The sequence below is a fragment of the Streptomyces sp. NBC_00490 genome, from assembly GCF_036013645.1.
Lineage (GTDB): Bacteria > Actinomycetota > Actinomycetes > Streptomycetales > Streptomycetaceae > Streptomyces > Streptomyces canus_F.
Map to the genome: position 1 here is coordinate 9,849,044 of NZ_CP107869.1, position 228,248 is coordinate 10,077,291.

Annotated in this window: 203 protein-coding genes, 1 tRNA gene and 21 pseudogenes (1 of these 225 cut by a window edge); 113 read left to right on the forward strand and 112 right to left on the reverse strand. The window is 69.0% G+C overall.

Going from position 1 to position 228,248, the window contains the following annotated elements; all coding sequences use genetic code 11:
- Positions 1-561 precede the first annotated feature (561 nt).
- Complete coding sequence (lexA, locus tag OG381_RS44960; protein WP_327721773.1) at positions 562-1,239, forward strand: transcriptional repressor LexA; 678 nt, start codon at positions 562-564, stop codon at positions 1,237-1,239.
- Between the two features lie 113 nt (positions 1,240-1,352).
- Here lexA and OG381_RS44965 read toward each other — a convergent pair whose 3' ends face one another.
- Positions 1,353-1,793 (reverse strand): hypothetical protein, encoded by a 441-nt coding sequence (locus OG381_RS44965; protein ID WP_327721774.1) that lies wholly within the window; start codon positions 1,791-1,793, stop codon positions 1,353-1,355.
- Positions 1,794-1,885: 92 nt separating this feature from the next.
- On the opposite strand from OG381_RS44965, the gene OG381_RS44970 reads away from it, so the two are divergent.
- From OG381_RS44970 to OG381_RS44985, 5 genes are all read left to right on the forward strand, one after another.
- Positions 1,886-2,422 carry a dihydrofolate reductase family protein gene (locus tag OG381_RS44970; RefSeq protein ID WP_327721775.1) on the forward strand — a complete coding sequence of 179 codons (537 nt, stop codon included), beginning with the start codon at positions 1,886-1,888 and terminating at the stop codon, positions 2,420-2,422.
- Positions 2,423-2,803: 381 nt separating this feature from the next.
- Positions 2,804-4,012: an RNA-guided endonuclease InsQ/TnpB family protein gene (locus OG381_RS44975; protein ID WP_327721776.1), complete on the forward strand. Its 1,209-nt coding sequence runs from the start codon at positions 2,804-2,806 to the stop codon at positions 4,010-4,012.
- A gap of 33 nt (positions 4,013-4,045) precedes the next feature.
- Positions 4,046-4,465, forward strand: coding sequence for an SMI1/KNR4 family protein (locus OG381_RS44980; protein WP_327722721.1), 420 nt, complete (start codon positions 4,046-4,048; stop codon positions 4,463-4,465).
- 244 nt (positions 4,466-4,709) lie between these two features.
- Entirely contained in the window at positions 4,710-4,793 is an 84-nt protein-coding gene (locus tag OG381_RS49750; RefSeq protein ID WP_443062069.1) for a DUF6233 domain-containing protein, read from the forward strand.
- 890 nt (positions 4,794-5,683) lie between these two features.
- The gene (locus tag OG381_RS44985) at positions 5,684-6,526 is read left to right on the forward strand and encodes a hypothetical protein (protein ID WP_327721777.1); all 843 of its coding nucleotides are present in this window, start codon (positions 5,684-5,686) and stop codon (positions 6,524-6,526) included.
- A gap of 451 nt (positions 6,527-6,977) precedes the next feature.
- On the opposite strand, the gene OG381_RS44990 is transcribed toward OG381_RS44985, so the two are convergent.
- Positions 6,978-8,561, reverse strand: a complete 1,584-nt coding sequence (locus OG381_RS44990) for a hypothetical protein (RefSeq protein ID WP_327721778.1) — start codon at positions 8,559-8,561, stop codon at positions 6,978-6,980.
- A gap of 668 nt (positions 8,562-9,229) precedes the next feature.
- Here OG381_RS44990 and OG381_RS44995 point away from each other — a divergent pair.
- On the forward strand, positions 9,230-9,529 hold the full coding sequence (locus OG381_RS44995) for a hypothetical protein (RefSeq protein ID WP_327721779.1): 300 nt from the start codon (positions 9,230-9,232) through the stop codon (positions 9,527-9,529).
- 147 nt (positions 9,530-9,676) lie between these two features.
- Here the strand turns inward: OG381_RS44995 and OG381_RS45000 are convergent, their stop codons facing one another.
- The 3 genes from OG381_RS45000 to OG381_RS45010 form a co-directional block, all read right to left on the reverse strand.
- Complete coding sequence (locus tag OG381_RS45000) at positions 9,677-10,111, reverse strand: hypothetical protein (RefSeq protein WP_327721780.1); 435 nt, start codon at positions 10,109-10,111, stop codon at positions 9,677-9,679.
- 517 nt (positions 10,112-10,628) lie between these two features.
- Positions 10,629-11,894 (reverse strand): IS701 family transposase, encoded by a 1,266-nt coding sequence (locus OG381_RS45005; protein WP_443061992.1) that lies wholly within the window; start codon positions 11,892-11,894, stop codon positions 10,629-10,631.
- Positions 11,895-12,145: 251 nt separating this feature from the next.
- Positions 12,146-13,252 (reverse strand): hypothetical protein, encoded by a 1,107-nt coding sequence (locus OG381_RS45010; RefSeq protein ID WP_327721782.1) that lies wholly within the window; start codon positions 13,250-13,252, stop codon positions 12,146-12,148.
- A gap of 377 nt (positions 13,253-13,629) precedes the next feature.
- Between OG381_RS45010 and OG381_RS45015 the strand changes: the two genes are divergently transcribed.
- On the forward strand, positions 13,630-13,971 hold the full coding sequence (locus tag OG381_RS45015; protein ID WP_327721783.1) for a DUF6233 domain-containing protein: 342 nt from the start codon (positions 13,630-13,632) through the stop codon (positions 13,969-13,971).
- Here the strand turns inward: OG381_RS45015 and ku are convergent, their stop codons facing one another.
- The 4 genes from ku to OG381_RS45035 form a co-directional block, all read right to left on the reverse strand.
- Entirely contained in the window at positions 13,972-14,880 is a 909-nt protein-coding gene (ku, locus tag OG381_RS45020; protein ID WP_327721784.1) for a non-homologous end joining protein Ku, read from the reverse strand.
- Between the two features lie 461 nt (positions 14,881-15,341).
- Positions 15,342-15,563 (reverse strand): hypothetical protein, encoded by a 222-nt coding sequence (locus OG381_RS45025; protein ID WP_327721785.1) that lies wholly within the window; start codon positions 15,561-15,563, stop codon positions 15,342-15,344.
- Between the two features lie 23 nt (positions 15,564-15,586).
- On the reverse strand, positions 15,587-16,858 hold the full coding sequence (locus OG381_RS45030) for an MFS transporter (RefSeq protein ID WP_327721786.1): 1,272 nt from the start codon (positions 16,856-16,858) through the stop codon (positions 15,587-15,589).
- A 282-nt stretch (positions 16,859-17,140) separates the two neighbouring features.
- A complete protein-coding gene (locus tag OG381_RS45035) occupies positions 17,141-17,923 on the reverse strand; it encodes an MBL fold metallo-hydrolase (RefSeq protein WP_327721787.1) in 783 nt (260 codons plus the stop codon).
- Positions 17,924-18,216: 293 nt separating this feature from the next.
- Here OG381_RS45035 and OG381_RS45040 point away from each other — a divergent pair, with 293 nt between their 5' ends.
- The gene (locus OG381_RS45040; protein WP_327721788.1) at positions 18,217-19,026 is read left to right on the forward strand and encodes a helix-turn-helix domain-containing protein; all 810 of its coding nucleotides are present in this window, start codon (positions 18,217-18,219) and stop codon (positions 19,024-19,026) included.
- Positions 19,027-19,173: 147 nt separating this feature from the next.
- Positions 19,174-19,611, forward strand: coding sequence for a DUF4259 domain-containing protein (locus tag OG381_RS45045; RefSeq protein ID WP_327721789.1), 438 nt, complete (start codon positions 19,174-19,176; stop codon positions 19,609-19,611).
- A gap of 144 nt (positions 19,612-19,755) precedes the next feature.
- On the opposite strand, the pseudogene OG381_RS45050 reads toward OG381_RS45045, so the two are convergent.
- Positions 19,756-20,022 (reverse strand): annotated as a pseudogene (locus OG381_RS45050) (SDR family oxidoreductase); the annotation flags it as partial.
- A 577-nt stretch (positions 20,023-20,599) separates the two neighbouring features.
- Between OG381_RS45050 and OG381_RS45055 the strand changes: the two are divergent.
- Positions 20,600-20,986 (forward strand): nuclear transport factor 2 family protein, encoded by a 387-nt coding sequence (locus tag OG381_RS45055; RefSeq protein ID WP_327721791.1) that lies wholly within the window; start codon positions 20,600-20,602, stop codon positions 20,984-20,986.
- A 120-nt stretch (positions 20,987-21,106) separates the two neighbouring features.
- Positions 21,107-21,193 (forward strand): annotated as a pseudogene (locus tag OG381_RS49755) (IS21-like element helper ATPase IstB); the annotation flags it as partial.
- Between the two features lie 154 nt (positions 21,194-21,347).
- Here OG381_RS49755 and OG381_RS45060 read toward each other — a convergent pair.
- Together OG381_RS45060 and OG381_RS45065 are read right to left on the reverse strand one after the other, a co-directional pair.
- Positions 21,348-21,926: a hypothetical protein gene (locus OG381_RS45060; RefSeq protein WP_327721792.1), complete on the reverse strand. Its 579-nt coding sequence runs from the start codon at positions 21,924-21,926 to the stop codon at positions 21,348-21,350.
- Positions 21,927-21,967: 41 nt separating this feature from the next.
- A protein-coding gene (locus OG381_RS45065; protein WP_327722723.1) for an IS5 family transposase occupies positions 21,968-22,767 on the reverse strand; the annotation gives its coding sequence in 2 pieces (ribosomal slippage) (positions 21,968-22,419 and positions 22,419-22,767; 801 coding nt in all).
- 159 nt (positions 22,768-22,926) lie between these two features.
- Between OG381_RS45065 and OG381_RS45070 the strand changes: the two genes are divergently transcribed.
- A complete protein-coding gene (locus OG381_RS45070) occupies positions 22,927-23,478 on the forward strand; it encodes a hypothetical protein (protein ID WP_327721793.1) in 552 nt (183 codons plus the stop codon).
- On the opposite strand, the gene OG381_RS45075 is transcribed toward OG381_RS45070, so the two are convergent.
- Positions 23,435-24,352, reverse strand: a complete 918-nt coding sequence (locus OG381_RS45075; protein ID WP_327721794.1) for an IS5 family transposase — start codon at positions 24,350-24,352, stop codon at positions 23,435-23,437. The genes OG381_RS45070 and OG381_RS45075 overlap by 44 nt on opposite strands.
- 379 nt (positions 24,353-24,731) lie before the next feature.
- Positions 24,732-26,057, reverse strand: a complete 1,326-nt coding sequence (locus tag OG381_RS45080; RefSeq protein WP_327721795.1) for an FAD-binding oxidoreductase — start codon at positions 26,055-26,057, stop codon at positions 24,732-24,734.
- 130 nt (positions 26,058-26,187) lie between these two features.
- Here OG381_RS45080 and OG381_RS45085 point away from each other — a divergent pair, with 130 nt between their 5' ends.
- Positions 26,188-27,153 carry a helix-turn-helix transcriptional regulator gene (locus OG381_RS45085; protein ID WP_327721796.1) on the forward strand — a complete coding sequence of 322 codons (966 nt, stop codon included), beginning with the start codon at positions 26,188-26,190 and terminating at the stop codon, positions 27,151-27,153.
- Between the two features lie 449 nt (positions 27,154-27,602).
- Here the strand turns inward: OG381_RS45085 and OG381_RS45090 are convergent, their stop codons facing one another.
- The 4 genes from OG381_RS45090 to OG381_RS45105 all read right to left on the reverse strand — a co-directional run bounded on the left by OG381_RS45090 (position 27,603) and on the right by OG381_RS45105 (position 31,386).
- The gene (locus OG381_RS45090; RefSeq protein ID WP_327721797.1) at positions 27,603-27,734 is read right to left on the reverse strand and encodes a hypothetical protein; all 132 of its coding nucleotides are present in this window, start codon (positions 27,732-27,734) and stop codon (positions 27,603-27,605) included.
- A gap of 357 nt (positions 27,735-28,091) precedes the next feature.
- Positions 28,092-28,436: a DUF6234 family protein gene (locus OG381_RS45095; RefSeq protein ID WP_327721798.1), complete on the reverse strand. Its 345-nt coding sequence runs from the start codon at positions 28,434-28,436 to the stop codon at positions 28,092-28,094.
- Positions 28,437-28,875: 439 nt separating this feature from the next.
- A complete protein-coding gene (locus OG381_RS45100) occupies positions 28,876-29,481 on the reverse strand; it encodes a dihydrofolate reductase family protein (protein WP_327721799.1) in 606 nt (201 codons plus the stop codon).
- Between the two features lie 432 nt (positions 29,482-29,913).
- Positions 29,914-31,386, reverse strand: a complete 1,473-nt coding sequence (locus tag OG381_RS45105; RefSeq protein ID WP_327721800.1) for an MFS transporter — start codon at positions 31,384-31,386, stop codon at positions 29,914-29,916.
- Between the two features lie 153 nt (positions 31,387-31,539).
- Between OG381_RS45105 and OG381_RS45110 the strand changes: the two genes are divergently transcribed.
- Positions 31,540-32,187 carry a TetR/AcrR family transcriptional regulator gene (locus OG381_RS45110; protein ID WP_327722724.1) on the forward strand — a complete coding sequence of 216 codons (648 nt, stop codon included), beginning with the start codon at positions 31,540-31,542 and terminating at the stop codon, positions 32,185-32,187.
- A 591-nt stretch (positions 32,188-32,778) separates the two neighbouring features.
- On the opposite strand, the gene OG381_RS45115 is transcribed toward OG381_RS45110, so the two are convergent.
- The gene (locus OG381_RS45115) at positions 32,779-33,156 is read right to left on the reverse strand and encodes a MerR family transcriptional regulator (protein WP_327721801.1); all 378 of its coding nucleotides are present in this window, start codon (positions 33,154-33,156) and stop codon (positions 32,779-32,781) included.
- A gap of 76 nt (positions 33,157-33,232) precedes the next feature.
- On the opposite strand from OG381_RS45115, the gene OG381_RS45120 reads away from it, so the two are divergent.
- Positions 33,233-33,961, forward strand: a complete 729-nt coding sequence (locus OG381_RS45120) for an SDR family oxidoreductase (protein WP_327721802.1) — start codon at positions 33,233-33,235, stop codon at positions 33,959-33,961.
- 61 nt (positions 33,962-34,022) lie between these two features.
- Here the strand turns inward: OG381_RS45120 and OG381_RS45125 are convergent, their stop codons facing one another.
- On the reverse strand, positions 34,023-34,481 hold the full coding sequence (locus OG381_RS45125) for a DUF4279 domain-containing protein (RefSeq protein WP_327722725.1): 459 nt from the start codon (positions 34,479-34,481) through the stop codon (positions 34,023-34,025).
- A gap of 36 nt (positions 34,482-34,517) precedes the next feature.
- Positions 34,518-34,718, reverse strand: a pseudogene (locus OG381_RS45130) (IS110 family transposase); the annotation flags it as partial.
- Between the two features lie 323 nt (positions 34,719-35,041).
- On the opposite strand from OG381_RS45130, the gene OG381_RS45135 reads away from it, so the two are divergent.
- Positions 35,042-35,365, forward strand: a complete 324-nt coding sequence (locus tag OG381_RS45135; RefSeq protein ID WP_327721803.1) for a hypothetical protein — start codon at positions 35,042-35,044, stop codon at positions 35,363-35,365.
- Positions 35,366-35,586: 221 nt separating this feature from the next.
- On the opposite strand, the gene OG381_RS45140 is transcribed toward OG381_RS45135, so the two are convergent.
- Complete coding sequence (locus OG381_RS45140; protein ID WP_327721804.1) at positions 35,587-36,552, reverse strand: helix-turn-helix transcriptional regulator; 966 nt, start codon at positions 36,550-36,552, stop codon at positions 35,587-35,589.
- Positions 36,553-36,613: 61 nt separating this feature from the next.
- Here OG381_RS45140 and OG381_RS45145 point away from each other — a divergent pair, with 61 nt between their 5' ends.
- Entirely contained in the window at positions 36,614-37,000 is a 387-nt protein-coding gene (locus tag OG381_RS45145) for a VOC family protein (RefSeq protein ID WP_327721805.1), read from the forward strand.
- A gap of 36 nt (positions 37,001-37,036) precedes the next feature.
- On the opposite strand, the gene OG381_RS45150 is transcribed toward OG381_RS45145, so the two are convergent.
- Positions 37,037-37,174: a helix-turn-helix domain-containing protein gene (locus OG381_RS45150; protein WP_327722777.1), complete on the reverse strand. Its 138-nt coding sequence runs from the start codon at positions 37,172-37,174 to the stop codon at positions 37,037-37,039.
- Between the two features lie 287 nt (positions 37,175-37,461).
- On the opposite strand from OG381_RS45150, the gene OG381_RS45155 reads away from it, so the two are divergent.
- Positions 37,462-38,196, forward strand: a complete 735-nt coding sequence (locus tag OG381_RS45155) for a dienelactone hydrolase family protein (protein ID WP_327721806.1) — start codon at positions 37,462-37,464, stop codon at positions 38,194-38,196.
- Positions 38,197-38,464: 268 nt separating this feature from the next.
- Here the strand turns inward: OG381_RS45155 and OG381_RS45160 are convergent, their stop codons facing one another.
- The 3 genes from OG381_RS45160 to OG381_RS45170 form a co-directional block, all read right to left on the reverse strand.
- Positions 38,465-39,016 (reverse strand): glyoxalase superfamily protein, encoded by a 552-nt coding sequence (locus tag OG381_RS45160; protein WP_327721807.1) that lies wholly within the window; start codon positions 39,014-39,016, stop codon positions 38,465-38,467.
- 456 nt (positions 39,017-39,472) lie between these two features.
- On the reverse strand, positions 39,473-40,123 hold the full coding sequence (locus tag OG381_RS45165; protein WP_327721808.1) for a response regulator transcription factor: 651 nt from the start codon (positions 40,121-40,123) through the stop codon (positions 39,473-39,475).
- Positions 40,120-41,265 (reverse strand): sensor histidine kinase, encoded by a 1,146-nt coding sequence (locus tag OG381_RS45170; protein WP_327721809.1) that lies wholly within the window; start codon positions 41,263-41,265, stop codon positions 40,120-40,122. The genes OG381_RS45165 and OG381_RS45170 overlap by 4 nt, the downstream gene beginning before the upstream one ends.
- A 132-nt stretch (positions 41,266-41,397) precedes the next feature.
- Here OG381_RS45170 and OG381_RS45175 point away from each other — a divergent pair, with 132 nt between their 5' ends.
- Complete coding sequence (locus OG381_RS45175) at positions 41,398-42,123, forward strand: class I SAM-dependent methyltransferase (protein ID WP_327721810.1); 726 nt, start codon at positions 41,398-41,400, stop codon at positions 42,121-42,123.
- Complete coding sequence (locus OG381_RS45180; RefSeq protein ID WP_327721811.1) at positions 42,120-42,800, forward strand: DedA family protein; 681 nt, start codon at positions 42,120-42,122, stop codon at positions 42,798-42,800. The genes OG381_RS45175 and OG381_RS45180 overlap by 4 nt, the downstream gene beginning before the upstream one ends.
- Here the strand turns inward: OG381_RS45180 and OG381_RS45185 are convergent.
- The 7 genes and pseudogenes from OG381_RS45185 to OG381_RS49760 form a co-directional block, all read right to left on the reverse strand.
- Complete coding sequence (locus tag OG381_RS45185; RefSeq protein WP_327721812.1) at positions 42,770-43,426, reverse strand: response regulator transcription factor; 657 nt, start codon at positions 43,424-43,426, stop codon at positions 42,770-42,772. The two genes, OG381_RS45180 and OG381_RS45185, sit on opposite strands and share 31 nt — an antisense overlap.
- Positions 43,427-43,490: 64 nt before the next feature.
- On the reverse strand, positions 43,491-44,624 hold the full coding sequence (locus tag OG381_RS45190; RefSeq protein ID WP_327721813.1) for a sensor histidine kinase: 1,134 nt from the start codon (positions 44,622-44,624) through the stop codon (positions 43,491-43,493).
- Between the two features lie 517 nt (positions 44,625-45,141).
- Positions 45,142-46,133: pseudogene (locus OG381_RS45195) on the reverse strand (IS5 family transposase).
- Between the two features lie 466 nt (positions 46,134-46,599).
- Positions 46,600-47,535 carry an SGNH/GDSL hydrolase family protein gene (locus tag OG381_RS45200; protein ID WP_327721814.1) on the reverse strand — a complete coding sequence of 312 codons (936 nt, stop codon included), beginning with the start codon at positions 47,533-47,535 and terminating at the stop codon, positions 46,600-46,602.
- Between the two features lie 641 nt (positions 47,536-48,176).
- Positions 48,177-49,496, reverse strand: a complete 1,320-nt coding sequence (locus tag OG381_RS45205; RefSeq protein ID WP_327721815.1) for a sensor histidine kinase — start codon at positions 49,494-49,496, stop codon at positions 48,177-48,179.
- A gap of 139 nt (positions 49,497-49,635) precedes the next feature.
- Positions 49,636-52,086 (reverse strand): MMPL family transporter, encoded by a 2,451-nt coding sequence (locus OG381_RS45210; RefSeq protein WP_327721816.1) that lies wholly within the window; start codon positions 52,084-52,086, stop codon positions 49,636-49,638.
- A gap of 58 nt (positions 52,087-52,144) precedes the next feature.
- Positions 52,145-52,354: pseudogene (locus tag OG381_RS49760) on the reverse strand (hypothetical protein); the annotation flags it as partial.
- A 107-nt stretch (positions 52,355-52,461) separates the two neighbouring features.
- On the opposite strand from OG381_RS49760, the gene OG381_RS45215 reads away from it, so the two are divergent.
- Entirely contained in the window at positions 52,462-52,890 is a 429-nt protein-coding gene (locus OG381_RS45215; protein WP_327721817.1) for a hypothetical protein, read from the forward strand.
- Between the two features lie 241 nt (positions 52,891-53,131).
- On the opposite strand, the gene OG381_RS45220 is transcribed toward OG381_RS45215, so the two are convergent.
- From OG381_RS45220 to OG381_RS45235, 4 genes are all read right to left on the reverse strand, one after another.
- A complete protein-coding gene (locus OG381_RS45220) occupies positions 53,132-53,848 on the reverse strand; it encodes a GAF and ANTAR domain-containing protein (RefSeq protein ID WP_327721818.1) in 717 nt (238 codons plus the stop codon).
- Between the two features lie 78 nt (positions 53,849-53,926).
- Complete coding sequence (locus tag OG381_RS45225) at positions 53,927-54,688, reverse strand: ANTAR domain-containing protein (RefSeq protein ID WP_327721819.1); 762 nt, start codon at positions 54,686-54,688, stop codon at positions 53,927-53,929.
- Positions 54,685-55,350 carry a hypothetical protein gene (locus OG381_RS45230; protein ID WP_327721820.1) on the reverse strand — a complete coding sequence of 222 codons (666 nt, stop codon included), beginning with the start codon at positions 55,348-55,350 and terminating at the stop codon, positions 54,685-54,687. The genes OG381_RS45225 and OG381_RS45230 overlap by 4 nt, the downstream gene beginning before the upstream one ends.
- Positions 55,347-55,772, reverse strand: coding sequence for an STAS domain-containing protein (locus tag OG381_RS45235; protein ID WP_327721821.1), 426 nt, complete (start codon positions 55,770-55,772; stop codon positions 55,347-55,349). The genes OG381_RS45230 and OG381_RS45235 overlap by 4 nt, the downstream gene beginning before the upstream one ends.
- A gap of 393 nt (positions 55,773-56,165) precedes the next feature.
- On the opposite strand from OG381_RS45235, the pseudogene OG381_RS45240 reads away from it, so the two are divergent.
- Positions 56,166-56,406, forward strand: a pseudogene (locus OG381_RS45240) (Asp23/Gls24 family envelope stress response protein); the annotation flags it as partial.
- Positions 56,407-56,492: 86 nt separating this feature from the next.
- Here the strand turns inward: OG381_RS45240 and OG381_RS45245 are convergent.
- The 7 genes from OG381_RS45245 to OG381_RS45275 form a co-directional block, all read right to left on the reverse strand.
- Positions 56,493-56,849 carry a PRC-barrel domain-containing protein gene (locus OG381_RS45245; protein ID WP_327721822.1) on the reverse strand — a complete coding sequence of 119 codons (357 nt, stop codon included), beginning with the start codon at positions 56,847-56,849 and terminating at the stop codon, positions 56,493-56,495.
- Entirely contained in the window at positions 56,846-57,250 is a 405-nt protein-coding gene (locus OG381_RS45250) for an ANTAR domain-containing protein (RefSeq protein ID WP_327721823.1), read from the reverse strand. Before OG381_RS45250 ends, OG381_RS45245 begins: the two co-directional genes overlap by 4 nt.
- 82 nt (positions 57,251-57,332) lie before the next feature.
- Positions 57,333-57,611 (reverse strand): hypothetical protein, encoded by a 279-nt coding sequence (locus OG381_RS45255; protein ID WP_327721824.1) that lies wholly within the window; start codon positions 57,609-57,611, stop codon positions 57,333-57,335.
- Positions 57,612-57,894: 283 nt separating this feature from the next.
- Positions 57,895-59,355 carry a GH1 family beta-glucosidase gene (locus tag OG381_RS45260; RefSeq protein WP_327721825.1) on the reverse strand — a complete coding sequence of 487 codons (1,461 nt, stop codon included), beginning with the start codon at positions 59,353-59,355 and terminating at the stop codon, positions 57,895-57,897.
- A gap of 89 nt (positions 59,356-59,444) precedes the next feature.
- Positions 59,445-60,386, reverse strand: a complete 942-nt coding sequence (locus OG381_RS45265) for a carbohydrate ABC transporter permease (RefSeq protein ID WP_327721826.1) — start codon at positions 60,384-60,386, stop codon at positions 59,445-59,447.
- Between the two features lie 13 nt (positions 60,387-60,399).
- Positions 60,400-61,425, reverse strand: coding sequence for a carbohydrate ABC transporter permease (locus OG381_RS45270; RefSeq protein WP_443061993.1), 1,026 nt, complete (start codon positions 61,423-61,425; stop codon positions 60,400-60,402).
- A 47-nt stretch (positions 61,426-61,472) separates the two neighbouring features.
- Positions 61,473-62,783 carry an extracellular solute-binding protein gene (locus tag OG381_RS45275; protein ID WP_327721827.1) on the reverse strand — a complete coding sequence of 437 codons (1,311 nt, stop codon included), beginning with the start codon at positions 62,781-62,783 and terminating at the stop codon, positions 61,473-61,475.
- Between the two features lie 283 nt (positions 62,784-63,066).
- Between OG381_RS45275 and OG381_RS45280 the strand changes: the two genes are divergently transcribed.
- Positions 63,067-64,083 (forward strand): LacI family DNA-binding transcriptional regulator, encoded by a 1,017-nt coding sequence (locus tag OG381_RS45280; protein WP_327721828.1) that lies wholly within the window; start codon positions 63,067-63,069, stop codon positions 64,081-64,083.
- Positions 64,084-64,110: 27 nt separating this feature from the next.
- Here the strand turns inward: OG381_RS45280 and OG381_RS45285 are convergent.
- From OG381_RS45285 to OG381_RS45300, 4 genes and pseudogenes are all read right to left on the reverse strand, one after another.
- A pseudogene (locus OG381_RS45285) lies at positions 64,111-64,473 on the reverse strand (transposase); the annotation flags it as partial.
- A gap of 253 nt (positions 64,474-64,726) precedes the next feature.
- Entirely contained in the window at positions 64,727-65,119 is a 393-nt protein-coding gene (locus OG381_RS45290; RefSeq protein WP_327721829.1) for a VOC family protein, read from the reverse strand.
- Between the two features lie 677 nt (positions 65,120-65,796).
- Positions 65,797-65,934 (reverse strand): hypothetical protein, encoded by a 138-nt coding sequence (locus OG381_RS45295; protein ID WP_327721830.1) that lies wholly within the window; start codon positions 65,932-65,934, stop codon positions 65,797-65,799.
- A gap of 577 nt (positions 65,935-66,511) precedes the next feature.
- Positions 66,512-67,318 carry a transposase family protein gene (locus tag OG381_RS45300; protein ID WP_327721831.1) on the reverse strand — a complete coding sequence of 269 codons (807 nt, stop codon included), beginning with the start codon at positions 67,316-67,318 and terminating at the stop codon, positions 66,512-66,514.
- 82 nt (positions 67,319-67,400) lie between these two features.
- Between OG381_RS45300 and OG381_RS45305 the strand changes: the two genes are divergently transcribed.
- Both OG381_RS45305 and OG381_RS45310 read left to right on the forward strand, forming a co-directional pair.
- Positions 67,401-67,904 carry a signal peptide protein gene (locus tag OG381_RS45305; protein WP_327721832.1) on the forward strand — a complete coding sequence of 168 codons (504 nt, stop codon included), beginning with the start codon at positions 67,401-67,403 and terminating at the stop codon, positions 67,902-67,904.
- A gap of 98 nt (positions 67,905-68,002) precedes the next feature.
- A pseudogene (locus OG381_RS45310) lies at positions 68,003-68,255 on the forward strand (TetR/AcrR family transcriptional regulator); the annotation flags it as partial.
- A gap of 96 nt (positions 68,256-68,351) precedes the next feature.
- On the opposite strand, the gene OG381_RS45315 reads toward OG381_RS45310, so the two are convergent.
- Positions 68,352-68,897, reverse strand: a complete 546-nt coding sequence (locus tag OG381_RS45315) for a GrpB family protein (RefSeq protein WP_327721833.1) — start codon at positions 68,895-68,897, stop codon at positions 68,352-68,354.
- Positions 68,898-68,974: 77 nt separating this feature from the next.
- On the opposite strand from OG381_RS45315, the pseudogene OG381_RS45320 reads away from it, so the two are divergent.
- The 5 genes and pseudogenes from OG381_RS45320 to OG381_RS45340 all read left to right on the forward strand — a co-directional run.
- Positions 68,975-69,473 (forward strand): annotated as a pseudogene (locus OG381_RS45320) (transposase family protein); the annotation flags it as partial.
- A 205-nt stretch (positions 69,474-69,678) separates the two neighbouring features.
- Positions 69,679-70,557 (forward strand): alpha/beta fold hydrolase, encoded by an 879-nt coding sequence (locus tag OG381_RS45325; protein WP_327721834.1) that lies wholly within the window; start codon positions 69,679-69,681, stop codon positions 70,555-70,557.
- Between the two features lie 478 nt (positions 70,558-71,035).
- The gene (locus OG381_RS45330; RefSeq protein ID WP_327721835.1) at positions 71,036-71,851 is read left to right on the forward strand and encodes an SGNH/GDSL hydrolase family protein; all 816 of its coding nucleotides are present in this window, start codon (positions 71,036-71,038) and stop codon (positions 71,849-71,851) included.
- 69 nt (positions 71,852-71,920) lie between these two features.
- Positions 71,921-73,216: a DUF3533 domain-containing protein gene (locus OG381_RS45335; protein ID WP_327721836.1), complete on the forward strand. Its 1,296-nt coding sequence runs from the start codon at positions 71,921-71,923 to the stop codon at positions 73,214-73,216.
- 80 nt (positions 73,217-73,296) lie between these two features.
- On the forward strand, positions 73,297-74,115 hold the full coding sequence (locus OG381_RS45340; RefSeq protein WP_327721837.1) for a phosphotransferase enzyme family protein: 819 nt from the start codon (positions 73,297-73,299) through the stop codon (positions 74,113-74,115).
- Positions 74,116-74,262: 147 nt separating this feature from the next.
- Here the strand turns inward: OG381_RS45340 and OG381_RS49765 are convergent.
- From OG381_RS49765 to OG381_RS45355, 4 genes and pseudogenes are all read right to left on the reverse strand, one after another.
- A pseudogene (locus OG381_RS49765) lies at positions 74,263-74,476 on the reverse strand (IS630 family transposase); the annotation flags it as partial.
- Between the two features lie 42 nt (positions 74,477-74,518).
- A complete protein-coding gene (locus OG381_RS45345) occupies positions 74,519-75,847 on the reverse strand; it encodes an enolase C-terminal domain-like protein (protein WP_327722727.1) in 1,329 nt (442 codons plus the stop codon).
- A gap of 73 nt (positions 75,848-75,920) precedes the next feature.
- Complete coding sequence (locus tag OG381_RS45350) at positions 75,921-77,258, reverse strand: gluconate:H+ symporter (protein WP_327721838.1); 1,338 nt, start codon at positions 77,256-77,258, stop codon at positions 75,921-75,923.
- Positions 77,259-77,378: 120 nt separating this feature from the next.
- On the reverse strand, positions 77,379-78,338 hold the full coding sequence (locus tag OG381_RS45355) for a 5-dehydro-4-deoxyglucarate dehydratase (RefSeq protein ID WP_327721839.1): 960 nt from the start codon (positions 78,336-78,338) through the stop codon (positions 77,379-77,381).
- Positions 78,339-78,457: 119 nt separating this feature from the next.
- Between OG381_RS45355 and OG381_RS45360 the strand changes: the two genes are divergently transcribed.
- The 4 genes from OG381_RS45360 (at position 78,458) to OG381_RS45375 (ending at position 83,081) form a co-directional block, all read left to right on the forward strand.
- Entirely contained in the window at positions 78,458-79,246 is a 789-nt protein-coding gene (locus OG381_RS45360) for an IclR family transcriptional regulator (RefSeq protein ID WP_327721840.1), read from the forward strand.
- Between the two features lie 217 nt (positions 79,247-79,463).
- Positions 79,464-80,807 carry an MFS transporter gene (locus tag OG381_RS45365; protein ID WP_327721841.1) on the forward strand — a complete coding sequence of 448 codons (1,344 nt, stop codon included), beginning with the start codon at positions 79,464-79,466 and terminating at the stop codon, positions 80,805-80,807.
- Positions 80,804-82,174, forward strand: a complete 1,371-nt coding sequence (locus tag OG381_RS45370) for an alpha/beta hydrolase family protein (RefSeq protein WP_327721842.1) — start codon at positions 80,804-80,806, stop codon at positions 82,172-82,174. The genes OG381_RS45365 and OG381_RS45370 overlap by 4 nt, the downstream gene beginning before the upstream one ends.
- A 52-nt stretch (positions 82,175-82,226) precedes the next feature.
- Positions 82,227-83,081: a PaaX family transcriptional regulator gene (locus OG381_RS45375; RefSeq protein WP_327722728.1), complete on the forward strand. Its 855-nt coding sequence runs from the start codon at positions 82,227-82,229 to the stop codon at positions 83,079-83,081.
- Positions 83,082-83,216: 135 nt separating this feature from the next.
- On the opposite strand, the gene OG381_RS45380 is transcribed toward OG381_RS45375, so the two are convergent.
- The 3 genes from OG381_RS45380 to OG381_RS45390 all read right to left on the reverse strand — a co-directional run bounded on the left by OG381_RS45380 (position 83,217) and on the right by OG381_RS45390 (position 86,964).
- Complete coding sequence (locus OG381_RS45380) at positions 83,217-84,533, reverse strand: hypothetical protein (protein ID WP_327722729.1); 1,317 nt, start codon at positions 84,531-84,533, stop codon at positions 83,217-83,219.
- A 266-nt stretch (positions 84,534-84,799) separates the two neighbouring features.
- Entirely contained in the window at positions 84,800-85,978 is a 1,179-nt protein-coding gene (locus OG381_RS45385; RefSeq protein ID WP_327721843.1) for a cytochrome P450 family protein, read from the reverse strand.
- A gap of 287 nt (positions 85,979-86,265) precedes the next feature.
- The gene (locus OG381_RS45390; protein WP_327721844.1) at positions 86,266-86,964 is read right to left on the reverse strand and encodes an SDR family NAD(P)-dependent oxidoreductase; all 699 of its coding nucleotides are present in this window, start codon (positions 86,962-86,964) and stop codon (positions 86,266-86,268) included.
- Between the two features lie 114 nt (positions 86,965-87,078).
- Here OG381_RS45390 and OG381_RS45395 point away from each other — a divergent pair, with 114 nt between their 5' ends.
- Positions 87,079-87,945 (forward strand): helix-turn-helix transcriptional regulator, encoded by an 867-nt coding sequence (locus OG381_RS45395; protein ID WP_327721845.1) that lies wholly within the window; start codon positions 87,079-87,081, stop codon positions 87,943-87,945.
- A gap of 77 nt (positions 87,946-88,022) precedes the next feature.
- Here OG381_RS45395 and OG381_RS45400 read toward each other — a convergent pair.
- Positions 88,023-88,736 (reverse strand): annotated as a pseudogene (locus tag OG381_RS45400) (NPP1 family protein); the annotation flags it as partial.
- Positions 88,737-88,993: 257 nt separating this feature from the next.
- Between OG381_RS45400 and OG381_RS45405 the strand changes: the two are divergent.
- Positions 88,994-89,290 carry a hypothetical protein gene (locus OG381_RS45405; RefSeq protein WP_327721846.1) on the forward strand — a complete coding sequence of 99 codons (297 nt, stop codon included), beginning with the start codon at positions 88,994-88,996 and terminating at the stop codon, positions 89,288-89,290.
- 216 nt (positions 89,291-89,506) lie between these two features.
- Here OG381_RS45405 and OG381_RS45410 read toward each other — a convergent pair whose 3' ends face one another.
- A complete protein-coding gene (locus tag OG381_RS45410) occupies positions 89,507-89,779 on the reverse strand; it encodes a hypothetical protein (protein ID WP_327721847.1) in 273 nt (90 codons plus the stop codon).
- A 461-nt stretch (positions 89,780-90,240) separates the two neighbouring features.
- Between OG381_RS45410 and OG381_RS45415 the strand changes: the two genes are divergently transcribed.
- The 4 genes from OG381_RS45415 (at position 90,241) to OG381_RS45430 (ending at position 92,829) form a co-directional block, all read left to right on the forward strand.
- Positions 90,241-90,402: a hypothetical protein gene (locus OG381_RS45415; protein WP_327721848.1), complete on the forward strand. Its 162-nt coding sequence runs from the start codon at positions 90,241-90,243 to the stop codon at positions 90,400-90,402.
- Complete coding sequence (locus OG381_RS45420) at positions 90,399-91,424, forward strand: GlxA family transcriptional regulator (protein WP_327721849.1); 1,026 nt, start codon at positions 90,399-90,401, stop codon at positions 91,422-91,424. Before OG381_RS45415 ends, OG381_RS45420 begins: the two co-directional genes overlap by 4 nt.
- Positions 91,421-92,191, forward strand: coding sequence for a DJ-1/PfpI family protein (locus OG381_RS45425; protein ID WP_327721850.1), 771 nt, complete (start codon positions 91,421-91,423; stop codon positions 92,189-92,191). The genes OG381_RS45420 and OG381_RS45425 overlap by 4 nt, the downstream gene beginning before the upstream one ends.
- Positions 92,192-92,448: 257 nt before the next feature.
- The gene (locus OG381_RS45430; protein ID WP_327721851.1) at positions 92,449-92,829 is read left to right on the forward strand and encodes a YrdB family protein; all 381 of its coding nucleotides are present in this window, start codon (positions 92,449-92,451) and stop codon (positions 92,827-92,829) included.
- A gap of 120 nt (positions 92,830-92,949) precedes the next feature.
- Here the strand turns inward: OG381_RS45430 and OG381_RS45435 are convergent, their stop codons facing one another.
- On the reverse strand, positions 92,950-93,120 hold the full coding sequence (locus tag OG381_RS45435; protein ID WP_327721852.1) for a hydrophobic protein: 171 nt from the start codon (positions 93,118-93,120) through the stop codon (positions 92,950-92,952).
- Positions 93,121-93,594: 474 nt separating this feature from the next.
- On the opposite strand from OG381_RS45435, the gene OG381_RS45440 reads away from it, so the two are divergent.
- Together OG381_RS45440 and ppk2 are read left to right on the forward strand one after the other, a co-directional pair.
- Positions 93,595-93,837, forward strand: coding sequence for a DUF6411 family protein (locus tag OG381_RS45440; protein ID WP_327721853.1), 243 nt, complete (start codon positions 93,595-93,597; stop codon positions 93,835-93,837).
- Positions 93,838-93,943: 106 nt separating this feature from the next.
- Positions 93,944-94,954: a polyphosphate kinase 2 gene (gene ppk2, locus OG381_RS45445; RefSeq protein WP_327721854.1), complete on the forward strand. Its 1,011-nt coding sequence runs from the start codon at positions 93,944-93,946 to the stop codon at positions 94,952-94,954.
- A gap of 546 nt (positions 94,955-95,500) precedes the next feature.
- Here ppk2 and OG381_RS45450 read toward each other — a convergent pair.
- Positions 95,501-96,199, reverse strand: coding sequence for a DUF6585 family protein (locus OG381_RS45450; protein ID WP_327721855.1), 699 nt, complete (start codon positions 96,197-96,199; stop codon positions 95,501-95,503).
- Positions 96,200-96,355: 156 nt separating this feature from the next.
- Positions 96,356-97,462, reverse strand: a pseudogene (locus tag OG381_RS45455) (M20/M25/M40 family metallo-hydrolase).
- Positions 97,463-97,868: 406 nt separating this feature from the next.
- Here OG381_RS45455 and OG381_RS45460 point away from each other — a divergent pair.
- The 3 genes from OG381_RS45460 (at position 97,869) to OG381_RS45470 (ending at position 101,092) form a co-directional block, all read left to right on the forward strand.
- On the forward strand, positions 97,869-99,269 hold the full coding sequence (locus tag OG381_RS45460; protein WP_327721856.1) for an erythromycin esterase family protein: 1,401 nt from the start codon (positions 97,869-97,871) through the stop codon (positions 99,267-99,269).
- A 73-nt stretch (positions 99,270-99,342) separates the two neighbouring features.
- A complete protein-coding gene (locus tag OG381_RS45465; RefSeq protein WP_327721857.1) occupies positions 99,343-100,041 on the forward strand; it encodes a Clp protease N-terminal domain-containing protein in 699 nt (232 codons plus the stop codon).
- 166 nt (positions 100,042-100,207) lie between these two features.
- Positions 100,208-101,092, forward strand: a complete 885-nt coding sequence (locus OG381_RS45470; RefSeq protein WP_327721858.1) for a LysR family transcriptional regulator — start codon at positions 100,208-100,210, stop codon at positions 101,090-101,092.
- Between the two features lie 85 nt (positions 101,093-101,177).
- Here the strand turns inward: OG381_RS45470 and OG381_RS45475 are convergent, their stop codons facing one another.
- From OG381_RS45475 to OG381_RS45490, 4 genes are all read right to left on the reverse strand, one after another.
- Complete coding sequence (locus OG381_RS45475; protein WP_327721859.1) at positions 101,178-101,852, reverse strand: hypothetical protein; 675 nt, start codon at positions 101,850-101,852, stop codon at positions 101,178-101,180.
- Positions 101,853-101,908: 56 nt separating this feature from the next.
- A complete protein-coding gene (locus tag OG381_RS45480; protein WP_327721860.1) occupies positions 101,909-103,345 on the reverse strand; it encodes a carboxylesterase family protein in 1,437 nt (478 codons plus the stop codon).
- Between the two features lie 448 nt (positions 103,346-103,793).
- Positions 103,794-104,753: a sigma-70 family RNA polymerase sigma factor gene (locus OG381_RS45485; RefSeq protein WP_327721861.1), complete on the reverse strand. Its 960-nt coding sequence runs from the start codon at positions 104,751-104,753 to the stop codon at positions 103,794-103,796.
- 10 nt (positions 104,754-104,763) lie between these two features.
- Positions 104,764-105,993 carry an NAD(P)/FAD-dependent oxidoreductase gene (locus OG381_RS45490; RefSeq protein WP_327721862.1) on the reverse strand — a complete coding sequence of 410 codons (1,230 nt, stop codon included), beginning with the start codon at positions 105,991-105,993 and terminating at the stop codon, positions 104,764-104,766.
- A gap of 240 nt (positions 105,994-106,233) precedes the next feature.
- On the opposite strand from OG381_RS45490, the gene OG381_RS45495 reads away from it, so the two are divergent.
- Positions 106,234-106,572 (forward strand): TfoX/Sxy family protein, encoded by a 339-nt coding sequence (locus OG381_RS45495; RefSeq protein ID WP_327721863.1) that lies wholly within the window; start codon positions 106,234-106,236, stop codon positions 106,570-106,572.
- A gap of 695 nt (positions 106,573-107,267) precedes the next feature.
- Here OG381_RS45495 and OG381_RS45500 read toward each other — a convergent pair.
- Positions 107,268-108,797, reverse strand: a complete 1,530-nt coding sequence (locus OG381_RS45500) for a glycosyltransferase family 39 protein (protein ID WP_327721864.1) — start codon at positions 108,795-108,797, stop codon at positions 107,268-107,270.
- A gap of 128 nt (positions 108,798-108,925) precedes the next feature.
- Between OG381_RS45500 and OG381_RS45505 the strand changes: the two genes are divergently transcribed.
- The 13 genes from OG381_RS45505 (at position 108,926) to OG381_RS45565 (ending at position 123,320) form a co-directional block, all read left to right on the forward strand.
- Entirely contained in the window at positions 108,926-109,606 is a 681-nt protein-coding gene (locus OG381_RS45505; protein ID WP_327721865.1) for a response regulator transcription factor, read from the forward strand.
- The gene (locus OG381_RS45510) at positions 109,593-111,089 is read left to right on the forward strand and encodes a sensor histidine kinase (RefSeq protein ID WP_327721866.1); all 1,497 of its coding nucleotides are present in this window, start codon (positions 109,593-109,595) and stop codon (positions 111,087-111,089) included. Before OG381_RS45505 ends, OG381_RS45510 begins: the two co-directional genes overlap by 14 nt.
- A gap of 246 nt (positions 111,090-111,335) precedes the next feature.
- Positions 111,336-111,776 carry a hypothetical protein gene (locus tag OG381_RS45515; protein ID WP_327721867.1) on the forward strand — a complete coding sequence of 147 codons (441 nt, stop codon included), beginning with the start codon at positions 111,336-111,338 and terminating at the stop codon, positions 111,774-111,776.
- Between the two features lie 62 nt (positions 111,777-111,838).
- Positions 111,839-112,402 carry a YcxB family protein gene (locus OG381_RS45520; protein ID WP_327721868.1) on the forward strand — a complete coding sequence of 188 codons (564 nt, stop codon included), beginning with the start codon at positions 111,839-111,841 and terminating at the stop codon, positions 112,400-112,402.
- Positions 112,403-112,741: 339 nt separating this feature from the next.
- Positions 112,742-113,650, forward strand: a complete 909-nt coding sequence (locus tag OG381_RS45525; RefSeq protein ID WP_327721869.1) for a LysR family transcriptional regulator — start codon at positions 112,742-112,744, stop codon at positions 113,648-113,650.
- A gap of 136 nt (positions 113,651-113,786) precedes the next feature.
- Positions 113,787-114,956: a CaiB/BaiF CoA transferase family protein gene (locus OG381_RS45530; RefSeq protein ID WP_327721870.1), complete on the forward strand. Its 1,170-nt coding sequence runs from the start codon at positions 113,787-113,789 to the stop codon at positions 114,954-114,956.
- A gap of 27 nt (positions 114,957-114,983) precedes the next feature.
- A complete protein-coding gene (locus OG381_RS45535) occupies positions 114,984-115,778 on the forward strand; it encodes a crotonase/enoyl-CoA hydratase family protein (protein WP_327721871.1) in 795 nt (264 codons plus the stop codon).
- Positions 115,779-115,783: 5 nt separating this feature from the next.
- Positions 115,784-116,530, forward strand: a complete 747-nt coding sequence (locus OG381_RS45540; protein ID WP_327721872.1) for an acetoacetate decarboxylase — start codon at positions 115,784-115,786, stop codon at positions 116,528-116,530.
- The gene (locus OG381_RS45545) at positions 116,527-117,483 is read left to right on the forward strand and encodes a 3-hydroxyacyl-CoA dehydrogenase NAD-binding domain-containing protein (protein ID WP_327721873.1); all 957 of its coding nucleotides are present in this window, start codon (positions 116,527-116,529) and stop codon (positions 117,481-117,483) included. The genes OG381_RS45540 and OG381_RS45545 overlap by 4 nt, the downstream gene beginning before the upstream one ends.
- Position 117,484: 1 nt before the next feature.
- On the forward strand, positions 117,485-118,690 hold the full coding sequence (locus OG381_RS45550; protein WP_327721874.1) for an acyl-CoA dehydrogenase family protein: 1,206 nt from the start codon (positions 117,485-117,487) through the stop codon (positions 118,688-118,690).
- Between the two features lie 238 nt (positions 118,691-118,928).
- A complete protein-coding gene (locus OG381_RS45555; protein WP_327721875.1) occupies positions 118,929-119,747 on the forward strand; it encodes an SAM-dependent methyltransferase in 819 nt (272 codons plus the stop codon).
- Positions 119,748-120,522: 775 nt separating this feature from the next.
- On the forward strand, positions 120,523-122,805 hold the full coding sequence (locus tag OG381_RS45560; protein ID WP_327721876.1) for an ATP-binding protein: 2,283 nt from the start codon (positions 120,523-120,525) through the stop codon (positions 122,803-122,805).
- 92 nt (positions 122,806-122,897) lie between these two features.
- Entirely contained in the window at positions 122,898-123,320 is a 423-nt protein-coding gene (locus OG381_RS45565) for a glycosyl hydrolase (RefSeq protein WP_327721877.1), read from the forward strand.
- 243 nt (positions 123,321-123,563) lie between these two features.
- Here OG381_RS45565 and OG381_RS45570 read toward each other — a convergent pair whose 3' ends face one another.
- The 3 genes from OG381_RS45570 to OG381_RS49770 form a co-directional block, all read right to left on the reverse strand.
- The gene (locus OG381_RS45570) at positions 123,564-124,256 is read right to left on the reverse strand and encodes a DUF899 domain-containing protein (RefSeq protein ID WP_327721878.1); all 693 of its coding nucleotides are present in this window, start codon (positions 124,254-124,256) and stop codon (positions 123,564-123,566) included.
- A gap of 255 nt (positions 124,257-124,511) precedes the next feature.
- Positions 124,512-125,801, reverse strand: a complete 1,290-nt coding sequence (locus OG381_RS45575) for an MFS transporter (protein ID WP_327721879.1) — start codon at positions 125,799-125,801, stop codon at positions 124,512-124,514.
- A gap of 71 nt (positions 125,802-125,872) precedes the next feature.
- Positions 125,873-126,214 carry a ribosomal protein L7/L12 gene (locus tag OG381_RS49770; protein ID WP_443061994.1) on the reverse strand — a complete coding sequence of 114 codons (342 nt, stop codon included), beginning with the start codon at positions 126,212-126,214 and terminating at the stop codon, positions 125,873-125,875.
- 395 nt (positions 126,215-126,609) lie between these two features.
- On the opposite strand from OG381_RS49770, the gene OG381_RS45580 reads away from it, so the two are divergent.
- Together OG381_RS45580 and OG381_RS45585 are read left to right on the forward strand one after the other, a co-directional pair.
- Positions 126,610-127,377, forward strand: coding sequence for an SDR family NAD(P)-dependent oxidoreductase (locus OG381_RS45580; protein ID WP_327721880.1), 768 nt, complete (start codon positions 126,610-126,612; stop codon positions 127,375-127,377).
- 26 nt (positions 127,378-127,403) lie between these two features.
- Positions 127,404-127,775 carry a MerR family transcriptional regulator gene (locus OG381_RS45585; RefSeq protein ID WP_327721881.1) on the forward strand — a complete coding sequence of 124 codons (372 nt, stop codon included), beginning with the start codon at positions 127,404-127,406 and terminating at the stop codon, positions 127,773-127,775.
- 463 nt (positions 127,776-128,238) lie between these two features.
- Here OG381_RS45585 and OG381_RS45590 read toward each other — a convergent pair whose 3' ends face one another.
- Positions 128,239-128,406: a hypothetical protein gene (locus OG381_RS45590; RefSeq protein WP_327721882.1), complete on the reverse strand. Its 168-nt coding sequence runs from the start codon at positions 128,404-128,406 to the stop codon at positions 128,239-128,241.
- A gap of 212 nt (positions 128,407-128,618) precedes the next feature.
- Here OG381_RS45590 and OG381_RS45595 point away from each other — a divergent pair, with 212 nt between their 5' ends.
- The 4 genes and pseudogenes from OG381_RS45595 to OG381_RS45605 all read left to right on the forward strand — a co-directional run bounded on the left by OG381_RS45595 (position 128,619) and on the right by OG381_RS45605 (position 129,805).
- The gene (locus OG381_RS45595) at positions 128,619-128,915 is read left to right on the forward strand and encodes a hypothetical protein (RefSeq protein WP_327722730.1); all 297 of its coding nucleotides are present in this window, start codon (positions 128,619-128,621) and stop codon (positions 128,913-128,915) included.
- A 146-nt stretch (positions 128,916-129,061) separates the two neighbouring features.
- Complete coding sequence (locus tag OG381_RS49775; protein WP_443061995.1) at positions 129,062-129,286, forward strand: 2Fe-2S iron-sulfur cluster-binding protein; 225 nt, start codon at positions 129,062-129,064, stop codon at positions 129,284-129,286.
- 112 nt (positions 129,287-129,398) lie between these two features.
- Positions 129,399-129,563 (forward strand): annotated as a pseudogene (locus OG381_RS45600) (NAD(P)-dependent alcohol dehydrogenase); the annotation flags it as partial.
- A 92-nt stretch (positions 129,564-129,655) separates the two neighbouring features.
- Complete coding sequence (locus OG381_RS45605; RefSeq protein ID WP_327721883.1) at positions 129,656-129,805, forward strand: hypothetical protein; 150 nt, start codon at positions 129,656-129,658, stop codon at positions 129,803-129,805.
- Positions 129,806-129,916: 111 nt separating this feature from the next.
- Here the strand turns inward: OG381_RS45605 and OG381_RS45610 are convergent, their stop codons facing one another.
- Positions 129,917-132,091 carry an ATP-binding protein gene (locus OG381_RS45610; RefSeq protein ID WP_327721884.1) on the reverse strand — a complete coding sequence of 725 codons (2,175 nt, stop codon included), beginning with the start codon at positions 132,089-132,091 and terminating at the stop codon, positions 129,917-129,919.
- A gap of 252 nt (positions 132,092-132,343) precedes the next feature.
- Positions 132,344-132,847, reverse strand: coding sequence for a MarR family winged helix-turn-helix transcriptional regulator (locus OG381_RS45615; protein WP_327721885.1), 504 nt, complete (start codon positions 132,845-132,847; stop codon positions 132,344-132,346).
- A 643-nt stretch (positions 132,848-133,490) separates the two neighbouring features.
- On the opposite strand from OG381_RS45615, the gene OG381_RS45620 reads away from it, so the two are divergent.
- From OG381_RS45620 to OG381_RS45640, 5 genes are all read left to right on the forward strand, one after another.
- Positions 133,491-133,805: a hypothetical protein gene (locus OG381_RS45620; protein WP_327721886.1), complete on the forward strand. Its 315-nt coding sequence runs from the start codon at positions 133,491-133,493 to the stop codon at positions 133,803-133,805.
- A gap of 95 nt (positions 133,806-133,900) precedes the next feature.
- Positions 133,901-134,845: an NADP-dependent oxidoreductase gene (locus tag OG381_RS45625; RefSeq protein WP_327721887.1), complete on the forward strand. Its 945-nt coding sequence runs from the start codon at positions 133,901-133,903 to the stop codon at positions 134,843-134,845.
- 29 nt (positions 134,846-134,874) lie between these two features.
- A complete protein-coding gene (locus OG381_RS45630; protein ID WP_327721888.1) occupies positions 134,875-135,825 on the forward strand; it encodes an alpha/beta hydrolase in 951 nt (316 codons plus the stop codon).
- Positions 135,826-136,076: 251 nt separating this feature from the next.
- Positions 136,077-136,577 carry a cupin domain-containing protein gene (locus OG381_RS45635; RefSeq protein ID WP_327721889.1) on the forward strand — a complete coding sequence of 167 codons (501 nt, stop codon included), beginning with the start codon at positions 136,077-136,079 and terminating at the stop codon, positions 136,575-136,577.
- A 534-nt stretch (positions 136,578-137,111) separates the two neighbouring features.
- Entirely contained in the window at positions 137,112-138,299 is a 1,188-nt protein-coding gene (locus OG381_RS45640; RefSeq protein ID WP_327721890.1) for a sulfotransferase family protein, read from the forward strand.
- A gap of 238 nt (positions 138,300-138,537) precedes the next feature.
- Here the strand turns inward: OG381_RS45640 and OG381_RS45645 are convergent, their stop codons facing one another.
- Together OG381_RS45645 and OG381_RS45650 are read right to left on the reverse strand one after the other, a co-directional pair.
- Positions 138,538-138,756 (reverse strand): hypothetical protein, encoded by a 219-nt coding sequence (locus OG381_RS45645; protein ID WP_327721891.1) that lies wholly within the window; start codon positions 138,754-138,756, stop codon positions 138,538-138,540.
- A 127-nt stretch (positions 138,757-138,883) separates the two neighbouring features.
- A tRNA-OTHER gene (locus OG381_RS45650) sits at positions 138,884-138,961 on the reverse strand.
- A 44-nt stretch (positions 138,962-139,005) separates the two neighbouring features.
- Here OG381_RS45650 and OG381_RS45655 point away from each other — a divergent pair.
- Complete coding sequence (locus OG381_RS45655) at positions 139,006-139,446, forward strand: hypothetical protein (protein ID WP_327721892.1); 441 nt, start codon at positions 139,006-139,008, stop codon at positions 139,444-139,446.
- Between the two features lie 543 nt (positions 139,447-139,989).
- On the opposite strand, the pseudogene OG381_RS45660 reads toward OG381_RS45655, so the two are convergent.
- From OG381_RS45660 to OG381_RS49785, 5 genes and pseudogenes are all read right to left on the reverse strand, one after another.
- Positions 139,990-140,331, reverse strand: a pseudogene (locus tag OG381_RS45660) (site-specific integrase); the annotation flags it as partial.
- A 958-nt stretch (positions 140,332-141,289) separates the two neighbouring features.
- On the reverse strand, positions 141,290-141,880 hold the full coding sequence (locus OG381_RS45665) for a hypothetical protein (protein ID WP_327721893.1): 591 nt from the start codon (positions 141,878-141,880) through the stop codon (positions 141,290-141,292).
- Positions 141,881-141,975: 95 nt separating this feature from the next.
- On the reverse strand, positions 141,976-142,350 hold the full coding sequence (locus tag OG381_RS49780; protein ID WP_443061996.1) for a helicase associated domain-containing protein: 375 nt from the start codon (positions 142,348-142,350) through the stop codon (positions 141,976-141,978).
- A 159-nt stretch (positions 142,351-142,509) separates the two neighbouring features.
- Entirely contained in the window at positions 142,510-143,073 is a 564-nt protein-coding gene (locus tag OG381_RS45675; RefSeq protein WP_327721895.1) for a dihydrofolate reductase family protein, read from the reverse strand.
- A gap of 78 nt (positions 143,074-143,151) precedes the next feature.
- Positions 143,152-143,392, reverse strand: a pseudogene (locus OG381_RS49785) (integrase core domain-containing protein); the annotation flags it as partial.
- 390 nt (positions 143,393-143,782) lie between these two features.
- Between OG381_RS49785 and OG381_RS45685 the strand changes: the two are divergent.
- The 3 genes and pseudogenes from OG381_RS45685 to OG381_RS49790 all read left to right on the forward strand — a co-directional run.
- The gene (locus tag OG381_RS45685) at positions 143,783-144,505 is read left to right on the forward strand and encodes a hypothetical protein (RefSeq protein ID WP_327721896.1); all 723 of its coding nucleotides are present in this window, start codon (positions 143,783-143,785) and stop codon (positions 144,503-144,505) included.
- A gap of 634 nt (positions 144,506-145,139) precedes the next feature.
- Entirely contained in the window at positions 145,140-145,310 is a 171-nt protein-coding gene (locus tag OG381_RS45690; RefSeq protein ID WP_327721897.1) for a hypothetical protein, read from the forward strand.
- Between the two features lie 111 nt (positions 145,311-145,421).
- Positions 145,422-145,751 (forward strand): annotated as a pseudogene (locus tag OG381_RS49790) (DUF3052 family protein); the annotation flags it as partial.
- Between the two features lie 19 nt (positions 145,752-145,770).
- On the opposite strand, the gene OG381_RS45695 reads toward OG381_RS49790, so the two are convergent.
- Positions 145,771-146,724 carry a LysR family transcriptional regulator gene (locus tag OG381_RS45695; protein ID WP_327721898.1) on the reverse strand — a complete coding sequence of 318 codons (954 nt, stop codon included), beginning with the start codon at positions 146,722-146,724 and terminating at the stop codon, positions 145,771-145,773.
- A gap of 72 nt (positions 146,725-146,796) precedes the next feature.
- Between OG381_RS45695 and OG381_RS45700 the strand changes: the two genes are divergently transcribed.
- On the forward strand, positions 146,797-147,186 hold the full coding sequence (locus OG381_RS45700) for a RidA family protein (RefSeq protein WP_327721899.1): 390 nt from the start codon (positions 146,797-146,799) through the stop codon (positions 147,184-147,186).
- 24 nt (positions 147,187-147,210) lie between these two features.
- Positions 147,211-147,665 (forward strand): annotated as a pseudogene (locus tag OG381_RS45705) (IS5/IS1182 family transposase); the annotation flags it as partial.
- 728 nt (positions 147,666-148,393) lie between these two features.
- Here OG381_RS45705 and OG381_RS45710 read toward each other — a convergent pair.
- Complete coding sequence (locus OG381_RS45710; protein ID WP_327721900.1) at positions 148,394-148,771, reverse strand: STAS domain-containing protein; 378 nt, start codon at positions 148,769-148,771, stop codon at positions 148,394-148,396.
- A gap of 147 nt (positions 148,772-148,918) precedes the next feature.
- Here OG381_RS45710 and OG381_RS45715 point away from each other — a divergent pair, with 147 nt between their 5' ends.
- From OG381_RS45715 to OG381_RS45730, 4 genes are all read left to right on the forward strand, one after another.
- Positions 148,919-149,398 (forward strand): ATP-binding protein, encoded by a 480-nt coding sequence (locus tag OG381_RS45715; protein WP_327721901.1) that lies wholly within the window; start codon positions 148,919-148,921, stop codon positions 149,396-149,398.
- Positions 149,399-149,765: 367 nt separating this feature from the next.
- Positions 149,766-150,110 (forward strand): STAS domain-containing protein, encoded by a 345-nt coding sequence (locus OG381_RS45720; RefSeq protein ID WP_327722731.1) that lies wholly within the window; start codon positions 149,766-149,768, stop codon positions 150,108-150,110.
- Positions 150,110-151,042, forward strand: coding sequence for an anti-sigma factor RsbA family regulatory protein (locus OG381_RS45725; protein ID WP_327721902.1), 933 nt, complete (start codon positions 150,110-150,112; stop codon positions 151,040-151,042). The genes OG381_RS45720 and OG381_RS45725 overlap by 1 nt, the downstream gene beginning before the upstream one ends.
- Positions 151,043-151,182: 140 nt before the next feature.
- The gene (locus OG381_RS45730) at positions 151,183-151,644 is read left to right on the forward strand and encodes an ATP-binding protein (RefSeq protein ID WP_327721903.1); all 462 of its coding nucleotides are present in this window, start codon (positions 151,183-151,185) and stop codon (positions 151,642-151,644) included.
- Between the two features lie 359 nt (positions 151,645-152,003).
- Here OG381_RS45730 and OG381_RS45735 read toward each other — a convergent pair whose 3' ends face one another.
- From OG381_RS45735 to OG381_RS45745, 3 genes are all read right to left on the reverse strand, one after another.
- The gene (locus tag OG381_RS45735) at positions 152,004-152,183 is read right to left on the reverse strand and encodes a hypothetical protein (RefSeq protein ID WP_327721904.1); all 180 of its coding nucleotides are present in this window, start codon (positions 152,181-152,183) and stop codon (positions 152,004-152,006) included.
- A gap of 93 nt (positions 152,184-152,276) precedes the next feature.
- On the reverse strand, positions 152,277-152,798 hold the full coding sequence (atpF, locus tag OG381_RS45740; RefSeq protein ID WP_327721905.1) for a F0F1 ATP synthase subunit B: 522 nt from the start codon (positions 152,796-152,798) through the stop codon (positions 152,277-152,279).
- A 349-nt stretch (positions 152,799-153,147) separates the two neighbouring features.
- Positions 153,148-154,875 (reverse strand): SpoIIE family protein phosphatase, encoded by a 1,728-nt coding sequence (locus tag OG381_RS45745; RefSeq protein ID WP_327721906.1) that lies wholly within the window; start codon positions 154,873-154,875, stop codon positions 153,148-153,150.
- Between the two features lie 602 nt (positions 154,876-155,477).
- Here OG381_RS45745 and OG381_RS45750 point away from each other — a divergent pair.
- The 3 genes from OG381_RS45750 to OG381_RS45760 all read left to right on the forward strand — a co-directional run bounded on the left by OG381_RS45750 (position 155,478) and on the right by OG381_RS45760 (position 157,026).
- Positions 155,478-155,675, forward strand: coding sequence for a toxin-antitoxin system HicB family antitoxin (locus tag OG381_RS45750; protein WP_266817883.1), 198 nt, complete (start codon positions 155,478-155,480; stop codon positions 155,673-155,675).
- Positions 155,672-155,968, forward strand: a complete 297-nt coding sequence (locus tag OG381_RS45755) for a hypothetical protein (protein ID WP_327721907.1) — start codon at positions 155,672-155,674, stop codon at positions 155,966-155,968. Before OG381_RS45750 ends, OG381_RS45755 begins: the two co-directional genes overlap by 4 nt.
- A gap of 710 nt (positions 155,969-156,678) precedes the next feature.
- Positions 156,679-157,026 (forward strand): STAS domain-containing protein, encoded by a 348-nt coding sequence (locus OG381_RS45760; protein WP_327721908.1) that lies wholly within the window; start codon positions 156,679-156,681, stop codon positions 157,024-157,026.
- 864 nt (positions 157,027-157,890) lie between these two features.
- Here OG381_RS45760 and OG381_RS45765 read toward each other — a convergent pair.
- From OG381_RS45765 to OG381_RS45775, 3 genes are all read right to left on the reverse strand, one after another.
- Positions 157,891-158,184, reverse strand: coding sequence for a hypothetical protein (locus tag OG381_RS45765; protein ID WP_327721909.1), 294 nt, complete (start codon positions 158,182-158,184; stop codon positions 157,891-157,893).
- 504 nt (positions 158,185-158,688) lie between these two features.
- The gene (locus OG381_RS45770) at positions 158,689-159,939 is read right to left on the reverse strand and encodes an MFS transporter (protein WP_327721910.1); all 1,251 of its coding nucleotides are present in this window, start codon (positions 159,937-159,939) and stop codon (positions 158,689-158,691) included.
- 274 nt (positions 159,940-160,213) lie between these two features.
- Positions 160,214-161,113, reverse strand: a complete 900-nt coding sequence (locus OG381_RS45775; protein ID WP_327721911.1) for an alpha/beta fold hydrolase — start codon at positions 161,111-161,113, stop codon at positions 160,214-160,216.
- Positions 161,114-161,170: 57 nt separating this feature from the next.
- Between OG381_RS45775 and OG381_RS45780 the strand changes: the two genes are divergently transcribed.
- Entirely contained in the window at positions 161,171-161,779 is a 609-nt protein-coding gene (locus OG381_RS45780; RefSeq protein ID WP_327721912.1) for a TetR/AcrR family transcriptional regulator, read from the forward strand.
- A 597-nt stretch (positions 161,780-162,376) separates the two neighbouring features.
- On the opposite strand, the gene OG381_RS45785 is transcribed toward OG381_RS45780, so the two are convergent.
- Positions 162,377-163,000: a LysE family translocator gene (locus tag OG381_RS45785; RefSeq protein WP_327721913.1), complete on the reverse strand. Its 624-nt coding sequence runs from the start codon at positions 162,998-163,000 to the stop codon at positions 162,377-162,379.
- A gap of 204 nt (positions 163,001-163,204) precedes the next feature.
- On the opposite strand from OG381_RS45785, the gene OG381_RS45790 reads away from it, so the two are divergent.
- Positions 163,205-163,765 carry a CGNR zinc finger domain-containing protein gene (locus tag OG381_RS45790; protein WP_327721914.1) on the forward strand — a complete coding sequence of 187 codons (561 nt, stop codon included), beginning with the start codon at positions 163,205-163,207 and terminating at the stop codon, positions 163,763-163,765.
- 411 nt (positions 163,766-164,176) lie between these two features.
- On the opposite strand, the gene OG381_RS45795 is transcribed toward OG381_RS45790, so the two are convergent.
- Positions 164,177-164,569, reverse strand: coding sequence for a DUF998 domain-containing protein (locus OG381_RS45795; RefSeq protein ID WP_443061997.1), 393 nt, complete (start codon positions 164,567-164,569; stop codon positions 164,177-164,179).
- Between OG381_RS45795 and OG381_RS45800 the strand changes: the two genes are divergently transcribed.
- Positions 164,482-165,147, forward strand: a complete 666-nt coding sequence (locus tag OG381_RS45800) for an MFS transporter (RefSeq protein ID WP_443061998.1) — start codon at positions 164,482-164,484, stop codon at positions 165,145-165,147. The two genes, OG381_RS45795 and OG381_RS45800, sit on opposite strands and share 88 nt — an antisense overlap.
- A 106-nt stretch (positions 165,148-165,253) precedes the next feature.
- Here the strand turns inward: OG381_RS45800 and OG381_RS45805 are convergent, their stop codons facing one another.
- The 3 genes from OG381_RS45805 to OG381_RS45815 form a co-directional block, all read right to left on the reverse strand.
- Positions 165,254-166,105, reverse strand: coding sequence for an ABC transporter permease (locus OG381_RS45805; protein ID WP_327721916.1), 852 nt, complete (start codon positions 166,103-166,105; stop codon positions 165,254-165,256).
- Positions 166,102-167,073, reverse strand: a complete 972-nt coding sequence (locus OG381_RS45810) for an ABC transporter ATP-binding protein (RefSeq protein ID WP_327721917.1) — start codon at positions 167,071-167,073, stop codon at positions 166,102-166,104. The genes OG381_RS45805 and OG381_RS45810 overlap by 4 nt, the downstream gene beginning before the upstream one ends.
- 204 nt (positions 167,074-167,277) lie before the next feature.
- A complete protein-coding gene (locus OG381_RS45815; protein ID WP_327721918.1) occupies positions 167,278-167,766 on the reverse strand; it encodes a hypothetical protein in 489 nt (162 codons plus the stop codon).
- A 593-nt stretch (positions 167,767-168,359) separates the two neighbouring features.
- Between OG381_RS45815 and OG381_RS45820 the strand changes: the two genes are divergently transcribed.
- From OG381_RS45820 to OG381_RS45855, 8 genes are all read left to right on the forward strand, one after another.
- Complete coding sequence (locus OG381_RS45820) at positions 168,360-171,206, forward strand: PQQ-dependent sugar dehydrogenase (protein WP_327721919.1); 2,847 nt, start codon at positions 168,360-168,362, stop codon at positions 171,204-171,206.
- Positions 171,207-171,223: 17 nt separating this feature from the next.
- Positions 171,224-173,008 carry a ThuA domain-containing protein gene (locus OG381_RS45825; RefSeq protein ID WP_327721920.1) on the forward strand — a complete coding sequence of 595 codons (1,785 nt, stop codon included), beginning with the start codon at positions 171,224-171,226 and terminating at the stop codon, positions 173,006-173,008.
- Between the two features lie 394 nt (positions 173,009-173,402).
- Positions 173,403-174,035, forward strand: a complete 633-nt coding sequence (locus OG381_RS45830) for an RNA polymerase sigma factor (protein WP_443062070.1) — start codon at positions 173,403-173,405, stop codon at positions 174,033-174,035.
- Positions 174,032-175,108 carry a CU044_5270 family protein gene (locus OG381_RS45835; protein ID WP_327721922.1) on the forward strand — a complete coding sequence of 359 codons (1,077 nt, stop codon included), beginning with the start codon at positions 174,032-174,034 and terminating at the stop codon, positions 175,106-175,108. Before OG381_RS45830 ends, OG381_RS45835 begins: the two co-directional genes overlap by 4 nt.
- Positions 175,108-178,494: a S8 family peptidase gene (locus tag OG381_RS45840; protein ID WP_327721923.1), complete on the forward strand. Its 3,387-nt coding sequence runs from the start codon at positions 175,108-175,110 to the stop codon at positions 178,492-178,494. Before OG381_RS45835 ends, OG381_RS45840 begins: the two co-directional genes overlap by 1 nt.
- A 703-nt stretch (positions 178,495-179,197) precedes the next feature.
- The gene (locus OG381_RS45845) at positions 179,198-180,142 is read left to right on the forward strand and encodes an NADP-dependent oxidoreductase (protein WP_327721924.1); all 945 of its coding nucleotides are present in this window, start codon (positions 179,198-179,200) and stop codon (positions 180,140-180,142) included.
- 317 nt (positions 180,143-180,459) lie between these two features.
- On the forward strand, positions 180,460-181,464 hold the full coding sequence (locus OG381_RS45850; RefSeq protein ID WP_327721925.1) for a hypothetical protein: 1,005 nt from the start codon (positions 180,460-180,462) through the stop codon (positions 181,462-181,464).
- 131 nt (positions 181,465-181,595) lie between these two features.
- Positions 181,596-182,087, forward strand: coding sequence for a hemerythrin domain-containing protein (locus tag OG381_RS45855; RefSeq protein ID WP_327721926.1), 492 nt, complete (start codon positions 181,596-181,598; stop codon positions 182,085-182,087).
- A gap of 365 nt (positions 182,088-182,452) precedes the next feature.
- Here OG381_RS45855 and OG381_RS45860 read toward each other — a convergent pair whose 3' ends face one another.
- Complete coding sequence (locus OG381_RS45860) at positions 182,453-182,623, reverse strand: DUF5670 family protein (protein WP_030933194.1); 171 nt, start codon at positions 182,621-182,623, stop codon at positions 182,453-182,455.
- 347 nt (positions 182,624-182,970) lie between these two features.
- Between OG381_RS45860 and OG381_RS49795 the strand changes: the two are divergent.
- A pseudogene (locus OG381_RS49795) lies at positions 182,971-183,018 on the forward strand (hypothetical protein); the annotation flags it as partial.
- Positions 183,019-183,084: 66 nt separating this feature from the next.
- Here OG381_RS49795 and OG381_RS45865 read toward each other — a convergent pair.
- Positions 183,085-183,175, reverse strand: a pseudogene (locus OG381_RS45865) (oxidoreductase); the annotation flags it as partial.
- Positions 183,176-183,455: 280 nt separating this feature from the next.
- Between OG381_RS45865 and OG381_RS45870 the strand changes: the two are divergent.
- Together OG381_RS45870 and OG381_RS45875 are read left to right on the forward strand one after the other, a co-directional pair.
- Positions 183,456-183,629: a CsbD family protein gene (locus OG381_RS45870; RefSeq protein WP_327721927.1), complete on the forward strand. Its 174-nt coding sequence runs from the start codon at positions 183,456-183,458 to the stop codon at positions 183,627-183,629.
- Positions 183,630-183,945: 316 nt separating this feature from the next.
- Complete coding sequence (locus OG381_RS45875; RefSeq protein WP_327721928.1) at positions 183,946-185,925, forward strand: amino acid transporter; 1,980 nt, start codon at positions 183,946-183,948, stop codon at positions 185,923-185,925.
- A gap of 1,363 nt (positions 185,926-187,288) precedes the next feature.
- Here OG381_RS45875 and OG381_RS45880 read toward each other — a convergent pair.
- Positions 187,289-187,774, reverse strand: a complete 486-nt coding sequence (locus OG381_RS45880) for a MarR family winged helix-turn-helix transcriptional regulator (protein ID WP_327721929.1) — start codon at positions 187,772-187,774, stop codon at positions 187,289-187,291.
- A gap of 146 nt (positions 187,775-187,920) precedes the next feature.
- Here OG381_RS45880 and OG381_RS45885 point away from each other — a divergent pair, with 146 nt between their 5' ends.
- The 7 genes from OG381_RS45885 (at position 187,921) to OG381_RS45915 (ending at position 195,080) form a co-directional block, all read left to right on the forward strand.
- The gene (locus OG381_RS45885; RefSeq protein ID WP_327721930.1) at positions 187,921-189,087 is read left to right on the forward strand and encodes a PP2C family protein-serine/threonine phosphatase; all 1,167 of its coding nucleotides are present in this window, start codon (positions 187,921-187,923) and stop codon (positions 189,085-189,087) included.
- A gap of 131 nt (positions 189,088-189,218) precedes the next feature.
- Positions 189,219-190,118, forward strand: coding sequence for an STAS domain-containing protein (locus OG381_RS45890; protein ID WP_327721931.1), 900 nt, complete (start codon positions 189,219-189,221; stop codon positions 190,116-190,118).
- Entirely contained in the window at positions 190,115-190,522 is a 408-nt protein-coding gene (locus tag OG381_RS45895) for an STAS domain-containing protein (RefSeq protein WP_327721932.1), read from the forward strand. Before OG381_RS45890 ends, OG381_RS45895 begins: the two co-directional genes overlap by 4 nt.
- Positions 190,522-190,965, forward strand: a complete 444-nt coding sequence (locus OG381_RS45900) for an anti-sigma regulatory factor (protein ID WP_327722732.1) — start codon at positions 190,522-190,524, stop codon at positions 190,963-190,965. Before OG381_RS45895 ends, OG381_RS45900 begins: the two co-directional genes overlap by 1 nt.
- Positions 190,962-192,032 (forward strand): SpoIIE family protein phosphatase, encoded by a 1,071-nt coding sequence (locus tag OG381_RS45905; protein WP_327721933.1) that lies wholly within the window; start codon positions 190,962-190,964, stop codon positions 192,030-192,032. The genes OG381_RS45900 and OG381_RS45905 overlap by 4 nt, the downstream gene beginning before the upstream one ends.
- Positions 192,029-193,783 carry a PP2C family protein-serine/threonine phosphatase gene (locus tag OG381_RS45910; RefSeq protein WP_327721934.1) on the forward strand — a complete coding sequence of 585 codons (1,755 nt, stop codon included), beginning with the start codon at positions 192,029-192,031 and terminating at the stop codon, positions 193,781-193,783. The genes OG381_RS45905 and OG381_RS45910 overlap by 4 nt, the downstream gene beginning before the upstream one ends.
- 91 nt (positions 193,784-193,874) lie before the next feature.
- On the forward strand, positions 193,875-195,080 hold the full coding sequence (locus OG381_RS45915) for a PP2C family protein-serine/threonine phosphatase (protein ID WP_327721935.1): 1,206 nt from the start codon (positions 193,875-193,877) through the stop codon (positions 195,078-195,080).
- A 6-nt stretch (positions 195,081-195,086) separates the two neighbouring features.
- Here OG381_RS45915 and OG381_RS45920 read toward each other — a convergent pair whose 3' ends face one another.
- The 5 genes from OG381_RS45920 to OG381_RS45940 form a co-directional block, all read right to left on the reverse strand.
- Positions 195,087-195,593 carry a MarR family winged helix-turn-helix transcriptional regulator gene (locus tag OG381_RS45920; protein WP_327721936.1) on the reverse strand — a complete coding sequence of 169 codons (507 nt, stop codon included), beginning with the start codon at positions 195,591-195,593 and terminating at the stop codon, positions 195,087-195,089.
- A gap of 543 nt (positions 195,594-196,136) precedes the next feature.
- Positions 196,137-197,225: a lytic polysaccharide monooxygenase gene (locus tag OG381_RS45925; protein ID WP_327721937.1), complete on the reverse strand. Its 1,089-nt coding sequence runs from the start codon at positions 197,223-197,225 to the stop codon at positions 196,137-196,139.
- Positions 197,226-197,325: 100 nt separating this feature from the next.
- Positions 197,326-199,536, reverse strand: coding sequence for a glycoside hydrolase family 6 protein (locus OG381_RS45930; protein ID WP_327721938.1), 2,211 nt, complete (start codon positions 199,534-199,536; stop codon positions 197,326-197,328).
- A gap of 41 nt (positions 199,537-199,577) precedes the next feature.
- Positions 199,578-201,824: a glycoside hydrolase family 3 N-terminal domain-containing protein gene (locus tag OG381_RS45935; RefSeq protein WP_327721939.1), complete on the reverse strand. Its 2,247-nt coding sequence runs from the start codon at positions 201,822-201,824 to the stop codon at positions 199,578-199,580.
- Between the two features lie 119 nt (positions 201,825-201,943).
- Positions 201,944-203,077, reverse strand: coding sequence for a GH12 family glycosyl hydrolase domain-containing protein (locus tag OG381_RS45940; protein WP_327721940.1), 1,134 nt, complete (start codon positions 203,075-203,077; stop codon positions 201,944-201,946).
- 651 nt (positions 203,078-203,728) lie between these two features.
- Between OG381_RS45940 and OG381_RS45945 the strand changes: the two genes are divergently transcribed.
- Positions 203,729-205,018, forward strand: a complete 1,290-nt coding sequence (locus OG381_RS45945) for a hypothetical protein (RefSeq protein WP_327721941.1) — start codon at positions 203,729-203,731, stop codon at positions 205,016-205,018.
- Between the two features lie 203 nt (positions 205,019-205,221).
- Here the strand turns inward: OG381_RS45945 and OG381_RS45950 are convergent.
- The 4 genes and pseudogenes from OG381_RS45950 to OG381_RS45965 all read right to left on the reverse strand — a co-directional run.
- Positions 205,222-205,768: pseudogene (locus tag OG381_RS45950) on the reverse strand (transposase); the annotation flags it as partial.
- A 375-nt stretch (positions 205,769-206,143) separates the two neighbouring features.
- Positions 206,144-207,331, reverse strand: a complete 1,188-nt coding sequence (locus tag OG381_RS45955; RefSeq protein WP_327721942.1) for a tachylectin-related carbohydrate-binding protein — start codon at positions 207,329-207,331, stop codon at positions 206,144-206,146.
- A 55-nt stretch (positions 207,332-207,386) separates the two neighbouring features.
- On the reverse strand, positions 207,387-207,587 hold the full coding sequence (locus OG381_RS45960) for a hypothetical protein (protein ID WP_266898820.1): 201 nt from the start codon (positions 207,585-207,587) through the stop codon (positions 207,387-207,389).
- Between the two features lie 168 nt (positions 207,588-207,755).
- Entirely contained in the window at positions 207,756-208,064 is a 309-nt protein-coding gene (locus tag OG381_RS45965; RefSeq protein WP_327721943.1) for a hypothetical protein, read from the reverse strand.
- Positions 208,065-208,224: 160 nt separating this feature from the next.
- On the opposite strand from OG381_RS45965, the gene OG381_RS45970 reads away from it, so the two are divergent.
- A complete protein-coding gene (locus OG381_RS45970; protein ID WP_327721944.1) occupies positions 208,225-209,220 on the forward strand; it encodes a helix-turn-helix transcriptional regulator in 996 nt (331 codons plus the stop codon).
- Between the two features lie 656 nt (positions 209,221-209,876).
- Here the strand turns inward: OG381_RS45970 and OG381_RS45975 are convergent.
- The 3 genes from OG381_RS45975 to OG381_RS45985 all read right to left on the reverse strand — a co-directional run bounded on the left by OG381_RS45975 (position 209,877) and on the right by OG381_RS45985 (position 214,070).
- Complete coding sequence (locus OG381_RS45975; RefSeq protein ID WP_443062071.1) at positions 209,877-211,352, reverse strand: cellulase family glycosylhydrolase; 1,476 nt, start codon at positions 211,350-211,352, stop codon at positions 209,877-209,879.
- A gap of 212 nt (positions 211,353-211,564) precedes the next feature.
- Positions 211,565-212,737 (reverse strand): cellulose binding domain-containing protein, encoded by a 1,173-nt coding sequence (locus OG381_RS45980; RefSeq protein ID WP_327721946.1) that lies wholly within the window; start codon positions 212,735-212,737, stop codon positions 211,565-211,567.
- Between the two features lie 22 nt (positions 212,738-212,759).
- Entirely contained in the window at positions 212,760-214,070 is a 1,311-nt protein-coding gene (locus OG381_RS45985) for a cellulose binding domain-containing protein (protein WP_327721947.1), read from the reverse strand.
- A 666-nt stretch (positions 214,071-214,736) separates the two neighbouring features.
- Here OG381_RS45985 and OG381_RS45990 point away from each other — a divergent pair.
- The 4 genes from OG381_RS45990 to OG381_RS46005 all read left to right on the forward strand — a co-directional run bounded on the left by OG381_RS45990 (position 214,737) and on the right by OG381_RS46005 (position 220,266).
- The gene (locus OG381_RS45990) at positions 214,737-215,180 is read left to right on the forward strand and encodes an RHS repeat-associated core domain-containing protein (protein WP_327721948.1); all 444 of its coding nucleotides are present in this window, start codon (positions 214,737-214,739) and stop codon (positions 215,178-215,180) included.
- A gap of 793 nt (positions 215,181-215,973) precedes the next feature.
- On the forward strand, positions 215,974-218,223 hold the full coding sequence (locus OG381_RS45995) for an MMPL family transporter (RefSeq protein WP_327721949.1): 2,250 nt from the start codon (positions 215,974-215,976) through the stop codon (positions 218,221-218,223).
- A 7-nt stretch (positions 218,224-218,230) separates the two neighbouring features.
- The gene (locus OG381_RS46000) at positions 218,231-219,577 is read left to right on the forward strand and encodes a sensor histidine kinase (RefSeq protein ID WP_327721950.1); all 1,347 of its coding nucleotides are present in this window, start codon (positions 218,231-218,233) and stop codon (positions 219,575-219,577) included.
- Positions 219,574-220,266, forward strand: coding sequence for a response regulator transcription factor (locus OG381_RS46005; RefSeq protein ID WP_327721951.1), 693 nt, complete (start codon positions 219,574-219,576; stop codon positions 220,264-220,266). The genes OG381_RS46000 and OG381_RS46005 overlap by 4 nt, the downstream gene beginning before the upstream one ends.
- Before the next feature lie 339 nt (positions 220,267-220,605).
- On the opposite strand, the pseudogene OG381_RS46010 reads toward OG381_RS46005, so the two are convergent.
- Positions 220,606-220,755: pseudogene (locus OG381_RS46010) on the reverse strand (FAD-dependent oxidoreductase); the annotation flags it as partial.
- A gap of 694 nt (positions 220,756-221,449) precedes the next feature.
- Here OG381_RS46010 and OG381_RS46015 point away from each other — a divergent pair.
- Together OG381_RS46015 and OG381_RS46020 are read left to right on the forward strand one after the other, a co-directional pair.
- Complete coding sequence (locus OG381_RS46015) at positions 221,450-221,614, forward strand: hypothetical protein (protein WP_327721952.1); 165 nt, start codon at positions 221,450-221,452, stop codon at positions 221,612-221,614.
- 86 nt (positions 221,615-221,700) lie between these two features.
- Complete coding sequence (locus OG381_RS46020) at positions 221,701-223,851, forward strand: MMPL family transporter (RefSeq protein WP_327721953.1); 2,151 nt, start codon at positions 221,701-221,703, stop codon at positions 223,849-223,851.
- A 204-nt stretch (positions 223,852-224,055) separates the two neighbouring features.
- Here OG381_RS46020 and OG381_RS46025 read toward each other — a convergent pair whose 3' ends face one another.
- The 4 genes from OG381_RS46025 to OG381_RS46040 form a co-directional block, all read right to left on the reverse strand.
- Positions 224,056-225,507, reverse strand: coding sequence for a HAMP domain-containing sensor histidine kinase (locus OG381_RS46025; RefSeq protein ID WP_327721954.1), 1,452 nt, complete (start codon positions 225,505-225,507; stop codon positions 224,056-224,058).
- On the reverse strand, positions 225,504-226,196 hold the full coding sequence (locus tag OG381_RS46030) for a response regulator transcription factor (protein ID WP_327721955.1): 693 nt from the start codon (positions 226,194-226,196) through the stop codon (positions 225,504-225,506). Before OG381_RS46030 ends, OG381_RS46025 begins: the two co-directional genes overlap by 4 nt.
- Before the next feature lie 462 nt (positions 226,197-226,658).
- Positions 226,659-227,321: a response regulator transcription factor gene (locus tag OG381_RS46035; protein ID WP_327721956.1), complete on the reverse strand. Its 663-nt coding sequence runs from the start codon at positions 227,319-227,321 to the stop codon at positions 226,659-226,661.
- A protein-coding gene (locus tag OG381_RS46040) for a sensor histidine kinase (protein WP_327721957.1) crosses the window boundary here: on the reverse strand, positions 227,296-228,248 show its 3' portion. It continues 220 nt past the right edge of the window; 953 of the gene's 1,173 nt are visible here — the last part of the coding sequence; its start codon lies off the right edge, out of view — the gene reads right to left on this strand; it ends in the stop codon at positions 227,296-227,298. The genes OG381_RS46035 and OG381_RS46040 overlap by 26 nt, the downstream gene beginning before the upstream one ends.

Genomic DNA, 228,248 nt, shown 5'->3' on the forward strand with positions numbered 1-228,248 from the left:
CGCCTTGGCGGTGCTGATCGCGGGTTCGCGCCGCACACATCTGCGCAGTGAGTGGCAGGCGATCCTGGCGAGCAGCGATGCCCCGGACGCAGGGCTGACCCCAAGGCAGCGTCACCGCCTGGCCCGCGGATTTCTCCTCGCCGCCCTGCTCATCCGTCGGCCTGACCTGTCGGGATGGCTGGGCCCCTAGCGACTGGGTCATCGCATCTCCGTCACGCTCCAACAGCCTTGTCGCCACCGGCGTTGGCGCGCATGTTCTCTACATTCAGCACGCCGATGGCCTTCACGCCCTGCTCACCGAGGGCCGGGGCTGGTGTGCGGGATCGCCATGCGCCTGTTCCTCAACTGGCTTCGTCGCGTGCGCGGCATCGAACTCGCGGCTGCGCGCAGTGACTCCGAGGGTCCTTAAAGCACTCATCCTCGCCCGCGCAGTGGGCCGCAGAGCGCGGCCGACGCGCGAGGCCTGCAGTCACTCCGCCCCAGAAGCCGAAAGAATGTTCCATTTGTAAGGGGTGGCGGGTTAAGGTCACGTTCTGCTGATCTTGTATGGAGGTGCCCCGGATGGATGCCACCAGCCACGCTCGTCGAGGCCGCCCTCCGGGCCCGCGGACCGCCGCGGGCGAGCTGACGGAGCGCCAGGCCGCGATCGTCCGCTACATCACGGAGTTCGTCGGCCGGCAGGGCTATCCGCCGTCGATGCGGGAAATCGGCGCAGCCGTGGATCTCGCCAGCACCTCCTCGGTCGCCCACCAACTGATGGCGCTCGAGAGCAAGGGCGTTCTCTACCGCGACCCGCACCGTCCTCGCGCCTACCGGGTCAGGCCCTCATGGGCACCCGACTTGAACAACCGCGGTGAGGCGCCCGTCGACGTACCGCTCGTCGGCCGGATCGCCGCCGGCGCGCCGCTTCTCGCCGAGGAGATGGTCGAGGACGTGTACTCCTTGCCCCGCCAAGTCGTGGGCGACGGGGACCTGTTCGCCCTGACGGTGTCCGGGGACTCCATGATCGACGCGGCGATCTGCGACGGCGACATCGTGACCGTCAGGCGCCAGGACAGCGCCGACCACGGCGACATCGTCGCCGCGCTGCTGGACGACGAAGCAACCGTCAAGGTGCTGCGGCGGAGAGAAGAGGACGGGAGGGTGTGGCTCATGCCCCGCAATCCCGCCTATGCGCCGATCCCGGGCGACCAGGCGCAGATCCTCGGCAAGGTCGTCGGCGTCCTGCGCCTGCTCTGATCACCCACACAAGACGGCGGCTGCCCAGCAGCGGACCGACAGCCTGGCCGAACGCAGCCCAGCCAACGGTGTCTGACGGGATACCTGTCAACGCCCGTGATGTCAGGAAGACGTCAGGCGGAAAAGGTGGCCAGCCGGTCCCAGAGTACCCGCCAGTCCATCGCCGGGCTGATGGTCCGGTCTGGCCGCGCCGAGTTCCAGGGCCGGCTCTTCCTTGCAACCAGGTCGCCGCGCGGAAATTCCGGTGGAACTGTTGTGGCACGTTCTGACCCGGCCACTGCGGCGCGGGGCGGGTGGCAGCCCAGTTCGTTCCAGCGATGTCCGCTCGCTGCGAGTGCTGTGCCACACACCATGGATCCGTTCGCGCGGGCGTTTTCCCGCTCCGTCGCACCCGAGCCGAACTCCGCCAGGCCGAACCCGACGGCACCGCGCCTCACGACGTTCTGGCCCTGAAGGGTCAGCAGCGCCGCGAAGCGGAAGTCCCGGGCTTCGAAGGCGAGATCGGACACGGCCAGCATCAACACGTCGATGATGAACACCGCAGTGGACGTCATGGCACAGGTCCAGGTCGCGGCTACCGCCGGAGAAGATGCCCCTCACCGACCTATGATGCGATCCCGGCCCTCCACCTCCCTGGAGAAGACGCATGACGAATGCGAGCACCGGCAAGGTGGTCGTGAACAGGGTGATGTCCCTCGACGGGTTCATCGCCGGTCCCGGCCACACGATGGACTGGATCTTCGAGCACATGACGTCGGCGACGTTCCCGGAAGTCATGGCGGCCACGGGCGCCATGCTCATCGGCCGGGGCACGTACGAGGTCGGCAAGCGCATGTCCGACGAGAACACCGGCTACGACGGCGGGGCGCAGTTCGTCCTCACCCACCGCCCGCCCGACGAGCCGGACCCCAACGTCACCTTCCTCACCTGCGACGTCCAGGAAGCCGTGGCCACGGCACGCCGCGCCGCCGGCGACAAGAACCTGGAGATCCTCGGCGCCGACGTGGCCGCCCAGTGCCTGCAACGCGGCCTCGTCGACGAGATCCTGGTGTACGTGCTGCCGGTGCTGTTGGGCGACGGCGTCCGCTTCGCGCCGCCAGGCCTCGACCGGATCGACCTGGAACCGTTCAGCAACGTCCAGTCGGGCGGGGTCACCATGCTGCGCTTCCACGTGCGCAAATAGGCGCGGTCGCAACTACTGGCCTGCTGTCATGGCCCTCATCCCGTGGGGCAAGTCGCCCCCAGCGCGGCGCCCGAGGCCGCTCGGATCGCGGCGCCGTGGTCGTGGCGGAAGTGGGCCAAACTCGAAGGACGAAGGCCGTGGCGTCGTTACCCGGACTGCGTTTCTGCTTGGCGGGGCTCAGCATGTAGTCAGCGGACCGGGTCACTACGATTCTGATCATCGGGTCTGTCCTTCGTGGATACCCCGGCCTTCAGGCCGGGGAGGAATCGAAGCTCTGGCGGAGCAGGGCAGGGGAAGCCGGTTCGCCGCCCAGGCGGACCGGCGTGCGCCGTCTGCCGGCCGACTCCCTTTGTCCACACGGAAATTGATACGCTGTGAGGTGTGGCGGAGCAGGTCAAGCGGGCGTTCAAGTACCGCTTTTACCCCACCGGCGTGCAGGCGGCTGAGTTGTCGCGCACGTTCGGCTGTGTCCGCCTCGTCTACAACAAGGCCTTGGAGGAGCGCACGCGGGCCTGGTACGGCGAGCAGCGCCGCATCTCCTACGTGCAGTCCTCCGCCGCGTTGACGCAGTGGAAGAAGACCGAGGAACTCGCTTTTCTGGCGGAGGTGTCCTCGGTTCCGTTGCAGCAGGCGCTGCGCCATTTGCAGACGGCGTTCGGGAACTTCTTCGCCAAGCGTGCGAAGTACCCGCGCTACAAGTCCCGTAAGAAGTCGCGGGCGTCGGCCGAGTACACGCGTAGTGCCTTCACCTGGCGCGACGGACAGCTGACCTTGGCGAAGATGGCCGGCCCTTTGGACATCCGCTGGTCGCGCCCCCTGCCCGAGGGGACGGAGCCGAGCACGGTGACGGTGTCCCGAGACGCGGCGGGTCGCTGGTTCGTGTCCCTGCTGTGCCAGGACACCATCGCCCCGGCCCCCGCCACCACGAACGCGGTGGGCCTGGACGCCGGGATCACCTCCCTGGTGACCCTGTCCACCGGCGAGAAGGTCGCCAATCCCCGGCACGAACGGCGTGACCGTGCCCGCCTGGCGAAGGCGCAGCGGGAGTTGTCGCGCAAGGCGAAGGGTTCGGCGAACCGGGAGAAGGCCCGCCGTAAGGTGGCCCGGGTGCATGCGCGGATCGCCGACCGGCGCCGCGATGTTCTGCACAAGCTGTCGACTCGACTCGTCCGCGAGAATCAAACGGTCGTGATCGAGGACCTGAGCGTGCGCAACCTGCTGAAGAACGGCACGCTCGCACGCGCCATCAGTGATGCGGCCTGGACGGACCTGCGCTCCCTGCTGGAGTACAAGTGCGCCTGGTACGGGCGTGAACTTCTGGTGATCGACCGATTCTTTCCCAGCAGCAAGCTGTGTGGGAACTGCGGGACGGTCGCGGCGAAGATGCCGCTGAACGTCCGCGTGTGGACGTGCGTGTGCGGCGCGGTGCATGACCGCGACGTGAATGCGGCACGCAACATTTTGGCCGCCGGGCTGGCGGCGTCTGCCTGTGGAGACGGTGTAAGACCTCAACGGGAGTCCTCCCGGACGGGGCGGTCGTCGGTGAAGCAGGAACCCCAGCGGGCGACCGCTGGAATCCCCCGCCTTTAGGCGGGGGAGGAAGTCAAGTGGAGAGAGACGGCCCTGCAGGCCTTTCCCGATGTCGGCTTCCGGGAGCCGGTTCATGACGCCGAACTCGCCGCGGCCGAGCGACGGTTGGGCCGTGAGCTCCCCGCAGAGCTGCGGCACATGCTCCTGGAGAGCAACGGGGTGATCGGACCAACTTCGGTCGACACCGTCTGGGCACTCGACCAGATCGTCGAGCGGAACCGTCTCTTCTGGTCCGACCCGTCCTTTGCCCAGTTGTATATGCCGTTTGATGCCCTGTTGTTCTTCGGAGACAACGGGGGTGGTGATCATTTCGCCTTCGTGCAGAGACCGCAGCGTCCCGACATCTTCGTGTGGGAGCACGCGAGCGACAGCAGACGGTGGGTGGCCGGCGACCTGCGGGACTACCTCATGCGCTCGCTTCGCGAAGGTGGCGACGACTGGTATCAGCTGTAGTCGCCGGGATCGACTCGTGCTCTTCGCGGTGTCGCGCAGGTGCTGTATCTGGTCCGGCGCGAGACGGCGGACGTCCCAGATGAGGCCGGTCACGTCGACGACGGCCTGCGACGGGGACGCCGTGCGGTCCTGCAGCTTGAGGCCGCTCAGTGTGGCCAGGTCGTCGGCGCGTATGCCTAGCACGATGGCGTAGTCGACCAGGAGATCGCGTGTCAGCTCTATCCGGCCGTGGCCGACCGGCGTGGTGCGGGAGGCCGCGCTGCGGGCCCTCGCGGATGGCGTGGATCCGTGCCCGCACTGCCGACCCGACTCGCACATCGACCGATGATGAGGCGCTCTTTCGAGGCTTGTGGGCTGCCTTCTTCGCTGCTGGAGCCATTTTGCCTGTATCCGCTGCTTCCTCCTTCGCCCCGATCCCGCCCGAGGTGGCCGTCTGGTCGAGTTCTGCGGCCATCTCGTTGACCGCATTGCTCAGGCAGGGGGGGCGGGAGGGCTGGCAGGGCGACATAGAAGGACTTTGCTTCAGTCGGAGATGGGCCGGTACTCCTCGGCACGCCTGCACGCCGATAGCCTCTCGGCACCCCTGCGAGGTGGTCGCAGTTCCCTTTCTGGCTCATGCGCCTCGTATCCCATGGTGGTCGCGTCGACTATCGGAACTGATGCAGATAAACACGCATGAAATGACCGTTTTACGTGACTCTTTCTGGCAAAGTCGCTGCGTGTTCAGGGGTGCGTCAGGTGAGGCGCCCCAAGCGTCAATTGACCAGGGAAATGCCATGAGTGACGCAGGAGGCTTCTCCGGCCGGAACGCAGACCGGAGTACGGATCCCGGTGAGCCTGATGGGCCCGGTCGGCACCCTGCTCACCGTCGTCGTCACCGTCGTCGTCTTCTTCTTCGGCAAGCCCTCCACCGCAGGAGGCAACGCAGCCGCCTGCTTGCCGGTCTTGAGGCAGTGCCCTGTCCCGGCCCTGCCCCCGTGGAGCGGGTCAACCCTGGTCGGCAACACGTGGCGCGGCACCACACGACACCCGCCCATCGGCCCCGGGGAAGGGGGCGGTATCGCGGCCATCCCGCCCGCATGGACCGGCCACGTTGCGCATCCCACCGCCGAGACCAGGCGGGGGAGCCACCATGCCCCACCCCCGCAGGCCGCGGCGACGGCCCGGCAGGACGTCTCACCCCTCCTGCGATCGTGCCTGACGTTCTCGGCTGGGCCTGTGGCACAGCCTGAGCAGCGCGCCGATGGCGCGGGACCGTTCACCACCCGGCTCACCTGGCGCCCGCCCGGCGGCGGCACCGCCGTGTGGGAGTCGCGGCTGGCCCGCCGGCGCGGAGTACTGGCTCTGCGTCCCCACGGTGCGGCGGCCGCTCGGCACATCCGTGCGGACGCCGTTGCCATCGCCCGTCTGAACAGACTCAACGTCATCGCGGCGATCGCTTTCGTCATCGGCGGGGCCCTTTTCGCCGCCGGTGCGGCCGTCGCCCAGTTCGGCTCTGGCGATGCCACCGAGTGCGCCTCGATCTACTTCGCGGGCGGCCTCTTCTTCAGTACCGGCGGGTACGTGTCACTGCTCCAGGTGATCAATGCGCCCCGCCACGAGGGCGGCGGCGAAGGCCGGCTGGTCACCGGCGGCTGGCGGTGGTGGAGTTACGAGCCGATGCGGGTGGACTGGCTGAGCACGTTCGTCCTGTTCGCGGGCACACTCGTCTTCGCCGTCGACTTGCTGGATTCCTTCCTGCAGGGTCTGAACGCCCATCAGGTCAACCGGCTGATCTGGGTGCCCGATGTGATCGGTTGCGCCCTGTTCCTGGTCTCCGGCCACTTGGGCTTCGTTGAGGTCTGCCATGGTCGGCCCTGTTTGCGCCCGCGCAGCCTCGGCTGGTGGATCGTCGCCGTGAATCAGTTCGGCTCCGGCCTCTTCATGATTTCCGCGCTCGCTGCCTACACTCGCCCCGCCACCGACAGCCTCGTCAACGCCGACATCGCCAACTGGGGCACCCTGACCGGCGCCCTGTGTTTCTCCCTCGCAGGGCTCCTCCAACTCGGCGAACACCCGTAGCTGGTGCTGTTGCGCGTCGGCGAGACGCCGGTGTGAGCAGTCCGTACGCCGACAGCTGTGCCGGTTGCTGTGGCGACATGACGAGGCCGCCCGCCGGTTTCCCCCGTGGCGGGCGGCTCGTGGTCTTGAGCGTCCAGAGATCGAAGTCGGCGGCGGTACGGATTCTTTACAGGAGAAGTAACCGCAGCCTGCGCACCTGAACAGGGGCCACCGTAGCGGGGTGGCCCGCGGGCGGGCATCTGAATTACACCGGAGTGCGAGCTTGAGTTGACCTTCTTCGCTGCGTGTCTGCCCCTGGATGATCGAGACCGTCACGTAGGCGACGCCTGTGATCGCCCTCTCTCTGAGCTGAGCGGCAAATGGTTTCGGAACACCGGTGAGGCGAATCCTCGTTCTGCCGTGTTTCCCAACTCGTTCTTCACAGAGCGCAGCGATCAACCAGGAGTTTCCACTACGCCGGCGGCCGTGCCTGTCGGCCGTCCGTCGCCACCAGTCGGCGGATCGTGTCCATGTCCAGAGCCGGGTTCGCAGCTGCAGGGTGGGCCAACTCCTCGTCGTTGAGGAGTACTGCCAGCCGGGACTGCGGAAGGTTCGGGTGGCGCGTCGCCGCAAACCTCACGTCAGGGTCCGGGTCCTGGGTGAGCCGCTCTATGGCTTCCGGCTCAGTTTCGGGGTCGCGTGTAGCCAAGGCCCGGACCTCGGGGTCCTCGTGGTCGGCGAAGGCGGCCAGTCCGTCGGTCGGAAAGTTCGGCCGGGTGGTGAGGTGGCTGCGCTCGGGTCCGGTGTACTCGAGGAAGCTGCGCAGCAGAAGCGGCGCGGGAGCGTCTGGATGGTTCTGGGCCAGCAGGACGCGCACGCCGAGGTCGTCGTCGGCGGCCAGGCGCACTACAAGGTCCGGTGGCAGCAGATGGTCCCTGGCTGCTTGCCGGCGCAGCAGTGGGTGGTTGGAGAGCGCGTTCCGGCGGGTGGTCCCGGGATCCCGCGGCACCTCGGGCGCAGGGTGGAAGAGGAAGAGATGGTCCATGGGGACCTGGTAGTCGATCCGGTCCCGTTCCTCCTCGCTCAATGCTGGGTGGACGGATACGGCCAGCCGCACGTTGGGGTCGGGATCCGTCGCGAGTACGCGGCGCTCTGCCGGTCCCAAGTCCGCGCGGTACGCGACCTTCGTGCGCACGTCCGGGTCTGGATCGCCGACGAGTGCGCGGCGCTCGGCGGGTCTGAGGTCTGCGTGCTGCGCGATCAGGCTCCGTATCTCCGGAATCGGATCGGCGGCCAGGAGGACCACTGCGTCGGGAGGGAGGGTGGGGTTGACGGCGATCATCGCCTTGTCCTCTTCGCCGGCCGGACTGGCGAGGACGCTGTGCACTACGCCTGTGCTGAGGGCGTGGTGGAGCAGCATGTCCGAGCGGGCGTGGCACGGTCGGTCAGGGAGCGCGCTCTCCACCCACGCCGGATCCTGGTGGCGCGCATGCCGCTGCGCTGTCTCCCGGACCGTGTCGTCGGGGTCGCTCAGCAGGGCGGCACGTGTCTCCGCGGACAGGACCGTCCACCTGCCGACCCCCCAGCGGCGGACCTTCGCGACCGGATGCGTGGGCATGGATCGGCGTAGCCCGGTGGAGATCTGCCGGTAGAAGAAACCGCCCAGGAATTCGTCGTCATACGTGCTGATCATGTGGACGACGGCCTCGTCGGGCAAAGGTCTGGGCGAGGCGGGGGCAGCCGCTCGGGGTCCGTCGGCGAGGTGGGCGCGGACGAACCAGTCGGGATCGTCCAGCAGTCGAACTCGCTGGGCCGGATCAACATAGGGGTTACGCGCGAAGAAGCTGCGGGTGTAGGCGTCAGGATGCTCGATCACCGCGTCGACGACGGCGTCGGGCAGGATGCGGTCCCGGCACAGCACCATCCGTACTGCGAGCGGACCGACGGCGAGCAGCTGCAGCAGGATGCTCTCCGGCGCGGACGGGTTGAGAGCCAGCCCGGCGAGCCGACGTGTGGGGAGATCAGCGTCCGCCCAAATCCGCTCAGGCGTCCGCATGTTTGTGCCCCCGAGGTGTCAACCGGCCTATTGGCTCTCCCTGTCCGCGATCTTAGCCGCCTTACTCGGATACGACCTGTCAGGAGGGTCCGATGAGTGCGCAGCCCCGAGGAAGCCCCCGCCGCGTCGGCCCCCGCCCAGCTGCTTCAGGAGTTGCGCGCCGACCGGTGCGCCGACGCATGGGTGCCCGCTTTCGAGCAGGACTGGGCACGCAGTCGTACGCACCTGGCGGTCTCGCCTCATCTCCGCCCCGGCTGTCGACGCATTCCTCGCGGGCCGGAGCGACGACTCCGACGGCATCGATCTGGACCAGGTCCTCGGAGCCTGTACGTGAGCGACGCCGGGCTGCCCTGGCTCGCCCGCCTGTCGCCCCAAGCGGCAGGCACAGCCAAGGAGTTGACCGACCACGCACGCGAGATACTGAGGGATGTTTCCCGCCCTTCAATTCCCGCGACCCTGAAGGCGAGGCTGTCCGCTCCGCCTCGGTCGGACAGCTCACTGTTGTCTACTGGATCAACCGATCGGCCGGACACCTGTATCGGCTGAGTCAGACGATGGCCACGGCATCGGCCCCTACGTCCATGAGTTTTCGGCCGACCGGCAGGGCCGCTGCCTGACCATGTGCCCTCGGCCAGGAGGCAGCTGATCGGCTGCCCTATCCTCCTGCTGTGGCGAACTGGCGGTCTCTCGGCAAGGCGTTCTGGGCTGTGGACGGGGCCTTGGGCGGGCAGCGGCGTCCGACTCGGACGCAGAAATGGGCCGCCCGGCACCCGATCGGCCTCGGTTTCTGCGTGGCCATTCCCTTGACGCTCCTCCTGCTGATGCTGTCGCGTGAGGAGGAGCCCGACGATCCAGTATTCGCGGTGTTCGCCGGGCTGGCTATGGGACTCGTCTTCGCGCTCTCTGCCGTTTTGGAGCGACTTCGGCAGCGCCGGCTCAGGCGTTTGGGAATGTGGGACGGATCGTGAGGCGCCCGGTGGGTGGAAGGGGTTTTGGCTCTGGCTCAATTTCCATGATCGCGTGGCTGTGAGTGACACCGGCTGGGTAGGCAGCGAAGGCCTTTCCAAATGCGTGTGCTGCCCGGGTGTCGACCGAGAGCTGCTGACGAGCGAGTCTCAGTCAGCAAGGTCTCTCGCTTTGTAGCTGGCCAGCCCCAGGGCAAGCAGGGGCGGCACGAGTGCGTTGAGATACCAGGCCATGTCCGTGAGGCCCGCGGCTCCGGAGAGGCCCCGCCGGTCGATCGTCGGGATGAAGGAACAGTGCGATCGGCCAGCATAAAGAAGTAGTTGGCCACCGGTTTCCGCAGTTGAGTGATAGATGCAGACCCCGACGTGGTGGTCGACGTTGGTCGGTGAATCAACCAAGGCCAGGACCTCAGCTGCCCGGTCGGTTGAAGTCGACTGCCAGTTGAACAGGTCGTCGTTGTTGACCACGTAGGAGATGCCGAGCGGTTCCTGCAGCGACCATCCCTCACCGGTCAGAGTTCGCACCACGGCGCCTGCGGTGACGGGGCATGCGAACACGAGATCGATGTCGGCGGTCCTGGACATTCGCGGCTCCTGCGGTGGGGTTGATCGTTGTCGGAAGCGTTGCACGTGTTGGCATCCGTCATGGAGCGAGGAGCCCTCGTAACCTCAGGAGTGCGAAGCCTGCTGGGGTCGCGATCGATGCCGGCGGCGAGGGTGTGTGGAGACCGGGCAGGTGGTCCTGGCGGACTGCGACGAGCCACTCGGTCAGCCGTTGGCCCTGCCGCTCGGTGAGGATCTGGGCGAAGGAGCGGACATGTCCGGCGAGGGCTTCCAGTTCGGGACGGCCGTTTCTCCGGATCAATCCCGGCACCTGCTCAACGAACGTCCGTCGCCTGGACGAAGCGACGGGGCAGGCAAAGCGACGGCCCCGAAGGCGAAGCACCACCAGCGCCCTGCGCTGGGGACATCCGCAGGAAACCGCAGCTAGTAGGGCTTGGTCAGGTTCGTAGTGGTGTGGGTATGTCGCGGTGGCAGGTGGGGCAGGCGCCGGTCCAGGTGGCGAGGAGGGTCTGCAGGTCGCGGACCACTTGGTAGAGGCTCAGGCCTGCGCGGTGTCTTTTGGGTCTGGTGCCAGTCGTTGCAGGGTGCAGAAGGCGTGGGCGGCGGAGACGAGAGTGACGTGGTGGTGCCATCCGTTGAAGGTGCGGCCTTCGAAGTGGGCCAGTCCCAGGGCCTGTTTCATCTCGCGGTAGTCGTGTTCGATGCGCCAGCGGAGCTTGGCCAGCCGCACCAGTGTGGCCAGTGGCATGCCGGAGGGCAGGTTCGAGAGCCAGAACTGGACCGGCTCGGGCTCGGTCGCGGGCCATTCCGCCAGCAGCCACCGCACGGGTAGTTCAGGATCGTCGGTGGCCTGGCGGATGCCGCGGCCGGCCGGGCGGATCCGCAGGGCGACGAACCGCGAGTACATGCGCTTGAAGCCACTGATCCCCTTGCCCGGCCGGGAGCCTTCGCGCCACGACACCGGCCTCGCGGCCGCCTTCCCGGCGGCGATGACCAGGTCTTTCATGGTCTGCGCAGGCTCGGGGTACTGCATTTTGGGTGGCCGGCCGGTGCCCGCATAGTCGGGCTGGACGGGTTGGGCGTGGGCGGGCTGGGCGGTATGGCGCGAGGAAATGCCCACTGCGTAGGGTTGCTTGCGTTCCTCCAGGCCCAGCCGGAAGGCGGCGGCATCGCCGTATCCGGCGTCCGCGACGACCAGGGGAACGTCGATGCCCCACGACCGGGTCTCGTCGATCATGTCCAGGGCCAGCTGCCACTTCTCCACATGCCCCACCTGGGCGGGAATTCCGCACCGGCCGCGGCGGGCGATCTTGTCCGGGTCGGCATCCGGCGCGTCGGGGTCCCAGGATGCGGGCAGGAACAGCCGCCAGTTGACGGCTGCAGAGGCGCGGTCGTTGGCCAGGTGCAGCGAGACGCCCACCTGGCAGTTGGTGATCTTGCCTGCGGTGCCGGTGTACTGCCGCGACACACCCGCCGAGGCATCCCCGTCTTTGAGGAAGCCGGTGTCGTCGACGACCAGCGCCTCGGGGCTGATCGCCTCGTGCATTCTCCAGGCCAGCCGGGCCCGCACGTGCGCGGGATCCCACGGGCTGGAGGTGATGAAGTGCGCCAGCGCCTGCCGGTTGCCGTCCTCGCCCAGACGGGCCGCCATCGGTTCCACCGACTTGCGCTGCCCGTCCAGCAGCAACCCGCGCACATACGCCTGCCCCCACCGCCGCTGATCCGCACGGAAGAACCCGTCGAACAACTCCGCCGCGAACGCCTCCAAGTCCCCCCGGACCGAGGCCATCTCCTCAGGTGTCACACCCCGCCAACGACACTCACCCAGCATGAGACACGCATGCACGAGTGAAGATGACCAAGCCCTACTAGGAGCTATGAACCCGGATCAACCAGTTTTCATGAACCGTGGCTCAGCGTGCGCAGGTCGCGGAAATTGAGCCAGAGGCCGAGAACGGACGGCAGATGTTGACCATTTCGGGAGGCACCAACTCATCGCCTCTGTTCCATTGCGGCAGTTCACGAGAGTTAGCCCCGGCGCTCTCTGCCAGTCGGCTAGAAGAGACCGGCGCGCATGTGGTCCGTGAGGTTCTCCAGGATCTCGCGCAGCCACGGTCTGCGGACGGCCGGCAACCTGACCAACGTGTGTTGGAAGGTTCCCGGGTCGGTCCGAAACAGGTGGTGGGGACGTGGCGCGGGCGGGTCGTCGCGGAGAACGCCGTCGGGCATGGTTCCTGACGCGGGGGAGTGGAGGTGTGGCTGGGGGAAGGCCATCCACATCCACACCCCGAACGGCAGCGGCACCGGGTATGCCGATGCGGCCGGGCCGACCGAGCTCCAGACTTCCCCCGTCTGTGGGTGGGTCGGCACGATGACGATGTCGGCGTCGGTATCGGGGGCGGGCAGTCCGGGTCCGGTCAGGACGGCACGCCGGGCCTGCTGGACTGCGGGCAGCAGGGCGTCGAGGGCGCGTTGAAACACTTCCGCGACCAGGCCGTGCGGAACAGTCACCGGCCTGCCGTCCGAGGCGGCCAGCAGGTGGGCCAGCGCCCGGCCGGCTGCCGCCTCCCATTGCGGGTTCCATGACCACCAGTGGCTCAGCCCGAGCAGCGAGCCCCATCTCGTGAGCGGCACGCTCGGGGGCGTGACCTTCCCCTCCACCAATAGTTGCGCCCAGGAGAGGATCGCGGTGTCGGTCTCATCGACTTGAAGGCGGTGCACGGCGTCCGGCGCCAGCCAGACCGCCTGCCACAGCGAGCAGTCGTCGATGCGGCTCGCCACGGGGAGGCCGCACGCCTCGCAAGCCATATTGGGGCCGTCCCCCCAGTCGAGGCCGCAGCAGTAGCCGCCGGCCTGCTCCGGAACGAGCACGGTGCCGTGAGTATCCCCGGGGGCGATGACGATCGTGCCCGGTGGGCCACCGGACACGGCGTAGACCGGAGCGTAGATGCCGCGGGCCGCCGCCTCGTCCGGATCGATCTCCTCCCACCTCCGCCACGGGTGCCCCCAGGACTCCGGTTCCACGGCAAAAGTGCCCGACTCCATGAGAACCGGGAGCTGAACCCCGTTCCCGTACTTCTGATAGGCGTGGGCCGGCAGCTCTACCTGCGACAGCGGGTTGGTCAGCCGGGCGCCACACCCAGCACACACAAAAACGAACAAATGCCCTCCGCTTGCTGAACGGGGGCATCATCGCAGTCCCGTGGCGGACCGGCCAACGTGTTTTTTATCCGCCGAGCGGGACGCGGACCGCCGCGATGGGAAGCGTCACCGTTCGCATCATCGATGTGCCGCGTGCCTTCCGACGTCGCGCAGATCTGCTGCCCGTTCCCGTGGGCAAAGCCGCACCGGGTGAGGACGAAGCGAGCAGGTCATCCGGAGCGGTGGCCCGGGTGTGTATCTGCTGCCGGGTGGGGAGGCGGGTGTCGGCGGCAGCGCGCCAACGCCGACACGAGCGTGCCTTGTCGAGGCTCACGCGGCCACGGTGCAGCCTGGGCTGCTGGGTGCGCGGGAACGGGCTACTGCCTATAATCGAACGCGTGCACGATTCAAGCCCGTCGAAGCTGGTCCTGCTCCGTTTCCTGGAGCGGGTGCAGGAGCGGGATCTCGCCCGTACCCGGCGGTGGATCGTCGATGAGGAGCGTCGCGAGGCCGAACGCCGGCGCAGTATCGAGGCTCGGCCGCCGGTGCCGGACTGGCCGATCGAACAGAGCATCGGCCATCACGCGCCGCCGGTCTATGTACATGTCGGCGGGTGTCACATGGCGGGCAAGCGGTCCAAGGGCGTCCCACCGGAGCAGGCTGTACGGGCGCTCGCGGACGGCGTGGATCCATGCCCGCACTGCCGCCCGGACACCGACCTCGGCTACATCGACGGGTGATCAGGCGCTCTTGCGGGGCTTGCGGGCTGCCTTCTTCGCCGGTGCCCTTTTGCCGGCGGTCTTCTTGGCCGCGGTGTTCTTCGCGGCGGGCTTCTTCTTCGGCAGCTGGTGCACGTCGGCGTCCTCGCCCCGGGATGCCTGCGCCTTCTGCACGGACTCCTGCAAGGCGGCCATCAGGTCCAGTACCTGCCCGGGCTGCTCCGGCTCTGCCGCCCTGGGCAGGGGCTTGTCTGCGCGCTTGGCCTCGATGACTTCGGCGAGGGCCTCGGTGTAGTGGTCGCGGAAGTCGGGGCCGGTGAGGTCGTCGACGGCCATGGTGTCCAGCAGGGCGAGCGCGCCCTCGATCTCGTCGTCCGTCAGCTCGACCGTGGGCGGGTCGACGACGGACGGGTCGCGGACCTCGTCCGGCCAGCGCATCGCATGCAGCACGATCACGTCGTCCTTCACGCGCAGCAGGCCCAGCCTCTCCCTGCCGGACCAGGCGTACTTGGCGATCGCCACCTGTGACGACCTGCCCAGGGCCTGTACGAGCAGCTTGTACGGCTTGGCCGCCACTGCCCCGTCCGGGGCGAGGTAGTAGCCCTCGCCGATCCGGATCGGATCAATGCCGGCCAGCGGTACGAACGCGGCGATCTCGATGGCCTTGGCCGTCGGCAGCGGCAGATTGCTCAGGTCCGCGTCCGTGACCGGCACGACCTGGTCGCGGGCGTACTCGTAGCCTTTGCCGATCTCCGACTGCGTGACCTCGCGGTCCTCCAGCTCGCATACCTTGCGCACCCGGACCCGGCCCATGTCCTGCAGGTGGTACTGGTGGAACTGGATGCTGTGGTTCTCGGTGGCCGACTGCACATGAATGGGCACCGTGACCAGGCCGAAGGAGATGGCGCCGCTCCAGATGGTTCGGGGCATGGGGGACCTCCGCGACAGCCCCGAGTGGCACCAGGCTATGGGCAGAGGGAGCGTTGTGCAGATGTGCCGGTGCTGTAGCGCGCCGGCCAGGCTGGTGCGAGCAGTCCGTGGGGGTTGTGCCGGTTGCTGTGGCGATACGACGAGGCCGCCCGCCGGTTTCCCCCGTGGCGGGCAGCTCGCGGTCTTGAGCGTCCAGAGATCGAAGTCGGCGGCGGTACGGATTCTTTGGAAGAGAAGTAACCGCAGCCTGCGCACCTGAACGGGGTTCACCCTAGCGGCGCGGCCCCCGTCCGGGCATCTCAATTACACGCTGCTCGCTGGCCCGCCGAGCGTACCCGCAGGGTTCTCTTCGAGGCGCGGACGCAGGCGAATGTGCCGGGCTGCCCCTGCCGCAGCTGCCGTCGGCTCCGGCTCCTGCTCCGGCATGCAGCGCCGCAGTCGCAGGCGCTGAGGACATGCACTCACGTGGCGACGTTGCGGGCGGCGGGCAGCAGCCTGAGTCCGACGCGGATCCGGCGAGTGCGCGCCAGCATGGTGGCCGCCTGGACGAGCCCACCGCGGTAGCCGAGGTCTTCAACGACCCGCAGTTCGTCGAAGACGTAGGCGTAGGCGCAGGCATCGGCTTCGTGCGCGAAGGCGACGAGGTCGGGCTGGGGGATGGCGCGGGGGAGGAGGACGCCCATCGTGCCGAAGACTTCCTGCGGACTTACGAGCGGTCTTCTTGGTAGTGCCCTGCGGGATCGGTGCTAGGCGCAGTGCGCTGAGGTACGTCCACCGCGGTGGCGGTGCGGTCACGGGTGTCGGCGGCGGGAGCGATGAGGATGGCGGAGGCGACGAACACCAGAACCACCACCATGGCCGAGCGCAGTCCGTAGTGGTCGCCCAGGAATCCGAGCGCGGGTGGCCCCACGAGGAAGGCGATGTAGCCGATGATGGCGACCAGCGAGACGCGGGCGGTCTGGTCGGGGCCGGAGTCGCCTGCCGCGGAGAGGGCCACCGGGAAGCCGAGGGAGGCCCCAAGTCCCCAGAAGAGTACGGCCGTCGCCGCTACGACAGCGTTATCGGAGAAGATGACCAGGAGGAGTCCGACAGCGCCGGAGATGGCGCTCGCGCGGACGACGGCGGCTCGCCCGAAGCGGTTGAGAAAGAATGTGCCGCTGAAGCGTCCCAGGGTCATCGCTGCCGCGAACCCCACGAAGACGAGCGAGCCCATCGCGGCGTCGAGGCCGTGGCCGTCGACCATGAGCAGCGGCAGCCAGTCGTTGGCGGCGCCCTCGGCCAGCGCCATGGCCAGCACGATGGCGCCGATCAGCAGCAGCTTGCGGTCCCTCCACACCTGCGGCTTCGCTCGTTGCGCCGGACCTGAGTCCGGGCTCGGGCCAGGCGTCGATGGGGCGGCGCTGACGCCGATCCCGGCGGGAACGGCACGCAGGGCGTGGACCAGCATTCCCGTGGCGATGAGAGCGACCACGGTCAGGTGCCAGGGGACGGGAAACGCGGCGGCGGTGGCCGCCATTCCGGCCGCACCCCCGATGACCGTGCCCAGGCTGAAGCAGCCGTGCAGCGTGGGCAGCACCGCGGTCCCGGTGATGTGCTCCACGTCGGCACCGTCCACATTGACCGCTACTTCGCCACCGCCCATGCCCGCGCCGAACAGGCACAGTCCTGCGGTGACCAGGGGCGCGGACGGCACGGCGCTGCCCACCGCCATGACGAGCGTGCCCGCGATGATCAGCAGAGTGCCGAGCGCGATGACCGGCCGGGTGCCGAACCGGGACACGCAACGGCCGGAACACAGGATGCCGATCATGGAACCGACGGACAGCCCGAACAGGACCAGCCCCATCTGCCCGGTGGACAAGCCGAGTTGATCGCGGACATCGGGGGTGCGCGTGACCCAGGACGACAGGGCGATGCCGGGAAGAAAGAACAAGAGGTACAAAGCCTGACGGCGTCGGCGTACGGCGCGGTCTGTCACGGAGAACTCCGCTGGGTTCGGAGGAGGCGTTCGCAAGGCGATACGTCGGATCGCTCGCGAGTATGGGCACACTCGGCCGACGATCGACAAGAAGGGCGGACGGTCGGCTGGATCCGGAGGCGCGCCTGACCGCCCCGCCGGGCTCCGGCGGGGAAGAGGTGCTGGTCGGCCGTCACCGTGCGGGTCACCGGTGACGGTCCCCCGGCACAGGGGCCGTCACCGGTCGAGGAAGGATTTCACTCAGGCAAGGGTGCAGGCGGACGCCGCCGCCCCGGGGGCGCGTCAGCTTTTGGGGCCGAACATGTAGGCGTTGGAGACGTCGATGAGTGCGGCGCCCTGGTAGGTGGGATAGCGCTCGGTGATGGCTTTCTTGTAGGCGTCGCCGTCGTCGCCGAGCAGTTCACGGCCGGCATTGACGTAGTCGGTGAGCTCGGCCCAGACGGCGGGGGTGGTCGGTTCGCCGTGGCCGGGCAGGATCGTGTCGTAGTCGGTCTCGGCGGCGAAGCGGTCGATGTTGGCCTGCCAGCCGTCGAAGTCCTTGTCCAGGAACCACAGGTGGGTGCGGTTGTAGACGATGTCCTGGGCGACCAGGACGCCCTGCTCGGGCAGCTTGATGACGAGGGTGGTGTGGATCTCGCCGCCGGTGACCTTCTCGAACACGAAGGGGACGCCGTCGATGACCTCGGTGCCGGGGGTGATTTCCACGGTCGGGGTCATGTCGGCGAGCGGGATCGGGGTGCCGGTGGGCAGGTCGGTCTTGGCGCCCACGGCGACGATCTCCGCGATGGTCTCCGGCAGGGCGTGCATGGGGACGCCGAAGCGGGCCGCGCCCTGGTAGTGGTCCGGGTGTGCATGGCTGATGACGAGGCGGTCGAGCGGCTTGCCGAGCTGCTTGGCATAGGCGACGACCTCGTCGGCGTAGGCCAGGACGAACTGCGCGTCGACGGCGATGATCCGCGACGGCGTCTCGATCAGCTGCGTGTTGACGTCCAGGCCGTCCTCGGGTGCGGCGTAGCTGTGGACGCGGACCGGGCCCTTGTCGATGACCGTGAAGGTGCCGTGCATGGGTCTGCTCCTGTCGATGTGCGAGGGAGGGGGTGGGGGAGGGGCGGGACCATTGGCGTCCGGGGCAATGGCAGGCCATGGGCCGCAGCGGACACGGTTGGCTTTCACGCCACGGGCGGGCCGCCCCTGGGAACATCTCCATACTGCGGCGGAACACAGTCTCCGGCGAGATACGCTGCGGTCTCGTGATGGTCCACAGGCGACAAGCGCCCCAGAAGTCCACTCGGCAGGAGCGGGGCCTTCCGAAGGTGGTCTTCCAGCCTCCGGCCGGATCCCCGGCAGGCCTGGAGGTGATGACCCTGGCCGACTTCCGCGACCGCACCCGTGACTGGCCCTGGCACATCGCCACACCGCATCGGCAGGACTTCCACGCCCTGCTGCTGGTCACCTCGGGCACGCTGCGCCACCGCGTCGACTTCACCGGGTACGTACTGCCGCCCGGCTCCTGGCTGTGGATCCGGCCCGGTCAGGTGCACCAGTGGCAGAATCCCGACCAGGCCGAGGCCATCATGATCCTTCTCCAGGAGGACTTCATCGCCGCCGAGACCGCGGAACTGGCCGGCCTCGGCACCGCCACTGCTCCGATGCCCCTGTACAGCCCCGACCCTGCGGAGACGCCCGCGCTGGCAGCCGCGGCCGAACAACTGGCCGCGGAATTCTCCCAGCCGGACCGCTATCCGCCGCCGGTCCACACCGCCCTGCTGCACCGCCTGCTCGACGTGGTACTCCTACGCCTCGCCAACCTGCAGCAGCACGGCCAGGCCACGGAATCCGCCCCCGAGCCCTTCCTGCGGTTCCGCGACGCCGTCGAACGAGGCTTCTCCCGCACCCACCGCATCGACGACTACGCCCGCGAGCTCGGCTACTCCACCCGCACCCTCACCCGCGCCACCCAGACCGCGACGGGCCTCAGCGCAAAGGACTACCTCGACCAGCGCCTTGTCCTGGAGGCCAAGCGCCTCCTTGCCCACGGCACCGATCCCGCTGCCACCATCGCCGCCCACCTCGGGTTCACCAGCGCCACCCACTTCGGCAAGTTCTTCCAACGCCACACCGGTCACACCCCGTTGGCCTTCCGCGCCTCCCAACGCGCAGTGCCTTGATGGGAAATGGGACAGGATCAAGATGCTCAAGCGGCAGCTGTACGGTCGCGCGGGCTTCACGCTCCTGCGCAAGCGGGTACTGCCTGCCCCTGGCCTCACTGTCGGTGGCCGATGCGACGATCACCCGACAGCCAAGCGAGGAGAGAAATGGGCACCTGGGACATCGGCCCCTTCGACAATGACACCGCCGCCGACTTCGGAGGTGACCTGGACGAGGCAGCACCGGAAGAACGCGAAGCCCTGATCCGCCGCGTGCTCCAACGTGCCGCTGACTCAGCGGACTTCCTGGACACCTCCGACGGCGAGCGAGCAGTGGCCGCGGCCGCTCTGGTCGTTGCACAGCACCCAGACGGCGAACTGACGTGTTCGAACTACGGTCCGTCAGAACCGCTGCCAGAGCTGCCCGCAGACCTTCGAACGCTCGCCGTCGACGCGCTGGACCAAGTGGTCTCCGAGTGGTCTGAACTCGCCGAACTTTGGCACGATGCCGAGAACGGCCCGAAGTGGCGCCATGACATCGCCCGCCTTCGCGATGTCCTTGCCCCTCCGGTCCTTCCACAAGAGGAAGCCCTCTTCGACATCTGAGCACATCTGAGCGATCACCCATAGAGCTCGTCACACGGTCAGGACCCGGACTTGCTGAGGCGTGTCCACGCGCGCGCGGGGCGTTGGCGTTGCGCGCCCCGAAGGCGCGACGTCCTTCGGGGCACGCGCGGCAAGGATTCGGGTTCAGGCGTTGTAGCCGCCGTGGGCGGCCAGCACCGCGCCCGTGACGTACGACGCGGCGGGGCTCGCCAGGAAGGCGACCGCCGCGGCGATTTCGTCGGGGTGCCCCATACGCTGCAGGGACAGCGAGCTGACCAGGGCCTTGAGGGTCTCGGCGTCCGGCGGCTGCATACCGCCCTCCATCAGTCCGGCCTCCACGACGTTGGCCGTGATGTTCCGGGGCCCGAGGTCGCGTGCGGCGCCCTTGGTGTACCTCTCGATCCCGGAGCGGCGCGACCACGACGTCCTGGATGGCGTACACCGGGTGGGAACGGACATGTTCAACCTTCCTGTCCCAGGGGCCTGTTCGGCGTACGGGCGACGCTGGGGCGGGGGCGGCCGGCCGGAGCGGTCGGGTGTGGCGGCGGCCCGGAAGCCAGGGCACTCACTGGCGGGCGGGAGTACGGCGGTCTCGGCGACGAGTCCCGGCTCAGTCAAGGTGGTGCACGACGTGCCAGCACGGACCGAACTGAACGGTGAGTCCCAGGTTCCTCACCTGCTCAAGCAGGGCGCCGTCCCACCCGGCACCGACCGGGGAAAGGGCACCGCCCAGTACGTGTTGGTCCGAGCTGCTCGTAGCCTGCGCCGAGAATGACGTACTCGTCGTCGCCGACCCTGAGCAACCGCACGCGCACGGCGGCAGGGCCTGAGTGTGCGGGCAGCCCTCGGGCGCGGTGCGTCTGCGCGCGGCGCCCCTGCCCCGGGCCGCCCCAGACAGCCAAACTTGATCACCAATTGGGGGACGGCCTTGTCTGGCAGCAGATGAAATCAGTTGCCGCGGAACCCGCGAACTCGGTGAGGATGGTCCATGGACGGTGCAACAGACGATGTGAACCAGGCGATCGCGGGCGAGTTGCAGCTCATGGATCCGCGTGTGCGCGCCTCGCGGGAACGAGCCGCGCAGCTTCTCGACCCGGAGTTCGTGGAGGTCGGCGGGTCGGGGCGGCGATGGACGTGTGAGGAGATACTCGCCGAACTGGCTGACCATGCGGGCAGTTCGGCGGATGGTCCTCGCTATGAACCCTCGGAGATCTCGGGGGTGCTGCTCGCGCCGGGCCTGGTGCACCTGACGTTCGAGACCATGCTCGGCGAACGCAGGACCAGACACAGCTCGATCTGGCGCAAGGGGGACCAAGCCGCAGGCTGGCAAATGTATTACCACCAGGCCACACGAGTGCCGCCCGGAGTGGACTGAGACCACCGGCACTTCGCCGACGACCACGACACCTTGCCGACAACCGTCCCGCCGGAACGCCACCGGTAGGGCATCGTCGTCATCCTTCGTCCGCAGCGTGAACGTCGCCTTACGGGGTGGACGTTCGGGGGCAACATCATCGAGACCGGCACCGATTCTGCCTACCTCCTGGCCGATTCCCGCGTCCGCGCCGAACAGCGAGGAGCCGCAGCGGTCGCCGCAGGCGGACGACGACGGTGCACTCCGAAGCTCAACCTCATGACCAGACGGCTCAGGCGCGGCGGCCTTCGCTCCGACCGGTCGAAGAAGGGGCTCATCCCCTGTTTTGCGGTGGCTTCCAAGTGCGAGCACCGGTGTCCATCTACGCAGTGCCGACGCGACGCTCACGCCAAAAACGACAAAGGGCCCTGACGGCGCCGAACGCGGCGCCTGTCCAGACGACGGCCTCCGCGACCGTTCCGGGCAGTGACGTGGTGAGGTACTCGCCAGGTGGCAGCACCACCATCTGCACTCCAGCCCCGGTCGGAACGATCAAGGCGGCGATCAGCCCGGTCATACCCGGCTGCCTGGCGAGTGCGCCCACCGTGCCAAGAACGAGTCCCAACGGCATCCCCACAAGCAACCACGCAATCATGTCCGTGCCCGCGTCCCATAGATAGACGTCCGTGACGTAGTACGACACGGTGGCCGCCACCAGCGCCAACAGCCCACCCAACGCCCCACGGACAGGAGCCCCGGCCATCCAACCGACCGCCACTGCCAGAGCAGCCCATGACCACCCGGCGTCGAGCAAGAGACTGAGCACTTTGCTGGTCGTGGCCAAGTCGGTCCCCGCCACGCGGGCGCCGATCTCCCCATAGGGCGAAGACAGGACGTTGGCGAGCGACGTAAGCGCTCCGAACAGCACCCCAGCCACGACCCCACCTACCGTGATCTTCATATGGGGAGCGTATCCAAGCGCTCGTCTGCTTAGAAGTCATCTCATTTGGCGAGTCTGCGGTAGCAGATGAGGGTGCAGGCGATGCTGGTGAAGGCGAGGAAGTGATCGGCTTTGCGCTCGTAGCGTCGGTGCAGTCTGCGGCATCCGGCGAGCCAGGACATTGTGCGTTCTATGGTCCAGCGGTGGCGGCCCAGGCGGGTCGGGGACTCGATGCCTCTGCGGGCGATGCGGTGCCGGATGCCGCGTCCGCGTAACCATCGGCGCAGGTGGTCGTAGTCGTATCCCTTGTCGGCGTGGAGTTTGGCCGGCCTGCGCCGTCGGGGTCCGCGCCGGGAGCGGATCGGCGGTATCCCCTTCACCAGCGGGATCAGCGCCTGGCTGTCGTGCAGGTTCGCCCCGGAGATCCCGACGGACAGGGGCAGACCGGTCCGCTCGGTGATCAGGTGGATCTTCGAGCCGTACTTGCCCCGATCCACAGGATTCGGACCTGTCAGTTCCCCCTTTTCAGCGCTCGCATGTTCACCGAGTCGATCGCACAGCGGGACCAGTCCAACTCACCGCGGGAGCCGAGTTCGTCGAGGACCAGGCGGTGGAGCTTGGCCCACACCCGGGCCTTCGACCACTCGGCAAAGCGCCGGTGAGCCGTTGCTCCCGACGGACCGAACGACGCGGACGGCAACTGGTGCCACGTACAGCCCGACGTGGCCACGAACACGATTGCCGCCAGTACCTCCCGGTCACCGTGCCGACGTCGGCCGCCACCCTGAGGCCGCGACGGAGCCTCGGGCACCACACGCTGGAACAACTCCCACAACTCATCCGGCACCAGCCGCTCAACGATCGAAACCACGACCGACAGGCTACCTAGCCAAATGAGATGACGTCTTAGAAGCTGTTGTCTTTCCAGACTTGAGGACTGCGTTTCCGCTGGTCGGGCATAGGGTCGGCTATCCCGTGGGAGTTGTGGCCTGTCGAGCTGTCGCTGCCCGGGAGGTCGTGGATGTCGTCGGTGGTTGGGCTGTTGGAACAGCGTGAGCTGGGTGCTCGCCGTCGTGTTGACGAGCTGCGGGAGGAAGTCGACCGCGTCCAGGCCGAGTTGGCCGTGGCCGAGCGGGAATGGAAGGAGTGGATCATCGCCTGTTCGCGGGTCGGCGAAGTGCTGGCCCCCGTGGACGAGAGCGGGCAGGACTCCGCCTGGGCCGAGGGGACCGCGCCGGCCGCCGAGGAGCAGTCCGGAAAGACGCCGCAGCCGCCGGAGGCAGCGAAGACGAAGTCGCAGGTCCCGGTGTGGCGTGAGGGGCTGGCCTGGTCGGTGCTGTCGGCGGACTACCAGCGCATCCTGAGGGCGCTCGCGGACCGGGCCCGGCTCCATCAGGGGCCGCTGACCTGCCAGGAGATGGCCGCGGTGTTCGGCACGGACGTGGTGCCGGCACGGGTGGAAGCGCTGCGGGCGAAGGCGAAACGCCTGGTCGCGCGGGGCTGGCTGGCCGAGCCCGCGCCGGGCCGGTTCACGCCGGCTGCGGGTGTGGCCGGGCCAGGCGGCGGGTCATGAGCAGGGTCATCGACCAGTAGATCATCGCTTCGGCGCTGGTGGTGCGGCGCTCGAAGTCGCGGGCCAGGCGGCGGGTGCGCATCAGGTGGGCGAAGAGGCGCTCGACGATCCACCGCTTGGGCAGGACAACGAAGCCGCGCATGTCGTCGCTGCGTTTGACGATCGCCAGGACCAGGGCGAGCGCGGTGAGGCAGTGGGCGACGAGGGGGCCGGTGTAGCCGCCGTCGGCCCAGACCAGTTCCAACTGGTGGTGTGTGTCGGTGACTTGCCGCAGCAGGACCTGGGCGGCGGTGCGGTCGCCGACATCCGCGGCGGTGACCATCACGCCCAGCAGCAGGCCGAGCGTGTCGACCACGACGTGCCGCTTGCGCCCGTTGACCAGCTTGCCGCCGTCGAAGCCGCGGCTGTCCGAGCCGACGACGGCGTCCGCCTTGACGGACTGCGAGTCGATCACCCCGGCCGTCGGCTCCGCATCCCGCCCCAGCCTCTCGCGGACCTTTGCGCGCAGCCGGTCGTGGAACTCCTTGACCAGCGAGTGGTCGCGCCAGCGGCGGAAGAATGCGTAGACCCGGTCCCATGGCGGGAAGTCGGCGGGCATCGCCCGCCACTTGATGCCATTGTCGACGAGGTAGCGGATCGCATCGAGTATCGCCCGGTGGCAATACGCCTCCGGCTGCCCGCCCCGGCCGCGCATCCAGCCAGGCACCGGCAGCAGCGGCCGTACCGCCGCCCACTCCGCGTCCGTCATGTCCGTCGGATAACGCGGCTGCCGCAACCCGTTGTCGGCGGCGTTTCCGAACCGGTGAGCCAGACAGTCACACTCCCGGGTGACCAAGGTGGACTGCCCGGCCATCGGCACGGAAGACTGCAGCACCAGGGCCTCCTGATGTTGCTCGGTGATTCGACACCAACGAGCTGTTCAGGAGGCCCTACTCCTATGCGCCGAACACCCCACGACCACCCAATCGAGACTCCCGTTCGACGGACACAGCTCAAGACCGGAACGACAACAGCTACTTAGGATTTCAAAAGGCCACTCATCCGCCACGGGCTCAACCCGCCGCAGTGGGGCCGCCGGGCGGAGTCATTTCTCACCTGCCGAATCGCGTCCCCCAGGCACCGGGTGGAGTCAGAACTGCCGCCCTCCCATGGGATGCCAAGCAACTTCACTTGTCGGTCCCAGCGAAGCACCTTAGATAGCTGGCAAGCTGAGCACGCACCAGACGCAGCGGGCACCCTTTCGTAGGAGGTGCTCAGGCAATGACGAAGCTGGGGTGCAACAGTCCGGCAGGGTCGTACTTACGGGCCAGCTGCAGCAATCGGTCACGACGCTCGGCGTCGAAGAGTTCTGCGGCGGCACGTTGGTCGGGTCGTCCGAAAGTGAAGTTCGGCGAGCTGCCTACGGTGGCCCCGGACCAGTTGGCCAACAGTTCATCCTGCAGCGCCCGCGCACTTGCCGCGTTCGACGTGGTCGTCGGGGCTACCACACCTACAACACACAGCAGGTACATCGCCTCGCGGTGGCTGACTGCGTTCGGCACCCTCGGCGCAGTGGACAGCGCCCCACCGAGATGACGTACTGAAATGATGGAGCGAACCGACCGGCCTGGAGCCGATGCGGCGATGGCGTCGCGGAGGTGTTCCTCGTCGATCGCCCGCAGCAAGACGTTGTCGCCGACATACGCATGCGGCTGATCCGGTTCGCTGAAGACAGTGTCGGACCGTCGGTACGGGATCTCCTGCAAACCGTCGTGCGCAGGTTTCAACGCCCGCAACGGGGCCACCAACTCGTCTGCCTCCGCAGCCGAACCCAGGTAGGCGATCTGGACATGGGCCATGTGCCGCTCGGAAACCTCGAGCGTGGTCATCGCCGAGGTCATCTCCGAGGGCATTGCCGCCGTCCATTGCAGCCAGGTCGAGACCGCCTCCGGCGTCTCGCCCAGGTCAAACACCAGACCGCCCCCGACCAGCCTGGCGACCGGCATCAAAGCCATCTCCAGCCCGGTCACGATGCCGAAGCTCCCGCCACCGCCGCGGAGCGCCCAGAACAGGTCCGGCTCCTCGTGCTCCGAAACCGTCAGCACGGAGCCGTCGACGGAGACCAGCTCCAAGCGCGTGACATGGTCCGCGGCGAAGCCGTAGCGACGAGCCATCAGCCCGATGCCGCCGCCGAGCGTGTAGGAGACAGCGCCGACACCGGGCATGCTCCCGGACAGCGGAGCCAGACCGTAGCGTGCGGCGGCCTCGACCACGTCGCGCCACCGCGCTCCAGCGCCGATCCTCGCGGTGCCGGCGCCGGGGTCGATATCGACACTGTCCATCCTTCGCGTCGACACCAATACACCTTCACGGGCGAGCGGGTTGGCGAGTCCATGTCCCGTGGCCTGGACCGCGATCGGCATACATGACTCCGCGGCCTGCCGGACGGCCGCCACGACGTCGCCGGCGGACCGTGCCGCCACCACGTGGGCCGGCCGATGGTGCTCCCGCAACTGGAAGCCGGCACGGTGCTCGTCGTAGTCGGCAGACCCTGGGTGGTACGCCGCCGCTGATGCGGCGTCGGTCGTGTGGGCACTCATCGCGAGCACCTTTCTGGATCGGGGGGTGCGTGCGGGCACCTACGGCGAACAGGCAGCTCGTAGGCACGCATCCGCCAGCCTGACCGGGATATGCGCCGCATCGTGTCGCAATTCTTGAAAAGCTCGGTGGGTGACCCCAGATCGCTTCTTCAGCCTGATGCTGCTCCTCGAATCGAGGGAGGCCGTGACCACACAGGAACTTGCCTCAGCGCTCGGGGTGTCCCTTCGAACCATCACCCGGGATCTGAACTGGCTCCGCGACGCCGGTCTGCCGGTGACCGCACAACGAGGCCGCCTCGGAGGAGTGACCATGCTGCCCGGGTCCGGGCTCGACCTCACGCGGCTCACACCGGGCGAGCGTGATCATCTGTCACTCATGGGGCTGGATGAGAAGCAACGTGCGGAACTCGACGCATCGGTCGAAAGCCGGCGCGCGCTCTCCAAGATCGCCGCTGCACAGCCGCGTCGAGTTCATGAACTCCTGCCGCTCACCGACGTAGTGCACGTGGACAGCCGCCCCTGGCTCCACACACGAGGCTTCGGCACGACTCCGGCTTCGCTGATCGGCGCAGTGCGGCGAGGTCACCGGCTACGGATCGCGTACGACAGCCCACGCGAGTCATGCCCACGCGACCTGGTCGTGGATCCCTACGGGCTGTTGGCCAAGGCCGGCATCTGGTACCTCGTCGCCGACTGCGCCCGAGTGCCACGGCTGTACCGACTCGAACGGATCACGACGTGGAAAGAAGTCGACCGGCCACGACGGATCCGCGAGAGCCAGACCCTGGCCACCGTCGCTGCGGCGCTCACTGCTCAGTGGGAACACAACCACGCGATAGAGGTCAGCGCCACCATCGACCAGACCCAGATCGAGCGAGCGCAACGGATCTTCGGCCTACGACTCGTCCTGGACGACGATGAAGAATCCGCCACCGGCCGCAAGGTGACGATCCGCTTCCTGCATCTCGAGGACGTGCGAGCACTACTCCCGTTCGGGAGCGCCATCACAGTGCACGGCCCCACCGAAGCCAGGGCTCACCTTCGCGACCTCGCCACCAACCTCGCCCACCACTATGCGCCGTCATCAACGTCCTGACCCGCAACAATAGGACTTCCCTTATGGATCACGTCGGCAAGCCACGGACCGTAGCATCGAGGTCCGGTGCTGCGTGAGGGGACTGGATGGTGGAGATTCCGTTGGCTCCAGGCGCTTCCGCGGCCGTGGAAGCCCGGCGGCAACTGGACAGATGCGGAGCACTCGCGCCTCCATGCGGTCACTGATGCGTTCGCTGACCGCAGCGAGGGCATCTGTGAGCGCTGTGGTGCCGATGGCTCACTGCGTGAGGGGCGGCGGGTTCACCTCGTGCTGTGCGATCGGTGCGAGACGCTCGTTCCGGAGCATGGTCGTCTCTGACCGGTGCTGGTGACCTGTGGTCGCGCAGACCGAGCGGTGCATCTGCCTGGGCAAGCGAGGGGCCTCTTTACGGCGCGGGCCTGTGCGGCATGCGGATCAGTAACGGGCCGCGCTGACGCTTTGCCTGGCGGTCATACTGACGCCTCGACTACGGCCGGGGCTGGGGTGTTCAGGAACGTCTTCTCGGCGATGTCCGCGGCCTCCTCGGTGCGCAGCTTCCGCAGCTTCGCCTTGCGGTCGTCGAACCGGCTCTTGACCTTCATGGCGGCGACGGTGGCCGCGACCGACGTCACCGGCCGTGGCGCCGACGATCCCCGCGACAACACATCCCGCGGGGAACAGGTCGGCGTGCCCAACGAGATTGTTGCCGCTGCCGCGCAGAAGACTGCTGGATGCGCCGGCCGTTCTGAAGTCAGACAGGGACGTTCAGTCCGGCTGCCTCACCAGCATCAAGGACCAGATCTCGCCCTTCCAGCGCATGTTCATGGCGCCACTGGAGGGGCGCTTCGCCACGCTGGGGGCGGAGCGTGATGTCCCCGGGTACGGGTCACAACGCGGACCCGGGCGGCGTCGTACCGCTGAACGTCCCCGCCCTGGACTGCGGGGTCCAGCCGTTGGCCCTACCGGTCAGTTGCGGAGTCCGACGACGTACAGGGCGTCCCGGCCCTGGTCGGGCACGTCGGCAACGGAGACGGATGGGCGCGCTCGGACTCCTGGTCCCAGGCCGTCATCGTGAAGATCAGCGCCATGGCTGCTATGAGCAGTTGGACCGCTCCCGCGTAGGGGTGTGCCGAGAGCAGGAAGACTACGGCGACCATGAGCACGCCCAGTGTGAAGCCGCCGAGCCAGAGGACCGGGATCCAGTCCATCGTGGGTGCCCCGCTTTGCTCCTCCGGGCGGGCCCATCCGCGAAGGCTCAGCGTCAGACCAAGCAGGATGGCGACCGGGATCTCGATGAGCAGCACGATCAGGCTGATACAGCCACCCTCGAACCCGTCGCCTCGCGAGTCTGAAGGCTTTCCCTGGCGGCAATCGTTCTCCGGCAAGCGCGGTGTACGCGAACTCGGCTCGAAGGGCATGGTCACACGCTCGTACGTCACTCCGCGCGCTGCATCACGGTTCACCAGGCCGAGACCGAGTCGTGGCCGAGCTGAGCACCCGCAGGGCCTCTCCCTGCCTTCGACCTGCCAAGGGAACGCACTTGCTCGTACGAGGGTTCCGGGGACGCGAACATGGCCTCCGTCAGTCTGCTCATCACGATGCCGACTGGGATCCGTTCGCGGGGGCGTCACGCTCCGTGAAGACTTTACTTGTAACTCCCCGCACCAGGTCGTTCATACGCTGACCGCGTGCGGCGGTTGCCGCTTGGTTCCGGTCGCGTCCAGACAGGTGGACGGGGTGACGTCACGCAGGGAGGCCGAGCGGCGGGTGCTCGAGCACTCGGGGCTTGTACTCGACCAGCTGGATGCGGCCGTCGAAGGTGCGGTGCTCGATCATCTCGAGGGCAACGTCCGGATAGCCGTCGTAGATACGTTCTTGGCCCGTGGCCCCGGTGATCACCGGGAACATCACGACCCGGAAACGGTCGACGAGTCCGGCGCGCAGCAGGGACCGGCACAGGGTGAGGCTGCCGATCGTGCTGAGGAGCCCCGAGCCGTTCGACTTCATGGCGCGGACCGCCTCGACGGCGTCGCCGCGGACGAGCGTGGAGTTGGCCCACGTCAGTGGCTCCTTGAGTGACGAGGAGAACACCACCTTGGCCGCTTGCGTGAGCTCGTCGACGGATGCTTCTTCTTCGGGCCTGAACTCGTCTTGGCCACTCGGGACCTCGCCTGCGGCGAAGCCCGACATCAGGCGGTAGGTGTTCGCTCCCATCAGGTAGGTGACCTCGGGCTGCTCGCCGAGCCATCCGAGGTACTCCGGGCCCTCCATGCCCCAGAAACCGGGCCACCCCTCTCCGGAGGCGTAGCCGTCGAGGGAAGTGATGAAGTCGACGAGAAGCTCCGACATATCGGCGTCCTTTCCTGAGGTGTCACCAGCTTGGACCGGCCGGGAGCCAAAAACTCATCGGCCGCGCTGTGGAGTCCCGAGAGAATCCAGGACGCTGCGGCTGATCAGGTCGGCGGAGCACCACCGGGTGAGGCGTCTCCTATGAGGGCGCCGTCACCATCCCGGTGCCGCTAGGGGCACAGGCGATGGCACGGCGCGCTGGGGATGTAGGTGCGCCACTGCGCCTGGGTCAGGTTCGTGCCACCGGGCCGGGTGCGGACGAGTGAGACGGCGCGGGCCGCTGGCCAACACCGTCTTCACCGACGACGAGGACCTCGAATGCACCCTCCGCCGAGGCTTACGTCGTATTCAGCTCCAGCCTGACCTCACCGACGGCTGCTTGGCGGCTCTAGGCTGCCCCCTTGCCCAGCAGCCGACAACGACCCGAGGAAGTCAGTGGGCCGCTTCCTCGGTGGGGTGCTCCTCGACGGCGTGTGAGTCGGTCAGGGTCAGCGCGCCGACCGCGGAGATCAGTCCTACGACGACGGCGAGGAGTGCGTAGGTGACCCGTTCGCCGTGGAAGAACGACGCGACGAGGCCGCTGCTCCAAGTTCCGGCAGGGAGTTGGGTGGTGACGAGGGCGGCGATCAGGGTGCCGACGACGGCGGTGCCGACGCTGGAGCCGACTTCCTGGGCGGTGTCGTTGAGGGCGGCGCCGATGGAGGTGCGGTTGTTCGGCATCGCGTCGACGAGTGCGACCGCGCAGATCGTCATCACGGTGCGCAGTCCCACGGTCATGAGGACCATGCAGGACGCGATGGCGGCGTAGCCGTGGTCGACGGCCCAGGACAGGCCGGCCAGTGATCCGGCCAGGCAGGCGGCGCCCACCAGGCAGGCGATGCGGTGGCCGAACCGGCGTGCGAGCCACTCGGACAGGGGCGTGGCGGTCAGCATCGTCACAATGATCGGCAGATTGGCGAGGCCGGCCCGCACCGGGCTCCACCCGTAGGCGTACTGGAAGTGGAGGATCAGTCCGAACATCACGCTGGCCATCGCGATGGACGTGCCGATCTGGGCGATGGCGGCGCCGCGGACCGTGCCGTTGGAGAAGAGATTCAGGTCGAGCATGGGGGCCTTGCTGCGCCGCTCGTGCCGGACGAACAGGACAGCCGCCATGATGGTGCCGGCGATTGACGTGAGGGTGATGGCCGAGAGCCATCCGTGCTCGACGCCGCTGGTCAGCGAGTAGCAGGCGAGGCCGATGGCAGCGACGCTGAGGACGGCGCCGGGGACGTCCAGGGTGTCCTTGGTGAGGTCTTCGGGCCGGTCGCTGGGGACGCCGAGTCGAACGCCGATGCAAGCGATCACGGCGATGGGGGCGTTGACGACGAGGAGCCACTCCCAGCGGACATGAGCCAGGGCGGTGCCGCCGAGCAGCGGTCCGAGGACGAACCCGGACATGCCGACGATGATCATCACCGTCATGGCACGTGTCCGCAGACCCTTGTCGTCGAACAGGCGGAAGACCAGTGAGTTCGTGATCGGGGCCATCGCCGCGGCGGCTATGCCGAGTGCGGCTCGCAGGGCGATGAGCTGGCCGGCTGTGGTGACGAGGACGACGCACAGGCTGAGCGAGCCGAAGACGGCGAGCCCGATGAGCAGGACCCGGCGTCGGCCGAGCCGGTCGGCCATGGATCCGGCGGTGAGCAGCAGTCCGCCGAAGGTCAGCGAGTAGGCGCCGGTGACCCATTGCAAGGCGGTCGTCCCGCTGCCGAGGTCACGGCCGATGGTGGGCAGGGCGATCGACAGGAGGGTGTTGTCGACCATTTCTACGAAGAAGGCCAGGCAGAGGGCGGCGAGGGGTATCCAGGCCGCGCGCAGGGATGGATAGGTGCGGGCAGGGGTGTGCAGCGTTGCGGTGGTCATGACGGTCTCCAATCGAACGTCGTTCGACTATCGAACATGGTTCGATGCGGTACGATAGAACAACGTTCGATACGGTGCAAGACGCGAAGGGATCAAGCCGTGACACGCCAGCAGAACCGCTCCGGCGGGGGACGCCGACGGGCTTCGCATTCCATGGAGTCCGTCCTCGCCGAGGCAGTGGCCCTGCTCGACGAGGCAGGAGCCCCGGCTCTGACCTTCCGGGCGCTCGCACAGCGCCTCGGCGGCGGCGTCGCCAGCATCTACTGGTACGTCGCCAACAAGGACGAACTTCTCGACCGGGCTGCCGACTACGCCATAGGCCCCGTCCTCGCCGACGTCGAGAAGATCCCTCTCGGCGACGACCCGATCGGTGACCTCCGCGCCATGGCCATCACGTTGTTCGACGCGATCGTGCAACGTCCCTGGCTGAGCTCCTACTTCATGCGCAACACCAGCATCCAGAACAACACCTTGGGGCTGTACGAGAAGCTCGGTCAGCAGACTCTCCGCCTGAACCTCACCGCGCCCCAGCGGTTCCACGCCGTGTCCGCCATCGTGGGAGTCGTCGTCGGCTCCGCCGTCGACCTCGGACAGGAACCGACCCAGGAGATGCTCGACGGTGCCGTGGACCGTGACGAGTACCTCCACCGCGTCGCCCAGGACTGGAGGGAACTCGACCCACAGGAATTCCCCTTCGTCCACGAGATCGTCGACGAGTTCGACGGCCACGACGACGTCGACCAGTTCCGCTCCGCCCTGGAACTGACTCTCACGGGCCTCCGTCTGCAAGCCGGAGCGTGAGGCGGGATCGAGGGGCGGGTCTCAGCAGTGGATTGTCCGGCTCTCACAGGACAACGCGGATGCGAAGCTGAAGGCTGGACGAAGCTCTGGAGGACGTGGAGGCCGCGCGGGAGCCAACCGCGAGCTGACCCCTGACCCGAGCGGACGGCACGCGACTTCGCCTCGCTGCTTCCGCTGAGGCCACACCTCAACGCAACCCTTGAGGACAACGCGATGAACGACCTGTTCAAGCGCGAGAAGTACGGTCACCTGCCCCGGCCTCTCGTCACCCGGTCGGCGAGGAGGAGACGCCCTTGGTTCCTGCCGGGATCTACAAGGGACGAGGCCGACCGCCGAACATGAGCAGTTCTTGTCAGGGGCAAGGCCTTCCATCGCATGGCCGCACTACACCGTCCTGCCAGCTGACCGGCGAACCCTGACGGCCTACGACCAGAACGACCCTGGAGAACCAGACCACCGCGCTGCTCTCCCCCTTGCCCGAACACCGAAAATCGCATCGGCCGGCCGGAAACAGTTGTCCCTCAACGACTCCTCAACGCCCCAATCAAGAGAGCGAGTTAGGCAGCTGGCGAGACGTCTGACCGACCGCGCCTATGGGTGCGTGTCCGTGATCGCGATGACCTGGTCGAGGTGGTCCAGGGTGGCCTGCAGGTCGTCGATCTTGGCTTGGATGCGCTCGCGCTCGGCTCGCAGCATGGCTCGTTGCTCGGCGTCGGTGTGCCCGGCGTCCCAGCACGGCAGGAGTTCGCTGATCCTTCGGCTGGTGAGGCCGGCGGCGAACATCTGCTGGAAGAAGCGGACCAGGGCGATGGCGTCCTGCCGGTACAGGCGCTGGCCGGACGGGCTGCGCTCCGCGATGAGCAGCCCTTGCTGCTCGTAGTAGCGCACGGCGCGCACCGAGACGCCGGCGCCTCGTGCCACCTCGCCGATGCGGATCAACCGCTCGGCCGCGGCCGCTGTGACAGTCATGGTGATTCCTCTCACCGCCGGCTCCGACGATCAGCACTTGCCTCTGACGCTAGCGTCAGGTTTTAGCGTACTGGCCATGGATATCACCAACTCCGTCGCCCTCGTCACCGGAGCCAACCGCGGCCTGGGCCGCGCCTTCGCTCAGCGCCTGCTCGAACGGGGCGCCCGTAAGGTCTACGCGACGGCCCGCCGACCCGAGACCTTGGACCTGCCCGGGGTCGAGGTGCTGTCTCTCGACATCACCGATCCCGCATCCGTGAGGGCCGCCGCCGCGGCCGCCCCGGACGTCTCGCTCCTCATCAACAACGCGGGAATCAGTACGGGGACCGACCTGGTGACCGGTTCGCTGGACGCGGTGCGGCACGAGCTGGAGACCAACACGTTCGGCCACCTGGCAATGATCCGGGAGTTCACGCCGACGCTCGCCAGGAACGGCGGGGGCGCGATCGTCAACGTCCTCTCCGCCATGTCGTGGTTCGGAAGCAAGGGCGCCAATGCCTACCACCTGACCAAGGCCGCCGCCTGGGCCATGACCAACGGCGTCCGCCTGGAGCTCGCGGAGCAGGGCACGCTCGTCACAGCAGTACACCTCGGCCTGGCCGACACCGACATGACGGCGGGCTGGCCCGTGGACAAGATGGCTCCGTCGGACCTGGCCGACGCGGCGCTCGACGGTGTCGAGGCGGGCTCCGCCGAGGTCCTCGCCGACCAGTGGAGCCGGGACGTCAAATCCCGTCTGCCGCTGACGCCGGAAGAATTCAACGCCGCAATGGACCGCGCCCTGGCGGCGCTGATGGCTTCATAACGCTGTTGTCAGACCGTCGGAGTGCGACTTCATCGACCCAGGTGAGGGTGAGGGCACGTACTCACCTGGCGTCGTCGTCCTCGGTCATGTCGTACTCGTCGACGTCGAGCTCCGCACCAGTGGCACTGAGGAAGTCCAGGACCTGGCGGTCCAAGTGCCAACCGAAGAGGTTGGGGGCGTCAGCGGAGTCCGACTGGGCTTGGTCGGTGTCATTGAAGTAGCGCACGACGTGAAGCGCTGCTCCGCCGCCAGTGCCGACCAGATGCCTGGTGAGGTCGCAGATGAGGTCCGTGTGGGGGTGCAGCCTGTCGAGAACGCGGGCGATCTGGTGGTCAACGCGCAGGCCCGGATCTCGGCATTCGATCATCCAGGAGTGGTCGACCGGGACCACTGCCGGTTCGGTGAACCGGCTGCCGCGAACGGCTACCTTGTCGGGAGTGATCCCTAGCTGCGAGGTCATGTCGTCAGCCGAGATGCGCTGGCTGAACAGCGCGAAGTAGGCGTACTGGTGAAGTGGCACCCTCGTGGAGGCTAGCGGTGCGGGAGGCGGGCCGACCAGGAATATGAGTGCTTCGACAGTCTTTCCCTCGGCCCGCTTGCGGGCGTAGTACTTCCGCGAGTTCGGGTCGTAGCGGACGCTGACCTGCGCGGAGGTGTAGAGGCGCGGGTGCGACGCCCGCGAAGACCGCCAAGGCGTCCGGGGAGTCGAACCGTCGAGGCTGCCGCCGACGGCGGCGAGGAACTCGGCTCCGAACACGTCCACCAGTTGATCCCCAACACCACGACTCGGGACACGACCACGTCAACTGAGCTGGATTACATAGCGTCCAGGTTCGCTGTCAAAGGACACAGTGGGCACCCACGGAGTCAAGCTAGGCTCTCGCGACTCAGGCGGGGAGCCTCCAGCATCCGGGACGCCCCCCGCCACCGAAAGCGTGGCGCAGACGGTCGGCGGCTGGTCACACGAGGTGATCAGCCGCCGATGACGCCAGCAGTGTGATGTCGGGCCGGGGCCGCAACCGAAGCAGGTCTCGCGGTGCTCTGGACCAGTAGTCCGCACAACACCGCTGGGAGACAGAGTTGACCCCCTGGAACAACAACGAGAACCTCGGTTCCTGCGCCTACGCCGACCCCTACGCCGCTCCGGACACCCATGACAACATCTGGCCGGCTGGCGACCAGGCCTGTGACGATCTGGACTACTTCCTGCCGCCGCCCAACCCCGCCGAACGCCTCAGCGGGATCCTCGACCCGCGCGATGAGCGGCGTCTTGCCCTGAATGCGACGCTCACCGCCGCCGGTATCCCCCCGATGCCGGAAGACCGCGCGGTCATTGACCAGCTCAGTGCCCTGCCGGCAGACGTCAGCACCGTCCTCCAGCGCTGGCTGCACCACGCCCTGTGAACCCGGCGAGGTATCCGCGACCGTGCGCGACGCGCGGCATCGGGATGCGATCGGCCCGATTACCGTCCCGGCCCGGTCGGTCCAGCGGGAGCCAGGACGCCGCTATGGCTTGGATTGTCCCGCCCCCCAAGCGTGGGGCGGAGACAGCCATTTGACCCGGCGGGACCGGCCTTGGCCCGAGCCTGGCCTCGCTGCTGAGGGCCGCCTTGCATAACGCCTGTCTACCGGGACTGGTCGTTCACGTTGTCCTCGATCAGTTCCCGCGTGCGGCGCAGCAGCGCTTCGCGTACGTCGTCCGGTGACAGGACCCGCAGTGGTGTGGCCAGGCTGAGGAGGTACCTGGCGAGCCCGTCCGCGTCGGGGCCGCCGATGTCGACGATCGTGGCGTCGGGACCGTCCCGGCGATGGGTGCCTACCGTCTGTGGGATCAGCCGCAGCGCCTGGTCCATGGGCAGCGGGAGGCGGATCGTCACGTAGAGCGGGTAGGCCCCGGTCGCGATGGAGTGGGAAACAAGCACGGCCGGGTCGGGTTGGTCGATGAGCTCCACCCGGCGCCCGGTCGGCTGTATCTGACCAACCCTGTCGGCCCGGAAGGTACGCCACTCGTCCCGCGTCACGTCCCGGGCGACGAAGTACCAACGGCGTCCCGTGTGCACCAGGCGATACGGGTCGACATCCCGGACCGTGGCGTTCCCCTCCCGATCGCGGTACGACAGGCGACACCGCTCGCCCCGGCGACACGCGCCGGCCAATTCCAGCAGTACGCCGGGCGCGATCTGGGGCGCGTCGGGCCTCGTGGTGTGAACAAAGGTGGCGTCCATCTCGCCCAGCCGGTCCGCGATCCGGCGCGGCAGAACCTGACGCAGTTTCAGCAGTGCGGAAAGTGCGGCCTGGTTGCCGCCGAGAACGCCGCTGAGCGCGGCCTCGCGCAGCCCGACGGCCACGGCGAGCGCCTCCTCGTCATCGAGGATCAACGGCGGCACCCGGGCTCCGGCGCGGAGGCGGTACCCGCCCCATGGCCCGGGGTCGGACTCAACCCCGTAACCGAGTTCCCGGAGCCTGGCGACGTCCCGTCGCACCGTGCGTTCGGTGACTGCCATGTGGTCGGCCAGCTCGCCGCAGGTCCACGACGGTCGTGCGGACAGGAGCGAGACCAGTCGCAGAAGACGGGCGGATGTGCTGATCACACTGAAGTGTCCCGCATGACCAGGACCGAATCTGTCCTGGTCCCGTCATAGCGTCGTCCTCATGAGTACTGGAAACACGTCCGCACCCGCGATCCGCTACGCGGCTGTCACCTTCGACTGCCCGGATCCCGCCGAAATGGCCCGCTTCTACGGGGAGGCCCTCGGCCTGCCCGTCGTCTACTCCAGCGACGACTTCATCCTGCTCGGCCAGGAGGGCTCTGCCGGACTGGGGTTCAACCGGCTGACCGACTACAGGCGTCCCACCTGGCCGGACCCGTCCCAGGAGAAGCAGGCACACATCGAACTGGGCGTCGACGACCTGGAGTCCGCGCAGGCTCACCTGCTGGCCCTGGGCGCTGTCGAGCCCCCGACCCAGCCCCAACCCGACCGGTGGCGAGTTCTGCTGGACCCCGCCGGCCACCCGTTCTGCATCACCACCCTCGTCTGAACCTGCCTTCCTCCGCCTCGTGAACGAGGCGGATTCCTAGGTGGTGAAGTTGTGGATCACGTCCCGGACCCGGCCTGTGCTAGTGAGCGTGGTCGTGGCGATCTTCGCCACGGCCACGCCCTGCGCCGATAGCTCCACCATTGGGGCCCGTCGCCAGGTCACCACCGACCCCATGTCGCAGCGGATAGTTGGCAGCAACCACGGCCCTCACCGTCATCGATCTCGCGAACAGCACTGTGGCCCGGTGGCCTGGCATCGGCTTCATCCGGTGGGCTACGTTGTGCGCTATGACTACCGGGACGGCGTTGCGCCACACACGGATTGGCGACCCGGTGCTCCTCTGAGCGCCGTACGGGCCGGTGAGGGCCCGCTGTTGGATCGAGGACCTTGCGCTGTGGCGCGGGCCCCGCCTCCGTCGTGTTGATCACAGGCTCGATACATCAACCACGACAGGAGAGTTCATGACCATCAAGATGCTGCAGATTCCCACCGCGGACGGCCATGCCGACGCGTTCGCTGCCCTTCCCGACGGTGGCGGGAGGCACCCAGGGGTGCTGATGTACGCGGACGGCTTGGGGATTCGGCCCGTGCTGCGCGAGATGGCCCGGGAACTGGCCGGGCACGGGTACTACGTGCTCGTCCCCAACCTCTTTTACCGGCACGGCCCGGCGCCGGTGATCGAACTTCCGGAGCACATCGGAGAAGAGGTCCGGTCGGCGGTCTTCGCTCAGCTGATGCCGTTGATCGAGGCGCACACCACAGAACGTGTCCTGAGGGACGCTGACGCCTATCTCAAGTTTCTCACTGCTCAGCCCGAGGTCAGCGCCGGACCTTTTGCGGTGACCGGCTACTGCATCGGCGGCCTTGCGGCGACGCGTACCGCCGCGGCCCATCCCAGCCAAGTGGCCGCCCTCGCCGCGTTCCACGGCCCGGTAGGAGTCGACGGACCCGACAGCCTCTCCAAGATCACCGCCGAGGTCCACTTCGGCCACGCTGAGAGCGACTTGACGCCCGAGGCCCTCGGCGAGCTCAACAAGGCCTTGGACGCGGCGGGTGTGGGCTATACCTCCGAGATCTATCCCGGCACCGTCCACGGCTTCACCATGTCCGACACCGATGCCTTCAACCCTGCCGCACTGCAGCGTCATTGGGACAGCCTGTTGCCGCTTCTCGGGCGCACCCTGACCAGGAACTGAGCTTGATCCCTTAACCCCGTGCTGTCGTAACGAGGGCCGTGGACGCGGGTGTGCAGCAACTGGACGCCAGGCGCGATGTCTTCGCCTGGCGTCGCACTTCCGGGATGTCGTGTACGCATGCCTGACCGCGCAGGGCGATGCACTCTTCGAGCTGGTGGACGCGCCGTAGGTCGTGAGCTTGCTGCCGTCGCTTCGTGAAGCGGTTCGCGTCAAGGATCGTGTCGGCAGAGCGCGCCACGTGCCACGGTGCGCTCTGCCGGAGGGGCGGCTACTGCGCGGACGGCGGCTGCGTGAATCTCAGGATATTGCCGTACGGGTCGACGACCTGCAGTGTCGGCCCGCCGGGCGCGTCCGGATCGATTCCGGGACGTACCGGCGCGTTCGGTCGGGCGAGCAATTCCTCGTGCAGCGCGAACACGTCGCGCACCGGGATCCAGACGGCGCTGTTGGGGACGCCATCGCCGTGGTGTTCGGAGAGGTGCAGCACGGCTGCCGAGCGCGATACCTGCACATACAGCGGCAGCCCGGGCTCGAAGCGATGCTCCCAGTCCAGGGCGAAGCCCAGGTAGTCAAGGTAGAACGGCAGTGCCTGGGCGACGGACATGACGCGCAGGACCGGCACGCCCGGGCTGATGTCCGGCGTGGCAGTGCTCCCAACGCGGCTCGTCAGAGCAGCGAGCACGTTCCAGTCCTTGGTGCCGAGCTGATGGGCGATCAGCTCGAGTGCGAGGCTGTGCCGGATCTCGATACCCGCTTTGGCAAGGTCCTCGCGCAGGAGTTTGGCGAGCTGCTTGGCGCGGTCAGTGGTAAGGGACGTCATCGCGTCGGCTTTCCACGCGGCCCATGATGCCGATGCTCGCGTTGTCGGCCGGCGCCGCGTTCAGTGAGCCGAGGCGAGGAGACCCACGGTGCATTCACCCAACCTTGAAAGGCGCGAGCGGCCGGCTGCACCAGGCCGCTACCGATAGTACTGGTTGGCCTGAGGCGATGGGACGCGCGCAGGCGCGGGCCTGGTGAGGCCGTCGCCACCGCGACCAGCGGAGTCCGGTGCTCGAGATGGTGCACCGGGTTGATCAGTGCCGGGAGTGGAGGCCGATGTCCTGCCGGTCGTGCGGAGTTGGGCAACATGCGCAGCAAGGACGACCGCTGGTAGCCCGGCAACTACGAGACGAACCTCGCCGCCGTCCGCGGTGTCTGGAAGGGAACGTGGCCGCCGCCCAGGTCACGCTCACGTCCGAGGACCTCGCCCGCGTCCAGGAGATACAACATGCGTGGGTCAGGTGGGGAGTCCTGCGTCGCGGGCCACGAGGGCGGCTTGGACGCGGTTGGTGACCTCCAACGCGGTCAGGATGCGGCTTACGTGGGCCTTGACGGTGCTCTCGCGCATGGCGAGACGGGTGGCGATGTCGGCGTTGGTGTCGCCCTGGGCGAGCAGGGCGAGTACGTCGGCTTCGCGGGGGGTGAGGCGCTCCAGTCGGGCCTGGGCCGCGGTGACCTGGGGCTGGTGGGTGGCGTGGTAGCGGTCGATGAGGCGGCGGGCCGCGGTGGGGTGGAGCATGGCTGAGCCGGCGGCCACCAGGTGGACGGCGCGCAGTATTTCGGCGGGGTCGGTGTCCTTGAGCAGGAACCCGTCGGCTCCGGCGGCGAGGGCGTCGTAGACGTATTCGTCGAGGTCGAAGGTGGTGAGGGTGATGACCTTCGGGGGGTGGGGGAGGGCTCGCAGGCGGGCGGTGGCGGTGATGCCGTCCATGCGGGGCATGCGGACGTCGACGAGAGCGACGTCGATGCGGTGGGCGGTGGCCTGCTCGATGGCCTTCAGGCCGTCGGCGGCCTGGGCCACCACTTCGATGCCCTCATCGTCGTTGAGGAGGTCGGTGAGGCCGAGGCGGACCAGGGCGTCGTCGTCGACGATCATGGTGCGGATCATGTGGGGGTGCCGTTCTGTTCGATGCCGGCGGGGTGGGGGATGCGTGCGGCCAGCCGCCATGCGCCCGCGCCGGCCGGTCCGGCGTTCAGGTGCCCGCCGAGGGCGGTGACGCGTTCGCGCAGGCCGACGAGTCCGTAGCCGCTGCCGACGGTGTCCGTGCGGGAAGTGCCAGGGGGGTTGGTGACCTCGACGAGGGTGGTGGGCGGCCGGTAGTCGATGCGTACGGTCACCGGAGCGCCGTCGGCGTGCTTGCGGGCATTGGTCAGTGCTTCCTGGACGATGCGGTACACGGCCAGACGGTGGGTGGTGGGAGCCTGCTCGGGAAGGCCGTCGGTGGTCAGCTCGACGTGCTGGCCGGCGGCGCGGGCCTCGTCGGCCAGTTCTTTTACTTCCCTCATCACCGGCTTGAGGGTGGCGTCGGCCGGCGTGGCGTCAGGGTCGCGCAGTACCCCGAGGACGTCGCGCAGATCGGTGAGGGCCTCGACGGACGTCGTGCGCAGCAGTCCGAGGCGTTCGGCGAGGGGTGCGGGCAGTGTGTCGCTCTTGGTGGTCAGGACACCGGTGTGCAGGGCGATCAGGCTCAGGCGGTGGGCCAGGACGTCGTGCATCTCGGCGGCGATCCGGGACCGTTCCGCGATGCGGGCCGCCTCTTCGCGCAGCTGCGCCTCGATGCTCAGGTGTTCTACGTCGGCTGCCAGCGCCAGCAGCAGACGGCGTCGGCTGCCCTGCCACAGCCCGACGAGTACGGCCAGCACCGGCAGGAACACCGTGGACGCGTAGGACTGCGCCCTCCACAGGGAAGTGGCTTGGTAGCCGAGCAGGTTGGCGCCCCACGCGACGATGGCGCAGCCCACCGCCACCCGCGCCCGGCGGTCCACTGCCAGGTCGTACAGGACGACTGCCAGCATGGGCAGCAGCAACGATCCCCACCATGCCGTGGCCACGGTGAGCAGCACCGGCGCAGCGGGCCATCGCAGCCGGGGCACGAGCAGGGCCGCTGCGCACACCAGCGCTGTGGCCATGACGGGGGCCAGGTAGCGCCCCCGGGCTGCCATGTCGTTGAGCGTGGCGGCGGCGACACACAGGGCCACGAGAGTCCCGCGCCCGTAGGCCGCCCATCTGCGGCTTTCTCTGCTGCTCACCTGGCCCATGCTAGGCAGGCCGGCGCGCTGTTCCGTCGGACGATCGATGATGTCCACCCCCTACTTTCGTAGGGGGACGCTGTCGCAGAAGGGCTGATCCGATGCCCGGCGGGGCTTTCTAGCGTCAATTCCATGAACGACTGGACCACCTCCCACGACCGTGTCCTGGCGCAGCGCGACGCCGAAGGCTGGATGTTCCTGATCGAGGCAGCCCGTGATCTGCGTACCACGGGTGCGATAACTCCCAGCGGCAAGGCCCTGGCCCGCGCTCTGACCGATCCCGTACGGGCTCAGGCGTCCCACCCGCTGGCAGTCCTGGAAGCCGGCGCCGGCACCGGCTCGGTCACCCGGGCCCTGATACCGCAGCTGTCCCGGGGCAGCCGCCTGGACATCGTCGAGGCCAATCCGCGTTTCGCCGCGCGGCTGCGCCACCTCGTCACCACGCACCCGCGCCTGGCGGCGAGGCCCGCTCAGGTGAACGTGTATGAGACCTACGTCGAGCAGCTCGACACCGACCAGCGCTACGACGTCATCGTCTCGGGACTGCCGCTGACCAACTTCACGCCCGTACAGGTCGAGCGCATCATGGCCCGCTACCTGGAACTCCTCCACCCCGGCGGCACACTGACCTACTTCGCCTACCTCGGCACCCACAAGGCCCGCGCCCTGACGGCGTCGCGCGCGGAAGTCCGCCGCCACGCTGCCGTGGACGAGATCATGGCCACCTATCAGCGCGCCTTCGCCACGGGCCGCTGGACAGTGTGGGCCAACCTTCCCCCCGCCTACGTCTGGCATCTGCAACGACCTCTCGTCTCCGCGGACCGCCCCGAGCCGCAGTCCGTCGAGGCGCGGCGGTGAACGCGTTCTCCGACATGCTCGGCCACCTCTCGCCGGCCGCGGCGTACACGATGGTGGCCGCCGCGGTCCTGGCCGAGTCGGTCCTTCTCGTCGGTGCTTTCGTCCCGACACTGACCCTGCTCCTGACCGCCGGCGCGCTGGCCCGCACCGGCCAGGTCAACCTTCTTCTCGTCATCGCAGCCGCAGCCGGTGCCGTGGTGGCGGGTGACTTCCTCGCCCATCGCACCGGCAGACTCCTCGGCGATCAGCTGCGCGGAGGTCGCATAGGCCGTCGGATACCGGTCGCCGCCTGGCATCAGGCCGAGATGCTGATGACGCGCCACGGCGGCCGAGCGGTTTTCCTGGCCCGCTTCGTGCCGGTGGTACGCACCCTCGCCCCGCACTCCGCGGGCGCCACCCGCCTGCCCTACCGGCGCATCGCTCCCTACAGCGTCGTCGCCGCATGTGTGTGGGCCACAGCGGAAGCGGGTGTCGGATACGCCGCCGCGACGTCTGTGCAGCGCGTCCTCACTCTGGGCGGCCCTGCTCTCGCCCTGGTCGCTGTGATGGCGATCGGGGGCTGGCTGCTGTGGCGAAGAAGGCGACGATCCTCTACGGCGCCCCGGGAAGCGGCGTCCGAGCCCGCCACCACGTCCTCCGGCCATGGTCAGGCAGGCCTGACGAGGCCGGCGTCGTAGGCGAAGATCACGGCTTGGACCCGGTCCCGGACCCCGGTCTTGGTGAGGATGCTGCTCACGTGTGACTTGACGGTGGACTCGGCCAGGGAGAGGCGTTCGGCGATCTCGGTGTTGCTCCAGCCGCTTGCGATGGCGGTGAGAACTTCTCGTTCGCGGTTGGTGAGGCGGGCCAGCTGCCGTTGCTGTTCGGGCGTGTGGCCCGGCAGGCGGCTGCTGAAGGCGTCGATGAGCTTGCGGGTCAGACCGGGTGAGATGACGGCGTCTCCGGCGGCCACCGCGCGGATGCCGGCCACGAGTTCGTCCGGCATGGCGTCCTTCAGCAGGAACCCGGAGGCTCCGGCGCGCAGGGCGTCGTAGGCGTACTCGTCGAGGTCGAAGGTGGTCAGGACCAGGATGCGGGAGCGGCCACCGGACTCGATGATGCGTCTGGTGGCCTCGATGCCGTCCATGCCGGGCATGCGGACGTCCATGAGGACGACATCGGGCTTGAGTTCGGCGGCCTTGCGGACGGCTTCGGCGCCGTGGGTGGCTTCACCGATGAGGGTGAGGTCGGGGTGCTGTTCCAGGAGCATGCTGAAGCCGAGGCGTTGCAGGGCCTGGTCGTCGACGATGAGCACGGTGGTCATGTGCGGGGGGATCTCCGTTCTGGTGGTGGCTGGGGACCTCTGTGCTCATGGGGGGAGGCGAGAGCTAGAGGGAGGGCGGGGTGGTGAAGAGACGGACGTGGACGCTCCAGCCGTCTTCACGGTTGGGTCCGGCGGTGACCTGGCCCTGGTAAATGGCCGCGCGCTCGCGTATGCCGACCAGACCGCGGCCGCTTTCCGCGCTCCGCCTTCGGGAGCGGGCTGTGCGGAGGGGGCCGGTGTCCTCGACATCGATGTGGACTGTCTCGGAGTCGACGGCTACCCGGACGCTGATGCAGGTGTCGGCGGCGGCGTACTTGAGGGTGTTGGTGAGGGCTTCCTGGACGATGCGGTAGACGGCGAGCTGGACACCGGGGGCCAGCGCGGTGAGGTCGCCGTCTGTGCTGAGGGTGAGGCTCGGTCCGGCGGCGCGGACGCGTTCGATCAGCGGATCGAGGTCGGCCAGGCCGGGTTGCGGGGTGAGCGGGGCATCGTGTGGCCGGTCGTTGTCGTCGCCGATGACGGCGAGCAGGCGGCGCAGCTCCGCGAGGGCGCCACGGCCGCTGTCGGCGATGATCCGCAGGGTCTCGGCGCCGCGCTGGGGCTTGGTCTCGGTCAGGCCGGCGGCGCCGTCGGCGAGGCCGACCATCACGGCGAGGGTGTGGCCGAGGATGTCGTGCATCTCCCGGGAGACGCGGGCGCGTTCCTGGGCGACGGCGAGGCGGGCCTGCTGGTTCTTGTCCTTCTGAAGGGCCGCGATGACGACGTTCACCAGTCGGGAGGCGAGGCCGAGGCCGGCGATGGCCGTCACCGTCACTACGCCCAACAGCAGCAGCATCTCCGGCCGTCTGGCGTACTCCGGCTGACCGTCGCTCCACAACGTGGCGGCCCAGGCGACCAGCTGCATCAGGGAGATGGCCAGAGCGATCAGCAGCTGGCGGGGGGTGCCGAAACGGCCGACGTTGAACAGGGCCACGATGCGGGCGACATCGGCACTGGCGCTGGCGTCATGGAGGGACCCGGTGGAGGCCATCAGCACGGCGATGGCAGTGACGAGCGCGAAGACCAGCATGGGCCTGCGTTCCCGCCACAGCAGCGGAACGGCCACAGCGACGGAGAGGACCAGTTCTTCGGCGACCCTGGATTCACCGGCGGAGGCGAGTACGGACGGCAGCCCCAGAGCGATGCAGAACAGCGGCACGCCCCACCTTCGGACACGGGGGTGGGCCCGGTCCGCCCACCGCCAGGAAGACAGCCGAGCGATGATCGACACGATCACACGCTGCTCATCGTCGTTCGTCAGTGCCTCGGGCAGCTCGGGTCGGCTGGGGACGTGTCGACCGGGCGGGGAATCGTGTGGGGGCGTGGGGGTCAAGGTCTATGCCCTTCGCGGTGCAGGCGATCCGCTCGCCGGTCCCGGGGGAATGGACGGACGAACAACGACTCGAGAAGAACGCCGACCGGGGCCGACCGCTCTTCCGTGATCGTACGGCTGGCCACGGCTCTGGGGCGGCGTCGTCTTTGCCTGGTCAGCGCACGCGCCGCCGGAGCCGGGGAGGAGGGTGGCCACGGATTTGCTTCCCGCCAGAAGAAAGGTGTGTGCACGGACGGGCCTGATCAGGCCCGGTTTCACCGTAGAAGCGGTATCGACGGGCGCTACGGCACTGTGGGCGGGAAAACGACGACGGTGGCTAGTACCGGGGTACTAGGGACTGTCTTCAGTTGCGATCAATCGGCTTCAGGAGACTGCTGATCCAGATGGTCGCTGCGCGGAGATGCAGCCCGGCGAGGTAGCTCTCGGGCTTCTTGTCGTAGCGGGTCGCGATACCCCGCCAGTCCTTCATCTTGTTGATGGCCCGCTCGAAAGTGTTGCGGTCGCGGTACAGAACGGTGTCGTGGGTGACGGGCCTGCCGCCACGGCTGCCCTTCTTCCTTCGGTTGGCGGCTTGGTCCTTCTTCTCGGGAATGACCGCCTGGATGCGGCGTTTGCGCAGATGGGCGCGATTGGCGCGGGAGGAGTAGGCCTTATCGCCGGCTACGGCGGCCGGCCGGGTGCGGGGACGGCCGACGGGCAGGCGGACCCGCACCTTGTTCAGGACGGGGATGAACTGGGGGCTGTCGGCGGCCTGCCCGGCGGTCAGAAGGAGTGCCATCGGCCGGCAGTGTCGGTCGGCGGCCAGGTGGATCTTGCTGGTCAGCCCGCCGCGGGACCGCCCGAGCAGGGCGGCCTTCAGCCGGGCTCGCCGTCTGCGGCGGACGCGTCGGCGTTCGGCGCGACCCGGATCGCTTTCGCTGTCCTGTCCGCCTTGTTCCTCGGACGGTCCCCTTTTTGCGAGGCCGCCTCCTCCAGCGCTGCCAAGGTCTGTTCACTGACCCGCATGCCGGCCGCATCATGATGAGCCCGTGCGGTGGTGGAGTCCACGCTGACCAGCGACATGTCGATTTCGTCCCGGCGGGCGGCCTCGGCGATCGCCTCCTCCAGCAGGGCCCCAAAGACGCCCGCGTCGCGCCAACGCATGAAGCGGTTGTAGACGGTCTGCCAGGCGCCGAACCGCTCGGGCATCTCCCGCCACTGACTGCCGGTCCGGAACCGCCAGATCACCCCCTCGAACTGCTCGCGCAGCCGCTCGGGGTATGGGCCGAACCTGCCGACCGGCAGATGCGGCCCGATGAACTCCCATTCACTGTCAGTGAGTTGTGCACGCGTCACAACACAGTCCTACCGGACCGACACCCGATCTCGGGCTTGATCACAACTAAAGACAATCCCTAGGGCGCCGCTGCGCGCGGCTGCGACGAGCGGTCCACGGCCGGCGTGGGACTTGACGGAGCACGCCGAGCCGTTCCGTCGGGAGAGTCGCGGAGGCGGGCGGCCGGCGTCGAACGGTGCCGATGAGGCGGCGGCTGGCGGTGACGGCGCCTCCGTCCGCCACTGCGCGGATGGTCGTGGTCAGCTCGTGCGGTTCGGTGTTTCCGGGAGCAGTGCGCCGGCGTCGGCCGCCAGCGCGGCTCAGGCGTACCCGTCGAGCCTGACGCAGGCAAGCACCGGTACGCGTGAGAACGGTGGGCATGCTGCCGGGGTTCTTCCTATGGGGGAGACCATGCTGGCGACCGCGCCGGGGTGGACCGGCGGGTCGGTCGCCGGTGGCCGGTAGTCCTCTGTCTCCTGTGGGCGTTCAGTCGCCGATGGCGCGGAGCACGGCGTCTGCCATGCCTTGCTCGCCCTGCGCGTTCGGGTGGACGGCGGCGGCCGGGCGGCTGGGGCGCAGAGGCTCGATCCAGCGGGTCTTCTCCGCGGAGCAGGCATCGTGGCCGACGGAGGGGGAGTAGGTGTCGACGTACGTTGCTCCGGCGGCCTCGGCCTGCCTGCTCAGCATGGTGTTGAGCTGTTGCCCCTTGTCGTGAAGATAGGTCGCGTCACCGGGCGCGAGGGGCAGTTCCCTCCCGCAGCCTTTGCCGTCGGCGGGCAGGATCGCGGGATAGCCGACGACGTAGACCCGGGCCTTGGGCGCACGCCGTTCGATCTCGGCCAGTGTCGCGGACAGCTGTCGGCCACTGGCCTGGATCTTCTGTGCCACTTCGTCGGCGCCGCCGTCGACGTACTGCTTCTTGCAGGGCGCATCGTCGGAGAAGACTCTGTCGCTGCCGATCGCACCGTACATCGCGCCCATCGTGACGCATTTCGTGACCGTCGAGCCGAAGCCGATGTCGTTGCCGCCGATGCCGAGAGTGACCAGCCGCGTCCTCGTCGAGAGGGCCGAAAGCTGGGCGGGATTGGTGCCGTTGGACGTCTTCTGCGGAGCGGTGAGGTCGGTGATGGTGGCGCCACTGCAGCTGACATCACGGAAGTCGGTAGCTGTGACGCCGAGTTGGTGTGCCACCACCGCGGGATAGTTGTGGTCGGAACGTTCGCAGCCGGCCGGTGTCCCGGACTGCCGGGGGATCTTCGGGCCGGAGGTGTAGGAGTCGCCGAGAGCGACGTAGGGCCCGGCATGCGGTCGTTTCTCGTTGGCGTTGGCGTGGGTGCTGTCCGGGCGGCCGATGAGGACGGCGGTGACCAGAACGCCGCAGCTCATGATCCCGGCCAGACCTGCGCGTGCATACGGTCCCATGGGGTTTCTCCTGTCGTCGTCACGGGTGATCAGAACTGCTGGGCGGGCACGGCAGCACAGGCGGCTGTGCGCGACGGGTGGCGGTGTCCGGAGCGGGACCGGCAGGGCTGGCTGGGGGAGGGGAGGGCCTGCTGGGATCACGTCGGGGACGTGGTGTGTGTGGCCCTGCCGTCAAACTAGGCGGGGAAATGCGCATGTCCTCGGCACTGCGGGACCGAATGCGGCAGGGCCGCGTAGTACCGCGGTAGGAAGGCGCGTCGACGCTGGGCCCAGACGCGGTCGGGTCGGCCGGGCGATCCGCGCGGCGCCGGTTTTCGGCAGGCGGAGCGGGATGCTGGGCACGTCCACGGTGTCGCCGCACGCGACCGTCCTGATCCCCAACAGGAGTTCGTCCGGGCGAGGGGCACACGAACCGGAACCCGTCGGCGCCGGTGCGGAGCGCGCCGTGGGCGTATTCATGAGGTTCGAGGCTGCCTCAGCAGAGGCCCCAGGAGGTGAGGTCAGGTGGAGTCCGGCGGCGATACGGACTGCTGTACTGGTCCGCGGCCTCGCCGACGGTGGTGAGGGCAGGGCTGCACCCTCAGCAGCAAGCCGAAGCCCAATCCGCGGCAGCGCCTTGCCGACGAGGGTGAGGACGATGGTCAAGCGTGGTCCTTCTCGGGGGAGTTGACCGGCGGGTTGGGGATGAGGGTGGCGTGGACGGTCCAACCGCCGTGGGGGTTGGGGCCGGTGGTGACCTCGCCCCGGTAGAGGGCGGCGCGCTCACGCATGCCGACCAGCCCGCGGCCGCTGCCCGTCCGGACACGGCGTGCACGCGGGGTACGGGGCGGACCGGTGTCCTCGACCGTGAGGCGGACGGTGTCGGGGTCGGCGGCGATGGAGACGTGGACCGAGGTACCGGAGGCGGCGTACTTGACGGTGTTGGTCAGGGCCTCCTGGATGATGCGGTAGGCGGACAGCTGGAGCCCAGGGGGCAGGCCGGTGAGGTCGCCGTGTGCGTGCAGGGCGATGGTGGGGCCGGTGGCGCGGACCCGGTCGAGCAGTGTGTCCAGGTCGGAGAGTCCGGGCTGCGGGGCGAGCGGGACGTCGTGCAACTGGCCTGGGCGTTCGCCGTCGTCGCCGTCGTCGCCGATGACGGCGAGCAGGCGGCGCAGTTCGGCCAGGGCGTCGCGGCCGCTGGCGCTGATGATGCGGAGTGTCTGGGCGCCGCGTTCGGGCTTGGTCTCGGTGAGGGCGGCGGCGCCGTCGGCGAGGCCGACGATGACGGCGAGGGTGTGGCCGAGGATGTCGTGCATCTCGCGGGAGACGCGGGCGCGTTCCTGCGCGGTGGCCAGACGGGTCTGTTGGTCGCGTTGCTTCTTCAGGGCGTCGATGTAGGCGTAGGCCAGCCGCAGGAGCAGGCCCAATGCGGCGAACGCCATTACGGCGACCATCACCATCAGTGTCACGGGCTCCGGACGGGTGACGTAGTCCAGCTGCCGGCCGCGCCAGAAGAAGTAGGCCCATGCGGCGAGTTGTACGAGGGTGACGCCGGTGGCGAGGGCCAGCTGACGCGGGGTGCAGTGACGGCCGACATTGAAGAGGGCGACCACCCGGGCGAACTCGGCGCCGGTCAGCACCCCCAGAGGAAGGGACACGACGGAAACGGCCGTGGTGAGGGCGAAGACCAGCATGGGGCGGCGTTCCCGCCACAGCAGCGGGACGCAGAAGGCGAGGACGAGGGGCAGTTGGGGATTGCCGACGTTGTGGGGATTGAGGTACGCGTCGCTGCCGCCCACGAAGCAGAAGACCGGGACCCCCCACCGCCGGAACCGGGGATGGGCCCGGTCTGCCCGCCGCCACGACGCGAGCCGGGAGACGACCGAGACGATCACCCGCTGTTCGGGATCGCTCGTCAGGGTCTGCAGGAACTGGCGCTCGTCCGGGCGTGGGGCGGGAGTGGGGGCACTCGGTGCGTTCACGGGACAGGCCCTTCGCGATGTCAGGCCGCCCGTCGGCCCGGGGGGATCGGGCCGACGGGCGGGGCACGGGGGACGGCCGGTGAGAGTCGGCCGCCCTGTCAGCAGCCGGTGCGCAAGCCGGTGTTGCGGCTTGCTCTCGTCACCTCCTGCGCAGCGGGTTCTTCAGCAGCTTCCTGCGGACCGGTGCCTCCGACTCCGTCGCGCCGGCGGGGACGGTGGCGTCACCGCCCCGTGCCGCGTGCTGCCTGAGCCTGGCCAGTCCGCGTGCCTTCCCTGGGGCCTGCGGGGCAGGTGCCGGCACGTCCGGGACATCGGGAGCGTGGTCGCCGGTGACGGCGTGGGGGGCGCTGTGGCCGTTCGAGCCCGCGGGGACCCTGGCGGCGACACCGGCGAGTTCCGGCTCGGGCAGGGAGACCGCCTGCTCGATTTCGAGCGCGTGGCGCAGTTTCTCGCCCTCGACATCCACGTTCGGCAGGATGCGGTCCAGCCACTTCGGCAGGGTCCAGGAGCGGTGGCCAAGCAGGGCCATCACCGCCGGGACGATGGTCATCCGGACGACGAAGGCGTCGATGAACACGGCAGCGGCGAGCCCCAGGCCGATGGACTTGATCAGCGCCTCGGAGTCGAGGAGGAATCCGGAGAAGACGGAGACCATGATGACCGCGGCGGCGGTGACCACCCGGCCGCTGTGCCGGAATCCCTCCACGATGGCCTGCGTGGGTTCGGCGCCGTGGACGTACTCCTCCCGCATCCGGGAGACGAGGAAGACCTCGTAGTCCATGGCGAGACCGAACACCACGCCGATCAGCACGATGGGCAGCAGGCTGACGATGGGTCCGGTCTGGTCGACGCCGAAGAGGTCCTTGAGCCAGCCCCACTGGAAGACCGCCACCAGGACACCGAGGGTCGAGACCACACTGAGCAAGAAGCCCAGGGCGGCCTTGAGCGGGATCACGATCGACCGGAAGACCAGCAGGAGCAGCACCAGGGCCAGGCCGACGACGATGGCCAGGTAGGGGATGAGGGCGTCGGAGAGCTTGGTGCTGACGTCGATGTTGACGGCGGTCAGGCCGGTGACCATCAGGTCGGCGCCGGACTCCTGGTGCAGGGCGGCGCCGTGGTCGCGGATCTCGCCCACGAGGTCCTTGGTGGCTGCACTGGTCGGGGCGCTCTTGGGGACGGCGCCGATCAGGGCCACGTCGCCCGCCTCGTTGAAGGAGGGAGGACGAACAGCAGCGACATCGTCCAGCTTGCCCAGCATGGTGTACGCGTCCTGGGCGGCCGCCTTGGGATTGCCGCTGTCCCGGGCGTCGACGACCACGGTGAGCGGGCCGTTGAAGCCGGGCCCGAAGCCCTTGCTGAGGGTGTCGTAGGCGACGCGCTGGGTGCTGCCGGGAGGCTTCCCCGAGTCGTCGTTCAGGGCCATCTCGAGGGACATGGTGGGGATGGCCAGCAGGGCCAGGCCGGCCACCGAGACGGCGAGCACCTTGACCGGGTTGCGGGTGACGAACCTCGCCCAGCGCACGCCCATCGGCTCGCCCTCGCCGCGCTCCAGTGCCTTCATACGGCGGGTGAGCAGCCTGCCCTTCATGATCCGCATACCGGCGAAGCCGAGCATGGCGGGCACCAGGGTCAGCGCGATGATCACGGCGACGGCGACCGCGAAGGCGGAGGCCAGGCCCATGGAGGTGAGCATGGCGATGCCGATGACGCTCAGGCCGCTCAGTGCGACGATCACGGTCAGGCCGGCGAAGACAACCGCGGACCCGGCGGTGCCCAGGGCGCGTCCGCACGCTTCCTCGGGTTCGTGGCCGTCGCGGATCTCGTTGCGGTAGCGGGAGACGATGAACAGGGCGTAGTCGATGGCGACGGCCAGGCCGAGCATCAGGGCCAGGGTCGTGGCGGACGAGGCCAGGTCGAAGAAGTGCGTGGCGAGCGTGATGGACAGGATGGCCGCGGCCACCCCGAGGATCGCGGTGAGCAGGGGCAGTCCTGCTGCGATCAGCGAGCCGAAGGTGATCATCAGGACGATGGCGGCGACCCCGACACCGATCAGCTCGGCCGCCTTGCTCGTGGCCTCGTTCTTGACGGCGTTGCCGCCCAGGCTCACCTTCAGGCCGGCCTTCTCGCCCTGGGCCACGACCTCGGTCTGGACGGTGTGGGCCGCGCCGCTGACGTCGGTCTGAGTGACCTTGTAGGACACCTGGGCGTAGGCGATGGTGCCGGACTTGCTGACCAGGCCGCTGGTGAAGGGATCGGAGGCGCCCGACACCTGCGGCGACTTCTCCAGCTTCGCGACCAAGGACACGACCTCGGCCTTGTTGGCGGCGGAGGTGAGTTTCTGCCCGCTGGGCGCCTCGAACACCACCCGCGCGGTGGCGCCGTCGGCGGATGCCTGCGGGAACTCCTTGTGCAGCAGGTCGATCGCCTTCTGCGATTGCGTGCCTGGAACGCTCAGGGCCCCCGAGGAGGTGCCGGGCGCGGTCATGGCGCCGATGCCGATGGCGGCCAGGACGGCGACCCAGAGCATCACGACGATGCGTCGTCGCCGGAACGACAGTCGGCCGAGCCGATAGAGGAAGGTGGCCACGGAGTACTCCCACCAGAGAAGAGATCATGGGTGAGCTGGGCCTGACTGACCCGCGATCTCAACCTAGGAGCGGTCCCGGGCGACCATCCCGTACCGCGGAACCGAATCCGGTGCGGCACGTTAGTACCGGAGTACTACGCGCTGTGCCCCTGGCTATGAGGTTTTCGGCCCAGCTACTTGCCTCTGGAAAATGGTTCAGCCTCGTGGCGGGGCTGATGCGGGCTTCGACACCGACTCTCCAGTTACGCATCCGCCGGAACGGGCGGGCGATAGGCGCCAATACCTCAACCTTGAGGTAGACGCAACCTCTGGCGGTGGCCTGCCGGGCCGAACGGCTCTACCGTGATGAGAGGAAGCAGATCCCAGGAGCACATCATGATCATCCTTGGACTCGTCATTCTCGTCGCCGCGGTGGTCATCGGCGTTGCCGGCGTTCTGTCCAACAGTGGCAACGCCCACGAGTTCACCGGCGGATTCTCCGTCTTCGGAGCCGACGTCACCGGCTCCACCGGCACCCTTTTCCTCTACGGCATCGTCGTCGGGGCAGCGGCTCTGTTCGGGCTGAGCCTGCTCCTGACCGGTACCCGTCGCACGGCTCGCCGCGGCCGCAGGGCACGGCGTGAGCTCAAACAGCATCGGCGCGAGACAGCCGCAGCCGAACAGGAACGGGACGTTCTGATCAATGAACGCGACCCCGCCCGCGCTCAGCCGGCGCAATCGGAGAGGGCCGACGAAGCCCCTGCCGAACCGGCCGAACACCCCCGCCACAAGCACCACTGGTTCCGCCACCGGGCCGCCCACTGACGATCCGAGCTGGCCGCCTGGCGAGCTGCCGCGCCCCACAGAAGCACTTGTCGCACCGGCCCAACTGGGATGGCGGTGCGGCCCGCCGAGACAGGCGAGGGTGAGGGCCCGGAGTCGGCTGGGATCCGTCCGGCAGTCGGCGGAGCACCGCAGCGGGCGTCAGCCGGCGGCGGTACGCGGGCAGCACCGCGCCTTCTTCGCTCTTGGGCAGCCGGGTGCGGTAGCTACCTCGGTGGCAGTGTCAGGATCCCAGGCCGGGGAAGGGTTCGGAGTCGTCGATGAACGCGCGGGCCAGGTCGGACAGGCGGCGGTTGTGGGCGCGGGCATAACCACGCAGCGCGGTGAACGCCCGTTCCATGTCGATGCCCTGACGTTCGGCGAGTTTGCCCTTGGCCTGTTCGATCAGTACGCGGCTGTTGAGTGCGGTCTGCAGCTGTTGGTTGAGGACGTTGCTGCGCTGGGTGGTGCGTTGTTGCAGGAGACTGATGGTGGCGACATCGGCCAGGGCCTGGGCGACGAGTGTGCCTGCCGGGTCGAAGGGCCCGGGGGCGGCGCGGAAGAGGTTCAGGGCGCCGACGACCTCGTCCCGCAGGCGCATGGGCAGCGCCTGGACCGCCCCGAAGCCGCCGCGGTGGGCCGCTGTGACGAAGCGTGGCCAGCGGTCGAGCTCCCGGGTCAGGTCGGGGACGATCACGGGTATGCCGGTGCGGAAGCACTCCAGGCAGGGGCCTTCGTCGTTCTGGAGCTGGAAGAGTTCCAGCAGGCGTACCTGTTCGTCGGAGGCGGCCATCACGCGCAGTTCGCCGTCGCGGTCCGCGAGCAGCACCCCGGCCGCACTCGCGCCGAGGAGCCCTACGCAGCGGTCGGTGAGCAGGCGCAGGAAGTCGATCAGATCGAAGTCGGCGACCAGGTTGTCCGCCAGCTCGACGAAGGTCTTGGCCAGGAGCTGCTGATTCATCGATTCACCCTCGATGGAGACTAGGCCCGCCGGGGAGGGGCGGGAAGTACGGCGCGTTCGTCGGACGGCACCCATGCATCAGGGCTCCTCGTCGACCGGTCCGGGCTCCGTGTCCGGGGAGAAGCGGAGCCGGTGGGCCACGACGTCGGCTGCCACGTCGGCGAGTCGGCGTCCCTGCATGAAGGCGTGGGCGCGCAGTCGGACGAAGGCCTCGTCGAGGCCGACGCCGAGCTGGACGGTGAGGATGCCGGTCGCCTGGTCGATCTCCGCCCGGTACGCGCCCAGGTCCTCGAACTCGCGATCTGCCGGTGCCCCGCCAGTCGGCGCGCCCGTCTCCTCGATCCGCGCGTCGAGCAGCAGCAGCGTTGCGAGATCGGCGAAGGCGAGTGCGTCGGCCAGTTCCTCGGCGTCCAGCACGGTCGGCACGTCGGCGTACAGATCCAGGACTCCAGGGCGGATCGCCCCCATCTGCAGGGGGAGCGCGAAGACGGCGCGCGCCCCGGCCTCCAGGGCCGCATCCGCGAACACAGTCCAGCGGTCCTGCAGCGCACCGGTCAGCAGATCGGGCGTCAGGACGACCGAGCCGTGGGTGAAGGCGTCCACGCAGGGCCCCTCGCCCAGCGTGAGCTGCAGCTCCTCCAGTTGTTCGCTGATGTCGTCGGTGCTGCACAGCGGATGACTCGCCGTGGTCCGGGACATCGCCGACAGTCCGGCCCCGCCGACCGGGAGCGCGGCGACGGCCGCGGTGCACACGTCCACCACGCCGACCCGGCCACCGCGTCGCACCGCCTGCGTGGCGACCAGTGCCTGAATCCGCGCCGAGCGGTTGTCGGACCTCATCCGGGCCACCGCGTCCAGGCACCGTGCGCGAGCCCTGCCGGCCGCGCCGCGGTTCGCTCCCCGACCGGAAGGACCAGCGCCCGGAGCAGTGTGGCGCTGACCGGCCTCCAGATCTCTCCCACGTCCAGCCATCCCCAGGAACAGAGCGCGGCGAGGGCCGGGTGATCGAACCGGTTCACCAGGGTGGCGCCGAGCGCCGCATGCTGGTCGCTCAGCAGCCGCTCCTGCAACCGGCGGGCCACGTGCTTGTCCCTCGGGTGCGGGCGGATCAGGATGTCGGTGATCGCGAAGACTCCGTGCGACGCGGTGAGTCGAACGATGTCCCGCGGCAGCGCCCCGTCGAACCCGGGCCGCCAGAAGCCGTCACTGCGCACCGGGAATCCGAACGCGCATCCCACCAGACCGTCCGTCTCCGCGATCATCATGGTGAACCCCGGCCGCCGGATCTCGGCGGTGAGACGGTTCAGGAAGTCCTGGCGGCCAGGAGGGCGATACGCCGCACGTGGAGACGTCTGGCGGGAGTCCACGTACAAATCGGCGAGCTCCCCGCTCACAGCCTGCGCCCGCCAGCGGTTCACCCGACGCAGCAGGACCGCGTCCATGGTGGCCGACTCGCTGCCACGGGGCTCTCGTTGCCGCCCCCGCCCCGATCGGGCCGTCACCGGGCATCACCCGAGAGGACGGAGGCCAGGGGAACGGGCCGGTACAGCGGGGCTTGGGCGGTCGTGACCGGGACATCCCCGAGACGAGGTGCCAGATTCCCGAGCCGCGGGCTGAGGAGCAGGAACCCGCAGCCGGTGAGGTCGAGTATCCGGCCCAGTATCGGTGGCGGGTGGTGCAGTCGCAGGGTTCCGCCCGCCTCGGCGGTCTTCTGCGCGGCGTCCAGGAAGACGTTGAGGCCACTGCAGTCGCAGAAGGTGACGGGTGTGAGGTCGACATCGACGGTGCGGATGCCGTCCTGCAGGCACCGCGCCAGTGAAGTGCGCACCAGCGGGGCTGATTCCCGGTCGATCTCACCGGCCAGGGTGATCAGCGCCCGGTTTCGTCGATCACGGCGGTGGACGGTGAGCTGTGGGAAGGGCATGACGCCTCGGTTCACATGGCCATTGGGCAGCGCACGCGGTGAGGCCGGGGTTCCCGGCCTTCCTGGCGCGCTCCTGGCAGCGGCGTACGTTCGACGGAGGCGAAGCATCGGCCGACCCTGCAGCCTGTGCGAACAGGACCGCGGACCTACCCAGTTCCCTCCAGGGATGCGCCGGGTGACGGACAAAAAGATCCGCTCCCCACAGCCATCGGTATCGAGCAATGACAAGCCGCCGGGGTCTGGGACGTCCGTACAGCAGCATAGTCCCCAACCCCATGCCACAGACGGCCCGAAGCCGCCTGTGCCCAGGATGCGGGCGGCGCCAAAGGTCCTGCGGAAGCCCGATCCCGGTGAGCCGAGCATTGCCGTGGGCACGATGCTCCGGGCCGCGCGCCCCGGGCCTCAGGAACCGCCCGGGACCCGGGCCGGACGACCATCGCGGACGGGGTCGTGGAAAAGGCCACGGGGACCGCCGCACGGGAGGTCCCCGGTATCCACGCGCTGGGCGGCGGGTTCAACGCGCACTATGGGCACGGTGCGCGACCGGGTCCCGGGCGGGCAGGCTAGCGCAGGGCGCGGTGTCAAGGCCGAGGTCGGTGAGAAGCAGACCGAGATCGGCCTCCAAGTCGTCGTCAAAACCGCCCGGCCGGCCCGGGCACGGCCCCAACTACGCGTTCCTGGTGCGTAGTCGGGGACCTCCGTCGCATCGGGCAGTCTTGGTCAGCGGCGCGCCAGTTGTCGTTCGCCGGCCGCACCGGGCTCGTACGGCAGTCCGTAGTGCTTGAAGATTGCTTCCTCCTGCTCGGCGGGCAGGACATCGTCGGTGCCGATCGAAGGGGCCTGCTTGACCAGCTTCCTGTCATAGCCGACTTTGAGATAGTCCGGCCCGGCGGTCGCGTCATCGAGAGGGACGAAGATCAGCCGCCGCCGGCTCGGCAGTCCGGTTCGTACCGTGGCCATGGCCGGCTCGTCGGTGGTGGTGTCCACATAGACGGCCTCCAGGACACCGATCTTGTGCGACTCGGTGTCGACGACGTCGCGATTGCGCCATTCCCGGACGTCGGCTGCGTGAATCATGGCCTCTTCCTCCTGGACGGCCCGGTCGACGGCCGTGAGTCGCACCCTTGGGTATCCGTGTTGAAGCGCCGCACCGTACGACGCATCGCCCTCTGCATGTGCTCCGGGAGAGGCTTGCCCTCCCAGGCGGCGATCAGTGCCGCGGCCACCTCCGGGAGGCGGGTGTCGCATTGCCGGGAGACATCCACCAGTAGTTTCCTGGCCGCCCCGCGGTGGCAGGGTGTCAGGATCATCACCATGCCGCGGGCCTGGTCGATGACCGCGCGGCTGGCCAGCGCCCGCCGCAGCTGATCGTTCTCGGCGCGCAGTGCGACGACATCCTGCCCTGCGGGGGCGTTGCCCCATGTGGCCTTGGCCCGTAGGTCCCACCGCTCCTGTTGGATCACGGTCGTGCGTTGCATGACATGCACCTCTTGGCGATTGGGACGTGTCCGGCTGGCGTGAGTCGTCCCGGAAGCCGTGGCTGACGGTCCATTTCCAGGGTCACTCGTGGTGTTCGTGGTCCCGGCGATCTTCACGCCGCCGACGCGCGCGGTTGTGGCGGCTGTAGCGCCGGTCCCAGCGTTCCCTGCGATCACGGTAGTCCCGGTAGTCCCGGTAGTCCCCGAGGTCGGCACCGCCGTCATGGGTCCGTCCGCCGCCGCGATCGCGGGCGTGGCGGGTGGCGCCGTAGACCAGCACGGCCCCGGCCACCCACCAGATGGGATTGAGGAAGCCGAGGCCGAACAGGACCGCGATGACGATGAGCAGCAGGAGGAACACAGGGGCCTTCCCGGGAGCGCAACACAGCTTCGATACCGGGGACTGGGGCCTCACCCCGCAGCGTAGTCCTGCCCAAAGGTTACGGATACGGTGCGACGTCAGCGCGTTCGGCCTGGCACGGACGCCCGCTTGACACCTGTCGAGCGACCTGGCCACGAACGGAAAGCTGAGCCGCCGCTGGGGGAGACGCCGCTGGGCGCATCAGGTCCGACGCGAAGCCGTCGCCATGGCACCGGTGGCGAGGCCTTCAGCGCATCGGGCGGCCGTGCGGCTCTCCCCGCGCTCACCGGTTCCCGTCGCTTTCCGGCGGCAGGCTGTGGGTGCGGACCACGTCGGCGTACCACCGCGCGCTGGACTTGGGGATGCGCTTGCCGGTCGGGTAGTCGACGTAGACGGCACCGAAGCGCTTGCTGTAGCCGTAACCCCACTCGAAGTTGTCCAGCAGAGACCACAGGAAGTAGCCCCGGACGTCGACGCCGGCCACGAGCGCCCGGTGCACGGCTGACAGGTGGCCGTGGAGGTAGGCGATGCGCTCGGGGTCGGCCACCTCGCCTTCCGGGTTCACGTAGTCGTCGAACGCGGCCCCGTTCTCGGTGATCACCAGAGGCATCGCGGGGAAGTCCGCCTTGAGACGCGTCAACAGGTCGTACAGACCACTGGGGTCGACCGCCCATCCCATCGCGGTGGTGTTGCCCGGCGGCCGGTGGAAGGCGACGTTGTCGGCGCCCGGCCAGGGGCTGTGCTCGCTCGCGCCGTGGCCGTCGGAACCATGGCTGGCCTCGCCCCGGGCGGCGGACACGAGTGTGGGTGTGTAGTAGTTGACGCCCAGGAAGTCCAGCGGCTGGTGGATGGCGGCGGTGTCGCCGTCCCGTAGGAAGGACCAGTCGGTCAGATGCGCCGTGTCCCGGAGGAGGTCCTGGGGGTATTGGCCTTCCAGCAGCGGGCCGGTGAAGACACGGTTGGCCAGTGCATCGATCCGCCGGGCCGCGTCGAGGTCCTCGGCTGCCTCGGTCAGGGAGCGGACGTGATGGATATTGAGCGTGATGGACGCCTGTGCGCGGGCGGGCAGTTCGGCGCGCAGAGCCTGTACGGCCTTGCCGTGGGCGAGGTTGAGATGGTGCGCCGCGCGCAGGGCCGCGACCGGGTCGGTGCGCCCGGGCGCATGGACACCTGAGCCGTATCCGAGGAAGGCGCTGCACCAGGGCTCGTTGAGGGTGATCCAGGTCTTCACCCGGTCTCCCAGCGCATGTGCCGCCAGGGTCGCGTAGTCGGCGAACCGGTCGGCGGTGGCGCGCTCCGGCCAGCCGCCGGCGTCCTCCAACTCCTGCGGCAGGTCCCAGTGGTACAGCGTGACGACCGGTTCGATGCCCTTTTCCAGCAGTGCGTCGGTCAGGGCGCGATAGAAGTCGAGCCCCTTCTCGACGGCCGGACCGCGGCCGGTCGGCTGCACGCGCGGCCACGACAGGGAGAACCGGTAGGCGCTCACTCCGAGGTCGGCCATGATCTCGACGTCCTCGCGCCAGCGGTGGTAGTGGTCGGTGGCGACGTCACCGGTGTCACCGTTGCGCACCCTGCCGGGCGTGTGCGAGTAGGTGTCCCAGATCGAAGGAGTGCGTCCGTCCGCGGAGGCGGCGCCCTCGATCTGGTACGCGGCGGTCGCAGTGCCCCAGGTGAATCCCTGCGGAAAGGTGCGGACGGCGATGTTCTCCGGGGCGGGCGCGACGCGTCGGGTTGCGGTGCTCACGTGGGTCCTTCCAGGTGACGTGCGGGGAGGGGGAGGCGAAGCGGGGTGGGGGCGTCGAGGGACCGCGGCAGCGGGGGTCGGCACGGCATTCACCCCTTGACCGCCCCCTGCATGATTCCGCCGACGATCTGACGGCCGAAGACGACGAACAGGGCGAGCAGAGGCAGCGTGCCGAGCAGCGCGCCCGCCATGATCAGCGACTGGTCGCGCACGTATCCGGCGCTGAGCTGGGTGAGGGCGACGGGCACCGTCGGATTGGTCATGTCGAGCACGATGAAGGGCCAGAAGAAGTCGTTCCAGGCGTGCACGAACGTGATCATGAACAGCACGGCCATGGGAGGCCGGGCGATCGGCAGCACGATGCTCCAGAAGATGCGCAGGGAGTGCGCACCGTCCACCCGTCCGGCCTCGACGAGTTCGTCGGGCAGGGCTTCGGACAGGTACTGCCGCATGAAGAACACGCCGACGGCGCTGACGAGGGTGGGGAAGATGACTGCGGGCAGCTTCTGGCCCCAGCCCAGTTCCGTCATCATCATGAACAGCGGTACGACGCCCAGTTGCGGCGGCACCATCATCGTGCCGATCACGAGCATCAGCAGGATGTTGCGGCCCTTGAAGCGGAGTTTGGCGAACGCGAAGCCGGCGAGGGTGGCGAACAGGACCGTGGACAGGGCGATCACGCCGGCCACGATCAGGCTGTTGAGCATGGCCTTGCCCAGCGCGGCGTCCTGCCAGGCCTTGCCGAGGTTCTCCAGCAGGTGGGGTCCGGGCAGGAACGGCGGAGGCGTCTGGGTGACGCGTGTGTTGTCGGTCGAGGCCGCCACCATCGTCCAGTAGAGCGGGAACAGGGAGAACAGCGCCGCGATTCCCAGCAGGATGTAGGCGACGGGACCCGCGTGGTGCTGTCGTCCGGCGCCCGGGTGCCGGAACAACCGGCGGCGCCGTCCGCCGGACGAGGTGTCCTTCCGGGCCTTCTTCGCGAGCCCGGGGCGCGGGTCCGTCGTCTGGACCGGGATGCTGTCTGTGGTCATGGAAACCTCCCGGTCAGGCCTTGCGCGCCAGGACGCGCTTGACGATTCGTTGGACGACGAACATGACAATGAGCAGCAGGAACATCGCCCAGGCGACCGTGGCGGCCCGGCCCATCTGGTAGTTCTTCCAGCCCTCCTCGTACAGCAGCAGACCCAGCGTCTGGTACTGGTTGTCGGCGCCCCCCGTGATGCCGTTCGGGCCCTGGCCGAAGATCAAGGGCTCACCGAAGAGCTGCGTGGCGCCGATCGTGGACAGGACGATGGTGAACACGATGGTGGAACGGATGCCGGGAACGGTGATCTTCAGGAACTGTTGCCACCGCGACGCGCCGTCGATGGCCGCGGCCTCGTAGCGGTCGCGCGGGATCGCCTGCATCGCCGCGAGGTAGAGCAGCGCGTTGTAGCCCGTCCAGCGCCAGATCACGATGGAGGAAATCGCCGTCTGCGCGGCCCACTTGTTGTTCTCCCAGTCGAGGTTGTCGACACCGACGAGGCTCAACATCCAGTTGATCATGCCGAAGTCACGCTCGAAGAGCATCGTGAACACGAGGGCCGCGGCACCGACCGACGTGGCGTACGGCGTCAGGGCGGCGACGCGGAAGAACGTGGAGCCGCGCAGCTGGTAGTTGAGCAGGTGCGCCAGACCGAGCGCCATCAGCAGCTGGGGCACGGTCGACAGGACGCCGATGGTGAAGGTGTTGAGGAGCGCGTTCCAGAAGCGGTCGTCGTCCCACAGCGCCGTGTAGTTGTCGAAGCCGACCCACTCCATGAGGTTCAGGGTCGACAGTTCGACGCGGTGCAGCGAGATCCACGAGGTGTAGATGAGCGGGTAGAAGCTGAAGGCGGCGAACACGATGAAGAACGGGGCGACGAAGGCGTACGGGGCGCCCCGGACGTCGAGGCGGTGCAGCAGCGTACGGCGCCGCTGACGCTCCGCGCCGATGCCGGGCGCACCGTCGGGGGGTGTCGAGGTGGAGATGGCCACCGGAAGGCGTCCTTCCTGGAGGGGGGAGAGGCGGGCAGGGGCCCGGCGACCCATCGGGGCCGTGCGTGGGGCGCCGGGCGGCGGCGGGCAAGGGCCCCAGGTCAGCCGGCGGCCTTCTCGATGCGCTCGTCAGTGGTCTTCCACGCGTCGTTCGGGCTCTTGTTCTGGGCCTCGATCAAGGTCAGACCCTGCGAGAAGATGTCCTTGATGGTGCCGTCCTTGCGGCCGAGGACCTGCTCGTCGGGGATCTCCTGGGCCGCTGCGCCGAAGATCTTTCCGATGGGCGCACCGTTGAAGTAGTCCGAGGTGGCATCGACGACTTCGGGCATCTTCAACGCGGTCTGCGACGAGGGGAAGTTGCCGATCTTCTCGAAGAGGTAGGCCTGCTGCTCGGGTGCGGTGAGCCAGGCGACGAGGTCCTGGGCCTCCTTCTTGACGGGGCTCTTCTCCATCACGCCGAGGAACGATCCGCCCCAGTTGGCGCCCTTGGGTGCCTTGGCGACGTCCCACTTGCCCTTGTTCTTCGGTCCCGCCTTCTCGCTGATGTGCGCGAGCATCCATGCCGGGCAGACGGTGCTGGCGAAGGTGCTGTTGGCCAGGCCGGGGTCCCAACCGGGCTGGAACTGGCGGAGTTTGGCGGTCAGATCGGACGTGGCCGCTTCGGAGGCCAGCTTCCACGCGTCCTGCACGACAGGGTTGGTGGCGTAGATCAGCTTGCCCTGCTTGTCGTAGAACTGCTGGGAGTTGCCGTAGATCATGGCGTTGAACAGCCCGCTGGAGCTGTCCATGAAGGCGACCTTGTCGTCCTTGGAGTCCTGCTTGAACCGCTTGCCCGCGTCGACGTACTTCGACCAGTCGCCCTCCCACAGTTTGGCGACCTCGTCGCGGTCGGTGGGCAGGCCGGCCTGCTCGAAGAGGTCCTTGCGGTAGCAGACCGCCATCGGGCCGATGTCGGTGCCGAGGCCGATGACCTTCTTGTCGGCGGCGGTGACCTGGCTCTGCTTCCACGGAAGGAAGTGATCTGTCCCGGCCACGCCGGCCAGATCGACGAACTTGTCCTTCTGGGTGTCGGACAGTTCCTTGGCCCGACCAATTTCTATGCCCTGGATGTCCTTGAGGCCGCTGCCTGCGGCCAAGTGGGTCTGCAGGGCGGTGTAGTAGGTCTGTTCGTCGCCCGCGACGTCCGCCTTGATGACGACGTTCGGGTGTTCCTTCATGTACTTGTCGAGCAGCCCGGTCTCCTTGAAGCCCATGACGCCGAAGAGCCCCATGGTGATGGTGACCTTGCCGTCCTTCTTGCCCCCACCGGTCCCTCCGTCGCTGCCCCCGCAGCCCACGACCAGGCCGAGAGCCGACGCGAGGGACACGGCGGCCACGGCTTTCGTACGCAACGTCCTTCGGAACTTGTCCATTTGGTCCTCCTAGCGGCGGCGCTGACGCACCGGAGTTCGCGCCCTGTGGTCCGCTCCACAGGCGCGATTTGTCCGGTGGGTACGTTCCCAATCGACGGTGGGAACGTACCCACTCAAGAGTCCGCAGCCTGGCCGCCACGAAAGGCGTCTGTCAAGAAGTTGAATCCACTTCGTTGCCGAAAGATGTCGCGAGCCCGCACCCGGGCCGCGCGGGCGCTCTCCTCAGATCTGGCACAATGCGCAGGTGAAAGCCGTCCAGGCATCGCCGAGCGAGGGAGGCGTCATGGGGGAGAGGCAACGCCCGACCATCATTACCGTGGCCGCGCGCGCCGGTGTCGGACGCACCACGGTTTCACGAGTCATCAACGGCTCCGAGCTCGTCAGCGAGAAGGCGAGGGCCGCCGTGCTCGCCGCCATCGCCGAACTCAACTACGTCCCGAACTCGGTCGCCCGGGGACTGGTGACGAGCCGGACGAACTCCGTGGCCCTGGTGATCCCCGAGTCGGAGAGCAGACTCGGCTCCGAGCCCTACTTCTCGGCGGTCATCCGCGGTGTCAGCACCGCCCTCGCGGAGACCCGCACCCAGCTCCAACTGGTGCTTGTCCGCGACCAGGCCGAGCGGGACCAGCTCACCGAGTCCGTCGCGGAACGGCGTGTCGACGGGGTGCTCCTGGTCTCCGTGCACGAGCACGACCCGCTGCCGGGGCTGCTCGAGGACATGGGCCTGCCCACGGTGCTCGCCGGACGCCGTTCCCCCGACGAGTCGCTCAGCCACGTGCACTCCGACAACACGGGTGGAGCCGCGGCGGCCGTCAACCACCTCCTCGCGCGGGGCCGGCGCACCGTCGCCACCATCAGCGGACCGCTCGACATGGACGTAGCCCGCAGCAGACTCCAGGGCTGGCGCGAGGCGCTCGAGAAGGCGGGCCACCAGGCCACGGACCGACTCGTGGCCTCGGCCGACTTCACCGAGGAGGGCGGCGCGGCGGCGATGCGTTCACTCCTTGAACGGGCCCCCGAGCTCGACGCCTTGTTCGTCGCCTCGGACGTCATGGCCGCGGGGGCTCTGGCGGAGCTGCGCAGGCAGGGGAGGGCTGTCCCCGGCGACGTGGCCGTGGTCGGATTCGACGACTCCATCATTGCCCGGCACACCAATCCGCCCCTCAGCACCGTGCGTCAGCCCGTCGAGGAGATCGGCGCCATGATCGGACGCATCCTTCTGGAAGAGATCGGGGATCCCGAGAGGCCGCGTCGGCGCGTCACGCTTCCCACTGAGCTCGTCGTGCGTGAATCGTCTTGACTTCCTCCTCCTCGTGAACGAGGGCGATCACTGATCTCGCCGGATTGTTGTCGGGTGGTGGGCGAGGGTGACTCCGGTGCCGGCGAGGCCGCCGTCGATGAGGTCGGGGCGGAGCTGAATATGGCGCGGGCCCCGGCGCAGGGTGCGTTCGAGATGCTCGTCGTCGGTGAAGGCGGTGTTGGCCAGCGGGCGGCGCCGTAACAGCGACCAGATGCCTTCCGCCGACTTCAAGTCCGATGCATAGGAGGGTAGTTGCGCGATGGTGAGCCAGTCGTGTGCGGTCGCGTACTCCCGCAGCCCGGCGGCCCGGTGAACGTTGAGGTTGTCCCAGGTCAGGACGATGGGGGCGCCGAGCTGGATGTGGGCGCGGTCGACGAGGTCGCGGTAGTCACGCCGAAGCGGTCGCGGCCGTGCGGGCCGCGTACGGGCACAGCCAGGATGTTCTGGCGGTCCGTTTTGCTCCCCGATCTGTCGCAGGCGACGGTCCGGCCGGGTGCAGAGACCTTGAGCGGGAAGGTTCGGAAGAGGGCGGCGCGTAGTGGCGTGTGCACCCCGGCATTGAAGGTTCGAGCACTTCCTTGCCTTGGTCGGCATCGCCGCAGCCCTCATCGGCTACCGCAGACTCACCGTCTGACCCAGCAGGTCAGGTGCTCGAGGCGGTGCGCACGAAGAGGCAGAACGGGTGGCCCGCCGGGTCGCACAGGACGCGCACATCATCCTGAGGCTGGAAGTCCGTCAACGTCGCCCCCAGGACCAGAGCATGCTCGACGGCTGATGAAAGATCGTTCACCTCGATGTCCAGATGCATCATCATCTGCTGCTCGGACCGTGTGGAAGGCCACCGCGGGCGGGTGAAGAGTGGCTCTGTCTGGAATGACAGCCCGGTACCGCCATCGGGCGGAGCGATCTCAACCCAGCCGGGTTCCTCCTTCCGCATCGGCCACCCGAGCAGGCCCTGATAGAACTGCGCCAACTCGTGGGCGTCTGGTGCATCAAGGGTGGTCGCGGCCAGCGTGAAACGGGGTTGCGGCTTCATGTAGTTCGACTGCCCCCGTGTCGCTGCTGCAAGACCAGCCGTCACTCTCCCGTCCGATACCGATACCTCGCGTTGCCCGAACTACGACACCCGTTCCGCTGTCCGTCACTAAATGAAACGTGGCCTGCTTGTGCGTCTGAAGGTCGGTGGCGGCCGGCAGAGGGAGTTGAGCGGGCACCCTGGCGGCTGGTCCGAACCGGGCGTCGACTGTCTCGGGACGGGGAAGGACCGCTTGACCTCCCCAGGTCACGGTCCTTCCCCGGCCAACGCCGCCCGTCTACCCCGTCAAGCCGGGCCCATGCTCGAGCACTGACCTTCGCGGTCATCGCGGTGACCAGGTGATCCTGCAGACGGTCGGGAAAGGGTCCTTGTCCGTCACGGCCGCGATCATCTGCTCGGTCAGGTCGCGCATCCGGGTGTGCCGTGTTCGGAGACCTCGACCAGGTTTTCCCACGACTCCTCGGCCGGGCAGCCGGGTTGGGCTACCAAGATCCCGCGAGCTATGTCTATGCGGGGCTGGTTGTCCATCGCCCGCTTGAGCTACTCGTCTTGTTTGTCCTGGGCAGGTGGTTGCATGTTGGACGTCTGCCGCCGGCGTCCACCGGCACACGGAACCGATCGCGCCTTTGTGGTCACGCCGGTGGTCCGCCACCCAGGCCCCCAGCGAGTGCCCGCCACTACCGTCCCAGCCCGCCGGGCATACGAACGTGTACCGCGTGCCGTTCGCTGTTGCCGGTCTCGCGCAGCCACCGGGTGGCGGCCTCGATGCCGTGCAGCCAGTAGGCGCGTTCGGGGTCGATGACCCGCAGCCGCACGAACTGTGCGCGGAAGGCCGGGTCGCGTTCTCGCTGAACCGCAGCACCCCTGCCGCTGCGGTCCCGACCGTATGCGGGGGAGAGGTTCTCAGGCGAAGGCAGGTGGAGTGTGGTGCAACGACAGGCCGTATGTCTATGCCCTTGCGAAGAGGGGGACTTGGGAAACCGGCCGAAGGCGGTGCCGCGGCGTGGTCGCCGCTGTGTCACCGAAGCGGCAGATGCTCATCACCATGAGCGCAAGGTCCTTGGACTGCGATGCCATATGCGACAGACGCTTTGCATGCACCAACTCTTCACATGAAATTCCCGAGTTCCTGCTCAACCAAGCCCCTTCGAAATGCGTCCAGTAGTCGTGGCATGCGATGCAATGGCTTTCCGTAGGGAAATGAATGGACCCTCAAGAGGGATAGGCGGACAAGGGCGTGGGAGTAGCATGGCTAATTGCTGAGAGCGCTTTCTGCGCCGGTGGTTGGTGCGGCATTCGTACATGCGCTGGTGAATCCCAGCAAGCCTTGTCAGCGGACCAGCAAGCCAACACTTTGTAGCAAGAGGAGTATTGCGTGTCATTGAACCTCTTTCATCCTGAATAGTCGCAGGTCAGTAGTACGTGGATGGCTTGGACGGTGCGGCTGATGCGGCGGGTGGAGCAGCGTGCTCGTCGCATGATGCGCCAGGACTTGAGTCGGGCGAAGGCTCGTTCGCCGGGGGCTCGCAGGCGGGCGTGGTCGCGGTTGAACTGCTGGTAGTGCGCGGGCTGTTCGCTGTGGTGGTAGTAGGGGGTGCGGACGGTGGCGCCGGCTCCCTGGTAGGCGCGGTCGGCCAGGATGAGGATCTGCCGGGTCAGGCAGGCCTGGACGATGCCGTGGGCGCGGGCGGAGGTAAGGTCGTGGGTGCGGCCGGGCGTCGCGCGGGAGAACCATAGCGGTGTGCCGTCCGGGGCTGCGATGACCTGGACGTTCATGCCGTGCTTGCGATGCTTCATCGAGTAGTACGGCTCGTCCGCCTTGATGCGGTCGGTAGGGATGAGGGTGCCGTCAACGATGACGTGGTCGCCCTCGCCGAGACCGGTGAGAGCTTCCTGGAGGCCGGGCGCCCAGGAGGACAGGATGTCCAGTGTCTCGTCGACGTAGCGCCAGGCGGTGCTCTCGGATATGCCGAAACCGGCGCCGAGCTGCGCGAACGTCTCGTTCTTACGCAGGTGGACCAGAGCGAGCAGAGCCTGTTGGAAGCAACCGAGTCTGCGCCAACGGGTGTTGCGTGCGCGTCGGTGTTCGTACAGCAGCCAGGCAACATGCTCGACGAGCTCGTGCGGGACGTCGAGCGTGGCAGGATACGGAACCAACAGGGCTCCTCTGGTCGCCGGTGTGCTGAGTGGAATCACCACGCCAACGACGAGGGGCCCTGTCTCGTCACCAGACCCGCTGACCAGCCCATTTCACCCGCCAGCACAGGATGAAAGAGGCTCATTGACCAACTACCGCCTGGCGGCGGCGACCTTGGCCCTCGCCACCGCGCTCGTGGGCGTAGCCGGTGCGGGCACCGCCATGGCGAGCACGGCCGCGGCGGCACCTGCCGCGGCGGGCAACGAAACGGCGGCGGACCTGTTTCCCGTCGACTTCGTGAACCTTTCCACGAGGACTCTTCCGGCCTCGGGGAAGTCGCACACGTTCGTCGTGTCCTACCGTAATGACTCATCCGTGGACCAGGTTGTGGCCCCGCAAATTCTCGTGGAGTCTCCTGATGCGGGCCCCTTCCTGGCACCTACTGACATTCAGGTCGAGCGGCGCAACGCCGACGGCTCTCGCGAAGCGGTACCCGTCGCGAGCCAGACCGGCACGCTGTTCACCGATCTCGTGAGTGTTCAGCGCACCCTCCGTCCGGGCGAGACGCTCACGGAGCGGTACCGGGTCTCGGTGATAACTCCTGGTGCCGTGGGCACCGTCCAGCCGCGCGTGGCGCTGTACGGCTGACCTTACGACGCCTTGCCCGACCGGCTGTGGTGGTGCACCTCCGAAGGGTGGTGCATCACCACAGCCGCCTCGGGCCTGCCTGCAAAACCCACGGTCTCCTGGCTGCTCAGATGGGGCTCAAGGGCCAGAGCCGCCCTGCAAGCCGGGTGGCTCGCTGGGGCAAGGAGAATCTGACCGTCTTCTTCCGCGCCGAGGCCGAACAGGGCGAGGCGAGCCATCCCGATCTGCTGGCCCCGGCAGATCATCCTGGTCTTCGACGGCGCCGTCGCCCGTGGGGATCGGAGCCGACGAGCTGACAGGGCTCGTCACGCCGATCGTGACCACCCTGTCGATGCGGCAGGCGTGCACTGACGCGTCCCCTTTCGAACAGGCGCCGTGACTGCCCTCCCCAAGGGCTGTCCCGCGACTCCGACGATCTCGGCTTCAGCGGTGGTCCGGACGCAAGGTTCAAGCGTCACTGGGACCGGGGAGCCGGCCGGTGTGCTGGGCCCAGGCGTCAGCGCGTCGGATGATGTCCCATACGAATGCATCCTTTGCTTGGACGTAGCCGGGCCGGTCGTTGCGGAACTTGGCCGCGCAGTGCCGTTTGAATGCTGCGTACTCGGTCGCGGCAGACGCGTGATGCCGGAGGTAGTCGCGAAACAGCAATGAGAACTGTTCGGAGAAGCTACCTAGCTGCCGCACGTGCACGTGTGTCCGGGATTGGCCTGGAGGTTCCCGGAAGTACCGCTTGGTCCGTTCGGGATTGTCCGCCCGGTACACGAATCCCATGCCCGTCAGTGGTTCCAGGAATGCGTCCGTCGGCTCCAACGATGCCACTGAGATCTGGAGGTCGATCACCGGCTTGGCCGCCAGTCCTGATGCCGAGGTGGACCCGATGTGGTCGATACGAGTCGCAGCATCGCCGAGGGCCGCACGCAGGCTCACGCCCAACCTGGCGAACATCGTTGGCCAAGCAGGGGCATAAGGCGCGATCTCGACCGGCTCTCTCACGTGGAAGAGTGTTCCCCGCCTCGCACGGGTGCAGGCGCACGAAGATCTGCTGCCCCTGGGCGCAGTCAGCGCAGCCGAGAGCGAATCCGGCCGACGAGATACGCCGGGGACGGCCGTGGAGTCTTCCGTTGGAAGGCCGGGTGTTGCTGGTGGCGGCGTAATGGCGCACGAACCTGACCATGCGCCAACTGGCCCCGCTGTTCGGGGTGTCGAAATCCTCGGCGGACCGGATCATCGACCGCGTCGGCCCGCTGCTCGCGCTGCAGCAGCGCCGACGTTCCGCAAGGATGCCGTGCTCATCGTCGACGGCACCTTGGTTCCCACTCGCGATCACACAGTCGCGGAGCAGGCGAAGAACAATTGGTATTCGACCAACCACCAGGTCGTCATCGATGCCGACACCCGCCTGGTCGCGCTCATCGGCCGACCGCTGCCCGGCAACCGCAACGACTGCCGCGCCTGGAGCGAGTCCGGCGTGAAGGACGCCGTCGGTACCACGACCACCATTGCCGACGGTGACTGCCGGGGACCGGGCTGGTCATCCCGCACCGTCGCTGCAAGGGCGAGGAACTTCCGGCCAACCGCTGTGCGGATGACGCGCCCGCGCCCTGGTGCTGCGGATGGCGACTCACCTTGTGCATGGAAACCGATCGGTTTACGATGATGGAAACCGGTCGGTTTCTCGATGAATCCAAGGACTGGTCCGTGGTCACGTCCCCTTCGGGCGGGCCCTGTCCGAATCATCCGTCTGCAGCAGTTCACCCAAAGGGAAGCCAGCGAGATGCCCAGCCCAGAGCAACGTCCCACGATTCACGTCCCGGGGACCACGAGCCACACCATCGCCCCGCGCGCAGGACACCGCAACGGCGAGGGAACCCTGCGTTACCTCAAAGCCGGCACCGGCGCCCCCGTGGTCCTGCTGCACACCGTGCGCACACAGGCCGAGCACTTCCGCGCCCTCATCCCGCTGATCGCGGACCAGTACACCGTGTACGCCCTCGACCTGCCGGGGATGGGCTACTCCGAGATCGTGCCTGGTGCGTCGTACGACGAGCCGGCCATGCGCGCCGGCGTCGAGCGGCTCCTGACCGAACTCGACCTCCACGACGTGACCCTGGTCGGGGAGTCCATGGGGGCGGTGCTCGCCCTGACCACCGCGGCCGACCTGCCCGAGCGGGTCCGGCGCGTCGTCGCGGTGAACACGTACGACTTCCGCGGCGGTATCGCCCGGTCCAGTCTTCTCGCCCGTGTGGTGGTCAGCGGTGTCCTCACTCCGGGGGTGGGCCCGGTGGTCGCCGGGGTGGAACCCAAGGCTGTGGTCCGCAGGATCCTGCGGGGCGGGCTGGGCGACAAGACCGCGCTGCGGGAGGACTACCTCGACGAACTCCTCCAGGTGGGCGGCCGCCCCGGCTATTCGAGCGTCGCCCGGGCCGTGTACCAGAGCCTGCCCAGTCTCATCGACGCCCGCTCGCGCTACCCAGAGGTCAAGGCACCGGTCCACCTCGTCTACGGGGAGAAGGACTGGTCGCGGCCATCGGACCGGCAAGCCGACAAGGAACTGCTGCCGGCCGCCGATTTCACACAGGTCCCGGGAGCAGGTCACTTCGTCGCCTTGGAACGCCCCGACCTGCTGGCCGACCTGCTGAACGCGGTGGCGTGACCGCCCCGAGAGCGCTGTAGCCACCCCCGTCCGGGGTGTAGTGCGGGACGGGGACCACGTTCGATCAGGTGTCTCACACCGTCGTGGCGCTCACAGCAGTGCGGCCGGCCGGTGGGGGCACGGCCTGCGGAGCGCAGGCGGTTCGGCGCGCGGCGGGGTGGTGGCGAAGCCGACCGCCTCCTTGTTGTGTATGCCGTTGATGACCCGGGCGCAGGCGCCAGCTCAGACCGTGGTCGGTGCTCAGGCCGGTGCTCAGGCCGGTGCTCGGGTCTGCAGGGGGAATGGGCGGTGAGGTCGGCACGGGACCGAGGAGGTGGTTGCCCTCGACAGCCTCTGCCCCTGCCTGAGCGGCATCTCTTTGCGGGTAGGTGAGCCCGCAGCTATCCTCATACTCAACAATGCGACTAGGTGCCCAGTTGATTAAGCGGTGGCCGTGTGCCACTTTCATCAGCACCGTTGATGAGAGGCGGTCGGCCCCGTGTCGAGCAGGTCGAGCAGTGGGTATCTGCGCTATGTCGCCCTGGGCGACAGTCATACCGAGGGTCTTGGGGACGGCGACGACGTCCGTGGTCTTCGGGGCTGGGCGGACCGGCTCGCCGAGCAGGTCGCTCACCACAGCCCTGGCCTGCTCTACGCCAACCTCGCGGTGCGCGGCCGTAAGGCCGGTCAGGTGCGCGCCGAGCAGCTGGCTCCGGCTCTCGCGATGCGGCCCGACCTCGCCACCGTGGTGGCCGGCGTCAACGACGTGCTGCGCCCGGGCTGTGACCTCGACGAGGTGGCCGGCCATGTCGAGGCGATGTTCGCCGCGCTCACCGCGCAGGGCGCCACCGTTGCGACCCTCATGTTTCCCGATGTCGGGCGTATCACGCCGTTGGCCCGCCCGATCGGTCACCGTGTTCTCGCACTCAACGCGCGCATCCGGGAGGCCGCCGGCCGCCACGGCGTGGTGGTGGCGGAGACGGCCGCGCACGCGGCGGCGACCGATCCGCGGTTGTGGAGTGCTGACCGGCTGCACGCCGGCCCGCTGGGACACGCGCGCATCGCGGCTGCCGTGGCCCAGGCGCTCGGTCTGCCGGGCAGCGACGACAAGTGGTCCCTTCCCCTGCCGGCCGAGGGGACAGACAGCTCTGTCTGGAGGACCGTGGGCGCCGAAGTGCGCTGGGCCGGCACCTTCCTCGGCCCCTGGGTCGGCCGCCGCCTGCGTGGCCGCTCCTCCGGCGACGGCCGCCAGGCCAAGCGGCCGGCCCTGCTTCCGGTGGCCGCGTCCACCGGGGACGCCTCCTCAGCCGTATGAGGCTCCGCCCGCGACGACGCCGGCGGCTCCTCCTGCTGCACTTCTCTCTTCCTCGTACCGGAGCTGGCAATGAGTAACGCCCACCCCTTCCGCGTCCTGCGCGTGAAGCGTCTGTGGACCGTCAACGGCGTGATCGTGGGCTTCGTGGCGCTGCTGTTCACGGTGTTCTACGTCGGCGCCAACATCGACCCCGCCGGTCACCTGCACAAGCTGCCCGTCGGCCTGGTCAGCGCCGATGAGGGGGCGAAGATCGGTGGCAAGCAGACCGACCTCGGTGCACAGATCACCCAGTCGATCAAGAAGTCGTCCCAGGGCGGAGACAGGATCGACTGGAAGGTGATGGACGAGTCGGAGATGAAGGAGGAGCTGGGCAAGGGCAAGTTGTTCGGCGCGCTCGTCGTGCCTCGCGACTTCACCGCCACTGTGGCCGCCCTCACCGGCCCCGGGGTGGCCGGCAAGCCCGTCCGCCCGACACTCACCGTGCTGACCAACCAGTCCGCCGGCAGCGTGGGGTCGAGCATGGCGCGACAGGCCACGACGACGGCCGCGCAGGCGGCCTCCGCGCAGCTGGGTGAACAGCTGACCGCTCAGGCCGAGGCCGCGCAGGCCCAACTGCCCGCTGCCGCGCGCCTGCTGCTGGCCGACCCGGCCGTGGTGCAGATCGAGGACGGGCATCCGCTCGACTCGCACAGCGGCCTCGGTCTCAGTGCCTTCTACTACTCCCTCGTCCTCGTCGTCTGCGGCATGCTCGCCGCCAACGTCATCAGCGGCCAGGTGGACCACGCCCTCGGCTACACCCACAGCGACATGGGCCCGCTGCGGATCCACAACCCGCTGCTGCGCGCGACTCGCGTCCAGACCCTGGCCATCGGTAGCACGCTCATGATCGGTCTGTCCCTGCTCATGGGCAGTCTGGCCCTGGCCGGTGCGGTGGGCATCATGGGCATGGACGCCTCTCACCTGCCCCTGCTGTGGCTCTTCTCCGTGTGCACGATCGCGGTTGTCGGCATCGGCGGGCTCGGACTGCTCGCTGTGTTCGGCACGCCGGGCATGCTGTTCATCACGATCTTCTACATCGCCATGGCGGTACCGACGTCCGGCGCCACTGTCCCCCTCCAAGCGCTCCCCGGTTTCTACCGCGCCCTCGGCGAGTTCGAGCCCCTGCGCCAGGTCACGGGCGCCGTCCGCTCGATCCTCTACTACGACGCCCAGGCTGACGCGGGTCTGACCCGGGGCTGGGTGATGCTGGGCGTGGGGCTCGCGGTCGCCGGCCTGTTCGGCTTCGGCGTGACCCGGTTCTACGACCGCAAGGGACTCCATCGCATTCCCGCCGACGAGGAACCGCAGCCGGTCCTCGCTCGCTGATGTCGTCGGCAGGAAAGGGCCTGTGAACTGGGGCCATTCCCCTCACCGAGCGACACCAGGTAGTGATCAACAATAATGGGGTGAAACATGGTGGGCTGATCGAGCATGCTGGCTCGGTGCAGCATTATGAAGAACAGCCGTTGTCCGGTGGGAACGTCAGCGCTGGTGTGGTCCGCGTCGGAGACACCGTTCGTCGCCCGAGCGGGCCGTGGACTCCCGCAGTGCACGCCTTGCTGACCCATCTGTACGAGGTGGGGTTCCGGGCGGCGCCTCGTCCACTGGGCATCGACGACCAGGGCCGTGAAGTCCTGACCTTCATGCACGGCCACGTGGTCTGGCCCGATCGGTTTTCTCTGCTCGAGTCCGCTCGGAACCTGGCCGGGGTGGCAGGGCTGATCCGGGACTTCCACGATGCCGTGCAGGGCTTCACACCACCGGCTGACGCGCACTGGCAGGTGTTGATCCCTGCCGAGGACAGCGACATCATCGCCCATCACGATCTGGCCCCGTGGAACCTCGTGGCCGGCGACGAGGGCCAGTGGGCCTTCATCGACTGGGACACCGCCGGCCCCGGTTCCCGCCTGTGGGACGTCGCGTATGCCATGCACGGGTTCATTCCGCTGTCCGCTCATCCGGACTGGCAAGCCCCCGACGCCGCAGACCGGCTGCGCGTCTTCGCCGACGCCTACGGCCTCGACGAAGACGAACGCCGGCGGCTGGTCCCTCTGCTCGGACGCCGAACGCGATCCATGCACGACTTCCTGCGCGAGCAAGCCGCCCGGGGTGTCCAGCCCTGGGCAACCCTGTGGACCGAAGGCCACGGCGACGCCTGGCGAAACGATGCCGAATACATCGAGCAGCGCGAAGACCAGTGGAAGCACGCCCTGCTCGGCGATTGATGCCGTCTCCGACTGTCTGATCGTTGTTCGGTACATCGGGCGAGCTGATCTGACGGATGCCGAGTGAGAGCGGCATCGGCTACACGGCAAGGGAACGATCCCGATCACATTCGAGAACTCGGGGTAGAGCCGGACCATGCTGCCTTCCGTCCACACCTGGTCGTCGCTCAAGCCGTGCGCGGCCGGCCCTTCCTCCAGCGTCACACCCTGAAAGCGCAGCGCGTTCCGCCCACCCGACATCCAGTCACGGCGCTATGGGTGGACCGACTTCTCACTCACCCGTAACTCCCGGGCATTGCACGGGACTTTCACGTTCTCCCCGAAGAGGTGAGTGGCCCCGCATGCGTACCTCTTCGGGGCGCGCTCACCAGGACCGAACGCAGGCGGTTCCGGAAACAGTCGCCTACCGGACCAGGCAGGGGCGCGTGCTGTCGAACTTCCAGTCAGGAATGAGGTATTGCATCGTGACGGCATCGTCGCGGGCCCCCAACTTCTTTTCCTGGTAGAGGTCGTGGGCTGCGAGGAGTCGGTCCATGTCGAGGTGGACGCCCAGCCCCGGCGCGTCGGGGACCGCGATCTCGCCATCGGTGATGAGCGGTGGGGCGGTGGTGAGGCGTTCCAGTCCTTCCTGCCAGATCCAGTGGGTGTCCAGGGCGTTGTACTCGCCGGGGGCCGCGGCGCCGCAGTGGGTCACCATGGCCAGGGAGATGTCGAAGTGGTTGTTGGAGTGGCAGCCCCAGGTCAGTCCCATCGCGTTGCACAGCTGTGCCACCCGGACGGAGCCCTGCATGGTCCAGAAGTGTGGGTCGGCGAGCGGGATGGAGACCGACTGGAGGGCCAGGGCGTGGGTCATCTGACGCCAGTCGGTGGCGATCATGTTGGTCGCGGTGGGAAGGCCGGTGGCGCGGCGGAACTCGGCGAGGATCTCCCGTCCGGAGTAGCCGTCCTCGGCTCCGCAGGGGTCCTCGGCGTAGGCGAGCGTGTCGACCAGCGGACGGCATAGTTCGATCGCTTCGCGCAGTGACCATGCGCCGTTCGGGTCGAGGGTGATGCGGGCCTCGGGGAAGCGGTTCTTGAGGGCTCGTACGGCCGCGACCTCCTCGGCGCCGTTGAGGACGCCCCCCTTGAGCTTGAAGTCCCGGAATCCGTAGTGGTCGTAGGCCGCTTCGGCCTGACGGACGATCGCCTCGGGGGTGAGGGCCTCCTCGTGGCGGACCCGGTACCACTCGACGGGGGAGTGGGGTTCGCGGACGTACTCCAGGTCGGTCCGGTCTGGGTTGCCCACGTAGAAGAGGTAGCCCAGCACCCGTACGGAGTCCCGCTGTTGCCCGTCGCCCAGGAGCGCCGCGACGGGCACGTCGAGGTGCTGTCCGAGCAGGTCGAGCAGGGCGGACTCGATGGCGGTGACCGTGTGGACGGTGGTGCGCAGGTCGAAGGTCTGGGCGCCCCGTCCGCCGGTGTCGCGGTCGGCGAACCGGTCGCCGATGTGGCGCAGGACGCGCTTGTAGTCGCCCACCTTCGCGCCGACGACCAGCGGTTCGGCGTCGCGCAGCGTCTGCGTGATCTTCTCCCCACCGGGTACTTCGCCCAGTCCGGTGCGTCCCTCGGAGTCGGTGAGGACGACGATGTTGCGGGTGAAGTAGGGGCCGTGGGCGCCGGAGAGGTTCAGCTCCATGCTGTCCCGGCCTGCGACCGGGTAGACGGAGAACGCCGTGACGGTCGGCTGTCCGATACTCATCGGGTGTGTCCTTCTGCGGGGGAGAGGGTGCGGGTGATCAGAGGTTGCCGGTTCAGGGGGGTGCGGTTCAGAGGTTGAGGATGTCGAGGGCCCACTCGGCCGCCAGGACGCCGCCCAGGCCGAGAACGGCGAGCACCGTCGTGTAGGTGGTGCGGACCTTGATCGCCTCGACGACGGAGAGGTTGAAGTACTCCTTGAACAGCCAGAATCCGGGGTCGTTGACGTGGGAGCACGCGATGGAACCGCAGGCGACGGCGAGCACCATGATCTCCGGGTGGACCCCGCTGCCCGCCAGGAGCGGCAGCACCACGCCGGAGGCCGTGACGACGGCGACCGTCGCCGAGCCGAGCGCGATGCGGAGGATGACGGCGACGAGCCAGGCAAGGATGATCGGTGAGATGGACCAGCCGTCCGTGGCGTCCTTGATGTAGTCGGAGATGCCGCCTTCGACGAGGACGTTCTTGAAGGCCCCGCCGGCGCCGATCACCAGAAGGATCATTGCCATCGCCTTGGCCGCCGAGGTGCAGGAGGCGCCGACGTCGTCCAGGCTGCGGCCGATCCGCGGTCCGAATGCCCACGCCGCCAGGCAGAGGGTCAGCAGCAACGCGATCGGGGCCGAGCCGATGAAGGCGACGGTGTGCAGGAGCGGGCTCTCGGTGGAGGTGGCCATGTCGGTCACGGCGGCGGCCACGATCAGCACCACGGGGAAGAGCGCCACGAACAGCGACCAACCCAGCCCGGGCATCTCCTCGTCGGTGAACTCGCGTTCGCTGACCAGTCCCTTGGGGATGGAAGGGTTCATCGCTTTGATGAAAGGAAGACGAGGCCAGGTCAGGGCGATGAGCGCACCGGCGGGAACGGCTATGAACAGGCCGTAGAACAACGTGAGTCCGACGGAGGCGTGGAAGGTCGCGGCGACCGCGGTGGGGCCGGGGTGCGGCGGCAGGAAGCTGTGCATGGTGGACAGGGCGATGGACATCGGCAGGCCGACCCACAGCAGTTTCGTTCCGGTGACCCTGACCAGGGTGAAGGCTATGGGCACCACGATGATGAACGCGACCTCGTAGAACATGGTCACGCCGATCAGCATGGACGTGACCACCATGGCCACCTGGACCCCGCGGGGGCCGAAGGCGTCCAGGAGCTTGCCGGCTATGCGCTGAGCGGCGCCCGAGTCCCCCATGATGCGGCCGACCATGGCACCGAGTCCGATGGTGAGCATGGTGTCGCCGATCTGGTCCCCGATGCCTTCGGAGAGGACGTCCGGGATGGTCGCCACCGGGATTCCCCGGACCAGTGCGACGCCGACCGCCACGAGCAGGAGGGCTGCGAAGCCGTTGACTTTCAGCTTGGTCATGAGGAGCAGCAGAATCAGAACACTGATCCCGACTACGAGTATGGGCATGACAGTTCCCCTTTGAACTGTTGGCTGGGCAGTCGGACGCTCCGTCGGCGGAAGGCTGAGGGCAGTGGCGCGTGGCAGAGCCGAGGAGGAGCGGCCGGGCTCGAGAGGTGACCGGGTTCGTCAAGCGGGTCGTCGTACGGCGCCGACCAGGCTCAGTCCGTGGTCGAGCACCTTCTCCAGATCGGCGAGGTCGGCCGGGCCGGGGTCGGTGAGCGGGGCGCGCACCGGGCCGACCGGGAGGCCGCGCAGCCGGGCGGCGGCCTTGACCAGGGAGACGGCGTAACCCGGCACCCGGTCGCGCAGTTCGACCAGCGGGACGTAGAACTCGCGTAGGAGTGTGGTCACGCCCGCGTCGTCCCGGTCCCGCAGAGCGGCGAAGAAGGCGTTCGCGATCTCGGGTGCGAAGGCGTGGACGGCCGAGGAGTAGGCGGGCACGCCGACGGTGGCGTAGGCGCGGGCCTGGATCTCGGCGGTAGAGGCGCCGTTGAAGAAGAGGAAGCCGTCGGGCGCGGCCAGTGTGAGGCGTTGGAGTCGGTCGAGGTCGCTGTGTCCGTCCTTGAGGCCGATGACGGTGGGGATGTGTGCGATCCGGCGCAGGCTGTCGGCGGTGAAGGCGACTTGACCGCGCTGGTATGCGATGAGTGGCAGCCGGGTGCCGTCGGCGATGTGGCGCAGCTGCTCCACCAGTCCGTCCTGTGGGGCACCGACCAGGTAGTGGGGCAGTACCAGGGCGGCGTCCGCACCGGCTTCCTCCGCGATACGGGCGAAGCGCAGCGCCTGTGCCCAGCCGTAGCCGATGCCGGCGACCACCGGCAACCGCCCGTCGGCGATCTCGACCGTGGTCCGCACGACAGCCCGGTACTCGTCCTCGTCCAGCGAGAAGAACTCCCCGGTCCCGCAGGCCGGGAACACCGCGCCGGGTGCGCTTGTCAACCGGTCGGCCAGGTATGCCCGGTAGGCGTCCAGGTCGAGGCCGCCGTCGTCCCGGAAGCTCGTGAGGGGGAAGGACAGTACCCCGCTCGCCATTCCCGCACGGAGCCGCTGGACGACCGCCGCGGCCTCGGTGCTGATTGCTGTCATGCCTGCCGCCTGTCCCTGTATGCAGATGCTGTCTATGTATGCAGATGGAGGCTAGGACCATGAACCCGATGGGTCAATGGGTGCGCAGCCACGAATAGCCGCGGAATTACGATGAGCGCATGTCAGAGACGAGAGGCGTTCGCGGGGTGAAGTCAGCGGCCCGGACCGTCGTGCTGCTCGAACTCCTCGCCGAGCGGGGTGAGCAGCCGTCGCGCCTGGATCAACTCGCGGAGGAGCTCGGTGTGCCGCGCAGCAGCATGTACCAACTGCTCCAGACCCTCGTCGAATGCGGCTGGGTCCGCACCGATGCCACCGGCTCCCTCTACGGCATCGGCATCCGCGCGCTGCTCACCGGCACCAGCTACCTCGACGGCGACCGGCGCATCCGCCTGGTCCGCCCGTACCTCGACGAGGCGTCGGACGCGCTCGGCGAGACGATCCACATGGCACGACTCGACGGCACGGACGTCGTCTACCTCGCCACCCGCGAGTCCCACGAGTACCTGCGCACCATCAGCCGGGTCGGCCGTCGCGTCCCGGCCCATGCGGGCGCGCTGGGCAAGGCGTTGCTCGCCGAGCGCGCCGACGACGAACTTCCGTTCACCGACGGGCAGTTGACCATCCTCACGAAGAACACGCACGCCGACCGCGCCGCACTGCTCGCCGACCTGTCCCAGGTCCGCGAGCGCGGCTACTCCATCGACCGCGAGGAGACAGTGCCCGGTATCGCCGGCTTCGGATTCGCCCTGCGGTACGACACACCGGCCACCGATGCCATCAGTTGCTCGGTGCCGGTGGCCCGGTTGACCAGGGAACACGAGGCCCACATCATCTCCGTGATGCAGGAGATGCGAGCGAAGATCGAAACCCGCCTGCCGCCCGTCTCCGGCGTACCCGACTGGCGCTGAGGCCGCGGGCATACGCCCAACTCTTCGTCGTTGAACGGCCGGCGTTCCACCGACCGGACACTCACCCGCAGTTCCTTCGCTGCCGACGCGGCCGGTCGGGCCACGACTCCAGCCCCTCCCGCACCACACACTTCCGCTCATGTTGTGCACCTTCTTGATGGTGGTCATTGGACGGCCTAACTTCATGGTGTCCTTCCCCCGCTCAAGGGAGAGCGCGATGCCCCCGGCTCCCACCGCGTCAGAACGCACCCTTCAACTCCGCCGAGTCGCCCTCTCCGGCATGCTCGGCACCGCCGTGGAGTTCTACGACTTCCTCGTCTACGGCACCGTCGCCGCGCTCGTCTTCGGCGAACTGTTCTTCCCCGGCGCCGACCCCGCAGTGGGCACGATCGCCGCGTTCGGCACCTTCGCCGCCGGCTATGTGGCCCGCCCGATAGGCGGCATCGTCTTCGGCCACTTCGGCGACCGCCTCGGCCGCAAGAACATGCTGCTGCTCACCATGGGCCTGATGGGCGGTGCCAGCTTCCTCATCGGCATGCTGCCCACGTACGACACCGCCGGTGTCTGGGCCCCGGTCCTGCTGATCACCCTGCGCGTGGTGCAGGGCATCGCCATCGGCGGTGAGTGGGGCGGCGCGACCCTGATGGTCGTGGAGCACGCGGGCGAGCGCCGCCGCGGCCTGTGGTCGAGCTTCACCCAGATGGGAGCCCCGCTCGGCTCCCTGATCTCCGCCTCCGTGGTCGCCCTGGTCTCCACCCTCCCCAAGGACCAGTTCGCGGCCTGGGGCTGGCGCGTGCCGTTCCTGCTGAGCGTGCTGCTGCTCGGCGTCGGCCTGTTCGTCCGCCTCAAGGTGGTCGAGAGCCCGCTGTTCGCCGAGGTGAAGAAGGACCGCGCCGAGTCGAGGCTCCCCATCCTCGACGTCCTGCGCCGCCCGAAGCCCGTGCTGCTGGCCTGCGGTGTCGGCATCGGCGCCTTCACCGCCCAGTCCCTGCTGACCAGTTACCTGATCGCGTACGCCACCGGCATCGGCTATCCCCGCCCACAGGTCCTCACCGCGCTCACCGTCTCGGCCGCGGTCGCCCTGGTGGTCCTGCCCTGCGCGTCCGCGCTCTCCGACCGGATCGGCCGCCGCCCGGTCGTCCTCACCGGCGCGATCCTGTCCGCGGCCACCGCCTTCCCCGTCCTCGCGCTGGTCGACTCCAGGTCGTCGGGAGCCCTGATCCTGGCCGTCGTCATCGGCCACGGCATCTCCCAGTCGCTGATGTACGGCCCGCTGGGCGCCCTGTTCAGCGAGATGTTCGGCACCAAGGTCCGCTACACCGGCGCCTCCCTCGGCTACCAGGGCGCCACCCTCGTCGGCGCCGGCTTCTCCCCGTTGATCGCCGGCAGCCTGGTCGCGAGCAGCGGCAACGGCACCCCCGTCGCCCTCCTGCTGTGCGGCGGCTCGCTGATCACCGCGCTGACGGTGTGGTTCGTCCGCGAGACAAGCCGTACCTCGCTCGGCGACGAACCCACCCCGAAACTCCCCACCACCCCCCACACGGAGGAGATCACCGCATGAGGCACGGCACCCGCATCGCCTGCGCGACGGCGCTTCTGCTCACCCTGACCGCCGCACCCGCGGCGACGGCCACCACCGACACCACCACCCACGTGGACGGCCAACTGCCCTCCGGCGCCACGTACATGATGGACGTCCCCACCAACTGGAACGGCACCGTCCTCCTGTTCAGCCACGGCTACAACGCGGGCCCCGCCAACCCCGCCCAGGACGCCCCGGACGCGGCCACCAAGCCCCTTCTCCTCCAGCAGGGTTACGCCCTCATCGGCTCCTCGTACGCCAGCACCGGCTGGGCGGTCACCGACGCGGTCCCCGATCAGCTGGCCACCCTGAAGGCCTTCACCACCCGCTTCGGCCAGGCCTCCCGCACCATCGCGTGGGGACGGTCGTACGGCGGCCTGGTCACCACCGCGATCGCCGAGCGAGCCCCGGACGAGATCGACGGCTCGCTCTCCATGTGCGGCCTGGTCCATGGTGGCGTGGCCAACTGGAACAACACCCTCGACCCGGCGTTCGCCCTCAAGACGCTCCTGGGCTCCGACGTCCCGCTGGTGAACCTTCCCAGCCAGGAGGCGGCCACCGACGCGGCCAACACCCTCGCCGCCACGGTCGACTCCGCCCAGTCCACGGCCGAGGGTCGGGCCCGTATCGCGCTCGCCGCCGCCCTGCACAACATCCCGGTCTGGAACGCGCCCACCCAGACCCGCCCCGCCGCCACCGACTGGGACGCCCAACAGGCCAACCAGTACGACGCCGTCAAGGGCCTGCTGAAGATCGCCGCTTTCAACCGGCGCCAGGAGGCCGAGACCCGCGCGGGCGGCAACATGTCCTGGAACACCGGCATCGACTACGCCCGACTCCTCGGGAAGTCCTCCGTCCGCAAGGAGGTCACCGAGCTCTACAAGAAGGCTGGCCTCTCCCTGACCAAGGACCTCGCCGCCCTCAACCGCGCCCCGCGCATCAAGGCGGACCCGAACGCCGTCGCCTGGATGAGCACCACCAGCAGCTTCACCGGCCGCCTGGCCAAGCCCCAGCTCTCCATCCACACCATCGGCGACCCCCTGGTCCCCGTCCAGACGGAAAGCGCCCTACGCCGAGCGGTCACCGCGGCCGGTTCCGGCCCCCTCCTGCGCCAGGCCTACGTCGACAACGCCGGCCACTGCACCTTCAGCACCGCCGAACAACTCGCCGCCCTCCACACCCTGGAGGACCGCCTGACCACCGGCCACTGGCAGGGCACCGACCCGGCGTCCCTCAACGCCCGCGCCACCGCGGCCGACCCCACCACCCCCACCCGATACATCACGTACCGCCCCACCCCCTACCTCCGCCCCTACGACCTTGCCCACCCCGCCGACCGCCGGTGACCTCGTACGACCGCCTGCCGCACGGCCGGCGGGCGGTCGTACCCTTGCCCCCCTGGAGGACGACGACATCCTGGACACCGCGGAGGGACCGCAGCCGCGCCCGCAGTCGCTCATGCTCACGTTCTTCGGCAACCACGTCCTGGAGGAGGGGGACCTGGGCGTCTACTCGGGCAGCATCATCGACGTCCTGGGCCGCGTGGGCGTGGGCGAACAGGCCGTGCGCTCCACCCTCACCCGCATGGTCAACCGCGGCCTGCTCCAGCGTCAGCGCGAGGGCCGCAAGATGTTCTTCGGCCTGACCCCGCAGGCCGGCCGCGTCCTGATCGACGGCCGCGCCCGCATCTGGAAGCAGGGCGCCGTCAACGACGACTGGGACGGCTCCTGGACCCTGCTCGGCTTCTCCCTGCCCGACTCCTGGAAACGCCAGCGCCACGACCTGCGCTCACGCCTCACCTGGTCCGGATTCGGCGCCCTGTACAGCGGCCTGTGGATCGCCCCCGGCCACGTCGACGTCTCCTCGGTGGTCACCGACCTCGGTCTCACTGCCCACGTCAAGATCTTCCACGCCCAGGCCGCCGAGGTGACCGACATCGAGCAGATGATCCGCGACACCTGGGACCTGGAATCCATCGCCGCCCGCTATGTCGCCTTCGACAAGCGCTGGAGCGCCTACCTGGTCAACGGCAACGACGACGACCCGATCGGCACCCGCCTCCGCCTGGTGAGCGACTGGCTTCGCACCATCCGCACGGACCCGAGACTCCCGGCCCGCCACCTTCCCCCCGCCTGGCCGGCCCGCCCCGCCCAGGAAACCTTCCACCGCGTCGCGCAACAGACCCACCCGGCGCTGAAGGCAGCCCGAGCGACTCTGGAGACGACACATCTCCGCAGCCGGCTGACGCCGTGACCGCGAACGTGCACGGCGTCGGGCGGCCATGCCGTTCAGCCGACCTCGTTGCGGACGGCGGTGTCGAGGCTGGTGGCGGTCAGGCGGAAGGTTCCTGAGCGTTGGCGATCGGTGAGCCAGGACGCCCGGGTCGGCTCAGCCCGTCACCGTGAACCAGGTCCCCCGCGACTTCTTCCACTCCGGGTGCGTCAGGTCCTTGGCCTCCGTGCCGTCGCCGTACAGGTCGGCGGAGCCGTTGTCGGTGAGGAGTTGGGCCCGGGCGCCGGGGGTGGTGAGGTCGGGGACGTCGATGACGGCCTCCCAGCCGCCGGGGTCGGAGGTCGGGAGGTCGCGGGCCTTGGCCGGGGCGTGGGCGGGGTTGCCGTCCCAGGAGTAGAGCGCGTACGGGTCGGTGTTGTCGTCGGCGGCCCAGGAACCGGCGACGATCAGGTACTGGTTCGCGGCGTTCTTGCGCACGTCGCGGATCGCGAGGCCGCCGAGGTCCAGTTCGATCGGGGTGCCGAAGACGGCCGTCGCGCCGCTGCCCACCACCTTGTCGATGTTCGTCACCGGCACCAGCAGCGCCTTGCCGCCGGATACGGCCGGGGCGAGCGGTGCGCGGAAGCCGACGTACGCCGTCGTCGTCGAGCCCGGCGCGAACTCCAGCCCCTCCACGTTGAAACCGTCGATCTCCTTGGGGGCCTTGCCGTCCGCGGTGCCTGCCGCGAAGCCGCAGCGGTCGCCGTGCGCCTCGTCCCAGGCGACCAGGTCGTCGCGGAGCTTCTTGTACGAGCCGCCGTACGACAGGGCGGTGGTCGCTCCGGACCCCGACACCCTCGTGGTGAAGAGGGTGTTGCGGGCCGGCTTGTACTCGCCGTCCTTGTTGTTGCCCAGGGAGCCCGTCCAGTAGATGGTGTCGCCCGCGCGGGCCGCGCCCTCGATGTCGATCTCCTTGCTGACACCGATCCGCGAGCTGAAGTCCCAGGTCTTGAGGGGCGCACCGGACGACGAACGGTCGTACAGGCGCAGGACGTTGGACTCGTCGTCCGCCACGACGACGTAGCCGCCGCCCACGTCGACGGCCGCCGAGGCGTCGCTCGACCCGGTGAAGTACCGGCTGTCCACGCCCTGTTGGACGCCGGCGGAAGCGGCGTAGTGCAGCGTCTTGGTGGCGGCCTGCCCGTCGACTCCCGTGACCTTGACGGTGAGGTCGGTGTAGCCCCGGCCGCGTGCGGCGACGGCCAGGCGACGGGTGGCGCCCGTGCCGGTGACCGTGACGTCGCCGGTGGTCGCCACGGACGTCTTGGTGCTGGCGGTCACCGTGACGGCGAGCGCCCCGGCGTCGGCCCCGCTCTGTCCGACCGTCACGTTCACCGTCGGGTCCCCGGTCGCCGCCACCGCGCCCGACAGGTAGCCCGCCGACAGGGCGATGCTCGGGGTGCCGTAACTCGCCGCCTGTGCCTGGCTTCCCATGCTCACGACCGCGAGCGTAAGCGCCCCGCTCGCCATGGCAACCGCCCTGCGCCCACGGGGGAAAACATAGTCCTGCACTGGGAGCCTTCCGTCGTCACGATGTCGACGTGAAGGCTGGGCCGCCCCCACCAACTGCGGGTGGCCCCCGTACGCATGGAGAGTGAACAGCTTCGGACGCGATGGCCGGAAGTGCCGCCGCTGTACAGGGAGTTCAGGAAGTCCGGTGACGAGTCGGCGACGTCACGCATTCGCGCTGGGCTGGACGGCTACACCAGGACGGGAAGCGATACGAGCCCGCGGACAAGACGCGTATGGCGCCACTCCAACCGGTCGGCTGGTCCAGCGAGCCGGATTCCGGGAAACCGGCTCAGTACCGCGCGCAGGGCGATCTCCGCCTCGGCCTTGGCCAGGGGAGCGCCGACGCAGCGGTGGATGCCGTGGCCGAAGCCGAGGTGGGCGGTGGCGTCCCGGTCCAGGTCGAGCAGGTCCGGTGACGCGAAGCGGGCCGGGTCGCGGTTGGCGGCTCCGAGGGCGATCAGTACCGGGGCGCCGGCCGGGATGTCGGTACCGCCGAGCGTGACGGCTTCGGTGGTGAACCGGAAGGTGGTGGTACTGACGGGGGAGTCGAATCGAAGCAACTCGTCGAGCACGGCCGGGACGTCGTCCGGATTCTTCCGGAGGCGATCCAGCTCGGCGGGGCGCTGGAGCAGCGCGAGGGTGGCGTTGCCGAGGAAGTTGGTGGTGGTCTCGTGCCCGGCCACGAGCAGCAGCACCGCCAGGGAGACCAGTTCCTCTTCGCTGAGACGGTCGTCTCCGTCGCGAGCCGAGATGAGTCCGTCGAGGAGTGAGTCGCCGGGGTTGAGGCGTTTGGCGGCGATGAGGGTCGTCATGTAGTCGGCCAGGCAATGCGAGGCCGCGTCGATGGCGTCGGGCCTGCCTGCCGCGAACAGTTCCCCGGACCAGCGCCGGACGTCGGGCCGGTCTCCCGCAGGCACTCCGAGCAGTTCGCAGATCACGATGACCGGCAGCGGCACCGCCAGGCCGGCCACGAAGTCGAACCGTTCGCCGACGGGCCACTGATCCAGCAACTCGTCGGTGACGCGGGCGATGAACGGACGCAGCTGCGCGACGGCTCCGTTCGTGAACGCCTTGGTCACCAGCTTCCGCAGCCGGGTGTGCCGGGGCGGATCGGTGGCCAGCATGGTGTGTGCCACCGCCGGGTGCAGCCGACGCCGTGACTCCTTGCCCGCGAAGAACGCGGCCGTGTCCTTCGAGAGCCGATCGTCGCCGAGGGCTTCCCGGGCTTCCGCGTAGCCGGTGACCACGTAGCTGAGGTGACCACCGGACCCGGTGGGCAGGGGCTGCACGGGGCAACTGGACCGCATGGCCGCGTAGGTGGGGTAGGGGTCCTGGAGGAAGCGGGGGTCTTGGCTCGGGTCGGTCATGCTTTCAGGCTGCAGCCCGCTCCGGTTGGCAGTCATCCGACACGCCCAACACAGGGCCCGCGGGCGTCGGTTGGTCGGTTGCCAGGAGGAGCGGGAGCCGCTTCGTGTCCGCGCGGAGGTCCTTGCGGGAGACGGCCTTCGCCGACGGCAGGACGATCTCAGGTGACGGGGAACCCACGAACTCGTTGCAGCATTCGCGGTGGCTCCAGGGCACAAAGATAGGCAGTGGCGGCCTGGCGCCGATGTCTACGAGGCCCTGCTGGAGGGTCTGATCGGCACGGCCGGTCTCAGGACCAGGCGATCTCGCCATGGCGGGAGACGAAGCGTCCGGTGCCGGCGCCGGGCTCCTCGGTGGCAAGGGCGACGATCGCGTCCGTGCCCTCGGTGACGGTTTGGGGGCCGCTGTGACCGTTGAGGTCGGTCGCGGTGTAGCCGGGGTCGGCGGCGTTGACGCGGATGCCCTTGAGGCCCTTGGCGTACTGCGTGGTCAACATCGTCAGGGCCGCCTTCGAGGAGGTGTACAGCGGGGCGATCACGCGCGACTCGGGTCGGCCGGGGTCGTGGGTGAGGGCGAGGGAGCCCATGCCGCTGCTGACGTTGACGATCACAGGGTCGTCCGAGCGGCGCAGCAGCGGCAGGAACGCGGTGGTGGTGCGGACGACGCCGATGACGTTGACGTCGAGGACGGTGCGGGCGTCGGCGGCGGTGAGGTCGCTGGGATCGCCGACGGGGCCGTGCACGCCGGCGTTGTTGATCAGGACGTCGATCCTGCCCTCGTGTTCGGCGACGTTCGCCGCCGCTGCGGCCACGGACGCGTCGTCGGTCACGTCGATGGGGACGTAGCGTGCGCCGAGCGCGGCGGCGGCCTCCTCGCCCTGCTCGCGGTCGCGGGCTCCCACGAGGACGGTGTGCCCACTCTCGATCAGGCGGCGGGCGGTCTCGCGGCCGAGACCCTTGTTGGCTCCGGTGATGAAGGTGATCGTCATGCGTTCGATCCTGGCCCCGACGACGGAGGCGGGCCAGGGACGCTTCGACGGTAGGAAGACCAGTACCACCCTCGCGCCTGCACACACGATCGGGGATGCCGGAGGATGGGGATCATGTCGACGACACCCGGAAGCGGACTGGGCGCGATGATCCGCACGTGGCGGGACAGGCTGCCCCCATCGGCCGCCGGGCTGCCGGCGGCCCGCGGGCGCCGGGCGGCCGGGCTGCGGCGCGAAGAACTGGCTGACCTGGCCGGGGTATCGGTCGACTACGTCGTGCGCCTGGAACAGGGGCGGGCCACGACACCCTCCGCGTCGGTGGTGGCGTCCCTGGCGCGCGCCCTGCAGCTGTCCGCCGCCGAGCGGGACCACCTGTACCGGCTGGCCCAGCTCGTACCGCCGGTGGACGGCACGATCTCTGACCATCTTCCGCCCGGCGTGCAGCGGGTGCTGGCCCGCCTCGGGGACGTGGCGGTTGCCGTGTTCGCGGCGGACTGGCAACTGGTGTGGTGGAACCGTGGGTGGGCCGCCCTGCTGGGCGACCCCTCCGCCTCGCCGCCGCGCCTGCGCAACTTCGCCCGCGACAGGTTCCCGGTGAACGCCGGCCCGGCCCACCTCGCGCTGTGGCCGGTGACCGAGGCGGACCGCGACGCCACCGACGCCGCCGTCGTTTCCGACCTGCGCCGAGCCACCGGGCGCTTCCCCCAGGACCGCCGCCTGGCCTCGCTGATCCGCGACCTGAACGCGGGCAACAAGAGGTTCGCTCAGCTGTGGACGACCGGACAGGTGGCCGCGCACCGTGAGGACCACAAGACGATCGACCACCCGTTGGTGGGCCCGGTCACGGTCGACTGCGACGTCCTGACCGACGGAGACTCCGAGCTCAAGATCGTCATCATGACCGCCGTACCCGGCAGCGAGGACGAAACCAAGCTCCGGCTCACCGCCGTCGCCGGCCCGCCGGCCACTACAGGCAACTGATCCGGCTTGCGTGTTGATCGACCGGCCGCAAGGAAGTTGGCGTGGTCCCAGCCGGAGCCCTCCAGCGCGTTCCAGGCCGTCCGGTTGTTGCTCCACAGGGTGTCGTAGGGGACCAGGGCCGGACGGTCCCAGCTCCCGTTGCCCCACGCCTCCGCCCGCTCTCCCGCCTTGGCGAAGCGGAAGGAGTGTGTTCCGAAGGGGCCGCGCGGGAGGCTTCCGTCCTTGTGGTAGACGGCCTTGAAGCGCTTGCCCTCCCGCTCCACGTCGTTGAACCGCTTGGTGGTGTAGTTGCCGTGGGCGGAGACGGACACGTAGCTGGGCCACTGGTCATTGCCGTGGTACCAGACCACGGTGGCCTCGAAGTCGTGCCGGTGCCCGAACTTGTCGACGGCGCCGGCGACGGCCTGGTCCTTCTCGAAGTACAGGGTGTAGACGATGCCGCACCAGCCGGAGCCCTTGTCGCACTTGGACCGCGAGTAGGTGTTGGCCTGGCCGAGGTGGTTGCTCTTGCATCCGCCGCCGAGCGACCCGCTGTTGTGGAGGCCGCCGTTGAGTCTGCCGCTCGCGTCGACGGCGGCCGCGGGGTAGCAGCCGTCCGCGTCGTAGTCGAAGAGCGGCTGGAACATCTCCTGCTTCGCGGCGCCGTCGCCCATGTAGCCGAAGGGCTTCAACAGGGCGGCGTTGGCGCTGCCGGTCACGCCGACGGTCAGCGCGGCGACGCCGACTGCCTGGGCAGCAGCCAGCGACCTGCGGGATCCGCTGATCACGTGGGCAGTCACCCCAGCACACATCACGCAGACCGACGCGCAGACGGTGAGTGGCGTCTCCCGTCCACCATCAACCGGCTTCTGCTCACCGACTGACGGGACGCGAACTCCAGCCTCCCGGCCCGCTCGTTCCGGGAGGCCGCATATGTCGGCCGGGAGCTCCGTCCTGAAGGCGACGTCGCTCTGCGCCGGGTAACGGACGGTCAGGCAGCTGCACCAAGCTCACACGACAACTGCCTGGTCAACCCTTCACTGTCGGTGGTGGCTGCAAGGCTGGTCAGATGAATGGAGACGAGCAGTTGCTGCGCGGTCGGGTCTACGCCCACGACCATGACGACCCCGACCCCGGGCCGCGCCCGGGGCAGACCTACGCCGCGCTCATAGGCGGGCCGCTGGACGGACTGTTGCTGGACATCACAGGATGGCGGCCGGAGGAAGTCGACGACGGCGCCGCCCTGCCCACCGAGCTGTCGCGATGGCCCGGCGGACGCGCCCTGTACGACCCGGACCCCAATGAACCCCGCACATCCGGCCCGGGTGTGATGTGCCGCTTCTACTACTCCGGCGACACGCCCTGACCGCAGCCCCGACCACGACCCTGACCGCGTGTCGGGGCCCCCGACCAGGGCTGGTCGGCGCGCTGGTGAAGTGACCTCTCCGACGCAGGTGTGGCCGGCAGCGCCGGTCCGCTGTGGGCGCGGCAGACGATGGTCTTGCCGTCGACCAGGTGGTTGACCGGGCAGATCACCGGCAGGGCATGCTGGTGAAGCCTGGCGGCCGCGGCGATGCGGGTGTCATGTGGGCGGGTCGATGTTCGCGTCGAGTTGCTGCCAGCAACGGTGAACGTGGTGTTCAGCCTCGCGCACGGCGCGCGCGGCGGGCTCCGGAGGTGCCGCTGCGGGTGGTGCGGGCTGCTCGGCGCGGGGTGTGGGGCGCTGTCGTGGCGGGTGGCCGCTGCGGGCAGGGTGCCGTCGGTCGCCGCTGTGGAGGAGTGCGGCCCGGGCGAAAAGGATCATGGTGATGAGGGCTGCGGCTGTGAGTGTGGTGGCCGCATGCTGATCCGACATGGTTGGCAGGGTCCTTCGTGCTGGTACGGGCAGCGAGGTCACAGGACCGGTATCCGCGCGGTGCGGTCCTGACACCTCCTTGTGCGCGTCAGCCGGGCCACGTTCCGGTCAGGCGCCGGGTGGCGGTGGCGCCCCCGTGGCCGACGGCGGACCCTGGCGAAGATCGCGCCCTGCAGGACCGGTGCCAACCGCCTCGCGCCAGGTGCGGTGCAGCTTGCTGAGGGGGACAGCCTCGTCCTCGACAACTACCGGTGCCAGCACGGCCGGGACGCACACAGTGGCGAGCGCGCCGTCCGCATTCTGGCCCCGCGCACGGCCGACGGTCGATGCGTGGCACACGTCACGGAAACGTGCGGGAACCCACTCCGCACTGCCCCCGACTCCTGTAACTGGTACGGCTCGAAGGAGACCACGGGAACGCCCGCGCTCCGGGCCGTCCGACGCGCGTCAGGAGGCCGGTCATGGAAGAACCCCACAAGCCCGCCCCAGATGCGGGCATGGCGCTGCGCAGATTCGTGCCGCCGCCCGCTCTCTGTGGCCTTTTGCTGTTGCTCGCCCTGGTCTTCACGGCGTCGAACGCCATAGGCGGCGCCGCCGGACCGGTCGCACGGGTGTCCGCTTGAATCAGGGCAAGAACGAGCACAGGCACCAGCGGCGCGTTCTCATCGTCGCCTACGACGACGCGCAGATCCTCGACATCGCCTGCCCCGCCGGCGCCTTGGACATCGCGAACCGGTACGGTGCACAGCCGCCCTACGCCATCGAACTGGGCACCCTCGGCCGCCGGGCTGCCCGCAGCTCGGCGGGGATCCTGCTGGCGGCCGGGCAGAGCCTGGAGGCGGTCGTAGGACGGCTGGACACGCTCATGGTCGTCGGCGGCATCGGCTGCGAGGACGCGGCGGCCGACGAGCGGTTACTGGGCCAGGTACGTCGGCTGGCCGCACACAGCCGACGTGTGACCTCCGTCTGCACCGGCGCCTACCTACTGGCCGCCGCAGGACTGCTCAACCACAGACGGGTGACAACCCACTGGGGATGGGCAGACCGTCTCGCCGATCGTCACCCCACCGTGGCCGTGGACGCCGCACCCCTCTACATCCGCGACGGCAACATCTACACCTCGGCCGGGGTCACCAGCGCCCTCGACCTGACACTGGCCCTGATCGAGGACGACCACGGTCCGACACTCGCCCGGACCGTCGCCCGCGAACTCGTCACTCACCTGCACCGACCCGCCGACCAGGCCCAGATCTCCATGTTCCTGGCCGCACCACCGCCGGAAGACCGCCTGGTGAAAGACCTGATGGGCCATATCGTCGGCCACCTGGCCGAAGACCTCAGCCCCGCGACCCTGGCAGCCCGGGCGGGCATCAGCCCCCGGCACCTGACCCGCCTGTTCACCGCGCACCTCGGTACCACTCCCGCGCGGGCCGTACGCGCGGCACGAACCGAAGCGGCGGCGCACCTCGTTCGCTCCAGCGCACTGTCCATGGCAGCGATCGCCCGTCGCTGCGGGTTCGGGTCGGCGGAGACGCTGCGGCAGGCGTTGCTCGACCACTACGGGGTCACGGGGGACAGGCTTCGCAGGATGCCGGACATGCCACCCCCACGTGTCGCACCGAGCCAGAAGAATCCTGGCCCATGAGCCATTCGACGACACGCAGAAACGTCCTGCGCGGGACCGTGGCCACCGCCGCGCTCGCGGCCACGGCTACCGCTGTCCAGACCGAAGTGGCGTACGCGGCCCCACCCCGCGGCGGCACGGGCCCGAACATCGGCATCCTGCTGTACGACGGCTACAGCCTGCTGGACCCCACCGGCCCAGCCGAGGTCCTGTCCCGGCTGCCGGACGCTACCGTGACCATGATCGCCGAGAAACGCGGGACCGTCCGCACGGACACGGGAGACGTGGCCGTGGTCGCCGAGCACTCCATCGCCGAGGTCGACCGTCTCGACGTTCTCCTGGTGCCAGGCGCGGGCAACCGCGGCACCATCGGGGCGATGAACAACCAGGCGCTCCTGCGCTGGATCCGCGAGATGCACCGCCACACCCAGTGGACGACCTCCGTGTGCACGGGCAGCATCGTGCTCGCAGCGGCCGGACTGCTGGACGGCCGGGAGGCGACGACCTACTGGGCCTCTGCCAACTACCTCCAGTCCACGTTCGACGTCACCTACCTGCCGCAGCGCTACGTACGCTCCGGAAAGATCATTACCGCAGCCGGGGTGTCGGCGGGAGTGGACATGGCTCTGTACCTCGCGTCCGTGATCACAGACGACGACACAGCGAAGGCCATCCAACTCGCCGTCGAATACGACCCCCAACCCCCCTTCGACTCCGGCAACGCAGCAGAGGCCAGTCCCCAACTCAAGGAACGGGCGCTGCAGTTGCTCGCCGCGTCTCAGGTCTAGGGGGAGGGGAGGGGAGGGGAGGGGATCCTTGCTGGATGTGGGCCATTCGCGTGCGCGGTAGCGGCAGCGTCGCATGCCGTACCCGAGCCCAGGGTTCCAGACAGGCCGGCGGCGACCGGGGGACAGCGGAGCGATACTCCGACGTGCCTCTGCGCCCCGTCGCCTGGACGAGCAAGTCCGTTGTCTGGTCTGATACTTGAGCCTCTCGTGCGGCGTCCCGTGATCACGGAAGAACAGCGACGGAAGGAACCGCGCGTATGTCGTCCGGGTTTGGCTTTCGCCCATGGGCTCTCGGCATCAGATTCGTGTTGGAACTGATGGCCCTGGTCTGCTTCGGGCTCTGGGCATGGGCCACTGTGCCTCCTCCCCTTCGGTATGTCTGCGTGGTTGCCGTTCCCCTGCTCGTGGCTGTGCTGTGGGGGGCCTTGGCAACCCCGGACGATGCGTCACGGTCGGGGAAGACGGTGATTGCGACACCTGGTCCGGCGCGGTTCCTGCTGGAGCTGGCGGTGTTCTTCGGTGGTGCGGCGGCGTTGTACGCGGCGGGATCCCACGTCCTCGCCGTCACGCTCGCCGGCGTGCTGATCGTGTATCACCTGTTGTCGTGGGACCGGGTCCTGTGGCTGCTCAGGCATTGATTCCGCCCCGGCCGTCTCGGGCCGGCGGTGTCCGACGCACTCATCTTGTTTCGCCGTTCTTGACATGCCTGTGGGCTCCGGATGTCTCCGGAGCCCACAGGCATGCTGCTGATTGCGCGGTTACCAGCGATACCAGCGGCCCTTGCGGCCGCCCGTGTCCGCGGAGCGCATGACAAAGCCCAGCAACCAGACGGCCAGCACGATGACCGCGATCCACCACAGTGCCTTCAGCGCGAAGCCCGCACCGAAGAGAAGCAGAGCCAGGAGAAGAACGACAAGCAGGGGAACCATAGTTATCAACCTCCGTCGCTCCTCGTGCCCGGCGAACGCGAGAACACACGGTCGATTTCCCTGGTTTCTCCACTGCTCATGCGGGCACTGAACTCAGTTTCTCCACGGCGTCCGCCTCACCCAGGGATCGGGCTGATCGCAGAGTGACTGTCGGCACGGAGGGAGATGACACGATCGACGAGCCCTCGGGTACTGGGTCTGCTGCGGCCCACTCGATCGGCGCAGCCTGGCCGCCGGAAGGTGGTGGCAGCGTGGACGTCCCGCCAAGGGCACTGTTGTCGAATTCAGCGGTGTTCGCCACGTGACCTTGTAGCGGCCGGGACGATGGCCGCAATGGCGTGGGGGCGTGAGCGTGAGCTGATCGAGGTACCGGATGGGGTCGCTCGAATCCAGCGTGATTGCGGGTAGACGGGGCACGCGGTCCAGCAGAAGCGCAGAAAAGCGAACGCGTTCCAGCGAACCCGGGAGTCTTTGATGGTCATCGCCGTTGTCATCGCCGCATGTGTCCTCCTGGCCGTGCTGGCCTTCCTCCTGCCGCGTCTTTCCCGGCATCCGCAGAACGGTGCCCAGCGTGGTCTCGGGGCTGGCTCGCGAGCCGGATCCAAGGCGCCCGGGGGCCTGGGGCGGCTGCTGAGCAAACCCTTCAGCTCCAGCTCCCGCGCGGTCGGTCGCAGCGGCTCCGCCGGCCGACGGGCGCGAGGCCGACTCCCGTTCTGAGAGGGGTGCCGTCCTTGGCGGCGGTACCGGGTCAGAGGCGGGGAGGGCCCCTGTCTCGTACGGGCATCGTCCGCGTCGGCGTATCAGAATGATCAGGAGATTGGTGATGTCGGAGCACGACGACGAGGCCCGGCCGGACGAGGACGACGGGGCCTCGGTCGAGGCGGACCTGCTCGACGGCCTCCGTGTGGACGAAAGCCGGCCGGAGAAACCGATCCTCCTGGACGCGGACGGAAGCGCGGTGGACACGTGGCTGGAGAACTACCCGTACGACCGGAAGGTGAAGCGGTCCGAGTACGAGAGGACCAAGCGCGTTCTGCAGGTCGAGCTGCTGAAGATGCAGCGCTGGGTGAAGGAGACCGGTCAGCGGGTGGTCGTGCTCTGTGAGGGCCGTGACGCGGCCGGTAAAGGCGGCACGATCCAGCGGTTCACCGAGCGGCTCAACCCCCGAGGCGCCCGCGTCGTGGCGCTGGAGAAGCCGACCGAGCGGGAAGCGGGTCAGTGGTACTTCCAGCGCTATGTGGCACACCTGCCGTCCCGCGGTGAGATCGTCTTCTTCGACCGCTCCTGGTACAACCGGGCCGGCGTCGAGCGGGTGATGGACTTTTGCACCGAGGCGGAGTACCGCACCTTCCTGGAGCAGGCTCCGTTGTTCGAGAACATGCTGACCAGGGACGGCATCCTGTTGGTGAAGTTCTGGTTCTCGGTGTCCCAGGCCGAGCAGCGGACCCGTTTCGCGATCCGCACGGTCGACCCCGTACGCCGCTGGAAGCTCTCCCCCACGGATCTCGCCTCGCTCGACCTGTGGGACGAGTACACCGCGGCCAAGGTCGACATGTTCCGGGCGACAGACACCGCAAACGCCCCGTGGACCGTGGTGAAGAACAATGACAAACGCCGCGGCAGGCTCGAAGCGATGCGCAGCCTCCTCGACCGTTGCGACTATCCCACCAAGGATCACGCAGCCGTGGGCAAGCCCGACCCACTGATCGTGGGCGCCGCCAACACGTTGCTGGAGGCCGGTGAGGAACCCACCGACCTCTCCCCGACCCCCCTGACCGGGTCCGGCAACGGCCCCGGCAACCACCCGGCCAGGGCGGACGACGAGCAGCGCTGATCCATGGCGTTGGGCTTCGCTAGTGGTGATGCCGTGCCGAGGTCGCCGTGTGGGTGCTGGTCCCCGAAGTGCTCCGCAGCCTGCGGGTCAGCGCCGGGACGTACGCCATCGGCGCAGAGCGCCTGCTACAGGGGTGGGCGTGCTGTCGGCATGGCTTGGTGCAGCAAGGAGGCTTTTGAACCCGATGCCTGGGTCTGGCACCAGGTCGGTCCGGCCCCGGGCCCTCCCCAAAGGAGTGCACGTGCCGACTGTTGGATGGTCCGTGGGACAGGGTGCGGCGGTGAAGCGGTGGATATCACCGTGAGACGGCCCAGAGCCAGGAGGGCTGGCCCAGTTGGTCGCTCTGCCCTACCGGTTCGCCGGCAACTACCGCCTGTACGAGGTCCGCTGCGATGACGTGCAGGGAGGCCCGGCGAACATGTACCCCTGCTCAGCGGCGTGGCGGCGGACTTGGGCCGCGAGATGTCCCGCAACCTCAGCTCTGCCGACCGCCGATCGGAGAGTTACGGCGGTCTTCGCCCAGCCGTTCCGGCGCGAGCGCGCGCGTCACTCGTAGAGGTTCGAGGTGACGGTCAGGAAGACGAGGAGGTTCGGCACGGTCTCGACCTTGGCGAGCGCCCAGGCTTTGGGCTGTCCGTGCCGGCGTACGGCCACGAAGCCCCCGCCGACATCGATCGTCGCGACGGCCGACCAGGGCAGGGCCCCTTCGCGTTCGGTGGAGATACCGGCGGCGTCCACGCTGAACGGGCCATGGCTCACCTTGTGACCCTCATGGACCGCCTCCCACACCTTCTGGGCCTGGGCGCGGGTGATGGCCTCGGAGATCAGGGGCAGCCAGGTCCCGAAGTCGGCGAAACGGGACGAGATCTGCGCTCTGGTGCCGTTGGGCGCTACCAGGGTGGAGGTGTGCGTGGTGTTGAGAGGGGTCTTCGTGTGCTTGTAGATGATCACTTCCTGGACGGTTTCCTGGTAGTGGACCGCTTGGTCCCAGCGAACCGCGAACAACTTCCCGGCGCCCTTGTCCACGATCAGCCCCCTCTCGAAGAGGTGCAGGCGTTGACTGCCGAGCTTCTTGCGGAAGTTGGGGCTGTTGATCAGGGCACCTGTGCTCAGCGCGGAGAAGAACAGGGGGTACCACCCCACCCACCAGCTGAAGTGGACCCACAACAGGATGCCCCCGGTCGCCAGCGAGGCGATGCCGGCCAGGGAAGCGGCGAGGAACAGACGCCGGTACTTCTCCTGCACGTTGACCTCCTTCCTCGGCAGGAAGGTGTGATCGAGTCGGCCGAAGCCTCTACGGGAAGCCAGTTGGGCGACTTCAGGGGACGGGGAACCCGGCACGCTCATACGGGGGCCTCGGTTTCGTTTCGGAGCGACATTCGTCAAGGCCGCTTCAGCTGGTCACGTGGTCACGTGGTCACGTGTCACGTGGTCAATGAGTCGAGCGAGCAGATGAGCGCGGGGGACCATCTGGGAGATCTCGACGTACTCGGTGTCCGCGTGCGCGCCACCGCCCACGGCGCCCAGGCCGTCCAGCGTCGGACAGCCCGCCGCCGCGGTGAAGTTGCCGTCCGAGGCGCCGCCGACGGCGATCCCCCGCAGCGGTTCCTGGCCCAGGTCCGCGGCGATCCGGGAGGCGAGGGTGAACAGTTCGGCGGAGGACTCCGGTTGCATCGGCGGCCTTCTCCTGCCGCCCAGTACCTCGAGTCGGGCTCCGGGCAGCCGGGCGACGAGCCCCCGCATGAGCGTGTCTATCCGGTCCTGCGCCGCCAGGGTCGGCACGCGCACATCGACCGACACCTTCGCCAGCCCGGGCACTGTGTTGAGAGTGGTGCCGGCCGTCAACAGGGTGGGCGTGATGGTCGGCGCCCCCAGGGCGGGGCAGGGGGCTTCGGCGGCGCCCATTGAGCCTGCGAGGTCGGCGACGGCCAGGACCTGGTGAGCGGCCTCGACAGCGGCGTTGACCCCCTTGTGCGGTTCCAAGCCCGCGTGTGCGGCACGGCCGTGCACGACGACCTCGTACCGCGAAGTGCCCTTGCGGGCGGTCTTGAGCGCGCCGCCCTCGTCCGCGGATGCCTCCAGTACGAAGGTGGCCGCGCACCCCCGCACGGATTCCTTGATCAGCTGTCAGCCGGCTTCCTCGTCCCCGTTGACCACCACGCACACCCCCTCCGGGGAGGGCAGGGAGGCCAGCGCGTGGAACATCTGCACCAGGCCCGCCTTCATGTCCAAGACGCCGGGGCCGCGGGCGATCCCGTGGGCCACCGACCAGGGGTGGTTCTGCAGCGAGCCCATGGACCACACCGTGTCGTGGTGTCCCACCAGTAGGACCCGCGGAGTGCCGAAGCTCCACCGCAGATGGGTCACACCGTCGATCACGATCACCTCCGGCCCGGCCCCCAACAGCCTGGCCCCCAGGGCGCCGACCACCTCGGCGCTGCGCGCGACAGCCGCGTGATCCGCCGAGAAGGACTCGCACAGTACGAGGTCCTCCAGATCGGCCAGCATCGCCGGCAACGCGAGCGCGGCCCCGCGGGTCATCGGTCCCGCCCCATCTCAACTCCCTTTCGCGCCAACACACTTCTCCCTCGGATCTCGTGGGCCATTGGGGAGCGGCGGCGCTCGTCCCCCTCAAAGCACCGCCGCGTGAACGACGTTAGGGCGAGGCATGGCATTCCACCAGCGACTGGATTGCATAGGATCCATGCGTCTGAGGAATGCATTGACGCAAGACGGTGAGGGCCGCAGGAGATGGCCTCTGTCCTGTCTCTGTGATGTCCGGGCATTTGGTGGGTCGTTGTCCCGTCTCGCTGAGCTGGCCATCTGCTCTACGGCGGACCTGTGGTTATCCCCAGGAGGAAAACTGAAGGTGGCAGGCTGCCCGGGACCTGCCGCCCATCGGCAGCCTTGATCCATGCCTGTATTTCACAGTTCACTTCGATTGCATCCGTTACTGCTGTGCCTGCTGGCGCTGACGCTCGGGGTCGGCACGCTGACGGTCGCCGCCCGGCCGGCGCACGCGAACGCGATGACCACCACCGATCCGGTGCGCGAACTGGCGTCCGTCGCGGAGCCGCTGCGTTCCACGGAGGCCGGCGCCCCCGGCAGCGATCTGCGCCCGCTCGGCCGCATGATCGGCTCGGCGAAGATCGTCGGCCTGGGTGAGGCCACGCACAGCTCTCGGCAGTTCTTCACGATGAAGCACCGCGTCTTCCGGTACCTCGTCGAGGAGAAGGGCTTCACCACCTTCGCGCTGGAGGCGCCCTGGTCCACCGGCCTGGTCCTCAACGAGTACGTGTTGTACGGGAAGGGCGACCCGGAGCAGCTCATGCGGAAGGAGTTCCAGAGCTCGTACCGGATATGGAACACCCGCGAGTATCTCGATCTGCTGAGGTGGATGCGCGCCCACAACGTTCGCCACCCCCACCGCCCCGTGCAGTTCATGGGTGAGGACAACGGCTACGCGGGACCTGAGCTCTTCGACGCGGTCACGGACTATGTGTCCGCGCACCACCCGGAGCTGCTGCCGCAGTTCGGCCGCCTTTACCGCGAGCTCCGGCCGACGGGGAGCGTGGAGCAGACCGTCAACGAGAACATGGCCAGGCCCATCGCCGAGCGCGAGCGGACGGCCGCGGATGCGCGGCGCGCCTACCAGCTGCTTCAGGCGCAGGGGCCGGACGGGGACCGGCAGGCGTACGAGTGGATCCTCCAGCACGCCAGGGCCATATCCCAGACCGGCACCCTCTACGCGTACTACGACTTCTCCGACCCGGAGAAGATCGCTCGGGCCATGCTCTACCGCGACCAGATCATGGCGGAGAACACTGTGTGGTGGCAGCGGCACACCGGCCACCGCATGCTGTTGTCGGCCCACAACGGCCATGTCTCCTACGAGTCCGACAACCCTGAGCAGTATCCGAAGACCCAGGGGGAGTTCATACGCCAGACGGTCGGGGCCGAGTACGTGAACATCGGTTACACCTTCGGGCAGGGCTCGTTCAACGCGATGGATCTGACGGATCCGGAGGAGCCCTACCGTCGCTTCTCCGTGGAGCCGCTGGGCGCGGGCAGCAACGAGGAGGTGCTGGAGCGAGTCTCGCGCCGGGACTACTACGTCGATCTGCGGGCCGTGCCCGAGTCGGCGCGAGACTGGCTGATGGTGAAGCGGCTGACCCGCTCCATCGGGAACGCCTGGCCGGAGGACCCCTACCAAACCTCGCTCGGGCGCCACTTCGACGTGCTGATACACCTCCATCGCGTCACGGCCGCGGATCTGCTGTCAACGGCCCCATCTCCGCAAGCAAGCGAGGGCTAAGCAATCGTTGCCCACCAGCAAGCGGAGGCAAGTACGCCTTGACAGTTCCAAACTGTCAAGGCGTACTTGCCTCATGACTCTTCCGGACCTGGACGATCTCATAGCGGAAGTTGACCGCAGGTGCGACACCGCGCACCGCCCCGGCAGCCAAGAACAGCCCGACTGGCTCGCCCTGTTGACCGTTGCCGCCCAACTCGCAGGTCAGATGCAGGCGTTGGCGGACGACCTGGTCGAGGACTACGTCGAGCACTGCCGGATGCACGGCTCCTCATGGACCGACATCGGCGCTGCCCTGGGCGTGACCCGACAGGCCGTCCAGCAACGCTTCCACGCACCGCACAAGCGCTACAGCCCCGAGACGATGACCGACGACCTCCGCCAGGCGATGACGCACGTCAAGCAGGCGGCAGTCCATCACCGCAACAACTACATCGGCACCGAGCACCTGCTCTGGGGACTGACCGCGCAGGACAACAGCGCCACCCGGCTCCTGCAGGCCGCCGGTGTCTCACCGGAGACGGTCCACCAGTCCGTCGGCAACCGACTGAGCATGGGCGCCTCCCAAGCTGCCGAGCGCATCGCCTGGACGCCCTACTCCCGCAAGGCCATCGCCATCGCGGAGGCACGATCCGAGCAGAACGGTTCCGACCGCATCGACTGCGACGACCTGCTGATCGGCCTCGCCCAGGTCGGCCGCGGAGTCGCCGCCGACGTCCTGGCCGAGGCCGGTTTCGGTCCAGCCGCCCTCGACGCCACACCTGCGGACGCCTGAGTCCATCGCGACCCCGACGCCCGGACTGCGAGAGAACGGCGCCTTGCCCGGACTTGAGTGAGACACATCGACGAGTCCCGTCTCATGGAGGTCCGGGTACCGCAGGTCAGCGGGGCATGATGCCCAGACTTGTCCGAGACAGGACAGCCTTGGAGGAGGGAGGAACGTGTTCGAGATCGACGCGCTGCGGCTGCTCGTCACCGTGGCCGAGACCGGATCGTTCACGAAAGCGGCGGCCCGGCTCAACTACACGCAGTCCGCGGTGTCCCGGCGGATCGCCACGCTGGAACAGCAGGCGGGCGGGCCGCTGTTGGAACGGCTCCCTCGCGGCGTACGGCTGAATCCCGCGGGCCGTACCCTGCACCGGCACGCGATGGACGTGCTCGACCGGCTGTCGCGGGCGGAGCGGGAACTGACCGTGCTGCACGCGGGCCACGGGGGGTTGCTGCACATCGGCGCGTTCGCCACCGCCAACATCTCGCTGGTGCCCACCGCTCTGCGGACACTCCAGGACGCCAGGCCGGATGTCGAGGTCGTCGCGGTCGAGGGCCCGACCGACACGCTGATGGCGCGCCTCGCGGACGGGGTGCTGGACCTCGCCATCGTCAGCGACTACCCGTCCGGTCTGCCGTCGGCCGACGGTGTCACGACGACCGCGTTGTGCGAGGACGAGTTGTTCGTCGCTCTCCCACGGGGGCACCGCCTGGCCGGAGCCGGGACGATCGACCTGCGTGAACTACGCGATGAAGCCTGGCTCCAGAACACCTACGGTGACCGCCCCACGATGCTCGCCGACGCCTTCGCCAGGGCGGCCTTCACCCCCAGGAAGATCATCCGGATCGCGGAGTGGTCCGGAAAGTTCGGCTACGTGGCCGCCGGGCTGGGGGTGGCGCTGGTCCCCTCGCTGGCCGCCCGGGCGGTCCCCGACGAACTCGTCCTGCGCAGCCTCACCGACCCGGCCCTGCGCCGGACCGTCCATGTGGCGCTGCCTGCCGTTCCGCTACCGGCGGCACTGAAACTGCGGGATCTGCTGCGCGACGCCGTGGCCTGAGCCGTTCTGCGCAGCGACCAGCACAGCGGGATAACCTGCGCCGACAACACTCGGCCCCCGGTTTTCAACAGCCGGTTGCCGCTTCTCACGCGCGTCGTCGGGCCGCAGCCACAGAGGAGGGGGCGTGCGTGGCCAGGGCCGCGTCGGCGGCCTGCGGGTGCCGAGTGACCGGGCCGAAGGAGATCAGGCCGCTTTCGGCGACGGACTCCGCTTCGGCGGCGGCCAGTTCGTCGCGGTCGCGGCGCAGGACCGGCAGGTGCCCCACGGACGCGGCGGCCCGGGCGAGGACGCACCACAGTGCCTCCTGGAGGAGGTCGTGCGGTGGGCGGGGGACGTCGGTCAGCGCCCGGCGGGCCAGCTCGGCGGCGCCTGAGGCGGCCAGGAGCAGCGGGTCGAGCCAGGGCCGGTACGGGCCCGAGTCCAGGTGCGCGAAGTCGCCGGGTCTGGCAGGGCGTTGCCCCGCATGACCGGGACGAGTGCGACCAGAGGACGGCGGCGCCTCGGGTGAGGCCGGGCATGCCGCAGTCGGCGGTCTTTGCCAGGACCCGGGTGTACCGCGCGGCGCCGTGTTTCTCACAGGTGCGCAGGGCCCGGTACCAGGCGGTGGAACGCCTTCACCCTGATCCGCACCCCAGCCGGGCTTGCGTACGGGCACCGGGACGTCCTTGATCTGAAGTGCGTCCAGGCCGCCGGGCCGGCTGACGACGACGGCCCGCATCGTCGCCGGTGCGGTACCGCCGGCTGCTGTCGATTGGCTCATACCGAGTACCTACTGCGTGTTGTCCCCCTGCGCTCTTCCGCATCGCCCGCCGCCCGTCAGGGGCGGTCGATGCCTTCCCACAGGTCGAGGACCTGCTGGTAGTGGGCGGTGCCCTCGACGGGAGAGTTGCCGACGGTTTCCGCAGTGGGCCGGTCCGTGACGGCGGGCCACAGGCGGGCGTGCTCGCCGGTGGCGAAGTCGAGCACGATGTCGCGGATACGGGCGTCACGCTCGGCCTGCTCCGCGCTGCGGCCCGGCTTTTCCTGGCCGACCAGGGCGTACATCTCGGTGCCGTGCACGGCGGGTGCGCCCGCGGCGGGCCCGATCAACAGGAGATGGGCGTTGCCGCCGGCGGCGGCGTGGGCCAGGGCGCCGCGGGCGGCGGGGATCGCGAAGAGGTAGTCCGCCATGACCGCGGCGCGGACCTCGGCCGGGGTACGGGCGCCCGCATCGTAGAAGGCGACGATCCTCTGCGCGCGAGAGCGGGAGATACGCCACCCCGCGACCTCGTCGACGACGCGTTCGACGGTGCCCGGGTCGAAGCGGTCGAGGTCGTTCGCCACCCACCAGCCCATGTCGTCACTTGCCATGCTCAGCAGAATGTCGACGTCGCGGTGCTCGCCCGAGGAGAGGACGTCCATGGGGTGGGCGTGCACCACCGCGCCGGGCTGCCCGATGTCCAGGACGACTCCGGTGGCCTTGTTGTCCACCCCGCCGCGGACTCCGAGGTCCGTCGGGATGACCTTGCGCAGGGCGTCCCGCAGGGTGAGCGGGTCGAGGTCGAGCAGCTTCTCCGGGTTGTCCGCGACACCGAGTTCGGTGACGAACAGGTGCGCGAGTTCCTCGGCCCACCAGGCCGGGACGCTGCGAGCGGGGCCGCCGGAGAACCCGGCCAGCCGCCGGTACAGGCCGTCGGCGGAGGAGGCGCCGAGCAGCCCGAGGGAGGAGTAGGCGCCGCCGCTGTGGCCGTAGACGGTGACGTTGTCGGGGTCGCCGCCGAAGTGGGCGATGTTCCGCTGGATCCAGGTGAGCGCGGCGATGATGTCCTGGAGGAAGAGGTTGCTGGCCTCGGCGAGCTTCCCGCCGTACTGCGAGAGCGAGAGCGGGCCCAGGGCGCCGAGCCGGTAGTTGATGGACACGCCCACCACGCGCCCCGTCGCGGCGAGACCGGAGGCGTTCGAGGTGATCTGTGTGTTCGCGCCGTACTCGAATCCGCCGCCGTGGATGTACACGGTCACGGGGAGCGTCTTGCCAGCCGGCTGCTTGGGGGCCCACACGTTCAGGTTCAGGCAGTCCTCGCCCATCCCGCTGTCCGCTTCGAGCCAGTCGCCGGTGTCGGGTTGGATGGAGACGACGCCCTTGCGGTCGTAGGGGAGGCTGGGGTCGAAGTCCGCGACCACGGGGCGGCGGTACCGCTCGGCGGTGGCGTACGGGATCCCCCACCAGGACCGCACTCCGGGTGCGGTCGGGGCCTTGGGAGCGGAGGCGGTCATGGCATGTCCTTCCAGCGCAATTCGGATGCTTCGCGCGGTGAGTCAGCGGCTGGTCGCTCGCGGTGACGTCTCCCATCGTTTCCCGGGATCCGGCAAAACGCCTGGCGGGCAGCGGTCACCTGCTGGTCAGCAGGTGACACTTCAATGCCTGTCCTCCACTCGTGGCCCAGGCAGCTGAGGGAAGATCCGGGTGGCCTGGGATCTGCCATCGGCGGGCCCGGAGGAGCCTGCGCCACTGGACCGCTCTGCGTGCCCGCCGACAACGCGGCTGACGCGGACACGTGGGTAGGGCTCGGAACCCCGGCGACGACCCGTCAGTGCTCATCCCCCGCGTCCCGCGCGCCATCTGCACGCACGGCGTCTTCCTACGGCACCCGCACCCTCCTGTATAGGCGGGTCAGTGACCACCTATGAACCGCGGGTACGGCGCCTGGCCGCGGGCGGCGGGTCACCACTGGGTGATGAGAGGGGTGTCCGGTCCGTGCTGTCGCCAGGCTTCGGTGAGGCGGGCGAGGCGGGTGGGGGCGGCGATGCCGCGCACCGTTGCGATCTTGCCGTCGGTGACGTCGAACGTCACGGTGCCTATGACCTGGTCGCCGAGCAGGAAGAGGATGGCGGGGGCGCCGTTGAGGAGCGCGTAGTGGACGGCGGGCGTGCCACCGGCGAGTCGTCGTTTCGCGGGTGTGGGCTTGAAACCGGCTCGTGCGATGGCGGCGATGCGCTCCGGAGTGTCGTACTGCAGCAGCGTCTTGGCCAGGCCGGCGCCGTTGGAGTCGGTGATCGCGATCGCGTCGTCGGTGAGTAGTGCCACCAGCCGTTCGATACGGCCCGAGGTGGCAGCGGCGAGGAATTCTTCGACGATGCCGCGGGCGGATGCCGGGTCGACTTCACCGCGGCGGCGGCGTGCGGCGGTGACGCGGTGCCGGGCCCGGTGGAGGTGCTGCTGGCTTGCGGACTCGGTGATGTCGAGGATCTCGGCGATCTCGGTGTGGCTGTAGGAGAACGCTTCGCGCAGGAGGTAGACGGCCCGCTCGAGGGGTGACAGGCGCTCCATGAGGGTCAGCATGGCCAGGGAGACCGATTCGCGCTGCTCGAATGTGTCGGCCGGGCCGAGCATCGGGTCGCCGTCGAGGAGCGGTTCGGGCAGCCATGCGCCGGCGGCGCGTTCGCGGCGGGTCTGTGCCGAGCGGAGCCGGTCGAGGCACAGGTTGGTGACGACCTTGGTCAGCCATGCCTCCGGCACCTTGATCTGCTGCCGGTCGGCGGCCTGCCAGTGCAGGAACGCGTCCTGTACGGCGTCTTCGGCGTCGGTGGCGGAGCCCAGCAGCCGGTACGCCAGCGAGGCAAGCCGGTTCCGGCTGGCCTCGAACCGGTTGGTGTCGAAGCGATCAGTGGCGGTGCTGTCCACGCGGACCACCCTAGGCGGCCACGCGACCGTCTTTTTCGGGATACGCGATCGCTTTCCCGGCTGACGCTTCCGGTACGGCGGCCAGGTGGTGTTTGCGCTTGGGCAGGCCGAAGGTCGGGTGCGAGGTGGTCCACAGCGACATCTGGAGAATGCCCGCTTTGATGCGCGCGGCCTTCCGGCCGCCCACATAGTTCGGCTTGGCTTGGGCTTCGTCGTCGACCATCTGCAGTATCGCGTCCCGCCGCCCGAGGCTGATGTGGTTGCCCAGGTACTGCAGCTTGGTGTGCGGGATCTTGCGGCCGGTCAGGCGTCCCACGATCGCGGCCGTGGCCTGCATCCCGGTGCAGCCGGCCGAGGCGCAGGACATCGGCAGGGGTCGGCCGTTGTCGCCGATGGCGTAGGCGCTGTCGCCGGCGGCATAGACGTTCGGGTGCGAGACCGACCGCATGGTGCGATCGACGACGATCCGGCCGGCCCCGGTGACCTCCAGCCCGCCGGCGGCGGCGATGGAGCTGACGGCGAACCCGGCCGTCCACACGGTTGCATCGGATGCCAGGGCGGTGCCGTCTGCGCACAACACCCGCGCCGCTTGCACGGATTGGGCCTCGGCGTGCTCCAGAACGGTGATACCCAGCCGGTCGCAGGCCTGACGCAGGTGGCAGCGTGCTCCGGCGGAGAGCTGAGGGCCCAGCTCTCCGCGGGCGATGAGCGTCACCGACAGGCTGGGCCGGGATTCGGCGATCTCGGTGGCGGTCTCGATGCCGGTCAACCCGTCGCCGACGACGAGCACACTCCCGCCTTCGTCCCGCCTTTCCAGACTGTCCAGGCGCTCGCGCAGGCGCAGCGCGGAGGGCCGGCCGGTGACGTCGAAGGCGTGTTCGGCCACGCCGGGGACGCCGTGGGTGGCGACGTGGCTGCCGAGCGCGTAGAGAAGCGTGTCGTAGCCGAGCTCGCCGCCGCCGTCGGAGTCGGCCACGGCGACGACCCGGCGCTCGGGGTCGACGGCGGTGACACGGGCCAGGCGCAGCCGGATCCCCGTGCCCGCGAGCACGTCGGTGAGCTGTGGGGCCTCGATCGCCCGGCCGGCCGCGAGCTGGTGCAGCCGCAGCCGCTGGACGAAGTCCGGCTCGGCGTTGACCACGGTGATCTCGGTGTCCTGCGGGGACAGTCGGCGGGCCAGGGTCCCGGCCACGTAGGCCCCGGCATAGCCGGCACCGAGGACGACGATGCGGTGCTTCATGTGTCGCTCCTGTCTGTTCGCGCTCTCGGTGACTTGAGCGGAACAGCGCCCTGATTCCTGACAAGAACTGCATGTGGCATGGGTCACAGAACGGAAGGGCTTCACGGCCCGGTTTGGTGTCGTTGTTCTCAAGTTGACGGGCGGGGGCGACGTCCCTATCTACGATGGCGGCCTGGCCGCTGCATGGAGCGGCGTACCGACGCCGGCCCGTTGCGAGGCCGGCTAGGAGGACGGTGACTCATGGCGTACGACAGGGAGCTCGCAGACCGCATTCGTGAAGCCCTTGCGGGAGTGACGCAGGTGCGCGAGGTGCGCATGTTCGGCGGGCTCAGCTTCATGGTCAACGGCAAGATCGCCGCTACCGCGAACGCCGGCGGTCAGCTCATGGTCCGCTGCGATCCGGACAGAATCGAGGCCTTGCTCGAGCGCGAAGGTGCCAGCTGGCCGGAGATGCGTGGCCACAAGATGAGCAAGGGCTGGATCGTCGTCGACGAGGACGGCACTGCATCGGACCAGGCATTCAACTTCTGGCTGAACGAAGCGCTGGACTACAACACGAAGGTAAGCGCCGGCGGCTGACACGGCCCTGCGTGGCCTTTGCCGCCGCCACGCGGAATGCTGGCTGGAGGACCAGACCCGGATACGGCGAGAGCCCTTCTTCCGCCTGGAGGATGCCCTCGCCTCGAGCGACTTCTACAAGTCCGCCAGCTGCTGGCGCGTGTCGACGCGACCGCGGGCCGCGACCGCACCGCCATGGAGATCACCCTTGTCGACGTGGCGGCCGGGTACCTCGCCGAACGACAGCAGGCCTACGCAGAACAGCTGCAAGCGGAGCGGCCGCCAGGCTGGCCGAACCAGGAGCTCTCGCACCAGCCTTGTGTATCGCCGTGGGGACCTCGGTGCCCCGCAGCGCTGCAGCGTCGCCACCGGCGTCCGCACCTGGTCGGCTCCCCGCCGGCCCCGGGCGTCCGATGCACCCGTTCGACGACCGAGCCACGCAAACCCGCCCGGGCCCCACAGGTGGAACACGAAGCGATCCGCGCCCGGCGCCGACTCCAGGAAACCGACCAACGGCAGCGGCACTACGCCACCCGCCCCGGGCGTCAAAAGCACCATCGCCCAAGGGGTGGGCCGCTGCGGCCTGCACAGAAGCCGCTGCATCGGCCTGAACAAGACGCGCCTTCAAAGCGTGCTCACCGCTGCCGCTCTCAACCTCGTCCGAACCGACGCCTGACTGTCCGTCACCCCACCCGCCAGCTCCAGCACTTCCCGCTTCAGCCGCCCGAGCCCCGCATGGACACCGCCGATTTCGCCAACGGAGTCCCCCGCGGGACATGACCGTGCTCTCGGACATAGACGGTGATCCGCGCCCCGTTGACGTGGGTTGTTCGGTACTCGCGGAAGTTGCGCCGCAAGGTGCTTGTTTTCGCTTCCTCCCGCGGGCTGGCCGGCGAGTGCGCAGCCGTCGCGCGGACCGCGACGATCCGGTCGAATTCCAGTATGCGTGCCGCTATCTCCTGGGCGGGAAGCTCGACACCGGCCAGGGTGTTCGACGAGGCGGCGTCCTGTGCCAGGGCGAGATCTGTCAGGAAACGGGTGTCCTCGGGATTGGCCGCGGCCAAGATCCGGTGCTGGCCGGTGAGGTAGAGCACCCCGTCGCCGGGACGGCCTTCCTCGCGTACGGCGGCGCCGATGGCTGTGGCGTCATTGCTTCGGCTCTGGGGCGTCCTCAGCGACAGGCTCGGCGGGACGAGCGCGGCCAGTACGGCAATCGCCGCGATCCACGCGATGCGGGAAGACCGCCGCCGCCGGTGGAAGTGATCCATCCAGGCGCCCAGCAGTAGGGCGATTCCGATATTGCTGTAGAGCACATACCGGTCGACGAAAAGGGGCTTGACCAGTGAGGCCGTCAGCAGCATAAGCCCTGGAAGCACAAGAATCGGCAGAGCCAGTGCGGAAAGCCGCACGGGCCCTCTCACTCCCAGAGGTGCTCGGGCACACACCATGCCCACGACCGCCACGACCAGGAGATAGCGAAGCCGCACGGGTCCGCCGATCCAGGACACCTGCCCCGACTGCCCCGCACTGCAGATCGCCAGCGGCAACAGCCCGGCCACGACGCCCGCAGCAGCCACGCTCCACGCTCTCAGCACCGGTCGCGGAACACGTGAGACGACCAGGGTGACGCCGTGTGCGACCAGGGCGAGGACCGCGAACTCATGGAGCAGACAGGCCAGCAGCATGGTGGAGCCGTAGACCGCCCACCGCCACCTGGCGCGATGCGGGACACTGACCACGAGCGCATAGGTGGCCCAGGTGATCAAGGCACAGACCATGGCGTACGAGCGGCCTTCCTGCGCGTACTTCTGTACCTGGGGAAGCAGCGGGAACACCAGCCCGGCCAGCAGCCCGGCGCGGGGCCCCGCCAGGCGTAGCCCCAGAAGCCCGACTCCGCTCGCCGCCACGGACATCGCCAGTACGGACGGCAGCCGCAACGTGAGCAGCCCTGGGCCGAAGAGATCGAAGAGCTCGTGCATCACGGCGTAGTAGAGGGCGTGGACCAGGTCAATATGCTGGGCGGTGTGCCATATCTGTGAAAGATCGCGGTGCGCGAGCTGATAGGTGACGGACTCGTCTCCCCACATGGTGTTCTGTCTGCGGATGCCCCAGAGCCCCAGAGCGATGGTCAGCGACAAGGGCGCGATGACGACAACGGCTTTGTCCGGGTTCGGTCTTGGTCGACGGGCGGGTAGGGGAGGAGAGACCGTCCTGGCCAGGGCGGGCGCGCGTTCATCAACGGGCATCGGCGACAGGGCCTTTCAGCAGTGGCGAAGATATTCCGCCACCGTGCCCGGACCTTGTTGACCGGTTGCTGATCCAACCTGACCGGCCGATCAGGAAGGTGGCTCGGCGCTGTGCGAGGCTGCACCGCATGCGCATTCTGGTGGTCGAAGACGAGGTCGACCTTGCCCACACCCTGCACACCGGTCTGACCGCCGAGGGCTACAGTGTCGACCTCGCCCATGACGGCCGACAGGGTCTGTGGATGGCCCGGACGGGCGAATACGCCCTTGTCGTACTGGACTTGATGCTGCCCGGACTCAACGGCTACAAGGTCTGCGCCCAACTGCGCCGGGAGGGCAACGCGACTCCCATCCTGGTACTCACCGCCAAGGACGGGGACTGGGATCAGGCAGAGGCCCTGGACACCGGGGCCGATGACTACCTGGCCAAGCCCTTCTCCTACATGGTGCTCGTCGCACGGCTGCGGGCCCTGGTCCGACGAGCCGCCACGGTCGCCCCGCCGGTCCTTGCCGTGGGCGATCTCTCGTTGGATGTCGCCGGCCGGGTCTGCCGCCGGGCCGGGGTCCGGGTGGACCTCACGCCCCGGGAGTTCGCCGTGCTGGAGTTGCTGGCCCGCCGGGCGGGCCAGGCGGTCTCCAAAACGGATCTGCTCTATCACGCGTGGCCCGACGAAGCCTGGGATCCCAACCTGGTGGAGGCGCGCGTCAGTGCGCTGCGCAAGAAGGTGGACGCCGCGTTCGACCGGCAGTCCCTGCAGACCGTACGGGGTACCGGTTACCGGCTGGTGGACGACCGTGAACGCGACTGAGCCGCGACGCCGGTGGTGGCCGCGTTCGGTACGCGTCCGCACGGCCCTGGCCGCCGCCTTGGCCGCCGCCGTCGTCCTGGCCGGCATTGGCTGGTGGGTGCACCAGGAGGTCTACCGCGAGAGCATGACCATCGCCGAAGAACGTGCCGAGCGGACTCTCGCCGCTCTCGTCGATCAGCTGAGGGGCGGTTCGGTTCCCGGTCCCCGAAGCGCCGCGCCGTACGAGGTCGTCGCGACCGGCCGGCCCACCGCTGTCGCCTCCGGCGGAGCCATGCAGGACTTCGATCCCCGCGCCCGCCATGTGCTGCCCGCCCCACCCGCGCGCTCTGCCCCGACTCCGGACGGCGACGGCTGGGGATACACGATGCGGCCCCTTCGCATACCGGAGCGTCGCGACTACCACCCCGAGTACGGATACGACTTGGCGGGCAAGACCTACCTGGTCTTGTACAACGACATCTGGGCCGGTGAACTGGGCAAGGACCGGGCCGCCGCCCTGGGCGTCTCCGCCGGCGCCACGCTGCGGGTCTATGTGGTGGTGCTTCCGGACACAGCCGAGGAGATCGTCAGCACCACCGACGACCTGCTGCTGCGGGCCGGTCTCGTCGGCCTTGTGCTGATCGCCGCCATCGCCTACGTCACCGTGCGCATCGCGCTGCGGCCGGTCGAAGCCATCCGCGTCCTCACCGCCTCGGTCACCGCGAGCGACCCCCGCGAACGCGTCACCGTCCCCGCCACCACGGGACGCGAGATCACGGCCCTGGCCACCACCATCAACAGCACCCTCCAACGCCTCGACGACGCCGCCGCGCAGCAACGCCGCTTCGTCGCGGACGCCGCCCACGAACTACGCAGCCCCCTCACCACACTGCTGGCCAGCCTGGAAGTCGCGCTCGCCTACCCGGAACGCACCGACTGGCCTGCCGCGGCCACCACCGCCGCACGACAGACCCGCCGCCTCCAAGCCCTCGCCGAGGACCTGCTGCTCCTCGCCCGCCTCGACACCCGCACCCCTGCGACCAGCCCCGAAACCGTCGACCTGACAGCCCTCGCCTCCCGGCTGACCGAGCAATACCCCCTCACCGAAAGGCCGTTGACCCTCGCCTGCGACAGCACCACCCCCGCGCACGCACACGGAATCCCCGACGAATACGAACGGCTGGTGCGCAACCTCATCGACAACGCCGCCCGCCACGCCGCACACCGCATCCAGATCACCGTCCGAAACCAGGACGCCTGGGTCGTCCTCACGGTGCACGACGACGGACCGGGCGTGCCCGCCGAGGACGCCGAGCGCATCTTCGAACGCTTCGTCCGGCTCGACGACGCCCGCTCTCGCGACCAGGGCGGCACCGGTCTGGGTCTCGCCATCGCCCGCGACCTGGCCCACCGCCACCGAGGCACCCTCACCCTCACCCCCCGGACCCTCGGAGCATGCTTCCAGCTACGCCTTCCTCGAGCGCCCACCCCGGGCGAGAAGTGACGCACTTCGCCGCAGCCGACCTTCGCCACCGGAAGACCCCAACTCCGGGCTGCTGCGGTCGACTTGAAGCGGCGGTGTGAACCGAGCGAGCCGAGCGGTTGGTGGCCTTGGTGGTTGTAACGGCCCTTGTGACAGCGGTGACAGGACTGCGACAACAAGGCCCACAACTGTCAGGGGGCCTGCCTGGTCTCACTCTGCGTGGACGGCAACGACCGGCCGTCCCGCCACACCAACAGGGGGAACACCATGAAGTCGATCCGTCGCAAGGCAGCCACCGCCGGCGCTCTCGCCGTCCTGTCCCTGGGTGGCACGCTCGCCGCGACCGCCCCGGCTTCGGCCGCCACTGCCGGCGCCTACAACGGGGCGTGCGGCAGCGGGTACGAGGTCTTCACCTCGACCCCGATCAACTCCTCGCGGACCACCGTGGCCGCCACCACCTACGTGGCCTACAGCTCCGCCGACCAGCAGTGGTGCGCCGTCACGGTGCGCAACAAGCCCGGCGCCCGCGTGTTCATGGAGGTCACCCTGGACACCTGGCCGACCAGCAGCACCCCGGCGACGGACGCCGGCTCCTACACGACCTTCGCCGGCCCGGTGTACAAGGACCTGCCCAAGCCGGGCCTGTGCATGACCTGGAGCGGTTCGATCGACATCTACTACAACTCCGACAAGGGCCTGTGCCCCTGACCTTTGCATCTCAGCGCGAACCCCAGTTCCTGTGATCCGCATGTCTTTTACCGGGAGGGACCATGGCCGAAGGCCACAGCGACCAGGGCACGAACAATACGGAAGCCTCTGACAATGTCGTGGATGAGCGGACCGCAGTTGAACTGGTGTACCGGCCCCAGTCCGCCGACACCCTGGTCGCCCTGCGGGTCCGTGAGCGGATCAAGCGAGCCGGGCCACTACTGCGGGGTGCAGTCCTCTTCCTGTTGGTTGGACAATGGCTGCTCGTCACTGTCGCCCGCGGCAGTGTCGAGATGTTCCCGACGGTGCTGCTCCTGTTGGGCGTCTTGCTGCTGTGGGGTTACCCGCGGCTTCAAGCCGCACATGTGCAGCGGCTCGTCGGATGGCAGGGCGAGTACCGCGCCACCGTGTCTGCGGCCGGGATCACCTGCCGTACCGAGCACAGCACACTGATCCAGAAATGGTCCGTTTTCCAGGGCTACCGGGAAACTGCAGGTCACTTTGTCCTGCTCAGTCGGGATCCCAACATCCTGTGCCTCGACGTCTTGCCCAAGCGGGGCGCGCGTGAGGCTGGGGACCTTGAGCGGCTGCGGGCGATCCTGGACCAGTACACCCCTCGCGCGTGACAGCCAGTACGAGCCTTGCGCGGGGTGGGCGGCGGAGTGTTGCGGACGACCCGCGCACGGCGGCGACCGCAGCGGCCGGATGGTGCCCGCCGCGCGGGACTGTCAGTGCTGCGGGTGGGGTCATGATGGTCTCGTACTCGACAGGGCCAATCTGGTCAGGTGTGTCTGCCCGACGGTGGTAGGCACGTTCGATCCACACGAACTTTAGGGACCGGAACACGAACTTTAGGGACCGGAATTGCGAGCCGCGAGGCGGGACTTCCTACGCGAGTCGATGGAGTAGCCCACGGTCCGGCCCGAGAGCACGTCCGCACGCAGGCGGCGGTTAGGGTGGACGCCGTGGAGCTCCTGCACCTGCGCTACTTCGTCGCCGTCGCCCAAGAACTCAACTACTCCACCGCTGCCCGCACACTGCACATGGCGGTCTCGCCGTTGAGTCGGCGGATCAAGGACCTGGAGCGGGCGCTCGGACACCGGCTGTTCGACCGCGATACCCACCATGTGGCGCTCACCCCGGCCGGAAGCGCGCTGCTGCCGGTCGCGCTCGGTGTCCTGGAGCAGGTTGAGTCCATCCGTTGGCGGCTGGACGAGGCGACCCGGCCCGGGCGGGCGACCGTGCTGCTCGGTGTGCCCAGCGGTATCCATCCGGACCTGCGGGAGCGGATCGACGCTCTCACCGAACGGGTCCGCGACCGGTTCGAGGTCAAGCGCTGGCCCGGTGCCAGCGACCTGCTGGTCGACGCGGTGCGCGACGGCCGCCTTGCCCTCACCCTGGCCCGGCTGCCGGTCAGCGACCCCGCCCTGGAGCAGTTGCCGGTGATGTCGGAGCGGCTCGGCGCGGTCGTGCCCGCGGACCGGTTCGCCGGGCGCGCCGCGATCGCGCCGGCGGAGCTGACCGACCTGCCCTACGCGGCTCCTCCCGCGGCCATGGCCAACGTCTTCTTCCGCCGGCTGGACCGGCAGCTGTCCGACCTCGGCGTCAAGAAACGCATCGAACTGAGTGCCACTGCCTATGAGGGAGTTTCGGAAATAGTTTCCGGTGGATTTGCGTTCACCGTTTCCATGTTGAATTCCAAAAGTCCCATGTGGAATTACGCTCTGGATAACGTGGCCGTCGTCCCCTTCTGTGATTTCGATCCCCGGCTCGTCACCGGACTCCTCTGGCGCAAGGACCGCACCGACGGCGGTGACCTGGAGGAACTCGTGGCCCCGGCCCGTGAGATCTTCGCTGAGCCGCTGAGTCGTTAAGTGTCCGACGGTGTGACCGCTGCGGTCACACCGCTTTTCGCATCATGATCATTCCGTTCTCCGCGCCCCCTTGCTAATTTAGTTTCTAGATACACGCAGATGGATGTATCTGGTCGGGCAAGAGAAAGGGAGAACGATGACGGACTTTGAGGGAACTGTCGCAGGACCGCTGAACGGCGTACGCGTGATCGACCTCTCGACCGTGGTGATGGGCCCCTACGCGGCCCAGATCCTCGGTGACCTGGGCGCCGACGTGATCAAGATCGAGTCGCCGGCCGACACCGTCCGCGTCGGCCACTACCGCACCACACCGGGCATGACCCCGCTGAACCTCAACGTCAACCGCAACAAGCGCAGCGTCCAGCTCAACCTCAAGGACGACACCGAGCGGGAGCAGGCGCTGGGGCTGATCGACACCGCGGACGTGCTGATCACCAACATGCGGCCCGGAGCACTGCACCGCCTGGGCCTGTCCTACGACGACATCGCCGACCGCAACCCCGGGCTCGTCTACGCGCACGCCCAGGGCTTCCGCGGCGACTCCGACCGTGCGGGCAACGCCGCCTACGACGAGACCGTGCAGGCCGCCTCCGGACTGGTCGACATCGCCGACCGCGCGCTGGGCGAGCCCGTCTACCTGCCGACCATCATCGGCGACAAGGTCTCCTCGCTGACCATCGCCTACAGCGTGCTCGCCGCCCTGCTGCACCGCGACCGCACCGGGCAGGGCCAGCTCGTCGAGATCCCCATGACGGACACGCTGATCGCGTTCAACCTGGTCGAGCACCTGGCGGGTCACACCCACGTGCCCGAGACCGGCCCCACCGGGTTCGCGCTGTCGATGCTCAAGGGCCACAAGGCGGTGCGCACCAAGGACGGCCTGGCCTGTGTCATGCCGTACAACCCCCACAACTACCGGGACTTCTTCACCGCCGCCGGACGCCCGGACCTCGCCGAGGACCCGCGGGTGAACGGCGAGGCCATCGACAGCACCGACCACGAGGACGTGGCCGCGCTCCTGGAGACCTGCGCCCCGGCCCTGACCACCGACGAATGGGCGGAGGTGTGCGCCAAGCACAGCATTCCGATGGCCCCGGTGCTCGAACTCGACCGCGCCCACGAGGACCCCTACATCCGCGACGGCCACCTGCTCGACACCGCCGAGCACCCCACCGAGGGCACGGTCCGCACCATCGGCATCCCGCTGCGCTTCTCCGCCACGCCCGGCTCGATCCGCCGCCTGGCACCGGTCGCCGGCCAGGACACCGCGGAGGTCCTCGCCGAACTCGAAACCACGGCCCGCTGACCGGGACAGGAAGACAGGAGAAGCACGATGAGCACCCCCACCACTCCTACCGCCCCCGCACCCCCCGTCGTACGCACCGAACGGATCGGCTCCACCCTGCTGATCACCCTGGACCGCCCCAAGGCCCGCAACGCCGTGAACGCGGCGGTGGCCGCCGAACTGGCCGCGGCCCTCGACACGCTGGAGGCCGACCCCGCGCTGCGGGCCGGCGTCCTGACCGGCGCGGGCGGCACCTTCAGCGCCGGCATGGACCTCAAGGCCGCGCTGCGCGGTGAGTCGCCCGAGATCGAGGGCCGCGGCTTCGGCGGTCTGACCGAGGCGGAGCCCGGCAAGCCCCTGATCGCCGCCGTGGAGGGCTTCGCTCTGGGCGGCGGGTTCGAACTGGCCCTGGCCTGCGACCTGATCGTCGCCGCCGAGGACGCCCGGTTCGGCCTGCCCGAGGTCGGGCGCGGTCTGATCGCCGCGGGCGGCGGCGTGATCCGCCTGCCCCAGCGCGTCCCGCACCACCTGGCCATGGAGCTGCTGCTGACCGGCGAGCCCGTCGACGGCCGCCGCGCCGGCGACCTGGGCCTGGCCAACCGGGTCACCGGCCGGGGAGGGGCCGTGGACGAAGCCCTGCGGCTGGCCGAACGGGTCGCGGACAACGCCCCGCTCGCACTCGCGGCCGTCAAGCAGGTCGTCCGTGCCGCCGACGGCGCCCCGGACGCCGAGGCGTTCGCCTTCCAGCGCACGCTGATGAAGTCCCTGATGGCCTCACACGACGTACGCGAGGGCATGACCGCCTTCGCCGAGCGTCGCCCGCCGCGCTGGACGGGACGGTGAGCGCGATGAGGGAACAGGACGTCCGACGGCACGTCACGACCCCGCTCACCAGTCCGGCGTACGCGCCGACGGTCCCGAGGTTCACCGACCGCGAGTACCTCAACATCGTCTACCGCACCGACCCCGAGGCCCTGCGGGCCGTCGTCCCCGAACCCCTGCGGACCACCGAGCCGCTGGTCCGGTTCGAGGTCATGAGGATGGGCGACGTCACCGGGTACGGCCCCTACACCGAGGCCGGCCAGGCGATCGCCGTCGACTTCGAGGGCGAGCGCGGCGAGTACCTGCACGCGATGTACCTCGACAACTTCCCGGCCACCGCCTCCGGCCGCGAGGTCGCCGCCTACCCGAAGGTGATCGGCTCCCCGGCGCTGTACGTCGACTCCGGCGCCCTGGTCGGCACCCTCGACCACGGCACCCTGCGGGTCGCCACCGCGACCATGGGCTACAAGCACCACGAGCTGGACCGGAGCGAGGCCGAGGCACAGATCGGCGTACCCACGTTCATGCTCAAGACCGTCCCCGGCTACGACGGTTCGCCGCGCGTGCAGGAACTCGTCCGCACCCGCATCACCGACCTCACCGTCAAGGGCGCCTGGACCGGGCCCGCCCGGCTCCAGCTCTTCGAGCACGCCCTCGCCCCCCTGGCCGACCTCCCCGTGCTGGAGGTCGTCTCCGCCAGCCACATCCTCACCGACCTGACGCTGAACGGCGTCGAGCCGGTCCACGACTACCTGAAGGGGGTCACGTCATGACGCGTGCCTTCCGCACAGCCGCCGTCGTCGGCGCCGGAACCATCGGACTGTCCTGGACGGCCCTGTTCGCCGGGCACGGCCTGACCGTCCGGGTGAGCGACCCGCGCCCGGACCTGGACGAGGCCGTCACCGAGGCCCTGACCCGGTACGCCCCGCACCTGGCCGCCCGCGGCCTGGACGTGACCGGTCTCGCCGACCGCGTGCGGATCGCGGCCGACGTCACCGAAGCGGTCCGGGACGCCGACGTCGTCCAGGAGAACGGCCCGGAACGGGCCGAGTTCAAGCGGGAGCTGTTCGCCACGCTGGCCCGCGAGGCACCCGCCCACGCGCTACTGCTCAGCTCGTCCTCGGCGATCCCCTCGACCGCGTTCACGGCGCAGCTGCCCGACGAGGCCGCCGCCCGCGTCCTGATCGGTCACCCCTTCAACCCGCCGCACCTGCTCCCACTGGTGGAGGTCGTCCCGGGCGCACGGACCGGCGAGGACGCCGTGCGGGCCGCGGTCGACTTCTACACCTTCCTCGACCGCACCCCGGTCGTCGAACGCGTGGAGATCCCCGGCTTCGTCGGCAACCGTATCCAGAACGCCCTCAGCCGCGAGGCGGTCTCCCTCGTCCAGCAGGGCGTGGTGACACCGGAGGACCTCGACCGGGTCGTCACCGACTCGCTCGGACTGCGCTGGGCCACGGTCGGACCCTTCCTCGGCGCGCACCTGGGCGGCGGCCCCGGCGGCTACCGGCACCTCGTCGAGCACATCGGTGCCTCGATGCAACGCCTGACGGACGGCCCCGCACCGGACGCCGACGCGCAGGAACGGCTCATCAGCGCCGTGGAGAAGGCGTACGGCTCCGCCCCGTACGCGGAGCTCTCCGAGACACGCGACCGCAGGCAACTGGCGGTCCTGGACGCCTTGTCCAAGACCACCGGAACGACCGCCCCCAAGGAGGAGAACTGAAATGACCACCACCCCTGTCGGCCCCCTCACCGACGAACTCACCGCGGACTTCTACCACTACGAGTCGCTGCTCCCCGACGAGGAGCGCAAGATCCTCCTCAAGGCCCGCACCCTCCTGCGCGAGCAGGTCAGGCCGCTCGTCAACGAGAACTGGGCCAAGGGGGAGTTCCCCCGGGAACTCATCACCCTGTTCCGTGACAGCGGCCTGGCCGGACTGCCCTACGAGGGCTACGGCGAGCACCGGCCGACGGTCAGCAACCTGCTCAGCGGCACGCTGGCGATGGAGATGGCCCGCACCGACGCCTCGGTGTCCACCTTCTTCGGCGTCCACAACGGGCTGGCCATGTACTCGATCTTCTCCGGCGGCGACCAGGAGCAGCGCGACCGCTGGCTCCCGGGAATGGCCGCGATGGACAGGATCGGCGCGTTCGCGATGACCGAGCCGCTCGGCGGCTCCGACGTCGCCGGCGGCATGCGCACCACCGCCCGCCGCGAGGGCGACACCTGGGTCCTGAACGGCGCCAAGAAGTGGATCGGCAACGCCACCTTCGCCGACCTCGTCGTCGTGTGGGCGCGGGACGTCGACGACAACCACGTCAAGGGCTTCGTCGTCGAGAAGGGCACGCCCGGCTTCGACCCGGTGAAGATCGAGCACAAGATCGCCTTCCGGATCGTGGAGAACGCCGAGATCACCCTCACCGACGTCCGGGTGCCGGAGGCGAACCGGCTCCAGCGCATCGACTCCTTCCGGGACGTGGCCGAGATCCTGCGCGCGACCCGCGCCGGAGTGGCCTGGCAGGCGCTCGGCGTGATGATCGGTGCCTACGAACTGGCCCTGGACTACGCCCGGGAGCGCCGCCAGTTCGGCCGCCCCATAGGCGGCTTCCAGCTCGTGCAGGACCTGCTGGTCAAGAGCCTGGGCGACATCACCGCCTCCTGGGGCATGCTGGTCCAGCTCGCCCGCCTCCAGGACGCAGGCATCTTCCACGACGAACACTCCGCCCTGGCCAAGGGGTTCGTCACCGCGCGGATGCGGGAGGTCGTGGCCCGCAGCCGTGAGATCTTCGGCGGCAACGGCATCCTCCTCGACCACGACATCGCCCGCTTCTTCGTCGACGCCGAAGCGATCTACTCCTTCGAGGGCACCCGCGAGATGAACACCCTCATCGTCGGCAAGTCGATCACCGGCCAGAGCGCCTTCGTCTGAGCCGGCGAGCCCCGGCCGCAACGACGTCCGAGTCCCGCCCCCACCCACCGACCCCAGGTCATGGACCTGGGGCCGGTCCGCTGTCCGGAACCTTTCCCTCTTCGGAGCGCTGCCGGGAGCGGGTTGGGCCATCGACCTGAGACACGGCTGAGGCTGATGCCCTCGGGTCAAGGCTCGAGTGACTGGAAGAGCTCAAAACGGGGGTGCGCAGGTGATGTTGACGGGAAGAATGACCGCCATGACGTACGAAGGCTCCTCCATCGACCCGACCAAGCCCAGCATCGCCCGCGTCTACGACTACCTGCTCGGTGGCAAGGACAACTACGCCGTGGACCGTGAGATCGGCGACGTGTTCAAGCGCGACCTGCCCGGCTCGGTGGCCATTGCCTTTGCCAATCGCGCGGCTCTGACCCGGGCGGTCAGAGAGATCGCGAGGACCACCGGCATTCGGCAGTTCGTCGACCTGGGCAGTGGCCTGCCGACGGCAGACAACGTTCACCAAGTCGCGCAACGGCACGCCCCCGAGTCCCGGGTGGTCTACGTCGACAAGGATCCCCAAGTCCTGGTGCATGGCCGGGCACTGCTGGAGAGCAACGAACGCACCCGCGTCGTCCCGGGCGATGTGCGTGATCCCGAAGGCATCCGCACGCACCCGGATACCGTCGAACTCATCGACTTCGCTCAACCGGTGGCTGTCATCCTCAGCGCCATCCTCCATCACGTCAACGATGACGAGGACCCGGCCGGTATCGTCCGCTACTGGCGCCAGCACGTACCCTCGGGCAGCTACTTCTTCATCAGCCACTTCCGCTCGGGCAACAACCCGGAGACCGTGGAGGCCGAGGCGGTCCTCCAGCAGACGTTCGGCCGCGGTCGGTGGCGCACCGAAGCGGAGATCGCCTCCCTGCTGGACGGCCTGGAGATCCTCGACCCAGGGATCGTTCCCGCGTCCTTGTGGCGTCCCGATGACACCGAAAGCCCACGGGACATCGGTCAAAGGAGAGAACTCACGGTCTGGGAACATCTCATCGCGGCCGGGCTGGCCCGGAAGGCCTAGTAATGGCGCTGCTGTCCCCTTCGGTGCCCTGCAGTCGTGACAAGACCCCTCCCAAGATTCTCTGCACCCATACCTCGCTGATGGACAAGAGCCGTTCTTCGCCTGCATACACGCTGAAGTAGGCGTCGTTGAGCCAGGGCGTCGCCGCGAATTGGGTGAGTTGAGCGGTCAGTGTGGCTTCGTGCACGAACTGCTCCAAGAGTGGATGGAAGCCGGCGTGGGGAGGGATCTCCCACCGCTGGGAGGCATACTCGTACCTACCGCGATATGCATCCGATTCCACGAACTCCTCGTAGGCCCACTCATCGACGGCATAACGGGCTGGCGCGGTGCAATGCGCGGAAGAGCACCACACCGGGTGGTCCATGGCGCGACCAGTGAACACGTCCGACTCATCCATTTACCTATTCTCGCCAACACCCACCTTTGACGATGCCCGATCGCCCCTCATCGGCCGGTATGCCGTTCCTGCAGTTTCAGCAGGCGTCTGGACGTCGGCTCGGACCCCCGGGGTTCGCCGTGAGACCGCGGTGCAACAGCGCTACCGAGAGCTTCATCCTGAGCCGGAGTCAGCGGGTCAGTAGCCGAAGGCGTGCGGGGCCGGGTTCGTCGGCAGAGGGCTCGCTTGAGCGTGAACCACCATGCGGTCACCCTTGCGCAGGTCCACGCTCCCGGGCTGCTCATCCGGCAGGCCCGTGCGAGGTCGTGTGCGGGGGCGGTGCCGGTGCCGTCGAACCGGCCACGCGTGGCTGATCTCCCTGGTAGGAAGGTTCCTGTGGGAGATCATTTCGCTGCGGCGATTCGGCGGTTTCGGTTGCGCGCGGGGCTGACCCAGGAGGCGCTGGCGGAGCGTTCCGGCGTCTCGGTCAGCACGATCCGCGGCATGGAGACCGGCAGACGCCGCAACCCCCAGCTCGCGTCGGTGCGGCAATTGGCCACGGCGCTCGAGCTGCGATCGGCGGAACTGGATGAACTGCTGGCCGCGGCGGCGGGCACGGCGGAACCCTCGACCGTCCCCGTGCCGCGCCAACTGCCCGCCCCGCCCGCGCCGTTCGTGGGCCGCTTGGAGGAACTGGACCTGCTGGACGCCGCGATGCGGGCCGGTTCGGGCGAGGCGCCTACCGTGGTCGTCTCCGCGATCGCCGGCGCCGGCGGAGTGGGCAAGTCGTGGCTGGCGTTGCACTGGGCGCACCGCAACGCCGACCGCTACCCCGATGGGCAGCTCTTCGTCGACTTACGTGGCTTCAGTCCCGACAGCGATCCGATGGATCCGGCCGTGGCCGTACGCGGATTCCTCGACGCGTTGGGTGTCGAGCCCGACCGCATCCCCGTCGCCCCGCACGCGCAGGCGGCGTTGTTCCGCAGCATGGTGGCGGACAGGCGGATGCTGCTGGTGCTCGACAACGCTGTCGACACCGCCCAGGTCGCCCCGTTGCTGCCGGGCAGCGACAGCTGCGCCGTGGCGGTCACCAGTCGTAACCGGCTGTCGGGCCTGATCACCGGGCACGGTGCCCACCTGCTGTCCGTGGATACACTGCCTGACACCGAGGCCCGCGCGCTCCTCGTCGCCCGGCTCGGCACGGCACGTATCGAAGCCGAACCAGCGGCCGTGGGTGAACTCATCCGGTTGTGCGGCGGGTTCCCGCTGGCGCTGAGCATCATGGCCGGGCGGGCCCACACCCATCCGCACCTGTCCTTGGCCGAGCTCGCCGACGAACTGCGCGACGACGCCCTCGACGTACTCGACGACGCCGACCCCGCGGCGAGCCTGCCCGCCGTGCTCTCGTCGTCCCATCGCGCGTTGACCGACGAGGAGGCCGAGGTCTTCGGGCTGCTCGCGATCGCCCCCGGACCCGACACCGGCCTACGGGCAGTCGCCAGCCTCACCGGCTGCGACCTGATCCGGACCAGGACCGTCCTGCGCAGGCTGGAACAGGCCTCGCTCATCAGCCGGGACGCAGCCGGCCGGTACCGCATGCACGACCTGATCCGGCGCTACGCCACCACCGCCCATGCCCCGGCCGACGAGGCACGGAGCACGGCGCTGCGGAGAGTCCTCGCCTACTACACGCACACCGCGCATGCAGCCGCCCGACTCCTGGACTCCCACCGCGAGCCCATCGAGCTCGGACCGCTGGACCCCGCCTGCCCGACTCCGGCGCTGCCCGACATCCCCGCGGCGATGGACTGGTTCGACACCGAGCACCGCAACCTGCTCGCCGCACAGCGCACCGCCGTCACGCAGGCGTGGCACCGTACGGCATGGCAGTTGGCCTGGACGCTGAACGACTACCACTACCGGCGAGGACACCGCCAGGACCAGCTCGCCGTATGGCGGATCGCGGTCGACTCCGCGCGCCGGCTTCCCGATCCCGGCGCCCAGATCCTCACCCACCGGCTCCTCGGCCGCGCGCACGTCGTGCTCGGACACCACCAGGAGGCGATCGACGCCCTGAACCAGGCCCTCGCCCTGAGCGAGGAGCAAGAAGATCGCGCCCTCCAGGCCCAGGCGCACTACACGCTCGCGTCGATCTGGCCGGACGGGCGTCGGGCGCTGGAGCACGCCAGGCACGCACTGGACCTCTACCGCGGCCTGGACCAGCCGATCGCGGAGGCCAACGCACTCAACGCCGTGGGCTGGTACACCGCGCTCCTCGGCGAAGCGCCCGGCTCCGGCAAAGCCGACGACACCGCGCGCCGGCACTGCCAGGCCGCCCTCGCCCTGTACCGGCAGCACCAGGACGTGAACGGGCAGGCGCAGACCCTGGACAGCCTCGGGTACATCGACCACCACAGCGGCCGCCACCTCGACGCCGTCGAGCACTACCGCCAGGCCCTCAGCCTGTACCGCGACCTCGACAACCTCTACGAGGCCGCCGACACGCTCGAGCGGATCGGCCATCCGCACGCGGCCCTCGGTCGGCACGAGCAGGCTCGGGAGGTGTGGTGCGAAGCCCGCGACCTGTACCGGCGGCAGGGCCGTGACCAGGAGGCCGAGGAGGTGCAGCGACAGCTCGATCGGCTTCCGGCGGACCGTTCACGCATGGACGGTCCGTGAACTGTTCCCCCTGATGACCCGACAGCAGGATGGTTCACGCAAGCCGAAACCGACCACGAGAGCCTCGAGGCTCCCAAGGGGGAACACGCCACATGCGCATGAACACGAAGGTCGCGGCCACCGTCTCGGCGCTGGCCATGACCACGGGACTGCTGGCCATGTCCGGAGCTGCCACGACCGCCGCTGCCGCGGACGGCTGCAGCACCAGTCCGGTGACCGGGACCGCTCGTTCGGCGGTCGGAGCCAGGGGTCAGCTCTTCGAGCTGAGGTACAACGGCTCCGGGAACAGCACCTGCGCCTGGGGCCGGGTCACCAACGGCGCCGTCGGCATGCACGTCTGGGTCGACCGCAGTCACGACGGCGGCAGGACCTGGGAGCCGCAGCTGGGCTGGCGCCAGATCGACGCGGGAACCAGCGTGCACACCGAAGCCTGGAGGGACGCCAACGGCTACCTCATGCGGGCCTGCGGGGACTCCGGGTACAACACGGCGATCACCTGCACCGGCTGGTACTAGGGTCCGGCGTCCGGACGGGCCCGGTTGTGCACCGGGCCCATCCGGCGGGCTGCGTCCACTCACCTTGAGAGAACGGGGTCGGCCAAGACAGCCACGAGCGCGTTCTCGGTGTCCAGCGGGCGGCCGTCGTCGCCGCGGGGGAGCGCGGCGAGTTGCCGGGCTTGGGCGAGGCCGACGGTGCCGTAGCGCGATAGCGGCCGCCGCAGCCGAGTTGACCCGTTCACCGGCGGTGATGCAGATTGTTCAGCCGCCGGCGCCCGGGCCATAGAGCGCAGCGATGTCCTTGGACGTCGCCCACCGGCTGTAGGTGGGCGACTGAGGCCAGCCCTCGGGCGAGTCCTGCCATTCCTCCTGCCGTCCGTACGGCAGGAGGTCGATCAGCGGGAAGGTGTGACTGAGCTGTTCGGTGCCCCGGCCGTTGGTGTGCCAGGTGCGATAGACGGTGTCGCCGTCGCGCAGGAACACGTTGACCGCGAATCCTGCGTCGGGCGGTGCACCGACGTCGGCCCCGAAGGAGCTGTTGGCAGTCGAGTACCACGTCATCTGGTTGCCGACGCGCTGCCGGTAGGCGAGTGCCTCTTTGATCGGGCCCTGGGTGACGATGACGAATCGCGCATCGTAGTTGTCCAGGAACTCCAACCGGGTGTACTGCGAGGTGAAGCCCGTGCAGCCCGGGCACTGCCAGTCCTTGCCGGCGAACCACATGTGGTTGTAGACGATCAGTTGCCTCTTGCCTTCGAAGACGTCCGCCAGCCGAACGGGGCCGTCCTCGCCCTCCAGGGTGTAGTCGGGCATCTCGACCATCGGCAGGCGACGACGCTCGGCGGCGATGGCGTCAAGCTCCCGCGTCGCGGCCTTCTCCCGGGCACGCAGCGCCTCGAGTTGGCGCTCCCACGATGCGGCGTCGACGACGGGTGGTAGTGCGTGGGTGGTCATGGTCCCTCACAGAACTCGTGTGCAGCTTTCGCTCGTGCAGAGGTAGACCCCACCGGGCCCCGGAACTCATCGGACCGAGCCGCCCCCTTCGGCGCTCGCGTTGCCGGGCCGGCTGAGCGGCGGTGTCCCCGTTTCCCGAGCGCTCGCAGGCCGGTCGCTTCGATGTCGTGGGCCATGACGGCTACTGGAAGGTGGGTCCGTGCGGGGGAGCTGGCACCGCTTGTCACTCGGGCCCCGAAAGCCATCGCGAGCTGATCAGTCCTTGCTGTCCCCGGCAGCGGCTTGTGCGCCGTGCCGTGTCGGGTCAGCTGTCGAGGGATCGAGTTCGTCGGCGGTACGGGCCCTGCGGGTGGGAGAGAACGTCAGCACGAGTGCCTGGGTGACTGCGACGGACAGTCCGATCCACAGGGCGAAGCGATAGCTGACCTGGTCGGCGAGTACTCCGCCCAGCGGCGCCCCCACCGCTACCATCCCCCAGTTCATCGAGCGGATCGTTGCGTTCATCCGCCCTCGCAGCCGGTCGGGTGTCACCGCCTGGCGGTAGCTCATCTCCACCGGGCTCTCGATGCCGATGGCCAGAGACACGAGGAAGAAGCCGAGCGACACGGAAGCAAGCGCCCACAGTCCCCGCTCGGCCAGAACCAAAGGCAGCCAGCCGACGGCGGCGAGCAGGCGGAAGGCGATCACAGTGGCGCCGACGTCCAGCCTTCTGGCCACGCGCCCGGAGAGCGCACCGCCGACTATCACGCCGAAACTCGCGAAGGCGTAGGTGACCCCCAGACCAAACTCCCCGATCTTGAGCTGATGCAGGGCGAAGACCACGAAGACCGTGCTCACCATGCTGTTGAACAGGAGCATCGCGTGCGAGGTCAGGGCGATGGACGCCAGCGTGCGATGCCGGTAGACCCAGGCCACGCCCTCGCGCAGCTCGTTGCCCAGGCTGCGCCGTGCGCCTCGATCGGGGACAGTGTCGGGTGCCTTCACCGAAGCGAGCAGCAGGCCGGACATCAGATAGGACAGGGCGTCCACCAGCACGGCAAGCGGCGCTCCCATGATTTTGATCAGTGCTCCGGCGATCAGCGGGCCGGTCGAGCCGGCCACCGCGTCGGCCTGTTGCAGACGGGCGTATCCCGCGCTGAGCAGCTCCTTTGGTACCAGCTGTGGCACGTACGACTGGTTGGCCGCCTCGAACAGCAAGGACAGCACCCCGAACGCGAAGACGAACATGCACAGCGCGGTGATGCTGAGCCGATCCAGCGCATACAGCACCGGGATCACACCGAGCAGGACTGCCCTTGCGAGGTCGGTGGCGACCATCATCGGCTTGCGCCGCCAGCGGTCCACCACGACCCCGGCTATGAGCCCGAAAAGCAGATACGGAACCCAGCGGGCGGCATTGACGATGCCGACCTCGGTGGCGGATGCGCTCAGCACCACGGCGGTAAGGATCTGCAACGCCAGCCCTGTGACCTGAGAACCGAGCGCAGACACAGCCGAGGCGGTCAAGAAGCGTACGTACCCAGGGACTTGCACCAGGCGCGGCATGATCGGACCGTATCAGCGAAGATCACCGGCCGACGATGGCTGCGAGACCAGTGCCCCAAGGGGAGCAGGAATCAAGCTCTCGGTCGGCTTGCGGGGCATCCGTCCGGGGACAAGAAGGGCGACGAGCACGGGCCGGCATCCACTGGGCAGTCCTCCAGAGACATGACCCGCTCACACCACCTGCAGTACAAGGCAGTTCGAGCACCGGCTGCGTTGAGGCGTCTCATCGCTTCCGTCGCGGCCTCGAACCATGTCTGGTCGACCACCGTCGTCGGGGCGGCTTCAAGCAGCTGCTTGCTTCGCCATGCGCTCAGCCCGGTTACTGAGCGAACCGCTTGGACAAGGTCGATCCCGCGATCGCCGCTTGAGGACAGGAGCACGTCGAAGTCAGGATCCTCCACCATTCCCCCCATCGGACGCAGCCGTACCGCCTGGTGGACAGACCACCACTACGCCCCATCAGGCCATGCTGCCCGGATCGGCTCTCAGGCGTCAACGTCATTGGTTCAGGGAAGGCATGAGACCGAAACTGATCGCACCTGAGCAGATCGTTCGGGCCGCTGATGAGAGTCAAGAGCTTGTGCACCCTCGCGGGGAGCTGCGAGCGATGTTGTGCCGCACCTACCCGCCCTTGAAGGCGGAGTTCGGCCGTCAGCGCCGCGGCCCGTACGGCGGGATCACCGTGTTGCGCAAGGGGCTGTGGTTCGCCGCGCAGGCCAGGGTCCGGAGGTTCCCCTTTCCCGGCGATCTGTTGACCGGGTGTACGCGGCAAGGTGCTTGACCTTGCCACTGGCGGCAGGGTTGAACGATGTCCGGCATGAACAGCATCGCACCGCAGAGCAGCAGAACCGTCGTCGTCACGGGAGCCGGCACCGGGATCGGCCGGGGCATCGCTCGTGCTTTCGCCGCCGAGGGCGCGCACGTAGTGGCGATCGGGCGGCGGGTCGAGCCGCTCAAAGAGACCGCTGCCGACAACGACCGGATCATGGCGCTGCCCGTCGACATCACCGCCGAGAGTGCGCCCGAGCAGATCATCCAGACTGTGTGGGAGACATACGGCCGATTGGACGTGCTGGTCAACAACGCCGGCATCGTGAGCAGCGGAGCCCTCGGCACGCTGACGCTGGAGATGATCAAGACTCAGCTCTCCACGAACCTCGTCGCCCCCACTCTGCTGGCCCAGGCCGCGCTGCCGCTCTTGGAGACGTCTGGCGGAGTGATCGTCAATGTCACTACGTCGGTGGGACAGCGGGCGTGGCCCGGCAACTCGGTCTACGCGGCGACCAAGACCGCCTTGGAACTGCTGACCCGCAGTTGGGCGGTCGAGCTGGCGCCCCGCGGCGTCCGGGTGGTGGCGGTCGCCCCCGGCGCGATCGCGACGCCCATTGGCGAGCACCAGGGCCTGACACCGGAGCGGATGGCCGCACTGCGGGAGTGGCAACTGGCGCACACCCCGCTGGCCCGGATCGGCCGACCCGAGGAGGTGGCCTGGGCGGTCACCCAACTTGCCGCACCGGCGGCGTCGTTCATCACCGGAGTGGTACTCCCCGTGGACGGCGGAGCGGTGGTGGCGTGATAGGAGTGGCCCGGGAGGTGGAAGGGATGCGGATCGGTGAGGTGGCCAGGGCAACGGGGACGACCGCTCGTGCGCTGCGGCACTACGAGCAGGCCGGGCTGATCTCCTCGGAGCGCGCCGTGAACGGCTACCGCGTCTATGACGAGCGGGCCCTGGTGCGGGTCCGCAACATCCGCTACCTGCTGGCGGCCGGGCTCACCCTGGAGGACGTACGCGTGTTCGTGCTGTGCCTGGAGGGTGATGTGGCTGCCGCACCGCCCTCTATCGAGGGCCTACGGGTCGCGCGGGAACGGCTGGCTGTCCTCAACGAACGCATCGCCGCCCAGACCGAGGCCCGCGACCGGCTGGAATCGGCACTCCGGGAGAAGACCGGCGATCGGATCCGCCCAGTGGCCTGACCAGGTGTCTCACTGCCGGGGGCGAAGAATGGGCGGAACAAGAGGAGGCACCCCCGACTGGACAGGGTCTCGGCCAATCACCAGCGGAACACTGGGTACGTCATCCGCCGGCCGAACATGCTCGCGTTCGGCGTCCGGCCGGTAGAGGCGGGCCGGATGACGACGTGCGACTCCGCCGAGTTCCGTCTGTCTGGGCTTCTCGAACTGCTCGCGGCCCTCCGGCCAATGACTCGGCCGCTGTCGACACGCTGCGATCGGCCTTGACCGAGGCCCTGCCGAGTGCGGGCGGGCTTAGCGCGGGCGGGCTTAACGACGAACACGGGTCGGGCCCGCCGGCCACGGTCCCGCGCATCCTCGCCCGCCACTTCGGACACCTCCACTGCGGGGCCTACGCTCAGGTCAGGACGCCGGGAAGCCTCCAGATCGGCGACCATGCGTACCTCGGCCCACGCCGCGCGCTCACCTACGCGAGCCAGCGACTGAGCCAGAAGGAAATGGCGTCGGCACCACGGATGGCCAGGGTGACCTCGGTGACCCAGCCGACCGCCGCCACCACGAGCATCGAGTTCGAGGACCCGAGCCCCGCGCTGGCGGCGGCACGGCCCGGCCAGTACCTGCGGGTGCACCGCACGGACCTGGACGATCCGGGATGGCGCAACTACACCATCAGCCGCACCGGCGTGGGACCCGCACGCATCACCGCGGAGCACCGCGAGGACGGCGTCGTGTCACCGTGGCTGGCCGCCGTTCGCGAGGACGAAAAGGGCCTCGTCACCAGCCCCGTTCGGGGATGCCGTCATCGACACGGAGGAGAACCGCCCCCTCCTCGTCCTGACAGCCGGCATCCGCACCACTCCGGCGCTCGACATGGCCCACGCCCTGGCGGCCGCCCGCAGCGAACGCCCGGTGGACTTCGTGCACGTCATCCGCGACAGCGAAAGCCTTCCGCACTGGGACGAACTTCAGCAAGCCGCTGCCCAGTTGAGCCGAGCCCGCCTGCACCTGTACGTGACCGGGCCCCGGCCCGAGGACACCGCAGTGGAACACAGCCCCGGACGTCCTGACGGCACTCGCATCGCCGACATCCTGACCGATCCGGCCTCCACCGAGGTCCACATGTGCGGGCCGCCCGGTTCGTGACGGACATGAGGTCGGCCATACCGGCCGCGGGGGTGCCTGCGAACGCGATCCGGTACGACGCCTTCTACTCACCGAGGACCGCGGACAGCACCCCCCGCCCGGCACCGCATGCGGGACCCTTCCAGGTCACCTAGCGGCCATCGGGGGTGACCGCCAAGTGGAATCCCGAGTCGGGAACACTCCTCGACCTGGCGCAGGACCAGGGACTCACACTCCCCGCCAGTTGCCGTGCCGGGGTATGCGGAACGTGCGCGGCAACCGTCCATGGCCAGACGGCCTACCTTGTCGACCCGCTCGTGGAGCCCCGGGACGGGCAGGCCCTGCTCTGCAGCTCGGTTCCGGCAGCGGATCTCGTAGTCGAAGAGAACTGACAGACCTCGTGCTCAAGGACTACAAGGACGGTGTCGTGATGGACCGTCATGTCAACGCGCGCATGAGGTCCCCCTTCAGGAGTCGAGATGCGTGCGGTCCTTGATCCATTGGGGAGGCCGCCTGCCGACAGCCGAGATGCTTCAGTTCTGCGCCGACCACACCATCGCCGCTGACATCGAACTACTCCTGTCGTCACAGGTGGACACGGCACTCGACCGCCTCCTGCGAAACGACGTCCGCTACCGCTTCGTGCTCGACATGTCCGACCTGGACTGAAGAGACGGTGGGCCGGGCCGGGCCGGGCCGGGCCGTGGCGTGCGGGCCGGGCAACGCACGCGCATGGCTCGGCACTTCTGCGGCGCGCGAAGGTGCCGCAGGTCGAGACCGTCGTCGGATCGGAAACGCGGCTCGGCCGGATCATGCTCGATGCCCAGCGGTGGGTGAAGGCCGCCTCCGGTGTGCCGTTCTGCGACGTGAAGGTCGATGCCGAGACCGGCGAGACGTGGGTGCCGAGGTAGGTCGGGGTGTTCGACATCGGCACCGTGATGGGCCTGGGCCTGGCGATGGTGGAGGAGACGCTCGTCGACCCGCGCAACGGGCGATCATGAACCCCCGCCTGGCCGAAGTACTCAGAACTCCCGCGAGGCGTGGGTGACGGTGGCGTCCGCCTTCACCGACTGTGAGTCCACGACCGTGGCACTTGGCTCAACGGGTGGCAGTAGGCGCTTGTCGCGGAGGACGTTGCCCTGCGGTACCGCGCTGGTCTCACTCCTCCGGTGTGGATCTGTGGCCGGCTGGCGCAGCAGCAGTTGTTCGATGAGGCGTTCCTTGGCCAGGGCAAGGTGCCGCCGGTAGGTGCCGTAGGGCACCCCGAGTCGACGGGCGGCGGCCCTGTGGGTGCGGGAAGCCGTGATGTACGTCGTGGTGAGGGCCTCGTGGGCTTTGACGCCCGCCGGGTCGATCTGTATCGCGTCGAGCGCGGTGGTGATGGCGCCGCGCAGGTCCGCGGCCGGGTCGGGTGAGCCCGGCGCCACGAGACGGGAGCGCAGCAGGACGCTGGTCGCGAATTCGCGCGGCGTGTGCCAGCTGCGCAGCGCCTCGAGTACGCCTTCCTCGAACGCGGCGCGCGGCAGCTGATCGCCCGGGCCGCTCGCGGAGGCGATTGCGGGCCATGTCGCCAGGGGCATGACCGCGGTGCGCGCCCGGTCTTGCACCCACTGTTCCACCGCTTGCCGTCGCCAGTCCCGGCCGAAGACATGCTGTCGCAGGCCGCCGACGTCCACGGCCGCGACCTCCGGCATCCCGGCCTCGGCGAGGTAGCGCCCCCACAGGTCGGCGTCTTCGAAGACGGTGAAGGTGACCGCGCGTCCGTGGATCCTCATCTCTTCGGCGAGGGTGCGCCGGCTGATGAGTTCTATCAGGGGCGAGGGCCGCTGGCCCCCGCCGGGCTGCACCGCGAAGCGGCGGATGCCCAGGTGCTCGCCCGGTCCCAGGGGTGCGGCCGTCTCCACGAGGTCCCAGACCGCTGCGATGACCGGGTCCTCGGCGCGGTCCTCGGGCAGCGGTGCGTCCAGCCGCAGGATGGCCATGAACGAAACAGGTGTGGTGGAGCCGGTGTAGCGGTGGACGCGGAAGGCCTCCGGCTGGCGGCGCAGCCAGTGCGCGACCGCGGCTGCCGATGCCGGGCCTTCGGCTTCCTCGGCCATGCGCAGCACGGCGGGTGCGTCGTCGGTCCGGAGTGGAGTGTCCTCGATGTGAGGGTGCGTCCGGTAGTTGTACAGGTTGTCCGGGCCGCCGTGGTCGCGGAAGAGGAACATCCATTCCGCGACTCGTAAGAGCGCGTCGTCGGCGGTGGCGGAGCGTACGGCTTCCAGGCCGGCGAGGGAGATGCGGGCGCGGATGTCGTCGTAGCGCTCGGGGTCCCGCCAGCGCAGGTCGGCCTCGAGGGTGGCCCGCACCGCGTCGTGCGGGTGCAGCCCTTCCGGCGTGATCTCGATGTAGGGCAGCTGGCGCAGCCAGGGGAACACCGTATTGGTGTCCTCGTCACCCAGTACCGCGCGCAGCAGGGGCTCGCGGGTGACATAGGTCTGTGCGACGACTTCGAGGGCACGTCGATGGAGGGAGCTGGGCAGGTCGCCGACCAGCCGCTCGACCAGGGTCGTCAGGGTGTCGCCGGTGGGGTACCACGGCGCGCCGGGCGCGGCCGGGGGCACGGAGGCGGCCAGTGAGAGGGCAAGCGGGCTGCCTCCCGCGAAGGCGACGAAGGCGCCCCGCTGCTCGGCGGGAACACCTCTGGCGGCGAGCAGGGCGTCGGACTCGGCGGGATCGAGCGGCCGTACGGGCAGTGCGGTGAACAGTTGCGCCCACCCGGGGTCCACCGACCATTCGGCGTCGGGGGCGGTCCTGCCTGCCACCACCACGATCGCCTGGTCGGCGAGCCTCAACAGGAAGGTCTCGCGCAGCCACGCCTCAAGGGGCTGAGACTGCTCGAAGGTGTCGATGAGCAGCACCGTGCCGGGTTCGGTGCACGCCGGGGCGGCGGCCTCCTCCAGCCTGCGCGGGTCGGCGTCGAGGAACCGTCCGTCCACGTGGACCACGCGGCGGCCCGCGAGTTCCGCCTGCTGGGCGGCGTAGCGCACCAGCGAGGACTTGCCGATGCCGCCGGGGCCGTGCAGGTAGGCGACGAGCGGAGCGTGCGCCGCCCCCGACAGCATCAGGTCGAGCACTGCCCGCTCCGGCTCCCTGCCCACCAGCGCCCCGGCTCGTGCCGCGGCCAGCCGGTCCGCCAGTCCCGCCGCTCCCAATCCGAGTTCCTTTCGTCAGGCCCATTCTGCCGTCGAAGATCGGTGTGGTGAAGCGCTTTCTACGTGAGTGGTGCCGAGCACTGGCGAGCATCCCGGGAGAGGAGGCGCTACTCGGATGTGTGCGGCATCGACTCGATGTCGTCCGGGCGTTACGCGCCTCAGTCCCTGTCCTCGGCGCGCGCGTCACTTCCGTTTGGTTCGGCGTCGAGCGGGACGTGTCGTCGCCCCCGCTGCGTGGCCTGGCTCGAGTCCTTATGCTCCGCCTTTGCGGCGGCGAGGCGCGGCCGAGCGGGACGGCATCGAGCGCATGTGGTCGCGCACCGGCGCCAGCAGGCCGGCGAGAGCTTCGACGTCGTCGCGCGAAAGCGGCTCGAACAGCAGGCCGCTGACCACCTCGATGTGGCCCGGCAGCACCTTCGCAAGCAGCTCACGCCCGGCGTCGGTGAGGGTGACGGTGATGCTGCGTTCGTCGTCCGGTGAGGGAGCGCGGACGACCAGACCCTCCTTCTGGAGCAGATCCACCTGGTAGGTCAGGCCGCTGCGGCTGTAGACGACGCCGTCGGCCAGGTCGGTCATGCGGTGACTGCCCGTCGGGGAGTCACCGAGGCGGGCCAGCAGCTGGAACTGCACGTAGCTGAGATCGCCGGCCTCGCGCAGCTGCTGCTCGACCGCGTGCCGGAGCAGGCTGGTCACCTCGATGAGGTCGAAGTAGGCGCCGAGTTGCACGGGGTTGAGCGACGGCGGTGAATCAGGCATGACCGAAGTCTACTGCTTCGAATTCGAAGCGTGTGGCGTGGCGCCGTCCAGCCGCCCCAAGCGGAGCTGGAACTGGATTCCTCCGCGAGTTCCGCTGGCCGCCCCGGCAGGTGGATCGGACGGGCGCGAGGGTCGCCCGGCCCGATGTGGTGACCTCGTGAGCGCACGGTGTGGGCAGTGTTGGGCCCGACTGAGCACCGCAGAACGTGGAGTTCGAACAGTGCCGCGGCACAGGGTTACGAACAGAAGGGCGGCGCCGCCGCCCACGTATCCCGAGGACCGGCCATGAACATCCCATGCCTCGCGCAACGTCGTCCTCGGCCTTCCCCGGTGACGGTACGACAGCCCGGCCGCAGCGCACAAGCCATGCACACGATGCCGGGATGACCGCCGCAGCGTGGAGCCCGGTGTCCCTGGCGGTCCTGTGCGCCGGCGTCGGTTACGGGCGCTCGACGCGCCTGCTCGCGGACTGGGTTGCGGAGGCGGTGTGCCGGTCCCTGGCGGCCGGGGGTGCGCGCGCCGAGGTGGAGGTGCTGGAGCTGTACCGGCTGGCGGCCGACCTCGCCCAGTGCTCCGCCCAGGGTCGCGCCAGCCTCGACCTGCGGGAGGCGATCGCGGCGGTCGTGACAGCGGACGGCTGGTGGTGGCGACCCCGGTGCTCGGCGCGTCTCCGGGCGAGGGGTTCGACTCGTTCTTCGCCGTTCTCGGGGACAAAGTCCTGTCCGGCATGCCGGTGCTGTTGGCGCTCGACAGCGGCTCCGACCGGCAGCCGTCCGACCTTGCGCAGGTGATGCGCACGCGCCTGACCGGCGTGCACGCCGAACCCGGGCTCACGGTCGTCGTCGCGGGCCCCGCCGACTGGCCGAGCACGGTTGGCGGCGACGCGGGGCGGCTGCGCGCTGGCATCGACCGGGCCGCCGTCGAGCTCGCCACGGCGATGCGCTCTCGTCGGCGGTGACCGACCACTTGCTTCGAATTCGAAGCAGATGTAGTCTCCTCAACAGTTACTTCGAATTCGAAGCAACTCTGATCGCAGTGAAGGCGAGAACTCCCATGAAGGCAGTGCGTTTCCACGAGTACGGCGATCCCGACCTCCTGCGCTACGAGGACGTGGCTCAGCCCGCCCCCGGCGCCGGTGAGGTCCGGGTCCGTGTCGCCGCGACGTCGTTCAACCCCGTTGACGGCAACATCCGCGCCGGCTTCATGCAGGGCCCGATACCGGTGGTGCTGCCGCACACGCCCGGCATCGACGTCGCCGGCACCGTCGACGCGCTGGGCGAGGGCGTGAACGATATTGCGGTCGGTGACGAGGTCGTGGGCTTCCTGCCGATGGACGGCACCGGCGCCGCCGCGCAGTACGTTCTCGCGCCGGCCGAAGCCCTGACCCCGGCGCCCAAGAGCATCCCGCTGGCCGATGCCGCCGCGCTGCCGCTGGTGGGTCTGACCGCGTGGCAGGCGCTGTTCGACCACGGCAAGCTGACGGCCGGGCAGCGCGTGCTGATCAACGGAGCCGGGGGAGCGGTCGGCGGCTACGCCGTGCAGCTGGCCAAGAACGCCGGCGCCCACGTCATCGCCACAGCCGGCCCGCGCAGCAGCCAGGCCGTCACCTCGGCCGGCGCCGACGAAGTCATCGACCACACCACCACCAGCGTGACCGCGGCGGTGACCGAACCGGTCGACCTCGCACTCAACCTCGCACCGGTTACCCCGGACGAACTGGCCGCGCTCCTGACCCTGGTCCGCCCCGGCGGGGCCCTGGTGAACACGACGGTGTGGATGCCCGCCCCCAGCGACGAGGAACGCGGCGTGCGCGGCATCGACCTGTTCGTCCGCAGCGACGCCGAACAGCTGGCCCAACTGGTGGCGCTGACCGACCGCGGCGAGCTGCGCGTCGATGTCGCCGAGCGGCTGCCGCTGGCCGACCTGCCCGCTCTCCATGCCCGGGCCGCCGACGGCAGCGTGCACGGCAAGGTCATCGTCGTCCCGCCCGCCGCCTGACGCCGATCCTCCACCGAAAGGAAAAGGCCATGGCACTCAGTCTGGATCCCGAAATCGCCGAGGCGCTGGCCCCGATGGCCGGCGCGATGGCGGACGCAACACCACCGGCGGTGGGGGACATCGCGGCGCGGCGCGCCATGTGGGAACCGATCATCGGTGCCGCGGGAACGGCCCAGCCGATCCCGGACGACGTGAAGACCACCGAGCACGACGCGACCACCGACGACGGCGCGCAAATCACCATGCGCTGGTACACCAAGGGCGGCGCGGCGCCGGGTCCGGCCGTGCTGTTCTTCCACGGCGGCGGATACATCTTCGGCCACGTCGACCTGTTCGACGGCCCGGTCTCCCGCTACGTCTCCGCCAGTGGCGTGCCGATGCTGTCAGTCGAGTACCGCCGCGCCCCCGAGCACCCCTTCCCGACCCCGCTCGAGGACGCCTACACCGCACTGCGCTGGCTGCACGCACACGCCGCCGAACTCGGTGTCGACCCCGACCGGATCGGTGTGATGGGAGACAGCGCGGGCGGGGGTATGGCCGCGGGGCTGACGATCCTCGCCCGCGAGCGCGGCGGCCCGAAGATCGCCCGCCAGATCCTGCTCATGCCGATGCTCGACGACCGCACCACCACCCCCGACCCCCACATCGCGCCCTACCTGCTGTGGTCCTACGACGACAGCCTCACCGCCTGGCCGGCCCTGCTCGGCGAGGCCGCCGGCGGGCCCGACGTCCCGGCCATGGCGGCCCCGGCCCGGCTCGAGGACGCGACCGGCCTGCCGCCGGCCTACATCGAAGTCGGCCAGCTCGACGTCTTCCGCGACGAAGACACCGCTTACGCCACCAAGCTCAGCCGCGCCGGCGTGCCGGTCGAATTCCACCTGCACCCCGGCGCCCCGCACGAGTTCGACTCCATCGCGTTCACCTCCGATGTCGCCCGCCGCGCCATCGCCGACCGCGTCCGGGTCCTGAAGTCGATCTGAGCCGCCACCGAGCATGCTCACCCTGTACCGCAGGAGGGTTCGCAAGCCCGCCACACAGCCGGGCCCTCGCTCGGATGCCCTGCGCGACAGGGCCACGCGGACACTGGCAAGCACAGACTGAAGCATCGCGCGGCCGGGCCGGACTCCCACTGCGGGCCGCGTGCGCACCGATGGCCGGGAGACTGCCGGGCTGCATGCCGGCCGCCCGGCACTTGATCCTCACCCGGCTGACCTTTGAAAGAGAGATTTCGATGATTCCTGATGACGACCTGTCCCGTTCGCTGACCGTGGCGGACCCCGACGATCCCGGCACGACGTACATCTCTTTGGTGGGCAACACGTACGCCATGCTGATCACCGGCGAGCAGACCGACGGCCGCTACTGCCTGATCGACATGCGCGTGCCCGACGGCGGTGGCCCGCCGCCGCACCGGCACGACTTCGAGGAGATGTTCACGGTCCTCGAGGGCGAGATCGAGTTCACCTTCCGAGGCGAGAACCACACGGTGCGGGCCGGGTCCACAGTGAACATCCCGGCCAACGCCCCGCACAACTTCCGCAACACCTCGGGTGCGCCGGCCCGCATGCTGTGCATGTGCACCCCGGCGGGCCAGGACGAGTACTTCACGCGCATCGGCGATGTTGTCGCGGGCAAGGACGCGCCGCCGCCACAGCTGTCGCAGGACGAGCTCGCGGAGCGCCGCCGCCGCGCGGCCGAGTTGGCCTCGACCTATCGCAGCGAGTTCCTGTAACTCGCTGGGCCGGCAAGCCCGGTACCGGTCGACAGAGGTGAACTTCCCGCTGAGCTGGACAGTCAGGCCGCGCCCAGAGCGCCCCACCGCCGCGGGCATCCATGCCGCACGCGGCGGCGATTGCAGCCTGGTACTGCTCCCGATCGGCGTGGATGCTCAGCGGTCGAGTTCGTGAGGTGCGGGCGAACTCAGGCGATAGGGGAGGGGCTATGGAATGGGTCGTTGGAACTGGCACGTTCCTGGGCCCGCTGGCGATCGCCCTGGGCATGGCGTCGATGCGCCCCGGCTGGACGCTGCCCTGGGTGCGTTAAGCCGGCCTGCGGCCGCCGGCCACGGTCGGCCCTGTCGGAGCATCGCAGTCTCGTCGATAGGGAACGGTTGTTCGATGGCGCCCCCCGGGCGGGCGAAGATTGCCGGTGCGGCAGAATGGGCAGCGCAAGTACCGGGGACACCTCCCCGTTTCTCTCGAGGCCCCCGGCTGGTCGACGAGACGCGCTCCCCGTCCGGTCCTCACCTCCCGGAAAGGACACACCTGTGCCCTCCGCCCAGTTAGCTCTCACCCTGGCCAACCTGCTGCTGCGGCCGGCATCCGGCTCCCGTCGCGCTCCGGACCGGGCCTTCGACCAGATCATCGCCAAGGCCGGGCAGGCGGACGGTGACGAGCCGTTCACCGACGGCTTCCGGTTTCTGCTGCGCCACTGGGCAGGCGCCCAGGACCTCACCCCGGTCGGTTGGCAGGCCGCGCGGTCCCACGTCCGCAGACACCTCACCAACCGGGCCCGGGTCATGCGGCTGATCGCCGAGAACCCCGCCATCGAGCAGGAGCCCATCGACAAGCCCGTGTTCGTGGTGGGCCTGCCGCGCACCGCCACCACGCTCGCCCACGGCGTGCTGTCCCTCTCGGACGAGCACCGCTGCCCCCTGGTGTGGGAACTGCTCGCGCCCGGCCTCTACACATCGCCAGGGCAACGGCGAAAGGCGATCACGGCGGCGCGCCGCTGGGTCGACGGCATGAACCTGTTCGCCCCCCGCCTGCGCGACATCCACCCCATGACCGCCGAGGGCCCCGAGGAGTGCACCTTCCTCCTGCCGCACGCCCTCGTACCGCTGTCCCAGGCCCGCATACCCGCGTACCAGGCCTGGCACTACGAGCGGGATTTCGTCCCCGACTACCGCTACCTCAAGCAGGTCTACCAGGTCCTGCAGTACGGCCGCCCGCGCCGCCGCTGGGTGCTGAAGTCCCCCATGCACACCGAGAACCTCGACGCGCTGCGCACCGTCTTCCCCGACGCCACACTCGTGTGGACCCACCGGGACCCGGCGACCGTCGTCGCGTCGTTCTGCAGCCTGGTCGAGCAGGGCATGAACGGCACCCTCGACCCCGTCGACCTGCACGGCCTCGGCGCCACCTGGCTGGAACTGCTGAGCCGCTCCGCGCAGCGCGGCATCGCCTCCCGTGCCGCCATCCCGCGCGAGGCGCTGGTGGACGTCCCGTACTCCTGGCTCGGATCCGACCCGGCCACGGGCGCCCCGAAGCTCTACGAGGCCATCGGCGCCCGCTGGACCGACGCCGACGCCACCCGGCTCGCCGAGATCGCCGCCCGTCCCAAGGGCGCCCGGCCCCACAGATACGACCTCTCCCGCTATGGACTCACCCGCGCCGACGTCGAGTCGGCCTTCGCCGACTACAACGCCCTGCGGGCCGAAGTCGACCGGCCCTGACCGCACGGGCCGGCTCCGCCTGCACGTCGGAACCGGCCCGTTTCACGCCCGGTCACCATCGACCCAGGCAGAGCCGAGCAGACGCGGCCCATCGGGTCCAGGTGGTTCGTACACTGGCGCGCTCCACCTGGACGCCATGAACCACGCCGGCTCCACGGCGTGTGGGGCGACGGGGGGCGGGATGGAAGCTGGGGTAAGTGGTGAGTTAAGGGAGGCTCAACGAGGTGCAGGATGAAGATCAGTACGCCGTACCGGCGTCGCCAGTCACGGGCTTCGCGTAGTCGAGCATGTACTCAAGCAGGCCCCTGCTCAGTGAGCCGCTTGCGAGATCCTCCACCTCGACGTAGGTGATATCCCCCTTGGTGAACACCCCGGTCACACGAAAGTCGCGGTCGTGCTGCGGGTAATCCGGGACGCGTCGAGCCCAGATGGAGCCGATCCGAGGCTGTGCGGTCATGCCGCGAGGCTACCGTGCCCCTCACGTGCCCGATCGAGCGGGAAGCTATGGGGAACTACGAGCAATCGCGGTGCGACCACACGAGAACGGCCCCGACCGAGTTGGCTGGTCAGATGCCGTTCATCTGCGGTGGGTGTGGGATTTGAACCCACGGTGACATCGCTGCCACGACGGTTTTCAAGATCGTGTACCGCTCTGACTCACCCGTTGAGACTTCACCGACCTCACGTCGTCCGTAAGGTGTCGCGTATGACCATCCCTCGGGAGCGCAACGGGCGCCCGCTGACCCTCTATACGCTGGATCTGCAAGCCGCCCTGAAGTACGCCCATGAGGCACTGGCCGAGGGGCTGAACGTGGAGATCACGGACCGAGATCTCCGTGACACCTTGACGTACCGCACCTTCCAAGACAGCCCGATACTCACGAAGTACTGGTGTGTCTCCCTGAGGGATGACGCCAGCGCCATGGGGCACCGGTCGGCTTCTGCCCACCAGATCATCGAGGCTGTTGAAGCCTTGCAGCCGGAAGAATACGGTGCTATCCACGCTGACGACCTGGTCGAGTTCTGTAAGGCTTACAGCGTCAAAACACGTGGCCTGCTGACATCAGTGACTGACACCAACAGGGGCGTACACCACCGGACGGGGTCGAACGTCGGTGGACGACAGCCGAGGCGCGAAGCGAGTTGATCGAGGCTTCCCGAACCCTGTGATCGACCTGATAAAGATGAGGCCAGTCCGTAAACCCCGGGACTGGGGCAGGCCCCGCCGCCGTCAGCCGATGGACGGCGGCCGTCAGCGCCCCCGCCGATAGGCCAGGACGATTCCGACCGCAGCCAGCGCCGCAATCACGATGACAAACCAGGTCGGCATCAACTCAAGCCCTTTGTACGCAAAAATGGCCTTCATGGGCATTCGGCCTCCATGGGTGAGAGCATTCTTCGAGTGCCCACCAGCAAGATCGAAATACACTGCCTGCGAAGCACATCACTACGAACCCGGAAGAGCTTTCGGTACAGCAGCGAAGTACAGCAACCACAGCAACTGACCCCGTCCAGTAGCGCCATTCTGTGGTCGCGGCGAGGTTGGTATGACCGTGCGCGACCGATCCACATAGAGCTACGGATCAGACGGATCAGAAGGTTGTGGGTTCGAGTACTGCCGAGTGCGCACAGGTCGAAAGCCCCGGAGAGATCCGGGGTCATGGCGTCTCAGGGGTGTAGAGCAACCGCCTCAGCCAGTACCGCCCATCGCGTCCGACAGCTTTCCGATCGCGGCGCGCACCTCCTCCTCGCTCGCTTCGGCGTAGACCTCCATCGTCATAGCGATCTGCTAGTGCCGGAAGATGCGCTGCGCGACCTTCGGGTGCACCTTCAGCGCGACCAGGAGCGAGCCGCGTGTTCCGGAGCGGGATGACCCGGAGCCCGGCGCGGCGAGCCCGGGGGCGAACATGCGCGTCATGTTGCCGGGTTCGATCGGGGTGCCGTACTTCGTGGTGAAGACCAGGTCATGACTGCCCTGCCACAGCTCCCCGGAGGCTTTCCGGTCGCCGATCTGCTGAGCCCGCACCAGGCGTGGTCTGCAGCTCGACATCTGCTTCTGCAGACCCCCACGCCCCGACGAGACAAGGAGAAGGGAAACGGGAAGGGCGGGAACGGGTGAGGTTGTGCCTTGGGGGATCAGAACACCGTCTTCTTCGTATTGCACGTTGGCGGGGCCTCCGCGCCCGCGCCGGACGCAGCCGGCGCGCAGGAGACCGGACACAGGGCGGCAGGGCGCCGCTGGACTCCTCCGCCAGGAGCTGTCCCGTAACTACTCGCCGGTGATCGCGTCTGGTCACCTGGGCTGGGCGGTGTAGGTAGTTCGTAGCCGCTGGTCCTCGGACCGGCTGTGTTGTCAGTGGGCCGAGATACGATCACGGCCTCGATGGGCCGGACGGAGATCGTGAGGGACTCGCGGCTATGGGGAGTGGGTCTCACAGACCCCGGCGCGAGCTCGGGTCTGGAGGTATCTTGCCGTCATCCCACCCCCCCACCTCGTTGCCACGGCGTCGGAGCCGTCATGGATAGCCCCCTTTCACTGGGTTGAGTCCGTGTCAGTTCGGCACGCTGATCAACGCGTTGCGGCGTGAGGGCGCGGATTCCGTCCGGAACAGGTAGTCAAGTCGCTGTCGTGACGACTGCGCACGGCGACACGGCCTCGGTCCACAGGTCGGCCAGCGCCCGGTAGCCGTCCCACTTCGGCTACGCCGCCCACCCCGCAGGCAGCGCAGGGTCGTTGACCGGCGCGGCGCGCATCGGCTCGGGCAGCGGCCAGCCGGACGGCAAAGACGCAGACATGTCGACGACTTCCACCGCCCGAGCCTGCATCGGCCCCTATTCCCAAGGCGCCGATTCCACGCTTTCGTCGCGGGCGGCTGGTCGGCCGAGCGGCCTGTTCGAGGTCGGGGATGATGACGGGGACCACTCGCTCGGAGAGGTACCAGGCGGCGGCGAGCCGAGACCAGGGCGACCAGGGTCGTTCGTCGGGGCGGTCAGGAGATGCGGCTCATCGTGTAGGCGGTGCCCACCCTGTCTTCCTCGGGTGAGTCCGCCTGGATCGTGAGGCCGGGTCCGGCCGTGGTGAAGTCGAACGTGTTCGTCATCGGCTGCGTGCAGTCGACGCGCTTGGCTGTCTTGGCGGTGCCTGAGGCGACCGTGAAGGTGACTATGCCCTCGCCTGCGCAGGCCACCTCCACCCGCAGGGCGGTGCCGGTCTTGATGGTCTCGTCCAGGTTCTCTCCGGGCACCGCGAGGGAGCCGGACGAGACCAAGCGCTCGTCAGACTCCAGGCGATCCGTCATGTTGAGCAGGTCGCGGGCTTCCTTGTCCAGCTGCTCCCGGCCGGAGAGGGAGGACGGCTGCGCTGTGGGTGACGCGGTGGAGCTCGCCGTCTTCTGGGACTGGGGAGCCTTGGGTGGCGTAGGCGAGTCAGAACAGGCCGATGTCATGCCGGTAATCAGGGCGACGGCAGTCAGAGCACTGGCGGTGTGGCGGGTGAAGCGGTACATGAGGTCCCCCGAAGTGCAGGCAGAAGCCAAGCAGGCGTACAGAACCAGGTGATCATCTCGTGTGAACACCCGCATGACGCATGCGGTCTGGGCACCGGTACCAGATCGGTGCACAGGTTCGACGTACTTCGTCTGCTCGAAGCCCTCTTCAGGCGTACACGGCAAGAGATCTACCAGAGCATCCCCAACGCGTTGAGAGACTCACGGCGTTCGGGGCTCAACTTGGCGTCCTTCCTACGGGCGTTGGCGACGAATGATCCGAGTCCGAGGAGTTCGCCGTCGACGTCCTCGCGGTGCTGGCGGGGTACGTGCAAGTGGCCTGCGCGGGCGCGGATCTGGCGGGCGGCGGTCATGCTGCGTTCCCACAGCTCATCTTGGGACCGCTGGCCGACCGGAGCTCTGGCCCACGCTCGGGGTCGACGCCGAGACTCTCCAGGAGGTGACGCTGGGCCAGTGTCAGCTCGTCCCACCCGGCAGCATGACTTGTGCTTCGAGACCGGCCGGCTCTGCTGCGCCCGCACCGTATCCTCAGCAACCCACGACACGCCGCCCCCTCAGCAGCACCCCATAGCCCTGGTGTTGGTTACTTCGCGGGGAAGGAAGCAGGGGGCTTCTTCCTTGATCGGGGACACCGATTGTCATGCAGCCATGGCGCAATGGATCTCTGGTCGTAGGCGGTCGGGCTGCTCTGCTGGGTGACCGGATCAGCGACGGACGCGGTAGCGGATGTGGGTGGCCTCCGGCGTGTCGATCACCTGGGCGATCTCCAGCTCGATCTCCGAGGACAGGACGTCGAACAGTCGTCGTCCGCGGCCGAGCAGCACCGGGATCTGGTGGATCTGCACCTCGTCCAGGACTCCGGCTTCCAGCGCTCGTTGCCCCGTGTACGCACCGCGCACCTGCACGTCCTTGTCGCCGGCGGCGGCCTTGGCCTGGGCCATCGCGCTTTCGATCCCGTCGTTCACGTAGGTCACCAACGGATAGCCCCAGCGGGCGGCCGGGCCGGGTGGGCGGTGACTGGGTACGAAGATCGGGAGACCTCCATGATCACCGCCCCAGTGATCCATGAGTTCGGCGGTCCGTCGTCCCGCGAGTACCGCACCGGCCGCGTTCCATTTTTCCTGGAACCTCGCGGCGGTTTGAGCGGACTCGCCTTTGGCGTCGGCCCACTTGTGCAGCCGTTCGCCGTCCTTACCGCCGAGGAAGTCGTCAGGGTCGGCGATGTACCCGTCGAGAGACACCGACATGTCGAGTACTGATGTAGACACTTCGATCTCCTGCTGTATCGATCCAGACTGGTTTCGATGATGTAGACCTGGCATGGCTGCCTTACTCATCGGGCAGAACGTATTGGATCTTTGCTCGTAGGCGATCGGGCTGATCTGACCGATGCTGGAGTGTCTCCTCCAGGTGTTGTAGCGGGTGACCCACCGGAAGACCGCATGGCGGGTCTATCGCGCCCCTGACCAGCTCTTCCGCCGCTGAAGGGTTTCTCTTCAGGCTCGCGTGGAATGATTCCGCGGCGGCATCGTCCGCGCTGGTCCCCACCGCGCCGCGGGAGCGGGCCACGCCCAGCTCCTCGCAGACTTGTGTGAAGTCCTCGCGACGTATTGCGCTACGGCGTGATGGACCAGCCCACCAGCCGCTTCGAGCACAGGTCCAACACCGTCGCTTGGTAGAGGAACTGGCTATCACCGACGGGCAGGTAGGTGATGTCGCCGACGTAGCGGGTAGGCGGCGTGACTCTGCATGGATGCTCTCGTATGACGAGTTGACTTCACCGGAGTGATCTCCCTCCGCGCTCGCCGCGCCCTCGCGCACGGATCGGAGGGCAACTCATCCTATAGATGGGCGGCCCGTGCACGGCCTCGGCCGGGCGAGACGCCGCAGGATGTTACTGGTTCAGCCGGTGCCAGATGGAGCTGGACCGTTGGGCAGCGACCACATACTCGTTCGCCGAGCGAGCAATCATGAAGCATGGCCCTTCAGCAGACGAAGCCGCACATCAGCACACTGTCTCTGAGGCACGTCCTGCCGGAGCCGTTGGCCGTGGAGCAGTGGGCGGAGATCCGGCCGGTGATCGATGGCCGCGATCTGCTCGCGGCCGTCCATCCCGACGGCGTCTCCAGCTGTTCCTACGACGGCTGGCTCGGCGCCGTGCAGGACTGTCCGCTCGCGGCGGCCAAGGAAGCCCGGCAGGTCGAGTTGTCCAACAACGACTGTGACACGGGCTGCTGCGGTGGCGTCTTCGTCACCGTGCGGCGTGAGGGGCCCTTCGTGCTGTGGACAGGATGGAAGAACACCAACGACATCCGGGTGCCGTCCCCGCCCGAGCTCCGCTTCGACGCCGCCCAGTACGACGCCGCACTGGCTGCCGCCGCGGACGACGTCAGCTGGGAGGACCCCGTGCACACTGCTGCCCGTCTGGTGGCACAAGCCCTGGGCAACGGTGAGTGGTTCACGCGCTGGGGCTACCGGCTGGTGCTGGTTCGGCCTTACCGCAGGGAGTTGCCGGCAGACAGGAAGTCGCCCTCGGTCAGCGTGCTCTTCAGTCCCATCGATTCCCGATGTACCCCTACCTACTACGGTCTGGGATTCACCGTCACCGGGGACGAGACCGTCGAGGACCAGGCTCGGCGGTTCCTGACGCGCACCCTGGCGGACGATCCGCGCAAGTCCGCCACGCTGTACGGCCCGTAGCACCTCACTGGCCATAGCGGCGACGTACAACAGGGTTCGCCGTGTGGTCCTCGATCCCAACAGGTTCCGGGGTCACCAGGGGATGATTCCGTCGTCCTCGAAGAAGGAGCCGGTCGGGCCGCCGTCGGACAAGAATGGCTCAACGCCTGCCATAACCAGAAGTTGCGGGGCAGCCTTTAAGGGTGGCGGTGAAGGTGAGCCGGTCGACGATCGGCGCAACGAAAGGCAACGTGAGGGGAGTCGAGGTGCTGCCCTCGTCTCGGCGAAGGAGGATCAGGTGGACGGCTTCGGTCTGGTTCTACTCATCGTGGTGGTAGCAGCTGTGGCGACTCTGGGCATGTGGCTTCAGGGCACGGGATTCCGTGACTATCTGCGTCGCAGGCGGGGGGAGAGGTGAGAAGTCGCTAGGAGAGGGCTATGACTGCAGAAGCCACCGGCATGGGCGGCGTCGCGGAGCAACTCGGGATCGAACCCGGGGCGGCCGTCCAGAACTCCGGCCCCACGCCCTGTGGGTGGGCCGCGCGGAGCGTGGCACCCGTTGCCCGTACTGGAATTGGGGTAATCGGGTGGTATGGGGAGATGGGAATGGTTGGCCCGGTGGTGGTCTCGGCGATGGGTGCGCTGGACGGCTGTTGTGGCCGTGTGGCTTGTTGCCTACGGGGCGGCCGCGGTGGTGTGGCGCGCTCTCGAAGGTAAGACATGGCTCGACGCGCTTTTCTTCGTCGGCCTCGTGGTCGTGGTCAATGTGGTGGTGCAGTGGGTGGCGAGCCGGGTCAAGAGGAAGGTGGCAGCGCGTCACGGTTGAGTGAGCCAGGCCCCAGCGGGGCTGGTCTTCGGGCGCGCAGCACCCCCAGGTGGCTAGAGCGCAGCGGAGGCCCCTCACCGGGCGAGGGTAAGGCCGGCTGCTTCGCGGCCGCTGGCGTGTAGCGCGGAGCGGGAGCGCAACTTCGGATGGGACGAGGAGGCTGACCAGGAGGTCTGCAGGGCCTGTGAGGTACGCGCCGGCACCGGGCTGCTGGATGAGGATGCTGAGGGAGCCTTCGACGTCGTGTTCCTGTGGTGGCGCGACGGCGCCGGAGACCTCGTCTACGCCTTGGTCGACGGAAGAGGCCCCCTCACCTCACCGAGAGCGGCGTGATGTGGGTCCACCCCGGAATCGGGACGGGAAGGCTACGTGGAGCCCAGTGACATCGCCGAGGCCGTGCCCGTCGCCGGCCTCGTCCAAAGGGTCTCCATCCACGTCAGCGACGGCTGGAGGCATCCGACTAGTCTCTCCCGGGCGGCGCTGAACGGAAAGGCTCAGCCTCATCTGGCCAGGGCCTGTCCGGCGGATCTTGATGGAGAGCTGCCAATAGGCGTAGGACCAGGGGGTTTGTATCGTTCTTGCGCCACGCGACGGCGACTCGTGTGCGCGCGGTGCCGGGCTCGAGCCCGCGGAAGGCGACGCCCTTGAGGCGGATGCGGCGGATGCTCTCCGGGGCCAGTGATACGCCCAGGCCGGTTTCCACCAGGGCGCAGACGGTCTGCCATTCCACGGCGTGCTGGGTCACTTGGGGCGTGAAGCCCGCAGCGGTGCACAGGTTGGTGATCTGGTCGTACAGCGGCGGGCCGACGGCGCGGGGCAGGAGCACGAAGGGACATTCTGCCAACTGCTCGACTCTGACGGTCCGTTGTGCCGTGAGTGGGTGTGCGGAGGGCAGGACGGCCACGAACGGTTCGGTCAACACGGTCTTGAATCCGAGGTCCGCGTGGGCGGGCGGCTCGCGCAACAGGCCGATGTCGATCGTCCTTTCGCGCAGAGCGGCCAGTTGCGGTGTGGTGGTCATCTCCTGGATGTCCAGGTCCACGGCGGGAAACCGTTCCCGGAAGGTGCGCAGCAGGCCGGGGAGGACAGTGAGGGCGAGGGAGGCGGCGAAGCCGATCCGCAGGCGGCCGGCTCTGCCGCTGCCGACTTCTCTGGCTGCGGTCAGGCCCTCTGCCAGGTCGGTGAGGGCATGCCGGGCAGCGGGCAGGAGTTCCCGGCCCGCCGGGGTGAGCCCGATATTCCCGGGTTCGCGGCTGAAGAGCGCGTACCCGACCTTGTCCTCCAGACGGCGGATCTGCTGGCTCAGCGGCGGTTGGGCGATGCCCAAGCGGGTGGCGGCGCGGCCGAAGTGGAGTTCCTCGGCGAGCACGACGAAGGCGTGCAGCTGCGGGAGGGGAAGTTCAGGGCGCTCCATACGCATAGAGATATCACTCCATGCCTGAAAGTGTATTAGACGTATCGGCGCTGGTCACTTAGCGTTCGGCGCATGACAGAGCGACGTTCCATCCTCAGCGGCTCGACGTTCGAGGAGCAGATCGGCTACGCCCGCGCCGTGGTCGACGGTGACTGGGTTCATGTGTCCGGCACGACCGGGTTCGACTACATCACCATGACGATCTCGGACAACGTGGTGGAGCAGGCCGAGCAGTGCCTGCGCAACATCGAGGCCGCCTTGACCGAAGCGCAGTGCACCTTCGCTGACGTGGTGCGGGTGCGCTATCTGCTGCCCGACCGGGCCGACTTCGAGCCCTGCTGGCCGGTGCTGCGTCGCACCTTCGGAGAGGTCCGGCCGGCCGCCACCATGCTCATGTGCGGCCTCGCCGATCCCCGCATGAAGATCGAGATCGAGGTGTACGCCCGGAGGATCACCGCGTAGTCCGGCCTGGGTGAAGGGGGCACCGTGCCCGAGGCTGGGCGGGGCGATCTGACACATGCCGAGTGGGCACGGCTCCAACCACTGCTGCCCGGCGGCGGATTGCCGGGCGGACGGTGGTGCGACAAGATCCTCTGCTCGCTCCTGGCGCACGCCGACGCTGAAGACCGGATCGACTGGAGCATGGTCGGTATCGATCCACCTCCTGCCGGGCCCATCAGCACGCGGCTGGCGCGCGCACGACACCCCCGCGCATCCCGGGACGCCGGGCTCTGCCCTCTCAGCATCGGTCAGATGAAGGGATGGGACCTTCAAGGGGCGGTCTGACGAGCCAGATTCATCTGGCCGACGAGGGCGGCCGCCGGCCTTTGGCGTTCCTGATCACCCCGGGCCAGTGGGGCGACGCCCCGCGGCTGCTCCCGGTGCTGGAACGTCTGAACGTCCCCCGGCTCACTACCGGCCGCCTTCGTACCCGCCCCGATCCGACCCTCGATCCCGCCCGCCGCGTAGTCGGCCAGCCATACGGCCGCCTGCTTGGGGTCGGTGTTGGTCGGGCACAGCGACAGACGGCGCCGCCAGACCCTCCTCGAGGAACAAGGCCTCAGCGCGGCGTAGCGCTCGCTGAAGGGACGGCCCGTCAGATCCACGCCGTGTACGCGCAGCAGGTCGCACGTGACCAGATGCGCCGGAAGCTCGACGGCCGCGCCCGCGCCGCGGTGGTGCATGCGCTGCTGGAGACGCTCGAACGGGAGCCGGCCCGCCTCCCACACGATGAGGGAACGGTGAGGACATGGACGACCTCTTCCACCACCAGCACCGCATCCCGGCACGCCGTCCTCCAGACAGCCGACGAGGTGGTCCTCGGGCCTTCCGATTCCAGGCGGCTTGTGCGTCGGTGACGGTGTCGTAGACGGGCAGGATCTGGTCGACCCCGGTGATCTCCAGGATGCGCCGCAGGGTTGCGGGCTGCCGTCTCCCGCCGCGCTTCGCGCAGACGGCGCTGAGTGAGAGCGGGGGCACGGGATCCACCGCGGTCCAGGCCGGGCAGCGCTTGCCGACAGACGTGGCATGCGCTCAGCGGACGTTGCAGGAGGCTGAAGACCTCGTGCACGGCTACAAGCACCAGCTCAGCCCCCTCTACCTGTCCCAGCGCGATCACCAACAGCACTCAGCAAGCCGGTCGGGCAGGGCAGCCGGTACGGGGGATCGGTCAGACGCTGAGGGCTTGATGGAGGGTTTCGCGGCAGTCGATGACAGTGTCGACGCCGACGATCTGCAGGAGGCGCAGTACGGCTTCGGTCGGTGCGGCAAGGCGGATCCAGCCGCCTGCCTCGGTGAGGCTGCGGTGTGCGGCGATGAGGATGTTGATGCCGGTGGAGTCCATGAAGGTGACCCGGCTCAGATCGACCACGATGCGCGGGTGGGGGGTTCCGGAGGCGTCCAGGGCCTGGCGGAGCGTCTGGCCGGTGTCGCGGTCGATCTCTCCCGCCAGGGTCAGCACGCGGATGCCGTCGGCGGCAGTGGAGACGACCGACAGCCCGGCCGGCCGCGCGGCATTTCCGGTGTCCGCCATCTCTCCCTCAGTCATGTCGGTGATACTGGCACACCAGGACCTTCACCTGCAGTGCTGCTCGGCACAGAGCGGGTAACGCCCTCCCATCGAGGGCGTAAAGCGTGTACCAGGTATGCGCGGGTACGCGCGGGGGTGTGAACGGGGTAGGAGAAGCGAGGCGCGATGGAACTGGCCCCGGTGGGTGAGGACAGCGCGGTGCCGGACGATGAGGTCATACAGGCCACGGTGGCCCTGGAGGGTGACGGCGCCTGCATCGCCCGCGCCCGCCACCTCGCTGCCGGCTTCCTCGCCCGGGTTCAGGCCGAGTACGGCCTGCCGGTCTCGCAGCGTGCCATCGACCTCACCCAGCTGGTGGTCAGCGAGCTGGTCACCAATGCCCGCAAGTACGCGCCGGGCCCGGTGCTGCTGGACCTGCGCATCGTCGGCGACGCGGTCGAGGTGGTGGTGTGGGACGGCGATCCGGTGCTGCCGGTGGCCAGGGCCGCCGACGCAGGGCGGGTGGGCCAGCACGGCCTGGAGATCGTCATGGCCGTAGCCCAGGGCTTCGAAGCTCAGCGGGAGCCGGTCGGCAAACGCATCACCGCCCGCATCGCCCTCCTGGACGATCCCGGCGGCGCCGTCGCCGGACACCAGCCCCTGTAGGACGACGCGGGGCCGCCGACAGCCAGATGGGGCGTGAGCCGGCGAAGGCATCGACCCGCACCTGCCTGACGAAACGTTCGACCGCACGTGTCCTCATCCGTGACGCTCACACCCGGAGCCGGTTGCGGCCGACGCCAGCGTCCGGTGCCCACGCAACTCTGCTCATTCTCTTGGACATGTGTGGGCTCCGGATCCCCGAGCACCAATCCGAAACCGTCGATAAGCGCTGCACGCTCCCACTTGCAGAACCAGGCGTGTCTGCCGCCTTGGATACACTGTCCCGTCCGGTGGAGGTCTTCCTGCGCCCGTGCCAGGAGCGCCGGCAGGCGGCTTGATGTGAAGGAGTCCGAGCGTGGATGCCCCACATATGGTGGGCCGGCGCCGGCCCGCCTCGGCGGTGCCCGGGAGGGCCGCGTTGGAGGTGAGCCCGTTGCCCGGTCGTTCCGGGATACGTGCCCGCGGTGAGATCAGCGCTCTCACGAGCCGGTCTTGGGAGCAGGCTCTGTCCGAGCTGGCCCGGCGGCACGCGGGCGTGTCGTACGTGGAGCTGTCGGATGTGGCGTTCGTCGACGTGGCCGGAGTGACCGCGCTGGCGGTCACCGCCATGAACCTGCCCGACGGAAGGGTTGTGGTCGAGAACCCCCCGCCGCAGGTGCCGCGGGTGTTGGAGATGTTCTGGCCGGGTCTGGACCGGATCGAGGTGGCTCTGTGATGAGCACGGTGACCACCCACGAGGCGTTCGTGCACCCTGCCCTTTTCTACGGCAGCGAGCAGGAGTACACGCAGCAGACGGTGGCCTTCCTACGCGAGGGCCTGGCCAACGGCGAGCCGATGGCCGTGGCGGTGCCCGGCCCCAACCTGGACCTGATCAAGGCGGGTCTGGGCGGGGATGCCGAGGGCATCCTGTTCCTGGACATGACCGAGGCCGGCCGCAACCCGGGGCGGATCATCCCCAAGGTGCTGCGCGGGTTCGCAGACGCCCACCCGAAGGGGCGGGTGCGGATCATCGGCGAGCCGATCTGGGCAGGGCGCAGCGCGGTGGAGTACCCGGCGTGCGCGCAGCACGAGGCGCTGATCAACGTCGCGTTCGAGGGCAGAGCGGTGACGATCCTGTGTCCCTACGACGAGGTGCGGCTGGCCCCGGAGGTGATCGCTGACGCGAAGGTGACCCACCCGACCGTCATCAGCGGGGAAGGATGCGAGTCGGTCAGCGACGCCTACGACTGGCAGGCGGTCGTCGATCGGTACAACCAGGCGCTTGCGCCCGCATCGGATGCCGCGGCCTTCTCCTACGGTGGTGAGGACCTTCCGGAGGTCCGCCAGTTCGCTCTCGCTGAGGCGATGCGGCTGGGCCTGGTCGGGGAGCGGCTGATGGATGTGGAGCTGGCGGTCGCGGAGCTGACGACCAACAGCGTGGTCCACGGCGGAGGCTGCGGCACACTCGCCATCTGGGCCGAGCAGGGGCAGCTGGTGTGCGAGGTCCGCGATGCGGGCCGGCTGACCGATCCGCTGGCCGGCCGCCGCCCGCCGGAGCGCGACCAACTGGGCGGCCGGGGCCTGATGCTGGTCCACTACGTGGCCGACCTGGTGCGCGTACACGTCGGCGACGACGGCACGACCGTGCGCTTCTACCTCAGTCTGTGACAGCACGCGCAGGTGGCCACGCCGACCGCGTGGCCACCTGGCCCGCCGCTGTTTTCAGGCGGTGTGTGGCGTGATTTCGGGGGTATCCGAGGGGCTGGTAGCCGTGTTGCTCAGGACGAGGGTGGCGGTGGGGTTGAGTGGTGCCCGAAAACGAGGATCTGCCGCTGGCCGACCGTCCGATCCTGTCGGCTGTGACCTTCGCCGGCAGTGAGTCGGTGGCCGAGGCCCGGGATGCCGCTCGGGCCTTCCTGACTGAGGTGCAGGCCGTGTACGCCATCCCGGTGTCGGAGCGTGCGATGGGCCTGGTGCTGCTGGTGGTCAGCGAGCTGGTCACCAACGCGCACAAATACGCGCCCGGCCCGTGTCTGCTGGACCTGGAGATCAACGACGGCGCGGTGGAGGTCAGCGTGTGGGACACCGATCCGACGCTGCCGGTGGCCCAGCGCCCTGATCCGGGCCGGGTCGGACAGCACGGCCTGGAAATCGTGATCGGCGCGTGCCGCAGTTTCGAGATGCGCCGCGAGCCGGTGGGCAAGCGCATCATGGCAGCCATCGCGCTGGCCGACGATCCCGGCGGGAACCCGGCAGGCCGCCTGATGTGACGGACCACGCGACGCCCCCCACCGGCACAGACCATGTAGGGCGGCCCGCCGCAGGCGATGCAGGGCAGGCTGTCCGGCTCGCGCCAGGGCGGGGCGCTCCGCAGGAAGTGCAACGGGCCGGAGGCGTCCATGGGTTGGGAAGGCGTAGAGGGCTCGCAACTGCGGCTGTGCGTGCGCTCAGCTCCTGGAACACTTGACGGTGCACCTGGTGGTGCCCGAGGCGCGGTCCTGCGCGGCGAAGTCGACGAAGTCTTTCGGAGTTCCAGCTGCGTGCTGATGAGCGCGGGCTGCGAAGGCGAGGGCCTGGACGTGCTGGAGCACTCGCTCCCACGTGCCGTCCCGGGGCCGGTTGCCCAATCTCACCATGCGGACTCACCATGCGGAGCGCCTTCTTTGATGAGGCCGGCGAGCAGGACGGTGGGCATTTCGGGCGGTGCCGGTACGGCCATCGTTCCCAGATCGTCGTGCGCCAGCTCGCGTACCGGGTGTCGCGCGCGGACCGAGCGTTCGGGCAGCTTGCGCAGGCAGCGCAGGTTCATTGACCGGGGCCGGCTCTCGGAGAGCCGTCGTATGGGTCCCGGACCCCGGTCAGAACCTGCTGTTGAAGGGGGCATGCCAGGCCGTTAGCCTGGTCAACCTGTCGTCCCTCTGGACGAGAACTTGGTGTTCAGCTCTTCGAGATAGCGTTCGACGACCTCACTGTCGGCGAATGCATCGAGGGGCTCACCGACGATGCGACCAGCGAGCTCAATGGCAACGTGCCGTACACCCTCGGTCAACTCGGCGGCCGCAAGAGCTCGGTCTACTTCGAGCTGAGCTTGCGCATCCGCGATCAAGGCATCGCGTTGCCGTGCGCCTTCTTCGCGGGCCGCTGCAATGATCGCTGAGCCCTGCTCCAGGGCTTCCTGTCGGAGGTGAGCCAGCTCTCGGCGGGCTTCGGCGAGTTCGCTCTTGTACTCGCTGTGAAGGCGCTCAGCTTTGAGCCGAGTCTCTTCAGCTCGCTCGATCGTTCCCTCAATGGCGTCCGTGCGCTCTGCAAGGACTCTCACGAGACGCGGAAGAAGAACCTTCGCGAAGAAGACAAAAACCAAGGCGAAGCAGACAACCGCGACGATGAGGTCCGGCACCCTTGGTTCGAGAGGTCCGATGTTCATGGTCAGCAACGTACTAGACAGCGGGAGTCCCGCTGCAAGGGGCGCAGGACTTCGCGTCGCACAGGAACCCGCCATCGCACGGCGTACGCACGGCAGTTGGGAGCCGGCCTGCCTCCGGCAGGGAAGCTTGGCGTACGTTCCGCATAGACAGGGTCGGTCGTGGACCGCGGTGCTGGGGGCGCCCTTATGTCCTTTGTGCCGCACCCGCGACGCGCTCGCCGCACCCCGCCCGGCCCGGGTCGCGGTGTCCTGGGGCAGCTCACGATCGACACGCGCGCCGACACCTACGAGGAGTGCGATCGCGGCCGTGGAGGCCGCGTATGGACGCAGTCCGCGGGTCAGGCGGGTCCTATGGAAGGGGTGTGCGCAGCGCGATCATGGCGACGTCGTCATCGTTGTCGCTGGGGCGGACCTGGTCCAGCAGCAGGTCGCAGAAGGCGTCGAGGGGGCGGTGGGCGAGGGAGGCCGCGTGTCGGCGCAGCCGGTCAAGCCCTTGATCGATGGAGTGGCGCGGGGATTCGATCAGGCCGTCGGTGTAGAGCAGGAGCGTGGCCTGGGGTGGCAGGACGGTGACGGCGTCGGGGCGGGGTCGGGTGACGCCGGTGCCGAGGAGAATGCCGTGGGCCTCGTCGAGGTAGCGGGTCTGACCGTCGTGGGTGATGAGCAGGGGCGGTGGGTGGCCGGCGTTCGTCCAGCTTAGGCGCCACAGTGCGTCATCCCCGAGGGTGAGCCTGGCGAAGATCATGGTGGCCATGGGCACCTCGGCTATGTGCATCACTGCCTCGTCGAGCCGCGTGACGACGGCGCTGGGTGCGGCCTCGGGGTGGGACCAGGCGAAGGCGCGCAGCATGTTGCGGACCTGTGCCATGCCGGCTGCGGCGTCGAGATCGTGACCGACGACGTCGCCGATGGCCAGTGCGTGGGCGTGGGTGGCCAGAGCGAAGGCGTCGTACCAGTCACCGCCCACGGATGAGGCGTCCGGAGCGGGTACGTAGCGCGCGGTCATCTCCAGCCCGGGCAGGACGGGCAGCTGGGGCAGCAGGTGGCGTTGCATGGTTTCGGCGACTTTGCGTTGGCGCTGGTACAGGCGCGCGTTGTCCAGTGCCAGGCCCGCCCGGCGGGTGAGGTCCTCCAGCAGCGGCAGGTCGGCAGGGGTGAAGGCGTCATGTTGCTGGGCGCGGCCCAGGGTCAGGGCGCCGAGTACGTCGCGCAGTCCGCGAATGGGTGCGATGACGGCGGAGTGCATACCAGTCGCGGTGAACAGGCGCTGCTGCTCGACCGCTATGCCGGAGTCGGGCGGACCTTGGTAGGTGGCGGGGCCGGCGAGGGAGGAGGCGGCGCCACGCAGGGCCCGTGACAGGGGCATCGGCGACTCCGCCGGCACGGGAGGCATCGGGCCTTGCAGGTCGTCCCGGTCGACGAGAATGCCGTCTTTGTGCTCCATCACGAGAACGCGTCGTACTTCGTCACGTTCGGTAAGTAGGTCGAACACGGCCCAATCTGCGAGCCGGGGCACGGTCAGGGCTGCCAGCCGGTACAGCGCCTCGTCCGCGTCCAGGGTGGATGTGAGCTGCGTGGTCGTCTCCGCCAGCAGAGCCAGGCGGTCCAGTTCCGTCAGCGGCGCGGAGTGTCCGCCGTCGCGGTGGCGTACCTCCCCTGGTTTCGGCTCGTACAGCATCGCCAGCGAACCTGTCCCGCTTGGATCGGGTGCATAGGGCGTGACCAGCCAGGACAACTGGACGAGAGTGCCGTCCCCGCAGGCGAACCACTCGGCCTCGCCATGCCTGGTGTCGCCCGTGAGGAGCGCTTTCCTGATCTGGCAGCGAGTGCGCGGCACCGCGTGCCCGTATCTGTCCCGGTGCAGCAGGTCGTGGAAGTCCTGACCGACGAGTTCTGAGGCTTCCCTGCCCAGCAGGCGTACGGCCGCGCTGTTGACCGCGACGATGAGGCCATCGTCATCGACCGCGATGGCGGACGCCCGCAAGTTTTCCAGCGTTCCGTCGAGCAGGGCGCCAGAACGCGCCTGATGCCCGGGCAGGGGAACACCCTCCCTGTCCGGAACGGCGACGTCGTCCATGACTCTCCTCTGTTCAAGCCCGAATCGCATCGAGTACCCCAACCAGATTCCGGCATGCATCGAAGGTTCGGCTGCCCTGCGGCGATCGCTTGAGCACAGCCTGGTTGCGCACCAGGAAGGTTCTTGGAGTTCCGTATGCCGGTCGCGAGCGGTGACGACGGATGGATTGTTGGTCTTGACGTCTCGGCGCACGTACGCGGAGCACTGGAGCACTGAGCCGGAAAAACAGTTCCCCGAGCGGGTGTGGCTGCCGCGGGCCCTCGGTGAAGACGGCCGCCCCTGCCGCGATCATGGGGATCCCCATGATGGCGCCGGTGACCGTGAGGGTCAGAAGCACCCCAAAGACGAGCATGCTGATGCCTCCCGACACGGCCAGGAGGCCGACCCTGTCCGCCGTTGCGCAGGCCGTGTCGCCGGTCGCGCCCATCGCCGCGGCGGTACGTAGCCCGACAGGCATCCCCGTACCCCACGCCGACACCTACACGGTCCCGGGATGTGGGCCGTATGAACTGGACCGGCATGCCCTGGCACCCGCAACCTGCTTCCACGCCCCGTTATGCCACCGCCTTACGCCACCACTTCTCGGTAGCTAGGCTGGGCTCATGACCGTAGACATGACGCTGCGTATCCCGGATGAACTCGCGCCTTCGATCCGGGCCGGCGCCGAGGCGGCAGGGATGAGTCTCAACGCCTACGTGGTGCGCGCCGCCCGCCGCCAGGCCACCCTCGACGCTGCGCGCCAACTGGCCGCGCTCGGCCTCGGCGACGACCTGGCGGGCGAAGGCGACGCCCTGCGGTGAGGCGCGGCGAGATCTGGACCCTGGCCGACGGCCGCGACGTTCTGATCGTCTCCCTGACCGGCCTGGAGGAGGCCTACGGCGCAGTCCTCGCGATCGTCCTGCACCCCTCAGGCCGCTATCCCGACACCGCCATGTCCGTCGTGGTGGACGACCCGATCCCGGCTACCGCAGTCGCCGTCAACCTCCAACAGCTGCGCACCACACGCTTCGACGGGGCGACCCACCGCGGCACTGTCCCCGTCCAGACCATGGCCCGCATCGACCAGGCGCTGCGCGCAGTCCTTGACCTGTAGCCACCTGACCACACGGGCGGACAGTCGCGATCACCGTAGGCAGCTCACCGGCAGACGGTTGACAGGCTGCTCACCCCCGGTGTGGCTTGCTGGCCGCGTCCGGCTTGTCCCGCGCAAGGGCGTCGGTCTCAGGGGACGTCAGCGCTCAGCCAGCGTGATGGGTATCCGGCGAAGTACAGGCGCGGGGCTGCCGGAGGGTTCTGTGCCCCTACGGCGCCTGGTTGCCTAGCCTCGTCGAGTACGCCCAGGGACCCGACCAAGTCGTGCAGGTTGGACCGGTGCCCAGTGGCCGCGATGAGCCTGCCCTACCCGGCGCATGCGCGGTCCGCTGGGAGCGCGGTCGTGACACTGACCCCTCCCGGCCGCCGACCGCAGGCGGCTGTCCGGGGCCGGCGGTGAGCGTGTCGGCCTTCACTGTTCAGCGCGGACCGTCCGTTTCGATGGCAATGAACACGGCGCCGTCTGCCATGGCCCGCCGGTATGCCTGGTGGAACGCGTCGGTGCCGCTGGCTTCCGGATGAGGTGGGTGGGGCAGGGAACTGGCGGCGGCTGCGTGAGGGAATTGTGCAAGACGTCTGGAAAGCTCATGTTCTTTGACACTCGGCGAGTAAAGCGCTGAGTAGGGCGTCCAGGGCGGGGCAGGGGGGCCACCTAGGCTCGGGTCGCAGTGCCGCCGCGGTGTCCGGGGGAGACGGTTCGGAGGGATGGCTATGGATGGTCTTGCGGTAGAGACGATCGCCTCCGGCCGCGGCCTGGTGGGGCGGGTCAGCGGCGAAATGGATTACCTGCGCGAGGCGTGGTTCCGCGGGCGGTTCACGGAGCTGATTGGGCGGGGTGGCCGCCTTTTCGTGCTGGATCTGGCTGGGGTCTCGTTGTGTGATTCGGTCGGGCTGAATGTGCTGCTCGGCGCGTGGCGGCAGGCGGATGCGGGCGGGGCGGTGCTGGTTTTGGCGTGTGTGCCCGCACCGGTGCGGCGCCTTCTCGAGCTGACCGGGGCGGATCAGGCCCTGCGCGTATTTGACACGGTCGCCGACGCGGAAGCGGCCTTCGGCAGGTGAGCCGCTGCGGCGGCCGCGTGATCGGCAGCGAGGTCGACGAGGGCGCGCAGCGTGAGGTGGGCTTCCGCGGGATGGCGCGGCGGCAGATCGAGGTCGAGGGTGTACCGGTTGCGTCGGCCGATGCGTTGGCGGTGCCCCCGCGCGGATAGGTGTTGAGGAATGCCGGAAATCCTCATCACCCATTCTGGTGGCCGTGGCCAGTCGTCGCTGTGTATCTGGCTGCGGGTGCTTACATGCCTGGACCTTTCCCCATCAGGTTCTCGTCGGCGCAGACCCTCCACGAGCGCATACGCCGCGATGCCCAGTCCAACCACTACTCCCGCAGCCACCAATGCGGTGTCCACTGGTCAGCGACCGCGCCTCAGCCGCTCGACCCAGCGGCCAGGGCCCCGTCGCGACCGGCGAGAGCGCGGCCGTAGCGGCCTATCCGTTGCCCTCGCAGGACCGGCTTCGCCAGGGCTTCGCCCCCAGTGATCGTCAGGCAACAGGATCGGCGCCTTGCGGTTTGCTTGAGCGCGGATCTCCACATGAGATGCGTGCGCCGTGACACGGAAGGCCTCCTCGTACGAGGCCAAGGCTGCACTCATGGCCGCGCCAGCGAGACCCCGGCGGCGAATACGCGATGCCAGCCACGCAAAGAAGCCCAGGACGACTGCGAGGATCGCAACCGAGATCAGGAACGGTAAGAGCGCATCCATAGGCAGGAGCCTACTTCGCTGATCCCTGAAAACGGCCGCGAGGTTGTCCGCCTGCGGCCGCCCTGCGAACGGCGTGCCATAGCCACTGGCCTTCGCCCCGCAGAGCCGCACCGACGTCACCGCCACGGTCGTCTCAGACTCCGACGGCGACGAGGTCACGGTGCGCTCAGGAGCCGGCGCCGCTGACCCCGGGGGCGACGAAGCGGCGGTGCAGGGGGTAGAACTTCGGCTCGGGGTCGCTTTGCACGCCCAGTTCGCCCTTGAGTACAGGGGCGATCCTGGCCTGGATGAACCGGGTGAAGTGGTCCTCAGACTCCCAGATGTCCATCACGTTGAGGCCGCCGTGGACGAACCAGGCGGCGTGCAGCACGCACCCGTCCGGTGCGTCTTCTTCCCAGCGCACCTTCTTGCGTACCGCGTCGTACACGTCGGGTGTGATCTCGGGCCAGGAAAAGGTCATCACGACTGCCATGGAGTTGCCTTTCGTCGCCTGGACGCGCCGCGTCCGGACGGCCCGCGGCATAGCACTGCGAAGCTAAGCCGCTGGTATCGCCGGTGCACTCCCGGGGCGCCCATCCGAGATGGGTTGGTGTCCGCGGGCAAAACGGGCCACCACTCTGACCGAGCCGTCCAGTGCCTCCTGGCGCGGCCGGACACCGCGCCCAAGGCGGTGATGCCGAGAGCCCCTGCGAGAGGTGGAAGTCCACGTGGAGACGTGGTGGCGCCTCGAGCCGGTGATCGGGCGTAGCGGAGCCGACCGCTACAGGGTCCTTGGTGTGGGGGTCTTGCTGTCGTCTGTACTGCACCGCGCTCGCCGTCGAGGGCACCACGTCGTCGTCGGCCAGCTCCTCTGAGTGGTGCCGTCATTGCGAGCTGGGGCTTCTCAGGTTTTCTGAGGGGGTTTCGGGGTGGTTGCGGTGCTTGGAGTAGGGCTGAGATCGCAACGTACGCGTCAGAGTCGAGCTCAGCCGGGCACCGGATCTTCGGAGACGGGCAGCGGTTGTGCGGTCTTGGGGGCCAGCGCGCGGATGGAGGGGGTGCAGACCATGGCGAGGGTGGCGAGGAGGATGAGCGCGGCGGCGCCGTAGAGGGTGGCATGGAGGCCGAGGAGGAGTACGGCGGGTCCGGCGGCGAACTGGGCGAGCGGGAGTGCGAGGTAGGAGCCGAGGTCGTCGTAGGCGTAGACGCGGGCCAAGCGGTCTTGGGGGATCTGCTCATTGAGGGTCGAGTACCAGGCGACGCCGGCCTGCTCGACGCCCACGCCCGCCACGAAGTTGGCGATCACCAGCAGCCAGGTATGCGGGGCCAGCGCGAGCAGCAGCGGGGTCATCGCTGTCAGGCCCATCAGCGCGCAGCCGACCAGGATCGCGCGCCGGGGCTGCCAGCGCAGCGACAGGACGCCGCCGGCGACCGCGCCGAGCGAGGACGCGGCGAGGGCCAGGCCCCAGCCGGTGCGGCCGATGCCGGTGGTGTCGGCGACGACGGCCGGGCCCAGGACGGTGAACGAGGCGGTGAGGCCGGCGTTGAGGAAGCAGAAGGCCACCACGATCACCCACACCCAGCTGCGGGAGGTGAACTCCTTCCAACCGACGCGCAGTTCATGCACTACGCCGGGACTGGGTGCAGGCGGTGCGACCTGGACGCGGACCAGCGCGAAGGACGCGGCGGCGAGCGCGAAGCTGAGCGCGTCGACAGCCAGGCCCCAGCCGGGGCCGATCGCGGCGACCAGCAGGCCGCCCAGTGAGGCGCCGACGATCGCCGCGCTGCTGCCGGCTATTCGGGAGAGCGCGAGGGCGGCGCGGCGGGACTCGGCCGGCACGGTCTGGGGCAGCAGGGCCTGGGCGGCGGGTTGGTAGCAGGAACTTGACGCCCCGTTGAGTGCGGCGAGCACCATGAGCAGCGGGATGACGGCGTTGTGGGTGAGGACCAGAGCGGCGACCGCTGCCTGGCTTGCGGCGCTGAGCAGGCTGCTGCCGACGAGCAGCGGGCCGCGCGGCAGCCGGTCCGCCAACACCCCGCCGTACAGCAGGAAGAGGATGCTGGTGACAGAGTGCGCGCCGACCACCAGCCCGAGCGAGCCGACCGAGCCCGTGGCATCGAGCACGGCGAAGGCCAGGGCGATCGGCGCCACCCCGTTACCGAGCAGGTTGGCCGTCGTCCCGATGAAGAGGTGACGGAACGGGCGGTGGCGCAGGGGCGCCATGGCGGCAGACATGCGACTGATCGTCGGGACTGGGCGACGCGCCCGTCAACGGGTTTTGCGACCGGGCCAGGTGCGCGGCTGCCCCACTCGTTGGTCCCTGGCCGTGACGATGTCGGGCAATGTCACCGGCCGTCGACCCGAGCATCATCGAGCCCGGGAAGGTCGGCGCCAAGACCACCCGCTCGCAAAAGGGCCGTACGGCGCAGATAGCGCCTGCCGTCCTGACCGTAGCGCCGACCCGCAACTCCCGTCCCTCCGACTCCAGTTCAGTTGTGTGGCGTGACTGCTACCGGTTGGCCGTGAGGAAGTCCTCCAGGATCTCGGCAAAACGCGCCGGCTGCTCTTCGGCCGGGTAGTGGCCGCAGTCGTCGAGGACGACCTCCGTGACGTCGTCGGCCGCCAGCCGCATCGTCTGGGCGGCACTCGCGCCGCTCCACAGCGCGCCGCCGAGGGCGAGCACCGGCAGCGTCAGCCGGGTCTTGCTGCGCCGCTCGTTCTGCGCGATCGTCTCGTCCAGCGCCCGGTAGTACGCGAAGCTCGCCCGCAGTGCGCGAGGGTCCGCGGTGATCGCGTCGACGTAGACATCGACGGCGTGTGCGGGGATCGCGGTCGGCGTGGCGGCCTTGGTGGCGAACTGCCAGCCGAAGAAGAGGCGCTCCCGTCCCTGGACCAGTTCCTCGTTGAGGTCGGTGAGCCGGTTGAAGCCGAACTGCCAGAGCTTCAGGTTGGCCGCGGCCGGGCCGAAGAACGGCGGGGACGGTGTGAGACCGGGGATCACTGCTTCGAGGATGGCGAGCCGGTTCACCCGCTCGGGGTGATCGGCGGCGAGGGCGTATCCGGTCCACGCGCCGATGTCGTGGCCGACCACGTCGAACCGGTCGTGCCCGAGCGCGGTCATCAACGCGACCAGATCGGCGGCGAGTGTGCCGGCGTCGTACCCGTCGTCGGGCTTGTCGGAGAGCCCGGCCCCGCGCGAGTCGACGGCGACGACGGTGTGTCGGCGGGCGAGCGTGGGCATCACCTCTCGCCAGGCGTACCAGGTCTGGGGCCACCCGCCGATCAGCAGCAGTGCCGGGCCGTCCCCACCGGTGACCGCGTGCAGCCGCAACCCGTTCACCTCCACGAGCCGGCTGGTGAAGACGTCAAGGAATCCGTCAGGCAGCCGCAGCGAACTCAAGGTTGTCATGCCGACGACCCTACCCATCTTTGAACGATCGGTACAAGATGCGTAGACTGACGGACCATGGCAGGCCGCAAGCAATTTGACGTGGACGAGGCGCTACGACGTGCGATGCACGTCTTCTGGCGCTGGGGCTATTCGGAGGCCTCGATCGATCGCCTGACCGAGGGCACGGGCCTGGGCCGGGGTTCGCTCTACGGCACCTTCGGCGACAAGAGCGCCCTCTTCCGCAAAAGCCTCCAACGGTACGCGCAGACCTACCACCCGCTGTACGAGCAGGCACTGTCCGGCCCCCACCCGAGCCCGAACGCCGTTGTGGCCGCCTTCCTGCAAGTCGCCCTGAACCGCATCGCCGACCCGACGGTCCCGGACGGCTGCCTGCTCACGGTGTCGGCAACGCAGTTCCCTGCGCTTGACGCGGAGGGCCGGGAGATGGTCCGCACCCTGATCGACGACTTGCGGGCGAGACTGGAGCAGGCGTTGCTGGCGGCGGGGGCCGGTGAGCAGGAGGCAGCACAGCTGGCGTTGTGCACATTGGCGACGAACAAATCTCTGGCAGTGCTGAGCCGAGCCGGCTTCTCGGGCGAAGACCTGGCAACCGTCGCGGCAGCCGCCGCAAAGCACGCCGAGGCCCCGCTCGACCGGCCGGCCGAACCGTCGGGGGCGCGATAGGCGGGAACGACTCCGTCGCCAATGGATCGGCAGAGACCTCGCGGCAGCAGGCGGCTCGGCAGGAAGTGACTCGACCCAGCCCTCGTAGGGGCTGATCCGACCCTGGCGACGAAATCGTTGCACCGGGGGGAGGAACTGGCCTGAGCCGTCTCGGTCTTCGGGCACTCGAAGCTCGTAACAGGATCATGGGTGGGCCTTCTTGAGGCGTCGCCAGCAGATGAGGCTGCATGCCAGGGAGACGAAGGCGTCGTGGAGTTCGAGGCGTCGTTTCCATCGGATGGTGAGGCGCTGAACTGGTGGAGGGGGCAAAGGTCTGCTCGACGACGTAGAGGAGTTTGCCCAAGCCGTGATGTTCGGGGCGCCCTTGCGGGAGATGGTCGGCATGATCCGGGATGGCGTGCGTCAGGAGGGTCATGCTGCCGCCTACCTCGTCAGGGTCGGCTCTCTTGGCCAGCAGCTGAGCCAGGGCTTCTGCGTCCTCGTTCTCCATCGCTTGATGGGCTGCTGTCAAGGTGTTCTCCACGGCGGAATTCAACCCTTGCTGCACCACCCCGGCCAGCGAATTGCCCGCCCTTGATCGCCATTTGAAATGGGTTGCTAGGCCAGGAGGATCTCGACAGAGATCGCCGCTGCGAGCACAACATAAACGGCGCACGCGGCATAGTTCAGCACAGTTGTCGCTTTTGTTGAGCCGGTGAGTCGCGCGTGAAAAGATCCCGACAACACTCCAATGCACCCGTAAAGAATTATCTCCATCAGGACGTTGATTGCACCGAGAAGGGTCATCTGAAGTGCGGGGTTCTCTGCGCTCCCTATGAATTGCGGGAGGACTGCGAGGTAAAAGAGAACTATTTTCGGATTCGTTACGCTGACTAACACACCTCGCAGATACCACCTACCTGCCGCGATATCACCGTGCCCGCTGATCTCGCGACGCGCGCTGCGCATTGTCACGTACGCCAACCACAGTAGATACGCCGCACCCAATATTCTCACGGCGTCGAGCATCGATGGGTGCGATCGGGTGATCTCTCCCATCCCGGCAACAACGGTGGCGGCATAGAAACTCATGCCTGTACCGATACCGAGGATGGCTCTCAGCGCGGACAGGCGGCCACCTGCGAGACCCACTGCGAGCATGTAGGCCATATCAGGCCCGGGCGGAGCGAGAAAGAGCAGGATTACCGCCATGTAGCTCGGCAGCACCGCTAAATCCACCATCGTCAATTACCTCCGGCTCTCGCGTACGTACCGGGAGCCCTTCGGCGCCGGCAGTGATCGATCCGCCCTGGGTCGCCCCAGTAGGCGGCCGGAAACCTGCTTCGGACCTCGGGGAACCCTATGAGATCGCCGAGTCGACACAGAACCACCTAAGACGGTTCTAACATGGTTGCGCTTCAGGTGGCAACCGGCTAAGGTGGTTCTGTGGCTACTGTCTATTTCCCTGATTTTCGCCTGGGCAAAGTACTGGCGACCAGCTTCACGGGAACCCTGTCAGAGCGTTACGGTGAAACCCTGGAGCGGATTCCCGTGTCCTCTCGGCTGGCAGACTGGTTGGCAGTCAATGAACTCACGGTTGACTCCTGCACTCAGTCTCAGCTCGACCGGGCTCGAGAGCTTAGGGAATCAATTCATGAAGCTGCCACCGCCGTTGCGAGCCACAAACCGTTTCCCTCTTCAGCCGTCCAAGTCATCAATGACTGCAGTATTCAGGGTCTGGCCTCGGCGATCTTGACGTCCGAGGGTGGCCGGAAATGGCGGCTAAGCTCTTCTTCGGTGGAAGACGCGCTCAGCGTGATCGCCGCCGATGCGATCACTCTCCTTGCGGGAGAGCGAGAGGGAAAGATCTCCTTGTGTGCGTCACCCACGTGCCGAGCCGCCTTCTTGGACACCAGTCGAGGCGGCACACGGAAATGGTGCGACATGAATACGTGTGGAAATCGCGAGAAGAAGGCGCGCTTCCTCGCCAACAAGCGCAGCAGCTGAAGCCTCGCTGACTGATCATTTCTATGCGTTCGCCGGTATTGGCTGGCCCCTTGTCCGCTGGCGCATGCTTGCCAAATGAGACGGCCTCAAAGTAGCGAGCGCAGGCCAGTTCGCAGAGGACGGCGACCTTGACGGACGGGTTCCCTCGCGCGACGGCCGCTCCGCCAGGCAAGCCTGTCAAGGAACTTGCCCAGAAGGGGGGGTGGGGGGCGGTCGAGGCGGGATCGGCTGGCCCAAGGAGCCTGCTGCTGACGCTCGGAGAGGGAAGGGCTGAGTAGGGCGTCCAGGGCGGGGGCAGGGGGCCAACCGGGCTCGGGCCGCCAATAGCGCCGCGGTGTCCCGGCGTTGAAGTGTGGAGGAGTTGATGGCGGAAGACGGCTCCGACGCGTGATCACATCAGCCATGGAAAGATCATCCGTGCCGTGAGCAATGAGACGACCGTCGGGTGTGCAGAGTGCGCACGGCGAGCAGCGTCTGCCAGGTCCAGCCGATCGTGAGTGAGGCGCGCTGGATCAGTCCGCCACGGTCCACCCAGCGTTGATGCTGGCTGAACGCGGCACTGGCCAGTGCCATCGTGGTCGCGAAGAGCACACCGCTGGCGACCAAGTAGAGGGCCCCTACCGGCGAGTTGGACAGGGCGAAGAAGAGACAGGCTACGGCAAGGGCGAGGAATCCGATGAGGGAGAACAGGTCATGCAGAGCCCGACACGGGTGGGGTGCTGAAGCTGATCGGGGGTGCCGAGTGGGTAACCACTCACCGGATCCGTGCGGAAGGCGCCTGGGTGCGGCTGCCCCGCGTGCCACGCGGCAACGGCCACCAACTCGCCCTCGGCATCGCCGTGTTCGCACCCGGCAACACCGGCACCTCCTTCGTGCTCTCGCTCGGCCCCTCGCTCCTGTCAGGCCTGCTCGGCACCACCAGCCGGATCGTTGCCGGCGCCATGGCCTTCGTCATGTTCCTCGCCGCCACCGGCGTGCAGTTCGCCGTACAACGCCTTGGCCGGCGCACCATCCTCACGGCCGGCGCGCTCAGCACCACGCTGAGCATGGTCACGCTGATAGTCGCCGTGCACACGTCGTCGGTGCCTGTCCTCATCGCCTCCGCACTGCTCGCCGGCGCGGGCCAGGGCATGGGCCAGCTCGGCGGCCTGTCGCTGCTCAACTCCCGCATCCCGCCCCAGCACCTCGCGGAGGCCAACGCCGCGTTCAACGTCGGCGGACACGTCCCGGCAGGGCTGCTGCCCGTGTCCGCCGGTTACCTCAGCGACGCCGTCGGCCTGACCAGTGGTGCCACGGTGTTCGGTGCCGTCCTCATCGGTCTCGCGGTCACCGGCGGCCTGGTGGGCCTCGCCAGCCGGCGCCAGGCGACAAAGCCAGCCTGACGGCCGCGACAGTCTCGGGTCCATTTCGCCAGCAGCTCGCAGGAGCCAGCCGGGTCGCCGTCCACGCGCTGCACGGACACCGCCTGAGCTTCCGTCGCCAGTGAGATCAACCGACCCGCTGCATCGCCTTCCGGTGCCGTTCCGTCATCGCGGCCCCGGACTCGCGGCGAGCCATCCTGCGCAGGACGGACGGTGCGAGGAGCAGCCCGGCGACTGCCCAAGCGCCCAGCACGCCCGCTGTCTCCAGGTGCCGCCAGGATTCGCCGACCTCGGCGGCGACCGCATCGGCCGGCAGCAGCGCCGAGCGGAGACCAAGGCCGAGCCAGTACACGGGGAAGATCTGCCCGACGGTCCGCAGCCACTCGGGCAGCTCGGACAGAGGGAAGTAGATCCCGGAGATCACGATGAGTCCCATCACCGGGAGCATCAGCAAGCCGACGGTGCGCGGACTGCTGACCAGTGAGCCGATGACGGCGCCGATCGGGAGGGTCGCGAGGAGGCCCAGCGGCATCACCCACACCAGCGTCAGCAGCGCTCCGCCGCCCTGCCGGGCCACCCCGTCCACCAGGAACACGCCGACGGCGAAGGGGAGGGCCATGGAGACGAGAGCCGTACCCGACACCATGATGATTTTTCCGACCAGGTGGCCGACCATGCCGTGCGGCACGGCCTTGGCCCGCAGCAGGGTGCCGTCCTCGCGCTCGGTCGCGAGCAGCTGTGCCGTGGTCATCATGCCGGTGAACGCGAGCGTCATGCCCAGCATGCTCGGCAGCATGAATGCGCCGGTCGAGATGCCGGCGCCCTTCAGCGGGTCGTCCTTGAGCAGGAACAGCGGCACGAGGAGCAGGACCGTCCAGAGTACGTAGCTGAACACGTCCTGGCCGGTGGTGAAGGTCTGCCGGAGTTCCGTCCAGCCGCGCCGCACCCCTACTCCTGCCGCGTACCACACCGGACTCATCGCGATCCCTCCCCAAAAGCGTGCACCGTCCGCTCACCGGGAACGCTCGCCGACTCGAACTCCCGCACCATCGTCAAGTAGGTGTCCTCCAGGCTCGCCCGGCGCACCTCCAGCCCACCGATCGCCTCGCCGTACTCCTCGAACAGCCGACGGACGAATCCGGTGGGCTCGGCCGTCGCCTCCTCGAAGGGCCGCCCGTCCCGTGTCCAGCGCACAGTGGCCTCGGCCGATGCCTGCCGCGACAACTCCTCGGCCGAGCCATCGGCCACGATCCGGCCACCGGCCAGAATCAGGATCCGGTCAGCGAGCTTTTCCGCCTCGGCAAGGTCGTGCGTGGTGAGTAGAACAGTGGTGTTCTTGTCCGCCAACCCGCGTACCAGGCCGTGGAACTCGTTCCTCGCCTCCGGGTCCAGACCCGCCGTCGGCTCGTCCAAGAACAGCACCTCAGGCCTGCCCACGATGCCGACGGCCACGTCGAAACGCCTGCGCTGCCCGCCGGACAGAGTTCCGACCCGTTTGTCCGCCTGCTCGGTCAGCCCCACTGCGGCGAGGAGCTCGTCAACGTCCCACGGCCGCCGCACGAGGGCGGTGGAGTACGGCGCGTAGTACGAGCCAATATGGGCCAGCAGTTCCCGCACCCGCCACTTGCCGTGATCGCGCCAGGACTGCAGCACGATGCCCAGGCGCGCACGCCACCGCTCGTCCCCGTCGGCCGGATCGGTGCCGAGGACGGTCACGTCACCGGCCGAGCGCATCCGGAAGCCTTCCAGGATTTCGATCGTGGTCGTCTTGCCCGCGCCGTTCGGGCCGAGCAGCAGGACGACTTCGCCTCGTCGGGCCGTGAAGTCGACACCCTTCAACACGTCCTGGCTGCGGTAGCGCATCCGCAGATCCCGTACGGCGATGACCGTGTCGCTCTCGGGCGGTGGGCTGTTCTCAACCCCGGATAAGGCGTGAGCGGTCGTCATCGGTGTTCCCCCGTCCGTCTCGTGGTCCGTTCTCTGGGATCAGGGGCCGGAGGCCGTGCCGACGTCCGTGGTGATGGGACGTGTGTACGGCAGTGGCCGTCACCTGGCAGCAGCCGTTCGGGCCCTCCCGGACGAACACATTACCGAACGGTTCAGGTAGCTCATCCTGTGCCACCGACCCGGCGAATTTTCCCGGTCAGAGCACTAGCTCAGCCGAACTGCATGGACGGCGACGCCAGAGCCGTCTACATCCGGGTCCTGTCCCAGCTCGTCGGACGGAAGTTCACGCACCTGCGGCGCCCTGGGTGACTCGCACCCGTCTGGACCGCGTCCGCGCATCGGCCGGGACGGCCGCTCGCCGTCCAGCAGATCGGGATCGACGACGACCTGGAAGCCGATGACGTTGACGCCCGCGAGCTTGCCGCGATCCTGCGCGAGCTCCAGGAGGACATCGACGTGCCCAGCGGCTTCTTCCTCGCCCTCGCGCAGTTGGTGAGCACCGTCGAACGCGACCGGATGCGGCGAGAACTCGACAGCCGCGGGGCCGCGCCCGCGCCGCGGTGGTGCATCCCTTGCTGGAGACGCTCGGAGGAGAGCAGGCCCGCCTCCGACACGATCACCTCGCAGTCGACCGCTGTTTCGTCTGGCAGCTGGCGGACGGCCTCCTTCCAGCGCGTAGGCGATGTCGTCCATGGGCAGTGCCGGGCAGGCGAAGTCTCAGTCGATCTTTGCCCACCGGCCGGGCGCCCGCCGGACGACGCTGTGGGGCCGAAGTCCCCGTGGCGGATGACCTCGCCGCCGCCCGGGGCCGCCGCGCCGTGGACCAGGACGCCCCGGGCGAAGCTCCTCGACCCTGGCCGTCCACCACCTGGGCCCTGCCCGACAGTCCGGACTCCCCTCGATGGAGGTGAGGACTTCGCGGCCCGCGTTGTCGGTTCCCAGCGGACGTGGCGCAAAGGCGAAGCCGACGTCCGCCAGGTGCCGCGGCCACGCATGCACGGTCGGCGTCCACGGCTGGACGGGCCCTTCAATCCCCGCACTCCTGTGGCCTGTTGGGCTTCTGGGTGCCGAGCGCCGGTGCCCGACATCGAGACTTTGTCCTAGTCATGGAAAAAGTCGAAAGATAGGGCGCGAAAGGGGTTACGCGTCCGCACGAAGGCCGCTAACTTCCTTGAAATGAACCGGTCATACACAGGCGGCCGGTTCAACGGCGCGACGGCGCGCGCCTGTTCTCCCCCGACGGGACCGATCGTGTCCCGCTGTCACCCCACCCCTCGGGAGACTCTGTGCGCACAAGACTGCTCAGACCCACGTTCGTCCGCACGTTGGCACTGGCGGTGGTGTGTGCCGTCGGCGTCCTGGCCCCAGGCACCGCGAGTGCCGCGCCGCCGGAACCAGAGGCCGGCGCGAGTGCGGCGGCCCCGGTGTTCCAGCAGGTCACGCTCGCCAAAGGCGTGGCCGAGACGGGCGAACCCATGACCCTGACGGTCCTGCCGGACCGGTCGGTACTGCACACCTCGCGCGACGGCACCGTCCGGCGGACCGACGCGAACGGCAACACCGTCGTGGCGGGCAAGCTCACCGTATACAGCCACGACGAGGAAGGCCTGCAAGGCATCGCGGCGGACCCGGGCTTCGCGGCCAACCGCTTCGTCTACCTGTACTACGCGCCTCAGTTGAGCACACCCGGCGGAGACGCCCCGTCCGACGGCGCCGCCTCCGACTTCACGCCGTTCGACGGCGTCAACCGGCTCTCCCGGTTCGTGCTGAAGGCCGACAACACCCTCGACCTGGCCAGTGAGAAGAAGATCCTCGATGTTCCCGCCTCCCGCGGCATCTGCTGCCACGTCGGCGGGGACATCGACTTCGACGCGGCCGGCAACCTGTACCTGTCGACGGGCGACGACAGCAACCCGTTCGCCTCGGACGGTTTCACCCCGATCGACGAGCGTGCCTCCCGCAACCCCGCCTACGACGCCCAGCGTTCCGCGGGCAACACCAACGACCTGCGCGGAAAGGTGCTGCGCATCAAGGTCAACGCCGACGGGACGTACGCGATCCCGAGCGGCAACCTCTTCGCGCCCGGCACCGCCAAGACCCGCCCCGAGATCTACGCGATGGGGTTCCGCAACCCCTTCCGCATGAGCGTCGACAAGGCCACCGGCATCGTCTACCTCGGTGACTACGGCCCTGACTCCGGCACCGCCTCGGCCGGGCGGGGCCCCGAGGGCCAGGTCGAGTTCAACCGCATCACCAAGGCGGGCAACTACGGCTGGCCGTACTGCACGGGCCGCAACGACGCCTACGTCGACTACGACTTCGCCACCAACACCTCGGGAGCCACGTTCACCTGCTCGGCGCCCAGGAACACCTCACCGAACAACACCGGTCTCACGGACCTGCCCGCGGCACAGCCGGCCTGGATCCCCTACAACGGGTCCTCCGTACCGGAGTTCGGCGGCGGCTCGGAGTCCCCGATGGGCGGCCCCGTCTACCGCTACGACGCCGCGTCGACCTCCGAGGTCAAGTTCCCGCAGGAGTACGACGGCGATTTCTTCGCGGGCGAGTTCGGACGCCGCTGGATCAAGCGCATCGAGGCGGGAACCGACGGCACCGTGCAGTCCATCAACCCCTTCACCTGGAGCGGCACCCAGGTGATGGACATGGCCTTCGGACCGGACGGTGCCCTGTACGTCCTGGACTACGGCACCGGCTACTTCAACGGCGACGAGAACTCCGGCCTGTACCGCATCGAGTACGCCACCGACGGACTCGCGCCGACCGCGCAGGCCAAGGCCGACACCGCCTCCGGCGTGGCACCCCTGACCGTCTCCTTCTCCTCGGCCGGCAGCGCGGATCCGGACGGCGGGGCTCTCAGCTACGCCTGGACCTTCGGGGACGGGGCCACCTCCACGGCCGCCGGCCCCTCCCACACCTACACCACCAACGGCCAGTACACGGCCACGCTGAAGGTCACGGACCCGACCGGGAAGACCGCGACCGCGTCCGTGCAGATCACGGTCGGCAACACCGCGCCCACCGTACGGCTCGACCTGCCCGCGAACGGCAGCATCTACGACTTCGGGGCGGCGATCCCGTTCAAAGTCACGGTGACCGACCCGGAGGACGGCACCATCGACTGCTCCAAGGTGAAGGTGTCGTTCATCGTCGGACACGACAGCCACGGCCATCCGCAGACCTCGGCCACCGGCTGCACCGGAACACTCCAGACCCTGGCCGACGGCGAACACGACCCCAACGCCAACATCTTCGGCGTCATCGACGCCGAGTACACCGACAAGGGCGCAGGCGGCCAGCCGGCGCTGACCACACACGACCAGCACGTCACCCAGCCCTCCCACCGGCAGGCCGAGCACTACGGCAACTCCTCCGGCGTGGACGTCATCACCCACGCTGCCGCTCACGGCGGCAAGACCGTCGGAAACATCGAGAACGGCGACTGGATCTCCTTCACGCCGTACGCCCTCGCCAACACCACCGGCTTTACCGCCCGGGTCTCCTCGGCGGGAGCCGGCGGCACCCTCGAGGTCCGCTCCGGATCACCGACCGGAACCCTCCTCGGAACAGCGACCGTACCGGTCACCGGTGATTGGGAGACCTTCCAGGACGTGACCAGCACGCTGACCCAACAGCCCAGCGGCACGACCCAGTTGTACTTCGTCTTCAAAGGCGGCAGCGGCGCCCTGTTCGACGTGGACGAGTTCTCCTTCACCACCTCCGGCGCAGGAACGGGCACCGGCCCGGTGAAGGGTGTCAACGGTAAGTGTCTCGACGTGGCCAATGCCGGGACGGGGGACGGTACGCAGGTGCAGTTGTGGACGTGCAACGGCAGCGGTGCCCAGAGCTGGGCGGTCGCTTCGGACGGTTCGGTGCGGGCGTTGGGTAAGTGCCTGGACGTGTCCGGCGGGGCCAGTGCCGATGGCACGAAGGTCCAGTTGTGGACGTGCAATGGCACGGGAGCGCAGCGGTGGGCGCCGCAGTCGGACGGGACGGTCCGCAATCCGCAGTCCGGCAAGTGTCTCGATGCCTCCGGCGGTACCTGGAACGACGGCACCCCGGTCCATCTGTGGACCTGCCACACCGGCCCCAACCAGAAATGGACCCTTCCCTAGAAAGGAGGCGACCTGACATGCGTACGCGACTCACAGCGGCCATCGGCCTGTTCACCGGCCTCCTGCTCTGCCTGACCCCGCAAGCCACCGCCGTACCCGAACCGACGGACCAGCCCGCCGGCACCACCCGCCAGGCGGAACCGGTCCCCCTCGCCACGACCGCCGCGGCGGCCGACCCCTCGTACAAGATCCTCGTGTTCTCCCGCACCGCGGGCTTCCGGCACTCCTCCATCGACGAGGGCGTCGCGGCACTGCAAGCCCTCGGCGCGGCCAACAACTTCACCGTGGACGCCACGGAGGACCCCCAGGCCTTCACCTCCGCCAACCTCGGCCAGTACAAGGCGGTCGTCTTCCTCTCCACGACCGGAGACGTCCTCGGCAGCGCCCAAGAGACCGCCTTCGAGCAGTACATCAACGCCGGCGGCGGATACGTCGGCATCCACGCCGCCGCCGACACCGAGTACGACTGGCCCTTCTACGAAGGCCTGGCCGGCGCCCTGTTCCACTCCCACCCCGCCATTCAGCCGGCCACCGTCAAGGTCGAGGACCGGGCCCACGACGCCACCGCACACCTCGGCACCACCTGGCAGCGCACCGACGAGTGGTACAACTACCGCACCAACCCCCGCACCACCGCACACGTGCTCGCCTCCCTCGACGAGTCCAGCTACACCGGTGGGAACATGTCCGGCGACCACCCGATCGCCTGGTGCAAGGACTACCGAGGGGGCCGCTCGTTCTACACCGGCGGCGGTCACACCGAAGAGTCGTACAGCGACCCCGCCTTCCGGCGACACCTCCTCGGGGGCATCCGCTGGGCCGCGGGTATGACCCAGGCGGACTGCCGCCCGGAGAACGGCTACACCAAACTCTTCGACGGCTCCTCCACCAACGGCTGGCGGCAGGCGGGCCCCGGCGGCTTCACCCTCACCGCCGACGGCAGCCTCAGCTCCTACGGCGGCCTGGGCATGCTCTGGTACGCGGGCAAGGAGTTCACCGGCGACTACTCTCTCAAGCTCGACTGGAAAGCCGCGGGCGACGACAACTCCGGCGTCCTCCTCGGCTTCCCCGCCTCCGACGACCCCTGGTCCGCGGTGAACAACGGGTACGAGATCCAGATCGACGCCACCGACGCGGCCGACCGGACCACAGGCGCCGTGTACGGGTTCCGGTCCGCCGACCTCGCGGCACGCGACGCGGCACTGAACCCGCCGGGGGAGTGGAACACGTATGAACTCCGCGTCACCGGCGAACGACTGGAGATCTTCCTCAACGGGGACAAGATCAACGACTTCACCAACACCGACCCCGCCCGCAGCCTCCAGCAGGGCCACATCGGCATCCAGAACCACGGCGACGGCGACGACGTCGCGTTCCGCAACATCCGGATCGACGCGGAGAACGACACCCCTCCCGGCCCCGTGTCGGGCCCGGTGAAGGGCGTCAACGGCAAGTGTCTCGACGTGGCCAATGCCGGGACGGCGGACGGTACGCAGGTGCAGTTGTGGACGTGCAACGGCAGCGGTGCCCAGAGCTGGGCGGTCGCTTCGGACGGTTCGGTGCGGGCGTTGGGCAAGTGCCTGGACGTGTCCGGCGGGGCCAGTGCCGACGGTACGAAGGTCCAGTTGTGGACGTGCAACGGCACGGGAGCGCAGCGGTGGGCGCCGCAGTCGGACGGGACGGTCCGCAATCCGCAGTCCGGCAAGTGTCTCGATGCCTCCGGCGGTACCTGGAACGACGGCACCCCGGTCCATCTGTGGACCTGCCACACCGGCCCCAACCAGAAATGGACCCTTCCCTGACCCACTGAGGCACCAGGAAACTTCGCTCAGCGTGCTGTAGCGGTGGGTACGCCCGCCGCTACAGCACATGATCCGCTCGGTATCCGGCCGTATCACGTCCGGTCCCGGGCCGAGTGACCTGCTCGACGGCCTCTCGCCGCCGTTGCCGGCCCACCCGGTAATAGCCCTGTGCCGTACTGAGCGGTTCATGCCGAACAGCCTGCGCGGCGAGTCGTGCCGCGGGGACGGGGATACGACGACCGTGTCGTCACGGTCGATCTGCGCGGTGTCCCGGCTTGATAGTGGTGTGCGGATTGGCCGCTTCCTGGGTGTGGAGGCGACTCCCGGGACCGGTGTGACATAGGACACGGGAACTCGCCCGCACTCGCAGTCAGTTCAAGACGTGACCACAGATATGCGAACCCGGGTGCGAAACGGAGACGCGGACGCCTTCGCGGAACTTTTCGACGCATACGCCCGTGCGGTGTACAACCATGCTTTCCGGCTGACCGCCGACTGGGCCGCGGCCGAGGACGTGATGTCGACGACGTTCATGGAGGCGTGGCGGCGTCGTGCGTCGGTCGAGGCCGACGGAGGCTCGCTGCGGCCGTGGCTGCTGGGCATCGCGACCAACGTCGCCCGCTCCCAGTACCGCAGCAACCGGCGCTACCGGAACGCGGCCGAGGCGGCGGCAGCCGCGGGCGCCGCCGAGGAGCAGGTCGAGGACCACGCCGAGGAAACCGCCGCACGGCTTGACGACCGGCGTCGGATCGCCGCCACGCTCACCGCACTCAGCCTGCTCAAGCGCCCCGAACGCGAGGTCCTGACGCTGTGTCTGTGGGAGGGCATGGAGTATGCCGAGGCCGCCCGCGCCCTCGGCATTCCCGTCGGCACTGTCCGTTCCCGGCTCTCCCGCGCCCGCGGCAAGCTCCGCAAGCTCGCCGACGCGGAACTGCTCAGAGAAAAACGGGAACCCACCACCGCGAACCGGCAGATAACAGGTGATCGCGGATACGTGATCCGGTCCGCACAGGAAGGAAACCGATGAACGCCAGCCCCTCCCAGCCACGTCCGGCTGAGTGGACGGAGACCCAGGGACTCCTGCCCTCCGTCGAGCGGGATCTGCCGGCGGGCCGCCACCAGTTCCACAAGGAGCAGATGATGGCCCAGATCCACGAAGACCTCCACACCGACCGTACGCCCGCCCGCCCGGCCCTCGCCCCGCGGCGCCGCAACCCGTTCCTGCGCCGTGCGATCGTGCTGCCCGCCGCGGCCTTCGCCCTGGCCGGCGCGGTGGTGGCCGGCGTCGCTCTGTCCGGCGGCAACGGGGGCGGCGGTAGGGCCGCGCTGGCCGCCGGCCCCGCCCTGACCACCCAGATCGGCGCCGCCGACGCCAAGGGCGCCCCCCAGTTGCTCGACCGCATCTCTTTGGCCGCCGCCGAGGTCTCCGGGCCCACCCCGCACGCCGGCCAGTACATCTACATCGCCTCGAAGGTGGCCGGCACCTACCCCCAGACCATCGACAACAAGACCACGGTGGTCAGCCACGAGCTGCACTCCCGCCAGGTCTGGAACTCCCTCGACGGCAAGAACGGCTGGCTGATCGAAGCGGGCGAGACGAGCGACGAGGGCATGACCCTGTCCAGCGACACCCCGATCGACTCGGCCTACGACGCCTTGGTGAAGCTGCCCACCGACCCTGACCAGCTGTTGCAGCGGATCTACCGGGACTCGGACGCCGTCCGGGACCACGAAGTGCCCCGCGACCAAGCGGCCTTCGTCGCCATCGGTGATCTGCTGACCGAGAGCTACCCGCCGGCCGACCTCTCCGCCGCCCTCTACAAGGCCGCGGCCAAGATCCCCGGGGTGGTGGCGGTGGACGACGCGGTCGACGCCGTGGGCCGTCACGGGGTGGCGATCGCCCGGCAGAACGACGCCGCCGGCGAGCGCACCGAGTGGATCTTCGACAAGAAGACCCTGCAGTTCCTCGGCGAGCGCAACGTCGTGGTCAAGAAGGTGGCGGACAGTCCGTTCAAGGTCGGCACCGTCACGTTCACCAGCGCGATCACACAGCGCGCCATCGTCGACGCCAGCAAGCAGCTTCCCGGGCAGGCGGGCTGATGCGTACCAGATCCTCATCGGCGGCGCTGGCCGCCCTGCTGGTCGCGGGAGTGATGACGGGCGTCTCGGTGACGGACACCGGTACGGGGCTCGGGTTGCGCACCGCGGACACTGACACCGCCTCCCAGTTCGGTGCGCGGACCGTCGGATCGGCCACCGCCGCAGGGGCGAGTGCCGGATCACCGGCCCGGTTCGTCACCCTGGTCACCGGGGACCGGGTCCGACTGGACGCCCGGGGCCGGGTGACCGGCGTGCAGCAGGCCCCGGGACGCGAAGACGTCCCGGTGTCCGTCCGGCGCCTCGGCGGTGAGCAGTACGTCGTGCCGGCCGACGCCGCCGCCCGCATTGGCCAAGGCACCCTGGACAAGAGGCTGTTCGACGTCAGCGCCCTGATACGCGCCGGATACGACGACACCAGGCGCGGCACGCTCCCGCTGATCGTGGCGTACGACGGGACGGGCGCCCGGCGCGCGAACACCCAGAAGTCGCTGGTGGCGGAAGCGGACGTCACCGTACGCCGGAACCTGCCCAGCGTGGGCGGGGCAGCGCTCACCGTGCCCAAGTCCGAGGCCGACGAAGCCTGGAAGACCCTTACCACCGCCCCGGGAGTCGCCCGGGTCTGGCTGGACGGCCGGTTCACGGCACGGGCGGTGCAGGGGGAGGCCAGCGGCAACGTCACACAGATCGGCGCGCCGGACGCCTGGGCCGCCGGGTACGACGGCAAGGGCGTCAAGGTCGCTGTCCTGGACACAGGCATCGACACCACACACCCGGACCTCGCCTCGCTGGTCACCGAGTCGAAGGACTTCAGCGGCACCGGCAGCACGGATGACCGCAGCGGCCACGGCACGCATGTCGCGGCGACCGTGGCCGGTTCGGGGGCCAGATCCGGCGGTCTGTACACGGGCGTCGCGCCCGGCGCCGAGATCCTCAACGCCAAGGTGCTCGACGACAGCGGCGAGGGCAGCGCTTCCGGCATCATCGCCGGCCTGGAGTGGGCCGCCGCGCAGGGCGCGAAGGTGGCCAACCTCAGCCTCGGCCAGACCGACACACCGGGCGACGACCCGGTCGAGGCGGCTGTGAACGCCCTCTCCAGGAGCACCGGCATGCTCACCGTTGCCGCGGCGGGCAACGACGGTCCCGGGCCCGGGACTCTCAGCTCCCCGAGCACGGCCGAGTCGGCGCTCTCGGTGGGCGCGGTAGACGGCAAGGACCGTATCGCCGACTTCTCCAGCACCGGCCCGACCGCCGACAGCGCGCTGAAGCCCGACCTCACCGCGCCGGGCGTGGACATCGTCTCGGCCAAGGCGGCACACGGCGAACTGGGCGACCCGGCGGCGGACGGCTACGTCTCCCTGTCCGGTACGTCGATGGCGACGCCGCATGTCGCGGGGGCCGCCGCGATCGTGGCACAGCGGCACCCCGACTGGACGGGAGAACGGATCAAGCAGGCACTGACCGCCTCCGCGGTCCCGACGGCCGGCCTGACCGGCTACCAGCAGGGAACCGGGCGGATCTCCGTGGCGCCGGCGCTCACCCAGACCGTGGTGAGCGAGCAGACCTCGGTGTCCTTCAGCGAGCAGCGGTGGCCCCACTCCGACGACCAGCCGCTCACCCGGTCCCTCACCTACCGCAACGACGGCGACTCTCCGGTCACCCTGGACCTCGCCGCCACCGCGACCGGCCCGTCCGGACAGACCGCGCCCGAGGGCATGTTCAGGCTCAGCGCCCCGCGACTCACCGTCCCCGCGGGCGGCACCGCGAGCGTCGACCTCACCGCGGACACCCGCACCGAGGCGACGGACGGCGCGTACACGGGCGCGGTCATCGCCGCCGGACAGGGCGCCGACACGACCGTACGGACGGCTTTCGGCGTCGTACGCGAGGCCGAGGCGCACGATCTGACCCTGAAGTTCCTGGACCGGGGCGGAAAACCCGTCAGCTCGCCGCTGACCGAGATCTTCGGCCACTCGGGCGACTACTGGACCACGGAACTGAACGACTCGCAGCAGATCGCCAAAGGCGTCTACAAGGTGCGCGTCCCACGTGGTGACTATGTCGTCGACACGGTGATGTCCGCAGCCGAAGGCGGAACCAGAGCCGAGGGCGCTACGGCCCTCGTCCGGCCGAAACTCTCGATCACCAGGAACACGACGGTCACCTTCGACGCCCGCAAGGCCAGACCGGTCGACATCACTCCGCCGAGCGGTGGCGGGAAGATGCTGGACGGCTTCCTCAACTTCGGCGTGAGCACCGCAAGCGGCGCGCACAACACGACTCTGTTCTGGGGCCCGTTCACGAATCGGCGCACCGCGACGCTGGGGCCGGCCGCCGCACCCGGGAAGCTCAGCACGCAGCTCGGCGGCCTGTGGCAGAAGGGAAGCACCACCTACAACCTCCTCTACAACCTGCCCGACCGCTTCCCCACCGGCTATCGGCACACCGCGCGCATGAGCGAACTCGCCCTGTTGAAGCGCCACTTCGGCTCCTCCGTCGCCCACCGCAAGGGCATCGTCAACGCCCTGTGGCACGGACCCTCCCTGGCGCTGGGCACGGTGAGCGCCCCGTTCCCGCTTCCAGCGACGGCGAAGACCTACGTCACCACGCCCAAGGGATTCGGCTGGACGGTCGGCCTCGGCCAGCAGAACGCCTCCGGGGACGACACCGACGTGTTCTACGGCAAGGAGAGCCCGGTGTCCTACCGGGCGGGACGGACGTACGAGTCGACGTACAACGTGGGCGTCTTCAGCCCGCTCGTCGGCGGCGCGTACGGCGCGCGTCGCAGCGGTGACACGCTCGACCTGTGCGTCCCCGACCTGGCCGACGGCGCCGGCCACCCGGCGTCCTCCGTGGCCGCACGGCACACGACGGTCACGGCGGGCGGCAGCACCCTCCTCGACAACGACGGCGACCTCTGCCAGACCGTCGACGACCTTCCGGCCGGCTCGACCCGGTACACGATCCGCACGGACCTGACCCGCCCGGCCACGGTGGCCGCAACCACCAGCCGCCTCACCGCGGCCTGGACCTTCACCTCGAAACACACGTCACAGCAACCGAGCGCCTCCACCCCCCTCCCTCTCTCCACCGTCCGCTTCCATCCCACCCTCACCCCCACCGGCACGGCCGCCTCCGGCCGCCGCACCACGGTCCCGCTCTCCATCGAGGGCCCGGCCGCCAAGCACCTGAAGTCCCTGGTGGTGAAGGTCTCCTACGACGCCGGAGCAACCTGGTCCGCCGTCGGCGTGACCACCGACCACGGCAAGAAGACCCTTGCCCTCACCCATCCGGCCAAGGCCCGTTCCGTCTCCTTCAAGACGACCCTGACCGACACCGCGGGCAACACCTACTCGGCGACGATCCTGAGGGCGTACCTCCTCACCTGACCCACCGGGCACAACCCGCGAAATGCTCGTCAGCTCCCTGCAACCCGCGTGCGGCGAACCGGTTGCCGGTCGCCGCCGTGCGGCGTCACGCCCGGAGAAGAACAGGCCGAAGGAGAGATGGACATGGACGAACGAGCCGAAACTCCGGGCGAGGAGACCGAACCGCAGGAGTCGCAGGAGGCGATCAGGGCCGCCCTGTGGGAGGCCTGGACGGCAGGGGGGCCGGCAGAAGGGACGGACAGGAAGCGGGGTCCCGTCGGGTCCTCCGCCATGGGTCCTCGTGCCGTCTTGCCGAGTAGGGCTTGGCTCCCGGCGTCGAGGCGTGGGGAGCTGAACTCCCGCCTGATGGGGGCAGGAACAGCGGATCCCTCGGGCAGGTCGGCTCAGGCGAACGCCGTCTCGAGCTGCCGGCCGAGTGCGGCGGAATCGGCAGGTGCGTCAACGGCGGCGAGAGCGGCGTAGCCGATGCGCCGTCAGGGCCGCCTCGACTGGTGGTGGCCCCGGTGCTCGGTGCATGCCCGAGTGGGGTGTTCGACTCGTTCGCCGTCCTCGGGCACGGAGTCCTCTCTGGCATGCCGGTGCTGCTGGTGCTCTCGTCGGCGGTGACCGACACCACTTGCTTCGAATTCGAAGCAGATGTAGTCTCCTCAACAGTTACTTCGAATTCGAAGCAACTCTGATCGCAGTGAAGGCGAGAACTCCCATGAAGGCAGTGCGTTTTAACGAGTACGGCGATGCGGGCGTCCTGCGCTACGAGGACGTGGAGCAGCCCGCCCCCGGCGCCGGCGAGGTCCGGGTCCGTGTCGCCGCGACGTCGTTCAACCCCGTCGACGGCAACATCCGCGCCGGCTTCATGCAGGGCCCGATACCGGTGGTGCTGCCGCACACGCCCGGCATCGACGTCGCCGGCACCGTCGACGCGCTGGGGGAGGGCGTGGACGGTATCGCGGTCGGTGACGAGGTTGTCGGCTTCCTGCCGATGGACGGCACCGGCGCCGCCGCGCAGTACGTTCTCGCGCCGGCCGAAGCCCTGACCCCGGCGCCCAAGAGCGTCCCGCTGGCGGATGCCGCCGCGCTGCCGCTGGTGGGTCTGACCGCGTGGCAGGCGCTGTTCGACCACGGCAAGCTGACGGCCGGGCAGCGCGTGCTGATCAACGGAGCCGGGGGAGCGGTCGGCGGCTACGCCGTGCAGCTGGCCAAGAACGCCGGCGCCCACGTCATCGCCACAGCCGGCCCGCGCAGCAGCCAGACCGTCACCTCGGCCGGCGCCGACGAAGTCATCGACCACACCACCACCAGCGTGACCGCGGCGGTGACCGAACCGGTCGACCTCGCACTCAACCTCGCACCGGTCACCCCGGACGAACTGGCCGCGCTCCTGACCCTGGTCCGCCCCGGCGGGGCCCTGGTGAACACGACGGTGTGGATGCCCGCCCCCAGCGACGAGCAGCGCGACGTACGCGGCATCGACCTGTTCGTCCGCAGCGACGCCGAACAGCTGGCCCAACTCGTGGCGCTGACCGACCGCGGCGAACTGCGCGTCGACGTCGCCGAACGGCTGCCGCTGGCCGACCTGCCGGCACTCCATGCCCGGGCCGCCGACGGCAGCGTGCACGGCAAGGTCATCGTCGTCCCGCCCGCCGCCTGACACCGATCCTCCACCGAAAGGTACTCAGCTCGGATCCCGAAATCGCCCAGGCGCTGGCCCCGATGGCCAGCGCCTAGCGGACGCCACACCACCGGCCATAGGTGACATCGCGGCGCGCCATGTGGCCGGCCCTGCTCGGCGACGCTGCGGGCGGGCCCGCCCGCCCCGCTACCCGCGCTCAGGGGGCGAAGACAACGTCACGAGGGGTGTCGAGGCAGCTGCGCCGGTGTCGTGACCGGCCCGGTGCGAGTGTCGTTTTGACGATGGACGCCGCGCACGGCGAGAGCATGATCACGTGAGGGACGGGGGCTTTCAGGGTGCCGGACGACGAGGCTGTGGCTTGGGCTGCTTCACCGGTCGCAGCAGCACTGCCCGGTCAGGGGCGCCTTGCGGTCCCGGAGGTGGTGCCTCGAGCGGAGGCGCGCTGGGCGTGGCTGCTCAGTGACGGCGGCGAGCCACGGAACTGGATGCTGCTCTTGGCCCCGCTGCTGGGCTGGCACGGCGACGGTTGGGTCGGCATCGGCTGGGGAGCGGTCGCGGCGGCGTTCACCGGAGTGTTGCCCACGGTGATTCTTCGGTTCGGTGAGCGCCGCCAGTACTGGGGCGACCGGCATGTGCGGCGGCGGCAGGACCGTATCGTGGCGGCCCCAGGGGTGATGGCCTCGGTCATCACCGGCACCGCATTGCTGCATGGGTTCGGTGCTCCCGTCGAGGTGACGGCCCTGGTGACGGCGATGGTCGCCGTTCTGCTCGCCCTCTTGGTGGTCACCTTCTTCTGGAAGGTGTCGGTGCACTCCGCCGTCGCTTCCGGCGCCCTCACCATTCTCGTGACGGTCTTCGGCCCCTGGTTGCTTGTGTTGGCTCCCGTGGTGCTGTTGATCGGCTGCTCCCGCGTCCGGCTGCGTTGCCACACCGCCGGTCAGGTCGGCCTCGGGCTCCAGCCAGGGCGACATGAGGTGAGTACCTTGTCCCTTCCGACCTGCCCGTGCTCGGCTGGCTCCATGGCGGCAGAAGAATCCGAGCACATGCAACTCATCCACCGCTGGCTGGCTGGCGAGGTGGTCAACAACAACGTCGGCATCAAGGTCGTCGGAGGCCCCTCCAACGGCCGAACAAAGATCGTGAAACTCGGTTCGGACGGGACACCTCCCGCCCGGTTCCGCACCTCTGGCGGCCGGGCAGGACCTGACCGACATCTCTACGAGGCAGTCCGCTCCACCAACGCCCCAGCAGGCTGGGTCTATTCACACATCGGCATCGACCCCACACCCGAGACTGAAACAACCCACAGACTGGAACAACGCCCCAATCCGCTTGACTAAAGAGATAGGGGCCGGTGCAGGACGGTCCAGGGGTTCTGCTCGTCGTTGACCAGGCCGTCCTGTTGAACGTCACTGGATGGGGTAGCAGGATTTTGGCAAGGTCCCCCCCGCACGAAAGTGATGAGAGTCCCATGGCAGAGACGCGAGACGTCGTTGAACTCATTCTCCAGGACCACCGGAAGATGGAGGATCTCTTTCGGCTGATGCGCAGCGTCGAAGCCGACCGGGCTGCCGCTCTGCGGGAATTCTCCGATCTGCTGATCGCGCACGCGCTCGCGGAAGAGGCGAAGGTCTATCCCGCCCTCAAGCGCTACAAGAAGATCGACGATGAAGAGGTGGAACACGGCGAGGAGGAGCACGAGGAGGGCAACAAGGCACTCCTGGAACTCCTGGAAGTCGACGAGGTCGGCTCCGAGGAATGGGACGAGAAGCTGGAAGAACTCGTCCAGGCCGTCACCCACCACGCCGATGAGGAGGAGCGCACCATCCTCAACGGAGCACGCGAGAGCGTGGCCATGGAGCGCCGTGAGGAGCTGGGCGAGGCGTTTATGGAAGAGCGCGCGCGTCAGCTGAAGGAAGGCTGCGGTGCCGTCGACAACGTACGCCGCATCGTCGGCTCCTGACCGCAACCCGTTGCCCCGGCCCGGACGGTCGTCGGCGCTGGGAGGCCCCGCCCGCCGACCTTCAGGTTCCCGCGCACTTCCTTCCCGGGTGCAGGGAGAGGGACCGTAGTTGGGTCTGGGTCCTGACGGCCGTGAACTCGCGGGTGATCTGCTGTCCGGCGAGCGCGCGATGCAGGACGCCGGGGAGGCTGGGGTCCGGTGGTTTGGAGGCGCAGGTTCCACTGCTTCACCGGGCCCCAGCTATGAGGCCCGGTGCCCCGGGAAGGTGGTAGTTACACCGTTTGCCGGCGAGTTTGGTCCTTCCAGGACATGCCTGTGGGCTCCGGATGTCTCCGGAGCCCACAGGCATGCTGCTGATTGCGGGGTTACCAGCGATACCAGCGGCCCTTGCGGCCGCCTGTGTCCGCGGAGCGCATGACAAAGCCCAGCAGCCAGACGACCAGCACGATGACCGCGATCCACCACAGTGCCTTCAGAGCGAAACCCGCGCCGAAGAGGATCAGAGCCAGCAGAAGAACGAGAAGCAGGGGAACCATAGTTATCAACCTCCGTCGCTCCTCGTGCCCGGCAAATGCAAGAACACGCGGTCGATTTCCCTGGTTTCTCCACTGCTTATGCGGGCACTCAACCCAGTTTCTTCACGGTGTCCACCTGTGGCCGGTGGGCGGCAGAGCGATCGGAGGCGCGGCCCGGTAGGCACCCGTGCTGGATGCGCACGGCTACGGAAGTGCCAGCGGCCCGCGCGGAACTGCGCCGCCAGGAGCGACAGCTTTGGGCGTTGAAAGGTGCCCGGTGAGCCGCCGGCCGGAGCACCTCACGGTGCGCAAGGAGCAGGCCCTGTCCCAGATCCGCCGCTCGATCCTCGACCGAGGGGAAGCCGTCGGTGCGTGAGCTCGGAGCGGTCCTGGGACTGCGCAGCCCGGCATCGGTGGTCTACCACCTGCAGAACCTGGAACGCAGCGGCGCCCTGGTCCGCGACGGACGCAACGGGAACACCTGCCGGCCTCAGCGGGAGTGGCCGCCCGGGCGCGCGGGCCGAGCTCGGCGACGAGATCGCTGAGGGACTCGGGGCCGCGGGAGTTGCTCAGGACGACAGTCCATCGGAATCGCCGGCTGGGCCGCCTCGGCGGTCTGGGCCGGAATTCACCCGGCGGACGTGGACACAGCGACACTCCGATCACCTCACGTTCGCGCCCCACGCCCGTTCCCGGCCAACATCCCGCCGCCCGCAGCGCCATTTCGCGACCACAACCGAATTCGCCGACGTGCCTGCCCCGTTACATGCGGGACAGGACATGCATCAGCGGCGGGCTGCTGGGCACCCGAGGACAGGTAGACATGCTGGTTGGTCAATCGAGGGAGGCCGCGATGAGTGGCAAGGACAAGGTCGAGAACACCGGCGACAAGGCCAAGGGAAAGGTCAAGGAGACGGTCGGCAAGGCGGTCGGCAACGAGCGGCTTGAGGCCGAAGGCCGGGCGGAGCAGGCCAAGGGTGACCTCAAGCAGGCCGGCGAGCATGTCAAGGACGTCCTCAAGGAATGACCCCCACGCCTCCTGCACAGCAAGAGGGGCCGCAGCCACTTCCTCGGAAGGGGTGCTGCGGCCCCTTGCTGTGTCCACCCGGATGACGCGCGAGAGGTGCCGTGAACATGGCCATGCCTGTGTGCGACCGCTCTCCTTACTCGAGGACCCTGCACCGCAGGTGGCGGGAAGAGAAGGCGGGGGTGGGCCTTGGCGTAGCCCCTGTCGTCCCGGTGGGGTGAGGCAGGGTGTCGGGAGGCTGCATACTCGTTGATCATTGCGGGGCTGTGGAGCCTCGTGCTGGGTTGTAAGGGTCGGGTTCAAGGGTGTGGGGGATATGACGGACGTGAACGATCTGGCCGCTACGGACGTGGTGGAGAACCCGGCCGTATCGGAGCGCCAGGGTGGCGTTGTGGCGCGGTGGTTGCTCCAGCATCGGGTGCAGGCGGTCAGCTCGGCGGCGGAGACAGGTGCGGAGGAGTCTCATGCCTGGTGGAAGGTGATGTGCCTGACCGGCGTCGACTACTTCTCCAGCCTGGCCTACGTGCCGGCGATCGCCGCCCTGGCAGCCGGTGCGGTCTCCCCGGTGGCCACGCTTGTGCTCGTGCTTCTGACCCTGCTGGGGATGCTGCCGATGTACCGGCGGGTGGCCCGCGAGAGTCCGCACGGGGCCGGATCGGTGGCGATGCTCGAGGACCTGCTGCCGTTTTGGCGGGGCAAACTGTTCGTCCTGGTCCTGCTCGGGTTCGTGGTGACCTCGTGGATCATCACGATCACCCTGTCCGAGGCTGACGCCTCCGTGCATCTGGTGGAGAACGCCTACGCTCCGCAGGCACTGCACGGACACGAGGTCGCCATCACCTTGGCGCTCCTGGTGCTCCTGGGCGGGGTGTTCCTGCTCGGGTTCAGCGAGGCCGTGAGTGTAGCCATCCCTTTGGTCGCCATTTTCCTCACGCTCAACGCGGTAACCATCGGCGTCGGCCTGGTGGATATGTTCACCAACCCCGGCCCCCTTTCGGCATGGAGCAGCGCACTCGTCGAAGGCGGCGGACTGGGTGACCTGGCCGGACCCGCGCTGCTCGCCTTCCCGCTGCTGGTGCTGGGCCTGTCCGGGTTCGAGACCGGGGTGAGCATGATGCCGCTCATCTCCGCCGAGGGCCAGACCACCGAGCAGCGACTGAAGTCCCGCATCCGCAACGCCCGCAAGCTGCTCACGACCGCCGCGCTGGTCATGAGCGTCTACCTGTTGGCCGCCAGCTTCGTCACCACCGTCCTCATTCCCCACAAGGAGTTCGAGGAAGGCGGCGGGGCCAACGGCCGGGCTCTTTCCTGGTTGGCCCACGAACACGTCGGGGAAGCCTTCGGCACCGCCTACGACATCAGCACCATTCTGATCCTCTGGTTCGCCGGCGCCTCCGCGATGGCCGGACTGGTCAACATCGTTCCGCGCTATCTACCGGCCTACGGCATGGCCCCCGAGTGGGGCCGCGCAGTGCGACCCGTCGTCCTGGTCTACACGGTCCTGTGCATCATCATCACCCTCGCCTTCGACGCCGACGTCGACGCCCAGGCTGGCGCCTACGCCACCGGCATCCTCGCCATGATGGTCTCCGGCGCGTTCGCCGTCACCGTCTCCGCCCACCACCGCCGCCAACGCGCCGTGACTGCGGGATTCGCTGCGCTCACCGCGGTGCTGCTCTACGCGCTGGTCGCCAACATCATCGACAAGCCGGACGGCATCACCATCTCCGCGATGTTCATCCTCGGCATCATCATCGTCTCGCTGATCTCCCGCATCTCCCGCACCACCGAACTACGCGCAGAGAAAATCGAGTTCGATGAGGCCGCCCGCCAGTTCATCGCCGACACGCTCGCCCACGACAACGCCATCAACATCATCGCCAACCGGCGCGAGGCCGGCGACGGAGCCGAGTACGCGGACAAGGAACGGGAGCAGCGCGGGACCAACCCGGTACCCGGCCTCGCCGACGTGATCTTCCTGGAGATCGACGTGGTGGACCCGTCCGATTTCAGTGAGACCCTCCATGTTCACGGCGTAGAAGTCGACGGGTACCGGATCCTGCGCGCCGAAGCCCCCGCCGCGCCGAACGCCATCGCCGCGATCCTCCTCAACCTGCACGAGACCACCGGCGTCCAGCCGCACTGCTTCTTCGCCTGGGCCGAAGGCAGCCCCCTGACCCACATGTTCCGCTACTTCCTGCTCGGCCGCGGCGATACCGCCCCTGTCACCCGCGAGATCATCCGCCAGCACCAGCCCGATCCCGCCCGCCGCCCCGGTATCCACGTCGGAGGCTGACACTGCACCGCCCCACCTGCAAGGTCGGCACCGCGGAAGCCGATGCCTGGGTTGCCGGCCAACTGACCACGATCCTCGCGGGGCAGGCCGACCGCGCCGTTCAGGAGATGACCACTCAAGCCGACCAGGCCGGCCTCCGTGTCAGTCGGCGAGAGTTCGCCAGATGCGGTCCGCTGTTCGCGGGAGGTCGTCCTGCCGGGTTCTCCATAGATCTAGGGCGAGCTTTTGGTTTCGCCTGCCCCCCGACTGGAACAGCTTGACGCTCTTGGCCTGACGCGGAGCATCACATCAGGGCGGGGCTCTTCGAAGGAGGTCCTGCGGGAGGCGGGTCCCGGGATGTGTGTGAACTGGCCTCGTATGAGGGGCCGTTCGGCCTGTATTCCGTGCTGTTGGGCCAGCTCCTTTTGCTCTGCGGGGGAGGAGGATGGCTGTTGATGGAGTGTCAGGCTCCGCCAGGACGGCGGGGTGACACGCGGTGGCAGCTCTCCTGAAGCGATGGCTGCCGTGCTGGGATGCCCTGTCGGGGATGCCACGGCGGAGTCGGCGCTGCTGAGGCTGTGGCCGGTCGTTGGCGGGAGGGCACCGGCTGCGTGCCCGTGCGGCCGTGCCGTGCGGGCACTTCCCTGCCCGTCGGCTGGTGCCGATGCGTGTCAGGGCTGAAAGGCCATCATGCTCGGATGCGGCGTGCACCGGTGTTGAGGTTGAAGCCGCGCCTGGGGTGGCTGAGTGTGGCGGCCGCCGCCCGTCGGCGAGGGTGGCGACCGCCTCGCGCGAGGACCCGACGCTCCCCTTGGGTCGTGTCCTCGCGCGGGTGCCCTTCGACGCGGCGCCGCGGGAGTGGCCCCGCCGCCGGAGGGCAGGGGCTGGGGCCGCGATGTCGGCGATTGTGGCGGCTCCAGCTGGCCTGTGCATGGGACGGTCGCGCGACTCGGGGGCTGGGAGCCTTCAGGGCGGGGGCGGGGGAGCCGACCGCCCGCTACTGAGCGTAGTGGAGCGGCCGGGTGATCGGAACGGCCCGACCTTCTCCAGCTCGTCGGAGGTCGTGTCTCCGTAGGCCTCGGCGAGCGGCCTCTGTGCTTGAGGTTGTTCGGGGCGTCGAACAGGCGGGGCTTGTGTCCTTACATAGCGAGAGACGTTGCCCACAGTCATGCAGGTCGCCGTGAGTTGGGGTATCTGGGTTCGGAGGTCAGATTGGCACCGGGCGGACAGTTGCCATTTGACAACTATGTCTTTGAGGCAAGAGGGTGGAGGTCGGACCGTGGGTGGGGAAGGATCTGGATGCTCCGGTGGGCGCAGGCCGCTCCGTACGCTGAGCGCCGGCGTCGGACGGCAGGCAGCGCGTGAGGTGTCGGCGGCGCGCCGCTCAGGCGCTCTGGCTGCCGGAGCCCTGGGCGTCGTCGTGTATCTGCGCCGCCGCCGCGTCACAGAACGCCTCAAGACCCTGCAGCAGTGCGGTCCTGTGGGCGGCGGGCATCTGGTCGAGCACGGCCTGCAACGCCTTCTCCCGGCGCGCGCGCAGATCGGCGAGGAATGCATGGCCTTGGCTGCTGAGGTGCAGGCGCACCTCGCGTCTGTCGGCAGGGCTCACCACACGCTCGATGAAGCCGGCCGCCTGCAGACGGTCGCACAGCCGGCTGGTCGACGACGGCGTGGAGGCGAGGGCGTCGGTGAGGATACGCAGGTTGACGCCCTCGTGGTGCTCGAGGACGAGCAGCACGCGCAACTGGGACGCCGACACAGGCGCCGTCGAGGCCCGGCCCCACAGCACTTCCAGCAGCTCCGCGGCCGTGGAGGTCACGCGGGCGACCTCGGTCGGCTCAGGGCGGGGGCGGAAGGAAGTCACAGTCACACTCTCGCAGGCACCGGGATGACCGTCAGCGTACTAGGCGAGCGGGCTGGTGCGGGATGGGCCGGACCGCCCGCGGCCCCAAGAACGACTCCGTCACGCGTGTGAGACGTGCGGACGTCCGATGAAAGATGGGTGTATTTACTACCGTGGACAGATTTGTGACCGCCGAGCGTGCCTTGCGTACGGCGGCGCCGCACCAGTTGCTCGACGCGGTCCGTCGTGTGCTCGCCGAGCAGTACGCGGCGGACTCCGTCGAGCTCTTCATGGCCGACTACGGCCTGACCGTGCTGCAGCCGGTGTCCGTGCTGCCGCACACCCTGGAGCCGGTGTCGGTGCACAACAGCCCGGCCGGCCGGGCCTTCGGCGCCCAGGAGCCGTTCATCGAGGGACTTTCGGACGGCCTGGTGCGCGTGCACCTGCCCGTCACCGTGCGGGGAGACCGGCTCGGCGTCTTGTCGGTGACCCTGCCGGGCGGGGACCACGCGCGCGGCGGCCTGAAGGAACTGGCGGAGATCGCCGAGGTGCTGGGGCACGAGGTGGTCGTGGCCGAACGGGACACGGACCTCTACCTGCAGGCACGGCGCAGGGACCGGCTGACCCTGGCCGCCGAGATGCAGTGGCAGCTGCTCCCTGGCCGCTCCTGCGCCCGCCCGGAGTTCGAGCTGGGGGCGCAGCTGGAGCCGGCGTACGCGATTTTCGGCGACAACTTCGACTGGTCGGCGACCGCCGACCGGCTGATGCTGTACGTCTCCAACGGCATGGGCGAGGGGATTGAGGCCTCGCTGCTGACGAACCTGGCCATCAACGCCCTGCGCAACGCCCGCCGGGCCGGCATCCCCCTCGACGACCAGGCGGCCCTCGCCGACCAAGCGGTCTACGCCCACTACCGGGGCCGCTGCTACCTGTCGGTCCTTATGTTCGACTTCGACCTCGTCAGCGGGCGGGCCTGGGTCGTGGACGCCGGCTCCCCGCAGCTGCTGCGCCTGCGCAACGGCACGGTCGAGCGCGTCACTTTCGAGGCCCAGCTGCCGCTGGGCATGTTCGAGGAGACCAACTACGTGGCGCAGGAGTTCGAGGTCGAGCCGGGGGACCGCCTCGTCTTCGTCAGTGACGGCGTCTATGCGGTCGCCTCCCCCGGGGGTGAGTCGTACGGGGACGCCGCCCTGGCTCGCGCGATCTTGTCCACCCGGCTGCTTCCCGCCGCCGAGGTGCCCCGGGCCGTCCTCAGGGAGCTGACGGGCCACCGTGGCCAGGCGGCGCCCAACGACGACGCCCTGGTGGTCTGCCTGGACTGGCGCGGGCGACCGCAGTGACCGCCGCCGCCCAAGTTTCGGCGGCCACGTGTTGTTTGCACCGGACCCCAAGCGCTAATGTTTGTCATACGGCAACTATTGGCTGATCGCCTGCCGCCCGGTGGCCACACGGCCCTGTCCCAAGGGAGAAGATGCAGGTGTCGGAACAGGGAGAGGCCTCCGGATCGGTGGCGCGGCAGGTGGGCGCGTTTCTTGAGCGGCGCCAGGAACAGATCGCGCAGCGCTGGGCCGATGCCGCCGTGTTCCGGACCGTGTTCACGCTCTCCCGGGACGAGGCGGTGGAGGCGGGCAAGGCCGTGGTGGACGCCCTGGCCGAGGTGGCCGCTTCGGGCCGGCTGGAGGACATCGCGGCCCCGGGTTTTTGGCCGGTGCGTGAGCAGCTGGCGCGGATGACGGCCTCCCGGACCCGCAGCGGATCCACTCCGGCCCAGATAGCCGACGAAGTGGCCGAGCTGCGGGAGCCGGTGCTCAGCCTGCTGCGCGAAGAGTTCCCGGATGTGACCGATGCCCGCTTGCAGGAGTGTCTGCTGGCGATGACCGTGCTGATGGGCACCCTGCGCCTGGTGGTGATGGAGACGGCCCTCAGCACGAGTGAGGAGCTGATCGCGCGGCAGCGTGAGCAGTTGCTGGAAGTGGCCACCCCGGTGATCAATCTGTGGGAGGGCGTCGTGGCCGTGCCGCTGATCGGCACCCTGGACAGTGCCCGCAGCCAGGTGGTGATGGAGAGCCTGCTGGACGCGATCGTCTCCGAGCGGGCCCGGTACGCCATCCTCGACATCACGGGCGTCCCGACCGTGGACTCCCTGGTCGCCCAACACCTGATGAAGACCGTGGCCGCAGCCCAGCTGATGGGCGCCGAATGCATCGTCTCCGGCATCCGGCCCGCGATCGCGCAGACCATCGTCCACCTCGGCATCGACCTGGGGGCCATCCTCACCCGCACCTCGCTGGCCGACGCCCTGTCGCACGCCCTGAGCCAGCAGGGCATCGAGGTCTCATCGCGCACACCCGTCGGTGCGAGCCGGCGGTGAACAGCCCTCCCTCCGCTCTCGCGACCCGGGTTCCGGTCCTGACACTGGGAGACATCCTGCTGATCACTTTGCAAGGCGAACTGCATGACGGGACGGCCGAGCAGCTCCAGGCGGACGTCGCCCGCCGCATCGCGCACAACACGGCGACCGGTGTAGTGATCGACATCTCCGATGTGGACCTCGTCGACTCGTTCCTGGGGCGGATCCTTGCCGAGATCGCCTCCAGCGCCCGCCTGCTGGCGGCCCGCACGGTTTTGGCGGGGATGCGGCCGGCCGTGGCGATCACCCTCGTCGAGCTGGGGCTCACGCTGCCCGGGCTGCACACCGCCCTGGACGTGGACCGAGCCAGGAAACTGCTCGTCCGGCCCGAGCCGACAGGCCCGTCGGCGGGGGGCGGCCCATGATGCCCGCCTCCTGCCACGCCACGGCGAAGCGCCTGCCCATCGGCTCGGACGCGGACCTGGCCTGGGTACGGCAGCAGGTGCGCCAGGCCGCGGCCGAGCTGGGATTCGGGCTGGTGCAGCAGACCAAGCTGGTCACCGCGGCCAGTGAACTGGCCCGCAACACTCTCGTCCACGGCGGGGGCGGACACGTGGAGATCACCTTGCTGGACCACCAGCACCCCCCGGGACTCCAGTTGTCCTTCATCGACACGGGTCCGGGCATCCGCGACCTCGAACAGGCGATGACCGACGGCTACACCTCCGGCGGCGGCCTGGGCATGGGCCTGAGCGGGGCCAAACGACTGGTGCAGGAATTCGCCGTCGACAGCCGGCCCGGTCAGGGCACCACCGTCACCATCGCCGCCTGGGCCGCGATGCCCTCACCCCGGCCGGTGTCCGGGTGAGCCGGGTGTGGGACATCCCGGTGCATGACTCGACCCGGGTCCGCGACGTCCACGTGGCCGCCGAGTCGGCCTGCGCCCTCGCCGGGCTCTCCCCCCACCGCACCGCGGTCGCCGCCCTGGTGGCCACCGAGCTGGCGACCAACCTCCTCAAGCACGCCGGCGGCGGCCATATCATGATCAACCTCGTCGAGCGTGTGCCGGCCGGCGCCGACGCGGTCAGAGCTTCGGTCCAGATCCTCTCCCTCGACCACGGCCCGGGCATCACCGACGTCACCGTGGCGCTGGGCGACGGCTACACCACCGCGGCCGCCGCCTCACTGGGGGCAGGCCTGGGAACCTGCCTGCGCATATCCAACGACTTCGACCTGTACGGCGCCCCTGGACGGGGGACGGTCGCGGTAGCCCGCATCGATCACGAGCCCGCCTCCCGGCACGTCCCCAAGCAGCGTCCGACGGGCCCGCGGGCGGGAGGAGTCAATGTCTCCCTCGCCGGGGCCGAGCACTCCGGTGACGCCTGGAGCTGGGCGCGCTCCGGCAACCAGGTGACTCTGATGCTCTGCGACGGGCTCGGCCACGGCGTCAAGGCCGCGGAAGCCTCCAACGCCGCCGTTCAGGAACTGCACCGCGCGGCCCACCTGCCACCCGCCGACCTGCTGCGGCGCCTGCACGCCAGGCTACGAGCCACCCGGGGCGCCGCCGTCGCGGTGGCACAACTCGATGCGGACGCCGGACAGCTCTCCTTCGCCGGGGTCGGCAACATCGGCGCGCGGCTGCACACCGCCGACGGCTGGCAACCGTTCCTGTCCCACCCCGGGATCGTCGGCGCGCACTTCCCGGCCACCGTGCCCGTCCAGCGAGTCCGGTGGGGGTCCGGCAGCCTGCTGGTCCTGCACAGCGACGGCCTGCCCAGCCGCTGGACACCACCGGACGACGCTCTCCTGCTGACCCGCGATCCGGCGGTGGTGGCCGCGGCCGTCCTGCGGGACGCCGGCAGCGACGCCCGCCCCGTGCGCGACGACACCAGCGTGGCCGTACTGGCCCCCGACGACCGGATCCCACACCCATGACCGCCGCCTCCCACGTCTGGAAGATCGGCTCACCTGCTGACGCGGCCCGCGCCCGGACCCTCCTCGCGCGTCTCACGACACAAGCTCACGCCCCCCTGATCGAGCGCGCACGCTTCCTGACCGCCCTGTCCGCACACCTGCGACAGTGCCTCGACCAGGGCGGCGTGTGGGAACTGCACGTCAACACCAGCCAAGCCGCCGATTCCGGCGACTACTTGGAGGCCCTCGTACGACCACCCGGAGGCCGATCACACGTTTCGCCGTGGCGTCACCTGCTCGCCTGCCCCGAATCCGTCCGGCTCGGCATGCCGGACGTGGACGATTCAGCGCTTCCCGAGGCCCTGCTGGCCGTGGACGACGACACCGCGGCGGTCCTCGGCAGGCTGGATGAGCAGCAGGACCTGGTCCGCCTGCACCGGGAGGAACTGCACCAGACCAACCAGGGGGTCCTGGCACTCCATGCCGAACTGGAGGCCTCCGCGCTCGTCCAGCAGGACCTCCTCGACGCCGAACGAGCGGCCCGCAGCGAGGCGGAGAACGCGCGACGCCTGCTGACCTTCCTGACCGACGCCAGCGCCGAGGTGACCGCATCCCTCAGCCCCGAGGACATCCTCGGCCGGCTGCCTGAACTCCTGGTCCCCGTGTACGCCCGTCATGTCGACGTCTGGCTCTTCGACGACGAGGCCCCACCGGACGGACACCGTCCGGCCGCCGCGGTCACCGCAGCCCGCACCGGCCGTCCGCAGCACGCCGCCGCCCATCCCGGTGCCCTGCCCGGCGTCGACGACCTGCCTCCCTCCGCCCTGGCCCCCGCACAGACGCTGCTGTGCATACCCCTCACCGTCCGCCACGCCCTGGGCGTGCTCACCCTCACCGCGCCCGGCCCCCGGTTCGACCCGGACACCTCCCTCATGCTGGTCGAACTCGCCCGCCGCATCGGCATCGCCCTGGACAACGCCCGCCGCTACGAACAGCACCGGGACACCGCCGAAGCCCTGCAGCGCGCCCAGCTCACCGACCTGCCCACGACACCGGGCCTGCGCCTGGCCGCCCGCTACCTGCCCGCCACCCACGGACTCAACATCGGCGGCGACTGGTACGACGCCTTCACACAGCCCGACGGAAGCCTGCTGGCCGTCATCGGAGACGTCACCGGGCACGGGCTGCACGCGGCCATCGTGATGGGGCAGCTGCGCACCGCGCTGCGCGCCTACGCCGTCGAAGGCGACAGCCCCGCCCAGCTCCTCACCCGCCTGCACCGGCTCATGCGCCACCAGCACCCGGAGCTGTACGCGACGGCCGCCGTCGCCCGCTTCCGGCCCGGCGACCCCACGGTGGTCTGGGCAGCCGCCGGACATCCGCCGCCCGTGGTGCGAGCTCCCGACGGAGCGGTGGGCGTCCTGGACACCAAGCCAGGGATCATGCTGGGCGTCCCCCTGCCGTACACCTATGAGGATCACTCGATCGAACTGGCGTCCGGCTCCACGCTCGCCCTCTACACCGACGGACTCGTTGAGCGCCGCGCCCTGGGCATAGACCTCGGGATCGGCCGGCTCGCTCAGGCACTGTCCTCGCTGCGCCCGACGGACCTGGACCTGGACGTGGCGGCCGAGTCCCTGCTCAAGCCTTTGCTGGATGACTCCGAACGCGACGACGACGTCTGCCTGCTGCTGTGCCACACCACTCCCACGCCGCCCAGCCCCCGCTCAGGCGTCCGGGCCGGTGCGGGGGCGAACCAGCCCCGCGAATAAGGGCAGATCGAAACGACTATCCGCTCCGCACGGCCTGGAAGCAGGGTTCGTGGCAATAGCGTGGAGGTGACAAGTGGAGAGGGTGGATTCCATGTACACATCTGAACCGTTCCCGACCGCCGAACTCCGTGCCGCCCCGCCCCACGAGCTGGTCGCCACCGCCCGCCGCCTCCTGGCCGACCGTGTCGGAGCCGAGGACGTGACCCTGCTTCTGGCCGACTACGGGCTGAACGTTCTGCAACCGGTGACGCACCTGCCGCACACCGCAGAGCCCATCGCCGCTCACGACGGGCCCGCCGGACGCGCCTTCATCAGCCAGACGCCGGTCGTCGAAGCCCGCAACGGATCCACACCCGCCCACCTCGTCCATCTGCCCCTCACTGTGCGCGGCGACCGGCTGGGCGTCCTGTCGGTCCGCCTGCCCAGCGGCGCAACCGACGCCGCCACCATGCTGCAGCTCACCGACTTCGCCACCGCGCTGGCCCACGAGGTCACGACCGCCGACCGGGACACCGACCTGTACCTGCAGGCCCGCCGTACCCGGCGCCTCACCCTCGCCGCCGAGATGCAGTGGCAGCTCCTGCCCGGACGTGGCTGCGCCCGCCAGGAGTACGTCATCGGCGCCCACCTCGAGCCGGCCTACGCCGTCGGCGGCGACAACTTCGACTGGTCGACCAGCTCCGACCACCTCACCCTCACCGTCACCGACGGCATGGGCCAAGGCATCGACGCCACCCTGCTCACCCACCTCGCCGTCGGCGCCCTGCGCAACGCACGCCGCGCCGGAATAGGGCTCGCCGACCAGGCCTGCCTCGCCGACCAGGCTCTCTTCGCCCAGTACGGCGGCAAGGCGTATGCCTCGACCCTGCTGCTGCAGTTCGACCTGGACTCCGGCACCGTGCACGCCGTCGACGCCGGCTCCCCCCAGCTCTACCGTCAGCGCGACGACACGATCGAGCAGATCGCACTCGAAGCACAGCTCCCACTCGGCATGTTCGAGGAGACCCTCTACGAGGAACAGACCTTCCATGTCGAACCGGGCGACCGGCTGATCGTGGTCAGCTCCGGTGTCCACGGCGCCCTAGCCGCCGACGGCGGATCCTTCGGGGAACGTGCCCTGCGCCAGACCCTCAGCGCCACCCGGCGCGAGCCCCCGCACGAGGCGGCACGCGCCATGGTTTCCGGCTTGATCGAGCACTTCGGCAGCAAGGACCTCGCCGCCGACGCCGCGGTCGTCTGCCTGGACTGGACGGGCCGCGCCAGCAACACGGAGCGGCACGCCGCGCCGGCGCACTGACTTCCCTCACCCACAGCCTGGATCATCAAACCGCGACAGCGGGGCAGCCTGCGCACGGAGAAAGGCCTTGAGACCGCGGCTCAGGGCGACTCTCTCGGCTGGTTCCATCACCCGCAACGCGACCGCCAGAGCCTGCGCTCGACGCCCCGCCACCTCCCTGAGCACATGCCGGCCGGCCGGGGTCAGGCTCAACTGCACCTCGCGGCGCTTGCGCGGATGCGATACGCGCTCCAGCATGCCGGCCGCCTCAAGACGGTCACACAGCCGACTGGCCGTAGGCAGCCCGATGTCCAGCCACTCCGCCCAGCCCGTGAGATTCAACCCCGGAGCCGCCTGCAGAGCACGCAGCGCCCTCAACTGGTGCGGGGACAGCCGCAGCGCCACGCCCTGCGCAGCGACGGACCACAAATCCGTCAGGCTCTCCACAGCGTCGGCGATCTCCAGCGCCATCGCGTCAGGGTCCTCACCTGCCCCGCTCGCCTGCTCGTCACCGGGGCCGTCGAGGCGCGTCACGAACAAATCACCTTCAGCAAGCCCGGGTCCATGCAAATGCGATGCTCATGCAAACGCTGGTACCCGAAGAGCCAACGGGCACGCAACCGCTGAGGTGTGCGATCGTCGATGTGCCCATCCGCACCCTGCCCTTGCAGCTGGCGCCCCGTCCCGCGCCGGCGTCTTAGGAAGCTGGGGCTGAACCGGCGGCCTCAGATCAGGTCCTGCGGGTGTTCGCCACCCGCCGACGCGGAAGCGGTTTTCAGCGGCTGAGCCGCTGTGGCGGCCTCGTGACCGGCTGCGAGGTCGACGAGGGCGCGCAGGGTGAGACGGGCTTCCGCTGGATGCCGCAGGGGCTCTCCCCGGCGGGAGCCTGGTTCAGCGGCTGGCGATGCGCTGGCTGACCGGGTATCCGCCCACCGGATCGCGCTGACCGCCCACAACCGCGCATCCCTTCGGCTGTCCACGGTCCTCGTGGGCTTCATCACGCGGGCCACGGCACGGGCGGGCGTCGAGAAACGCCGGCTCCCCGCGGTGCGGGGGCCGGCGCCTCGGCGGAACCTGTTACGGGTTGACGCAGCCGATCGAGCCGACCGGATGGTTGTTGCCGGTGGAGGTGGCGGTGAAGCCGAAGCTCACGCTGCCGTCCGGCGCGACGGTCCTATTGTGGTCGACGTTGCTGACCGTGACCGTACCGTCGGATCCGGTACTGAGCGTGCCGTTCCAGACCTGGCTGAGCCGGGTGCCGGTGCCTAGCTGCCAGCGCACCGCCCAGCCGTTCATCGGTGACGTGTTGTGGTTCATCACCTGGACGGATCCCTGGAAGCCGCCGTTCCAGGCGTTCGTCACCGAGTAGATGGCCATGCAGCCGGTGTGCGGGTCTGTCGGGGTGGGCGTCGGCGTGGGAGTCGGCGTGGGCGTCGGGGTGCCGCCCGAGCCGCGGATGCCGGTCACCTCGCCGTTTCCGCCGTCGAAGACGACGTCGGAACAGGAGAAGAAGTTCTCCTGGCTGTCCGAGCGCACCCACTGGATGAACAGCACCGCGTCGCCCGAGCGGCCCGTGGGCAGGTTCAGGTTCCAGAAGTAGTGACCGGAGTCGGTGCCCACCGAACCCGACTGGGCGGGGTTGGTGACGGTCTGGATGAGCTCCAGGTCGCTCCAGCCCAGCGGGGTGCTGGGCGAGTAGCCGGGCTTGGACAGGTACACCCGGAAGTCGCCCGGATGCGCCGCCCAGTTGCTGTACCGGACCTGCATGCTCTTCCCGGAGGTCAGATGCGTGCGGGGCCAGTCGGAGCGAGCGGCGTTGTAGCCGGTGAAGTTGTACGGGGAGCGGTCACCGGCGCTGCACAGCTTGCCGTCCGGTACGTAACCGGGGCCGCGCCCGCCCGCGTTGGAGTCGAGCACGGCGAACCAGTTGTACAGCGCCGTCGATCCGCTCTCGGCCAGCGCGGCCTTGCACGCCGGGTTCGTCGGGTCCAGGGCGCCGGTGCCGGTCTTGGCGTCTTGGTAGCAGAGATATGTCCGCGATCCGGGCATCATCGCCACCCCGTGCGCCTGCGCGGTGCCCTGGCCGAGCAGGGCCAGACCGAGGCCGCTCAGCAGGGTGGCGAGCACCGCCGCCCAGAAGAGGAGCCGGTTTCGTCGTCGAACCATGGTGCCTCCTGTCGTTCCTTTGCTGTCCGCTGTGGAGCCCCCGCCCGCCCGGGGAAGAGGTCGCTCCGGGCGGGCGGGGGAGCGTGGGGAGGTACGCGGATCAGGCGGGCGGTGCGCCCCAGGCCAGGGTGGCGCCGAGGTAAGCGGGGATCGCCGGGGCGTCGGTGTAGGACGTGGCGGTGGAGCGGCTGTGGTCGTCGGCCTCGTTGAACGCGGACCAGTCGGACTTGGCCATCCGCAGCTGGACGTCACCGGTTTCCCGGCCCGCGGCCAGCGAGCCGGCCGAGAAGCCGACCTCCAGATAGGCGTCCGCGCCCGCGACCGGGGTGCTCAGCGGGACGACCCGGAGCTTGACGTTGGAGCAGCCGACCGCGGCGAAGTCGCAATAGGCGTTCACGGTGGGCGAGCCGCCGTCCCGGGTGAAGTAGTAGCGGGCGGTCACCCCGCTCAGGTCGACAGCGGCGCTGCCGGTGTTGGTGATCCTCAGGCCGGGGCGGATGGCGTTGTCGGTGGCCGAGGAGTCGTTGTTCTTGTAGGCGACCTTGAGGCCGCCCGCCGGATCGGGGCCACCGCCGCCCGTCTCGGTGGTGACGCTCAGGGCGGTGGAGGCGACGGAGACGTTGCCGGCCGCGTCGCGGGCGCGCACGGTGTAGCTGTAGGCCGTGGCGGCGCTCAGCCCGGTGTCCGTGTACGTGGTGCCGGTGGCAGGCGAGCCGACCCGGGTGCCGTTGCGGTACACGTCGTACCCGGTTACGCCCACGTCGTCGGTGGCCGCGGTCCAGGCCAGGGAGACACTGCTCGCGGTCTTGGCGGTGGCCCGCAGTCCGGTCGGGGCGGTCGGGGCGGTGGTGTCACCCGGGTCGGTGCCGCCCGTCGGCACGGCAGGGTAGGCGTTGCGGACCAGCATCAGGAACTGGTTGTGGAACCAGTGGCCGGCCAGTGGTGCGTCGGGCAGCGCCCCGGTCTTGTTGTTGCCGGCGTTGGACGCGGTGTAGTCGGGGTCGCACATCGGGTCCGCGCGCTTGCCCTCCTCATTGGGGATGTCCTTGCTGGCCCCGTCGGACTCTCCCGGCGGCTTGATCCACAGGAAGGCGTCGAGGTGCGAGTCGGGGTATCCGGAGGGCGCGGCCTGCGGCGGCTGCCCGAGCCCGGCTCCGCTCGCGTTGCACCACAGTCCGCGGTGGGTGCGGCGGTCGGCCTTGGACTCGTTGACGTAGGTGTCGAGGGTGGTGCTGGTGCTCTCCGCGGTGGGCCGCGCGGCGCCGCCCCAGCCGTTGCGGGAGGTGTCGACCACCAGGCCGGTGGAGGCGGGCCAGCCCGCCGAGACCAGCGCCCGGTGGACGTTCTTCGTGAAGTCCACCTCGTCGAAGTTCGGGTTCCACTCGTAGTACTTGCTCGACTTGACCATGGTGCCGCCGACCGTCTTGTCGGGGTTGGTCAGGAACGGCTCCTCGAGCGGCGTGTAGTTGGCGACGTTGGTGATCAGCCCGTCGACGCTGCTCAGTCCGGCCGCGGTGCCCTTGGCCACCTCGGTGTACTGCTGCACGGTCTGGGTGAGGTTGTTGTCCCAGCCGAGCCAGCCGGAGTGCGCGTAGTCCAGGTACGTGTACACGTTCGGGATCGCGTGCAGCTTGTCCAGGGCGTACTGGATGCCCTTGACGTAGATGCCGCTGCTCCTGGCCTGGGCACACTCGGGGTCGGCGGTGTTGGTGACCAGGTTGGGCAGACTGTCGGGCTCGATGATCGTGGTGATGCGGACGTCCTGGTACTTGGGGTTCTTGAGGACGTTCGCGATGACGTCGATGTACTCGCTCTTGTAGCGGTCCAGGCCCGCCTGGGTGAGCGGGAGTTCGCCGCTGGAGGCGAGGGCGGCGCAGTCCCGTCCCGGCAGGTCGTACACCACGAAGGTGGCGGTGATCGGCTGTCCGGACTTCTTCTGAGCGAGCGCCAGGTCGAGGTGGTCGGCCAGGCTCTTGCGCCCTGCGTTGGCCTCACCCCCGTGCACAGCCGCGATCCGGTCCAACCAGACGGCGGTCGGATAGCTCTTGACCTTTTCCATCTTGGCCTTGAGCGCGGCGTCGGAGGTCTGTGAGATGGACGTGTCCACGTGCTCGGCGTAGTCGGGGTTGAGGTAGAAGCTCGCCCCCGCGAAGGGGTTGTCGACATGCGCTTCCGCCGCTGCCGCGGACTGTCCCCCGATCTGGCCCGCCACCCCGAGCATCAGGGTGGCCAGGGCGGTGCCCAGGGCTGCCGACCGTCGTCGGTGCTTGCGCGGCAGCCAGGCGCCGTCGGCTCTGGTCGGGTTGGTCATGTGCCCTCCTCGGTGGTACGTGCGGGTGTGCCGGTCGTACGTCAGGAGCCGGTGCACTGCGGAGCGGGCGTGCCCGCGCCGCCGTTCGCGGTGAAGCCGAACGAGGTGGTGGCGCCGGGAGACAGGGCGCCGTTGTGGGCGGCGTTGCGGACGGTCGCGCGGCCCTGCGCCACGGTCAGGGAGCCGTTCCACAGGCTGGTGACGGTGGAGCCGCCCAGGTCCCAGCCGACGGACCAGCCGGTGAGCGGGCCGCTGCCGGAGTTCTTGACCGTCATCTCCGCCTGGTAGCCGCCGGACCAGGCCGAGACGACCTTGAACTGGGCGGTGCAGGACGTGGGTTGCGGCTCCGGGTCAGGGCCCGGATCGGGGTCGGGGTCGGGATCGGTGCCGTAGGTGAGGCCGTGCCCGTAGGCGAAGAGGGGGCTCTTGCCGTCGCCGTCGTTGATGGGCTGCTGGGAGGCGCTGCGCATCCATGTCATGGGGAGCTTGCCGGTCGGGGCGTGGTCGCCGAAGAGCACGTCCGACACTCCGCCGCCCTCGGTGCCGGGCAGCCAGGCCGCCAGCAGGGCGCGCCAGTCCGGCAGTTGGGCGGCGATGTCGAGCGGGCGCCCGGAGATCAGGACCACCACGACGGGCACCCCGCTGGCCTTGAGCCGGCTGAGGGTCTGCAGGTCTTCCTGGTCCAGCCCCATGCCGCCGGGTCGGTCGCCGTGCATTTCGACGTACGGGGTCTCCCCGACCACCGCGACGGCGGCGGTGTAGCTGGCGTCGATGCCGTTGCCGTAGCGGTCGTAGGTGATCCGGGACGGGTCGGTGGCGGCGGCGCGGATGCCCTTGAGGACGGTCGTGCCCTCGGTGACGGGCCCGCTGCGGCCCTGCCAGCCGAGAGTCCAGCCGCCGCTCTGGTTGCCGATGTCATCGGCGGACTTGCCGGCCACGAACAGCTTGGCGTTCTTCGCCAGCGGCAGTATTCCGCCGTCGTTCTTCAGCAGCACCTGCGACTGCCGCACGGCCTGCCGGGCCAGGGCCCGGTGTTCCGCGGAGCCCACGGTCGGGGTCAACGACCGGTCGGTGAGCGGCTTTTCGAACAGGCCGAGCTGGAACTTCTTGGTGAGGATGCGCCGGTTGGCGTCGTCGACGCGGGCCAGGGGGATCCGCCCGGCGTTCACCTCGCCGCGCAACAGGGTGAGGAACTTCTTGTAGTCGTGCGGGACCATGACCATGTCGACGCCGGCGTTGACGGCCGTGGTGATCTCGGCGCCGGTGAAGCCGCTCTGCCCGTCCAGCTGGTCGAGTGCGGCCCAGTCCGAGACGACGAAGCCGGTGAAGCCCAGCTCGCCCTTGAGCACGTCGGTGACCAGGTACTTGTGCGCGTGCGCGCGCACGCCGTTCCAGCTGCTGTAGGACAGCATGACCGAGCCCACGCCGCGGCGTACCGCCTCCTGGAAGGGCGGCAGGTGGATCGCGCGCAGCTCGGCCTCGGACAGCTCGGTGTTGCCCTGGTCGACGCCTCCGGTGGTGCCGCCGTCGCCGATGTAGTGCTTGGCGGTGGCCAGCACCGACGCCGGGTCGCCGCCCAGGGCCGTGCCCTGCATGCCGGTGACGAACGTGGCCATGGAGGTGGGCAGTTCGGGCTTCTCCCCGAACGACTCGTAGGTGCGGCCCCATCGGTCGTTGCGGGCCACGCACAGACAGGGCGCGAAGGACCAGTCGATGCCGGTACCGGCCACCTCCTCGGCCACCGCCCGTCCGACCCGCTGCACCAGCGCCGGGTCACGGGTGGCGCCGAGGCCGATGTTGTGCGGGAAGAGGGTGGCGCCGCGCACCGCGTTGTGACCGTGCACCGCGTCGATGCCGTAGATCATCGGAATGCCGAGCGGGGTGGTGAGGGCGGTGCGCTGGAGGGAGTCGTAGGTGTCGGCCCAGGTCTGGGCGTTGTTGGGGCTGACCGTCGAGTCGCCGCCGGAGAGCACCGAGCCGATGCGGTAGGTGGCGAGGTCGCTCTGCGGGACGAGCGCGTCCTTCTCGATCTGGGTCATCTGCCCGAGCTTGTCGTCGAGCGTCATCCGGGAGAGCAGGTCGGTGACCCGCTGGGGCACCGGAACGGAAGGGTCCTGGTACGGCAGGGCGGCGGCCGTCGGGACCGGGGCGGCGGCAAGACCGGTCACGGCGAGGGTCGCGGCGCACAGTGCGGCGACGAGGGCGGGGCGGCGGGCCCGGGAACGTAAGGGCCCGCTGGGGTGTGAGGTCGGCGGGCGGGGTGCGGACACGGTGCGGCTCGGGCTCATGGGGTGCGGCCTTTCCGGGTGCGGGCCGGAGGGGCGGACGTGGGGGCCGGGGCCCGTCCCGTCGGTGCGGGGAAGGGGGGCGGGCCCCGGTGGAGGCCGGTGCGGTGCGTCGGCGGGGGTCAGGCGCTGGTGCAGGCCGTGCCGTTCAGGGTGAATGCGCCGGGCTTGGCGAAGGTGCCGCTGTAGGTGCCCTGGAAGCCGAAGGTCTGGCTGCCGCCGGCGGCGATCTGCGCGTTGTGCGCCACGGGAGTCGCCGTCACCGCGCCGGAGGAGCCGGACAGGGTGGCGTTCCAGGAGCTGGTGACGCGTTGTCCGGAGGGCAGGGTGAAGCCGAGCTGCCAGGTGTTCAGGGCGGTGGTACCGGTGTTCTTGACCGTGACGTCGGCGGTGTAGCCGCCCTGCCAGACGCTGGTCGCGTAGGTCACCTGGCAGGCCGTAGCGGGGTCACCGGGTCCGCCCGGGCCGCCGCTGCCACCGAGGTTGACGGCGGAGGAGAAGGAGTTCACCGCGAGTCCGGCGCCGTTCTGCCACGGCTCGAACCCGGCCTGGACGCTCGTCAGGTACCAGTTGTTCTGCGCCATGCCCCGGGCGACCGTCTGGTCGACGAAGTCCATGACGTCGAAGCTCCAGCTGCTGATCGCCGACGGAGCGACGAAGGAGATCACGTCGTTGGAGCCGTTGCTGCCGGTCCACACCTGCCAGGTGCGGCCGCCGACGGTGGCGGTGCCGACCTGCGAGCCGATCGGCTGGATGGAGCCCACCCTGTTGAACCAGATCATGATCTCGGTGCGGTTGACGCCGTCGGTGCGGGGCGTCGGGTCCAGCCAGATGTCGTACGAGGCGTTGTAGACGGCGCCCGAGACAAAGCCGTAGGAGATGCTGCTGGGCGCGCTGGAGATGGTGCTGAGCTGCGCCGGAAGGTTGGTGCCCGGCGAACAGTTCGTGTAGTGACAGCCGTTGAAGACCGACGGGTACGACTTCGGGGCGCCGTTGGTGGGCACCGAGCCGTCGGCCTGGGTGAGGCGGAAGCCGCTGTCGGTGGCGGTGACGCACTGGGTGGCGCTGGTGCCCCAGCGGTTGTTCTGCACGACGTAGCGGCCCTGGATGACGGTCGAGCCGTACTGCTCGCAGATCGTGGTGTCGGCCTGGGCCGAGGGTGCGGCGACGAGGAGAGCCGCGAGAGCGGCGAGAGCCAAGAGCAGCGCGGCGAACAGGCCGCGCGCTGGGCGGGGACGGTGCGGTAACGGTCGCATGCGGGTGCCTCTCTCGTACGTGGCTCGGATTTCAGGGCCGATGGGGGGAGCGCTCCCACCTCCCCACTTATGGGAGCGCTCCCAACCCACCGGTTCGGCTCGGACTGTAGAAGTCCGCCCATGTCCCTGACAACCCTGTGTGCCCGAATGGATCGAATCGATTTCGAAGTCGCAGCTCAGACGCGCACGTTCGCAACCTTTCGACGAGCCCGGGACTTGGGAGCGCTCCCGAAACTTTCGACCAGACCCGTCGGCGACCTCGGGCCGAGCCGCGTACCAAACGCCGTGGCCGATTCCCCTGAGCCTCTCCGGGATGTGCATGAAGGCCGCAGGATCTGAGTGCCCCGCACGGAAACGGCAGACAGTAGAAGCCCCGGATATCGACCGGCATGTTTCGTCCGCGGGACTGAGTGGCCCCATAGCCCGCCCAGCCTGGACGCTGTCAGGGGCGAACGCCCCGTCAGGACGCAACCGGCCAGGGACGTTTGCGGCCATCGGATCCCTCTTCCGGCACCCCTGACCTGCGGCGAGAGTAGTTCCTGACACCGGGCGCCACACCAGCGAACAACCCTCACAGCTGTACCTGCAGGGCAGCTGTCCGGGCCAGGGACGTGTGTTCGCCCACTCGACTTCCGTGCCGCAGGAGAGACCATGAAGCTGAGCAACGTCCTTCGCCGTACGTCCGCCGCACTGGCCGTCGGGGCGATGTCCCTGGGGCTGGTCACCGTCGCCGGCGGAGCCGCGCAGGCCGTCGCCTCGTGCACCGGGAACGTGTCGATCTACGGCACACTGGCGGACGGCCGACTGACGTACTCGCAGATCGAGCCGAACACCGGCGACCGCGTGAAGACACTCACCGGCCCGAACCTCGGTTTCACACCGAAGGCGATGGCGACGCTCAACTTCAACACGGTGCTGGTCACTTCGACGGCCGGTGACCTCTACCGCGTCGACATCCAGACCAACAACACCGCCCTCGCGCTCGCCGGAGTCACCAAGATCTGGGACGGCGGCTGGACCTTCGACAAGATGGTCTACGACGGCGCCGGCCACCTCTACGGCACGGTCGACGGGCAACTTCACCAGTACCTGGTGTCGCAGGACAAGCCGTCCGGGTCGGCCCACATAGGCCAGCATGTCGTGATCGACACGGGCTTCGTCCTCAAGACGCTGGCCGCCGCGGGCGACGACCGCATCATCGCCTCCACCTCGGACGGACGCCTCCTCAGCTACAAGATCAACGGCGTGAACGACTGGGACCGCGCGGTGCTGAAGTCGAGCGGCTGGTCGGCGGTCGACTCGCTGTCCTCCCCGGGCGGGGGCCTCTACTACGGCCGCACCAACGGCGGCATGTACTGGTACCACGACTCCGACCCCACCGACGCGGACGGCTCCGACATCGCGTACCACCCGAGCGACCCGGTGGACGCCTCCGGCTGGACGCAGAGCCTGCTGTCGGCGTACGCGGACAACTGCGCCTACGTGCCGCCGGCACCGCCGCACTCCGTGCAGGGCGGCACGATCTACCGCAGCGAGGTCATGACCCGGGCCAAGGACTGGTACAACCGCAACATCCAGTACAGCCAGAGCGCCTACGCCACCGACATCGAGGGCGACGACACCTACCGCACCGACTGCTCCGGCTTCGTCTCCATGGCCTGGCACCTCACCTCCTCGCTGACGACGCAGACCCTCGACAACGCCGCCGCGCAGATCTCCAAGGCCGACCTCCGGCCCGGCGACGCGCTGAACTCCAGCAGCGAGGGGCACGCGGTCCTCTTCGCGGGCTGGAAGGACCAGGACGCCGGCACCTTCTACTACTACTCCGAGGGCAGCCCGGACTCGGACATGAACTACCGGTCTGCGAACGCCTACAGCGGCACCATCGACAGCCACCCGGCCTCGGCGTACGTGGCCCTGCGCTACAACAAGATCGCCTGACGCCCCGGCCCCGCCACGTCGCCCCCGAGGGCCCCGCCGACACCGGTGGGGCCCTTTAGGCATGCGCGCATGCCCGGCCCAAGGGCGGGGGAGCCCCTATGTCTTTGGTCAAGGTGGTCGGGTGACAGTGTGGCTGTCATGAGTGATGACATGCCTGTTCGGGAGTCGGCGGGCGAGAGCATGCGGCCGTGCGACTTCTGTGGTCATCCGGTGGTGATGGACTCGGTCGACGAGCGGGACTGCCCCGCGTGCGGCGAGACCGCTGAGGGTAAGCCAGCTGAGGTTGGCCGGAGTTCGTAGGAGGTTCCGTCGCGGAGCATGGCGAAGAGGACGTCGGCCCGGCGTCTGGCGAGGCAAAGGTTCGCGAGGCCGGATTATCGGCTCATGCGGCGAACGCGGAGAGGGAGAAGGCTCTCTTGAGCTGCTTGTTTCCTCGTCGGGAGGGCTGTTCGCCGTGGATCGCGGACCCGGCGTTTCTGGTTGCTGGAGCGAGGTCGGCGTAAGCAGCGAGGTGGGCCGGGACGGAAATGCGGTGCCATCGCCGATGTCGATGAAGATGCGAGCGCCGGTCCTGATGCCGATGCTGGGCATGGACATCAGGACCTCGGAGAGAGGGTTTGCCTCCACGAGTTGCTCGATCCGGTGGGCCAGGAGTTTGCGCTGGTCGAGCACCGCCTGGAGCGAGCCGGCGAGGCTCGGGACGATCGCCGCGGCCGTGCCGGGAACGACGACGGTCTGCTCGTCGAGTGCGGTGAAGAAGTGCGGATCTGGGCCGGGGATCCGAACTGGTCCAGGGGCGAGTACCACGCCACCGCACTCACCCCGAGTGGCAAGAAGACTTTCGACCGGCGCCTGCCCAGATGCCGCTGGCATGCAGCGGTCTGTCTGTGCCTTCGGAGCTGGTGACACCACCCCCAGCCATGTACTCGGCGAGGAGAGGTTATGCCGACTCCGAAGGCCGGAAGCCCCGTCGCGGGCCTACGAAGACGGTAATGGGGGCGGCGCCGTACCTGCAGACGATGTCCACCCCCTCGGCCCCCCGCCCGCCCGCACGACGAAGGGCGGCACTCCCTCCTCCGAGGGGCGCCGCCCTTGTGCCGTGTCCGTCAGCCCGTAACTACGGTCCTAATACCAGTTGTTCGCCTGCCAGAAGTTCCACGCGTTGCAGGGAGAGCCGTAGCGGCCGTCGATGTAGCTCAGACCCCACCTGATCTGGGTCAGCGGGTTCTCGTGCCAGTCGTCTCCCGCGGAGTCCATCTTGGAGGCGGGCAGCGACTGCGGGACGCCGTACGCGCCGGAGGACGGGTTCGTGGCGTTCCAGCGCCAGCCGCTCTCGTGGTCCCAGAGGTTCTCCAGGCAGGCCCACTGGGAGGCGTTGGCCCAGGCCGCGTCCTTCTGGTTCATCAGCTGCCGCCCGGCCGCCTTGACCTCGGTGATGTTGCCGCGGTCGACGGTGTCCACGGAGGTCGTGCAGGTGTAGGTGCCGGGCTGCGCGGACAGCAGCTTCTGCGTCCAGCCGCTGGTGTTGACCGGGTCGTCGAGGTGGTACGAGATGTCCGCGCCGGAGCCGTCGGTGGGGTTGGCGTCCTTGTACCAGTACATGGCCCCGGTGGAGAGCCGTCCGTAGTACAGCCCGCTTCCCGGGGAGACGAGCTGGTTGAAGCCCGACCAGCCGGAGGACTTCAGGGAGTTGCTCTTCCAGGAACCGGCACCCGCGACGGTGTAGTCGAGCAGCCGCCCGTCCTCGGTGGTGGCGCCGAGCCGGTCGTCGCCGGTGGCGGTGAGCGTCTTCAGGACGAACCCGGTCCCGATCTCGGTGCGTACGCCGATGTGCTGGGAGCCGGCCGGTTTGTCCTCGGTGACGTTGTAGCGCAGCAGCAGGCCGGAGGTGGTGGTGCCGTAGAGGTGGCCGTGACCGTCGTAGGTCAGCTTGTCGTGGGTCCAGCCGCTGTCGGCGATCCTCACCGGCGGGTTCAGCAGGGTGAGGCTGGTGTTGTTGGTCCTGATGTCGACGCGGTAGAGGGCGCCGCTGGTCGAGGTCATCAGGACGGTGTTGAAGTTGAGGGTCGCCATGGCCTGCGGCTCGAAGCCGAGGTCCGGTCCGACGAGCACCTTGGCGAGATCGCCGGTGGCCGGGTTGATCTGGCTGAAGGTGAGCCTGCCGTCGCCGAGTACGCCGTAGATGTTGACGCCACCCGAGCAGCTGGTGGCCGCGTCGGCGGTGGGAGCGGTCACCGTGAGGAGGGCGGTGCTCAGGGCGGCGGTGGTCAGCAGACCGGCGGCTCGGCGGCCGTAGGTGCGGATGGTCTTCACTTCTGGTTCCCCCGGGGGTGGCTGGTGTCGGGCAGTCAGTGGTGGCGCGGACGGCTTACTGCCATCCGGCGTCGGTGGGGGCGGCCTGCCAGCCGGCGTCGGCCGGGACGGCCTGCCAGCCGGCGTCCGCGGTGACGACGGAGGAGAGCTCGGCGGCGTCCGTCCCGTATGCCGAGGTGACGGCCGGGGTGGCGAGGGCCGCGGTGACCACGAGGGAGACGACCGCGACGGCCTTGGCGATACGGGTGCGAGGCATGGCTGTCCGTTCCTTCCGGGACGAGGGGTGAGGTCCGGCCCGCCGTCGCGTCCCGCGGTGACGCGCTGACCGGCCGGTGATCACTAGGTTGGTCGCCGCCCGAGCCCCTGAGAAGGGTTCCTCGGTGGACGGAAAGGGCCTTGGACCGATACGTCCACACGGGCCGCGTCAGTCCACCGGCTGCGCCTCGAATGCCAGAGGTATCAACGGCACCCCGGCCCCCGTCAGTCGCGCTCCCGCCAACTGCGGCATGTCGCGCAGCAGTCGGCCACAGAAGCGGACGGCCCGTTCCTCGGCCTCTCCCAGACCGTCGGCCAGCAGGTAGAGGCCCAGGGTGAGTCGGGAGGAGGAGCGGGGATGCACGGCGACGTGCTCGACGCGGTCACCGGGGACGAGGGACGCGCGCACCAACTCACGGACGTCCGGCGGTAGACGGTTGCCGGGAGGGAGTTCCAGGTGCGCGTGGACGAGATACATGCGCTCCAGCGTCTCAACGGATGAGGCCGCCAAGTCCGTTTGGCGGGTGGCCGGTTGTGTCCCTGGCCCGTTCCGGCCCGCCCCTGTGACGACACGTCTCTGTTCTGCGAAGATCGGCGCTGAAGACGGGACGTTGTGTGCAGAAAACGGGGGGACGCACGTGCTGACCGCACTCGGGCTCGACGCTGTCGCGGAGACGGTGTACCGCGCCATGCTCAGACATCCGGCCGCCGGTGTGGCGGACCTCGGCGACGCCGTGGGGCTGTCTGAGGAGCAGGTGCGCGACGCCCTCGACACCCTGAGCGAGCTGGCGCTGGCGCGTCCGGCCGCTGGGGACGCGGGGCGGCTGCGGGCGGTCTCGCCGGACATCGGCATGGAGATCCTGATGGCCCGGCAGCAGGCTCAGCTGGCGGCGCAGCAGCAGCGCTTGGAGGCCTCGAGGGCGGCTGCGGCCCAGCTCATCTCGGAGTACGCCGAGCTGAGGCCAGCCGCCAGTCACCCCGGCGTGGAGCAGTTGGTGGGGCTCGATCAGATCCGCGACCGGCTGGTCGTGCTCACCCGTGAGGTGCGCGAGGAGTTCCTGACGTTCGCGCCGGGCGGGCCGCAGACCGCGGACAACATGGCCGCGTCCCGGCCGCTCAACGAGGATCTGCTCGGCCGTGGGGTGCGGATGCGTACGATCTACCTGGACAGCGTGCGTGCCAATCGGCCCACTGTTGAGCACGCCAACTGGCTGGCCGGGCTGGGCGGTCAGGTCCGCACGGTGCCGTCACTTCCCACCCGGATGATCCTCATGGACCGGCAGATCGCCATGATCTCCGTCAGCAGCGACGACACCGCCGCGGGCGCGGTGCTCCTGACCGGACAGGGCACGCTCACCGCATTGTGCGCGCTCTTCGAGACCATCTGGGAATCCGCCCAGCCGCTCGGCCGGCTCGTCCCCACCGACGCGCACGGCCTCACCGGCCAGCAGTCCACCGCCCTGCGCCTGCTCGCCGAGGGCCACACCGACGAGGCCATCGCCAAGCGCCTCGGAGTCTCCCATCGCACCGCCCGCCGCATAGCCTCCGAACTCATGGAACGCCTCGGCGCCCGCAGCCGCTTCGAGGCCGGCGTACGAGCCGTCCAACAGCACTGGCTCCCGCCCCACCCGTAACCCGCGCCCGTACGGTGACAGTGCCTGCGCCAAGGCGCGGGGGCCTACGTGACCGCCGCGCGGGCCACCTCGCTGACATGCGGTTGTGCGGCTGCCGCCGCTGAGCGTCCTGGCGGCGCTGATGTCGGCCGGAACGGCGTGCGGCCTGTTCTAGCCGGATCGCCTTCGGCGGTCCGGGTGATGTTCGGGGGCCGGACTCGTGAGCAAAGGGGCCCGGCCTGTGCGTTGGCCAGACCGAGGCGTCCGATCAGCAGTTCAGTCGCGTTCGGCCGCCAGGCGAGGGCGGGCCGTCTGTTTCTCCTGCTGGGTTCTTTGCTGAACTTTCAAGGGTGGGCAGGGCAGAGGATCGATGCCCGTGGGCGTGGTGCTCGGGCAGGGTGTTGCGGCCGGCATGCTGCGGATGAGCCCGCCCATCGGGTCGACGGTCCCTGGAGACTGGCCCTTGGCCACGGAGGCGATACGGCTCGGGGGAGCAGGAGCTGTCTGAGGATCTGCCGATGCCCCTGGGAGCCGGCGACTCCCTTGTGGGCTGCGGTTTCGAGCACCGCGCCGCACTCACACGCGTGGTGGTCGAAAGCCGCCCGGGCCGGGTTGTGCCGTTGGAGCATCCGGCCGGGGCGGCGTCGTACGCGGCTGGGCAGCCGCTGGGTGCGCGCTTACGGGGTCGTGTAGGGGTCCTGGCTGAGCAGGTGGGCCTTCAGACCCTCGCCGATGCCAGGTTCGGGGGTTCCGGCCCAGTCCTTGATGAGTACGGCGCCGGTGCTGCAGCCCCACGGGTTCCAGGTCCATGCGAGATAGCCCATGTTGTGGGTGTCGGCCCAGTCGACCAGCCGCTGCATGTAGTCGAAGCCGCAGTTGTCCTGGCCGAACTCACCGATGACGACCGGTACCTGTTGTGCGAGTGGCGCGACCTGGCTGTCCCAGCAGGATTCGGTCGCACAGGCGTTGAAGCTGTACGAATGCCATGACGCGGCGATGTTGTTCAGCGGGTCGGTCGGCTTGTGCGTCAGCCACTCGCGCATGTCGTTGGCCCACTCCAGGCCGCCCAGCATGAGGACGTTGGTCGCTCCGGTGGCCCGGACCGCGTCGACAAGGTCCTGCATGCCGGCCGTCTCATAGGGAAGGCCTGTGCAGGTACCGCCGTCTCTCCAGCACTGCCAGCCAACGGTCTTGTCCCATTCGGCGGCGATCTCCGGGTAGGGCTCGTTGAACAGATCGAAGACGACGGCGTCATTGCCCTTGAAGGCGTTGGCGACACCGGTCCAGAACTGGGGGGCGTACTGCGCGTCCGGCATCGGTTTCTGGCAGGTCGCGGTGGCGTCCTTGCAGTGCCAGTCCGGCCCGTTGGTATAGGCGCCCCGCGTCCAGTGCAGGTCGAGGATCGGGGTGATGCCATTGGCCACCAGCAGGTTGACGTAGTCTCTGACGCCCTGCTGGTAGGTGGCTCCACTGGGCGAGCCGTTGATGCCGAGCCAGCATTCCTCGTTCAACGGCACGCGTACCGCGTGGATGTTCCAGGTCTTCATCGCGTCGACGGACGCCTGATCGACCGGGCCGCTGTCCCACAGCCCCTTGCCCTGCACACAAGCGTATTCACCGCTGGAGCGGTCCACACCCAGCAGCCGGTACTGCTTGCCGCTCGTGGTGACGATCTTGTTGCCGGAAACCTTCAGTTCCGGGGCCGGGCCACTGGGACCGCTGGTCGGAGTGGTGGTGGGGCTGGGGGTCGGGGACGTCGTCGAGCCGGTACAGGTCACGCCGTTGAGCGCAACCGATGCCGGTTCCGGATTGGCGCCCTTCCACGCACCGGTGAACCCGATGGAAGCCGACCCGCCCGTATCCAGCGCTCCGTTCCAGTCGAGGCTGGCGGCGGACACGCGGGTTCCGGACTGTGTCCAGGTGGCGCTCCAGCCGTTGGTGACCTTCTGGTCGGAGTCAGGGAAGTCGAACGTCGCGGTCCACCCTCGCACGGGGGAGCCGAGATTGGTGATGGCCAGGTTCGCGGTGAACCCTCCCGGCCATTGGCTCTGCACCTTGTACGCGACCGAGCAGCCGGTGGCGGCTGCCGACGCGGGCAGGGTGGCGACTGCAAGGCCACCCAGGATCAGTGCACCGGCGGCGCCGGTGGCCATTAAGGCGTGACGACGTTTCACTTGATCTCCTCGTTGCCGTAGGGGATCGATGAGCTCGATACCCAGCTGATCGACGAGCTGGTGAGCCGGGCCCAGGCCGAGGGCCTGCACGTGACCGGTCCACCAGGCGGGTACTGCGTGCCGTACGGATCAAGGAATCAACAACTGTCGCGCGTTCACATCCCGTCCTCCCGACGGATCCCACGCGGGCGTCAGCAGCCGATCGGTGCGGAGCCCAGGGCCACGTCGTCGAACCAGAGAGTGTCGTCCCCGGTGCCGTAGCTCTCCCACCCCAGGCGCAGGCCGGTGGGGCGCGGAGGGGTCCCACGGGCGAGCCACTGCCCGTCGACGTTCTGGGTCGGCACCCCGTCCACGTGCAGTCCGGCGACCTCCCGGTCGTCGACCCAGGTGCGCATGGACTGGGCGGTGGTGTCGATCTGGAACCGCAGGCACAGCCACTGGCCGGTCGGCAGCGGCGTGCTGAGCGCGACCCCCGCCGGGCTCTGTTCCGGCAGCGTCGCGTCGTCGCTCTCGCGGTTCCACTGCAGCGCGCCGTTCTGCCCGCCGACGCGCAGCGCCCTGCCGCCCTGTGAGGCGTCCGGCATGGATACGAAGGTGACGTGGTTGGTGGGCAGGGCGGTGGTGTGCCGGACCCGCATGCGTACGTACACCACGGGCCCGACGGAGGACAGATCGCGGGTGGAGGCTGCGAAGACGTGGTTGCAGTAGCCGGCGCCGCCGTCGACGCGCAGCGACCTGGTGCCGCTGTAGGCGACGGACGTGTCGACGCTGACCTTCCCCGTGCCCTGGCAGTCGGGTGCCGTGGTCTGCCAGGGGCCCGAGGGCACGGTGCCGGTCTGGTCCTCGAAGTCGGAGCAGATCGTCGCCCCGGCGCATTCGGCCGGCGCCGTGGCTGTCGCCGTCGGTGTCGGTGAGGCGGTCGCCGTCGGGGTGGGACTCGCGGTTCCGCCGCACGGCGTGCCGCCCAGGGCAAAGGCGGTGGGAGCCGGGTCGGCGGTGCGCCAGGTGCCCTGGAGCCCGAAGTCCACGGACCCGCCGGCGGCGAGCTGGGCATTGTGCGCGACGTTCACGGCGGTCACCGCGCTGCCCGACTGGGTGACCTGCGCGTTCCAGGCGGACGTGACCTGCTGGTCGCCGCCGTAGGTCCACTCCAGCCGCCAGCCGTTCAGGGCGGCGCCGAGATTCGTGACGCGGATCTGGGCGGTGAAGCCGCCGGACCACTCGTTGGTGGTGTAGGTGACCGTGCAGCCCGTGGCCGCGCCCTGGGCGCGCGACGTGGCGATGGCGGGAAGGGCCACCGCCACCACGGCCAGCACCAATACCCAGAGAGGCAGGCGGTGGCGGCGCCCGCGTAATGAAGTCATGGTCATGATCAATCTCCGGGAGTCAGGACGCGGTGCAGGAGAGTGCGCCGAGGTCTCGGTCGTCGCCGCTGAGCGTCATCCCCCAGGTCGTCGACGCGCCCGGTGCCAGCGAGCCGTTGTAGGAGGCGTTGTGAACGGTGGTGGCGGGGCGGGACGGATCCACCACCGCGTTCCAGCGGTTCGCCACGGTCACACCGCCCGGCAGGGTGTGGTGCACCGACCAGTCGGTGACCGGCCGGGACCCGGTGTTGGTGACCGTGACGTCGGCCTGGTACCCGCCCTGCCATGAGCCGGTCAGCTTCCACTCCGCCGTGCAGGCGGTGTCGCCGGAGGGGCTCGGCGCGGGAGTGGGAGGTGGTGTCCCTCCAGAGCTGTCGGTGGTGTAGGAGACGGGGGTGTAGTCCTGCGAGCAGCCTCCCGCGCAGCCTGACGGCAGCGAGAAAGAGTACGTACGATCGCCGCCCAGCCAGGTGTCGGCTGCGTCGCGGATCCGTATGGTGAAGCTGCTCTGGCCGGAGGTCGTCGCGCCGATGACGTAGGACTGCCCCATGTCGCTGTTCATTGCGGCGTCGGTCCAGGTGCCGTTCGTCAGGTACTGGACGCCGTGGATGCCGCCCGGCAGATGGGAGACGGCGATGGCGGGCCAGTACCGCTGGGCTCCCCTGAGGAAGCCGATACGGATGTCGCCGCTGTAGTCCGGGGCCGGGACGAAGCTCCAGGAGACATGACGGTTGTTCCAGTGGTCCGGGTACATCGTCCCCACTGGGGTGCCGCCGATCCGGAAGCGGTTGAGGGAGTCGGTTGCCAGGTCGAGGTGGTTGGGGTCGTCCCGGCACCAGGCGTTGGCATCGGCGCAGCTGTCCGCGACGATCATGGTCAGGGTGGCCCCGTTGTACTTGTCGGCCACCCATGAGCCGTTGCGGCAGAAGGGCTGGCCCGGGGCGCCGTCGTTGGTGCCGGTGCAGTAGTCCCCGATGGTGACCTTGACCCAGCGGCCGCAGTTGCGGCCGTTGTCGAAGACGCCCTTGACCGATGCGCTCGAGTCCGGCACCGGGCGGGGGTAGGTGCTCGAGTAGTCACCGGGTGTGTTGAACACGTTGAGCGCCACGAAGTCCTGGCTGTCCAGTTCGCGCTGCGGCAGACCGCAGCCGCCGTAGGGGCTGCCGAGCCCGGCGAAGTGGGTCGCGTTGCCCAGGACCTCAGTTGCGGCGGCACTCGCGGCGGGCGGCTGGGCCGCCGCGGCCACGACGGGTAACGCGGCGCGGCAGAGCGCTGCCAGCAACGTGGCGGTGCGCCTTCGGGCCGGTGAGCGGGGAGTTGAAAGAAGCTGCATGGAGGGATCCGCCTTCTTGGTGACGGGGCGCCGTGACGTTCGTATGGGAGTCCTCTCGGAGGGAGGGGAGTGAGCGCTGGAACACCTCACCCATGGGAGCGCTCCCACAGTATCCGTATCCGGGGACTGTAGAAGAGGGTCATGCTCCTGACAAGGGTGTGGGTTCCCGTCGGAGTTTTCGCCCTGTCCGAGCCGGGGCGTGCCCGGGCCGGACAGGGTGGAGTCAGCTGAGGTTCCGCGGCTCATTGGTGTCGCCGTTGCAGGTCCACAGTTGGACCGGGGCGGCGTGGAGCCAAGTCCCGGCAGGCATGCGGGACATAGGCTGGAACGCAGCACGGGAGGTTTCGGGGGAGCACGATGAGCGCGAACGAGCGATCCGGCACGGCATCTGACGACACATCGCACCGGCGATGGTTCATCAGTCACGCCGGGGCGGATCGTGCGTGGGCGGAGCGGGTTGGATGGCGGCTCCTGGACGCGGGCTGTTACTGGTAGTTCGTTAAATCCGGAGGTAGAGGTCACGGAAACGGCATTGACCGGTACCTCCGGATTTAACGAACTACCGGTAGCCGCTATCAGACCTACCCCGGTGCGGACAACACTCAGCGCCTAGCCCGCGATAGCACCACCTTCACCAACGCCGCCGTCGGACTCGCCGGACAGACAGTGTCCGGCGTCGGCACCGGTTTCGTCCGCGAACCGTCGGGCACCCTGGTGGCCATGAGGAGCGGCGGCAGCAGCCAGTACTACCTCACCGACGTCCAGAACTCAGTAATCGGCCTGGCCGACACCACGGCGAAGCGGACCGCGACCTACACCTACGGCCCCTACGGCGAACAGCGCGCCAACAGCGGCACCCAGGAGCCCTTCCGCTATACCAGCGCCTACCTCGACCCGGCAGGGCTGTACAAGGTGGGCGCCCTCTACTGCGACTCCAGACTCGGCCGCTTCACCCAACCTGACCCGTCACGCCAGGAAGACGACCCGTACCTCTTCACTGGCGGCGACCCCGTCAGTCACACCAACCCCACCGGAACCACATTTATGAGTTTCGCGGAGTCTGCGTCTAAAAAGATCGGCTTTGCGTCCGACGTCATCAGCATCGGGTAGATCGCCAGGCAGGTCTCTCGCGGAGAGCGGAAAAGGGTAGATGGTAAGGCAACTTGTGCTTTCGGCGGGATGACCGCAGGAAATGCAACCCAGGAAATTTACAATCGAGCCACTTTGTGAGGAGAAATGAACAACGTGACAATGGCCTACAAGGGCTGGCCGTCCGGAACGCCAATCTCAGTTCTGGTCGTCATAATCGTAGCCGTCCTCTTAGTTGCAGCCGTGATAGGGCGCACGCGACGCAAATAGTTTCCCCTTCGACAGCGGTGTACCCGTGGATTCGTCGGACCGGCATCCGGTGTCACGCCAACCGCAGCGGCGCCTCCGACGCCACGACAGCGGGGCCGGACAGATCACCCGACGCTGTGAGCAGACCAGGCGCTCGTGAAGCGTGTCGGCCCGCACCTTGCCCTGCGAGCGTTCGACCCCTCGCTGGCCGGGCAGAGCACTCAGTCACGACTGGCACACCTGGCCCCGGGGTGTCGCTCGCCCAGAATGTCGAACAAGTGTCTTAATAGGAATTCATCGCCCGACGCGACCGAGGAACTGGAATGGCTGGCGCGGGCCCCGCGCGCCGCGGATCAGACCTGACTCGAATTCCGGAATCAAGCCAAGCCCGTTCCCGGACCCGCCCGTAGTGCGTACGCACCAGGACACGTGCGTGCCTGGTCCGGATGCACCAGGGGAGGACGGCGGAGGAGGACGATGCCCGGCAGGGCGCCGGGGGGAATTGTGGGTGGCGCGTGAATCTCACGCGTTCCCCCTTGCCTTACGGCGTCTGGAGTGATCAAAGGTGGCGACGTTTCTTTACCGGATCGGACGGTGGGCCTTCCGGCGGCGCCGGCTCGTGGGCGGTCTGTGGCTGGGTGTCCTGGTGCTGGCCGTGGTCGGCGCCGCCGTGGCGCCGGCCGGGGAGGAAGAGGACCTCTCCATGCCCGGCACCGAGTCGCAGAAGGCGTTCGACCTGCTGGACGAGCGCTTCCCGCAGAGCAACTCCCAGGGTGCCGAGGCCCGTTTGGTGTTCCGGGCCCCGGACGGGCAGCGGGTGACGGCCAGAGAGCACAAGGCGGTCGTCGAGGACACGCTCGGCTCCCTGGACGGGGGCGATCAGGTCGCGTCGACGACCGACCCGTACGAGACCGGCGCTGTCAGCGAGGACGGCACCATCGCCTACTCCACGGTCACCTACACCGCTGAGGCCGTCGACCTGACCGGGGCGACGAAGAGCGCCTTGGAGAACGCCGCGAGCCAGGCGCGAGACGCGGGGCTGACCGTGGAGATCGGCGGCTCGGCCCTGGACGCGGAAGAGGAACTGGGCGGTACGACCGAGCTCATCGGCGTGGCGGTGGCGGCGGTGGTCCTTGTCCTCGCCCTCGGGTCGCTGGTCGCGGCCGGACTGTCGCTGCTGACCGCCTTCGTGGGCGTGGCCATAGCCTTCGGCCTGGTCTCCGCGCTGGCGGTTCCGCTGGGCCTGACGTCCACCGTCGCCATCCTGGCGCTGATGCTGGGGCTGGCGGTCGGTATCGACTACGCCCTCTTCATCACCTCCCGCTTCCGCGACGAGCGCGCCCAGGGATGCGAGCCGGAGGAGGCCGCGGGCCGGGCGGTGGGCACGGCCGGATCCGCCGTCGTCTTCGCCGGCGCGACCGTCTTCATCGCCCTGGTCGGGCTGGGGGTCGTCGGCATCCCCGAACTCACCAAGATGGGCATGGGCGGTGCGGGCGCCGTGGCCCTTGCCGTACTCGTCGCACTGACCCTGGTCCCCGCGCTGTTCGGCTTCTTCGGCCGACGGATCCTGTCCCGAGCCGTCCGCAAGGCCGGCCGGCCGGAGAACGAGCACCCGCACCGGGTGCCCACCGCGGCCGGCCGGCCCGGGCTCGGCACCCGCTGGGCACGGTTCGTGCTGCGCCGGCCGGCGGCCGTGCTGGTGACCTGCGTACTCGGTCTCGGGACCGTCGCCCTGCCGGCGCTGAGCCTCGAACTCGGGCTGCCCGGAGACGAGTCCAAGTCGGTTCAGACCACCCAGCGCCGCGCCTACGACCTGCTGTCGGAGGGCTTCGGCCCCGGCTTCAACGGCCCGTTGACCGTCGTCGTGGACATGCCGGACTCCGCCGACGCCCGGGCCACCACGGACCGGGTCGTCGAGACCGTACGGGGAGTGGACGGGGTCGCGTCGGTCGGTGAGCCCGTTCTCAACCGGGCCAAGGACACGGCCGTCCTCACCGCCGTACCGCGGACCGCGCCGAACAGCGGCGAGACCAAGGACCTGGTGCACGCGATCCGGGGCGCGGTCTCCGACATCGACGCCGACACCGGCGCCGCCGTCCTGGTGACCGGCACCACCGCGATGAACATCGACATCTCCGAAGCCATGTCCGACGCCCTCATCCCCTATCTGGCCGTGGTCATCGGACTTGCGGTGCTCCTGCTGACGGTGGTCTTCCGCTCGGTGCTGGTCCCGGTCAAGGCCGCGCTCGGCTTCCTGCTGTCGGTGGGTGCCGCCTTCGGCGTGCTCGTCGCGGTCTTCCAGTGGGGCTGGGCGGCCGGTCTGCTCGGCATCGAGCAGACCGGACCGGTCATGTCGCTGATGCCGATTCTCATCATCGGCATAGTCTTCGGCCTCGCCATGGACTACGAGGTCTTCCTGCTCTCCCGGATGCGGGAGGCCCACGTCCATGGCGCGTCCCCCGGCGAGGCGGTCGTCAGCGGGTTCCGGCACAGCGGACGGGTGGTGGCCGCGGCGGCGATCATCATGATCAGCGTCTTCGCCGGATTCGTAGGGATGAGCAGCCCGACCATCCAGACGATGGGCGTCGGGCTGGCCGCCGCCGTCGCCTTCGACGCCTTCGTGGTCCGGATGGCGATCGTGCCCGCGGTCCTGGCACTGCTCGGCCACCGGGCCTGGTGGCTGCCTCGTATCCTGAACCGTGTGCTGCCGAATGTGGATATCGAGGGCGAGAAACTGAGCAGGTCTGTCCCGGCCCCCGCCACCGACCCGGACGCGGCGGTGCGGCGGCTCCCCGTCGGCCGGCAGCAGCACTGAGCCGGCCATGACGCACACGGGGGGCGGCGGCCCGCGACCACGCGTCACGTGGTGGCGGGAGGCAGCGGTCACGGCGGCGGCGTTCGCGCTCTGCCTGCTCGGCGGTGTGGTGCAGGACGACGGCAGCACGCTGTCACCGCCGTCCGCGGCCGCCTACCTCATCGCCGTGGTGTCCTGTGCCACGCTGCCGCTGCGGCACCGGGCACCCCTGGCGGCCATGGTGGTCACGACCGCGTGCGGGGTGCTGGGGCCGGTACTGGGCCTCCTGCTGAGCCCGCTCATCGTGGCCCCCGCTGTGATCACCGCCTACTCGTACGCGCTCACCGTGCGCAACGAACGGCGCGCGGCGGGCGCGGTGCTGCTCATCTCCGCGGCACTGCTGGTCGCCTCCACCCCCTTGTTCGGGGCCCTCTCATGGAAAGACGCGAGCAGGGTGGGAGCGGTGGCGGCGTTCCCGCTGGTGGCCGGCGTCCTCGGTCACTCGGTACGGAACCGACGGGCCTACCTGGCGGCCGTGGAGGAGCGGGCCCGGCGGGCCGAGGAGAGCCGGGACAGCGAGGCGCGCCAGAGAGTGGCCGAGGAACGGGTGCGCATCGCTCGGGAGTTGCACGACCTCGTAGCGCATCAGATCACCCTGGCCAACGCGCAGGCCACGGTCGCCGCCCACCTCTTCGACACCCGCCCGGAACAGACCCGCACGAGCCTGAGGGAACTCGTCGAGACCACCGGACACGCGCTCGACGAACTGCGGGCCACGGTAGGTCTGTTGCGTCAGTCCGGGGACGCGGCCACGCCCGCCGAACCGGCGCCCGGCCTGTCCCGGCTTCCCACGCTCCTGGAGTCCTTCCGCCGCGCGGGCCTGGAGGTGACGGTGCACCAGGAGGGCACGGCCAGGCCGCTGCCGCCGGGAGTGGACCTCACCGCCTACCGCATCGTCCAGGAGGCCCTGACCAACGTGACCAAGCACGCCGGTACCGGCAGCGCCCAGGTGCGGCTCGCCTTCGGCCGCGATCGCGTGACCATCACCGTCGCCGACGACGGAGGGGGCGCGCGTACGGCGCCGACCGCGCCCACGGGACCGAGGGCGTCCGCCGTGGTGGACCGTCCGCCCGGTTACGGCCTGATCGGGATGCGGGAACGTGCCACCGCGGTCGGGGGACAACTCTCCGCGGGCAGGCGCCCGGAGGGTGGCTTCCTCGTCTCCACTCAGCTGCCCCTACCGCCCGCCAAGGACACCACCCGGGGTGATACGACAGGGAACACCGACGAAGCAACACCCATCGAGGGGCCAATGACTGACGGAACGACAGGCCACGGACGGACCGGCGACGCAGAGGCCGGGGACGCGTCGTGACGCTCAGGGTTCTGCTCGCGGACGATCAGGCTCTGCTGCGCGGTGCCTTCAGGATGCTCCTCGACACCGCCGACGACATCACTGTCGTTGGCGAGGCCGGCGACGGCAGGGAGGCGGTGCGACTCACCCGGGAGCTGCGCCCGGACGTGGTGATCATGGACATCCGTATGCCGGGGACCGACGGTCTCACCGCCACGTCGGAGATCTGCGCGGATCCGGAACTGCGTGCCAGTCGCATCCTGATCCTCACCACGTACGAGACCGACGAATACGTCGCCCAGGCGCTGCGCGCGGGGGCCGGCGGCTTCATCGGCAAGGGCATCGGGGCCGAGGACCTGGCGGACGCCGTCCGTACGATCGCCGACGGCGACACTCTCCTGTCCCCGGCCGCGACCCGCTCCCTGGTCGCCCGTTTCCTGGCCACACCGGACACCCCCTCGCCGCAGCACGCCGAACAACTCGCCCTGCTCACCCCGCGCGAACGCGAGATGGTGGCCCTGGTCGCGACCGGCCTGTCCAACCAGGAGATCGCCGAGCGCATGTTCCTCAGCCCCTTCACCGTCCGCGCCCACGTGCAGCGCGCCATGACGAAGCTGGAGGCCCGCGACCGGGCCCAACTCGTCGTCATCGCCTACCGGACGGGCCTGGCCCACGCCGCCCCCGACGGCGGCACCGACCGCCTGCCGTAGCGAAGTCCACGGCGGAGGCGCTCTTGGGGGTGCACGAGCGGGGCATGCGACCTGCGCCTTGTACCGAGCTTCCGCACACTCCGCAGGCGGGCAGGCGCCGGTCGTCGGCGTGACAGACAGCGTCAGCCGGCCGAGGATCCAGGTGTAGGGCGCTACCGCGGTTTTCACGGGGTGGGTGACGAACACGGCCCAACGCTTCGACGCCGACAAGTGGACGAGCGATGTGTTCGTGAACCGGAACGGCCGCTGGCTGTGCGTGCTGAGTCACATCACGGCGGCAGCCCCGGACTGAGGTCCACGAGTTCCTCGTCGATCTCGCGTATCCATTGCCGTATCAGGTCACGGCATCGGGGCGAACTCGGGCAGCACAAGGGCCGAGTGGGCGGGCCGTGCCGGCGCGGAGGGCAGGGTGTCGAGGCTACGCAGCTTGGTGTTGCGTTGCTCCAGGGCGCGCACGGTGGTGGGGAAGAGTGTGGCCGCACCGTTGCCGGGGGGTCAGGCCGTAGGTGTGGCGGCGGGTGCCCTTGGGGCGGGCGAAGGGCGCGGAAGCCGGGCCGCGTCCGCCCGGGTCAGGGGGCACCGACGGCGGCGTAGAGCTTCGGGGCGCCGGCGGCGGGATCGGAGCCCAGCCGCACGCACAGCTCCTGTACGGGAGCGTCACCGGGAGCGACGGTCACCTCGGCGCGTCCGGCGGCGCAACTTCGGGCCGCGGATGAGGGCGTGGCGGCCGACGCGGAGGCGCTTTCCCCGGCCGGGCTCGCGGGCAGGCTCGAGGACGAGGCTCCAGTGGTCGCAGGTCCGGAGGTGTGTGTCGGTGTGCTGGCCGATGGCCCGGTCGAGCGGTTTCCGGATGGACCGCCCGCCGCCGACGCGCCACTCGTCGACCCGCCGCACGCCGCCAGGACGACCATTGCGGTGATCACCCATGCTCCGGCCCACCACCGCATGTGCGTACCTCTTGGCTCACTCGTACGACAACCAGCATGCACCCGCCGTCGCTGATGGCCGACGGAACTAAGGCTGCCCGCAGGCGGTGGAGGCGACGCTGCCGCCTGCGACGGTGAGCGGACCGGCGGTGTAAGCGCCTCGTCGAAGGCCTGCCTGCTGGCCGGGGTCCTGCCCACCGCGAAGACCGAGGCCGCCTTGCCGCCGATGACGGAGGCCGGCACGATGCCGCCCCGCGGTGCGCTGGGTCACCACCGTCACCGCCCGCACGGACCGGGTGGACATCGACCCGGTGCTCATACGGCCCGACGGCTGTGTCGCCCGCGCCTTGCCTACCGAGCAGGACCTTGACGCCACCACGCCGGTGCGTGCGTTGGGCACACGGTTCGCCCATCCCGCCTGAGCACCGCATTAACAGTCGTCTCAGGTTCGCTCCGTATCAAGTAGCCATCCAGATAAGCGATGCAACCCGTATGTAGGAGGCTAGTGATGGCAGTCGACGCAGCGCCGTCCGGGGAAGCGCCGGCCGGTCGGTTGGCAGGCCGGTGGGTGCCATGGTTGGTGATTGGCTTGTGGCTGGTTCTGGCCGCGGGCATGGTGCCGCTGAGCGGAAAGCTGAGCTCGGTCACCACCGACAGCGCCGTGGACACCCTGCCGGCCAGTGCCGAGTCCACCAAGGTGGCGGCGCTGGACGACAGTCTCCCCGGCGGTGACGAGAACACGTTCGTCTTCGTGTACCACCGCGCCGGCGGCATGACCGACGCCGACCGCGCGACGGTCGAGCGTCACTACGACACCCTTACCAAGCGGTATCCGCCGAAGGGGACGGCGGCGGCCGACGAGGACGACGAGAGCTCACCGACGAGCCGTTCCGCCGACCGCGAGGCGATGGTGTTCACCCTCGATGTGAGCACGTCCTACGGCCCACCGGAGGACCTCGTCGGCCCGGTACGTGACGCCGCGAAGGACCGTCCCTCCGGCCTGGAACTCGACGTGACCGGCCCGGCCGCGATCGACGGCGACATGGAGGCCGTCTTCGACGGCATCGACACGCAGGTCCTCCTCACCACCATGATCGTCGTCACGCTCCTGCTCATCCTCACCTACCGCAGCCCGGTGTTGTGGATCATCCCGCTGTTCGCCGTTGGCGCGGCCGCACTGACATCGATGGGGACCGTCTACCTGCTCGTCAAGGGCTTCGGCATCGTGGTCAACGACCAGAACTCGGCGCTGCTGACGATCCTGGTGTTCGGCGTCGGCACGGACTACGCGCTGTTGCTCATCGCTCGATACCGGGAGGCACTGCACCACCATGAGAACGTCCGGGTCGCGATGGTCCACGCGCTGCGCGGCGCGGCGCCGGCCATCGTCGCGTCCGCGGCCACCGTGGTCGCCGGCCTGCTCTGCCTGCTCGTCGCGGACCTGAACAGCACCAGCGGGCTGGGCCCGATCGGTGCGGCCGGCATCCTGTGCGCGCTGGTGGCCATGCTGACGCTGTTCCCGGCGGTGCTCGTGGTGCTCGGCAGGCGGATCTTCTGGCCGGCCGTCCCGCGGTTCAGCACGGCCGTGGAGGAGAAGCCGGGGCTGTGGGGACGGCTCGGCACCGCCATCAACCGCCGCCGGTGGGTGGCGACGCTCGGCTCGCTCGGAGTCCTCGGCGTGCTCGCCCTCGGGCTGGCGGGCAACACCGGCGCCCTGCGGGAGCAGGACCAGTTCCTGTCCACGCCGGAGTCGGTCAACGGCTTCACCGTTCTGCGTCAGCACTTCCCGGAGCTCGGCGGCCAGCCGATGACGATCTTCACGCGGCCGGCGCACCAGGAGCGGGTTCTCGACGTCGTCAAGGACACTCCCGGTGTGGCCGAGGCCGTCCCGGAGCAGACCAGCGGTGGCTGGGCCAACATCTCCGTGACCCCGAAGGACGCGCCGGACACCGCTGCGGAGTACGACACGATCAAGCGGGTGCGCACCGCCGTGCACGCGGTGAGCGGGGCGGAGGCGATCGTCGGCGGGCCGAGTGCGGAGAACCTCGACACCGAGGTGACCACCGTGCGCGACGAGAAGCTGGTGATCCCGCTGGTGCTCGTCGTCGTCCTGATCGTCCTCGGGCTGCTGCTGCGCGCGATCCTGGCCCCGCTGGTCCTGATGACCACCGTGATCGTCTCATTCGCCGCGGCCTTCGGCGGCAGCGTGTTCGTCTTCGACACGATCCTCGGGTTCAAGGGCGTCGACTCTTCGGTACCGCTGCTGGCATTCCTCTTCCTGGTGGCGCTCGGCGTCGACTACAACATCTTCCTGGCCAGCCGGGCCCGGGAGGAGACCGTGCGTCTGGGCACCAGAGAGGGCATGCTGAAAGCCCTCTCGGCCACCGGTGGCGTCATCACCTCGGCAGGCCTGGTCCTGGCGGCCACGTTCGGGGTCCTCGCCTCACTTCCGCTGGTGATGCTGGTCGAGGTCGGGTTCCTGGTGGCCTTCGGCGTGCTGCTCGACGCCCTGCTGGTGCGGTCGGTCCTGGTGCCCGCCCTCACCTTGCTGATCGGTCGGCGGATGTGGTGGCCGAGCCGGCTGTCCCGTCCAGCGGCGGAGCTGCCGGACGGTCCACAGCCGCTCGCCGACGACCAAGAGCCCGCGCTGCAACGCTGAGCGCGGCGGCACGGACGAGATCCGGGACGGGGCCCCAGGCCCGTCCCGGATTTTTTTCATGGGCCCGACGGTCGCCGCCCTTCGGTCCTGCGCCGTGCGGCCGGGGCTCGGGTCGGCGCACCGTGTCCTGCCCCGACGGTGAGCCGCGCGGGGCCATGCCTGAGGGCCGCCGTCCCCTGTCCTGCGCCGCGCCGCCGGGGCGGGTCAGCGCGCCGCGGTGTCCTCCCCGGCGGTGAGCCGAGCGATCGGGGCGGGCGGGGCCGCGGCCGGAAGGTCGACCCGAAGCAGCGCGCCACCGCGTGCGGAGCGGGCGACGGTGGCCCGGCCGCCGTGGGCGTCGACGACCCGCTGCACGATCGACAGCCCCAGACCGGATCCCGGCAACGCCCGGGCGCTGTCGGCACGGTAGAACCGGTCGAACACCCGCGGTACGTCCGCGGCGTCGATACCCGGCCCGGCGTCGTCGACCTCGAGCACCGCCGACGCGCCCTCGGCACGGAGCCGGACCTGGACCGGCTGGTCCGCGGGGGACCACTTGCCGGCGTTGTCGACGAGGTTGAGCACCGCCCGCTCGAGCGCAGCGGGACGCCCGCTCACCCACACAGAGGTCACGTCGAGCGCGACCTCGATGTCGGGCGCGCGGGAACGTGCCCGGGTCGCGGCGGCCGCCACCACGTCGGCGAGGTCGAGCACCTCGGTGCTCTCGTCGCTGACGTCACCGCGCGCCAGGTCGGTCAGCTCGGCGACAAGGGTGCTCAACTCGGCCACCTGGGCGCCGAGATCGTTGAGCAGCCGGGTCCGGCTCTCCGCCGGCAGTGCGCTGTCCAGGGTGCCGCGCCGATCGAGCCGGATCAGCAGCTCGGCGTTGAGGCGCAGGCTGGTGAGCGGGGTCTTGAGCTCGTGGGCGGCGTCCTCGGCGAGCAGCCGCTGGGCCCGCCGGGAGTCGCGGAGCGCGGCGAGCATGTCGTTGATCGACCGGATCAGCCGCCTGATCTCCCCGCCGCCCTCATCCGGGATGTCGGCGTCGAGATCCCGGGTGTGCGCGACACGTACCGCGGCGGCCGTCAGCCGGTCGATCGGTGCCAGCCCGGTCCGCGCCACGGTCCGCCCGACAACGGCGCCGCCGACCACGCAGAGCAGCCCGATCACCAGCATGCCGAACCCGAACTGGTTGATCGGGCTGTCGTCGGCGACCTGGGCCACCTGCACCGCGCCGTCGCCCGCCCGCAGCGTGTAGATGAGGTAGCCGTCCTCGTCGCTGTCGTTCGACTCCATCAGGTCGGCCGACGCGCCCTGCGCCACCCGCTCGGCGTCCTCGCTGACCGGGGGCAGCGCGGGTTGGCCGGTCGGCGTCCGGATCGAACCGTCGGGCAGGATGACCCGCATCAGCCGACCGGATCCGGGATACGGCGGTAGCTGGACCTGCGCCAGACCGGCGCGCTGCGCGTTCGTCGCCAGGACGCGGGAGTCGGCGCGCAGCTGACTCTTGGCGCTGTCCTGCAGCTCCCGGCCCAGTAGTTCGCTGGCCACCTGGAAGGCCACGAACACGCTGACCGCGATGGCCGTCGCCGCGATCACCGTCATCCTGACCCGCAGGGACCGTCGGCGCCACCATCGGGTCAGCCGGCGCGGTTCCCGGCCGGCGGGCCTGCTCACGGAGGAGTCTCCCGCAGCACGTAACCCAGGCCGCGCAGAGTGTAGATCAATCGCGGCTCACCCTCGGCCTCCATCTTGCGGCGCAGGTAGCTCACGTACACCTGGAGGTTGTTGGCGGTGGCGCTCATGTCGAAGCCCCAGATCGCCTCGAACAGCGCGTCGCGGGTCAGGACCCGGGTCGCGTTGCTCATGAGGACCTGTAGGAGGGAGAACTCGGTCCGGGTCAGGCGCAGCGGCCGCTCGCCCCGCCACGCCTCGAACCTGTCGGGATCGAGCCGGACGTCGGCGAACGAGAGGATCTGCGACTCCTCGTCGGTCGGCGTGCGCCGGCGCAGCAGGGCCCGCACCCGGGCCAGCAGCTCCTCAGTGGCGAACGGCTTGGGCAGGTAGTCGTCGGCGCCCGCGTCCAGCCCCGTGACCCGGTCGGAGACCTGGTCACGGGCGGTCAGCATCAGCACCGGCAGATCCCGACCCGCGGCCCGCAACCGCCGGCAGGTCTCCAGCCCGCCGAGGCGGGGCATCATCACGTCGAGGATCAGCAGATCCAGCGTGTCGCCGTCGGCCCCACCGACCCCGTCGAGCACGGCGAGACCGTTGGCGACGGTGCTGGTGTCGTAACCCTCGACCTGGAGCACCCGCTCCAGCGACTCGCGGATGGCCGCTTCATCATCCGCGATCATGATCCGCACGCCGGCCCGCCCCCTTCCAGTCGATGTTTTTGCCGCTCATTGTCTCCGACCAACCTGAGGCCAGGATTAGAGCGTCGCTGGGGACCGCGCTCTTACGGGTACCTGAGGAATGGAACCTACTACGAGCATCTGCCCCGCAGTTCGGAGCCACGGATGTACTGGGCGTTGACTTCCTCTCCCGCCTATAGGCGGGGAATTCCAGCGGTCGCCAGGAAGGCCAGTTCCTCGGTCTTCTTCCACTGCATGGGGCAGAAGCGGTACTTGCATGCCCGCCTGACCTGCCGCGTCACGTCTCACACGTTATCAACTTCCGTGAGGGCAGCGGGTGTCGGCCGGTGGACGGCGCACCCGATCCTCTCCGGCCCAAAGGCCGGGGTCTCCACGAAGGACAGAACCGATGAAGGCTGGCTGAATGGCGTATACGGGTGAACCCCTCCACGCGTGAAGACGCCGGCTGCTGGGTCAGGTTCCGGGGAGGATACGGCGCGTTTCATAGGTCCACATCGCGATCTCGACTCGGTTGCGGGCGCCGAGTTTGGCCATCAGGCTGGCCAGATGTGTCTTCACCGTGCTGAGGCTGATGTGCAGTGCATCGGCGATCTCGGTGTTGGTCAGCCCGCGAGCGACGGCGAGGAGCACCTGCTCCTCGCGGGCGGTGATGGGGGAGACCGGCTGGGCCACGGGCCGGCCTGCGGGCAGGTCCGCGAATGTCTGGAGCAGACGGACCGTGACGCTGGGCGCGATGAGCGCCTCACCGTCGGACGCCGACCGTACGGCCTGCGCCAGAAGGTCTGGTCCGGTGTCTTTGAGGAGGAATCCGCGGGCGCCGGCGCGCAGTGAGCCGTAGACGTACTCGTCGAGGTCGAACGTGGTGATGACGACCACGGCCAGCGGGTCGGCGACGCCCGGGCCGGCGACCAGCCGGGTGGCCTCGAGTCCGTCGAGTACGGGCATGCGGATGTCGAACAGGCAGACGTCGGGGCGTAGTTCGCGGGCCAGACGTACCGCTTCCCGCCCGTCGGCGGCCTCGCCGACCACCTCGATGCCGGGCTGGGCGTTCAGCATGATCCGCAACCCGGTGCGGATGATCGTCTGGTCGTCAGCGACGAGGACGCGAATGGACACCGCTCTCGCTCCTCGCTCTCGGCAGTTCGGCTTCGACATGCCAGCCCCGGTCGGTACCCGGGCCGGCTCGTAGTGTGCCGCCGAGCAGGGCCGCACGCTCGCGAAGTCCGGTAAGTCCGTATCCGTCGCGACCCCGGCCGGTGCGCCGGCCGTTGTCGCGCACGCTCACCCGTACCGTGTGCCGTTCCGCGGCGACCCGAACGACGAGCTCGGTCGCGTCGACTGCATGGCGCAGCGCGTTGGTCACCGACTCCTGCACGATGCGGTAGACGGCCGCGTCCACGGCCGGGGGCAGCGCGTCCAGTTCGTCGTCGAGCCCCAGGTCGACCCTGAGGCGGCCACCCGGGGTGCGCACCAGGCGCTCCAGATCCGCGACTCCGGCAGGCGGCGCCAGCTCGGCGCCGACCCCGCGGTCGCGCAGCGTGGCGACCATGACGCGCATTTCCTCCAGCGTGCGTGCCCCTTCCTCCTCGACCTCCTCCAACGCCTGGACGGCGGCGGAAGGATCGGTGCCCGCGAGTACCCGGCCCGCCTGGGCGATGATCACCATGGCCGACACGTGGTGGGCCACCGTGTCGTGCAGTTCCCGGGCGAGCTGCTCGCGCTCGCGGGAGCGCACCTGCTCCAACTGCCGCTCGCGAGCGGTCACCTGGAACCGCACGGCAGCCCCGACCACGCCGGGCAGCAGCAGGAAGACGAAGCCCATGACATTTTCGACGACCGGGGTCTCGTCGGTGACGGAACACAGCGCGCTGGCCGCGAGGATCACCGCGCCGCCCAGCACAATCTCGCGTCCCGATCCCCATCGGGGCAGCGCGTACACCAGCACGAGCACGACCGCGGTGGTGTTCAGGCCGACGGGCTCGCCTGGTGCGGCGACGAGTGAGGCCACCTGAAGCAGGATAACCGAGCCGAACGCCAGCGTCA

Coding starts and splice junctions, on each gene's coding strand:
- lexA (WP_327721773.1), top strand. CDS start 562: ATGGATGCCACCAGCCACGCTCGTCGAGGCCGCCCTCCGGGCCCGCGG.
- OG381_RS44965 (WP_327721774.1), bottom strand. CDS start 1,793: ATGACGTCCACTGCGGTGTTCATCATCGACGTGTTGATGCTGGCCGTG.
- OG381_RS44970 (WP_327721775.1), top strand. CDS start 1,886: ATGACGAATGCGAGCACCGGCAAGGTGGTCGTGAACAGGGTGATGTCC.
- OG381_RS44990 (WP_327721778.1), bottom strand. CDS start 8,561: ATGCGGACGCCTGAGCGGATTTGGGCGGACGCTGATCTCCCCACACGT.
- OG381_RS45000 (WP_327721780.1), bottom strand. CDS start 10,111: ATGTCCAGGACCGCCGACATCGATCTCGTGTTCGCATGCCCCGTCACC.
- ku (WP_327721784.1), bottom strand. CDS start 14,880: ATGCCCCGAACCATCTGGAGCGGCGCCATCTCCTTCGGCCTGGTCACG.
- OG381_RS45025 (WP_327721785.1), bottom strand. CDS start 15,563: ATGGGCGTCCTCCTCCCCCGCGCCATCCCCCAGCCCGACCTCGTCGCC.
- OG381_RS45035 (WP_327721787.1), bottom strand. CDS start 17,923: ATGCACGGCACCTTCACGGTCATCGACAAGGGCCCGGTCCGCGTCCAC.
- OG381_RS45040 (WP_327721788.1), top strand. CDS start 18,217: ATGACCCTGGCCGACTTCCGCGACCGCACCCGTGACTGGCCCTGGCAC.
- OG381_RS45045 (WP_327721789.1), top strand. CDS start 19,174: ATGGGCACCTGGGACATCGGCCCCTTCGACAATGACACCGCCGCCGAC.
- OG381_RS45055 (WP_327721791.1), top strand. CDS start 20,600: ATGGACGGTGCAACAGACGATGTGAACCAGGCGATCGCGGGCGAGTTG.
- OG381_RS45060 (WP_327721792.1), bottom strand. CDS start 21,926: ATGAAGATCACGGTAGGTGGGGTCGTGGCTGGGGTGCTGTTCGGAGCG.
- OG381_RS45070 (WP_327721793.1), top strand. CDS start 22,927: ATGTCGTCGGTGGTTGGGCTGTTGGAACAGCGTGAGCTGGGTGCTCGC.
- OG381_RS45080 (WP_327721795.1), bottom strand. CDS start 26,057: ATGAGTGCCCACACGACCGACGCCGCATCAGCGGCGGCGTACCACCCA.
- OG381_RS45090 (WP_327721797.1), bottom strand. CDS start 27,734: ATGAAGGTCAAGAGCCGGTTCGACGACCGCAAGGCGAAGCTGCGGAAG.
- OG381_RS45100 (WP_327721799.1), bottom strand. CDS start 29,481: ATGTCGGAGCTTCTCGTCGACTTCATCACTTCCCTCGACGGCTACGCC.
- OG381_RS45105 (WP_327721800.1), bottom strand. CDS start 31,386: ATGACCACCGCAACGCTGCACACCCCTGCCCGCACCTATCCATCCCTG.
- OG381_RS45110 (WP_327722724.1), top strand. CDS start 31,540: ATGGAGTCCGTCCTCGCCGAGGCAGTGGCCCTGCTCGACGAGGCAGGA.
- OG381_RS45115 (WP_327721801.1), bottom strand. CDS start 33,156: ATGACTGTCACAGCGGCCGCGGCCGAGCGGTTGATCCGCATCGGCGAG.
- OG381_RS45120 (WP_327721802.1), top strand. CDS start 33,233: ATGGATATCACCAACTCCGTCGCCCTCGTCACCGGAGCCAACCGCGGC.
- OG381_RS45145 (WP_327721805.1), top strand. CDS start 36,614: ATGAGTACTGGAAACACGTCCGCACCCGCGATCCGCTACGCGGCTGTC.
- OG381_RS45150 (WP_327722777.1), bottom strand. CDS start 37,174: ATGGGGTCGGTGGTGACCTGGCGACGGGCCCCAATGGTGGAGCTATCG.
- OG381_RS45155 (WP_327721806.1), top strand. CDS start 37,462: ATGACCATCAAGATGCTGCAGATTCCCACCGCGGACGGCCATGCCGAC.
- OG381_RS45160 (WP_327721807.1), bottom strand. CDS start 39,016: ATGACGTCCCTTACCACTGACCGCGCCAAGCAGCTCGCCAAACTCCTG.
- OG381_RS45165 (WP_327721808.1), bottom strand. CDS start 40,123: ATGATCCGCACCATGATCGTCGACGACGACGCCCTGGTCCGCCTCGGC.
- OG381_RS45175 (WP_327721810.1), top strand. CDS start 41,398: ATGAACGACTGGACCACCTCCCACGACCGTGTCCTGGCGCAGCGCGAC.
- OG381_RS45185 (WP_327721812.1), bottom strand. CDS start 43,426: ATGACCACCGTGCTCATCGTCGACGACCAGGCCCTGCAACGCCTCGGC.
- OG381_RS45200 (WP_327721814.1), bottom strand. CDS start 47,535: ATGGGACCGTATGCACGCGCAGGTCTGGCCGGGATCATGAGCTGCGGC.
- OG381_RS45215 (WP_327721817.1), top strand. CDS start 52,462: ATGATCATCCTTGGACTCGTCATTCTCGTCGCCGCGGTGGTCATCGGC.
- OG381_RS45220 (WP_327721818.1), bottom strand. CDS start 53,848: ATGAATCAGCAGCTCCTGGCCAAGACCTTCGTCGAGCTGGCGGACAAC.
- OG381_RS45225 (WP_327721819.1), bottom strand. CDS start 54,688: ATGAGGTCCGACAACCGCTCGGCGCGGATTCAGGCACTGGTCGCCACG.
- OG381_RS45235 (WP_327721821.1), bottom strand. CDS start 55,772: ATGCCCTTCCCACAGCTCACCGTCCACCGCCGTGATCGACGAAACCGG.
- OG381_RS45245 (WP_327721822.1), bottom strand. CDS start 56,849: ATGATTCACGCAGCCGACGTCCGGGAATGGCGCAATCGCGACGTCGTC.
- OG381_RS45250 (WP_327721823.1), bottom strand. CDS start 57,250: ATGCAACGCACGACCGTGATCCAACAGGAGCGGTGGGACCTACGGGCC.
- OG381_RS45265 (WP_327721826.1), bottom strand. CDS start 60,386: ATGACCACAGACAGCATCCCGGTCCAGACGACGGACCCGCGCCCCGGG.
- OG381_RS45270 (WP_443061993.1), bottom strand. CDS start 61,425: ATGGGTCGCCGGGCCCCTGCCCGCCTCTCCCCCCTCCAGGAAGGACGC.
- OG381_RS45275 (WP_327721827.1), bottom strand. CDS start 62,783: ATGGACAAGTTCCGAAGGACGTTGCGTACGAAAGCCGTGGCCGCCGTG.
- OG381_RS45280 (WP_327721828.1), top strand. CDS start 63,067: ATGGGGGAGAGGCAACGCCCGACCATCATTACCGTGGCCGCGCGCGCC.
- OG381_RS45290 (WP_327721829.1), bottom strand. CDS start 65,119: ATGAAGCCGCAACCCCGTTTCACGCTGGCCGCGACCACCCTTGATGCA.
- OG381_RS45325 (WP_327721834.1), top strand. CDS start 69,679: ATGCCCAGCCCAGAGCAACGTCCCACGATTCACGTCCCGGGGACCACG.
- OG381_RS45335 (WP_327721836.1), top strand. CDS start 71,921: ATGAGTAACGCCCACCCCTTCCGCGTCCTGCGCGTGAAGCGTCTGTGG.
- OG381_RS45350 (WP_327721838.1), bottom strand. CDS start 77,258: ATGCCCATACTCGTAGTCGGGATCAGTGTTCTGATTCTGCTGCTCCTC.
- OG381_RS45355 (WP_327721839.1), bottom strand. CDS start 78,338: ATGACAGCAATCAGCACCGAGGCCGCGGCGGTCGTCCAGCGGCTCCGT.
- OG381_RS45360 (WP_327721840.1), top strand. CDS start 78,458: ATGTCAGAGACGAGAGGCGTTCGCGGGGTGAAGTCAGCGGCCCGGACC.
- OG381_RS45365 (WP_327721841.1), top strand. CDS start 79,464: ATGCCCCCGGCTCCCACCGCGTCAGAACGCACCCTTCAACTCCGCCGA.
- OG381_RS45370 (WP_327721842.1), top strand. CDS start 80,804: ATGAGGCACGGCACCCGCATCGCCTGCGCGACGGCGCTTCTGCTCACC.
- OG381_RS45380 (WP_327722729.1), bottom strand. CDS start 84,533: ATGGGAAGCCAGGCACAGGCGGCGAGTTACGGCACCCCGAGCATCGCC.
- OG381_RS45385 (WP_327721843.1), bottom strand. CDS start 85,978: ATGACCGACCCGAGCCAAGACCCCCGCTTCCTCCAGGACCCCTACCCC.
- OG381_RS45390 (WP_327721844.1), bottom strand. CDS start 86,964: ATGACGATCACCTTCATCACCGGAGCCAACAAGGGTCTCGGCCGCGAG.
- OG381_RS45395 (WP_327721845.1), top strand. CDS start 87,079: ATGTCGACGACACCCGGAAGCGGACTGGGCGCGATGATCCGCACGTGG.
- OG381_RS45405 (WP_327721846.1), top strand. CDS start 88,994: ATGAATGGAGACGAGCAGTTGCTGCGCGGTCGGGTCTACGCCCACGAC.
- OG381_RS45410 (WP_327721847.1), bottom strand. CDS start 89,779: ATGTCGGATCAGCATGCGGCCACCACACTCACAGCCGCAGCCCTCATC.
- OG381_RS45415 (WP_327721848.1), top strand. CDS start 90,241: ATGGAAGAACCCCACAAGCCCGCCCCAGATGCGGGCATGGCGCTGCGC.
- OG381_RS45425 (WP_327721850.1), top strand. CDS start 91,421: ATGAGCCATTCGACGACACGCAGAAACGTCCTGCGCGGGACCGTGGCC.
- OG381_RS45430 (WP_327721851.1), top strand. CDS start 92,449: ATGTCGTCCGGGTTTGGCTTTCGCCCATGGGCTCTCGGCATCAGATTC.
- OG381_RS45435 (WP_327721852.1), bottom strand. CDS start 93,120: ATGGTTCCCCTGCTTGTCGTTCTTCTCCTGGCTCTGCTTCTCTTCGGT.
- OG381_RS45440 (WP_327721853.1), top strand. CDS start 93,595: ATGGTCATCGCCGTTGTCATCGCCGCATGTGTCCTCCTGGCCGTGCTG.
- ppk2 (WP_327721854.1), top strand. CDS start 93,944: ATGTCGGAGCACGACGACGAGGCCCGGCCGGACGAGGACGACGGGGCC.
- OG381_RS45460 (WP_327721856.1), top strand. CDS start 97,869: ATGCCTGTATTTCACAGTTCACTTCGATTGCATCCGTTACTGCTGTGC.
- OG381_RS45465 (WP_327721857.1), top strand. CDS start 99,343: ATGACTCTTCCGGACCTGGACGATCTCATAGCGGAAGTTGACCGCAGG.
- OG381_RS45475 (WP_327721859.1), bottom strand. CDS start 101,852: ATGAGCCAATCGACAGCAGCCGGCGGTACCGCACCGGCGACGATGCGG.
- OG381_RS45480 (WP_327721860.1), bottom strand. CDS start 103,345: ATGACCGCCTCCGCTCCCAAGGCCCCGACCGCACCCGGAGTGCGGTCC.
- OG381_RS45490 (WP_327721862.1), bottom strand. CDS start 105,993: ATGAAGCACCGCATCGTCGTCCTCGGTGCCGGCTATGCCGGGGCCTAC.
- OG381_RS45495 (WP_327721863.1), top strand. CDS start 106,234: ATGGCGTACGACAGGGAGCTCGCAGACCGCATTCGTGAAGCCCTTGCG.
- OG381_RS45500 (WP_327721864.1), bottom strand. CDS start 108,797: ATGCCCGTTGATGAACGCGCGCCCGCCCTGGCCAGGACGGTCTCTCCT.
- OG381_RS45505 (WP_327721865.1), top strand. CDS start 108,926: ATGCGCATTCTGGTGGTCGAAGACGAGGTCGACCTTGCCCACACCCTG.
- OG381_RS45515 (WP_327721867.1), top strand. CDS start 111,336: ATGAAGTCGATCCGTCGCAAGGCAGCCACCGCCGGCGCTCTCGCCGTC.
- OG381_RS45520 (WP_327721868.1), top strand. CDS start 111,839: ATGGCCGAAGGCCACAGCGACCAGGGCACGAACAATACGGAAGCCTCT.
- OG381_RS45530 (WP_327721870.1), top strand. CDS start 113,787: ATGACGGACTTTGAGGGAACTGTCGCAGGACCGCTGAACGGCGTACGC.
- OG381_RS45535 (WP_327721871.1), top strand. CDS start 114,984: ATGAGCACCCCCACCACTCCTACCGCCCCCGCACCCCCCGTCGTACGC.
- OG381_RS45540 (WP_327721872.1), top strand. CDS start 115,784: ATGAGGGAACAGGACGTCCGACGGCACGTCACGACCCCGCTCACCAGT.
- OG381_RS45545 (WP_327721873.1), top strand. CDS start 116,527: ATGACGCGTGCCTTCCGCACAGCCGCCGTCGTCGGCGCCGGAACCATC.
- OG381_RS45550 (WP_327721874.1), top strand. CDS start 117,485: ATGACCACCACCCCTGTCGGCCCCCTCACCGACGAACTCACCGCGGAC.
- OG381_RS45555 (WP_327721875.1), top strand. CDS start 118,929: ATGACGTACGAAGGCTCCTCCATCGACCCGACCAAGCCCAGCATCGCC.
- OG381_RS45565 (WP_327721877.1), top strand. CDS start 122,898: ATGCGCATGAACACGAAGGTCGCGGCCACCGTCTCGGCGCTGGCCATG.
- OG381_RS45570 (WP_327721878.1), bottom strand. CDS start 124,256: ATGACCACCCACGCACTACCACCCGTCGTCGACGCCGCATCGTGGGAG.
- OG381_RS45575 (WP_327721879.1), bottom strand. CDS start 125,801: ATGCCGCGCCTGGTGCAAGTCCCTGGGTACGTACGCTTCTTGACCGCC.
- OG381_RS49770 (WP_443061994.1), bottom strand. CDS start 126,214: ATGGGGGGAATGGTGGAGGATCCTGACTTCGACGTGCTCCTGTCCTCA.
- OG381_RS45580 (WP_327721880.1), top strand. CDS start 126,610: ATGTCCGGCATGAACAGCATCGCACCGCAGAGCAGCAGAACCGTCGTC.
- OG381_RS45585 (WP_327721881.1), top strand. CDS start 127,404: ATGCGGATCGGTGAGGTGGCCAGGGCAACGGGGACGACCGCTCGTGCG.
- OG381_RS45615 (WP_327721885.1), bottom strand. CDS start 132,847: ATGCCTGATTCACCGCCGTCGCTCAACCCCGTGCAACTCGGCGCCTAC.
- OG381_RS45625 (WP_327721887.1), top strand. CDS start 133,901: ATGAAGGCAGTGCGTTTCCACGAGTACGGCGATCCCGACCTCCTGCGC.
- OG381_RS45630 (WP_327721888.1), top strand. CDS start 134,875: ATGGCACTCAGTCTGGATCCCGAAATCGCCGAGGCGCTGGCCCCGATG.
- OG381_RS45635 (WP_327721889.1), top strand. CDS start 136,077: ATGATTCCTGATGACGACCTGTCCCGTTCGCTGACCGTGGCGGACCCC.
- OG381_RS45645 (WP_327721891.1), bottom strand. CDS start 138,756: ATGACCGCACAGCCTCGGATCGGCTCCATCTGGGCTCGACGCGTCCCG.
- OG381_RS45655 (WP_327721892.1), top strand. CDS start 139,006: ATGACCATCCCTCGGGAGCGCAACGGGCGCCCGCTGACCCTCTATACG.
- OG381_RS45665 (WP_327721893.1), bottom strand. CDS start 141,880: ATGCGGGTGTTCACACGAGATGATCACCTGGTTCTGTACGCCTGCTTG.
- OG381_RS45685 (WP_327721896.1), top strand. CDS start 143,783: ATGGCCCTTCAGCAGACGAAGCCGCACATCAGCACACTGTCTCTGAGG.
- OG381_RS45695 (WP_327721898.1), bottom strand. CDS start 146,724: ATGGAGCGCCCTGAACTTCCCCTCCCGCAGCTGCACGCCTTCGTCGTG.
- OG381_RS45700 (WP_327721899.1), top strand. CDS start 146,797: ATGACAGAGCGACGTTCCATCCTCAGCGGCTCGACGTTCGAGGAGCAG.
- OG381_RS45710 (WP_327721900.1), bottom strand. CDS start 148,771: ATGACTGAGGGAGAGATGGCGGACACCGGAAATGCCGCGCGGCCGGCC.
- OG381_RS45715 (WP_327721901.1), top strand. CDS start 148,919: ATGGAACTGGCCCCGGTGGGTGAGGACAGCGCGGTGCCGGACGATGAG.
- OG381_RS45720 (WP_327722731.1), top strand. CDS start 149,766: ATGGTGGGCCGGCGCCGGCCCGCCTCGGCGGTGCCCGGGAGGGCCGCG.
- OG381_RS45725 (WP_327721902.1), top strand. CDS start 150,110: ATGAGCACGGTGACCACCCACGAGGCGTTCGTGCACCCTGCCCTTTTC.
- OG381_RS45735 (WP_327721904.1), bottom strand. CDS start 152,183: ATGAACCTGCGCTGCCTGCGCAAGCTGCCCGAACGCTCGGTCCGCGCG.
- atpF (WP_327721905.1), bottom strand. CDS start 152,798: ATGAACATCGGACCTCTCGAACCAAGGGTGCCGGACCTCATCGTCGCG.
- OG381_RS45745 (WP_327721906.1), bottom strand. CDS start 154,875: ATGGACGACGTCGCCGTTCCGGACAGGGAGGGTGTTCCCCTGCCCGGG.
- OG381_RS45750 (WP_266817883.1), top strand. CDS start 155,478: ATGACCGTAGACATGACGCTGCGTATCCCGGATGAACTCGCGCCTTCG.
- OG381_RS45760 (WP_327721908.1), top strand. CDS start 156,679: ATGGATGGTCTTGCGGTAGAGACGATCGCCTCCGGCCGCGGCCTGGTG.
- OG381_RS45765 (WP_327721909.1), bottom strand. CDS start 158,184: ATGACCTTTTCCTGGCCCGAGATCACACCCGACGTGTACGACGCGGTA.
- OG381_RS45770 (WP_327721910.1), bottom strand. CDS start 159,939: ATGTCTGCCGCCATGGCGCCCCTGCGCCACCGCCCGTTCCGTCACCTC.
- OG381_RS45775 (WP_327721911.1), bottom strand. CDS start 161,113: ATGACAACCTTGAGTTCGCTGCGGCTGCCTGACGGATTCCTTGACGTC.
- OG381_RS45780 (WP_327721912.1), top strand. CDS start 161,171: ATGGCAGGCCGCAAGCAATTTGACGTGGACGAGGCGCTACGACGTGCG.
- OG381_RS45785 (WP_327721913.1), bottom strand. CDS start 163,000: ATGGTGGATTTAGCGGTGCTGCCGAGCTACATGGCGGTAATCCTGCTC.
- OG381_RS45805 (WP_327721916.1), bottom strand. CDS start 166,105: ATGAGTCCGGTGTGGTACGCGGCAGGAGTAGGGGTGCGGCGCGGCTGG.
- OG381_RS45810 (WP_327721917.1), bottom strand. CDS start 167,073: ATGACGACCGCTCACGCCTTATCCGGGGTTGAGAACAGCCCACCGCCC.
- OG381_RS45815 (WP_327721918.1), bottom strand. CDS start 167,766: ATGGACGACATCGCCTACGCGCTGGAAGGAGGCCGTCCGCCAGCTGCC.
- OG381_RS45825 (WP_327721920.1), top strand. CDS start 171,224: ATGCGTACGCGACTCACAGCGGCCATCGGCCTGTTCACCGGCCTCCTG.
- OG381_RS45830 (WP_443062070.1), top strand. CDS start 173,403: ATGCGAACCCGGGTGCGAAACGGAGACGCGGACGCCTTCGCGGAACTT.
- OG381_RS45835 (WP_327721922.1), top strand. CDS start 174,032: ATGAACGCCAGCCCCTCCCAGCCACGTCCGGCTGAGTGGACGGAGACC.
- OG381_RS45840 (WP_327721923.1), top strand. CDS start 175,108: ATGCGTACCAGATCCTCATCGGCGGCGCTGGCCGCCCTGCTGGTCGCG.
- OG381_RS45845 (WP_327721924.1), top strand. CDS start 179,198: ATGAAGGCAGTGCGTTTTAACGAGTACGGCGATGCGGGCGTCCTGCGC.
- OG381_RS45855 (WP_327721926.1), top strand. CDS start 181,596: ATGGCAGAGACGCGAGACGTCGTTGAACTCATTCTCCAGGACCACCGG.
- OG381_RS45860 (WP_030933194.1), bottom strand. CDS start 182,623: ATGGTTCCCCTGCTTCTCGTTCTTCTGCTGGCTCTGATCCTCTTCGGC.
- OG381_RS45870 (WP_327721927.1), top strand. CDS start 183,456: ATGAGTGGCAAGGACAAGGTCGAGAACACCGGCGACAAGGCCAAGGGA.
- OG381_RS45875 (WP_327721928.1), top strand. CDS start 183,946: ATGACGGACGTGAACGATCTGGCCGCTACGGACGTGGTGGAGAACCCG.
- OG381_RS45890 (WP_327721931.1), top strand. CDS start 189,219: ATGCAGGTGTCGGAACAGGGAGAGGCCTCCGGATCGGTGGCGCGGCAG.
- OG381_RS45900 (WP_327722732.1), top strand. CDS start 190,522: ATGCCCGCCTCCTGCCACGCCACGGCGAAGCGCCTGCCCATCGGCTCG.
- OG381_RS45910 (WP_327721934.1), top strand. CDS start 192,029: ATGACCGCCGCCTCCCACGTCTGGAAGATCGGCTCACCTGCTGACGCG.
- OG381_RS45915 (WP_327721935.1), top strand. CDS start 193,875: ATGTACACATCTGAACCGTTCCCGACCGCCGAACTCCGTGCCGCCCCG.
- OG381_RS45925 (WP_327721937.1), bottom strand. CDS start 197,225: ATGGTTCGACGACGAAACCGGCTCCTCTTCTGGGCGGCGGTGCTCGCC.
- OG381_RS45930 (WP_327721938.1), bottom strand. CDS start 199,536: ATGACCAACCCGACCAGAGCCGACGGCGCCTGGCTGCCGCGCAAGCAC.
- OG381_RS45935 (WP_327721939.1), bottom strand. CDS start 201,824: ATGAGCCCGAGCCGCACCGTGTCCGCACCCCGCCCGCCGACCTCACAC.
- OG381_RS45940 (WP_327721940.1), bottom strand. CDS start 203,077: ATGCGACCGTTACCGCACCGTCCCCGCCCAGCGCGCGGCCTGTTCGCC.
- OG381_RS45945 (WP_327721941.1), top strand. CDS start 203,729: ATGAAGCTGAGCAACGTCCTTCGCCGTACGTCCGCCGCACTGGCCGTC.
- OG381_RS45960 (WP_266898820.1), bottom strand. CDS start 207,587: ATGCCTCGCACCCGTATCGCCAAGGCCGTCGCGGTCGTCTCCCTCGTG.
- OG381_RS45965 (WP_327721943.1), bottom strand. CDS start 208,064: ATGTATCTCGTCCACGCGCACCTGGAACTCCCTCCCGGCAACCGTCTA.
- OG381_RS45975 (WP_443062071.1), bottom strand. CDS start 211,352: ATGGCCACCGGCGCCGCCGGTGCACTGATCCTGGGTGGCCTTGCAGTC.
- OG381_RS45980 (WP_327721946.1), bottom strand. CDS start 212,737: ATGACTTCATTACGCGGGCGCCGCCACCGCCTGCCTCTCTGGGTATTG.
- OG381_RS45985 (WP_327721947.1), bottom strand. CDS start 214,070: ATGCAGCTTCTTTCAACTCCCCGCTCACCGGCCCGAAGGCGCACCGCC.
- OG381_RS46000 (WP_327721950.1), top strand. CDS start 218,231: ATGACGCACACGGGGGGCGGCGGCCCGCGACCACGCGTCACGTGGTGG.
- OG381_RS46020 (WP_327721953.1), top strand. CDS start 221,701: ATGGCAGTCGACGCAGCGCCGTCCGGGGAAGCGCCGGCCGGTCGGTTG.